The following is a 224,716-nucleotide window of genomic DNA, read 5'->3' on the forward strand; positions in this document are numbered from 1 at the left end:
CCGATACCAAAGCCGCCGGGCTTGGAGGAGTGGAACGGCTTGAACAGCCGCGTACGGATGAATTCGGGCGACATGCCGCTGCCGGAATCGATGATTTCAAGCTGCGCATTGCCCGCTTCGGCGCGCAGATCGAGGATGACGGGTGCGCCGTTCTCGCTCGCCTCGACAGCGTTCTGCACCAGATGGACCAGCGCCTGTTCCAGCGCTTCCCGATCGCCTTTTACCGTGCATTTGTCATGCAGCAGCAGCGACACGTCATATTGACCGCGATATTGCTGCGATATCCGCTCCAGCACATGTTCCAGTGCGAATTCGTCATGCTCCTTACCGCCGAGACTGCCGTATCGGCCAAGGCGCGCGAGCAGCGCTTGCAGCTTGTCGGTCGAATTGCGCAGCGTCAGGATCATGTCGGCGCGAAATTCTGGCTTCTCCGCGTGCTTTTCGGCATTGCGTGCGAGCAGCGAAAGCTGGCTCGCCAAATTCTTGATGTCATGCATCACAAAGGCAATCCGACGGTTGAATTCGTCGAACCGCTGCGCTTCGCCAAGCGCATCCTGACTGCCCTGCTCTGCCAGATAGCTCGCAAGCTGGCGGCCCACCACGCGCAGGAGGTCAAAATCCTCCCAGTCAAGGCGGCGCGTGTGCGGCGGCCGTGCGAGCACGACGATCCCCACGAGGCGCTCGTAATGCAGCAGCGGGACCATCGCCCAGCTATTGGGATCGGCAAGCAACCACGGCGGACAAGCGGCGGAGGGAATGTTATCCTGCTGTCCGCGGCGCAAATCGTCGAGGTCGAGGATGAACTGGCTTTCCTCGAAAAAGCGCGCCCCCGCCTGGCTCAGCGCATCGCCCGGCACTTCCATCTGAGGCCATTGCCAGCGTGCGGCGAGAGCGAGGCCGCCCTCCTCTCTCGGCGTCAGCAGCAGGCCCGATGGGCTATCGGTAATATCGGCAACGGCCTGCACCGCGCGTTCCGGCAGAGGCGGAGCCTGCGGTCCGGCGCGGCCAATCGTATTGGTAAAGCGCAGCCATTCGGAACGGTAATCGTAGCGATGCTGGAACAGGTTCTTTGACAGCGTGACGCGCAGCCAGGAGCGCAGCCGCTTCGACGACATGACCGTCAGCGCAATGGCGCATGCGAGCAGTACGAAGCCTGTTTGCAGCAGTCGCCCGTAATCGCTGCCGACGTAGGAGAGCCCCTGCGCCACCACGATCATCGCGACCAGATAGGCGCCGATCAGAAGTAGCGAGAATGACTGGAAGGCAAAGCTACGCGAGGGGCGGAAGCGCAATTCTTCCTTGTTCCGAAATAGCCCGAAAGCGAGCAGCAATACGGCAAGAAAAAACGCCACGGACCTGAGGCTCTGCAACAGCTCAGGAGTGCCTCCCCCAAGATAGGCGATGGCATACAAGTTGAGGTCGAAGAGAAACAGGCCGCCCAGCGCCGCTGCCGGCCAGCGCAGCGCAAGCCGCGCCTGCTGCGATGCGCCAGCATAGAGATTGTGCAGCAGCACCAGTGTTCCGATGCAGAGCAGTAGTCGGAAAGTGAAAGAGAACTGGCTGATCAGCGATTGTGCGGCGGGCTGATCGGGATATTGCAGTGCAGCCGGAATGAGCGCGAATTGCATCAATTCGACAAAGGCGAGCGCAGCCACAACCGGGCGAATGGGGCCGAGGCTTTTGTCCCGGTCGTCATGGCTGAAGAGGCGATAGAGCATCCAGAGCCATGCGAGATAGCTCATCGCCATCGTCACCTGCGTGATGACGGCGCCCACGCCAAACCCTGCCACGCAAAATGCCCACGCAGCATTCACCCCCAGGGCAGCAGACGTCGCTGCGACCGCCGGGCCCTGCGCACGGCTATTGGTCGCCAGCCACAGGCTGAGTGCGACGGCCGCAATCGCTGCCGCCAGATAGGCCATGTAGACCACCAGATCCCACGCAACGCCCATTAGCGCGCACCCTCCGGCCAGAGGATGACCCGCAGCGTTTGCAGCATGATCAGCAGATCGAGGAAGGGGGTGTAGTTCTTGGCGTAGTAGAGATCATATTCCAGCTTGTGCCGGGCATCCTCTATGCTCGCGCCATAGGGATAGTTGATCTGCGCCCATCCCGTGATGCCGGGTTTTACCACATGACGTTCGGCGTAATAGGGCAGCTTGTCGTCCAGATCCTCCACAAAAGTCGGCACTTCGGGCCGCGGACCGACGAAGCTCATATGGCCGCACAGGACCGTCCAGACCTGCGGCAGTTCGTCAATCCGCACCTTGCGGATGAAGGAGCCAACACGCGTCACGCGCGGATCGTTTTTCTCCGCCCATTTGGAGCCGTCCTTTTCAGCATCGGTGCGCATACTGCGCAGTTTGACCAGCTCGAAGGTCTGGCCATAGCGACCCACGCGCTTCTGCCGGAAAAAAGCCGGCCCCTTGCTGTCGATTTTCACGATGGCTGCGAAGAGCAGGATGATGGGGAATGTCAGCAGCAACAGAATACCGCTGGCCAGAATGTCGAACACACGCTTGGCAGCGCTGGAAAAGGCCCTGCCTGAAGAAAATCCGTCCGAGAATATGAGCCAGCTGGGGTTGAGCGTGTCGAGATCGACCCGGCCCGTTTCCCTTTCGAGAAAGCTGGAAAATTCGTTGACGTGCACGCCGGCCGTTTTCACTCGCACGAGGTCTTTGAGCGGAAGCGAATTGCGACGTTCTTCGAGCGCAAGGACGACTTCGGTCGCACCGAGTTTGGCGACATGTTCGGAGAGATCGCTGATCGCGGGTCTGTCTATGGCTTCGGCCACTGCGGTCGCCCCGCTACCCATGTTGATATAGCCGACGATGGTAAAGCCGCTGTCGGGTTTTTGGCTTAGCTTGCGTAGACGGTCTGCCCGCAGGCCAGCGCCTAGGACGAGCACGCGGCGGCGGAAGGCGGAGGTTCCCAGAATGCCGCCGACAATCAGTCGATTAATCATCAGCATCGCAACCGCCAGCGCCATCGCGAACAGCAATATGCTGCGCCAATAGGTTTGACCGGGCAGGAGGAAATCGATCACCGCCAGCGCAAGAATGGCGAGGCTCACCGCGACCAGCAGTCGCGCAGCAGCAAACCGCATCGAACGCAGCGCCTCCGGACCGTAGACGCCGACGGCGATCATCGCGGTCAAAGTCGTAATGGCAAAGCCCAGCAGTGGCAGGATGCGCGATACGAGCTCGCCCGCATCCATCCCGATCTGCGAGGCGCGCAGCTTCCATGCCAGATCGCCCGCTACAAGCAACAGGATGAAATCCAGCAATCCCAGCAGGATAACCGCATGAGGGATATAGTGTTTGAAGAGACGAACCATCGCTTCTGCCGTTTCGGGTCGCGGAGGGATTTCCGGACCTTGGACGGCGTTAACTGCAACAGATGAAATGTCGGTAAATTTTACACAGCCTTGCCAAAACATAGGAGAACTGCGGCTTTGCGTCTTGAGATGGAATGGCGACAGTTTCGCATTTTGCCGCTTTGAAAGGCGATATTAACCCTGCCGCCGCGTCATTGGTTAACGGGTGATCGCGTATAGAGAGCATATGGCGAAGCTCACCAAGCCTCCTATTCCGCTGAAGATGTACAAGCATTTCGCGGTCGTCACGCTGTCGATGACGGCGGCGATTGCCATGTTTGCGGATAGCGATCAGCGCGAAGCGATAGAGGCAGAGACGGCAATTACCTATGTCGAACAGACCGAAGTCGCTCCCAGCGACAGGCGAGTGGGCGGCATGGTGGATGCGCGGCAGGAGCGCACGCAAGGCAGCTTCGGCAGCGAGAACGGTGGCTTCGGCGGGGGAAGCTCGTCACCGGGCGGTGGCGGCAGTTGGAGCGTCGCCGATAGCCGCTCTCAGGGCCGCATATCGGTGCCAGGCTATACGCGCGGGTGGATCGACAGCCTGACCGATGAGCAATATGAGAGCTTCCTCGCCTCCCTGCCCCCCGAACTGCGCGATCCCGAAGCCGCGCGCGAGCAGGCCATTCGCGCATCCGCTCGCCGCAGCGGTCGGCGCGGTTCCAGCGCGGATGCGCCGACCTGATCGCTACATGTTGTAGGTGGTCACCAGCAGGAAGCTGAGCGTCACCACCATGATCAGCACTAGCGGCACACCCGTCTTCACATAGTCGCCGAACTGGTAATTGCCCTCCGCCATGATCAGCATGTTGGTCTGGTAGGCGATAGGCGTTGCGTAGCAGAGGTTGCAGCCGAACAGCACGGCTAGGATCAGCGGTTCCTGCGGCAATCCAAGCTCGGTCGCGATGGCAAAGGCAATCGGCGTCCCCACCGTCGCCGCCGTGGCGTTGGAGGCGAAGTTGGTGAGCACGGTCACGAAGATCATGATCGCCGCCAGCACACCCGCGGGTGGCAGATACTGGAGGCCCAGCGCCAAAGACTCGCCCAGCCAGCCCGCCGCCCCGCTATCGAGCACGAAGCGACCGATTGCGATACTCGCGGCCACCAGCACGATGACCTGCGCCGAGAGCGCCCTCCCCACACGGTCGAACTTCACGCAGCCGGTCAGGAACATGATGATCGCGCCGCCGAGCGAGGCGATGGCGATGGGAAGGATGCCGATCGAGGCAAGGCCGACCGATACGCCCATGATCGTGGCAGCGAGCCAGGCCTTCGAACGGCGCGGCACTTCGCGCGCGCCTTCGAGCTGCAGGACGCTGTCGGCTTCGGCAAACTCGTTGATCGCGTGCGTGAGGCCCATCACCAGCAGCACATCGCCTTCGCCGAGGCGCGATTCCCCGCCGACCTGCTTCGCTTCATCGAACCTCAGCGGACGATCGGGCTTATGCGTACCGAGCACTGCCACGCCGTAGCGGTCCGCAATGCCCGAAGTGGCCAATGTCCGGCCGATCAGGCGCGAATCGGCGGTGACCACCATCTCGACGACTTTGATGTCCTCGCGGTTCTCCTGCGCTTCGCGTTGGACATTGTCGACCACCCAGCCCGGAGCGATCTGGCCCTGCAGCACACGGATGGCATCTTCCAGCGCATCATGCGTTCCGCTGACTTTCAGCTTCTGCCCAGCCGCAAAAGCACCGCCGGGGCGCTCTTCAAAACGGAAGTCGTCAGGCAGCATGCCCACGACTTCATCGAAATGCTTGCCGATCAGATTGCTGCCCGGTGGAACACGCAGGCGCGTGGTGAACCAGCGTTGCCCCTCGTCCTTCTCCGGACTGTTGTCGCGCATCATGCGCGGCATGATCAGCCAGATGTATGGCAGCGCCACGAGGGAAGCGAGTAGCACGATCGGGGTGAAGTGGAACACGCCCATCGGCTCCATGCCCAGATCGATCGCGATCGCGACGACAAGGATGTTGGTCGAGGTGCCGATCGTGGTCGCCAAGCCCCCGAGCAGCGAAGAGGCGTTGAGCGGCATCAGGGTCTTCGATGCTGGCATGGCGCCTTTGGCCGCCAGCGTCACGAAGATGGGGATCAGCAGCACCAGCACTGGCGTGTTGTTCACGCCCATCGATAGCGCAAAGGCGATCAGCAGCGAGAACAGCAAGCCCAATTGCAGGTTGATCTTGAAAATCCGCCCGAGGAAACGCGCCGCCGGTTCCAGCGCGCCGGTGACCACCAGCCCCCTGCCCATCACCATCAGCGCGCAGATGGTGATCAGCGCGTAATGGCCAAAGCCGGAGAAAGCGAGCGAGAGCCCGTCCGTCGGCTGCGTATGCGGCATGGGGTAGAAGTAGAGCCCCACCGCGATGATCGCGATGGCGAGCAGCGACACGATCTCGATCGAGATGCGGTTGCGCACGAACAGGTAGAAGACGATGACGGTAAGCGCCATCGCTGCAAATGCGTGTGGTGATGGAGCCTCGAGCATGTCTGTCAGCACGATTCCCAAAGCTTGGCCGCTTTTGCAAGCATCTTTCTCAGCGGAGTATCGAGGTGTGACACAAAACGCATTTGTAACACGGCCTCAAACAGGCTCATGGCAGGCGTAAATCTGCGAAGCATCGGCGCCAGGGCCATGGACTTTGGCAGATCGGGCAGGCGGTGGGCGGATAGCGTCATGCCATCCGCAGAGCACATCGGCGATCATGTAGGAAAGTGGCTGGTACCCCAGGCCGGACTCGAACCGGCACTTCGTTAGAAACTCGATTTTGAGTCGAGCGCGTCTACCAATTCCGCCACTGGGGCCCCGGAATGCGGGCTGCCTCTACTCTCTATTTCAGGGAGTTGGCAACCAGCTTGTGCAAACGGGAATGCAAAGGATCGTTGCCTGCGATGACCTGTTCGTCGCAGATCGGCTGCGAACGGCCACGGTAATCGGTCACAAAGCCGCCCGCTTCACGCACCAGCAGGCAGCCGGCGGCGGTATCCCACGGGCTGAGGCCGCTTTCCCAGAAACCGTCATACCGGCCAGCAGCCAGCCATGCGAGATCGAGCGAAGCGGCGCCAAAGCGGCGGATTCCGGCAACTTCTGGACCGATGGCACCGAAAATGCGGCTCCATTCGGCAAAGTCGCCATGGCCCTGATAGGGCGTCCCGGTGGCAATCAGCGCTTCGTGCAACTGGCGGCGGCCCGAGACACGCAGGCGGCCATCATGCAGCCACGCACCGCGCGTTTTCTCCGCCCAGAATGTCTCATCGGTGATCGGCTGGTAGACGACAGCGGCGGTCACATCGCCCCAGTCATCGCTGCCCAGCTTGCGTTCCTGGACAGCGATCGAAATCGCGAAATGCGGGATGCCATGGAGGAAATTGCTGGTGCCATCGAGCGGATCGATGATGAAACGCGGCTTGTCGTCATCGCCTTCGAGCTCGCCGGCTTCCTCCATCAGGAAGCCCCAGCCCGGACGTGCGACTTTCAGCTCATCCCACAGGATGCGTTCTGCTGCGCGGTCTGCCTTGGAAACGAAATCGGCAGGGCCCTTGCGGCTGACCTGAAGATGTTCGACTTCACCGAAATCACGACGCAAACGGCCACCCGCCTTGCGGGCAGCCTTTTCCATCACGCGGACAATTGCTGGAACTGCGGCCATGGTGAATTAGCCAGCCTTCCCGACGTAGGACTGCTCGTACACATCCACCACAATGCGCGTTCCGCTTTCGATATGCGGCGGCACCATGATGCGCACGCCATTGTCGAGCACGGCGGGCTTGTAGCTGGACGAAGCGGTCTGGCCTTTCACCACGGCATCGGCCTCGACGATTTCGGCCTCGATCTGTGCGGGCAGCTGCACGCTGATGGGCTTTTCTTCCCACAGTTCCAGCTGCACGGACATGCCATCCTGCAGGAACGGGCGGGCATCCCCCAGCAGGTCGCTCGGCAGGTTGATCTGCTCGTAGGTGTTGGTGTCCATGAACACGAGCATGTCACCGTCTTCATACAGGAACTGGTATTCCTGCGTGTCGAGGCGGACCTTCTCCACCGTATCGGCGCTGCGGAAGCGGACGTTCGTCTTGCGGCCATCCTGCAGGTTCTTCATTTCGACCTGCATATACGCCCCGCCCTTGCCGGGCTGGGTGTGCTGGATCTTGGCGACTTTCCAGATGCCGCCTTCATATTCGATGATGTTGCCGGGACGGATGTCCACACCGCTGATTTTCATGGGAGTGCTCGTTCGTTCAGATTGTCAAAGATTGCCGCGCGCCCTAGCCGCTGTGGCGCGCCGCGGCAAGCATATGGTTCATGACGCGCTCAGCATCTGCTGCTAAAGGCGCGGGCATGAAACACTTCGCCACTCCATTTTTCCTGCTTTGCGCTGCTTCGCTCGCCGCGCCTGCGATCGCCCAGGGCCAGATCGGCACGGTGGAGCGCGGCCTATATGCTTGCGAATTGCCTGGCACCGCTGCGGGCGCGGTGGGTATCGCGCAGCCGGATGAGAATTTCACGATCCTCAGCGCGTCGCGCTATTCCTCGCCGCAGGGTGAAGGCACCTATCTGCGTCGCGGCAACCGGCTGACGATGACGAGCGGACCGCGCAATGGCAATTCCTATGCGATCCAGTCCAATGGATTCCTGCGCAAGATCGAAAATGGCGAGCCCGGTCGCCTTCGCTGCATTCGTCAAACGGGCTGACGCTGATCGCGCCTACCGCTGACGCGTGAGCAGCGGAAACGGATTGACCGAGGTGGTCGGCTCATACCACTCGGCTTGCGGGTTGGTGCGCATGATCTCGAAATGGAGATGCGGCGCCGATGGGTCGGCATTGCCGCTCGACCCGACAGTGCCGAGCCTCTGCCCGCGCCGCACCTGCATGCCTTCGCTCAAACGCTCGTCATATTCGGCAAGATGCGCATAATAATGGATCGTGCGCCGGTCGATAGAGCGCACATAGACCGTGTTGCCGCCAGCGTCCGACTGAAAAATCCGCTCGACCGTGCCCGGTGCTGCAGCGATGACGGCAGTGCCTTCCTCGGCCATGATGTCGATGCCTTCATGCAGGCGCGTGCCGCCGCCGCGTTCGTCCGAGAAACTGTCCGTCAGCTCGTCCGCGCTCACCCCGCGCACGGGAATGATGAGATTTGTGACATCCTGCTCGGGCGGGACCTCGACCGCCGTATCGGCCCTGTCGAAGAAAGGCGGGTCGCTGCTTTGCACTTCTTCAGGCGGCAGGGGATCGGCCTCGGGCTGTGCGGCGATCTGGGCCTGCGCTTCGGCTTCTTCCTCGCGGTCGAGCAGGACGGCGCCCGCCATGATCCAGCCGGCCGAAACGACCGTGGCTGTGACGAGCGCCACCTGCACCTTTTCCAGGAAGACCGAAGCCATGCTTATTCCTCGAAAATCACCTGCGTATTCTGGTCGACCATCCCAGCAAGACGAGCCGCATCCCAATTGGTGAGGCGGACACAGCCGCTCGATTGCGCGCGGCCGATGGTTTCGGGATCAGGGGTGCCGTGGATGCCGTAATGCTCCTTGCTGAGGTCGATCCAGATCACGCCTACCGGTCCGTTCGGGCCCGGCGGGAGAGTGTAGGTTTCGCCTTCACCCTCACCAAGCACTTCGGGGTCGTAGGAATAGGGCGGGTTGTATGCTTCACCCACAATGTCCCATTCGCCTATCGGAAGCGGGAACTGGCTGGAGCCGGAGCTGACCGTGAACATCGCGACGAGCGTATCGCCCTGGTAGGCCTTCAGCGTGTCGTCTGACTTGCTTACCACAATCCGGTCGACCTGCGGCTGCTCGGAGCCCACGCCAAGGGCCGCCAGCGTCTGCTGCCAGCCACGATCGGTGATGGAGCCGGGCGCGATCCGGTCTGCGCCAATATTTGGCACGCGGATTTGCTGGCCGGCGCGGAAATAGCTGTCGCTCTCCTCCGCATCGCCGCTCGCGGTGGGAGTGGGTGATGGATTCCCGGAGCTATTGGAAGCACTTGCGCCCGCCGGGCGGCCATTGGGATTGAGCTCGCGCAACACCTCGACAGTCGTATGGAAACGCTCGGCCAGCTTTTCGTCGAGTGATTTGTACCCGAGACGCTCCATTTCGGCCTTGGCGGCGGTGTCTTCCGGGATGTCGGTGAATTCGATGTCGCCCCAGCCAGCCGGGATCGTCACAACGCGGGTGGCCGGAATGCGGCTCCACTCCGAAAGCGCCTCTTCGGTCGCATTATCGAGTTGGCCGGTGATTTCGAGGTCATTCGCCTCCTGGAAGCCGCGCAGCGCGTTCTCTGTCGACATGCCCATGCGCCCGTCGATCACGCCGGGGCCAAAGCCGCGGCGGTCGAGCACGACCTGCGCCTGCATGATCGGGCGCTCTTCGCTATCGGGCATATCGGAGGTGTTGTTGGTATCCTGAGAACTTGAGCCGCTCAGTTGCTCGCTGCCGTCCTCATCAGTGGGCGCGCTGTTGCGCTGGATCGAGGTGTAGGCCGCGTCGTTCGAGGCCATGGTGTCGGCGTAATTGTCATCGCCATAGGTTTCGTAGCCGAAATCCTCGGCAGGCTCGGCCTGCGCCGTTTCGCTCTCGGCGTCGCTATCGGCACTCTCGGTGCCATTGAGGCCGCAAGCCGCGAGCGGGAGTGCGAGAATGAGGGAGAAGTAGGAGCGTTTCATGTCGGTTGGCCTTGTGCAGCGCAGGGCAAAGCGCCCTCTGCACAACCAACTCACATATCAATGATTTGCTCCTGCCCGATGTGAGCTTTAGCCGGGATCAGCCAGAAATGGCCTTGCGGAAAGCTTCGATCGCGGCGACTTCATCACCGCCCCACACAGCGTTGGAAACAGCGAGAAAGTCGGCGCCAGCCTCCACCAGCGGCTTGCAGTTTTCGGGCGTGATTCCGCCGATGGCCACGCAGGGTATCTCGAACAGGCCAGACCACCATTCGATGATCTCCGGCTCCGACCGGTGCTCGCTCGCTTTTGTCTCGCTGGGGTAGAAGGCACCGAAGGCGACATAATCCGCCCCAGCCTCGCCCGCTTCCATCGCCAGATGACGGCTCGCATGGCACGTCACCCCGATCTGCATCTCGCGGCCCAGTTCTTCGCGCGCTCCCCTGGGATCGCCATCGCCCTGCCCCAGATGCACGCCATCGGCTTTCAACCGGCGAGCGAGCGCTACATCATCGTTGACGATGAAGCCCACGTCATGCGCAGCGCAAATCTCCTGCAAGGGCGCGGCGAGCCTTGCCGCCTCATGCTGATCGACGCCTTTGACGCGGAATTGGAAGGCGGTTGCCAAACCTTTTCCAGCGGCCAGCGCACGATCGAGCCGGTCAGGGAAATCCCCGCCCACATCGAGCGGGGAAATGAGATAGAGCTGGCAATCGGACATGGTGTTTCGGCGACCGATTATTCGCCCACGCTGGCGCAGGCGATCTCGTCGATCGCATTGCCCAGCGCTTGGTCGAACTGTTGGTCATCCATCTTGGCGTTCAGCACTTCGAGCAGAGCGCGGCTGAAACTGGCGATCATTCCATCGTTCTTGGCGAGCTCGCTACATGCCTCGTCACGGCTGTAACCGCCCGATAGCGCCACCACGCGCAGGACTTGCGGGTGATCGATTAGCGGCTTGTAGAGATTGGGCTCGCTGGGGATGGTGAGCTTCCACATCACCTGCTTGCCCTCTGGCACGCGCTCCATCTGGTCGAGTGCATTGGACAGAAGCAGCGCTTCTGCCTGCGCGCGGCTTTCGCTCTGCAGGCTGACTTCGGGCTCAAGGATCGGGACCAGCCCATTGTCGAGGATCTGCAGGCCGAAATCCATCTGCTGGTGCACGTTGGCGGCGATACCTTCCTGGTTCGCTTCATGAATGACGGAGCGCATCTTGGTGCCGAACACGCCCAGTTCCTTCGCCCGCGCGCACATATCGTTGAGCGTCGGAATTTCCTTCATCAGCTGCACGCCGTTTTCGGTGTCGTGCATGCCCTTGTCGACTTTCAGGAACGGCACGACGCCGCGGCGCGCGAGCAATTCCGGAATGGGCGAGCCTTCCGAATTGCAGCCTTCCATGGTCTTTTCGAACAGGATCGCGCCGATCACCTTGCCATTGGAGAAGCTGGGCGAGTCGACAATGCGGCAGCGCATTTCGTGGATCTTGCCGAACATTTCCTCATCGCCCGACCACTCGCTGTCTTCCACGCCATAGCCTTGCAGCGCCTTGGGGGTGGAGCCTCCCGACTGGTCCAGGGCGGCGATAAAGCCTTTCCCATTGGCAATACGGTCGGTCATTTCGGCAGTGTTCATCGGGCTTTCCTCCACGTGCATAGGTATTCGGCAAGGCTCCTATTGCGAGGGCGGGATGAGCGCAAGGCATGTCTGGGGGGAACTCACCGCTTGGCCGCTCGCTGTGCAAAAGGATGAAGGAGAACGGCATGGCACTCAGCAAGAAGCAGAGCGAAATAAGCGAAGGTTGCGCGATCGATTTTTCCGACCTGAAGGCGGTGATATTCAACGCCACGCTGAAAGCACCGGGCGAAGAATCGCACACCGACACTCTCCTCGATGTCGTGGAAGAGATCTTCGCGATGCAGGATGTCTCCGTGAAGCGGCATCGATTGACGGATTATCGGCTCGCCCCCGGCGTCTACCCCGACATGACCGAACACGGCTGGGACCACGACGATTGGCCGAAGCTGAGCCCCGATGTTTTCGAAGCTGACATTGTCATTCTCGGCACGCCGATCTGGCTCGGCGAGAAAAGCTCCATCGCGCAGAGCTTTATCGAGAAGCTTTATGCGCATTCAGGCGAGACGAACGACGAGGGCCAATACGCTTTTTACGGCAAGGTCGGCGGATGCGTGGTCACCGGCAATGAGGACGGCATCAAACACGTCGGCATGGGCGTGCTTTATTCCATGCAGCATGTCGGCTTCACCATTCCGCCACAGGCCGATTGCGGCTGGATCGGTCCGGCCGGCCCCGGCCCGTCTTATGGCGATGAACAGGACGATGGCAGCCGCGCAGGATTCGACAACGAATTCACCCAGCGAAACACCACTTTCATGGCTTTCAACCTGCTTCACGCAGCGCGCATTCTGAAAGATGCAGGCGGCTATCCTGCTGTAGGAAATGTTCGCACAGAGTGGGACCGCGGCGTCAAACCCGGCTGGCCCAATCCCGAACACCGCTGAAGGCTTAATGCGGCTTCTTAAGACCCGCTGACAAATTGATCGCGATCGAGATACGCGTGCCCTGCCCTTTGAAAGGGCGCACGGCGTGTTGCAGCCAGCTGGGGAACATCACGATCATGCCGGTTTGCGGGCGGATCGAGATTTCGTGGCTTTGCGGCCCGCCATCGGCGCCTTTCATCCGCAGGTCGGGTGCGGCCATCTGGACCATCGGGCTGCGCGGATCGAGCAATTGCAATTCGCCGCCCAGCTGCGGGTCTTCCTCGCCTTCATAACCATCGTCGATATAGGCAACGGCCGACCAATAGCTGCCCGGATGGGTGTGATACTGGTTGGCGTCACCTTTGTGGCTGACATTGGCCCACAGCTCCGGATGCCAGCCAAACCGGCTTGCATCGGGGCTTTTGATGTCGACGCTCGCCTCGTCCGCCATGGTCATTGCCTTGAAGACCAGCGCTTTCGCTGCTTCACCGCCCCAATCGAGCATATTGGTGTTGGAATGCCAGCCGCCGATATTGCTGATCGAGACACCCTGCCGGTCGCGCATCATCTCCGCATCCACTGCGTCGCGCAGCATGGCAATTCCCGCCTCGCTCTGCAGGCGATCGATGATGAAAGGAGTCGCGAAGAGCTGCCTGGTGTCGGTCATGCCGATCAGGCGGACAGCGCCGCGACGCCGGGAAGTTCCTTACCTTCCATCCATTCTAGGAAAGCGCCGCCTGCGGTCGAAATATAGGTCACATCATCCGCCACACCCGCATGGGCAAGCGCGGCTACGGTGTCACCGCCACCGGCCACCGAGACCAGCGCGCCGGCCTGGGTCAGCGCGGCAGCGGTCTTGGCGAGCGATACCGTTGCTTCATCGAATGGCGGCGTTTCGAAGGCACCCAAGGGGCCGTTCCAGACCAACGTGGCGCAGGTCTTGAGCACGTCGCCCAGCGCTTCGACCGCCTGCGGCCCGACATCGAGAATCATCTCGTCTTCGGCGACTTCGTGGACATTGCAGGTGCGCAGGCTCTGCGGATTGGCGGCAAATTCCTTGGCCACCACGACGTCATACGGCAGGTGGATCGTGCACCCCGCTTCGTCCGCAGCATCCATGATTGTGCGCGCCGTATCGGTCAGATCGTGCTCACACAGGCTCTTGCCGACATTCACGCCGTTGGCGGCGAGGAAAGTGTTTGCCATCCCGCCGCCTATGATCAGGTGCTGCACCTTGCGGCTGAGGTTTTCCAGCACGGCGAGCTTGGTGGAAACTTTCGCCCCGCCCACGACAGCAGCAACCGGCGGATTGGGCGTGCCGAGCGCGGCATCGAGAGCTTTCAGTTCCTTCTCCATCGCGCGGCCAGCATAGGCGGGCAGCAGCTTCGCGAGACCCTCCGTGCTCGCATGGGCGCGGTGGGCGGCGGAGAATGCGTCATTTACGTAGAAGTCGCCATTCGCAGCGATACCTTTTGCGAACTCAGCGTCATTCGCTTCCTCGCCTGGCCAGAACCGGGTGTTTTCCAGCAGGCCGATATCGCCATCGCTGAGGATGCCGACCGATTGCTCGACCACCGGTCCCATGACCTCGGGGATAAACATCACCTCGCGGTCGATCACGCGTTCGATATCGCCCTGCACCATGGACAGGCTCATCGTCGAATGGCGTTCACCCTTGGGCCGACCGTAATGTGCGAGAAGCAACACTTTCGCCCCGCGATCCGCGAGTTCGAGGATGGTGGGCGCGACAGCCGTGACACGGGTCAGGTCCGTCGCCCGCCCGTCTTTCATCGGCAGGTTCAGATCGACCCGCACCAGCGCGCGCTGGCCGGACAGATCCTGCGGCAGATCGTCGAGGGTTTTGAAAGTCATAAATCATCCCCTCCTCCCCCTTGACGGGGGAGGGATACGAAGGCTTGGCGGCTTGTCCGCCTAGCCGGAGTTGGGTGGGGGTGAAAAGCGCTGAGCCAACACCCCCTTCCAAGGTCCGCTAGCTTCTTTCAGAAGTAAGCTTCCCTATCCTTCCCCCGTCCAGGGGGAAGGCATTCGACCATCTTACAAGAACTTCGCCATTGCGCCCGCAGTGTCGATCATGCGGTTGGAGAAGCCCCATTCATTGTCATACCAGCTGACCACGCGGGCAAGCTTGCCTTCGAGAACGGCCGTTTCGAGGCTGTCCACGGTGGAGCTGGCCGGGTGGTGGTTGAAGTCGCTGCTGACGAGCGGCTTGTCGGTGTAATCGAGCACGCCCTTCATCGGGCCAGTCGCGGCTGCCATCAGCGCTTCGTTGATCGCTTCCTTCGTCACATCGCCCTTCGGCGTGAAGACGAGGTCGACCAGCGACACATTCGGCGTCGGCACGCGGACCGAAGAGCCGTCCAGCTTGCCGGCGAGTTCGGGCAGGACCAGGCCGACCGCGCGGGCAGCGCCGGTGGTGGTCGGGATCATGTTCTGCGCACCGCCGCGGGCACGGCGCATATCGCTGTGCATCTGGTCCAGCATGCGCTGGTCGTTGGTGTAGCTGTGGATCGTGGTCATGAAGCCGCGCTCGATACCGAATGCATCGTTCAGCACCTTGGCCACCGGGGCAAGGCAGTTGGTGGTGCAGCTGGCGTTTGAAACGATCACATCGTCTGCGGTCAGGGTGTCATGGTTCACGCCGTAGACGATGGTGGCGGATACTTCCTTGGCAGGGGCGGAGATCAGGACCCGCTTGGCGCCTGCATCGAGATGCGGCTTGGCGGCATCGTGGCTCTGAAAAAAGCCGGTGCATTCGAGCACGATATCGACGCCCATGTCGCCGTGCGGCAGCTTGCCGGGCTCACGCTCGCTGGTGACGGCGATTTTTTTGCCATTGATGACGAGGTTGTCGCCGTCGACTTCCACGGTGCCGGGGAAGCGGCCATGCGTGCTGTCGAAACCGAACAGCAGGGCATTGGCATTTGTGTCCGCCAGATCGTTGATCGCGACGAGCTCGAGATCGTGGTCGTCACGCTCCAGGATTGCGCGCGCAACAAGGCGGCCAATACGTCCGAAACCGTTGATCGAAACTTTGGTCGTCATGTAAAGTGCTCCTGTTTATCCGTTGATTTTGTTCATGATCTGCGGAACGATCGCATCTGCGGTCAGTCCGAATTTTTCGAAGAGATCGCTCGCCGGGGCGGATGCCCCGAAACGATCGATGCCGATGTTGAGGCCGTTCGCCATGGTGTAGCGTTCCCAGCCGAAAGTGGTACCCGCTTCGATGCTGACGCGCAGGATTTCATCGGGCTGCACATTGGGCAGGATGTCTTCCTTGTAGGCCGCATCCTGCTCGTCAAACAGCTCCGTGCAGACCATGGAGACGACATCGGCGCCGACGCCCTCTTTCTCCAAGCGGTCGGCGCATTCGAGTGCCAGATGCACTTCGGAGCCGGTCGCGATGAGGATGACGCGGCGCTTGTTGCCTGCACGCTTGAGGCGATAGGCACCCTTCGAGCACTGATCGAGGTAATCGGGCGAATTGCGCACCTGCGGCAGGCCCTGACGGCTCAGCGCGAGGACGGTCGGGCGATCGGTCTGACGGAGTGCGATTTCCCAGCATTCTGCAGTCTCGACGGCGTCGGCCGGGCGCATCACGAGGATGTTGGGCATGGCGCGCAGGCTCTGCAAATGCTCGATCGGCTGGTGCGTCGGTCCGTCTTCACCAAGGCCGATGCTGTCATGCGTCATCACGTAGACCACAGGGCACTGCTGCAGGGCCGACAGGCGGATCGCGCCGCGCGCATAGTCGGTAAATATCAGGAACGTGCCGCCATAGGCTGTCACGCCGCCATGCAGCGCCATGCCGTTCATCGCCGCCGACATGCCGAATTCGCGAATCCCGTAATAGACGTAGCGGCCGGAGTAATCCTGCGCGGTCATTGGGCCGATGCCGCCAGCCTTGGTGTTGTTCGAGCCGGTCAGATCGGCGCTGCCACCGATGGTTTCGGGCAGTTTGCCATTGATCTGGTCGAGCGCCATTTCGCTCGCCTTGCGGGTGGCGACTTTCTGCGGCTCATCGATCAGGCGCTTGGTGTAGTTTTCGAGGCTGAAGTTCTTGGGCAATTCGCCCGCCATGCGGCGTTCAAATTCTGCCTTGTGGTCGCTCGCATCGAGGCGCCCCTGCCATTCGCAATGCGCCTCTTTCGATCGCTCACCCGTGGCGCGCCAGTCTGCCAGCACATCGTCCGGAATGACGAAGGGATCGTGGTCCCAGCCGAGCACCTTGCGCGCCGCAGCGATCTCGTCTTCACCCAGCGGAGCGCCGTGAACTGCACTGGTGCCGCCCTTGTTCGGAGCGCCCTTGCCGATCACCGTGGTGCAGCGGACGAGCGAGGGCTTGCCGGTTTCCGCCACAGCTTCGTCAATCGCGCGGCGAATATCGGCAGGATCGTGGCCGTCACAGCTCGCGACATGCCAGCCGGTTGCTTCGTAGCGCGCGGGGATATCTTCGGAGGATGACAGGTCGACCTTGCCATCGATGGTGATGTTGTTGTCGTCCCACAGCACGATCAGGCGGCCGAGGCCGAGGTGGCCCGCAAGGCCGATCGCCTCATGGTTGACGCCTTCCATCAGGCAGCCGTCGCCCGCGATCACCCAGGTCTTGTGATCGACCAGATCGTCTCCGAACACGGCATTGAGATGCCGCTCCGCCATGGCCATACCGACCGACATGGCGAGGCCCTGCCCCAGCGGGCCGGTGGTGGCTTCGACACCGGGGATCAGAAAGTTTTCCGGGTGGCCGGCACACGGGCTGCCCAGCTGGCGGAAATTCTTGATGTCATCCAGCGTGGGGCTCTCATAGCCGGAAAGGTGCAGCAGCGCGTAAATCAGCATGGAGCCATGCCCGGCGCTCAGCACGAAGCGATCGCGGTCTGCCCAATCGGGCGCGGCGGGATCGAATTTCAGGTAATCGGACCAGAGAACAGTCGCGACATCGGCCATGCCCATCGGCATCCCCGGATGCCCCGAATTGGCTGCCTGCACAGCGTCCATCGAAAGGGCGCGAATGGCATTGGCCATATTGGTGAAACGGGTCTGCTCGTCGCTCATCAAATGCTCCTGCACGCTCGCCCCATTTTGCGGAGGCGATTCGGTTAGAGGCTGTGTGGTGGGGGCCGCTCGCAAGGTCAAGCAAGAGGCCCGCCGCAGCGCCGAAACGCGCCACTTTTCCGTGAGGATTATTCACAGCTTTCCCCCCTTAAGCTTTGCCGGAGCGCGATAAAGGGCTAATCCGGTCTCATGGAGGCAATTTCTCTCTCCGAGCGCGTGCGCAACGCGATGGCCCGTATCGATGCGGCTGCGCAGCGCATTGAAGCGGCGGCGAATGCGCCCCGGCCCGAATCCGGCCCCCCGTCGGGCCCCGGATCGGACCCCGAACTGGAAGCCCGCTATGCCGAGTTGCAGCGCGAAGCTGGCGAGGCCCTGCAGCAGATCGACAGGCTGATCGGGACGCTGGAACGATGAGCAACGTCACTCTTGAAATTGCCGGTCGCAAATACACCATCGCCTGTGCCGAAGGTGAAGAGCCGCATATCGAAATGCTCGGCGCCTCGATCGATAAGAAACTGTCGGAGCTCGACAATCTGGTCGGCCAGTCGCCCGAACGGATCCTGCTTTACGCCTCGCTGCTGCTGGCGGATGAATTGCACGAGGCGAAGGCTGCAACGCCCTCCCCCGCGCCGCCTGCCGCGGATGCCGAGACCGCTGAAAAGCTCGAGGCCATGGCCGACAGGCTCGAAACAATCGCAATGCAGCTTGAGACTGGCGCGAGCGCACCCTAGATAGGGCTTGGCGGGACTGCCCGGTACGATCTGGAGTGAAAATCCCTGAGGCTATAAGCAAATACAAGGGAGCTGTCCCTGCCCGGTGTACCAGTTCGGCTGTGGCATCGGTGCATATGGCGCCCACCTGACGTTGAGGCGTCAGAGGATTTCCAGGAAAACGGCCCATGGTGGTTCCGCCACTTAATTATTCGCCCTACCGCTCCGCTACTTGAGGGCGGGATGAATTGAGCGCCTCTGTGAACGACATCACCGCTTTCAAATCCGCACGACGCAAAGAGCTCCGCGAGGCGCGCCGCGAGCACGCAGCCGGTCTCTCGCCTGCGGTAAGCGCGCTGGTTATGCGCCGCCCGCCAGCGCCAGTGCTGGCAATGGTGCCCGAAGGCGCGAGCATCGGCCTCTATCGCGCGACTGACGGCGAAGCACCTGCAGCAGGATACGCGCGCTTCTTCATGGAAGAAGGTCATACCATCGCCCTGCCCCGCATTACTGCGATGGACGGGCAAATGACGTTTCACACCCACACTGATCCCTATGGCGAGAGCGATCTGGAGGAGGGCCCGGGCGGTGTGATGCAGCCAGAGGCGAGCGCGACCGAAATCACGCCTGACGTTCTGTTCGTGCCGCTGGTCGGCTTTACCGAAAGCGGTACGCGGCTCGGCATGGGCGGCGGGTTCTACGATCGCTGGCTTGCGACGCATCCTGATACGATCGCTATCGGCCTTGCGTGGGACATCCAGAAAGTGGACAGCCTGCCGCGGGAGGCGCATGACATGCCGCTTGCTGCGATTGTCACTCCCACCCGCATTTACGGACCTTTTGAGCGATGAGAACAGAACCCACCTGGCGCATTCCTGTCGGCATCCTCGGCCTGTTTGCAGCGCTGATGATCTACGGCATCGTCATCGCCCGCTATGCGCCCGATATTATCGGTAGCTGGCCGGGCCTGGTGCAGGCGTTGATCTACATCATTCTGGGCCTGATCTGGCTCTTACCCCTGCGCAATTTCCTCATCTGGATGGAAACCGGCAATTGGGGCGAAAAGCGCTAGCTCCAGCGCTCCAGTTCGGCGCGCCAATCCTCCGGCAAAGCCACGGGCCGACGCGTCTCGCGATCGACATAAACATGGATGAAGTGCCCCTCGGCTGCCGGTTTGTCGCTGCCTTCAGCGAAAATTCCCACTTCGTACCGCACGCTGGATGACCCGAGCCGCGCGACCCGCACACCCGCCTCGACAGTCTGCGGAAAGGCTAGCGGCGCGAAGTAGCGGCACTGCGTTTCCACCACGAGGCCGATCATGTCGGAGTTTTCGATATCGAGCAGGCCGCGCTCCACCAGCGCCGCATTCACCGCCGTGTCGAACCACGCGTAATAGGTGACATTGTTGACGTGGCCATATACATCATTGTCCGCCCATCGCGTGGGGATCTTGCGCCAGACGGAATAGGCATCGCGTCCGCGCGGATCGGGGCGTGTCTCGCTCATAGTGCAGCCTCATACATCCGCCGCGCATCATCGCGGGTGATGTCGATCATATTGTTCTGCAGCAGGCGGGTTTGCAGCATGGCTTCATCGGCCAGCAGATCGAGATCCCCTTGGCTTATGCCAACATCGGCAAGGCGCGGCGAAAGGCCCGCCGCAATCGCCAGATCGCGCATGGCCTCCACAAAGCCCTGCGCTTTCGCCTGCGTACCGAGGCTCGCCAGTGTCGGGTCTACCACTTCGGCCAGTTCTGCATAAAGCTCGCGCGCGGCAGGCATGGTATGGGCGAGCACCTGCGGCAGCATCAGCGCGTTGGAGAGGCCGTGTGGCACATGGAAATGCCCGCCAAGCGGATAGGCGAGCGCATGGACGCCAGCACAGGGCGCATTGGAAAAGGCCACACCCGCCAGATAGCTACCACGGAGCATGGCGTCGCGCACTTCCAGATTATCCGGCTCCTCGCACGCGGTGATGAGACTGGCGGACAGCAGCCGCAGCGCCTCTTTCGCCAATGCATCCGAGATCGGGTTCTTGAGCCGCCTGGTCGTATAGGCCTCGATCGCATGCACCATCGCATCCACACCGGTCGCCCCTGTCACATGGCGCGGCAGGCCGGTGGTAAGGCTCGCATCGAGCACGGCATGAGTCGCATAGAGCGCATTGCTGACGATGCCCTTCTTCTGCGTCTCACCCACCGTGAGGATGGCAATATTCGTGGCTTCGGAGCCGGTGCCCGCAGTCGTCGGCACGAGCACCAGTGGAGCGCCCTGCCCCTCAGCCATTCCGACGCCGTAGATATCCGCGATGTCATCCCCGCTGCCGAGCAGATAGGCCGCCGCCTTGGCGACATCCATTGGCGAACCACCGCCAAACCCGACGACAGACTGCGTCCCCGCTTCGCGCGCCAGTTCGAGCGCACCGAGAACGCTCGCTTCATGCGGGTCCTCCTGCACGTCATCAAATATCACAACATCGCGTTCGGCCAGCCCAGCCAGAGCCGCATCCGTCAGGCCAATCGCGCGCAAATTCGCGTCGGTCACAAACAGTACCGGTCCATCGGGCAAAAGCGGTGCGAGATCGCCGCTTGCGCCGATGCCAGACGTGACCTGTGGGCCGTAGTGGAATGTGAAATCACTCATACGCAAAGCTGTGCGCAAAGCATCGCGCAGGCGCAAGGCCCGAGCTGAATTTCCATCGCTTTGAAGAAATGTCCCAAGTGGCGCGAGTGACGGGACTCGAACCCGCGACCCTCGGCGTGACAGGCCGATACTCTAACCAACTGAGCTACACCCGCGCATTTAAGCGGCTAGCGCCTCTTGGGAGACGCGCATCTAGTTGAGGGCCGATTGGCTGTCAACACACCTTGCGCGCCTTTTTGAACTCTTTTTATCCGATGGCCTCAGCCCGCCAGAATGCGTGCCGGGGCCTCGATCATTTTCTTCACTTCCTGCACGAATGCAGCGGCGTCATAGCCATCGACAACCCGGTGATCGCAGCTGATCGAAATGTTCATAAGCTTGCGCTTTTCCACCCGCTCGCTGCCGTCAGGCTGGGTCACGAACATCGGGCGTTCGACGATGCGATTCGGGCCGATGATAGCGACTTCCGGCCGATTGATGACCGGCGTTGTCGCAACACCGCCCAAAGGGCCGAGCGACGTAATTGTCAGCGTCGAGCCGGAAAGCTCTTCCGACTTCGCGCTGCCATCGCGCGCGGCGTTGGCGAGGCGCTGGATGTCATTGGCGAGCTGGTACAGGTTCTTGCCCTGCGCATCGCGAATGACAGGGACCATCAAGCCGTTATCGGTCATCGTCGCCATGCCCAGATGCACACTGCCGTGGCGCGTCACCACCTTCGCCTCGTCATCGAAGCGGGCGTTGATCATTGGGAAATCGGGCAGCACCTTGCAGATCGCGGTGATCAGCAGCGGGAGCATGGTGAGCTTGGGCTTGTCCCCGCGATTGTCATTGAGCTGCGCGCGGGTGCGCTCCAGCTCGGTCACATCGCATTCCTCAACATAGGTGAAGTGCGGAATGTTGCGCTTGGCTGCTGCCATGTTCTCGGCGATGCGCTTGCGCAGGCCGATGACTTTGATTTCCTCGTCCGCACGCGCCTTTCCGGCTCCGGCATAGCCGCCCGAATAGGAAATGAAGGCGTCGAGATCGGCATGGCGCACACGGCCGTCCTCAGCCGCTTTCACCTGCGCGAGATCGATACCCATGTCGCGTGCGCGCTTCCGCACGGCGGGAGTGGCGAGGACCTTGGAACTATCGCCGGAGTCCGTTCGTGCTGAGCTTGTCGAAGCGCGATATTCCGACGTTTCGTCTTTTCGCCCTTCGACAGGCTCAGGACGAGCGGGTGTGGGTTCTTCGGGAGCCGCCTTCGCCGCATCTTCTTGGTCAGACGGATCGGGATTTTCGACTTCGATGCGCTTTTCGACTTCTTCGTCCTTCGGCGCAGGCGCAGCTTCGGCAGCTTCTGCCTCTTCAGCCACATCGTCAGGCACTTCGCCTTCGACTTCGATCACGAAGATCGGGCTGCCGATGGCGACCATGTCGCCAGCTTCGCCAGCGATCTCGACGAGCTTGCCGGTCACCGGGCTTTCCAGCGGCACGGTGGCCTTGTCGGTCATCATGTCGACGACTTCTTCGTCTTCCTCGACACGGTCGCCGACCTGCTTTTGCCAGGTGACGATTTCCGCTTCGGTGATGCCTTCACCGATGTCGGGCATGGGGTGCGAGTAACGTGCCATGGTGATCAGTCCTGCAAAATCTTGTCGATGGCCTCGCCAATGCGGACGGGACCGGGGAAATACGCCCATTCGAGGCTGTGCGGATAGGGTGTGTCGAAGCCGGTGACGCGTTCGACCGGAGCCTCGAGGTGGTAAAAGCAACGCTCTGTCACCAGCGCGGAAAGCTCTGCGCCGAAGCCGGATGTGCGCGTCGCCTCATGCACGATCAGGCAGCGGCCGGTGCGTTCGATGGATGCTTCGATCGCTTCGATATCGAGCGGAACGAGAGTGCGCAGATCGAGGATTTCAGCCTCAACGCCCTTTTCCCGGCACACGCTCTCCACCACATGCACCATCGTGCCATAGGCGAGAATGGTAAGCTGGTCGCCGTCGGTCACCTGCCGCGCCTTGCCGAGCGGGATCTTGTAATACCCCTCCGGCACCTGCGCCTCAGGATGTTCTTTCCAGCTCTTGGCGGGCTTGTCGTAATAGCCGTTGAACGGGCCGTTATAGATACGCTTCGGCTCGAAGAAGATCACCGGATCATTGTCTTCGATACAGCTGATCAGCAGGCCCTTCGCGTCGTAGGGCGTCGCGGGAATTACTGTTTTCAGGCCGGAGACATGGGTGAAGATCGCTTCGGGACTTTGCGAGTGCGTCTGTCCGCCGAAAATACCGCCGCCAAACGGGCTGCGCACCGTCATCGGGGCGATGAACTCACCCGCCGAGCGGTAGCGCAAGCGCGCCGCTTCGGAAATCAGCTGGTCAAGCCCGGGATAGATGTAATCGGCGAACTGGATTTCGGGCACCGGGCGCAGGCCATAGGCCCCCATTCCCACCGCGACACCGATAATGCCGCATTCGGAAATCGGCGTATCGAACACGCGGGTCTTGCCGTATTTTTCCTGCAGGCCGGCAGTGCAGCGGAACACGCCGCCGAAATAACCGATGTCCTCGCCCAGCAGGGTGACGTTGTCATCGCGGTCCAGCATGACGTCGAGCGCGGAATTGATCGCCTCGATCATGTTCATGTGTTTGGTTTCGCCGGCTTCGCTGGCTTCGGTATGCGAAGCAGCGCCGTCCTGTTCTTGGGTTATCGCGTCGCTCATCGCTCCGCTCCTTCACTCAGTATCATTCGATCACCGGCAGCCAGAGAAATTCCGACCAAACCTGCGCTCGGGTCTGGCTGACCTTGCGAACCAAGGAAAGCGCTCACAACGGGCCATGCGCGCCCGAGCATTGCATCGTCTGCGGCAAAATCATGAGATGCGCCCTCGAGAACGAGGCCCCATGCCGCCGTTCCGCTTTGTTGAACAGGAACAAGGTGTTGCTCTGCGTCATCGACCAGTCCGGGTACCGTGTCCTGGGTACCAGAAATAAGGAGCATCGGCACGTCAATCCCGACAAAGCTGCTCGCGTCAATCAGCCCCGGCACCAGCCCCGGGCTAGAAAAACCGAGCACGGCAGTGACACGCGTATCGCGCAATCGGGCGCCTCCGGCAGATGCACCGCCAAGCAGCATCGCGTCGAGGCTTCCGAAACTATGACCTGCCGCGATAACCGGTAAGTCCGGGAATTGCGTCGCTGCAAAGGCCGAAGTGGCCGCCATGTTCTCTAGCCGCGCGCGGAAACTGTCCTGCGGAGAAATCTGGCCGGCTTGCTCCGAACGCAAGGAATCCGGATGCAAGGGTGCAAGAACGACGTAGCCCAAAGAACTCAGTCGCTGTGCAAGGGCGTCGTACGCGGTCGGCCAGCTATTATACCCATGCGAAAAGAGCGCGACACCTTGCGCAGCTTCGGGTTCCCAGATGGTAAGAGGCACCGCACGGTCATCACCGAGTGGCAGCTCGATAACCTGCGACCCTTGGCCGCCCGTGCTCGCCTCCACTGGAAGATGCAAAGCGAGGGGCGCAGCCAATGCCGCCGCCATAAACATCCGGCGCGATAGCGCGAGCCTCATTCTGCCGGATCCTCCGGGAATTTGATCTGCCTCTCGCGGATCGCCTGATCGGCCTGCTCTTCCAGATGCCAGGGCAGTTCCTCGAAGACATCTTCGAACATGGTGTGGAACGGGTGGTGCAGGCCGTGGCCGAGGATACCGTTCTTTTCGGCATCCTTCTGCGCCTGCTTCACCATGTTATCGAGTTCTGCGTCCTGCTCTTCCTGCTGCTCCTCAGACCATTCGCCAAGAGCAATGAGGTGGTTCTTGAGCCGCATGACCGGGTCGCCCATCGGCCATTCGTCACGCTCTTCGGCGGAGCGATATTGGCTTGGGTCGTCCGACGTCGAATGTCCCTCGGCGCGGTAGGTAAAGTGCTCGATCAGCGTCGGCCCGCCATTGGCGCGAGCGCGGTCCGCTGCCCAGCGTTCGGCAGCATAAACGGCGAGCGGATCGTTGCCGTCCACCCGCAGGCCCGCCATGCCATAGCCGATGGCGCGCGCGGCGAACGTTGCCCGCTCGGCACCCGCAAAGCCGGAGAAGGACGAAATCGCCCACTGGTTGTTGATGACGTTGAAAATGACCGGCGCGTTGTAGACGGTCGCGAAAGTCAGCGCGGAGTGGAAGTCGCCTTCCGCCGTGCTGCCCTCACCCACCCAAGTGGCAGCGATACGCGAATCGCCCTTGCTAGCGCTCGCCATCGCAAAGCCGGTCGCCTGCGGAAGCTGGGTCGCAAGGTTGCCGCTGATCGTGAAGAAGCTGAGCCGCTTCGAGCAGTACATGATCGGCAGCTGGCGGCCCTTCAGCTTGTCGGCCTTGTTGGAATAGATCTGGTTGATCATCTCCTCAGGCTCATAACCGCGCGCGATCAGGCAGCCCTGCTGGCGGTAGCTGGGGAAAATCATGTCATCCCCGGCAAGAGCATGGGTGGCGCAGACGCTGGTCGCCTCTTCACCCGTACACTTCATGTAGAAGCTGGTTTTGCCCTGCCGCTGGGCGCGATACATGCGCGTGTCGAAAGCGCGGGTCAGCGCCATTTCGCGCAGCATGCGGCGAAGCGTATCGGCATCAAGCCGCGGATCCCAAGGCCCGTGCGCCTTGTCATCATCACCCAGAACACGGATGAGATCATCGCACAGCGGATAGGTTTCTTTCGCCTCGCACGCCTCATCAGGACGCGGTGCCGCGCCTGCTTCCGGCACCTGGATATGGCTGAAATCGACTTTGTCGCCGGGCCGGTATTTCGGCTCCGGCACATGGAGCGCTAGCGCAGGGCGGTTGCTGCCCTCTTTGTCGCCGGCTTTGGCCATGCTGCTCTCCCAAAAAGCACCGCGTGCCCTGAAGCCCGCGCGTTAGAATGTTTTACTGCGGCGCATTTATATTAGTTTCGCCTGAAACCGTCAATCCGCCGCAATCACGTTAGACCGCCACCGGTGCGCGCAGGATGCCCTGTGGCTCGTAATCGCTCACTTCGAAGTCTTCGAAACGATAATCGAAAATCGTCGGCGGCTTCCTCAACAAAGTAAGGCGCGGCGTCCCCGCCGGTTCCCGCGTCAGCTGTTCTTCGACCAGCTCCGTATGGTTGAGATAGAGGTGGGTATCCCCTCCGCTCCACACCAGTTCGCCGGGTTGCAGGCCCGTTTGCGCCGCCATCATGCGGGTGAGCACCGCCGCGCCAACCAGGTTGAACGGCAGGCCAAGAGCGACATCGCAGCTGCGCTGGTACAGCAGGCAATTCAGCCGCGCCTGATCGCCCTCACCCGCGACGTGGAACTGATAGGTCTTGTGACAGGGCGGCAGCGCCATCCGGGCGAGCTCCGCGACGTTCCACCCTTCGATGATGTGACGGCGACTGCCCGGATTGCTCTTGAGGCTTTCGACCACTTCGGCGACCTGATTGATGCCGGGGCCCTTGGTGTATTTGCCATCCGCTCCGTATTCGTAAGTCGGCCAGTCGACCCACTGCTTGCCATAGACCGGCCCCAGATCGCCCCAATTGGCGGCAAAGGCCTCGTCCTCGACAATGCGCTTTTCGAAGTCTTCCTGCGAAATATCCTCGCCGCTTTTCTGGCGGTATTTGGCGAGTGGCCAGTCAGACCAGATGCGCACGCCTTGCTGCAGCAGCGGCCGGATGTTCGTGTCGCCTGTCAGGAACCACAGCATCTCGCGCACGGCGGCCTTCCAGAACACGCGTTTGGTGGTGAGCAGCGGGATGCGATCATCGCCCAGATCGAAGCGCAGCATTGTTCCGAAAACGGAGCGCGTGCCCACGCCCGTGCGGTCAATCCGCTTGTCCCCATGCTCCCAGATATGGCGCATGAGATCGAGATATTGCCATTCCGGGTGGCGCGAGGAATCACTCATGCCGGTGGGCTAGCAAAGCGCGATGCGCCGCGCCACTGTCGCCGTCACTGTCATGGGCGCTTCATTCGCCCGTATAGTGACGATACCAGTCGACAAAACGCGGCACGCCTTCGTCGATTGTGGTGCTGGGCGCATAGCCCAGATCGCGCTCGATCGCTTCGATATCGGCATAGGTCCGCTGCACATCGCCCTTTTGCATCGGTTGCCAGTCGATCTGCACTTCGCGGCCACATGCCTCGCCCAAAAGCTCGATCACGCGGGTCAGCTTTTCGGAGCGATTGTTGCCGATGTTGTAGAGCGCGTGTGGCTTCGAAGATCCACCCGCTTTCACATTGCCATCATCGGCAGGCGGATTGTCGAGCGCTGCAACAACGCCTGCGACGATATCCTCGATGTAAGTGAAATCGCGCCACATCTCGCCTTTGTTGAAAACCGGGATGGGTTCGCCGGCGAGGATCTTCTTCGTGAAAATCCACATCGCCATGTCAGGGCGGCCCCACGGGCCATAGACGGTGAAGAAGCGCAGGCCGGTTAGAGGGATGCGGTAGAGATGGGCGTAGCTTTCGCTCATCATCTCATCCGCCCGCTTGGTCGCGGCGTAGAGGCTGACGGGATGATCCGCGCGGTCATCGACGCTGAAAGGCAATTTGTCGTTTCCGCCATAAACGCTGGAGGAGCTGGCATAGACCATATGCTCTACCTCGCGGTGGCGCGCGATCTCCAGCATGTTGGCATGGCCCACGACATTGGACTGGACGTAAGCCGCCGGATTCTCGATCGAATAGCGGACGCCCGCCTGCGCACCCAAGTGAACGATCGCGTCGAAACTCTCGCCATCAAGCGCCGCAGAGAGCGCTGCCATGTCGGCAAAATTGACCTTGTGGAACGTGAAGTCCCCTCCCCGTCCTTCGAGACGGGAGATCCGGTCTGCCTTCAGCTGCGGATCGTAATAGGCATTGCAGTCATCTAGCCCGATCACGCTGTCACCGCGCGCCAGCAGGGCATCGACCAAAGCCGCCCCGATAAAGCCTGCCGCTCCGGTGATGAGAACCCGCATTACTGCCCCTTGAACATTCGATGCTGTGCGCGATGGTTAGTGGCATCGCATGCGTGGCGGCGCAATGGCAGCATAGGCCTTACCGTCAAGTGAAAAGACCAATCACCGGGCCATTGGCTGGCGCGGCGAAAGCGGGCTTGCCAGCACTCGCCACTCCTCCTATAGGGCCGCCTCTGCCTCGCGGGGGTTCGCCTCCGCAACGCATCCGGTCGGGGAGTAGCTCAGCCTGGTAGAGCACTGTCTTCGGGAGGCAGGGGCCGGAGGTTCGAATCCTCTCTCCCCGACCAGCAATTTCAATTACTTAACCCCCAAGAAAGACAGGGGTCGGAGCCACAATTTGAACCCCGATCTTCCGAGGAGGCCTAATCTGTGCGTGCCCCCCATCCTTTCCCGGAGAACGATGCCGGTTAGATCTGTTGACAAATCTGGCTTCTGCTTGACATTTTATACGAAATGCACTTTCTAGGCAGTCTAGACCGGAGATGCCTTATGACGCCTTGGGAACACCACCCTGCACTAACTGAAGACCGCCTGAGTACTGTCGCGAAGCTGATTCAGATGGGGCGCGACAACGCCCTTGATCGCTTTGCTCCTCGGTTCGGCTGTACTGGATGGACAGTAGGATGCGAGGCCTTCGCTTTTCAGTGCCATGAAATAGCGACGGCCGCTGAAGATCACGAGTGGCTCAATATTCTCAATTCCTCAATGGAATTTGTATTCAGCATCGGCGGTGTTCCTGCGCGCTTTTATCGCGGCAAACCTGACGATCCCAACCAGCGGACACTTCGGCAGTCGTTTGATGAAATTAAGCAGGGTGCACTCTTTTCGGATGAAGAGCTTTCAAGATTGTCCGGCCGTCCCCTTTATCGCTTCGCCGTCGAGACCGATTTTGACGGATCGATCGAAGCAATATCGTTTGTCGTTCTTGTAGGCGATACCCCGATGCTGACCTGGCAAATCCCTTTGGATCAGTCCGTGAGCAAGGTGAGCCCGCTGGACGTCGAAGTCGACGATGGTGTCGATCTGGCTGCACCGACAGTGGAAGTTGCCCGAAAAGAGAGGAAGGACGGCACGAACGATTAGAGATGGCAATAGCCACCGAGTGTGAGAGTACTGTAGGTAACAATGAAAACACAAATGGAGTTCGCCGGCGAGCAGCTTAGACTCGCCCGGCTTGCGCACGGGTTGTCTCTAGAAGAAGTGGCTGAGAGGATTGCGACCTCTCGTCAGTTTATTCATCAGCTGGAGAATGGCTCGAGATCCGCGTCCACAGAGCATGTCGAGATTCTCGCTGAGGCGCTCGGCGTAACTGAGGATTTCTTTGCTGATTTGGTCCCATCGACCGTGCGCCCGGAACAGTGCCATTTCCGTGGCCTCAGTTCTCGCCCCGCATATGTCACGAGCCAGGTGCTGGCGCGCGGCACTCTCTTGGATAAGTTGGTAGCGTCGATCGAGGGAGTTCTAAGCCTCCCGACAGTCGACTTCCCTGACATTCCCGTTTCGAATTTCGAAGAAATCGAGCAAGCCGCCGAGGCCGCAAGAATCCATTGGAAGTTGGGCTCGACCGGCCCGATCAAGAATATGATGCGCGTCGTCGAGAATGCCGGCGCGGTCGTTACATATTTCGAAGATTTGTCCGAGAAGGTTGATGCCTTCTCGATGGACCGGCGCCGACCGATCATTGTTAGGAGTTCTCTAAAGCAGAGCCTTTTTCGGCAGCGCTTCGATCTCGCCCATGAATGTGGGCATTTGATCATGCATCGTGGAATTCAGACTGGTGACCAAGCGACTGAGAAGGAAGCGCACAGATTTGCAGGAGCGTTCTTATTCCCACGCGGAGCAGTCCTCCGTGAATTCCCGAGAGGAAAGAGGATCGACTGGCAGGCTTTGTACAAGTTGAAATTGAGATGGCGAATGTCGGTGAGCGCGATTGTGCGACGCGCATTTGATTTGAGGATCCTGACCCCCGCTCAATATCGAACCGCAAATATCTACTTGCGTAAAACGGGCCAATCGAAGGTCGAGAAGTTTGATAATGACGGGTCGCTACCCCTCGAATATCCAGAACTGCTTCCCAAGGTCATCGACGCGCTTGATGAAGCGATCCCTGGCGGTGTTCTGTCAGTTGGAATGAAAGCGGGATTGAAGCGTGAAATGCTGGTACAGCTCACGGGTATTGAGTTAAATCCATCAGCCCCAATTTCCAGCGCGGACAACGTTATCCAGTTGCATCCCAACAGGTAGAATTGCGCCTACGGATTTCTCATCGAAACGCCGTGCGCGACATCAGAAGCGGCTTCTGTGTTTTGATGCCGCAGCACGAAAGAATGTCGCCACGTCACCCACCAGAAAGACAGGGGTCGGAGGTTCAACTTGAACCTTTTTTGGTAAATTGAACCTAATTAGATGCCATTCAATGCGATTTTCCCCAAATCCACTCCAATTTTTTCAATGGCTTAGCATTTAGAGACGTGTTTTCGGGAGGCAGGGGCCGGAGGTTCGAATCCTCTCTCCCCGACCAGTTTTTCGTGACGCAAAGCCATCCGGTGGATGGCTTTGGCCGAAAAACTCCCAAGCGATAGCCCGGGAGCTCCTCTCAGCCCAAAACCTCAGCTCTGCAATTCCGGCAGTCGTTCGCGGAAATAGGCGATGGTCTTTTCCAGACCTTCGTCGAGCGAGACTTTCGGCTCCCAGTCGAGCTTTTCCTTGGCCTTTTCGATCACCGGCTTGCGCTGCTTGGGATCGTCCGACGGCAGGTCGAGGAATTCGAGTTTGGAGCCCGAGTCGGTCATGGCGATAACCTTTTCCGCCAGTTCCTTGATCGTGAATTCGCCCGGATTGCCGAGATTGATCGGACCGGTCACATCGTCTTGCGTTTCCATGAGGCGGATGAAACCTTCGACGAGGTCGTCGACATAGCAGAAGGAGCGCGTCTGCGATCCATCGCCATAGATGGTGATATTTTCGCCCAGCAACGCCTGCACGATGAAGTTCGACACCACGCGGCCGTCTGCATGGTGCATGCGCGGGCCGTAGGTGTTGAAGATGCGCGCAACCTTGATCTTCAGATCATGCTGACGGTGATAATCGAAGAACAGCGTTTCGGCGCAGCGCTTGCCTTCGTCATAGCAGGAGCGCGTGCCGATGGGATTGACGTTGCCCCAGTACTCTTCGGGCTGCGGGTGGACATGCGGATCGCCGTATACCTCGCTGGTGGAAGCCTGGAAAATCTTTGCGCCCAAACGCTTTGCAAGGCCGAGCATGTTGATCGCGCCGTGCACACTCGTCTTCGTCGTCGCGACGGGGTCATGCTGGTAGTGGATCGGGCTTGCCGGGCAGGCGAGATTGTAGATCTCGTCCACTTCCACATAGAGCGGGAACGTCACATCATGGCGCATGAACTCAAAGCGCGGGTGATTGTGCAGATGCTCGATATTGCGCTTGGTGCCGGTGAACAGATTGTCGGCACAGATGATTTCGTGCCCCTGATCGAGCAGCCGATCAGTGAGGTGCGAGCCCAGGAAGCCGGCGCCGCCGGTAATCAGAATACGTTTGCGGCTGTCGTAAAGTCGGGCCACCAGAAACTCCTATCAAAATCGCATGTCGATCATGCCGATTGCTGTTGCCTGATCAACAGCCGAATCGTGTGAAAATACCAAGTCTTGTACGCCGCGTAGTGGAAGCCTGTGCCACCGTCGAGGAAACCGCCTTTGGCGACGTAGGTGAAAAGGAAATAGAAAGCCGGATACCACCATTTGGCCAGGTGCCGGTATTTGAACTGCTGGCGCGGTGTGAACCGTTCCCACAGCTCGGAGTCCTGCTCCACAAGCGCGTAGCGCCGCGCTTCCCATTTTGCGTATTCCAGATGCTTGGCGATGAATGTATCGAGCGGCTTGAAATCGCGGTGATCGATGCGCGCGGTGATTTCGCCCACCTCGCCTTCGACGATGGGATGCTCGTGGATTTCCATATCCAGCGTGCTCCAGCCGTCTTCATCGATCCGCTCGAACAGCGCCTTGCCGGTGCGCAGCAGCGCCAGTTTGCGCTGAGCGAGACCGTGCTTCATCTGCTTGCCGAGGAAGTAATTGTCGTACTGGATCCAGAAGCCGCTCTTGCCGGTATTTGGCAGGGTGCGCGCCAGCTCATCGCAGAACGCGTCATCGATGAACTCGTCCGCATCAAGGAACAGGACCCAGTCCTGCTGCGGCGGATCGTTCATCAGGAACCAGTTGCGCTTTTTCGGGAATTTGCCGTCCCACTGGAAATCGACCACCCGCGCGCCAAATTCGTGCGCGATCTCGGTCGTCCGGTCGCTCGAGCCGCTATCAATGACTACGATTTCGGCAAACCGGCCCAGCCGCTCGAGGCATTTGGCCAGGTTCGCTTCCTCGTTCTTGACGGGAACAGCTACGGTGACGGGCAGAATATCAGAGTTCGCAGTCATTTCCGCCAAGTAGCCAATTGGAATTCAGGAAGGTGCTCGTCTCGGAGCGCGCCGACGCATTGGCGGATTTCGCAGGAGCTTTCAACCCCGATGGAACCGGCCCTCAGCCCTTCGCGCTATACTCGAGCAACTATGCCGGACGCCCCGTCGCAGGCGGTCGATCTGCAGTCTCGTGCGCCCTCCGACGAGCTTGCCGCGTATGGTAGACCTTCTGCCCAAATCGCCAGATGAAAGGCAGAGTTACGGCCAGTATGAAAGGCAGCCCTGAAAGGAAGCGGGCAGAAGACTGGGTGAATGCAACAAGCGCATCGTTCAGCAGGATAAGATAATAGAACTGCGCCCAGAATGCGCCCGCGAGTGCATGTTTCCAAAGCCATCCAAACAGCATCCCGATCAGGCCGAATACCAGAACGCCAAAGTAGCTGAATGAGCGGAATGTGTCGGAAAAGCCGGTGTGCGTGATGCCCGGCGTGGCATACATTTCGTAATCCATGCCCTCCTGCGCCAACTCATGCTCCATCATGAGCGAATCCTTGAAATCGCGGCCAAGTGCGAAGGCAGGGACATAGCGCAGGACCAGATCGTTCCAGAGCTCGACGGGGCCCTCAGCCACATCCTGCTCGCGGGCATAATGAATATCGAGCGCAGCGATGGACAGCTCGGGTGCGTCATCGGCTTGGAAATAGGAGAAACGTTCAAAAGGAACGCCTTCCACGAAAGCGCTGACGACGGTCCCCTCTCCGCGCTGGATATAGGCGCGCACGTCACCCACCTGATGCAACAGCACCATGCCAAGGAAGCAAATTGCAAAGACCGCCACGCGTGGGGGGCGCCAGTTGAACACGAAGAATATGCTGCCACCGAGGATAATGAGTGTTTCGGCAATCATATGGCGTTTCACATTGCCGCCAAAGCCGATGAGAACAGCACTCAGCGTAAGCAAGCCGATGATGAGATAAACTTTCCTCCCCGTCCTCGCGTAAAGCAGAGCAGCGATTGCCAGCGAGAAAAAGGTCGACTGGCCGAGCAGAAACCAGAGCGTCGCAACCCCCGTCCACATATTGCCGAGTTCGGATGTGTCTGTGGCGCTCAGCTGATAGTTCGCCACCGCCCCGATCAGCCAAAGCACAATGGCTCCGGCTAGCAGTTTCTGCTCGTATTTGTTCATCGGCGCACTCACGTTGCCGGGCAAGCGCCAGCGCTCGAATGCGGTGGTCTTGCGGCGCTGCTCGGCTGGCCCTCCAAGCAAACCGGAGGATGTCACATAAAACCCGAGCGCGAGCGCGATCAGAGCAGCCGTCATATAGAGGAAGAGAAAATCGGCGTTGAGCCAGGGCCCGTAGACATCGCGCTCCAAGTGCAGGGCCTGGGGAACAAAAAATGCCAGATATAGATACGCCACCACAACCGGCAGCGTCAGGATTTTCCTGATGCGCAGGACGCCGAAAGAGAACATCACGAGCGCCGTCGCGAGGAGCAGGAACAGGGCAAAACTCATTGTTTTCGGTCTATCCTGTCAATTCGATCCGTGGATGTCACGCACCCGAAACAGCCCTACGCTCATCCCATGACCGGATGGCCGCTCCGCCCAGCTTCAGCATTGGTCGTTCGAGAAGCCTGTGAACCACATAGGACACGAGCAGGCTCGCTACTATGCAAATCGCGATGAATGCAAATCTATTCAGGGGCACCGCGACGCTTTCCGCCGCGATTGCCAAAGCTGAAATGACGGGCCCATGAACAAGGTAAAGCACGTAGGAAACTGCTCCCAATGTGACCCAGGGCCGGCCCAGTTCCAAGGTCCCCCGCAATTCCAGCGCCGCAGAGCCAGCGATTATCATCGTCGATGCCGTGCCCACCAAGATAATCCCGAGAGTTCCCATGTGGAAAGCATCGGTGAAAAGCACAGTGGCCACAAACAAAGCGATCCCGCTCCAGAGCCAGGTCCGGCTCGCGATGGAACGATTGCGAACAATCCACGCCGCTGCTGCACCGAATGCAAACAGGATGTTGACCGGCGAGAGCGGATAGAATTCGATCCCCATCCAGATGTTTGCGAGGCAAGCCACCATCCAGATGATGAAGAGCGCCCCGCCCCATCGCCTGGAAAGGATGACGACCCCGAAGATCACGTAGAAAAGCATTTCGTGAAACAGGGTCCACGCCACGGTGAGCGGAGTTGGATTGATGTCCCCTGCAAGCAGGAAAGCGCTCACGATCGTTCCCGCCTCGCGGAACTCTGGCAATCCCAGCTGCGGCAGGATTTGATACGCCAGCAGCATCGGTATCAATATCGCCCAATAGATCGGATAAATGCGATTGATCCGTTTCAGGATATATTTCGGTGCCTGCTCGGGTCTGCCAAAATCCTTCTCATGCACCCAAAACATGACAAAGCCGGACAGCACGAAGAAGAAATAGATACCGGTCTGACCGGCGAGGAAAAAACGCTCCAGCAGCGGCGCGAGATCGTCCGCAGGCATGGCGTAGGCGGCGTGAAAAACGACAACACCAAGCGCCGCCACACCGCGCCCCAATTCCAGCGTCTGGATCTTGTTGCGTCCGCTATCTTTCACACGAAGTGATCCCTCTGGCCACACGGCCGCTCACCATTGTCAGGCAATTTAACGCCTTGCAGGTCCGCGGCGTTGGCAACGAATAGGGTAAAGGTCAATCCAGCCTGACGCATTCGGGCTTGGCGGCCTTGCCCAGCATCCATCGATAAACTGCGATATGCTGTGAGGCGATGCTCGCCCAGCCGAACCGCTGCTCGGCAAGAATGCGCGCATTGCGTCCGGTCTCGGCCAGATGGCCCGACGCCAGATGTTCGGCAAGCTTGGATGCAAGTTCTTCTGCCGTCTGCGGGATTTCCAATGCCGCCTTCTGATCGAATCCTTCTGGGAGATTGCACTCCTGCGTCATCAAGGTCGGCAATCCCCACGACCATGCTTCGAGGATGGACATGGGCAGGCCTTCCGACTTCGAAGGCAGCACAAAGGCATCGGCATGCGCCAAGGCATTGTCCTTGCCATCGCCATGCAAAGGTCCCGGCAATACGACTTCATCGGAGACGAGGCCTGTTCGAGTAATCGCGCGCTCCACTTCCGCGAGGTGGCCGCCATCGTCCCAACCAGCGATGGCAATCCGCCAATTCGCAGCGAGTTCGGGATGCGTCTCGCGCAGCATTCCCCAAGCCTCGATCAGTTCGACGATGCCCTTTTTCTGGTGGATGCGGCCGATGAACAGCAGTGTCTTGCGACCGTCTTCGGGCAACCAGTCCGGCCGGGCACGGCGCACATCCAGATCGGGAATATGCGTGCCGTTCGGAATGATGGCGATGGGATTGGTAAGGCCGAAAGCGCGCATCGATGCCGCCTCCGACTCGTTGAGCGCATGCATGCAGTGCGCGTGGCGCAGATTATCGTTTTCGAACAGCCAGCCGACGATCCTCTTCTTCCAACCCGCGTGTTGCAGCGCCCACGGATCGAGCATCCCTCGCGGAGAAATCATCACCGGCCCGCCCGTCTTGCGCCGCCAGTCTGATGCGATCACCGAGGGATACTGCCAGATTCCGTGAAGGTGGAGAACGTCATGTCCTCCCGCCAGAACGGCTTCTTTCATCCCGCGCGAATAAGCGAGAGAAGCGGGCGCCCCCCTTTCAAAGACGTGCGGCTTGATCGGTGTCCAGGCACCTTCATCCTGTGCACTTTCACTGTCCGATGGAGCATAGACGCTGACGTCTATGCCAGCCCGATTAAGCTGCAGCGCCGATTGCCGGACCGAATGGAACAGACCGCCCGCGAGCCGCGAGATACTACCGGTGACGATCCCCAGCGAAAACTCCGCTGGATCGCGATCCCGTGCCGTCGATTCAGGAGACGGCATCGATTTTGCGTTCGGATAGCTTGTCGAGAATGATCCGGTCGAGCAGGCCCAGTTTCCGGCGCCTCGAATGCTTAAGCGCAGCCTGCGCGGCATTCGCCATGTTCTTGCCGAAGCGTTCGGGCCCCCAATCCGCGATTGCAGCGGCAGCGCGCTCTCCCATCGCAGCCCGTTCGGCATCCGACATGCGGAACAGCTTTTCGATAGCCTCGGCAATGCCTTCAACTGTGGGCTCCACGATGAAGCCGCTTTCGCCATCGGTGACGACCGTGCGCCCTACGCCGCAGGGCTCCGACACGGTAACGGGAAGACCCGCTGCCATGCCTTCATTCACCACCAGACCCCATTGCTCCACGGTGGAGACATGGGCGAAGCCTTCTGACAGGCCGTAGAAGATGGGCAGAACATCATAGCCGCGATAGCCGGGCAGGTGAACATGATCGGCCACGCCGGCATCGCGCGCTGCCGTTTCGATATTCGCGCGCTCTTCGCCATCCCCGAGGATGACAAGATCTGGGCTATCGCCTCCCACCGCACTGCGGGCCCGTGCGAATGCGCGGACGAGGTTCGGGAGGTTCTTCTTCGCAATGAAACGCGCAGATGCGAGGATGTAGCGCTCGGGGAGATTGTGCTCGGCTCGCAGGGCGCCCGCATTGCTGCGCGCTTCGGTAGCCAGCTTTGCAAAATGGCTGTTGCCGACCGCATTATAGCCCAGGAAAATGCGATCTTCAGCCATGCCGAGTATCTTGATGTAATCAGCATGCGGCGGACCACCGACAAGCGCAGCATCACAAAGCGACACGATGCGCTTCTTGGTCCATTCGCGGACCTTCGAGCGATCCGCATCATCGATCTGGCTTTCCGACATGACGATGAGCGGCACGGACTGGCCATGCGCCCATTTGATCGCCGCAGCGCTCAGCGGGCTGCTCCATCCCGGGATGGCGATCACGTCAGGACGCACACGATTGAGGCATTCGTCCATCCGCTCTTGCAGCACGCCCTCGGCAAGCCCCTGCATGAAGGCAGCGCTGCTTTCGAACAGGCGTTCAACGCTGTACCCATCGCTCGCCTCGACAGTGAATTCGGCGAAGCCGCCTTCATTCTCGCCGACGATGACGACCAGATCGTCGATCTGCTCACTCGCACCGCGATAGCGGGCGTCGTGGTAATGGCCGATTTGGCTGGTCAGTATCGCAAGCCGGGTCATGCCGCTGTCTTTCTGTTTTCGATCTGCACTAAGTTATTCACTTGCCGGTCTTTACGGACGCGTCAGCGTTCCATCCGGCTGGATGAGGCGGCGCTGGGTTGCGGGCGCTCCGGCGATCAGGCTGTTGGCGGGGTAATCGCCTTTCACCACCGAATTGGCCGCGACAATCGATCCTGAGCGAATATGCGCACCGGGGCCGATGTGGACACCCCTGCCGATCCACACATTGTCTTCAATCACAATCGGGCTCACCGCGAACCCCTGCCCCCGCACGCCCTCGGCGGGAATAAAGCGGTGATCCTGGTCGCGGATCGACACGTATTCGCCAACAGCGACGTTGTTTCCGATCGTAATCGCGTCCCCGGCGACGAGATGCGTGCCCGTGTTAAGCGACACGTCGTCACCGATTGTAATGCGTGACGTCTTGCCGGTCTGGAAGAACACATCATGCCCGATCATTGCATTGCGACCGATCGTGACATTGCGGAAAGGCAAAGGCAGGCGAATGCGCCCTGTAAACTGCGCCCCTGCCCCGATACGCTTGAAAAAAAGCGGGCAGCTGAGACGCATCAGGGCGCCTTTGAATTTCCAGATCGCAGGGATCATGTGCGGCCCCTCAGCGCTTCAGCGCTGCGATAGCAGCGTCGCCTTCCGGATAGTGATCTACCAGCAAATTGCCTGCCAATCCGCGTGCACGCCGCATGCGGAAGCGAGTAACGAGCGCATCATCGATGATGGCGCGCCGCACGCAAATCCAGTTGGACTGGCCGAAATTGTCGAGGCTGAAATGATAACCGGTCGCCTCAAGTCCTTCGGGAAGCAGGCGGCAGAGGACGTAATCGGGGACCAGAAGATCGAAGAAATGTCGCAGCGAAATCCCGGCTGCAAGGGTCGCATGGTTATATTCGAACTGGATGAAATCCACGCCGCCGTGTGACAGGCTCTGGGTCAGGCCCTGCAATACGGCGAGATCGTGCCCTTCGGCATCGACTTTCAGCACATCGACGTGATCAATTCTAAGGCGCTCTAGCTCTGCGTCACCCTTTCGCGCTTCGAGCACAAGGGTCTCGACATCGCCGTCTGCAGAATAGTCAGTGTGAGCGGATGCGAGCTCGGGCCGACCAGAGACGGTCTGGATTTCGAGTGTTCCACTCTCATCTGACAGCGCAGCGTTGACGAGCGTCACGTGCTTGCCGCCAACCGCTTTCTCCAACATGGCAAAAGTCGCTGCCACAGGTTCGTAGCAGACAAGCTGACAGTTGGGGGCGAAGCGCAAAATGCCTTCCGCCCATTCGCCTTTATTGGCCCCGACATCCACGGCGCACGATATCCCGCGCGATGCCAGCGTCTGCTGGAACCAGCGCTCACCATTCGCGGTGATCTGGACGCTGCGGTTTTCATAGGCAGCCACCAACCGGCTGGCGAATACATAGGCGGCATAGGATCCCGGCACACGGCGCGCGAGGCTGCGCCAGGCAAGCTTGTCGACCAGGCCGATCATTTCGCTGCGCTTTCCAAAGACATCGTGCAATTTTTCCCTATGGCCGCCAGCAGTTCCACGGCGCGGTCGGACCAATAGATGCCGTTGCCCGTTTGTAAAACCCGCGGATGGCAAATTTCTTCGGCAATCGTCATCAAAAGCGCATCCGCGCTACCGACCGAAATATGGTCCGCCGGATAGTTCGTCACCTGATCGCACGTTGGCAGAGCGAAGATCGGAACGCCGGTCGCCAAATGATCGTAGAGCCGCATCGGCGAACAAAAATGGTTGAGCTGTGTTGCGGCGTAGGGGATCAATGCCGCGTCCATCGCCTGAGCGTAGAGATGCATCTGCTCATGCGGCAAGCGGCCTGTGATGACGACTTTTTCCGAGCGCAAAGCCGGATGAGCCGCCGTCAAATCGTCAACCACCGGCCCCGCTACGAGGAATGTGCCCACTTCTTCCAGAGCGATCACACGCTCGATCAGGGCAAGGTCCAGCCGATCCGACAATCCCCCGAGCACACCGAGTACCGGCGCTTTCCGGCCCTTCAACATGTCCAGCTCGCTATCTTCGCGCTCAGCGAACCGCTTTTCGGTAGCGTTGGCTGAGGTGACGGTCCGCGCGGCGGGGATATTATCCTCTGCAATCGCGCGCTGGCGAAGGGCATCGGACACATAAGCGCTCAGACACGCGCGGCGCTGCATGGCGGCTTCGCGTTGGCGCGCGTTGCCCCAGCCCGAATAGCTCGCATAATCATCCGCAGTATAGGTCACGATCGGCAGTTTGCCGTCCAGCATCGCCGCAAGCGGTGCGTAGGCAGGAGACGTCAGCAGGACGACCGGGTTTTCCAGGTCCCTCGCGAGGCGCAGAATGCGGCGACACAGCAGTCGCTGGCCGATGAAAGCGGTGCGCGAAGCCCAGCCCGGCGGCACAAACGGCTGCTCGACGCGCAATTGCCCCTCGCCCGTCTTTTCCTCGCTCGCTTTGGCGGTGGGGCTCGTGAAAGGAGCGATCCCAATGACCTGCGTTTCGGCAGCGAGGGCCTCAGCCAGGCGGCGGTGCCAAATGGTGTTCACGTCAGCAAAAATGATGTCTGGCTTTGCCATGCCGCTAAGCCGCCTCTCTGCGGGAAAGCAATTGCGTGTAGATGTCTTCGACGCGGCGACTCATCGTCTGGATCGAGAAATGGGTCTGGCAATCGGCGATACCGTCTGTCGCCATTCGTGCCCGCAATTCCGCTTCGTCACGCAGGCGAAGGATTGCATCCGCAGCCTCCTCCGCTTCCTCATAAGGCACTGCCGTCACCCCGCGGCACAGATCGATAACTTCATCGCTGCCCGTCCCGGTGCGATAGGCCACCACCGGGCGGCCATAGGAAACCGGCTCCACCATGCTCAGCCCGAAAGTGTCGACCGATGAAGTGAACGCACCCAGATCGACTTTTCGCCAGAAATCGCCGATTTCGGAAACGAAGCCTTCGAAACTGACGGCTTTGGCCAGCCCCATCTGCTCTGCTTTGGCGTGGTAATGGCTGGCAAGCGGCCCATCGCCTGCGACAGCAAACCGAATATCAGGATCGCGCCTGTGAACCGCGCCCGCAATTTCCAGAAATTCATCGAGCCCTTTGCGCTCCGAAAGGCGAAGAGCGATGCCCACTGTGAAAGGCCGCCCGGAGCTCCTCTCCAATGCATCTGCCTCCAAAACCGGCATCCGGACGCCATTGTGCACGGTTACAGGATCGAAACCCGAATGCTCGCGGCGCCAAGCCTGCGCTGCCCAATCGCTCACTGCGAGCAAGGCATCGCAACGCGATAGCAGCATACGGTCCAGTGCCGAATGCAATCGCCGCTTCCAATTGGGCGGGTAGATCTGCAGCGATGGCCGCGTGTGAAGATGCGCCACCAATGCAAAATCGCGTTTCGAGCCGAACACAGCAGCCAACCACGATGGTGCGAGATGAAGATGGACGACCTCGGGAGCAAAATCGGCGAGGACCTGACGGGCAGAGCGCAGCTGCGCCAAGGGATGACCCGGCGCGAAATCGACCATGAACCCTTCACATGCTTCGAGCAGCCTCTCGGCACCTGCACGTTCGCGCCCGGTCACCAGAATGCGGATTTCGTGTCCGCTCGACACCTGCTCTCGCGCAAGCTCCAGCGCCATTTTCTGCGCCCCGCCAAAAGGGACGCTGCGCAATATGTGCAGGATGCGCATCGGCGTCGCCGTCAGCCGCGTTGCTGCGCGCCGAAAACCACGTCCGCAACTCCAAGCTCTGTCAGCTTCCCTCGTGTGTTTTCGACGAGGTAGCTTGCCTCAGCTTCGCTCAAGGTCTTCTTCCAGCTGCCGATACTTTTCGGACTGATCGGCTCGCCGATGCGCTTGTGATGCTCGCGCTGGCCGTACACCGGCGCATTGGCTGCATGAACTTCAGGATCGAGCATGTGCTCCGAATAGGGCACGCCGAGGAAGTCGCAGGTGGCAGGCACAATCGCGGAAGGCTCGCTGACAAGCTCTTCATAAGCTACGAGATGCGTGCGGGAGCTATCGACGCTCAAATACTGGTTGCACAGCTCGTTATAAAAGCTCGTGTAATTTTCCAGCGAAGGCTTCGGGAGGTTCTTGGCCCGCTTCATGCTGGCAAAGGCGTCACGCGGATCGCGAACACAGAAAACAAACTGCGCCTTGGGAAACGCCTGCGCCAGTTTGGTCATATGCAGAGCGTGGCCGGGCGTCTTCTCGAAGAAACGCGAAGCGCTGTCCTTCTGCGCGATGTAATGCGCGGCAAGCTTGTCGAACAGTTCGGCACGGCTGCGAGAGGCTTCGATCATCGCGCGCCAGTCACTCTCAGGCAATCCCGGATAGGACAGCTTCTGGTAGTTGCGCAGCAGGAAGAACTGCGTTTCATCACCGACGGTGACGAGTTCATCGTTGCAGGCAAGAACCGTCGCCAGAAGGCTGGTTCCTGCACGCGGCACGCCCAGCAGGAAAACGTGGTTCTCGTCGGATTCCCCCCAGGAGCGCCAGACACGCGCTGCGGCCAGTGCGCCTGCCGGATCACTCAAAACGCGTTTTGCACGAGCGACGAGAGAGCCGGGGGTGTTGTGGGGTTTCTGCTGGTTCATTCGGGCTCTGCCATTCCGGTTTAACAATTTCGGGGAGGGAAACTGATCGCTCAAAGACCGCCGTGCAAGCCGGAGATCAGCCCGCTGTCACCCCATCAGCGGCGCACATAGCGGCGAAGTGCATCAAACAAAACCCGAAAGTCGGCGGTAGAAGGGAGAAGTGCGCTGCGCAAAGCAATCATCCCGTATGAACGGAGGGAAAAGATGCCAATCGCCACGGCGATCGCATTCCCCGTCGCCAGCGCGACAAAAACCCATTTGGGATCATCGTAGCCGGTCACGGCATATCCGATGGCGAAGACACCGATAATACTCGCTGCCATGGCGATGCTCGGCCAGACACGTTCGACCGATCGGTTCGCTATGTTGATGATGCTTTGCAGCGGAAACAGGGCTGTCGGGATGGCGAGCCCCTGGAGGTACCAGGCTGCCTCTCGGAAAGCCTCTCCGTAAACTAGCGGCACGATATATGGCGCGACAAGGATTATCGGCACCGCAGTGGCAAATACGCTCAGGATTGCCAGACGCAGCAATTGCTCGAGCCGTTTCTTGCGCAGCTCCGGGTCAAGCCCGGACAAGGTGGGCAGCAAAGTCACGCTGAGCGACTGCATGACCAGCGAGACGCTTGCGCTCGCTGCGGTAAAGGCAACGAAGTAGAAGCCCAGCAATTGCGCCGGCCAGATCGCCACGAGCAGGATTCTGTCGAATTGCCGTGCCAGCGAAAATGACCCGGTCGCCAGATGGAGCTTGCCCCCCGTCCGTACATCGCTGCGAAGGCTTTGCCGATCGACTCGTCCGATCAGGTACCCGCGGAAACGAATGATCCGCCAGACAAGGATAGGCACGGCGGCAGCGACGAATGCAAGGACCATCACCAGCGGATCGGCGATATCGAGAAGGAACAGCAAACCGATCGCGAGCACGAAGAGAACGGGCGAAACTATCCGCTCGATGTTGAGCCGGCGAAAATCCAGCTTGGCTGATTCGACGACGGTGAACGCGCGGGTGGAAAGGCCCAATGCGACCAGCAGCGCGGACGCCCAGATAAAGGTGGTCCCGCCGAAGTCGCCGATTTCTATCAGGTCAAGCGCGACCGCAGCGGTGGCGACAAGAACGTAGATCGCCAGCGCCGCCAGTGCGAGCACCATGACGCTCGGCAGGGCAGATTCGGGATGGTCTTTGCTTTTGCGCAGCCGAATGACGGCGGCATCGAAGACAGAGAAGCTGAGCAGGCCAAAGCCGAGCTGCGCCCAGAATTGCACCGTGCCGTAGATCCCGCGCCCCTCCGGCCCCAGCAGGCGGGACAGCATGACACCGGCTATGAAGGTCAGCGCCATAAAGGCGACAGACGCGACAGCTGTGTCGAGCATCTGGCTGGTAAGCGATCGCTTTTGCGGCGTGTCGCCAGTCATCGTGCTGTTCCCTGTTGGAGTACCTAGGTGCCCAGTCTGGCACGCGCGCTGACTAGAGCCAGCCCGTTGGCAATGCAATCACCGCCGCAGGGCGACGCCAATTACGCCAGCAAACGCCGGATCAAATGGCTTCGAAAGAAAAGTTCGTAATCGTGGCGCGCAGGGCTGAACGCTGCTCCCAGGCGTTGGCATCGAGAACGAGCCAATAAGCGTCGCAATCGCCGGACACTTCCCAAACCGCGGAACTATCGAGTGCGCGTGGCTCAGCATCGTCACCATTGCCAGTGGCGCAGAACAACCGTGCCTCCACCCGCTCTGCCGCATTTGCCGGCGAAATGTCGGCCGACAAGCGATAGCGGCCAGGCTCAAGCTGGAGCAGCTGTCGCGCAACCTCACCATCGGAATATTGCTGCGCATAAAGCTCGTACCGACCCTCGCCCCGCGCCGATAGCGCACGCTGACCGGTCGAGACCAATTGCCAGCTGATGGGCGGAAATTCAGCGTCTTGCCTGAAGGCAAAAGGAGCGGCATTTTCGCCGGCAATACTTTCCCGCCAAAGGTCCAGCGCGTCTCCATAGAAGCCGGCGTTCACCAGGCCGCCAATCAAGATCGCATCGCTCTGATCCGAAGTCCCGACGTCGGTTTGCTGGCGCAATTGATACAGCCTGCGAAGCGCTTCGGGCTGCGGCGGTACGCCGTTCCAGAATTGACCGACCCATACCGGTTCGGTTTCGAGCACGCGGCGAAGCGGCTCGACAGTGCCTTCGCGCACGAGGACCTGCTTTATCGAAGAGATCATGTCCGGAACGAGGCTTGGGTGCGCCATCGCGATACGATCGAGGATCGGGAAAGCTGCGTCCAGATCGTCATCCAGCACGGCTTTTTCCAGCTGCAGCGTGGCAAGCAGGCGATTGCGCTTGTCCAGATCGCTGCCGACAGAAATCAGCCTTTCAAACTGGTCGAGCTCACCGTCTTCGCGCATCTGCACGGCGACCAGAAACAGGCCATCGGTTGCCAGGGGCTCCTGCCGCCACGCATTGACGGCAAGATCCTCGCCGCCCTCACGCACGGACACGGAAAATGTGCCGTCCTCTGCCTGCTCCCCCTGTAGGAAAGCGCGCGAGATATCTGCCTGCCAAAAGCCGTTCCAGCTCAACGGGCCGAGGCCCATTTCGGCATTGGCGTGTCCCTGCAAAAGCAAGAGCGGTGCAGCCAATACGCATAGCCCCGCGATTACGGCACGACCGATTGGCATCAGGTCAGAACCTCACGATCCGCAGGAACATCCTTATTGCCATAGCCATAGCCATAGCTGTCACCGTAGCCGTAAAGCGTATTCCGGCTGTCCAGCTTGGTTACGGTTGCACCGATGATGTCCGCATTGGATTCGCGCAGGCGAGAGATCGCGCTCTCGATATAACGCCATTTGCCCTCATTTGCTTCGATCACGAAGACAACGCCGCCCACGCCTGCACCCATCAGCGGGCTGTCGACCAGGCCAAGGACCGGCGGCCCATCGACGATAACATGATCGTACGCGCTCTCGGCTTCATCCAGCAGGCCACGCAGGCGGCCGGTCGACAGCAGCTCGGCAACGGAATGCGGTTTGCGACCGGCGGAAATAACGTGGAATCCATCAAGCGGATGGCTTTCGCTGACCATGGCGCGCCAATCGTCATCACCTTGCAGATACTGCGCAACGCCTGTCGCGGAACTGCCCTCCAGATATTTGTGGATGCCGGATTTACGCATATCTGCGTCTACCAGGAGGACCCGCTTGCCCTGCCGTGCAAGGAGATATGCGAGGGCGATCGCGCTGAGGCTCTTGCCTTCGCCCGGCCGTGAAGATGTGACCATGACCGATTGCGGTACCGAGCCACCCGAGTGGTAGGCGATGCTGGAGGTCAGGCTGAAGTAGCTCTCGTAAAGCTCCGAGAAGGATTCGGAGAGATCGTCCACGATATCGTCTTCCGGGGTTCGCGGGATCGATGCGAGCAGCGGGATGCCGAGGCGCTGCGGAACCTGGCGCGGATCGCGCAGGCTCTGATCGAACAGGTCGCGGAGATAGAGTCCAACGGCCACGAAAAGCACACCCAGTGCCAAAGCAACCAGCAGGTTGCCGAACAGGTTTGGCGAGAACGGAGCGCGAGGCGCGGTGGCGGGATCGACGACGACAATATTGCTCTCGCCAACGCCGACGACGCCGATTTCGCGGAAACGCTGCAGCAATCCGGCGTAAATTTCGCGGTTCGTATCAACTTCGCGCTGCAGGATATTGTACTGGACGCTGTCCTGACGCTGGGACAGGAATTGCGAGCGTAGCTGCTCTACTTCCTGGCGCAGATTGCGCTCGCGGGCCAGGGCTTCGTTATAATTGGCACGCAGACCGCTGATTGAATTGGATTCTTCCCGACGGATCGAGGATTCCAGCTCGGCTAGCTGTGCCTCGAGCGAGCGAAGCGGCGGATAATCGTTCTGAAAACGCGAACGCAGTTCGGCGATCTCAACTTCGATCTCGCTGCGCCGCTGGCGCATCTGATTGACCGCAGGCGAATCTGCGCTGACCGCTGGCGATCCCTGCCGGGAGCTGAATGCAGCCTCCGCCGAGATGCGCTCCGCAGTCGCATTGAGCAAAGCCTGGTTAAGCTGTTCCAGTTCGGTTGCCACCAGGGTTTGCGAAGCTGTGTTTGCGCTGTCCCCCTCGTCGTTGCCACCGCCGAGAGAAACCAGGCCGCGGTCTGATGCATACTCGATGAGTTCGCGCTCGGCTTGCTCCAGTTGCTGCCGCGTTTGCTGCAAACGGTCTTCCAGAAAATCACGCGCCTCGATTGTGGCGCCGAAGCGTCGATCGAGGTTTTCCGCGATGTAAGCATCGGCCCAGGCATTGGCGATCTTGGCGGACACCGGGCCCGAAGGGCTTACAAAGCTGATGTCGACGAGCGTGCTGTTCGGAATCGGACCGATTTCGATGTTCCGCAGCAGGATGTTGGACAGACGCCTGTCGATATTGACCGCTTGGCCCGCCTGAATGTCGAAGGCTTCGAGGAATTCGTCATCATTCGCGAGATCGAGTTCACGAACCACCCGGTCCGCCAGCGATTGGGATTCCAGCAATTGGTACTGGGTGGGCAGATAAGTGCGGTCACGCAGGATGTTGTCGCTTTGCGCGCCTTCCACATCGGTGACGTTTTGCTCGATCAAACCGATTTCGACCCGTGTCGTCGCACGGAACTGCTCGGTCGCGAGCAAGGTCAGGATCAATCCGACTGCAAGGAACAATGCGAGGACACCGGCAATCGCCAGCTTGTTGTTGCGGACAAGATCGAGATACCGCTCAAAATCGATTACGCGGAAAAGACCGTTACCCGAATAGTCGGATGGACCCTGCGGGCCAAACTCCGACAGCTCGCGGTATTCATTCGTCACGCTATTCATTCGTACAACCCTCAAAAAGGCCAGTGGCCATTCGTGCCGTCGAACAAGTCAGCACGCTGAAATCCTTCAATTCGTTTCCACCGATGAAATCGGCTCACTGATCGACATCCGCCCTTGCGGATCATGCGATAGCGGTGACGTGCCAAGACTGCAAAAGCCAATTTACAGACTTTTGCTTAAAACTGGTGAGATGTGGAAGGCGTGCGCCTGTAGTGTCCATGAGCACCGTTTTCTACCGCATTTCCGCGCAACCAAGCATCAGCTTGGCTGGCTGCCGACTGAACCCACGCCGGTTTTCTGAGCCGCCTTGGCGATGAAGATGATCGAAAGCGCTGCGACAAGCATCAGCGAAGGCGTGCGCAGCGGGTAATCGACGATGCTGTGCAGCCCGATCATCACCAAGGTGAGAAAACCGATAATCGCGCCTCGACCTCCCTGTTTCTGAAATTGACCTGCCCGCAGCAGAAGCACGAGTTTCCGCACAAGCCAGCCGATCGCGAGAACAAGCAATATAACGCTGGCCGCTCCGCCCTCGACCAGAAACTGTAGCCAATCGTTATGCGCATGATTGAGGTAACGCGGGCGGATCATCGCTTCCGGCTCAACGATCCGAAATGCCTGCTCGAAAGCTCCGAACCCTGTGCCGAAGGGGAAGTGATCTTTCAGTAAGCCGAAAATCACCGGCAGTGTTTCAAGGCGCTGATCGTCTGTCAGGCTCGAGCTGAATAGTCGCTCCAAGGCAGGCAAGCGTGAAATGGTGGCAAACAGTCCGATCAGTGTAAGCGAGCCTGCGACAAGCCCAAATCCGAGCCACTTTACCAGTTTCGAAGATGCCCCCGCTTTCTCCCGGGTGCGAAAATCGGAAATGAGCAGCCATGCGAAGACAAGTCCATTCACCGCGAGGAGCAGAAGACCAAAGCGCGATGCATTGATGAGAATGCCGAGCACGAGGACGAGGCTCACGGCCAGGCGGATTGCCGTGGCCTGTGTGAACTTGCCTGCAGTGCGCGGCATGCCAACCTGCGACGCGCCGCGTTCAAACAGGCTGAACAATAGAGCGATGTTCAGGAACAGGGCGTTGTGGTTGCGGTTTGAAAACAGGCCCACGGCGCTGTCAGCATTGGTGATTTCGTACAGATACAGACCCGGATTTGCGCGCAGCACAAGCTGGGCGATGCCCAGAAGCGCACTCACCAGGCCGACAACGATGATGAAAGTGCGAAGCTTACGGCGCTGTGACCCGTCCAGCAAGGCCATCAGCATCAGTGCCGCGACAGGAACGGTCAATGATGCGAGCGAATTCCACGTGCGCAGCGGGGAAAGCGTAATCGGTCGCCAAAGATCGCTCAGCCCAAGCAAGCTATCGATTTCCGCAACCGCCTCACGCCCGGCAAGCGACTGCCAGACTTCGGGCGGCAGCGGGATGAGCTGGATGATCATCCACACGGCAAGGAGGGCGATAAGCGCAATAGGCCAGCGGATCAGCGCGAAGCTTTCGCGGCTCTGCCACCAGACAGCCACGGCAAGAACCAGAGCCGAAAATGCCCGCAGCGGCCCGACACTTTCGATGTCGTAGCGCGAGCCGCCTCCCATCAGGAACACGGCAGCAGCGAATATGACGAACAGCCAGAAAGCCTTATCCGACGTATATTCGAACCAGCGTGGTTTGACGTTGCGAATGACCCGGTCCCTTCCCATCGATACCGGCAGAGCCAGTTATCACTTGGCTGCGCCGATAGCCACGCGCGCGAAAATCATCAAGAATAGTGTTGTAACGCCTGCGGATATCACAAAGCAGCTGTTCCGCCCCCTTGTAATAACCGCGTAACATCGCCATTGCGGCAACGCTGCTGGCCACAAACGGAAATCGATGACCCTCGCCCATCCCCATCACGACGGAGACGGTGACGACAAGCTGCATGAAGAATGCGGCGTGTTCGGCATTATCGGCGTCGACCAAGCCTCTGCCGTCACCGCGCTCGGCCTCCATGCGCTGCAACATCGCGGGCAGGAAGCTGTCGGCATTTCCGCCTATAATGGTGCGGAATTCGTCACCCGGCGCGCCATCGGCCATGTCGCCGAGAATTTCGGCACCGAAGAATCCCTGGCAGAACTACCGGGCCACATGTCCGCCGGCCACGTGCGTTACTCGACCACCGGCGGGGCGGGACTGCGCAATGTGCAGCCGCTTTATGCCGATCTTGCGAGCGGCGGTTTCGCCGTGGCGCACAATGGCAATATCTCCAACGCCGCAACACTGCGTCAGGAACTGGTGGAAAAGGGCGCGATCTTCCAGTCGACGTCCGACACCGAAGTTATCATCCACCTGGTCGCGACCAGCCGGTATCCGACGATGCTGGACAAGCTGGTTGATGCGCTGCGCCTTGTCGAAGGTGCATACGCGCTGATCGTCATGACCCCGCGCGGCATGGCCGCCTGCCGCGATCCGATGGGGATCCGCCCGCTGGTGATGGGTAAACTCGGCGACGCCACCGTTTTCGCCAGCGAGACGGTTGCGCTGGACGTGGTTGGCGCAACTTTCGAGCGGCAGGTTGAGCCCGGCGAATTTATCGAAGTCGATTTCGATGGCACCATGCGCTCCCACCGCCCCTTCGGCGATGTGCCTGCGCGCCCGTGCATTTTCGAGCACGTCTATTTCAGCCGTCCCGATTCGATCTTCAACAAGCGCTCCGTCTATGACAGCCGCAAGAGTATCGGGATCGAGCTCGCCAAGGAAAGCCCGTGCGAGGCGGACCTCGTGGTCCCCGTCCCCGACAGCGGCGTGCCAGCCGCCATCGGTTACGCGCAGGAAAGCGGCATTCCGTTCGAGCTTGGCATCATCCGCTCGCACTATGTCGGTCGCACCTTCATCCAGCCCTCGGACGGCGCGCGCCACGCAGGGGTGAAGCGCAAACACAACGCCAACCGCGCCATTGTGGAAGGCAAGCGCATCGTGCTGATCGACGATTCGATCGTGCGCGGCACCACGTCGATGAAGATCGTCCAGATCATGCGTGATGCAGGCGCTGCCGAAGTGCATTTCCGCGTCGCCAGTCCGCCGACGGGCAATGGCTGCTACTATGGTGTCGACACGCCGGAGCGCTCCAAACTGCTGGCGGGCCGGATGGACCTCGCCGCCATGCGCGAATTCATTCAGGCGGACAGCCTCGCCTTCGTTTCGATCGACGGGCTTTACCGCGCCGTGGGCCTCGAAGGGCGCGACAATGCCCGTCCGCAATATTGCGATGCCTGTTTCACGGGCGAATATCCCACTCCCCTCACAGATCTTGCGCGGCGCGAGACCGTGGACGCGCAGCTCTCGCTCGATGTGGGCAAAGATACTGATACAAAGGACAGCTGATGGCTGACGAAACTCCCCAAGGGCCGCTTTCCGGCCAGGTCGCGCTTGTCACCGGTTCCAGCCGCGGGATCGGCGCTGCGACGGCAAAGGCGCTCGCCGCAAAGGGCGCGCATGTCGTGATCACCGGTCGCCGGGTGAAGGATTTGGAAGCGGTAGAGGATGCGATCCACGATGCGGGCGGCACCGCCACGATCGCACCGATGGATCTGACCGAAACCGATTCGATCGGTCGCCTGGCCCAGGCGATTGCCGAACGCTTCGAAAAGCTGGACCTGCTGGTCATCAGCGCGGCGCAACTGCCCACGCTTACGCCCGTCACACAGATCGAACAGAAGCCGTTCAACGAAGCGCTGACGCTGAACGTGCTCGCCACACAGGCCCTGATCGCTGCCTTCGATCCGCTGCTGAAGCGCGCCGAGGCGGGCAAGATCATCGGCCTTACTAGCTCTGTCGGCGCGGAGCCCCGCCCCTTCTGGGGAGCCTATGGCGCGACCAAGGCCGCGTTCGACAATCTGCTGGAAAGCCACGCCAAGGAAGTCGAACGAATCTCCGAAATCCGCGTCGCGATCATTGATCCGGGCGCGACTCGCACCTCCATGCGCGCACGTGCTTATCCCGGTGAAGACCCGCAAACGGTCAAGCCGCCAGAGGCCGTGGCAGAACGGATTGCCGAGCTGGCGGAAAAAGGATTCGCCAATTTGCACCGCGAACGAGTGGAAATATCCTCTTAACCATCTGTCGTAAGCTGCTGGTAAGCAAATCCGGACATTTTGCGCAAAGCAACACGGTGGGGACCGTCAACGCTTTGAATGGATTGTCTGACCATGAGTATGCAAAACACGATTGGCCGATACGAGGTCGCCGCACAGGAAGATCGCAGTGCACCCCGCACGCGCATCATGATCCCTGCCCAGCTGCGCGCATCGGGTAGCCGCGCTTTCCAGACCGTGGTGAACGATCTGTCTCTCAGCGGCTTCTCCGCAACCGCTCTCAACCGGATGCATCCTGGTTCGATCTGCTGGCTGACCCTGCCCGGTCTCGAAAGCCTGCAGGCCGAAGTCGTCTGGTGGGAGAATGGTGTGGCAGGCTGCGCCTTCACCAATTTGCTCAGCCCGATCGTCCACGACAACATCCTCGCCCGCTATCGCGGCGACGGATCGTTCAAGGGCTGAACCTCCCAGCGAGGCTGACTTGGAAAGGGCTCCGCATTGCGGGGCCCTTTTCTTTTGCCATGCTTGAGGAGCCACACTACGCAGTCGAGCATGCCACGAAAACGCAAGCACATGCGTAAACGACGCAAGGCTTATTCCGAGCCCTCTCGCAGGCCAATCCGCTTCAGTTTCGCCCGAGAGACAGCCTTTCACGCCACTGGCTGGCTAGTTCTTTCTTTCGCCATTGTGTTTTGGCGGAGGCCGGAGCGAATGGAGAAGCTTTCATCTGGCGAGTACGAACCCTCGCAGCTTCTCTTGTTTGCAGCAGGGGCGCTCGCGCTCTCGTCACTTGGGGGAATCGCCAGCACCTGGTTGCGTCGGCGTTCGAAGGCGAACGGCGAGTAATCGCGGTCCACTGCCTCGGCATTGCGGCGCCCTTTTCTTTTGCGTGCGTACCAACGCCTTGGTAGCCTCGGCTGATGATCGACATACCGCCGCAGGAACCACCTTCCGTTGAGGAAACTATCGTCGAGCGCCTAGTTGATTGCGGTCTTAACGCTGATGGTATTACGGTGGTCGATGTTTCCGAACACTATTACGTCGACGTAGAGATACGGTCCGAAGCAAACCCACGCGAACAGCAATTCACGTGCATTCACGAAGCTGTCTCAGGTGCATTTGTCCGCTTTGATCGAACGGACATGAGCGCCGCTTACGACGCGCATGTCGCAGAAATGATGCGGCCTCAAATGTTGGAGAGTGCAGAAAGCAGGCCTTCCGAACTTGGTTTGCTTGAAGGCTTTCCTGTCCGGCAGGATTTTACCGATCTGCAAAGCTACGTCGATGCGCTCGAAAAGCATTCTGGAGTCGAAACCGAATGGCGTTTGCTCGTTTCCGGAGAAGCTGTGACACTCTGGCCCCCAGAAGAAGCTTCGTCCTCAAATTCTGACTACGAAAGCATCTCCCGTCTTCTCGCAGTGCTCATGTATGCTGGGCTCACTCAAAGCCTGCAATTCGGCTTCGTCGGGAATGAAAGCGTCAGGACCGGAGACTAATCCCGCTCCACCGCTTTCGCCTTGCGGGTCGAGAACATGCCGGTCGTGTCGACGACGGCTTTCTGCAGATAGCTGTCGCCTTCCAGTCGTTTGAACTGACGGTGGCCGACGAGGAAGGTCACGATATCTGCCGCCTCGCGGGCTTCGTCCGAGGTGACGAGCTTCACATTGTCGCGGCCTGCCAGCGACGCGGGTAGCTCCGACAAATTCGGTTCCACCACCAGCACCTGCGCGCCTTCGATGCCGGCGACTTGCTCGACGATTTCGAGCGCGGGGCTTTCGCGCACGTCGTCCACGTCTGGTTTGTAGGTGATGCCGTAGCAGGCGATCGTCGGTACCTTGAACTTGTCCGCGAGCTTGCGGATCTGGCCGACCACGCGGTGCGGCTTGTCGTCATTCACCACGCGTGCGGTGCGAATGAGGCGCGCCTCGTCAGGTGCGGAGGACACGATGAACCACGGGTCCACCGCGATACAGTGGCCGCCCACCCCTGCCCCCGGCATCAGAATGTTCACGCGCGGATGCTGGTTGGCCAGCTCGCGCACTTGCCAGATATCGGTACCCAGCTTGTCGCAGATGATCGAGAGTTCGTTGGCGAAGGCAATGTTCACATCGCGATAGGCGTTCTCGGACAGCTTGCAGAGCTCCGCCACGCGGCTGTCGGTGATGTAGCAGGTGCCCATCACGAAGCTTTGATAAAGCCGCGCAGCCTTGTTCGCGCAGTCCTGCGTCAGGCCGCCGATGATGCGGTCGTTCGAGACGAGTTCACGCAGCATCTGGCCGGGAAGGATGCGCTCTGGACAATGGCACAAAGCCACGTCCGCTTCGCTATCCTCGTCGCGGTAGCGCGGGAAAGTCAGGTCGGGGCGTTCCTCGGCGAGAATCTCGCCCAGCCGCTCGGTCGAGCCGACGGGCGAGGTCGATTCGAGGATCACCACATTGCCCTTTTCGAGCACTGGCGCGATCGTGCGCGCGGCGGCCTCGACGAAGGTCATGTCCGGGCCTTCATCCACCATCGGTGTCGGAACGGCGATCAGGAAGAATTCGGCGGGTTCGGGCGTGGTGGTGGCGCGCAGGCGCTTGGTGTCGACGGCGGCGGACAGCAGCATCTGCAGGTCCGGCTCCTGGAAATGCGCACGGCCAGCGTTGACTGCCTCCACGACGCTTTCATTCACATCGAGACCGATGACCTCATGCCCCCGGCTCGCCAACATGGCGGCGGTCGGCAGGCCGATATAGCCGAGCCCTACGGTGCAGACTTTCATTGCGCTTTTGCCTTGATGAACTGGGCGACGCTGGCGGCGATTTTTTGGGCCGCCGAGCCGTCTCCATAGGGGAAAACCTTGCGCGCGCGGCGCGCGTAATGTTCGGGGTCGTCAAGCAGGCGCGTGGCTGCGGCCATGATGCCCTCGACGCTGGTGCCGACGATTTGGGCGACGCCTGTGGCAACCGCTTCGGGCCGCTCGGTGACTTCGCGCATCACGAGGACGGGCTTGCCGAGCGCAGGCGCCTCTTCCTGGATGCCGCCGCTATCGGTCAGCACAAAATGCGCGGCTTGCATCAGCGCGACCATCTGCACGTAGTCGACCGGAGGGATGAGGTGGATGGCATCCGTATCACCCAGCCGCGCCTCGACCACGTCTTTCACCTGCGGATTGAGATGGACCGGATAAACCACTTCGACATCACCGCGATCGGCCAGCGTCTTCAACGCGTCGCAAATCCGCCCGAAGCCATCGCCAAAGCTCTCACGCCGGTGTCCGGTGACGAGGACAAGCTTCTTACCCGGATCGAGTGCCAGGCCCAGCCCCGCAAGCTCGTCGCCCTGCAGAGTGCCTGCGACATGCAGCAATGCGTCAATCCCCGAATTGCCGGTCACTTCGACATGCCGGGCATTGCCCTGCTGGGCGGGGCGTTCGCGTTTCAAATTCTGCGCGGCCGTGCTGGTCGGTGCCCAGAGCAGGTCTGCCACGGCATCGATGGAGACGCGGTTGTATTCTTCCGGCCAGGGATGACGGATATCATGGCTGCGCAGCCCCGCCTCGACATGGCCGACCGGCACGCGGTTGTAGAAGGCCGACAGTCCCGCTGCCATCGCGCTGGTCGTATCGCCATGCACCATCACGAGGCCCGGCTTGTGCTCGGCGATCAGAGCATCCAGTTCTCGCATCACGCGCGCGGTAATGTCCGATAGCGTCTGGCCCGGCGTCATGAGGTTGAGATCGATATCGGGCTGTTCGTCGAACACGGCGAAAACCTGATCGAGCATCTCGCGATGCTGGCCCGTTGTGACAACTTTCAAGTCGACTTCGGGCACCTGCCGCAGCGCGCGCACCACGGGCAACATCTTGATCGCTTCCGGGCGTGTCCCGAAGACGAGCAGGACCGGCGTCACGCTATGCGCGCCGGAAATCGAGTCTGGTGCAAGGTCAACCACGCGAGAGCCTTAGCGATTCCGCGTAAAAATAATCCTACCGCGGCGTTCACCATTGGCTTACCGAACCATCGGCTCGGCAGGTTCGCCCACGCGCACGCCTTCCTCGCCGCGCTCCGCGTCAACGGCGGCCTGCACGGCGGCATAGAAGCGATTACGCTCCGTGCCCGCACCGTCATTCCCCGTACCTTGCCGCCAGTTGGAATGCGTAGCGATCACGAGATTGCGCGCAGGATCGATGAAAATGCCCTGTCCGTAGAGACCGCTCGCAGCATAAGCGCCGCCCGGATAGGTCCACCACTGATAGGCGTAGCCACGGTCAAACCGCCCGGTTTCGAAGGCCGCAGTGGTTGCCTCATCAAACCAGCCTTCGGGCACGACCCGCTCCCCGCCAGCCATGCCGCCGCCCATCGCGAAGAGGCCGAACCGCGCCATATCGCGCGTGCTCGCCTGAATGCAGCAACCGGAAATCTCGCTACCCGAATTGGATAGGAGCCAGGTCGCATCCTGCTCCATGCCGAAGGGCGCCCAGACTTTCTCGGAGAGGTAATCGGCGAGATCCTTGCCCGTCGCCTCGCGCACCAGCACGCCGATCAGATTGGTCTCGCCGGTGTTGTAAAGCCAGCGCGTCCCGGGCTCCGCCTCGCGTGGCAGCTGGCCCATGTAATCGACAAGCGAATCAACGCCTTCCTCTTCGGAAACATGATTGTTGAAGCGCGCCACATCGCTTTCCGGATCGGTGTAATCCTCGCTCCAGCGCACCCCGCTCGACATGGTGAGGAGCTGGCGGATCGTCACATCGGCATAGGCCGAGCCCGCCATATCGGGGATATACTGCACCAGCGGATCATCGAGGCTGTCGATATAGCCATCGGCAATCGCCGCGCCGACTAGCGTGGAGGTGAAGCTCTTGGCAGCGGAGAAACTCGTCCATTTGCCATCGGCGGAGAAATCCAGGCCATAGCGTTCCAGCACGACTTCGCCGTCATGGACGACCACGATCCCGGCGGAATTCTGACTGTCCATGAAAGCGTCCATGTCGAAGGTACCGAGGTCGATCGGTTCGCCAGCGGGTAGCGGGTAGGTCGCATCACCCGCCTCGATCACCCGTGCCTCTGCCAAAGCCGGAAATGCATCCATTGCGCGAAATGCCGCCTCGCGCGTCTCCTCCGGCCAAAATAACACGTCCGTATCGGTTGGCATATTGGCGAGGACCGCGCGCTGGTCGTCCGTCAGCGTCGCGACATAGATGCCGGCCGCTGCGAGCAGCAGCACGACAATTCCGAGCAACCATTTGAGAGCGCTAGGCATTGCTCGATTAATCTCCCATCCGCGCGTCCACCGCGGCCTGCACGGCGGAATAGAAGGCAAACCGCTCTGCTCCCTTGCCGCCATTGCCTGTCGCATCGGGCCAGTTTGCGTTTGTCGCGATCACAAGGTCGCGCGAGGGATCGATGAAAATGCCCTGCCCGAAAATGCCCTGCGCGGCGTAGGTATCACCGGGGTGCGTCCACCACTGATAGCCGTATCCATCACCGCGAGCGGATAGTTGGAACGCGGGATCGGTAGCCTCGGAAAACCATCCTTCGGGCACTATCCGGTCCCCGTCGATCATGCCGTCGGTCAGGGTGAACATGCCGAAGCGCGCCATGTCGCGCGTGGTCGCCTGGATGCAGCATCCGGCGATTTCATGCCCGGTGTCACCCAGCAGCCAGCTCGCCTCATAGGCCATGCCAAAGGGCTGCCACACTTTCATGGAAAGATAATCGGCGAGCGGCATGCCGACGGCTTCGCTGACAAGCACGCCGACGAGATTGGTTTCGCCCGTGCTGTAGCGCCAGTTGGTGCCCGGCTCATTCGCGCGCGGAAGGTTGCGCATATAGCTGACGGTGACATCGAGGCCATCTTCGGCCTGATGATTGGCAAACTGGGCCACGTCCGAATTCGGATCGCCGTAATTCTCGTTCCACCGCACGCCCGAACTCATGGTGAGCAATTGGCGGATCGATACATCGTCATAGGCGGAGCCCTGCAAATCCTCGATGTAGCGGGTAACCGGATCATCGAGGCTTTCGATATGCCCATCCTGAATAGCGGCGCCGACCAGCGTGGAGGTCAGGCTCTTGGCGACCGAAAAGCTCGTCCAGCGATCGGTCGCTGTCATGCCGAGCCCATAGCGCTCCAGCACGATTTCCCCGTCATGCACAACCACGATTCCCGCCGAGCTTTGGGACTGCATGAAAGCATCCAGTTCGAAATCACCCAGATCGAGCGGCTCGCCGTCCGGCAAGGGGAGCACCGAGGTTCCGGTATCGATCGCGCGGGACTGCGCCACCTGCGGCATCTGGTCCATCATCCGGAACGCAACAGCGCGCACATCCTGCGGCCAGAACAGCACGTTGCGGTCTGCCGGGATCGCCATCTGTTGCGAGGGAGCGGCGACCGGAGCCTGAGCGACCGCCGTCGTTGGCTGGGGAGCGGGAGCGACAGAGGTTTCAGCGCTTGCATCCGGCATGGCGGAGTGCGCGCATCCCGAAAGTAAGACTGCCGCGATGCACCCGGTAAAAATCTGCGATTTCATGTCTCTCTCCCCAGTGAGTGTACTATTTGACCAGCGTCACCTGGCTGACGGTGATGCCTCCGCCGCGAAATCCGCCTTCGCAATACATCAGGTAAAAACGCCACAAGTCACGGAAACGCTTGTCGAAATCAGGCGGCAGCTTATCGGCCTTGGCGGCCGCGTCAAACTGCTCGCGCCAGATGCGCAGCGTCTCGGCATAATCGAGGCCGAAGTCTTCCTGGTCTTCCCAGCTGAGGCCCCGCGCTTCCGCAAGCGCGCGAAACTCGCTGGCGCGGATCAGCATTCCGCCGGGAAACACATAGGCCTGGATGAAATCGGCGCTCTTGGCATAGGCATCGAACAGCTCGTCGCGCATGGCGATATACTGGATCGCGGCTCGCCCGCCGGGCTTCAGGTTGCGGGCGATGCAGTCCATGAAAGTCGGCCAGTATTCACGGCCCAGCGCCTCGACCATTTCCACGCTGACGATGGCATCGAACTGGCCCGAGGTATCGCGATAATCCTGCTTCAGGAATTGCACGCCGGGGTGATGCTCTCGCGCCCAAGCCAATTGCTCTTCGGACAGGCTGATCGCATCGACGCGCGCACCTTTCTCAGCCAAATATGCAGAGAGCGCGCCCCAGCCGCAGCCGATTTCGAGCACGCTATCAGGGGTGCCCACCCGCTCTGCAAGGCGATGCCATTTGCGGTGCTGGCCAGCCTCGAGATTTTCCTCCAGCCGGTAGGCCGAAGAATAGCTCATCGTCGGATCGAGCCATGCGGCGTAGAAATCATTGCCGAGATCGTAATGCGCGTGGATGTTCTTTTCGGCCTGACGCTTGGTGTTGCGATTGAGCGCATGGAGCATCCGGCTCGCCCACCGCCACGGCCCCTTGGCCCGCGCGACATCGCCCAGCGTATCGGCATTGGCGACGAACAGGGCGAAGAAACTGACCGGATCATCGCTCGACCATTCGCCCGCTTCCCACGCCTGATAAAGGCCAACCGACCCGCCAGTCGCAATGCGCAAAAGCCCTCGCCAATCGTGCAGAGTGACCTGACACTCGAACCCCGGCGCATGTCCGCCAAGCGTTCGGCGCGATCCATCGGGCAAGACGCCGTAAAGCGTGCCAGCAGCCAGTCCCGCGTCGATTCGGTCGAGGATCTTGGAAACGGCGGGTGCCACCAGTCGCGCGAGGATGCCGGGCTTCGCGCCATACCGCCGCCCGCTTTCGAGCAGCACTCCTCCCCTTGCATTGCGGCTTGCCATGCGAACCCTATGCCGAGCGCCCGCGCAGCATTCAAGCGCAGCCTAGTCTTTGTTCGCCCTGTAAGTTTCCAGCGCCCGTTCGCGCGCTTCCTTATGGCCGATGATCTTGGATGGATAATCATACGGCTTGCAGCCGTGCTCCTCCGGATCGTGGACGGCATCGCCCTCGATATGGCTGAGTTCGGGCACCCACTGGCGAATGTAATCGCCCGCGTTGAATTTTTCCGACTGGCTGAGCGGCGCCATGATGCGCACAAACATGTTGGAATCGACGCCGGTGCCGCTGACCCACTGCCAATTGGTGGCGTTCGAGGCGTAATCGGCATCGCAAAGCGTATCCCAGAACCATTCCTCGCCATGGGTCCAATTGATCAGCAGATGCTTGATGAGGAAGCTGGCGGTGATCATACGCACGCGGTTGTGCATCCAGCCCGTCGCCCAGAGCTCGCGCATGCCGGCGTCGACGATGGGATAGCCGGTCTGGCCGCGCTGCCATTTCTCCAGCTCTTCCTGGATCACATGGCCGCGATTGGGGTTGCGCCAGAAATTCTCGTCATAGCCATCGCGGTAAGGCTCCTTGCCGTAGGCCGGAAACTGGCAAATCACGTTCTGCGCATAGTCGCGCCAGATCAGCTCTTCGCGATAGGTCGTCGCGCCATCGGAGGTGTAGCGGCTCATCGCTTCCCACAGCATCCGCGGGGAAACTTCGCCGTGATGCAGATGCGGGGACATGCGGCTGGTGCCGTGCTCGCTCGGCAGGTTACGCTTGTCGTCATAGTCCGAGACGATGTCGAGGTACTCCTCGAAAGCCTCCATCGCCGCAGAGGTGCCGTGCTGCGCGCCCCAGAAGTCGCGCATACCGCCCGCCCAATCGGGCTTGGTCGGCAGCAGGTCGAGATCGGAAAGACTGTCGCTATCCGGCCAGCTATCGGGATTGTCGAAACTCGGCTCCGGCAGGATGTCGAACCCGTCGATGGCCTGAAACATCGATTTCTTGAAAGGCGTGTAGATCTTGTAGGGATCGCCCGAGCCGGTCGTCACTGAACCGGGCGGCAGCAGGTAATTGCCATCGTGCAATTCAAGCGGGATCTCGTCTTTCAGATCGCCCTGCGCCTTGCGCCACCACGGCTCGTAATGGCGGATGGCGTGGACGCAAGCAGCCCCTGTCTCCTCGACCAGCCTGGGCAGCACATCGGTTACCTTGCCGCGCTTCAGGATCAGCCTGGAACGGTGGCGCCCCAAATCCTTTTCCAGCGCCTCGAGCGCATGATGAAGCCACCAGCGGCTCGCCCCGCCAAGCTTGTGATCGCCGGGCGTTTCATCGTCGAGGATATATACCGGGATGACCGGACCAGCCTGCGCGGCGGCGGTGAAAGCAGGATGGTCGCAAAGGCGCAGGTCGCGCCGCAGCCAGACGATTTGAGGTTCGGACACAAAGATTCCCCGTTGTTATGGGCAATCAGCGCATCAGCCGGGCGCGGGTTCCGTGCAAAACTCAGTTGGGATCGCGATGCTGAAACGGTCGCGGCTGCGTGGATCGTAGAAACGCGCATCTCCAAGGATATATGTGCCCTCTCCCGTCAGGTCGAGCACAGGCGCACGGCTCCAGAACAGAAACGCCTCGATCTGGCTGCTCGATGCCCGCGCAGCGTCGAGATCGCAGGCGGATAGCGGCGCATTGCCTACACGCTCGCCATCGATGAAATAATTGTCCGCTCCGCCGATGCCGATCGTCTCACGCTGCCAGAAGAACACCGGTGGCGGTGAGCTGATGGAGGCTACGTAAGACGCATTCTGCGCCTTGTCGTATTGGCTGATGGCGAAGTTCAGGACGATGTATATCCCAGCAATGCTCAAGACATTACGCGCCAGCTCCTGCCAGTCCCCGCCGCGCTTCTCCTTACGCAGGGAGAACCATAGACCGAACCCCATGAGCACCCACAGGAACAGGTCGATGATGAACAGCGTGTCGCCATAGAACCATTGGCTGGAAAACGGCTCCAGAAAGCGGATGCCGTAGACATTGAGCCAATCGAGCGCCGGATGCGTAAGCGCGCCGAGGAAAGCGAGACCGTAAAGCCAGCCGAAATGCACCGGCACCCTGCCCTCTGGCCGTTTTCCGCGCGATGCTTGCCAGCGATCCCAGCCCCATAGCAGGCCCGCCAGTATCAATGGCAGCAGGATGAGCGCTGGCGGCCCATGCGTGATTCCGCGCCGGAAGCCGAGGTGCTCCGTCCCTTCGAGCCAGAAAAAACACGCCGCATCCACATCGGGCAAATTCGCTCCGATGATCAGCGCGGGCATGGCGAGGCCGGTCTTTTTCTTGAGGCCCGTTTGGCCGATCAGCGCGCCAACGAGCGAATGGGTGAGATTGTCCATACCCCAGCCTTGCAGGATTGAGCCACGCAGGCACAAGCCAAAAAGCGTTGTAAATCCTTAGCACAGGCCAATTGATTTCCCCCGGCGTGCAGCATAGAGCCGCGCGAACGGCGGAGGACCGCCTGCAGCTTTGAAGCCATTCGGACACCATGCAAGCGAGCCCAATTCCTGCCCCAAGCCTGAGCCACAAGATCAAGCGCATGATCTGGTCGGCCTGTTGGCTGCTGCTCTATCGGCCGAGCCCGGTGATGCTGCACAGCTGGCGGCGGTTTCTGCTGCGCTGTTTCGGTGCAGACATTCGCGCAGGCGCCCATCCCTATCCCAGCGCACGCATATGGGCGCCATGGAACCTGACCATGCTGGAAGAGGCCTGCCTTGGTCCGCACAGCGATTGCTACAATGCGGCCCATGTGACCATCGGCAAGAAAGCCATCGTCAGCCAGAAAAGCTATCTCTGTACGCCCAGCCATGAGGCCAATGATGCGTTCCAGCTGGTCGCCGCACCGATTGTGCTCGAAGATCGCGCCTGGGTCGCAGCCTGCGCCCTGATTACCCCGGGTGTGACGATCGGCCGCGGGGCGGTCGTCGGCGCTGGGTCTGTCGTCACCAAAGATGTCGCGGCAGGAGTGATTGTCGCCGGAAACCCGGCTCGCCAGGTGGGCACCAGCGACCTTGGAAAAAGCAATGCCGGATGACACGCGCGGGACGATCATTTTTGTCAATCGCTATTTCTGGCCGGACCGCAGCGCCACTTCGCAGATTCTGAGCGATGTCGCCTTCCACCTCGCCGAAGCCGGCTACAAGGTGGAAGTTATCGCCAGCAGGCTATCGTACGAAAGCGACGAAGGCCCTTACTCGGCGAGCGAAACCCATCGCGGCGTACACATCCACCGCGTTGCGACGCCAAGCTTCGGGCGCGGCAATATCGTCGGTCGACTGATCGACTATCTCGGCTTTTATGTCAGTGCCTTTGCGAAAACGCTTGGCGTTGCCAGTTCAGGCGATGTGGTGGTCGCAAAGACCGACCCTCCCGTCCTGTCCTGGCCCATTGGCATTGCGGCACGCCTGAAAGGTGCGCGCCGGGCCAATTGGTTGCAGGACCTCTATCCCGAAGTGGCGGAGGCATTCGGCGTCATCGGCACGAACAGTATCCCCGCTCGCCTCACCCGAACCTTGCGCGATCGCTCGCTGCGCAAGGCGGATATGAATATCGCGATCGGCGAGAAAATGGCCGAACTGCTGCGTAGCCGAAACGTCGAGGCCGATCGTGTCATCGTCATCCCCAATATGACCGATGATGAAAGCATCCGTCCGATCGCTGCAGCGGATAATCCGCTGCGCAAGGAATGGGGGTTTGCCGCATCCGATTTGGTCGTCGGCTATTCAGGCAATCTTGGCCGCGCGCATGAAGTCGAAACCTTGCTTTCCGCAGCGCAGCTCCTGCATCGGGAAGGTCGCCGAGACATCCGCTTCCTGGTGATCGGCGGCGGTTTCTTGCGCGAGCATCTCGAACGCGAAGTTGAAGCCCGCGCGCTATCGAACTTCACTTTCAAATCCTACCAGCCGCGCGAGCAGCTGGGGTATTCGCTCACCGTTCCAGACGTGCACTGGGTTTCGCTCCTGCCTGCGCTTGAGGGGCTGATCGTGCCGAGCAAGTTTTACGGTGCTGCAGCGAGCGGTCGCCCGGTTGTGTTTATCGGCAGCACGGAAGGTGAGCTGGGGTCCATCGTTCCCGAGAGCAATTCGGGTGCCGTCGTCGCGGTGAACGATGCTGAGACGCTAGCAGGCTTGCTCACGAAATATGCTGACGATCCGCAGCACCGTGCCAAGCAGGGCGAGAACGCACGAACGCTTGTCGAACAGGGCTTCAACCGCCGTGCTGTGTTGTTGCAGTGGGAAGCGCTGGCGGACAAATTGATGCCGCGCGGCTGATCCTATTTCGCACCGTGGCCGGTGAAAACGACCAGAGCGGTGCGTACGAGGATCAGGAAATCCAGCCAGTATGAAAAGTTCTTGATGTAGTAAAAGTCGTATTGCAGCTTGTTATCGATATCGTGGAGGCCGGTGACATGGCCCTGGTTCACCTGCGCCCAACCCGTGATGCCGGGCCGCACGATGTGGCGATAATCGTAGAACGGGATTTCCTCACGATACCAGCGTGACAGTTCGATTGCTTCCGGACGCGGGCCGATCCAGCTCATGTGCCCAAGCATGATGTTGTACATCTGCGGCAGCTCGTCGATGCGCGTCTTGCGCAGGAACCGGCCTAGCTTGGTAATGCGCGGATCGTTGTCGCCGGTCATTGCCTTGGCCCGGCGTGCCGTCTCGTCCTCTTCCAGTTTCTCGGTCCGCATCGTGCGGAATTTCAACACGCGAAACGGAACTCCGCGATAGCCAACGCGGCTCTGGCGGAAAAATACGGGCCCCGGTGAATCGAGCTTGATCAGCAGAGCCACGCCCAGCAGCGGCAGAAAAGCCAGCGGCAAGAACACAAGACAAAGGAAAATGTCGGCGAGCCGCTTCACCCGCATGAAGCTCATATTGGGCAGCAGCGAACCAAAGCTGTTCTCGGACAGATGCTCGACCTGCACCTTGCCGGTCGCTGCCTCGATCACCTGCTTGAAGTGGAAAACGGGAATGCCTTCCAAGGCGGCATTCGCCAGAAGTCGCTCCCAGTCATCTCCGTGGTCGGCATGAAGATCGGCGACCAGTATCGCACCGCGGTGATTGGGCAGGATGGGCGACGGCATGTTGCGCACATGCAGCCCGACATTCGCCAAGCGTTTCACCCGTCCGCCCGGCACGGTGTAAAAGACGTTCTGATCATAGCGCGTCGCGATGACCATGATGCCGAGGTAAATCGTCAGCGACACGAAGAAATTCACGCCCAGGAAGGGGATGGAATAGTCGAGCCGGGTGACAAGGATGACGAGAGCGGCAAGGCCATAGCTGGCAACGAATGTCGGGATCACCGCGCCGAATTGCTTCACGCCGGGATAGATGTTCAGACGGCGCGCGAAGAAAATGCCGCAAACTGTCGCCGCGATCGACGCGATCACGCTATGCTGCACGCTTCCCATGCGCGAAAACAGGAATTCCGGCCCGAAATAGAGCAGAGAGGGCAGCAGGCAACCGAACCCCACCGCTGCAAGGACCTGCAGCGAAAAAGAGCGGTAAATACTGCGCCCATCCTGAATCAGCTCATTTGGCGCTGCCATCAGCATGAAACGCTGCCCTTCCCGGTCATTAGCAAATTGTGCGAGTGAGAAGTCGGCGGTTTACGCGCCAATTACGAAGGGAGCAAGACTCCTCCCTTCGCATTTGCGGCATTTTGTTCAAAAGACGTGTCTTTTATACCAATTGCTTGAGGTGATCGGTGTTGTACCCTTCGAGCCGATCCCATTCGCCCTTGCGAATATGCTGCGCCCAATGCGGATTGGAAATCAGCGCGCGGCCTACAGCAACCATATCGAATTCGCCGCGATCCAGCCGTTCCTCAAGATCGCGAAGATCGGTGGATTGCGTTTCCTGACCGGTAAACGCGCCGAAGAAATCGGCATCGAGGCCTACCGAACCCACAGTGATGGTCGGCACGCCGCCAAGCTTCTTTACCCAACCGGCAAAATTGAGACCGCTCTCGCCGTCCAGTTCCGGAAATTCCGGCTCCCAGAAACGGCGCTGTGAGCAGTGAAGGACGTCCGCCCCCGCATCGACGAGCGGCGTCACCCAAGCCTCCAGCGCATCGGGCGTCGTCGCAAGTCGCCGTGTGTAGTCCTGCTGGTTCCACTGGCTGATCCGGATGATGAGCGGGATATCGCCGACAGCCTCACGCGTCTGGCGGATGATTTCGGCGGCAAAGCGGGTGCGCTCTGCCAGCGTGTCGCCGCCCCAATTGTCTTCGCGGACATTCGTCACGCCCCAGAAGAACTGGTCGATCAAATAACCATGGGCGCCGTGAAATTCGATGCTGTCGAAGCCCAGTTCCACTGCATCCTTCGAAGCACGGACGAAAGCGGCGACTGCATCGGCGACGTCTTCCTCGCTCATCGCACGGCCATAGGGCTTGTCTTCCTTGTAGAGCCCTGAGGGGCCCTCTGCCGTGCCCGGACGCGGCCGATCGGGGAATTGCTCTTTCACAAGGCCGGTGTGCCAAAGCTGCGGAGCGATCGCGCCGCCCTCGCCATGCACAGCTTCCACGACATTGCGCCAGCCGGACAGTGCATCGTCGCCGTGAAAGCGCGGGATATTGGGTTCGTTGCGCGATTCCGGGCGGTCAACGCCGGTGCCTTCCGTAATGATCAGGCCGACCTCGCCTTCTGCACGCTTGCGATAATACTCGGCGACATCCGCGCCCGGCACGCCATCGGCGGAGAAATTGCGCGTCATCGGCGCCATCGCAATGCGGTTCTTCAAAGTGAGGTTGCGAATGGTGATCGGCTGGAAAAGTGCTGACATGGATGGCTATCCTTTGTGATTATCTGATGCAGGCACAATTGATGACCCCAGTTGCAAATTGCAACCCGGATTGACCGGCATCAAGATTTTCTATGCGCGAGGCGCTCAGCCATCGACCGTCCAGGTCTGGCCCTTGGCGAGCAAGGCCGCGAGGTTCGGCTCTTTGCCTTCCGACAAACGCCGGTTTTCCTCGACCACCTGCTCTTCAAATGCCGGGCGTGGATCGTCATAAAGTACGCCCAGCGCTTTCGGGAACGGGCCGAACGGCAGTTCTACCAGCATGTGGGCGATGGCGCGATTGGTGACATCGTGGCGGATCACCTTGGCAGCTTCCCAATCACCATCGACGACATCGACAACTTCCAGCCGCAGCGTATCGTGATTGAGGCTCAGGCCCTTCTCGCCCTTGGCGAACAGCATGGGCTCGCCATTCTCCAGCCAGAGCTGATTGTCTTCTGCGCCTTTGGGTGCAGCGAATTCGTTGAACACATCCTTGTTGTAGACGATGCAGTTCTGGAAAATCTCGATAAAGGCCGCGCCCTTGTGTGCATGGGCTGCCATCAACACTTCGGGAAGCTTTTTGGAAACATCGAAACCGCGCGCAACAAATCGCGCACCGGCGCCGAGCGCAAAAGCGCAAGGCTCTGCAGGCTGGTCGATCGAACCACCGGGAGTCGAAGGACTCGTCGTGCCGGGGCGGCTGGTGGGCGAGTATTGCCCCTTGGTAAGGCCGTAAATCTCGTTGTTGAACAGCATGATCTGCATGTTCACGTTGCGGCGGAGCACATGCATCATGTGGTTGCCGCCGATGGAAAGCCCGTCACCATCACCGGTGATCAGCCACACGTCGAGATCGGGATTGGCCAGTTTCACACCCGTCGCCACCGCCGGCGCGCGGCCGTGGATCGTGTGGAAGCCGTAGCTCTCGATATAATAGGGGAAACGGCTGGAGCAGCCGATGCCGCTGATGAAACAGGTGTTGGACGGATCCGCGCCAAGCTGCGGCAGCGTGCGCTGCACAGCCTTCAGGATCGCATAATCCCCGCAACCCGGGCACCAGCGCACTTCCTGGTCGGTTTCCCAGTCCTTGAGCGTCGTTTCGATTTTTGCAGGAGCGTTCATAGCAGGGCTCCGATCAGATACATGGGCAAGGCGAAAGCTGCTCCCATGGCGAGCACTAGCAGCCAAAATTTTCCTTCGGATGAAAGCTCGATCTTCATGCTTCGTCTCCAACGGGGCTGGGAAGCTGCTCGTCATTGACTTCAACCTGCCCGCCGCATTTCTCGTCGATACAGCGCGTGATCGCGCTTTCCAGTTCGGCAATCGCGAAAGGCTGGCCGCTCGTCTTGCTGAGCGATTCCGCATCGACAAGGAACTGGTCGCGGAGGATTGTCTTGAACTGGCCGGTGTTCATTTCGGGCACCAAGACATGGTCGTAGCTGTGCAGCAGTTCGCCCAGATTGGCGGGCAGCGGCCAGATATTGCGGACGTGGATGTGGCTCACATCGACGCCCTTCGCGATCGCGCGCCGCACCGCCTGATGGATCGGGCCATAGGTCGAGCCCCAGCCGACGACCGCAAGCTTGCCACCCTTTGCGCCCAGCTCGATCTCCTGATCGGCGACGGCGATATTGGCGATCTTGTTCATGCGCGCATCGGTCATGGCCTGGTGGTTGTCGGGCGCGTAATCGATGTGGCCGGTGTCGACCGCCTTCTCGATCCCGCCGATGCGGTGCATCAGGCCCGGCGTGCCCGGCTTGATCCACGGTCGCGCCCCCTTGCTGTCCCGCTTGTAGGGAAGCAGCGTGTCGTCCGGGCCGTTCTTCTCGGTGAGGAATTCGGCTGGTGTGCGCTCATAGCTTTCGGGATCGGGCACCAGCCATGGCTCGCTGGCATTGGCGATGTAGCCATCGGTCAGCAGCATCACAGGCGTCATGTATTCGACCGCGATCTTGCACGCCTCTATCGCGCATTCGAACGCGTCCGAAGGCGAGCGCGCAGCAATCACCGGCATCGGTGCATCGCCGTTGCGGCCATAGACGGCCTGGTAGAGATCGCTCTGCTCGGTCTTGGTGGGAAGGCCCGTCGAAGGGCCACCGCGCTGCGAATTGACGATCACCAGCGGCAGCTCGGTCATGATGCCGAGGCCCATCGCTTCGCCTTTCAGCGCAATACCGGGTCCGGAAGAGGAGGTGACGCCGAGCGAACCTGCATAGCTCGCACCGATGGCGGCGCAGATCGCGGCAATCTCGTCTTCCGCCTGGAAGGTGGTGACGTTGAATTCCTTGAGCTTGGCAAGGTGATGAAGGATCGCCGATGCAGGCGTGATCGGATAGCCGCCGAAGAACATCGGCAGGCGCAGCAGCCGCGCGCCGGCAACAAGGCCAAGCGAAACCGCTTCCGCACCAGTGACGGTCCGGTAAAGGCCGGGCGCGGTCGGGACGGGGTCGAGATGGACCTGACGCAGCGGCCCTGCCAGCTCAGCCGTCTCGCCATAGGCATGGCCCGCATCGAGCGCGGCGATATTGGCATCGGCGATGTCGGGCTTGTTCTTGAACTTGTTCCGGAGCCATTCCTGCAGCGGCTCGCGCGGACGATCGAACATCCACAGCGCAAGGCCCAGCGTCCACATGTTCTTGCAGCGCAGCGCGTCCTTGTTGCCGAGGCCGAAAGGCTTCACCGCCTCCACTGTCATCGCCGAGATCTCGAGCTTCAGCGTATCGAACTTGGCGAGCGTGTCATCCTCGAGCGGATTCACATCGTATTTCGCCTTGTCGAGATTGCGTTTGGTGAATTCGCCCGTGTCGATGATCACCAGCCCGCCGGGCTTCAGCGAAGGCAGGTTTACCTTCAGCGCCGCCGGGTTCATCGCGACCAGCACGTCCGGTGCATCGCCCGCGGTGTTGACTTCGCGCGCGCCGAAATTGATCTGGAAAGCCGAAACGCCGAACAGCGTGCCCTGCGGCGCGCGGATTTCGGCGGGGAAATCGGGGAATGTCGCAAGATCATTGCCAGCCAGCGCGGTGGAGAGCGTGAATTGTCCGCCGGTCAGCTGCATCCCGTCTCCACTGTCTCCAGCGAAGCGCACGACGACGGCATCCTGTTGGGAAAGATCGGATCCTGATTGTTGACCTAGGGCTTCGGTCGCTTGGCTTGCCATATTCATTCTTCCTGCCGCGCCTTTTGCTGGCGCCTTAACTCTTGGGGCTGGCACCTAGGTTCTGCGCGCGCCGGAAACAATCAAGTTTTTCTGTCCGCTTCGCAATAGGCACCTTTTACCCGTCCCCCGCTGTCGCTACATCGCCCGCATGAGCAAACCAGACCGCAGCCAATACCGCCCGTGCGTCGGCACGATGATGATCAACGGACAAGGCGAGGCTTTCGTCGGCAAGAGGATCGACAACAAGGAAGGCGACTGGTGGCAAATGCCGCAAGGCGGCGTCGATGATGGCGAAGACTTGCGCGAGGCAATGCTGCGCGAACTGGGCGAGGAAACGGGCGTCGAACCGCGCCATCTCGAAGTGGTCCACCAGATGGAAGGCGAGCTATTCTACGATCTGCCACCCGAACTGCATGGCAAGCTGTGGGGCGGAAAATACGTCGGCCAGCGGCAGGCGTGGTTCCTCGTGCGCTTCACGGGCGATGATTCAGATATCGACCTGGAGGCGCACAAGCATCCCGAATTCTGCGAGTGGAAATGGGTCGATCCGGATCTGCTACCGGAGCTGATCGTGCCGTTCAAACGCGATGTTTATCAAGCGGTTGTGGCGGATTTCAAACCGCACCTTTGACGCGTTAATTCTGCGCCACACCATCATCGGGCGCGACAACCTCTGCCGTCATGACCGGAGGTCCGCGATCGATCGCCGCGGCGAGCTGTAGCGTTTCCGTGCAGCCATCGCCGCACAGGCTCTGCAATTCGGCGAGATTTTCGGCAGCAGCGGACATTGCACCCTTCTCGACAAGCGCTTCACCCTCGCCTGCAATCGCAGCGAGGTTTTCCGGATCACGCTCCTGCGCCTCGCGGTAATAGCCGATAGCCTTGCCCTGCAGGCCTTCTGCCCGAGCGGCTTCGGCCAGTTCCAGATAGACTTCGGTGTAGCCCGGATCGACGGCGAGCGCGGCTTCATAGGCGTCAATCGCGCCTTGCGTATCGCCCGCGGCAAGCAGCGCCTCACCTTCCGCAACAAGCGCTTCTGCGCGCGGATCGGGATCATAAACGCTTGCACTGCCAACACTGGCGCTAACGGCAACAAATAGCGAAAGAGCGGCGGCGGCGGGTGCGAAACGCATGATGGTCTCCTTGAGTGTGGCGGGTTGTGTGTCTGCCATTTGTCAGAGAGCTAACACGCTTTACCTATACGTGCGATGAAAAATCCGTCCGTCCCGTCGTGGTGCGGCACGAGGCGGATGCCCTGCCCGTGCGGCCTGCCGAAGGGAAGCTCCGGCGTGGCGGCATTCCACCCTGTTTCACTTTCCAGGAACTGCGCGATCTGCGCCTTGCCTTCCTCATCGAGCAGCGAGCAGGTGACATAGGTAAGGTGCCCGCCCGGCTTGACCAGAGATGCGCCCAGCCGCAGCAGGCGCGCCTGCAATTGGGTGAGGCGATCCAGACTATCGGGCGTCAGCCGCCAGCGCGCTTCGGGATTGCGGCGCCAAGTGCCCGTGCCCGAGCAGGGCGCATCGATCAGCACATGGTCTGCCTTGCCTTCCCAAGCGCTGAGAGCTTCGGCTTCCTTGCCCGGATCGAGCAGGATGGTTTCGGCGATCTCAGCCCCCGCCCGCTCTGCACGCGGAGCGAGCTGGCTGAGGCGGCGCTTGTCGGTATCGGCGGCTATCAGCGTACCGGAATTCTGCATCGCAGCGGCGAGAGCGAGCGTTTTCCCCCCTCCCCCGGCGCAAAGGTCCACTACGGTGTCGCCCGGAGCCGCGCCGACGGCAAGACACGCAGTCTGACTGCCCGCGTCCTGCACTTCGATGAGGCCCTTTGCGTAGGCGTCCCAGTCTTCGACCCGCGTGCCCATGGGAAAGCGCAGCGCATCGAGGCCCCGGATCGGCTCTCCGGCCTCCGGCAATTCGCCTATTTCTCCATCGACCTTGAGCCTGTTGATACGCGTATCGAGCGGTGCGCGGGTGAGCAGGCTTGCAGCCTCTTCCTGCGATATGCCGGATGCGATCAGCCGGTCCTCAAGCCAATCGGGCGCAATGCCATCGTCTGCCACGGTTTCGTCCGGCTGGATCGCGGCAGGGCCATAGCTCGAGCCATCGAAAAGCGGCTTCAGCTCCGCATTGTCTTCAGCCAGGCCCAGCATGGCAGCCCGCCCGCTCTGCGGCACGGGGCCACACGCGCGAATGGCATCGTAGACGTGCTCGCGAATGGCGCGCTTGTCCTTCGATCCGGCGAAGCGATGATCCTTGAACCATTGCGCGATCAGACGATCTGCTGGCGGTCCCTGATGGCGCGCAGCTTCGATTATGCCATCGAGAATTTCGATAGCGGCCTGCAGGCGTGCAGCGTCCCTCACCGCGTTGGGTAATTCGGAGCTTCGCGGGTGATCGCGACATCATGCACGTGGCTCTCGCTGAGGCCGGCATTGGTGATGCGGATGAACTGGCCGCGCTCCTGCAGATCCTTGATCGTTGCGCTGCCGGTGTAGCCCATGGCTGCCTTCACGCCGCCGACCAGCTGGTGGACGATATCGCGCGCAGAGCCTTTGAACGGCACCTGGCCCTCGATGCCCTCTGGCACCAGCTTCATCGAATCCTTGATGTCCTGCTGGAAATAGCGGTCTGCCGAGCCGCGCGCCATAGCGCCGACACTGCCCATGCCGCGATAGGCCTTGTAGGCGCGTCCCTGATAGAGGAACGTCTCGCCCGGAGCCTCCTCGGTACCAGCCAGCAGCGATCCCGCCATGACGGAGGACGCACCTGCCGCCAGCGCCTTTGCCGCATCGCCAGAGGTGCGCAGGCCGCCATCGGCAATAATCGGAACATCGCCCGCCGCACTGGCTGCATCCATGATCGCGGTCAGCTGCGGGACACCGACACCTGCGACGATACGCGTGGTGCAGATGGACCCCGGACCGATCCCGACTTTCACCGCATCCGCGCCCGCATCGACCAGAGCTTTGGTCGCATCTGCCGTGGCGACATTGCCGGCCACGATCTGCACCGTGTCGGACAGAGCCTTGGCGCGCTTCACCGCCTCGCCAACAGCCTTGTTGTGACCATGCGCGGTATCGATGATGATGACATCGCACTCGGCCGCAACCAGTGCTTCGGTGCGCTCGAAGCCCGTGTCGCCCACAGTCGAAGCCGCAGCGACACGCAGGCGGCCGCCCGCATCCTTGGTCGCATCGGGGTTAAGGACGGCTTTTTCGATATCCTTCACCGTGATCAGGCCGACACAGCGGTTATCGCTGTCGACGACCAGCAGCTTCTCGATCCGGCGCTGGTGGAGGATCTTGCGCGCTTCGGCTTGCGTCACCCCTTCGGATACGGTGGCGAGGTTTTCGCTCGTCATCAGTTCCTTCACCGGCTGGCGCGGATTGTCGGCAAAGCGCACATCGCGATTGGTGAGAATGCCGACCAGCTTGCCATCGGGCGCGGTCACCGGAATGCCTGAGATATTGTGCTGATCCATCAGCGCCTGTGCATCGCCCAGCGTTGCATCCGGCGTGATTGTGATCGGGTTCACCACCATGCCGCTTTCGAAGCGCTTCACCCGGCGCACAGCCGCACATTGCTCTTCAATGGTGAGATTGCGGTGCAGCACACCCATGCCGCCCATCTGCGCCATGACGATGGCCATCTCGGCCTCCGTCACTGTATCCATCGCCGCGCTGAGCACGGGGATGTTGAGCGCGATGCCTTTGGTCAGCTGGGTTTTGGTGGAAGCCTGCGACGGCAGGATGTCGCTTTCGGCGGGCTGGAGGAGCACATCGTCGAAAGTGAGACCGGTACGAATGTCAGTTGTGTGAGCCATCCGGCCCTCTGTCACAAAAGGGGGTGATTCGCCAAGGGTGTTTGGGGGGAATCACACAAAGAAGAACAGCCAGATTGCAGCGATGACATTCCACCCGACATGCGCAGCAATTGGGGCAGCCAGCCTTCCCCCTCTCCACCAATAAAGCAGTGAAAGCGTCAGCCCGCCGTAAAGTCCCGTATCGATGATGCCTGCCCAGCCCTGATATCCATGGCTTAGCGCGAACAGGACCACGACAAAAATGGTGGCAAACATCCGCGCGAAAAAAGCGCTCCCGAAAGTTGAGGCCAATCCACCGAGCAGCAGGCCGCGGAAGAGCAACTCTTCCGCTGTAGAACCGAACAATCCAAGCGTAAGAACACCGGCAAGCGTCGACAGCTCTGTACCGAGTTGTGCTGAATTAGCGACGACATCGCTACGCGTTGCACCGCCTGTCGCCGGGATCAGGACCAGGATTTGCAACGCAGCGAACAATATCGCGATCAAGAGGCCAACTGCGAGGTCCGCAGCAAGCTTGTGAGTGGTGAAGCCAACCTCTTTGGGCCCAAGGCCTGCCATGCGCAGTGCCAGCAGGATAATCGCACCGCCAAGGAAGAATTCGACCAAGCCCAGCGTCGCGTAGCGCCAGCCCCCGTCGATCTCCAGAACATTGGTCAACGCAAAGTCGGTCGCGATAACGACGGCGTACCAAGCGACGAGTCCGAACAGGATCACGGCTATGGCGAGCGATTTCTTCAGCATGCCCCGCCGGTTAATTGCCGATTTTTCAATTGGCTATACCGCCATGCCGAACCGTCAATCAGCTTCGACGAACCGCAATTGCTATTCGCAGTCGATGCGACATTCCTCGGACGCGGAGGGATGCGGCTTAGCGATACCCAATACCTTCATTCAGCCGTCCAGCCGCCATCGATGCTGTAATTTGTGCCGGTGATATTACCCGCTTCCTCGCGGCACAGGAACGCAGCGAGCGCGCCGACTTCTTCCACCTGGACGAATTTCTTCGTCGGCTGCTTGGCGAGGAGGATATCGTTCTTCACCTCCTCCTCGGTCATGTTGCGGGCTTTCATCGTGTCGGGGATCTGGTTTTCGACCAGCGGTGTCCAGACATAGCCGGGGCTGATGCAATTGGCGGTCACGCCGCTTTGCGCCAGTTCCAGCGCGATGGTCTTGGTAAAGCCGTCGATCCCGTGCTTGCTGGCGACATAGGCGCTTTTGAACGGGCTTGCCTGCTTGGAATGGGCGCTCGCGGTGTTGATGATGCGGCCCCAGCCCTTCTCCTTCATGCCCGGCACGGCGAGCCGTGTGGTGTGGAACGCGGCCACGAGGTTCAGCGCGATAATCATCTCGAACTTGTCGACCGGGAATTCCTCAACCGGCGCGACATGCTGCATACCGGCATTGTTGACGAGGATATCGACGGGCCCGTTCTCGGCCATCATCGTTTCGATCTCATCGGTTTTCAGCAGGTTCGCGCCGGAATGCGTCGCTCCCATTTCGTCGCACAGCTTCGCAATCTCGTCCGCATCGCCGAAGCCATTGAGAACGATGTCCGCGCCTTCAGCCGACAGCGCCCGTGCAATCGCGAGGCCGATGCCGGAAGTGGAGCCAGTGATAAGCGCGCGCTTGCCTTTGAGGAACATTTGCGTCTCCAGAAGTTTGAATTCATGAATGGTCCTAAAGGTGTGATGTCGCGCGTCCAGTGAAAACTGGACGAACAAGGGGAAGAGGGAAAATGAGGCTTAATCCGTTCGATACGAACAAGATCAACGTCGGAACGACCGGCGGACGCGGCGGAGGCCTCGGCGGAAAATCGCTCGGCTGCGGCGGCATCGTCATCGTGCTGATCGGCGCGCTGGTGTTCGGCGTCGATCCCGCGCAAATGATTGGCGGGCTCGAAGGGACGCAAGGCGGCGGACAGCAAGTCAACGCCAGCGAAGACGAGCAGGCCATCTGCTCTTCCAACGAATACGCCAGTGAAAGCTGCGCCGCCCTCACCTCCCTCAACGAGACATGGGAGAACGTTTTCGACGAGCAGGGATATGGCGACCAGTTCCGCCAGCCGCGCCTCGAATTCGCGACCGCACAGCAATTCAGCACCGGCTGCGGCACGGGTAATGTCGGCATGGGGCCGTTCTACTGCCCCGCTGACGAGACCATGTATATCGACGTGGGCTTTTACGACCAGCTCGCGCGCATGTCCGGCAATCGCGGCGACTTTGCGCGGCTTTACGTTGTCGCCCACGAATATGCGCACCATCTGCAGACGGTAATGGGCCTTTCCGGCCAGATCCGAAGCGCGCAGCAGGCCAATCCCGGGCGAGCCAACCAGCTGAGCGTGCTGCTTGAGCTGCATGCGGATTGCTACGCTGGCGTTTGGGCCGGTCGCAATCGCAACCTCATCGAGCCTGGCGATTTCGAAGAAGGCATGCAGGCCGCAGCCGCAATCGGCGATGATCGCCTGACCGGCGGCCGGGTGAGCCAGGAAAGCTTCACCCACGGCACCAGCCAACAGCGTATGGAAGCCCTGGAACTGGGCATCCGTACCGGTGACGATATCGCCTGCGACAATCGCTATTTCGCGCAGAACTAGGCGCATTCGCCGCACAGAACGCATGAAAAAGGGGCGCGTGGTGGACTAAAGCACGCGCCCCTTTCTGTGGGCAGAATTGGGGAAACTGCCCTTAAGCGGTGGCGGGATGCTCGCAATCCTCGTCATGCGGCGCGACAAATGCTTCGCCCGTGATCGGGCTCACCATCGATACCGGACGGACTGTGGCGGCAGCAGCGCTTACGCCGCCGCGCGCACGTGCAACCGGCAGCGCCCGAGCGCGCGCAGGCTTCACCATTGATCGGGGAGCGACGGAAACGGACGCCTGCTGCTCACGCATACGGACGATAGTTGCTTCGAGCTGACGCATGATCCGGGTGCGCATTTCCTCCGGAATGTCGGGATCGTTGGCAATTTCGGCGATGGCTTCTTCGATTCCGCCAATCGCGCTGGAGCGGATTTGGGACCGGCAGACCATGATGGCAGTACGGCCATCGGCGAGTTCGCGCTCGACTACCGGTTCGCGGCCGTCACAGCTCAGGTTGAAGCTTTGGCCATTGCCTTCGCGAACGACGACCACGCCGCCAGCCATCTCGCGCGCTTCGGCGGCATAGGCCATGGCCATTTCGACATGCTCGGCGATTTCGAGATCGAGTTCGGCAAGCTCCATATCGACTTCTGCGAGCTCCGCTTCGACCTCTGCCATGATCTGAGCCATTTCCTCTTCGCTGAGATCATGGCCCTCGCCATCGCCCATGCGGATGACGCGGCGCACGACGCGCTCCTCGCCGTCTGGTTCAGTGATGCGATGTACGATGACGTGGCGCTCACCATCCTGGACGACTTCGACAAGCGGATCCTCATCCTGATCGACCCATACGTCGGTATCCTCGTCGACATAGACCTGCTGGTCTTCATCGGGATCGACCGTTTCGATGGGATCGCGATCCTGCTCGGCTTCGTCCGGCGCGGCGTAGCTGATCGAAGCTGTCAGCGGCAGCGCCAGTGCGGTGGTGGTGATCGCAGCAATGCCGAGCTTGCGGCGGGTGCTGGAAATATCGGACATGGTGAGGCTCCTTAAACGGTGGATGATGCTCTTCTCACCCAGCACCGGACAGGCCATCGGAGCAGCCAAAGCGAGGTGTTCACCGGCGGCAAAGCCCGCAATCACTTTGGCATAGGCAGCTCTTTCCGACTGCGCGCGGCCGGCGACAACACGCGCGTCGCACGCTGCCTCCTGATCCCTGCGCATCGCTCGCCAGCCCCACCAGGCGAGCGGATTGAACCAATGCAGGGCCAACAGCGGCTGGGCCGCAATATTGGCGAGAAGATCGTGACCGCGATGGTGCTCTAGCTCATGGGCAATCGCCATGTCGCGAGCATTCACATCCAGCAGCGTCATAAAATCGACCGGCAGCGCAACCACCTTGTCGCGCACACCGAAGGCAACGGGGGCGGAGACTGCAGGCGTTTCCACCAGGCGGATATTGCCCGATTCTCCCATCGGACGCGCGTCTGCCAGCAGGTCCCGGCGCATGCGGCGATATTCGCGAATACGCCAGCCGAGGAAGACGACGGCACCGACAATCCAGATAGGGAGCAAAAGGTCCGTGCCGAAAAAGCCGCTGGTGTCAGCCGTCGCTACCGAGGCGTCGGTAGCGAGGGTCGCAGCAGCATCCCCTGCCGCGCCGTCCGGCAGAATGAACATGATGTTTTCCGAACCCGCGGCTACTGGATCAGCGGTAGCCACAGGCTCCGGCGCAGGCGCCATCCACGCAGGCAGAATTATCGGCGGCATGATAAAGCGCAGCAGCGGCAGCGCCCACAAGGCGTAGGCAACTTGCGGGCCAAATTGCCGCATCACCGGACGGCGGACCAGCAAGACAAGACCGATCAGCAAAGCGGTGTAGATAAAGGTATCGACCATCCAGTCCGACATGGCAGCTCCCCCAAGCAAGCTCATTTTTTCATTTCCTGAAGCAGGCGTTCGATTTCGGCGATGTCATCCGCGCTCAAGGCTTCGCTCTCCGCCAGATGCGCGAACAGCGGCGCAGCGCGGCCGCCGAAAAGTCGCTCGACCAGACGCTTGCTCTCCGTTCCGACATAGGCAGAGCGCTCGATCTTCGGTGTGTAGAGATAGCGGCGGCCATCGGGCGTGGTATCCAATGCGCCTTTGGTGACGAGGCGAGACAGCAGCGTCTTCACCGTCGGGATGGACCAGCCGCGTTCCTTGCAAACCACATCGCAGACGTCGGCAGCGGACAAGGGGCTCTCGCTCCAAAGGACTTCCATCACCGCGTGTTCGGCATCGCTGATGCGCTCCACACCGCTATTGGGATCACTGCTGGACGTCACGGCACTCTCCTTTGGCGGCATCTGTTATCGCTATCGATTACATTTGTAATCTGAATGCCAAGTGAATGCAACTGGTATGCCTCATTCTCGCAAGGCGCTGTGCACGGCAAGGCGGCTTTCTATCGAAATTGTCGCATTTTGGTGTAACCCTTCGCCGCGATGCAACGAAATGCTGGCCAGATGACGAATACTGCCGATGCGCTCGACAGCCTGATGCAGGCGGCGCGTGGAGGCGATCAGAGCGCTTACCGGCAGTTTCTTGCCGAAGCATCTGGCCGCGTACGCGCCATGCTCGCGCGCAAGATCGGCAGCGACAGTGAATTGGAAGATGTTTTGCAGGAGTGCCTGATCGCCTTGCACCAAAAGCGCCACACGCTCGATCCCGGCCGCCCTGTCGGCCCGTGGATGTATGCGATCGCCAATTACAAGCTGGTGGATCACTGGCGTAAGCGCGGTCGCAGCAGGACTGTGCTGGATGATGAAGCGGATATGGCCGTTGACGCGGACAGTTTTGCCGATGTCGACGTGGCGGCGCTCCTCGATGAATTGCCCGAAGCGCAGGCCGAGGCCATTCGCATGACCCATATAGAGGGCATGACGAACAAGGAGGCGGCAGAGCGCATCGGGATCGGCACATCGGCCATGAAACTGCGCGTCCATCGCGGAATGAACCGCCTGAAAGATATTGTAGAAGAACGCGAAAATGACTGACACCCAATCCCTGATCGATCAGCTGGCGCAGAACTCCGCGCAGCCAGAGCGCAATCCCGTTGTGCCATTCGCCCTTCCGGTGATCGCCATCATGGCGCTGTGCGGGATGGGCGTCGCGCTGGTCTTCAGCGAGCCGTTTCTAAGCGTCGATCTCTACGGCTGGGGGCCGATGGTCGTGAAATGGGGCTTCTCCATCGCGCTCCTTCTGCTGTGCGTGCCGGCGCTTTGGATCCTCGGCAAACCGGGGCGGCGTTCGCGCTGGGCGATGGCTTTGCTCGCGCTGCCGTTCATTCCGGTCGCAGGCTTGCTTGTCTTCGAGCTGGCGATCGCTGGGGTGGTTGTCGCCGGGGAGACATGGGCGCGCTGCCTTGCTGCCATGGCGGTGATGAGCCCCATCGCTTTCGCCGGAGCCATCATGGCGATGCGCACTCTCGCGCCAACCAATACGCGCCGCGCCGGTCTTGTCGCAGGCCTGTTCGGCGGAGCGGTTGCGATGACCGCCTACGCCCCGTTCTGCCCGGAAATCGGCATGGGCTATATGGCGGTGTTCTACTGCCTTCCCATATTTGCGATGGCGGCCATCGGTTGGCTGGCCGGCCCCCGATTGCTGCGCTGGTAGAGATCGCTTTCCCCGGCTAGACCGGCGGCATGAAGATCGGGAAAGTCCGGCGGCTCGCCGACTGTCACAATATCGCAGACTTCCGGGAACTGGCGCGGCGGCGCCTACCCTTCCCCGTGTTTCACTACATCGACGGCGCTGCCGATGACGAGGTGACGCTTGCCCGCAATACCGCCGCTTTCGACGATGTGGACTTGGTGCCGGACGTCCTTGTCGGAGCCGACGATCTCGACACATCGGTCACGATCATGGGGCGGGAAAGCGCGCTCCCGCTCATTCTCAGCCCCACGGCATTGCAGCGTATCTTTCACTGGCAGGGCGAGCGGGCGACTGCTGCGGTGGCGGAGAAATACGGATTGTGGTTCGGCATCTCCAGCCTCTCTACCGTGAGCATGGAAGAGGTTGGATCGCGCTGGAGCGGCCCCAAGATGCTGCAATTCTACTACCACCGCGATCGCGGGCTGAACGCGTCACTGGTCGAGAGAGCGCGCGATGCGAAATTCGATGCGATTACGCTGACCGTCGATACGATCGTTTCGGGCAATCGGGAGCGATGCAAGCGCAGTGGCTTCACCACCCCGCCACGGCTGACGCCTGCGAATATCCTGTCGTACGCACGCCACCCGTCCTGGGCGCTCAATTTCCTCTTTCGCGAGAAATTCGACCTTCCCAACCTTTCGACCCATGTCGATGCGGGCAGCGGCAAGGCGATTTCGATCCAGGACTATTTCAATTCGATGCTCGATCCCGGCCTCAATTGGAAAGCCGCCGAGCAATTGCGAGACGATTGGGGCGGCACATTCTGCCTGAAGGGCATCATGTCCGTGGCCGACGCACGCCGCGCGGCGGACATGGGCGTCGATGCGATCATGGTTTCCAACCACGGGGGCCGCCAATTGGACGGCAGCCGCGCACCTTTCGATCAGCTTGGAGAGATCGTCGAAGCGGTCGGAGACCGGGTGGAAGTGATCTGCGATGGCGGCGTGCGTCGCGGAACTCACGTCCTGAAAGCGCTGGCGACAGGCGCGAAAGCGGCAAGCGGCGGGCGCATGTATCTCTATGCTCTGGCCGCTGCAGGCGAAGCGGGCGTCGACCGGGCGATACAGATCATGCGCGAAGAAATCCGCCGCGGGATGCAGTTGATGGGCGTCAATCGGATCGACCAGCTGACGCGCGAACGGCTGAAACGCCGTTAGGGGCTGGACTTCAACACCATCTACGGCACAATTGCTGCCATGAACAAATATCTCACTATCGCCGCCCTGCTTTGCGCCACTCCCCTTGCCGCGCCAGCCGCTGCGCAGGATGCAGAGGCCGAGGCCGAGTTCGCCACGACCAATGTGGTGCTGGAAACGACCCTTGGCGAGATCACGATTGCGCTGGAGACCGAACGCGCTCCGATCACCGCGGCCAATTTCCTGCGTTATGTCGACGAGGATCGTTTCGACGGGACGGTGTTCTACCGCGCCATGCCACTCGACTGGGGCGAGCAGCCCAACGGCCTGATCCAAGGCGGCACGCAATGGGACCCGGAGCGAGTCCTGCCCGGAATTGAACACGAACCCACAAGCGAAACCGGCCTGTCCCACACGCGCGGTGCGCTCAGCATGGCGATGGGTGATCCCGGCACAGCCAATGGCGATTTTTCGATCATGCTCGGCGATCAGACCGGACTTGATGCCAATCCGAGCGCGGACAATCCTGTCTGGCGCAATGGCTACGCCGTCTTCGGCTATGTCGTGGACGGAATGGATGTGGTCGAGGCGATCCACGCCAGCCCCGTGGATCCGGAAGCCGGCGAGGGCTGGATGCAGGGCCAGATGCTGGCCGAGCCGGTGGTCATCGTGGAAGCAAGGCGCGCGGAAGAACAGCAGGAAGACTGATCTTCCGGCGGCCCGTTCGGCGATTTAGCCAAATATTAGCGAAGCACGCGCTCGATAAGGATTAGCGGCGAAGTCAGCGAGGATACGACGCTCAGGATATCCTGGATGCGGCGGCGCCCGGGCGAATCGCCGACCATCACGATGTCGCTCGGATAAATCTGCGGATCGGCGTAATTGCCGCGCTGGATCGCCTGCATGTTGTAGACGCCGATATAGCGTTCATCACCCACGGTCCGGAAGACGAGCACTTCCTGCTCATTTGCGAACTCATCCATGCCGCCACCAATCGCGACCGCTTCCATCAAAGTGATCGGGCCTTCGATCGGGAAGCGCCCCGGGCGGGCGACTTCGCCGCCTACGGTGAACAGCGTCGTGCTGCGTTCCGTGATGCGCGAGGTCACATCGGGCTCACGAACATAAGTGTCACGCAGCCGCTGCTCCAGCGCGAAGGACAATTCTTCGGTAGTCCGTCCGGTCGCTTCGACAGAGCCGATCAGCGGGTAATCGATCATGCCATTGCCGCTGACCTGGACTTCGCGGCTGAGCTCGGGAATGCCGAAAACCTCGACCTGAACGACGTCCAGCGGGCGAATCAACTGCGTTTGCGGATCGGGCATCACATCAGTGATTTCCGGCATCGGCATGACAGCCGACTGTGCCACGGTCACGCCAGGTGCCTCGCCAATCGGGCCTGAAGAGCCGCACGCGGCCAGCAACCCGGCAGCAGCAATGATGGCGGAATTCCGAATGATACGCACAGGACAACCCTCTTCAACAGGCGCGGCGCGCCTTCTTCAAGCGGGCCTATGGAACTCGCCCGCAATCCGCAAGACCTTGCTTATCGCACGGCCATATTCTTGCGACAGGTGGAGACGGATTTTACGCTGACCGGTCGAATTCGCTGGCCACCTCCGGCTCCTCAGGGCGACGCTCATGCCACAGGGCCTGCAGCAGTATTGCAGCCATGATCCCGGAGCTCGCCGCGATCACGTCCATGTAAAAATCGATCCATTCACCCACCCTGCCCATGCCGGTGTAGGTCTGGACCACTTCGATACCGCCACCGAGCACGACAAGCCCGATCAAAATAAGCCACAGGCTGAGCCGCGGGAAGGCAAAGGGCGTGAGGAGACCCAACACAGCAAATGCCAGGCCGTGAAAGCCCGCTCCGCCCAGACCGCCCTGCTCCGCAGGCGCAAAGGCGAACCACAGCATGCCGATCACGCAGGCCAGCCAGATGGCCTGCACCAAAAGCTGGACGTGCCTCATCAGAAACGCGGATTGTCCGATAGCCTCGACATGAGGATGGCCGCGCGCTGTGCCTGGCGGATGATGCTCGTCAGATCGATGGACTCGCCTGCCGCGTGGCTGCCAGAACCGTTCGGCCCCATTCCGGCAAGCGCCTGATCCACGAGCAGCGCGACGAAGCTGATGTCAGCTGCACCGCGGCGAGAGGGCGGGAATTCCTCCATCGGCTCGAGCCCCAGATCGGCGTTGATCTCATTCAGCTGCGCCAGAAGCGCGCGATTGCCATCGGTGGGCGCCATGGCGGGATAGCCCGTATCGAATGTGATCGTAGCGTCCGTCCCCGGCAGGTTATCATCGACGATGGCCTGCATGGCGGCGACCGTGCGGTCGAACTGCTCGACGGATAGTGTGCGAATGTCCCCGCGCGCCACCGCGGTAGAAGGGATGATATTGGTCTTGCCGCTGGTGTTGGCAGACAGCAGATCATCCCCCATCATCGCAGGCGTTCCTCCTGCCATGAAGCCGACATTGTAGGTCAAATTCTCTTCCGGCAATTGCACACGGAAGGCATCGAGAATGCGCGTCATCTCGTAAATCGCGCCGTAGCCGACGCTTTCGCGAAAGATGCCGCTGGAATGGCCGGACTGGCCAGTGGTTTCGAGCTGCCAGCTGTTGGAACTGCGCCGCGCCACCACGCCATAATCACGGCCATCGATGACGGAGAGCCCCTCAAAGCCGAGCGCGATGTCGGCCCATTCTCCAAGCGCATAAAGGTGCTCGCGCGAAATGGAGAGCGGCTCGCCTGCGTCCTCCTCGTCGCCGGACAGGATGACGGTGATGTTGGCACCGAGAATCGTCCCCGATTCCACCATCGCGCGCAGCGCAGACAGGATGACAATGATCCCGCCCTTATTGTCGGTAATGCCGGGGCCAATCGCGTTATCGCCGTCGCGGCTGAAGGTCTGGAACGGGCTCTCGGGCTCGAACACGGTGTCGAGATGGCCGATCAGCAGGATGTTCGGATTGTCGGAATCGCCTTCCCACCGCGCGATCAGATGCCCCGCGCGGCCCGCTTCGGATTGATCGATCCATTCGACTGCGAACCCCAGCGCCTCGAACTCCGGCGCAAGCACATCGGCAACCGCGCGCACGCCTTCGAGATTGTAGGTGCCCGAATTGATATTCACGATCCGCTCGAGCAGGGCGATGTCGGCCTCGTGATGCTCGACCACACTTTCGGTAATCGCCTCCTCAGCGGGCGAGAACTGCGCCATCGCGGGCGTGGCGTAGGCGAGCGAGAGGGCAGCGAGGCTAGCTAAGACAAATCTGGTCATTTTCTTAAGCTCGCATGAGGGACGAACTCCTGCAAGTAGCAGTGTATGCGGTCTGACTACGAAAGCCAGGTTCTCGAGCCTTGATAGCTTTCACCTCTCAATTACTCGTCAGGCGAAATTTTCGGAGAAAGCAGCGCTGCGCGCGTCGCGACCAAGAGGTAAATCGCAACGACGGCAGCTGGCGTACCGATGAATGCGGAAAAGCGTGCCGAATCTATGCCCAGAACGGCAATGCCAATCGCTGCCGCGCCGAATACAATCGTCAGCGTGATTGAGAGCAAAGGTTTATCATCTCTCCAGATCATCAGCCGGGCTGGAAGGCGACCGAATTTAAATGCGAGAATTGCTCCGATGACCAGAAAGACGAGCCACATGATCGGATAGAGGAATAGCAATCCAAAAAATGGAATGCCCATACTGTCCGCACACCAAGGAAAATCACCGCGTCTGAAATCCAAGGACAAGCTGTAAAGCTGCGAGATCAGCGAAAGAGCGACCGCACCCGTGCCGAGCGCAAAAAACTGCCATCGCTCGCTCGGCGTCCGCCACTCTCCGGGGTCTGCGTCGTAGAAGAAACGAGACAGTCCGAGCACTGTAAGCGTGGCGAGGATCACGCTGATACCGGTCTGCATCAATGGGTGACGCAAGGTTTCGAGCGCACGTAGACGTTCGTGCCAGCCATCTACGACACGAGAACCGTTGGCGCGCGGTTCGTCCAAGCACGCGTTTAGCTTCAGCTTTCGCGCTGCTTCGTAGTCGGTATAAACGGGATAGGTGAGCCCGATTGCTATGAGAGTCAGGCTGATTGCGACTGGGACGACCCACAGCACCGTGCGGCGGGTGATCATCGCGCTTTTGCCATCTAGCCCCTCAATAAACCCGCTTCTTCGGCTCGATATATTCCGCGTCGTCGGTCAGTGTGTATTCGTGGACCGGGCGGTAGTCGATTTTGACATCGCCGCCCTTGCCGCCCCAGCCTTCGAACCAGGCGGCGGTGTGCTTCATCCACTCGGCATCGTTCCGGTCCGGGAAGTCTTCGTGCGCGTGGGCGCCGCGGCTTTCCTTGCGGTTTTCTGCCGACGACATGGTGACGCAGGCCTGCGCCATCAGATTGTCGAGCTCGAGCGTTTCGATGAGGTCGCTGTTCCAGATGAGCGAGCGATCGTGGACTTTCACGTCCTCGAGGCGCTTGTTCGTCGCAGTCAGCTTCTTCACGCCTTCGGCCATCAGTTCGCTGTCGCGGAACACGGCGGCGTGCGCCTGCATCGTCTGCTGCATTTCCTTTCGTATCTCGGAGGTATTCGAGCCACCATCTGCATGGCGGAAGTGATCGAGGCGGGTCAGGGCCATGTCAGCGCTGTCGGCAGGAAGCTCGTCATGGCTCTGATCAGGTGTGATCAGTTCCTTCAAGCGGAAGCCGGTCGCGCGGCCGAACACCACGAGATCGATCAGCGAGTTGGAACCAAGGCGGTTCGCGCCATGGACCGAGACGCAGGCGGCTTCACCCACAGCGAACAGGCCCGGCACCACGTGATCCGGATTGCCATCGGGGCCGATGGTCACGACTTCGCCGTGATAGTTACAGGGGATGCCGCCCATGTTGTAATGCACTGTTGGGGTGACCGGCAGCGGCTGGCGGGTCAGGTCGACCCCGGCGAAAATCTTGCCGCTTTCGGTGATGCCCGGAAGGCGCTCTGCCAGAACCGCGGGATCGATGTGGTCGAGGTGCAGGTGAATGTGATCGCCATTGTCACCCACGCCGCGCCCTTCGCGCATTTCCAGCGCCATCGAGCGGGAAACCACGTCGCGGCTGGCGAGATCCTTGGCCGACGGGGCGTAGCGTTCCATGAACCGCTCGCCTTCGGAGTTGGTCAGGTAGCCGCCCTCGCCGCGTGCGCCTTCGGTAATCAGCACGCCCGCGCCGTAAATGCCGGTCGGGTGGAACTGGACGAATTCCATGTCCTGCAGCGGCAGGCCGGCGCGCAGCACCATGCCACCGCCGTCGCCCGTGCAGGTGTGTGCGGATGTCGCGGTGAAGTAGCAGCGGCCGTAGCCGCCCGTCGCCAGCACGACACCGTGCGAGCGGAAACGGTGGATCGTGCCATCGTCCATGCACATGGCGATCACGCCGACACAGCGGCGGTCTGCGCCCTCACCCTTCATGATGAGGTCGATGGCGAAGTATTCGATGTAGAAATCGGCGCTATACTTCAGGCTCTGCTGGTAAAGCGCGTGGAGCATCGCATGCCCGGTACGGTCTGCCGCGGCGCAGGTGCGCTGCACCGGCGGGCCTTCACCCATGTTCTGCATGTGGCCACCGAACGGACGCTGGTAGATCGTGCCGTCTTCGTTGCGCGAGAACGGAACGCCGGCATGCTCCAGCTCATACACGGCCTGCGGAGCTTCGCGTGCGAGATATTCGATCGCGTCTTGGTCACCCAGCCAGTCTGCACCTTTCACGGTGTCATACATGTGCCAGGACCAGTGATCGGGCGTGTTATTGCCCAGCGATGCAGCGATGCCGCCCTGTGCTGCGACGGTGTGGCTGCGGGTCGGGAACACCTTGGAGATATTCGCCGTCCGCAGGCCCGCCTCTGCCGCGCCCATGGTCGCGCGAAGGCCGGAACCGCCCGCGCCCACCACGACCACATCATAGGTGTGGTCGATAATCGGATAAGCGCGTCCGTTGATTTCGAAAGTTTCGGTGCGGGCCATCAGGCTACTCCTGCGCCAAAGGCAAGGCGCGCCACGCAGAACAGGCCGAAGCCGGCGCCTGCGAATGTCAGAAGGTTGAGAATGAGAAGGGCGGCGAACTTGCTGCCCGCTTCGTGCACATAGTCCTCGATCAGGACCTGCAGGCCGAGCCGTGCGTGCCAGAATGTCGTGATGATCAGCAGCGCCACCATGAAGGCAGGTACCGGCTCCGCGATCCAGCCGCTCACCGTCTCATACGAGAGGTTCGGCAGCATGAAGAGCGAAATGCCGAGGAAAAGCACGGTGACGAGGTTGCCGACCGCAGTGAAGCGCTGCACCAGCCAGTGATGCGGCCCTTCGTGGGCCGAGCCGAGACCGCGCACGCGGCCGATGGAAGTTCCGTTACCCATAATCCAGTCCTAGCGCAGCAGGATGAAGGCCCAGATGGCGGCGGTCAGCACGACCGGCAGCAGCATCGAAACCCAAGAGAAATTGCGATTGGTGTCCAGCTCATAACCCGCACCGGTATCCAGCACGAAGTGGCGGATGCCCGACGATGCGTGGTTGAGGAAGGCCCAAGTGAGACCGATCAGGATGATGTAGCCGACGGGCGATCCCATCCAGTCGGAAAACTGGGCGTAATAGTCAGGGCCGCTCGCCAGCGCGCCCAGCCACCACAGCAGCACGAAGAGGCCGACAATGGCCATGCCATCACCCGTCACGCGGTGGAGGATAGAGACCGCCATGTGCGGGCCCCATTTCCAGATGGAAAGGTGCGGTGAAAGCGGACGCTCAGCCATGGTATTCCCCGGACAACACAATCGTCATTACGAACATTGGCACCCACTTAGCGGATCATGCGCGTGAGACAAGCGCACCTTCAGCCGTATTCTGCGCTTTTTCTGAGGCTTTCCCCGGTAACCGCACCCCGCTATGACCTAAGCCTATGACCAATATACTAGTAACAGGCACCAGCCGGGGTATCGGACAGGCGATTGCGGACCAGCTGACGGAGCGCGGATGCAACGTCATCGGCCATGCCACCCGCGCAATCGACGATCGCACGATAGCCGCCGATTTTGCCGATCCGCCGGCCGCGCAAATGCTGTGGCAGGAAGCGCTCGATCGGCTCGACGGGCGGATAGATGTTCTCGTCAACAATGCCGGGCTGTTCGAACAAAACCCGATGCATGCGAGCGACATCGAATGGCTGGACCGGTGGGAGGATACCTTGCGGATCAACCTGACCGCCGCAGCGCAATTGAGCCGCTTTGCCGTGCGCCACTGGCAAGACCGTGCGAGCAAGGGACGCGTGGTGCACATCGCCAGCCGCGCAGCCTATCGCGGCGATTCGCCGGCGCATTGGCACTATGCTGCGGCAAAAGGCGGCATGGTCGCCATGCACAAGACCATCGCCCGCGCCTATGCGAGCGAGAACATCCTCAGCTACTGCATCTGTCCCGGCTTTACCGACACCAGCATGGCGGGCGACTATCTCGAAAGCCGGGGCGGCGAAGGTCTGCTCGCCGACATCCCGCTGGGCCGCGTGGCCGAGCCGGAAGAAATTGCCGACATAGCGGTGTTCTGCGCGATGGACGCGCCCCCCAGCATGACCGGCGCAGTGATCGATGCGAATGGAGCGAGCTTTGTCCGCTAAGCTGCTTTTTGCCGCTCCGCTGTGTCTCGCGGCCTGCGCTGCCACACCGATGCCCGCGCAGGAGGAAGAGTGGGTCTGGAACGAGCAGATCACCTTTACCGAGGATTGCGAGGAATGGGACGAGTGGGACAAGCCCGCCGATCCCTTCCGCATGTTCGGCAACACCTACTACGTCGGAACCTGCGGCATAGCGGCAATCCTGATCGTGGATGACGAAGGCCATATGCTGCTCGATAGCGGCACCGAGGCGGGTGCCCGCATTGTCGAGCGCAATATCCGGCGTGTTGGCGTAAATCCGGAGGACATCCTGCTGCTGGGCTACAGCCATGAGCATTTCGACCATGTTGGCGGCATGGCCTATCTGCAGGAATTGAGCGGTGCATCGCTCGTCTCGCTCGCCGCGGGGGCTGAGGCCATGCGCACGGGCAATTCCGATCCCGCCGATCCGCAGCACGGCATGCATGATCCTTTTGTCCCGGTGCGCGTGGATTTCGTGCATGATGATGGCGACGCCATGGCTGTCGGGACCACGCAGCTTCGGTCCTTTGCCACACCCGGCCACACGCCCGGCGCGACCACCTGGCAGTGGGAAAGCTGCGAGGGCGATCTGTGCCGGACCATCGTCTATGCAGACAGTCTCTCGGCTGTCAGTGCCGACGATTACCGTTTTTCCGATCACCCCGAATATGTGCAGGCCTACCGCGACGGCATCGCGCGCCTCGCCGCGCTCGATTGCGATATCCTGATCACTCCGCACCCTTCGGCGAGCGGTATGCGGCAGAAACTGATGGCAGACGACCTCACCAGCGGCATGGACTGCGCTGCCTACGCCGCTGATCGGCTCGAACGGCTCGAGGCGCGGCTTGCTAGCGAGGTGGAGCAATGAGCTGGAAACTCTCCGCCATCGCTCCGAAAGAACGTGTCGAAGCCGCGCTCGAGGCGCGCGATGAGGATCCGTTCTGGGATGCCAATATCGTGCTCACCGGTTTCGAGGTCGATCCCGATGAGCCCGAAACATGGCGGCTCGATGCCTATCTGGAGGATGCACCGGGCACCGGCCAGCGCCGCGCGGTGCTTGCGCTGTTCGGCGAAAATCCGCCCGAGCTCGAAGAAGAAGAGCTGCCCGAGACCGACTGGGTCACCGAAAGCCAGCGCGGGGTGAAGCCGATCACAGCCGGACGGTTCTACGTCCACACGCCCGATCACCCGCCGAGCGATGAGGCAGGCATTCGCAATTTCTGCATCCCCGCAGCACAGGCTTTCGGCACCGGCCATCATGAGACCACATGGGGCTGCCTCGTGATGCTCGACAGGATGGAGCAGCAGGGCCTCTCACCGAAAAGCACTGCCGACATCGGCACAGGGACAGGCTTGCTTGCCTTTGGAGCGCTGCACCTGTGGCCCCAGACCATAGCCACTGCATCCGACATCGATCCGGTCTGCGAGCCGGCCGTCATCGACAATGCCGAGCGCAACGGCATCGCGGTGGGCAGCGGCAAAGGCACACTCACCATGTTGGTGGCGGACGGTATGGACGATCCCGCATTGCATGCCGCAGCGCCGTTCGACCTGCTGATCGCCAATATCCTCGCGGCACCGCTGATCGACATGGCGCAGGACTTTGCCGGGGCTGTCGTACCGGGCGGGGACATCCTGCTATCCGGCCTGTTGACCACGCAGGAGGCCGATGTAACCAAAGCCTATCGCGAGGCCGGATGCGAGCTGCATGACCAGCTGACGGCAGGGGACTGGTCGATCCTATGGCTAAAGCAGAACAGTTCCACCTAGGCCGCTACGCGCTTCGCGTCGCGCTGGGCCTGTTCGCCATGCTGGCCATGGTGGTGGTCGGCTATCCGGTCGCTGCGTGGGTGGGCAGCTCGATCCCGCAAAATGCAGATTGGGCACCGCCAGCAGACGGCGTCGACATCATGGTCGAGACGAATGGCACCCACACATCCATCGTCGTGCCTGTGGTCACCGATCAGAAGGACTGGCGCGAGACTTTTCCCAGCGCTTCGCTCCCCACCCCCTATGGACCGCCGACCCACCTCGCCATCGGCTACGGAGAGCGCGAGGTCTTCCTCAACGTGCCGACATGGGGCGATCTTGAAGCGGCAACGGCCCTGCGCATTGCTACGGTTGGCGGGGACTCGCTCGTCCGGGTGAGCCATTACGTGCGCCCTGCCCCCAGCGAATATCACCGCCCGCTCACCATCAGCCGCGAGCAATACGCCCGCCTCATCGGCGCGATCGAATCGCACCTGCCGGAAATGTCCGCAGGCGAACGCGAAATCCTCACCGGCACCTATGCCGATGATGCCTATTATGAGGCGCTGGGCGAGTACACGATGGGCATGACATGCAACACATGGGTCGGCGCGCAACTGGCTGAGGCAGGCATTCCTATGGGCCTGTGGACCCCGATGGCGGGCGGCGTGATGAAATGGATTCCTGCGCCTGCGGCAAAGCAAGGTTCCTGAGCCAGGTTAGGAACTACAGCAGGCCCTCACTCATTCTCGATGCGAACACTCACTCGCAATCAAAGAGAATATCCATGGCCAAGACCCTCCTCATCACGGGCGCATCCACCGGCATCGGCGCCGCAACTGCGCGTGCCGCTGCAAAAGCTGGCTGGAACGTCGCATTGCTCGCCCGCTCGGAAGACAAGCTGAATGCCCTCGCTGCCGAGATCGGCGATTCTGCGATCGCCCTCCCCACCGATGTCACCAAGCGCGACCAGTTGACTGACGCGGTGAACGCCACGGTCGAGAAATTCGGCACGCTGGACGGCGTTTTCGCCAATGCCGGAACCGGTGTGGAGCACCCCGGCGTCGAGAACGGCGATCCGGATGAATGGCATGACATGATCCACATCAACATCCTCGCCGTCCTCTACGCCGCGCATGCAACGCTGCCGCATCTGAAGAAGACCAAGGGGCACTTCATCGTCACCGGCTCCAAGGCAGGGCGCGAGCATTTCAAGGGCTCAATCTATTCAGCCACCAAGTGGTTCGTGCATGGCTTTGCCGGCAATCTGGCAGAGGAAATGCGCGAATGGCAGGGCCGCTGCACCGTCATTTCACCCGGCATGGTCGATACGCCTTTCTTCGACGAGCCGAAGCCGAGCAAGATCCAGCCCGAGGATGTCGCCAATGCCGTGGTTTTCGCGCTGAGCCAGCCGGAAACGGCGGCAGTCCGCGAAGTGCACATCATGCCGAACGACTAAACCGCAGAAATACGATCCCGCCACCGTTCGAGGAACAATTTCTCGGGCGGCGGCGGATCGGCGGCCAAGGCTTTCTCCACCATGGCCTTGGCGGCAGCTGCCTTCCCTGATTTTTCGAGCAAGCGTGCCCGCGCAACGCAAAGCGGGCGGTGTTCTGTAAGGCGGGAAACGTCGATCGCATCGAGCGTCTCCAGGCCTGCTGCCGCGCCTTCCACTTCAGCCACTGCCAGTGACCGGTTGATTGCGACAATCGGCCCGGGTCGCATGACCAGCAATGCATCGTAAAGCTCGGCAATCGCTTCCCAATTGACTTCGCCACCCGCCAGCCGCGCGCTGTGGGTGAGCTGGATGGCCGCGAGCACCTGGTAAGGGCCCGGTCGATTCACCAGCGCCGCCTCATCGAGCAAGATACGTCCTTGCTCGATCATCGCATGGTCCCAGCGGCTGGTGTCCTGCCGTGACAGGGGGACCATCGCGCCGTCATCATCCAATCGGGCCGGAAGCCGCGCGCCGGTAATCAGGAGGAGTGCGCAAAAGCCTTTCGCTTCGGAATCGTCCGGCAACAGCTCGCAGAGCATCTGCGCGAGCGAAAGCACGTCTGCCGCAACGCCGCTGCGATCAGCACCCTCTTCAGGGCCATAGGTTTGCAAATAGCTGACTTCCAGCGCGCCCAGAACCGAAGCGATGCGCGATGGCCATTCGCGGCGATGCGGCAATTCGAACGGGATATTCGCCGCGGCGATCTTCGCCTTGGCGCGGGTAATGCGCTGGTACATCGTGGGCACCGATACGGCGAAAGCGCGCGCGATATCCTCCACTTCCGTCCCGCAGACCACCTTCAGCGCCATCGCCACCCGTGCTTCGGGCGCAAGCGCAGGGTGGCAGCAGACGAACAGCAGTTTCAGCCGCTCATCCGGGATCGGATCGGGCAATGTGATGATAGTGTGCTGTTCGCTCATGATCGCTGCCGCTTCGCTTGCTGCGCGCTCCCGCCCCGCCTTGCGCTTCGTATCCACCGCTTTGCGCAGAGCCACACGGTAGAGCCACCCGGCCACATTGTCCGGCGCCTGCTGCCCTTGTGCCAGCAGCGCCTCGCAGGCTGCGGCAAAGGCATCTTCGGCGGTGTCGAGATCGCGAAAGCGCGTGGCGAGCGCCGCGATGACGCGCGGTCGGGCCTCAGCGATCTCGACTGCGAGCGTCAACCTTCGACGAAGACGGGCCGGACTTCGACCGCACCCTTGCCGGGGATGGGGATCTGCTTCGCCCATTCGAGCGCCGCATCGAGATCGGCCACGTCGATCACGTAATAGCCGCCCAATTCCTCATGCGTTTCCGCGAACGGGCCATCATGCAGGGCATGCTCGCCGTCGTCCCAACGGATCGTTGTCGCCGTGCTGCCCGGCTGCAAGCGATTGCCGCTGAATTCGACTCCCTCAGCCACCAGCCTGCCAATCATCGCCTGATGCTTGGCAACTGTCTCCTCCATCTGCTGCGCGCCCTCTGCGCCTTCGTAGAAGCTCTCTTCCTCATGGATCAAAAGAACATACTGCATCGACTTCCTCCATTATCGACCGCACCGGAATTGGCGAGGTTCTGCAAGGAAGACGCCGCTGCCAAGCGGGATTCGACAAAGGCCCGAAAAAATTACTGCGCGGCGGCCACGATTTCCGCCCAGCCCGCCTCGTCGATAACCTCGATACCCAGCTCTTCGGCCTTCTTCAGCTTACTGCCTGCGCCGGGCCCGGCGACGAGAAGGTCGGTCTTCGCGCTGACTGATCCGCTGGCCTTTGCGCCCAGCCGTTCGGCCTGCGCCTTGGCTTCATCGCGGCTCATGGTTTCGAACTTGCCGGTGAACACCACCGTCTTGCCAGCGACGGGACTGTCGAGCGTTTCGACCTCGTAGCGCGGCGGCGAGACCTCGGAGAGGATATTCTCCCACACGGTGACATTGTGATCCTCGTGGAAGAAGTCGCCCAGCGCTTCCACCACGGCTGAGCCGATCCCATCGATGCTGGTGAGTGCAGTGGCCGCTTCCTCGTCGCCCGAGCGCGCCTTTTCGGCTGTCTCGCGCAGGACGGGCAACTCGTGGAAATATTTGAGTAAATCGCGCGCCGTCACCGCGCCGATATGGCGGATGCCGAGGCCGAAGAGCAGGCGAGCTGCGTCCGGCTGGCGTTTGCTTTCCACAGAAGCCAACAGATTATCGACAGACTTATCCTTCCAGCCCTCCAGCGCCAGTATCTCCTCGCGGCGGTTCTTCAGGCGGAAAATATCGGCGGGGCTTTCCAGCCAACCAAGCGCGAAGAACTGGTCGATGGTCTTCTCGCCCAGACCTTCGATATCGAGCGCACCGCGGCTGACGAAATGCTTGAGGCGCTCGGTGCGCTGCGCGGGGCAGATCAGGCCACCGGTGCAGCGGACATCGACTTCGCCTTCCTCGCTCACCGCCTCGCTGCCGCATTCGGGACAGTGATCGGGGAAATCGAACGCAGGGCGATCCTCGTCGCGCGTCAAATTCTCGACCACCTGCGGGATCACGTCGCCCGCGCGCTGCACCACGATCCGGTCCCCCGGCCGCACGCCAAGCCGCGCGATCTCGTCGCGATTGTGGAGCGTGACATTGGTGACGGTCACACCGCCCACCGTCACCGGCTTGAGCCTGCCGACAGGTGTCAGCTTGCCCGTTCGCCCGATCTGGATATCGATCGCCTCGAGCGTCGTTTGCGCCTGCTCAGCGGGGAATTTATGCGCCAGCGCCCAGCGCGGAGCCTTCGCCACGAAGCCGAGCCGCTGCTGGTAATCGAGCCGGTCCACCTTGTAGACGACACCGTCGATATCATAGGGCAAATCCGCCCGCGCTTTTTCGATCTCACGATAATGGGCGAGCATCGCCTCGACGCTCTCCACGCGGGTGAACAGCGGACTGACCGGCACGCCCCAGCTTTCGATAGCGCGCACCACTTCGGCCTGCGTTTCGCCCGGAACTTCGGAATGCGCGCCCCAGCCGTGCGCCCAGAATTTGAGCGGCCGCTGCGCAGTGACGCTCGCATCCTTCTGGCGCAGCGATCCGGCGGCGGCATTGCGCGGATTGGCGAAGATCTTGGCCCCAGCTTCTTCCTGCGCAGCATTCAGCGCGGCGAAATCGGCCTTGGCCATGTAAACCTCGCCGCGAATTTCGAAGAGCTCGGGTACATTGTCGCCCTCCAGCCGCTCCGGAATATCGGAGATGTGACGGACATTGGCGGTGACATTCTCGCCCACCGATCCGTCGCCACGCGTCGCCGCGAGCACCAGTTCGCCATTCTCATAGCGCAGCGAGCAGGAAAGCCCGTCGATCTTGTCCTCTGCGGTGAAAGCCACCGGCTCATCCTCGCCAAGCGAGAGAAACCGCCGCACCCGCGCCGCAAAATCGGCCACTTCTGCATCATCGAAAGCATTGTCGAGGCTGAGCATCCGCACATCATGCGTCACCTTGGACAGCGGCGATGCCGCGACCGCGGCGCCGACCTGCTTGGACGGCGAATCCTCACGCACCAGATGCGGGAATTGCTCTTCCAACTCCGCATTGCGCCGCACGAGCGCATCATACTCCGCATCCGAAATCTCGGGCGCATCCTCGGCATGGTAGAGTGCGTTGTGCTTCGCGATAGCCTTGGCGAGCCGCATCAGCTCATTGGCGGCTTCGGCTTCGGTGATGTCAGGCACGGGTAATGGGCCGCGTTTCCGCGCGCGTTCCGAATCCCGCGATATGCGGCCGGGCAGCGGCGATTGCCGCCTGCACCTGCGGAAGCTGCAAGCTGTTCTCGTGATCGGTCCTGGTGCGCCAAACCTCGGTGATCCAGATCGCATTGGGGTCGGCGAGATCTTCCGCGATCAGATAGGCGATGTTGCCCGGCATGTCCCGTGTCCCTGCAAGCAGCGCGGCAATCACCTCGGCGCGCTTGCCACTGGCCGTCATCATCTGTCCGATCACGCCGTAGGCTTCTTCCATCTCGCTCATTCCCGTTTCAAATGTCGTACAAGCGCCCAGCAGCCCGATTGCGGCAGCGCCGATGAATTCGCGTCGCTCGATCACACGCCCTCCAGCAGGCGATCCGCCTGTGCCCTTGCCTCTGGCGTAACCTCGGCACCGGACAGCATCCGCGCGATTTCTTCCTGCCGACCTTCAGCATCGAGCCTTGCAACGGACGTCTTCGTCACAGTCCCGCTGGACGATTTCGCGATCAAATAGTGGGTCGAACCACGTGCCGCGACTTGGGGTGAGTGGGTCACGGCAAGCAACTGCCCATCGCTTGCCAGCCGCGCCAGCCTCTCGCCAATCGCGCTTGCCACCGCGCCGCCGACGCCGCGGTCGATTTCGTCGAAGATCACCGTCGCCGCGCCGCCCTGCTCTGCCAGCGCCACTTTCAGCGCCAGGATGAACCGCGACAGTTCGCCGCCCGATGCAATCTTGTTGAGCGGCGCAAAGTCCGCGCCCGGATTGGTGGCGATCAGGAATTCGACCGCGTCCATGCCGCTCGCCCCCCAGCGTTCTTCGGGCAGCACGGCGACCGAAGTCTGGAAACGCGCGGCATCGAGTTTGAGCGGCGCGAGTTCTGCTGCGACTGCCTTGTCCAGCTTTCCGCCTGCTTTGACGCGTGCTTCGTGCAGGGCCTCCGCCGCCTTGCGATAGGTTTCGCCCGCTGCTTTCTCCGCCTTCTCCAGATCGGCGAGATCGGCATCGCCCTGTTCGATCGCATCGAGCTTTGCGCGCAGGGTCCGCATCACTTCGGGCAGGTCGTCCACCTGGCAATCGTGCTTGCGGGCGAGCGCGCGCAGTTCGAACAGACGTGTTTCGATCCGGTCGAGCTCCAGCGGGTCGTGCGTCAGCGCTTCGGCGGCGGCTTCCAACTTCTCCTCCGCTTCGCCCGCTTCGATCACCGCGCGGTCGAGGCTCGCCAGAGCATCGGCCAGCAGAGGATGTTCGGGCGCTATCCGGTCGAGCTTGCGCGCCGCGCTGCGCAGCCGGGCGAGCGGTGCCTCGGACCCGTCCCAGACGAGCCGGAGCTCCTCAAGGTCGCCCGCCAGCTTCTCGCCCTTCTGCATGTCCGAGCGCGCCCCGGCGAGTTGTTCTTCTTCGCCTTCGACCGGCTCGATATTTGTGAGTTCGGATAGATGCGCGAGCAGCAGGTCCTGATCCGCCCTCGCCTGCTCGATGTCCGCCTGCGCAGCTTCCAGCGCCTTGCGCGCCGCATGCCACGCGCTCCACGCAGCAGAGACTTTTGAAACGTCGGCACCGGCATAGCGATCGAGCAGGTCGCGGTGCCCCTTCGGATTGACCAGACCGCGATCATCGTGCTGGCCGTGCAGTTCCACCAGCGCGCCAGCCAATTGCCTCAGCAGCGCGACGCCCACCGGTTGGTCATTCACCCAGGCCTTGCTGCCACCATCGGCCTTCAACCGGCGACGGATGATCAGCGGTTCGCCCGGCTCCAACTCCACCTCTGCATCTTGCAGCGCATCGGTGATTGTAACCGGCATCACGCCAAATTCGAAGCTGGCGGAGACACTCGCCTGCTCTTCTCCGGCGCGGACCAATGCGCTGTCCGCCCGCGCACCCAGCACAAGCCCCAAAGCATCGAGCAGGATGGATTTACCCGCGCCCGTCTCCCCCGTCAGCACGCCGAGACCGCGCCCGAACTCTAGGTCGAGCGCGTCGATCAGCACGATATTGCGGATGGAAAGCGTGGTCAGCATGATGTGTTCATCGGTCATTACGACGCTGCCTGCCAGCGTGCAACGCACGTCGCAGGCTATCACCGATTCGACTCGAATCGTTTCATCCGGTAATCTGTGGATAACTAAAATACAGGGGTCGAGAATACGGGACGGGTCGAATGGCGCAATTCTTTGCGCGAGCGCATCGCCGCTACGCACACAATCTTCCGATAGAGCTTCAACCTGCCGATATGCTGGCAGACGCAGCCAAGGCCGCTGGCCTGCTGATCGAGATTTCGCAGGAATATGCCCGCGTCAGCCAATTGGAATGCGATGCCTATGAACCCGGCGATATTGTCACCGTAACGACGCCCTGCGGGAAAAGCCGCAAGGCCCGGGTCCGCTGGACGCGCGAGGCGATTGCAGGCCTGCGGTTTGAGGAAGCGCTGAGGTTGCAGGAGCTGACCGATTGGTTGGCCTGCCGGAAGTTGGCGGCTGAAGAGCCAGAGCTCCAATACGCCTCCTAAAGCGCGCCGCTTAGCGTTTCTTAACCAATTTATGACGGAATGGCCCCTCGTTTCAGGGGGATTGCACCATGGCGGTGCTCACAATCAGGGCTCATCAACGCTTCGCTTTGCGCAGCCCGTCCAAATTGAAAAGCACGGGCGCGCGCGCGAAACCGTGCTTGCTTATCGAGCTCTCACAGGACGGCGCGCGGATCAGTAATCTGGCCGATGCGCAGCTTGAAGTCGGTGACGAGGTCACGCTGACCACGACCGAAGGCCATTGCTTCGCAGCGAGAATTCGCTGGACGCGGGACGAATGCGCCGGACTGCGATTGACGCAGCCGCTTCATCAAGGCGAGTTGACGGAAATTATTACTGCCGCGCGGAGCGAAGAGCCCGCGCAGGCGAAAGTCGCTTAGCCGCCCGAAGCGACACGTTCCGGCTGGTGCTCCTGCATCAGCTCATAGGCGCGCTCATACCACTCATTGCCCGGATAATTGGCGCCGAGGACCGCAGCGTAGCGCTGCGCCTCTTCAGGCACGCCAATCGCAAGGCTGGTTTCGACCAGGCGATAAAGCGCTTCGGGAGCGTGGCTGGTGGTCTGGTAATCGTCGATCACATTCTGGAAGCGCAGCTGCGCGGCAAGCCACTGGCCAGTGCGCTCGTAAAAGCGACCGATTTCCATTTCTTTGCCTGCAAGGTGATCATTGACCAGATCGATCTTCACCCGCGCATCGGCAGCGTAAGGACTATCCGGATAGCGGCGAACGATTTCATTGAGCGCAGCGAGCGCCTGCCGGGTGATCGCCTGATCACGCTCCACATCGCTGATCTGCTCGTAATAGCTGAGCGCGATCAGGTAATAGGCATAGGGCGCATCGCGGTTACCCGGGTGAATCGAAAGGAATCGCGCGGCAGAGCGGATCGCCTGATTATACTCGCGGGCGGCGTAATAGCTGAATGCGCTCATCAGCTGCGCACGGCGTGCCCAGGGCGAATAAGGGTGCTGGCGCTCCACCTCGTCGAACAGGGCGGCGGCTATTGTCAGATCACCGCGATCGAGGCGTTGCTTGGCCGCATTGTAGAGCGATTCCACGTCCCGCGCGACATAGGCGAGGTCATTCGGCTCATTCGCACTGCCGCCTGCGCAGCCGGTCAGAACGAGGGAAGATACAGCTGCAACCAGCGCAGCGCGGACGGGTTTGGTAACGCTCATGCCTCGCCTATAGCTAGAGCCGGCCTGAACGCCAAGTGAAGTAGCGGGCCGTTCGCGCAATTTCCCCATCGGCGGCATTTTCCGGTTCTTAGTGCCTGTTTGGTTGCCGATGAAAGCATCTCGACATTTGTCGGCAGCGGTTGCCCGATTGTCGGCTCGAAATCCACTTGGTCGAGACTTTGCGAGTCCCTGTCGAGCTTCGCAATCCTTTCCGCAGCTCGCTCGCTATCCATCATACATCGCCCCGGCCACCCCCCAAACCAACCGGGCCGGCGCGACGATGGAGGTGACGATGAATATGTCTTGGAAGGGCGGCTTCGCAGCCGCAATGATCGCCGCAGCAGCATTGGCAACGCCAGCCACTGCGCAGGATCCGGGTGAGACCGTGACGGTCTATGTCGAATATAGCGATTTGGACCTCTCGACAGAGCAAGGCCGCGATACGCTGCATGTCCGCCTGCGTGATGCTGCGAAAGAGGTGTGCGGCATGGATATCCGCGTGACCGGCAGCACTTTGCCGACAGCCGAGGCGCGCGCCTGCTACTATGAAAAGCTGCAGAGCTTCGAACGCGAATTCGCATCCGCACCGATGACATCCACGCGGATCTGATGCGCGAATGTTGGCCTTGATGTGCTTTCCCGTTGGGTAAGGCGGGGCGTCCAAAAGCAAATTCCAGATCAAGGCCTGTTCTCGGGGTTCCTCCACACCGCGACGAAGTTCGCGTGTCGGCGGGGCCCCGATTTTCTTTGCACATCGGCGATTGGTGGGGCTGGCACTCTTAGCCCACGCTTTCTATAGAACTTGCCACGATGAAGAAGCTTTTTGAGCTCAATCCCGATCTCGATCGCGCAGCACTCGCAAAGGAATTTGCGGTCCACAAGCGCATGCAGGTGCGCGATATCCTGACGCGGGAGACCGCGTTGGAACTGCGCACGATCATGCAGACGCAAACCGAATGGGGAATTGCGTTGCAAGCAGGAGCGACCGGAAAGCCACGCAATTTTCGCCCCGCAGAACTCAAGGACCAGGCGATCCAGCAGCAGGCGATGGAAATGGGCCGGGAGACCGATCAGGCCGCGGCAAAAGGAGATTATGCTTATCGCGCGCTGCGGTATTCCATGGTGGAAGGGCTGCAGAAGGGCTGGGACGAAGACGGGCCTTACGCGGTCTTGCTCGAGCATCTGAACGCGGAAGAATTCCTCGGCTTCATGCGCGAGATCACCGGGATTTCCGAGCTTATGAAAGCCGATGCGCATGCCAGCTGCTTTGCCGCGCAGCATTTTCTCGGTCGGCATAACGACAGTCATGTCGCCGAAGGCTGGCGCATCGCTTACGTCCTCAATCTGACGATCGATAACTGGCATCCCGATTGGGGCGGTTACCTCACTTTCTTCGACGAGGCAGGCAATGTCGAAGTGGGCTTCAAGCCGCAATTCAACACGCTGAACCTCTTCGCCGTGCCGCAGGATCACGCCGTTACCTATGTCCCGCCATTCGCGCCCAAGGGGCGCTATGCGATCAGTGGATGGCTGCGGGATCGGTGAGCCTTTCGGCGACACAATATCGCTCACGCGCGCATGCTTTGGCGCAAGAGGGGCGCGCCGATGCTGCATTGGAAGAGCTCGAGCGCGGCGTTGCCGAACATCCCGAAAGCGGTCCCCTGGCCAACAGTGCCGGCGACTTCGCGATGCGCGCAGGCGATCCGGAGAAAGCGGCCAGGCATTTCGCAAATGCTGTGAAGCTTGATGGTGAAAATTCTGATTTTGCTATCAATCTTTCGATCGCACTGACGGCACTCGGCCGCTTCCAAGAAGCTATCGCGGTCTTGGAACGCCATGAAGAGCACTGCTCACGCGATCCGCGCTATTGCTCTGCCCGCGCCAATGCTGCGCGCAGTTCGGGCGATCTTGCAGAGGCACAGCGCTGGTACGATCTCTGCCTTGCCGCAGCGCCCGGACAGCCTCGCGCCCTTCACGGCCGGGCACGCGTGGCGCTGGAGCGCGGCGACAGTGATGCGGTCGCGCGGTTCGAGGCGACGCTCGATGCCAACAAGGGCGATCCCGATGCATGGCTCGGCTATGTCGAAGCGCTCGATGCAGCGGGGCGGCGCGATGAGGCGCGCGGCCTAGCCGAGCAATTGGTGGCGCAGGCCTCGCACTGGATTGCCGCGCTACGGGCGCTCGCCCAATTGCGTGTCGGCAGTGGTGAGCACGACTTCGACGATCACTTCGCCACCGCAGCCACCCAGCGGCCTGATGATCCCTCGATACCGCAGGCGCATGTCGATATGCTTGAACAGCACGACCGGTTCGCCGATGCGCTGGCGATATCGAAGAAGGCGGAGCGCGCCTTCCCCGATTTACCGCAATTCAGGCTGCGCACAGCGACCCTCGCCGGATATCTGGGCGAAACCGATCGGGCCGATGCGCGATACTCCGCCCTCACCCAGCAAGACCCCGCACGATGGCTGATGGAGGCGCGGTTCCGGCTGCAAACTGGCGAATGCGATCGCGCGGCTAAGCTTCTCGACCAACTGCTGGAAGAAAGGCCCGGAGATATCGCAGGCTGGGCAGCGCGCGACTTGCTCTGGCGCCTTCAGGGAGACGAGCGCGCGGACTGGCTGCATGGGCAGGAAGGGCTCGTACAACTGGTGGAGCTGCCGGATGCCAAGCAAGTCTTGGCAGACGCCGTTCCGCTGCTCCATCGCCTGCATGACAGCTCTGCCTTTCCGCTCGGGCAGAGCCTGCGGGGCGGAACGCAGACGCGCGGCATCCTCTTCCGTCGGCCAGAGCCGGAGCTAAGGCGGCTGCACGATTGCCTGACCGCCGCGCTTGAGACCTATCGCAGCAAACTGCCGAGTGCCGATCCGGCGCATCCCTTGCTTCGCCATCGCGACAAGCCTTGGGCCATCACCAGTTCCTGGTCGGTCAGGCTGGACGGCGGCGGGGATCACCACACGGCCCACCTCCACCCGGAAGGCATTGTTTCCTCCGCCCTGTACTGCGAGCTTCCACCTGAAATGCGCGATGGCTCCGGCACAGAGCGGGCGGGCTGGATCGAACTCGGTCGCCCTCCTGCAAAAATGCATGTCGAGCTGGACGCGATCACAGCGTTGGAGCCGCGTGAGGGTTTTCTCGCCCTGTTCCCGAGCACGCTGTACCATGGCACGCGGCCCTTCGCTGGCGGGCGGCGGATGACGGTTGCATTCGATGTCACCGCGCCTAGTGATGCGGCATGACAGGGTCACAGGACAGCGAAGCTTGGAATACTTTCTGGGAGCGGCAAGACCGCGCCGGCCGCTCGCAGGACGGCATCGGCTGCCTTCCCAGCGGTTGGCAAGGTATCGCCGACACGCAGAAACGCGTCTGGCAGAGCTTCACCCGCTCGCTTCCCAAGGGCGCAAAAGTCCTCGACCTGGCGACGGGCGGTGGGGTCGTTTTGCAGCAGATCATGGAGCAACGCCGCGATCTCAATCTGACAGGTGTAGACCGCGCAACCGCCCTGCCCGCTGCGCCAAAGGGGATTACTCTTCGTGGCGGGATCGACATTGCCGACTTGCCCTTCGCCGATGATCACTTTGCCGCGATCACCAGCCAGTTCGGTTTCGAATATGGCGATATCGAAGCAAGCGCACGCGAAGCTGCGCGTGTGCTGGCACCGGGCGGGAAGATCGGACTTGTCACGCACCGCGTGAGTGGTCCTATCGTTGCCCACAATCGCAAGCGCCGCGAGCAAATCGTGTGGGCGATCGATGATAATGATCTCATTTCAATCGCGAAGAAGAGCCTCGGGCTGCGCGGCGCAGGAATTACCGCTGTGCCGCAGACGCTCACCGATGCGCCGCAGAAAGGGATCGCTGCGCATGGTCAGGGATCCGCTGCATGGGAAATCGCCGAAGCGGTCCGGCAGACGCTTCATCTCGGCAAAAACGACACGCCCGATCAGGTCATGGGGGTGCTGGATGATATCGAGGCGCAGGCGCGCAACGAACTGGGTCGTATCGCCTCTCTCGAACGTGCTGCAGCTGTTGCCAGCGATGGCGATCAATTCGCCAAGGTCCTAGAAGATGCAGGCTTCACCTATAATCAGGAAGCCATGCTGACGGACGGACGATCACCCGATCCCTTCGCAACTTTTCACGTATATTCGCTGAACAGCTGATCCTCGGTCATCCTGTGGGATGACAGCGCGGCAGCGCGCCCGAAAGCGTGCGTGTGCCACCTGTTCAATCATCAGCTGCGCGCAAAGAAAAAGGCGGGAGACCCGAAGGTCCCCCGCCCATTTTCTTGGTGAGCTTTCGCTCGGTCAGGTCAGCTTAGAAGCGAACCACGACCGATGCGAAGAAGTCACGACCCAGCACGTCGTAGGTCGACGGGTAGGTGTTCATCTGCTCAGCGTTGTTGAAGTCACCCAGAAGCAGGGTGTTCGTGTCGTTGATGACAGTGCCAGCAGCGTCGAACTGAGGCGTGCTCGGCAGTGTGTCGAACACGTTGTTCACGCCAGCCGTGAAGGTGATCATCTCGTTGAAGTCGTACGACAGCGTCAGATCGATAAGATCGTATGCGCCGATACGTTCAACGAAGTAATCCGTGCCTGGATCGTCATCATCGACAGCCGACAGGTGACGCCAGCGGGTCGAGAAGGTCAGCGGACCATCGATGTAGTTCGCACGAGCCGTCCACTTGAAGGACGGGGTCGGCTCACCACAGGTCAGGCCGAATTCACCTGCACAGGTGTCGACATTGCTCGGATCGGACTGATCCGGTGCAAAGTTCGATGCTTCGGTCCAGGTGCCGAGGAACGACAGGTCCAGATCGGAAGCGCCATTGCCCAGCAGCGAGAAGCCGAGGTCAATGCCGTAGTTGACCTGAAGGTCGATACCCGAAACATTCAGTGCTGCGATGTTCGCACCACCAAGGTTCGGGGTCGGCTGCGGCGGACGACCAAACGAACCAGTCGAGTCACGACGACCGGTGAAACCAGCACACTGCGGTGCGCCGAGATCCTGAACGTCGTTGAAGCACAGGTCCAGAGCCGTCTGCAGGCTGATCGTGGTGATCGCATCTTCAACAGTGATGTCGAAGTAGTCAGCCGTGATCGTCAGGCCCGGGATCGCACGGGGCTGCAGCACAACACCGAAGGTCCACGAGTCAGACGTTTCTTCTGCCAGGTTCGGGTTACCACCGAACAGAGCAGCGATCTGGCCGTCAGGCTGGATGATGTTCTGCGCATCGGTAACGTCCTGCGGATTGTTGGATCCCAGATCGTCAAGCAGGTCGGTCGGAACGCCGTTCTGCGAGCAGAGCGAACGCAGCGTACCGGAGCTTGCAGCAACAGTCGCACACGGATCGTTGGCACCCGGGAAGCCGATGGCCGAACCCTGGAACAGCTCACCCACGTTCGGGGCACGAACTGCACGCTGGTACTGCGCACGGAAACGGATGTCTTCGATCGGCTGGAACTGCAGGCCGCCAGCATAGGTCCACACGCCACCGACAGTGTCGAGCGAGTAGTCCGAGTAGCGCACTGCACCGTTGGCTTCGAAGCGCATGCCACTTTCGGTTTCGAAAGGCACGTTAAGCTCGGCAAACAGTTCCCGAACGTTGTAACCACCTTCGGTCGGCTCACCGGCGTTGAAGCCCGCAACGTCGCCCGAAGCGAGGAATTCGTCAGGAATGAAGCGCGAGTTCACTTCGCGGTATTCAGCACCGAGAGCGAAAGCAACCGGCTCTGCAACACCAAGCGAGAAATCGCCGAACGAACCCGAGAGTGCAGCACTTGCGACCTGCAGGTCGGAAATGTCTCCGTTCTGGGCCTGGATGCGGAACACATCGACCATGTCCGGCGTCAGGGTACCTGCACCGAAGATGTTGATCTGCTCATCACCCGTGCCGTTGATCGCAGCGGTGAAACGCGAAACGGAAGCGTTACCCTGCTGGATGTTGGCGTTACGCGTACGCGAGTACATGTAGTACGTGTCGTAGCTCAGGAAGTCGGTGATATCACCGCGAGCACCAGCGAGAACGCGGAAGGAGTTACGCTCGTCGAGGTTACGACGACCGCCAGCTTCTTCCAGACGACGACGAACCTGAACGTCGATCAGGCCATTGCTCTGGTCTGCACCAGTTTCGCTGTCGTCCAGCGCACGGAATTCAGCTTCCGTAGCCGCATCGATGAAGCCATTGGCTACCAGCGAGTCGATGTCGAGGAAGGTGTTCACGAGGATCGGCGTCGGAGCCAGCTCGGAGTCCACACGGTTGTTGACGTAGGTCACTTCCGTGTAAAGTTCGAGAGCCGAAGCCACTTCGTAGCTTGCATAACCACCCAGGAGGTAACGTTCCTGCGGAAGCTGCAGGTAGTTTACCGGAGCGTAGTTATAGAAGTCACCCGGGGTACGATAGTCACGCAGCGAGCCCGGCGAACCGAAGATGGCGAGACCATTGTTTTCGAACGAAGTGCCGGTGTCATCACCGTCACCACGATAGGCAAGACGCGTTTCCGGCGGAAGCGACGAACCCAGCTGCTGCAGCGGCGAACCACCCAGAGCGAAGTTCGAGAATTCGCGGTCGCCCTGGAAGACGTCTTCACGATTGTAGTATTCACCGAAGACGGTCACGTTACCGCGGCCACCGGCGAAATCGGTGCCGATAGCACCGTGAACCTGCCAGCGATCGGCATCGCCACGCTCGGTGATCGAGTACTGGCCACCGATTTCGGCGCCATCGAGATCACGAAGACGGAAGTTCACAACACCAGCAAGAGCGTCCGAACCGTAAACGGCCGAAGCACCACCGGTCACAACGTCAACCGATTCCAGCAGGAACTGCGGGATCGTGTTGAGGTCGACGATCTGGTTTGTATCGTAGAACATCCAGCGGCGGCCGTTGACCAGCAGCATGGTACGGGTTGCGCCGAGACCACGAAGGTTCAGCGATGCGGTGCCGTTACCCGGGTTGTTCGAGAAGGACGTGATGCCCGGAACAACCTGCGGCAGCGTGTTGACGACGTTTTCAACGTTGACGGCACCAGCCAGCGAGAATTCTTCACTGTCGACAACGGCAACCGGAGCTGCGGTTTCGACGTTGCGGCGCTGAATACGCGTGCCGGTGACGACGATACGCTCGTCAGTCTGGACCTGCTCGTCTTCAGAACCATCTTGGGCCATCGCAGGCGCTGCGACGAGCGATCCGAAGATCACCGACGACGCAAGCAGCGAAGCCTTGGTTTTACGATTAAACATTCAAGTACTCCTGGTAAGTGGGAGAAACTGCTGGAAAGAGGCACCGGACCGCGGGTTTTCCCATCGTAATGGCCTGGCTACCTAAATCCTCCTTCCTGACAAAGCCCCAAAGCATTTCGGATCGCAACGCACAATCTCAGAGCGCACAAGTTTCATACGCGACGAAATCGTGTGACATTTTTGAAACAATTATGACAAGCGCAGGACCACGATAAAACTCGTGCTAAGGGTCTGAACTCAAACGCAATCTCGACAGCCATGCCAATACGGAAGCTCGGCGGCGAAATATTATTACGCGAGACCGCAGTCAGAGGTGTGATAATTTTACCCATCACGCTCCACGGCCCCGAAAAGTCGCAGCAACGCAAGGGCACCGCGCACGCCGGAACATCCTAACTGATTAGCGTAAACGCGATTTTTACCAAAACAGTGCAGAGCATGCACCATCGATCACGCAGCCGAAGGGTTCTGCTTTATGCTTTGCAAGTTCATCCAGCGCCTTTCAAAGGCTGACGACGGCGCGACTGCCGTGGAATACGGCCTCGTCGCCATGCTCATCGCGGTTGCCGCCGCCGGTGTCATGCTCTCGCTCGGCAATGAGGTAGAGACGCAGTACAACACAATCGAAACCGAATACGAAGCGGCGAACCAGCCCGCAAAGCGCGGCTAAGCCCGCAGGCACTTTCCTACACATTGGCCACCAGGGCACCGGAGGGTTTTTCGCCATCCGGAGCCCTTCGCCATGCCCTCGTCCCACAAGCCCAACACCACCCTTCCCGCCTTCACCCCCGTTCCGCCTCTTCTGTTGGCTTCAAGCGCCAGCGCGGACATCCGTCCGCTCGGCTAGCGGGCTGACCGCCCGACGCGCGTTCGCGCTTGCGGTCGCTACGCGCCCGTAGGAGCTCCCGTTTCGGAGCGCAGCTCCGCAAGGGCGAATGCCCGCCCGCAGCGTGTGCAGCTTGCCTGCACGAAAGCGAGGAAAGCCAAGAGAGCGGATGCGAACGCCGGCGCTTGAGGCTAAAAAATAATCCGCGCGCTGAACGGCGTGGACGTACCCGTCTATTCCTATGGCAAGCTGGTCGGCAAACGCACGATCTACAACGATCGCCTGCTCATGTTCATGCTGAGAAACCGCGCCCCCAATCGCTTCGCCGCGGATGGAGCGAAAGGCCTGAACGCGCTCGACAAGCACCGCCTCGCGCAAGAGAAAAAGCAGTGGCGCAAGGAGTGGGAGCGCGAACGCGTGGCCGCCCACCGCAAGAACCGCGGCGACACACTCGCCCGCATCAACGCCAAGATCGACAAGATGAAAGAGCGCCGCGAAGCCATGATGAGCCCCGAAACCCGACGCCTGAAAGAGGCCTACGAACAAAGCTTCGAACGCGACCAGGCCGAACCCTACGCGTGGATGGACGACGCGAACGCCTCACCCGGCGCGGATGCTGCGGACGACGACATGGGCGTGCTCGGCCCCAGCGAGGAGATGAAAAAGCTCCTGCCGGGCTGGCGGGAGGAGGAGCCGGAGGTCGAGGAGGATGAGCCGAGGGTGCGCAAGCTGAAGGAGGATGACTGGGGGTAGATACTAGGCTGGCCTAACCCTTCTTTGGCTACTGATCCTGAAACCCTCCGGGACCGGCTTGTATTTGTCGCTACTCCTAGGCCAATTAGTCGCCCGGCTTTGATGACGCCTCAAAGATAAGGGATCAATCTCCACAACTGCCAAGTGGTCGTTGAGGCCGCCTCTCAGCCTGCAAATATCTCGCTCCCATGAGTTTTTCATCGGGGCACGTACCCGGCTATCCCCGTATTTACGGTTGTTGCAAAGAGCCACGAAGCAATGGACGTCCAAGGCAGTTGACTCCGTCAACGCCGAAAACGTTTCTAAGTCCTTATTCCACGACAAAACAAACATCGCATCAACTTTGCCCTGCGCCGATTGTCGATACGCAACATTGGAAAGTTCGCTACAAACCAGCACATTAAAGTTGAAGCCAAAGTGCTCATAAATGGGCTTCGAGGTGTTTGAGAAACTGGCCCATCGCTGTCCAAAAGTGTTTCTTAGTTCTTGATCTTCGCCAGGAGCAGGGATGCACTTTGGTTGTCTGATCTGAATGGTAGAAGGGTAACCCAACCGGTCGTCCCTTAGCGCCAGGACCGCAGAACTGTAAATGACGTCTCGGGACGGGTAACTATAGTCCAACCCCGCAATGAGACTGATACCCGACTGCCTTAGAAGCGCGGAAACAGTACTGATCCAACGTTCAGGTAGCGCAAGCTCGGGTAATATCAAATAATCTGGGCGCGGCTTCGCCGTGATCGCCTGATTTACTATACCTCTGATCGCGTCATACCGGCCCGGCGAATGATCGTTCCTTCCGGACGCACCTTGGTTCCATGTGTTCATAGTCGTCGCGAAACTAGAAATGCCAAGCCTTATTGGGCGATCATAAGGATTGCCCCCGAGACTAACCCTTGTCTCACGAGGAGGCTCCGCATGATCAGAACCATCGCCTTCGGGGCGGCCACCCTCGTCTGCGGGATATATTGGTAGATCATCCAATTCGTTAGGTTTAGTCCAGACGCCTCTCAATGCTCTTACGTATCGCGACCAATTTCTTGATGCGACGATCGGAGAGTCGAATACACATTGCTCAGGAGTTAATAGAGCGACCTCATCTGCTGAGTACGGCCTTGTTGGAAAGAGATAGGGCAACAAGGATTCTTCGTGAACCGCTTCTCCATTGGGCGAAACTTCGGTAAGATGCCGAATATTTGTAGGCTTTTTCCTGTTTTCGAGAAACTCTTTTAAGTCAGTAAACCTGGGATACAGCGAATGCAAAATATCTTCGTCGGGTGTACTTGCTCGGCGAACGAGATCTTCCTGCGCACACCTGTAAGGAACCCGCCCCCAGTCAGTATTTAACGCATTGATGGAAGCTTCTTCAAGTTCATCAGCATTGAGATTTAAATCCTGCAGAATAGAAGATAGCGATTTTTTTTCTAAGTCTCGAAAACTGAAGTCATATGACCGGATCAAAGCCTCGCGAAAGAATCTCGTAATCGCGTTTTCGGTCTCGATCCAAATCAGCTCTGAACCTGAATTGCCGATACAACCATTAACTCTAATTCGCGATCCGCTTGCGGAGCGGATTTTTCGCAACGCTTCGCGGGTCCGATACAGAATATCCCTTGCAGCAGGATAATCTCGAACGGAAACCGCTATAGTAAAGAGCCAGGGTATCTTGTCTAAGTATTCTAATATTTTGTCGGCGCGAATCACATGATCATTGGCAAAACGATAGACATTCCTGCGGGCTTCGCTCCAATCGTCCGGGTCTAGGTCCCTCGCCAAAACACTCAAAGAACGAAGCAAAATCGCCCATCCAAGGCGACGAAGTGTCAAGCCATCGGCTTTTCGGAGAGCATCGACATCATCGGCTGCGCTATTCGCACTTGCCAACACTTTGGCAGATGAAAGTTTATCTAAGTCGTGAACGGATGGCATCAATCTCCTCTCGCTTGAAACAGATTTGATCTGCTCCGATATGTTGGACAAGAGGTCCAACCCAGCGGCTCCGCTCAAAAGAAAGATTTTTTGCTTCTCTGATCCGAAGAGTATCTTGGATTTTCCGCCCCAAGTCGGGGTCGCGTATTGTAGCGAACGATTGTCTGGAATGATCTCAACAGATGGAACTTTATCAGCGAAAAAGTTAATCAAATCATTCTGATCTTTGAATCCCGATTTGTCATTTATGACTAGAAATATATCATCAACGTACCGGGAGTAATAAACGGGAGAGAGGTTTCTCTCCAAATCTCTGTCCAACGAAAATAGAAAAACGTTCGCAAGGAGTCGGGATGCACTTAGACCTATGGGCAAACCTATCACTTCGTCATCTGTCGCACAGCCAATTTGGGACATCAAACCAACGCACTTCGTATTCCATTGCGCAATAAGCAAAATAATAGCCTTGGTGAAATCAATTTCCCATTCGTTCAGGCTAATTCTTGCGTCACTAAGGAAGTCCGGATGCAGCACGTAGCTTGGATCTATGCTATGGTAAAAATTGGATACGTCTAAGGTAATTGCAGCTACATCATTGCCACCGCGAAGAGCCGTCTCGAGAGCTGCTAAACCTCCGTCGCGCCAATCCCTGTATGGCCCGTAATATGGCTCAAAACTTCCAATCGCATCTAAATGGTATTCGCCGAAGTCATCTCCGCCCTTTGGTCGGTAACGACGCAAGCGAGAAGCTATCGCACCGCTATTGAGGGCGGCATCAAACTTGTGGCCAACCCTGTTGATCCATAGGGCCGACAAAATATGATGCTGTACCGAGAAGTCTCCAACTAGTCGAAACTCTGGTGTTGAAGCGCCTTTTTGCCAATTTTGGCTCTCTCGTTCGAAATCTGACCAATGGACATGAAGCCCATCTTCTCGAGGCGCAAAATTTGCACGCTTGGGGAGGACCACCACCTTAGGCTCTGTTGAGCTGATAACCTCATTTATCTCGCCTCGTTGCAGTCTAAAGAGCAAGTCTTGTAGATTATCAGCCAGCTCACTTTCGTATGAAATGAACTCTTCCGCTACCCGGATTGAAGTTTCATAAAACCGATCAGCTTTCGCTTTTCGAAAAGCATAAAACAGGTCGCGTAGGTGCAGGTCTTCCCAAGATTGCTCCACTTACACCCCCTGAAAATTGCCCGAACTGTCAATAGGTTCGCACAATAGAGCGCAATTGTGAACCCTCGGCTTTCTCACAGCCCGCTTGTGCCCACTCTTTTCCTCGCTGCAGCGGCGCCATAAGCGAAACCTGCGGAGTTGACAGTTATTCCCCGCCTTCGCGGGGACAGGTGCCCTGCGGGTGCTCCCGCATCCAGAATGAGGTTATTCTTCCCCCATCCGCAGCGCAGCGATGAACGCCTCCTGCGGAATGCTCACATTCCCCCCGGCCTCCGCCGGGGCAGGCCGCCCTGCGGGTGTTCCCTCATCTTCAGACTGAGAGACTCACTCTTCTCCCATCCGCAGCGCAGCGATGAAGGCTTCTTGAGGGATCGAGACGTTCCCATACTCCCGCATCCGCGCCTTCCCCTTTTTCTGCTTTTCCAGCAGCTTCTTCTTGCGCGAGATATCGCCGCCGTAGCATTTTGCGGTCACGTCCTTGCGCAGGGCGGCGATCGTTTCGCGGGCGATGATCTTGCCGCCGATCGCGGCCTGGATCGGGATCTTGAAGAGGTGGCGGGGGATGAGGTCTTTCAGGCGTTCGCACATGCCGCGGCCGCGTTCTTCGGCGACGGAGCGGTGGACGATCAGCGATAGCGCGTCGACCGGTTCTGCATTGACGAGGATGTTCATCTTTACAAGGTCGCCTTCGCGAAGGCCGATCTGCTCGTAATCGAAGGAGGCGTAGCCCCGGCTGATCGATTTCAGGCGGTCGTAGAAGTCGAACACCACTTCGTTGAGCGGCAATTCATAGGTGACCTGCGCGCGGCCGCCGACATAGGTGAGGTTCGTCTGCACGCCGCGCCTGTCCTGGCACAGTTTCAGGATCGCGCCGAGATATTCATCGGGGGTGTAGATCGTCGCCTTGATCCACGGCTCTTCGATCATCTCGATGCGGTTGACGTCCGGCCAGTCGGCAGGGTTGTGGATGTCCCGCGTTTCCGCATCCTCGTTCTTGGTGTGGGCGAGGTGTACGCGGTAAACCACTGATGGTGCAGTGGTAATCAGGTCGAGATCATACTCGCGGCTGAGCCGTTCCTGGATGATTTCGAGGTGCAGCAGGCCGAGGAATCCGGCGCGGAAACCGAAGCCCAGCGCGGCGCTGCTTTCCATCTCGTAGCTGAAGCTCGCATCGTTCAAACGCAGCTTGCCGATGCTCTCGCGCAGCTTTTCGAAGTCCGCCGCGTCCACCGGGAAGAGCCCGCAGAACACCACCGGCTGCACTTCCTTATAGCCTTTGAGCGCGGTCTCGGCCCCGCCTTTCACCGTGGTGATCGTGTCACCCACGCGGGCCTGTTCGACTTCCTTGATCTGCGCGGTGATGAAGCCGATTTCGCCCGGACCGATTTCGGGAAGATCCACGCGCTTGGGATTGAAGCAGCCCACACGGTCGATCAGGTGCTGCGTTCCGCCCTGCATGAATTTGATGTCGAGCCCTTTCTTGAGGACTCCATCGATGACGCGCACCAGGATGACGACGCCGAGGTAGGGATCGTACCAGCTATCGACGAGCATCGCTTTCAGCGGGGCATCGCGGTCTCCGCCCGGGGCGGGAATTTTCGCCACGATCGCTTCGAGCACGTCTTCAATGCCGATGCCGGATTTGGCGCTGGTGAGCACCGCTTCGGACGCATCGAGGCCGATGACCTCTTCGATCTCTTCCTTCACCCGTTCGGGTTCGGCAGCAGGCAGGTCGATCTTGTTGATAACGGGCACAATTTCGTGGTCATGCTCGATCGACTGATAGACGTTCGCGAGCGTCTGCGCCTCGACGCCCTGCGCCGCATCGACCACCAGCAGAGCGCCTTCGCATGCCGCGAGCGAGCGCGAGACTTCATAGGCGAAATCGACGTGGCCCGGCGTATCCATGAGGTTCAGCTCATAGGTCTCGCCATCCCTGGCCGTGTAGTTGAGGCGCACGGTCTGAGCCTTGATGGTGATGCCGCGCTCCTTCTCAATGTCCATGTTATCAAGGACTTGCTCGGACATCTCGCGCTCGGTCAGGCCGCCGCACACCTGGATAAGACGGTCGGCGAGAGTCGATTTGCCATGATCGATATGGGCAATGATCGAAAAATTGCGGATTTTGGAAAGGTCAGTCATTTGGGTGTGCCATTAGCCGTGGCCGGAACAAATGTCAGCATGTCTTGTGGGCTATGGTGCGCGATTTCCAATGCGGCTGAATACGCGGTCCGCAATCTCGCATCAAGATAGCAGGTGGTTATCCCGCGCGGGCAGATCCTGCGCTGACATCCACTTGCATAAAACGCGGCGCAGTGTGTGGCCCTCCATGGCCTTTCGGCATGGAGTAATTGCCTGCCGGCAGCGCCTGCAGCGGCATGCCTGCGGACGCCAGCATGTAGGGCGACACGCGGTGCCTGGTGCATAGCCCGCCTGCCCCGTCGCTGACGAGAGGCTCTTCAAAGGACAGGCCCTGCGTGGCATCCTGCGAACGAACAACCGTGCACACGACGAGCTGCCCCTCGCCAAGATCTAGTACAAGCTGCGTCCCGACCGGTACGTCTACGAGTCCCTCGATTCGGGCGCCGGAGCGCGAGAGATCGCGGAGCATCACCGTGTAGTGATGGTTCTCATGGATGACGCTGACCCGGCGGAACAGCGTCCGACGATCCGCGCGGTGTCTGGCAGGACCGACCGGCTCGTACCGCATTTCCCCAGTGCCAAGCTTTTCCAGCACATCGGCCTGCGGCACGGCACGCGAGAAAATGAAGCCCTGCACCATGTCGGCGTCGAGCTGCGCAATTTTTTCCAGCTCGTCCATTGCCTCAACGCCTTCAGCCGTCGTCACCATGTTCATGGCGCGAGCAAGGCTGATGATCGCGGTGATGATGGCCGCGCTGGAGTTTCCATCCTGTGTACAGCCGCGCACAAAGCTTTGATCGATCTTGATTTTGTCAAAGGGAGCACGGCGCAAATAGGCCAGCGAGGAATAGCCTGTGCCAAAGTCATCGAGCGCCAGTTTAACGCCCAGTCTGCTCAGTTTGCGGAACATCGCGTCGGTCGCGTTCACATCCCCCATGAACACGCTTTCCGTGATTTCCAATTCCAGCTGACGGGCGGGAAGCCCTGCGTTCGACAGGGCATTCTCAACAACCGTCGGCAGCGTATCGCTAACAAATTGCTGCGCCGATACGTTGACCGAGACAGTGAGCTCGCCCGGCCATTGGGCTGCATCCTCGCATGCCTGCCGCAGAGCCCACTCGCCAAGAGCATCGATCAGATTGCTGTCTTCTGCAATGGGAATGAAGACGCCGGGGCTAATCGGTCCATGCTTCGGATGGTCCCAACGCATCAATGCTTCGAAACCCTTTACCTGGTGGGTCTTGCTGTCGACGGCCGGCTGGTAGTGCATCTCCAACTCGCCGCGGGTCAGCGCATCGCGCAGGTCCTCTTCGATCTCGCGCCGGTCCTCGGCACTTTCCTTCAGATCGTTGGAATAAAACCGGAACTGGCCACGCCCGCCGCCCTTGGCTGCATACAGCGCCAAGTCGGACGCCTTGATCAACTCATTGGGTTCAATCCCGTCATAAGGTGCGATGGCGATTCCGATGGAGGTGCCGATGATCGCACGGCTGCCTTCGATGGAGTAAGGCTGCGAGATCATCGAAATGAGCCGGTTAGCGAGGTCTCCCAATTCGCCACGATCATCCATATCCGGGATCATCACCTGAAACTCGTCACCGCCCAACCGGCCAATTTCAGAGCCTTCTGGGACGATCCGCTCCAGACGCTGCGAAACCTGACGGAGCAATTCGTCGCCCGCCGGATGGCCTAACGTATCATTGACCTGCTTGAAGCGGTCGAGGTCGAGCATCATCAGTGCGCAGCTTCGCTTCTCGACCCGGTAGGCAGTCAGCGTAGCCGTAAGGCGGCGATTCATCCGGTGGCGGTTAGCGAGACCCGTGAGCGAATCGTATTCTGCCATGCGCGAGGAATCGCGCCGCTCCCGATGCTCATCGGTGATATCCTTTGCGCTGCCACGATAGCCGACAAACGCATCGTTTTTGTCGAATTGCGGCTTGGCGGTAATGGACCACCAAACCACATTTTCGTCACCGCCGCTCCCTTTCGCCAGCACGCGAACCGGCTGATCGACGATCTTCGATCTCTTGCTGAGAAGGAATGACAGGGGCCGGTCGCGGCCTTCGCCGGTGCCGTCCGTGGCGGTTTCAAACAGAGCGTTGAGCTTCTCGCCAATGACCTTCCGACTTGGGTCGAACACGCTCATAGCGCCGTGCGAGAGATAGGTTAGCTGTCCCTCGGCATCGGTCGCCCAGAACCAGGCAAGGCCCTCATCTTCGATCGCATCGAGCATCGCCAGACGCTCTTTCGCATCGATCGGCTTCATTTCGCGCACAGCCGCTTCCGCATCGGGCACACGGACTTGTTCGGCACCCGAGCCGCCAAGATTCCTGAACATGCCGCGCACACCCATGCTCGTGCGGTTCCTTCCAAATTGTGCCGGATTCACTTCGTTTCGGCGAATGGGGGATGATACCCTGAGCGCCTTACCAAACGCCTAAGTTGGCGAACGCCTTGTCGCTATCCTGCTTTGCGCATCTCTTCAGGCTTCAAATGGGCTGGTGGTGCGCCTTGCAGGGCCGTTATCTGCCCGTCTTTGTCCTTTTGTAGAGGATTGGCGAATTCCACGCCCATGCGATCGTCTACAGACCAGCGCACGGTGCAGGTAATCGTGAAATCATGCGCGAGTTGCAGCTGGAACATCGTGCCGACCGGAACATTCCACAGCCCCTCGATCATCGCGCCGGTAACGGAAAGATTGCGGATGGTGCCATTGTAGATGTGTCCGCCGTGATCCAGGACAGTCTTGCGCAGCATCTTCTGGCGCGGGGCGCGATTGGATTTTGGGCCTTTCGCTACCGCAACCAGATTACCAGCCAAGCGACTTGTCGCGACATCGAAGGTCAGGGGACGATCGTAGATATAGCCCTGAACGTGGCTACAACCATGATCTCTGATCAGGTCGAGCTCGTCGTGCGTCTCCACCCCTTCCGCGGTCGTATCCATGCCCAAAGCGTTCGCAAGGCTTGTTATGGAGGAAATGATCGCCGCATTGCGGCTACCCTCCTCCGTCATGCCTCGCACGAAGCTCTGATCGATCTTGATCTTGTCGAACGGCGCTTTCTTCAGATAGCCGAGCGATGAGTAGCCTGTACCAAAGTCATCCAGCGCCAGCCGCACGCCGATATTCTTGAGCGCGGTAAACATGGCATCGGTGCCTTCGTCATCGCCCAGGAACACGCTTTCGGTGATTTCCAGCTCCAACCGGGATGCGCGTACCCCCGCCTGGGCAATAGCGCTGGCGACGATGCGCGGCAATTCTGCATTGGAGAATTGCACCGGCGACACATTTACCGCAACGCCCACTTCATCAGGCCACTGCGAGAGGTCCCGACACGCGCGGCGCAAAGCCCATTCGCCGATCTCCTGAATCATGCCGCTGTCTTCAGCAATCGCGACAAAGCGCTCGGGTGAAATCCAGCCCTTTTCGGCATGCTGCCAACGCAGTAGGGCTTCAAATCCGGCAATCTTGTTTGTCGCAGTCGCCACAACCGGCTGATAATGCAGTTGCAGCTCTTCATTGGCGACTGCATCGCGCAAATCCTCTTCAAGCTTGGCTTTCGCCTCTGCTTCGGCGTGGAGGTCTTCGGAATAGAAGTGGAAGCGCCCTCGCCCGCCATCCTTGGCCGCATAGAGCGCCAGGTCGGCGTTGCGGATCAGTTCTTCCGAATTCTTGCCATGCTGCGGGGCGATGGCGATGCCGACCGATGCACCGATAACAACGCGCTGTCCGTCGATCGAATAGGGTTGCGAAAGCGAGTGAATGATCTCGCGCGCTATATCCTGCAGCACGCCGGCGCTCGTCTTGCTGGGGACGATAACCTTGAATTCGTCGCCGCCAAGCCGGCCTACCTGGCCAATCTTGCCCACCGAACGCTCGAGCCGCTGCGAAACCTGTTTCAACAGCGCGTCACCTGCGGGGTGACCCATTGTATCGTTAACCTGTTTGAAGCGGTCGAGATCGAGCAACATGATCGCGCAATGGCGATTGGCTTCAGCCTGGGCGGAGAGGATCTTTTCGAGTGCCTGCGACATTTGGAGGCGGTTCGCGAGGCCGGTCAGCGCGTCATAGCGCGCGAGCCGGGTCGCCTGCTCCTGACTGCGCTTGCGCTCGGTCAGATCGGTGCCCGATCCGCGAAAACCCACGAAATTGTCGAACTGATCATAAATCGGACGGCCCGATACCGACCACCAGCGCTCTTCCTTTTCAATCGCGGCGCGCACCGGCAATTCGCTGAAGCCCGAACGCGCGGAGAGGTGGAACATCAGCGTGCGCTCACCCTCATCACCGGTATCTTCGAGATCGAACAGGCGCGTGAGCGGCTGGCCGATGAGGCGGTCCGGATTGCGCCTCAGCGCCTTGGCGACGGGCGGCGAGACATAGGTGAGAAGCGAACGCCGATCGGTTTCCCAGAACCAGCCCTGCCCTGTTTCTTCATAATCGGCGAGAATATCGCGCGCACGGGTCTGCACGCGATCCTGCGCTTCGCGGCGCTCGCGTTCCTCCTGTTGCTCCGCCAGCTGCTCGCGGGTCACCAACACTGCCACCACGGTGGCCACAGCCAGAGCGATGGCACCGATAATGGAGAAATGCGTGACGACGATCGCTATCCAGATGGCGAATTGCGACGCGAAGATCGCCAGCGGCTGTCGGCGCAGATAGGCGGTGGCGACCCCAGTCAGCGTGAGCAGGCTGGCAAGCATGACTTCCCATGCGATGCCGCCTTCTGCCGCCCAGCGTCCGAGGCCTGCGCCAAGCAGGAACAATGGCATAACCACTGCCACAACCAGGCCGATCCCTTTTGCAGTAGTGCCGCGGTGCAGAACCATATCGTAGACACGGCCGATCTGTACCGCGCTCAAGAAACTGCATCCCAGCAGGCCAATCACCGGCAAGGAAGGCATGGCCTCGGCGAAAATACCGCAGATACCTACGGCGACAAGAATTCCGAGAACCAGGTAATTCCAGCTCCGGGGGAACGGGTTGCTGCTCTCGCGATCTAGGGTCGGCGCTTGCGCAGCCCTGTCGACCTGCTGGGAGCGGCGCGGTCCCTTGCGCCGATCGTTAGCCGCTGTGGGAGGCGACTTTTGCGGAACGGGTTGCGCATTGCCTTTCCCGCTGACACGTGCAGCCTGTCCGCTCCGCTGCTTTGCGGATGCAGAATCAGGCGCACTTTTCCGGACAGCGGGATTGGTGGCACGTTGCATTCAGCCGCCATGCCATTTGCGCTTTGAAGAACGGTTAATTGGCAGCGAAATATTATTGCGGGAAATTGTCAGGGTATAGCTGCGTCCCGTGCATTGCCGCACATCCGCGTAGGGTTAATAATACGCCGCAATTGATGCCGAGCATCTTTCGGGAGGAGCCATGCGGCATATCGCGATAATCGGGTCCGGGCCTGCGGGCTATTACACCGCCGAAGCGGTGCAGAAGAAACTTGGCGACGAAGTGCGCGTGGATGTCTTCGACATGCTGCCGGTTCCCTACGGATTGATACGCACGGGCGTTGCACCCGACCATCAGTCGATCAAGGCCGTTTCCCGCCGCTATGAGAAGACCGCGCTGACGGAGAATGTCCGCTTCGTCGGTAATGTCGCGGTAGGCCGCGATATCTCGGTCGATGAATTGCGTGAGCTTTACGATGCGGTGGTTCTGGCCACTGGCGCACCGAAAGATCGCGAACTGCGTCTTCCGGGAGAAGAGCTTGGCAATGTCTTTGGCAGCGCTGCCTTCGTCGGCTGGTACAATGGTCACCCGCAATTCGCCGGTCTCGATCCGGATCTCTCGGGCGATACCGCCGTCGTAATCGGTATGGGCAATGTGGCGCTGGATGTTGCACGGATGCTGGCGAAAACGACGGACGAGCTGGCCGGCAGCGATCTTGTCGCCCATGCGCGCGAGGCGCTTCAACGCAGCAAAATCGAGCGGATCGTTATCCTCGGCAGGCGCGGACCGCACCAGATCATGATGACTCCGAAGGAATTGGGAGAGCTCGGAGAACTCGAGCGCGCCGCCCCGCACGTCGATCCCGACGATCTGCCCGATATCGGCGAAGATGCGATACTTGAGCCGGGCCTGCGCAAGTCGGTAACACTACTGCGCGACTATGCCGCAATCCCGGAACACATACGGGCCGAACAGCCCATCGCCATTGAATTTGCCTTCTATTCCCAACCCGTGTCGCTGATGGGACAGGGCAAAGTGTCCGAAGTCGAGATCGAGCAAACAAAACTCGAAAAGGGCCGCGCGGTGGGCACCGGCAAGACCCGCAAGATTTCGGCGAGCATGGTCATAAGCTGCATTGGCTATCGAACCATTCCCATTCCGGGTGTCCCCTTCGATGAGCGCGCGGGCCGTTTTCACAATGACGACGGGCGCATCCTGCCTGGGCTCTATTGCGTGGGCTGGGCACGTCGTGGACCGTCAGGCACCATCGGCACGAACAAGCCTGACGGATTTGGGATCGCCGATCACATCGTGGAAGATATCGAGAACGGCGTTCTGGGCCGGGGCGGAAAGACCGGCCGGGAGGGCTTCGATGCGCTCGCTGCCGAGAGGAAGCTCGACCTCGTCACCTTCCAGGACTGGAAGAAAATCGAAGAGGCGGAACTTGCCGCCGCCCAGGCAGATGCGCCGCGAGAGAAGTTCGTCGATATCGAGGCGATGATCCGCGCTGCGCAATAGAAGCGGCGCGCTTCGGCTGGCATTTCAGTAGGATATTCTTAACTACGTTTGTGCGATGGCAATCGCCATGGAGGGGCAAACTAAACAATACTTCCAGACACTTGACGCACTGCGCGGTGTGGCAGCACTTGCTGTGATGGTGTTCCATGCCCCTACTCTTGGCGGGCGGTTTGTGCCGTCCGGCTATCTCGCGGTGGATCTGTTTTTCATGCTCAGCGGCGTGGTGATCGCGCAGGCCTATCATCGCCGCATGGCCGACGGCCTTGCCATCCGCAGCTTTCTGTACCGCCGGTTTACGCGGCTCTGGCCGATGCTGGCCCTGGGCGCCGCGCTGGGCATTCTGCTGCATCAGGGTCATGCCGGATCGCTGCTTTTGCTGCCCAACTGGAAAAGCGAGCTCAATCTCTACCCGTCCAATCCGCCGATGTGGAGCCTACTGATGGAGGCCCTCGCCTATCTGGCATTCGCTTGCGGCCTATGGCGCGCCGGGCCTCGCGTGCTGGCAGCAATCGCCCTTGCCAGCGGCGCTATTCTAGCGGTGCAGATCCTGACATCGCCAAGTCTCTTCTTCGAATTCGGGGCGCACTGGATGACGCTGGGCGGCGGATTGGCGCGAGTGGCTTTCGGCTTCTCGACAGGCATGCTGCTGTGGCACATCTGGCGAAGGACCGGGGCGACAAGAACGCCATCGCAGGGCGGTTGGCTCGCGATCGCCGCTGCTCTGATCGTGATGGCGCTTGTCCCGCTTGACGAAGGGCTTACCGCCCTCGCCGTGTTATTCCTGGTCTTCCCCGCCATAATCTGGTGGGCACTGACGCGCGAGATACCGCAAACGCGCGCAGCTCGGGCACTCGGCGATCTCTCCTATCCGCTTTACTGCATCCACATGCCGATCCTGGTCGCGTTCGCTCCAGAGCAGGAGAAAGCATTGCTTTTCTGCCTTGTGCTGCCGAGCATCGCACTTGCCTGCGCGCGAATGGTAGACGCACCGGTCCGGCGCTTCCTTTCGACAAAGCTTCCAGAAATCGGACGCAGCAATAGCGCCCCAGTCTATTTGACGGCACGCACGCGAAAGCGCGGATAGCTTACTTGCCGCGGCCACCCTCGGCATAATTGGCCATGGAATCACCCAGCGTCTGTAAACGCCCACCAAGGGCCTCCATGCGCGCTGCGCAAGCTTCACCGAAACTGTCCAGATTGAGCGCGACCTGCTCTGCCGCCTCACGATCCCAATTCTGGTTGATATTGCGGCCTGTCAGAGCTTCGTAATGACCGACAAAATAGCCGATCGCTACATTGAGGCCCGTCCGCGCGGTTTCATCTCCGCCGCTTATCGAGCCTGACAACACCGAAAGCCAAACCACGCATTGGAAATCCTCGCGCGCGATCTCCTCGACATCGCGATCCTGAGCGAATGCCGGTGCCGCGATCAGGCTGCTCGCCGCAGCGGCGATGGCGAAAACCGATTTACGCAGCATCGTCAGACGCGCATCGGCATGAGCACGTAAAGCGCCGGACTTTTCTCGTCTTCGCGGATCAGCGTCGGGGCACCGGCATCGGCGAAGTGCAGCTCCACCGTGTCATTGCTTAGCTGCGCCAGAATGTCTTTCAGATAACCGGCATTGAAGCCGATTTCGAGAGCGTCCGAGCCATATTGCGAGGACACTTCTTCAACAGCATTGCCATTGTCGGGCGAGGTCACGGTGAGCGTTACCTTGTCCGTATCGAGGCCCATTTTCACTGCGCGGGTCTTCTCGGTGGCGATCGTCGCCACGCGGTCCACGCCGGCGAACAAGCTCTTGGGATCGACTTTCAGCAGCTTGTCATTGCCAGTAGGGATGACACGGCTGTAGTCGGGGAAAGTCCCGTCGATCAGCTTGCTGGTGAGGACGACGCCGCCCTCTCCGCCCAGCGCGAAGCGAATCTTGCTCGGGCTGAGGTCGACCTGGACGTTGCCTTCATTGGCCTCTTCGAGAAGCTTGCGCAGCTCGGCAATGGCTTTGCGAGGCACGATCACGTCCGGCATGCCTTCGGCGCCTTCGGGGCGCGCGAGCGTGAAGCGGGCGAGACGGTGGCCATCGGTGGCCGCAGCCTTCAGTACGCCGCCATCTTCATCCGCCACGTGGAAGAAGATACCGTTCAGGTAGTAACGCGTTTCTTCGGTAGAAATGGCGAACCGTGTGCGGTCGATCATTTCGGCCAGCGTTGCTGCGGGCAGCGAGAAGCTCGTCTGCAGATCGCCTTCGACAATGACGGGGAAATCGTCGCGCGGCAGGGTCGGCAGCGAGAAGCGGCTGCGCCCGGCCTTGATCGTCATGCGATTGTCGCCCGTTTCCAGGCTGACTTCGCTGCCATCAGGAAGCTTGCGGGCAATATCGAACAGCAGATGCGCCGACACGGTGATGGAGCCTTCGCTGTCCACCGCATTGGCCTGCAGATTATCGACAACCTGCAGATCGAGGTCGGTCGCCATGATCCGCACATGCCCGCCAGCCTCGGCCTCGATCAGCACATTAGAGAGGATGGGGATCGTGTTGCGGCGTTCCACCACGCTCTGGACGTGGGAGAGGCTGCGAAGCAGCTCTGCGCGTTCGATGGTGACCTTCATGGACAATCATTCCCTTCTCGGGCGCTGCGGTGTGCCGGACAGGCCGGAATCGCCCACCAGCGCCGGTAAATTGCCCAACCATCCTTAGCGGAGGCGGTGATACGGGCAAGCCAAGGCCGCGCCAGAGGGGGATTCCTTGGGGAAAAGTGTGATTTTATCATCATGAACCTGCATCCGCAGGTTAGTCCTCGCTAGACGCGCTTCGCTACGCTACGCGCCCGCTGCGGGCGGGCGTTCGCCCTTGCCCCCGGCTGGTCGCCGAGCATGCTCCGCGATTCTGATCGAATGGAGCGCTAGTCTCGCTGGCCGCAGGTCAGCGACAGCGAGCGAACGCGAAGCCCGCAGGTGCCGCGCAGGCGGAACGAAGTCCCGCCGGAGCGAATAGCACCCAGGACGAAGCCGCGGATGCGGCTTCGAAAAACTAACTCAACATCGCCATGCCGCCATTCACGTGAATGGTCTGGCCGGTGACGTAGCCTGCTTCCTTGCTCGACAGATAGGCGACCGCAGCGCCGATATCGTCGCCCTCGCCCATGCGGCCCATCGGGATGCGGGCGTTGATCGCGTCTTTCTGCTTGTCGTCCAGCGCATCGGTCATCGCGGTGCGGATGAAGCCGGGTGCGACACAGTTCACGGTGATGCGTCGGCTGGCGACTTCCTGCGCGAGGCTTTTGGACATGCCGACGAGACCCGCCTTGGCCGCAGTGTAGTTCATCTGGCCCGGGTTGCCCGTGGTGCCGACAACGCTGGTGATGTTGATAATGCGGCCGAAGCGCGCCTTCATCATCGGGCGGACACTCGCGCGCATTAGGCGGAAAGCGGCCTCGAGATTGATGCGGATCACCTCGTCCCATTCCTCATCCTTCATCCGCATCGCGAGATTATCGCGCGTGATTCCGGCATTATTGATGAGGATATCGATGCCGCCAAGCGTATCGACCGCAGCAGGCACCAGCTCTTCCACCTGCGTGCTATTCGACAGATTGCAGGTCACCTCTACGTGGCCGTCATGATCGTGATGGGCGAATTCGTGGTTCAGCTCTTCACGGAAAGCGCGCAGCTTGTCACCATTCGAGCCCGACAGCGCCAGCCGCGCACCCTGCGAAGCGAGGGCGCGGGCGATCGAAGAGCCGATGCCTCCGCTGGCACCGGTGACAAGGGCATTCATTCCTTCGAGTGAGAACATGGCGAGTGCTTTCATTGTTGTTTCGCGATTGACGACCGCTGTTGCGCCAGAACGCTGCGGGGTCAACCGTCTCGCCTATCGTTCTCCGCGACCGCGCGGGGTGAAGTTGGCGCGGCGCACTTCGCGGATTGTGCCGTTTTCTATGCGGCCTTCCACCAGTTCATATCCCATCAGGGCGAAGATCCGGTCGCGCAGGAAAATGGGCCGGGCGTTGCCGTACCAATCGACGCAGGATGCGACGCAATTGTCATCCACTCCCGCTTTCGCGCGCGAGACGAGATCGCCTGCGGGGCTGAACTCGCGGTCCTCGCGCCGGAGGAAGAAGATGGCGGACGCATTGCCGAGGAACTCGCCGCCGCTGCCTGTGCTCGTACGGGTCACAGGCAGGCCCAGTGTACCGGACAGGCCGCCACGTGAATCGCTATCGGGGCGGTAAAAGAACGCCTGGCTGCGCTGTTCGCCTTCGCTGGCGGAGGGCAGCAGGTAGACATCTTCGATTGTCACATCCTCGCCCAGCGATACGGCTGAGAAGCCCAATGCACCGCCACTCGCTGGGCCAATCGCCACAGCATCGCTGCCCATGATATCGAAACGGGTCACACCGTGCTGCAAGTCGATCCGCTGCGCTTCGCGCCCATCGAGCGGGACGGCGTAGAAAAAGCGTCCGTCGCTTTCACTGCCATAGTTCGCTGCGGTGTAGAGCAGATAGCCGGGCACGAAGCGGTTGTGGAAGCGATAGCCGACGACGCTCGGCAATTCGCGCATCGCTTCCTGCGGGATGCGCTCCGAACCATCGGTGAAGCTGCCGAGCGGGATGGTCAGCAGCCCGACATCGCCGGATGAGAATTCCGCGCCCCACATGCCCTCACCGCCTCGGTTAGCGTCCCCTCGCACGATTACGCGCAGGACGTCATCCGTGCGGTCTTCGCTGAAGGAGAATTGATCCACAGGCGCACCTTCGACCGGCACAGCGCCGGGGCGCGAGCCATCGAGCGGGAGGCGATAGAGCTGCGCAGGATCGCGTTCTTCGGCGTCCGGCATGTATGGCTCCTCGGTCCACAGATAGACCGCGCGCGGGCTGACGTAGAAGACGCGCCCCCAGCCGCCCAGGACGGCTTCAGCCTCGCACTCGAGCTCTGCTGCCGAGAGGTCACAGCGCGTTACGGTGTGAGCAACACCCACGGGATATTTGCCGCGCAAGGTGTCGGGGGTGGCGTAGATGCTTTCCGGTTCGACGAGGTCCAGAACTTCACCACTCGCGCCGCCGCGCCGTAGAGCAGGCATAGTCGAGCGCCAGTCCGCCCAGTTCATGTAAACCGGTGCGTAGAAGATCAGCTCGTCGCCGATCATCCGGCTCGCATAATTGCTCGACGAATAGTAATCGCCAGAGCGCAGGTAATGCGTGTCGCGATATGAAATCGAGCCATCATCGCCGAGGGTGAAACGGTTAATCTCGGTTCCGAAATCGCCATAGCTGTAGCCGACGACGATGATCTGGTTTCCGCGCACCAGCATTTCATCATACCACGTGCCGGGGACGAATTCGCCGGGCGGGAAGGCATCGCTGCTATCGACCGGGTCCAGCATATTGCCGCCGTGGCGCACGGTAAAAATCCGCCCGCGCCGCAGGATGACGAGATAATCGCCCGCATCCTTGACGATCGCACCCTCGTCTACGCCCTGTTCCTGCGTGTTGGTGATTTGCTCGCCGTCTACACGCGCAACTGCGTCGGCTGATACGGACGCCATCGGCGGTGGCGGAGGAGCTGCTTCGGCGGCAGCCTCCTCCTGGATGTCTACGGTCGTCACATACTCGGTCTGCTGGCTACCCTGGAGATCCTCCATCCGCTCGGCAAAGCGCTCGAAAGCGTCTTCGCTCTCAAACGCCTCAAGGCCTGCGCCATCGCCGTCCGGCACCGAAAGTTCATCGGCCGCGCGGCATCCGCCCAGCGCGAGTGTCCCAATTAGCAGCGCAGCCCCGAATCGAAAGTTGTTCAGCATACCCAACCCTTCCTATGTAACATTGTTACATTGAAGGGCTTTGCGGCAAATTGCAAGGGGTTACAATTCCTTGGCGAGTGCCTCGATATCTTCCATCGTCACAACGCTGGTGATCGTGGCATCGGGCGCGATCTTCTTGATCATCGGGCCGAGCACTTTTCCGCCCAGCTCGACAAAGTGGGTGATCCCCGCATCGCTCATCGCCATCACGCTTTCACGCCAGCGCACGCGGCCGGTGATCTGTTCGACCAGCAAATCGCGCTCCGTGGCGGGATCGGTAACGGCAGCGGCGGTGACATTCGAATAGACCGGCAGGCGGAAAGCGTTCGGCTTGGTGTCATTGAGCGCCAGGTTCATACGCTGCGCCGCAGGCTGCATCAGCGAGCAATGGAACGGTGCCGAGACGGGCAGCTTGATCGCGCGCTTGATACCGTGATCCTTCGCCAGCTCCACTGCGCGATTGATCGCGGAGAGATGACCCGACAATACGACCTGACCCGGATCATTGTCATTGGCGACTTCGCACACTTCGCCCTCGGCAGCCGCTTCGGCCAGTGCCTGCGCTTTCTCGAGGTCTGCGCCGAGCAGCGCGCACATGCCGCCCACGCCAATGGGAACGGCATCCTGCATCGCAATGCCGCGCGTGCGCAGCAGCTTGGCTGTGTCGGAAAGGCTGAATGCCCCGACCGAAGCCAGCGCCGAATACTCACCCAGCGAGTGACCGGCGACTGCTTCGCCCTTTTCGGACAGGTTTACTCCGCCCGCCTCCAGAACGCGTGCCACCGCCATACCGTTGGCCATGATCGCCGGCTGGGCATTGGCCGTCATCGTCAATTCGCTTTCCGGCCCCTCACCCATCAGGTTGAACAGCTTCTGGCTGAGCGCGTCATCGACTTCTTGGAACACTTCGCGCGCTGCGCTGCTGGCTTCGGCGAGCTCTGCGCCCATGCCGACCTTCTGGCTGCCCTGACCCGGGAAAACGAATGCAATCATGAAAATCTCCTTTGGCGGGTGCACCTATGCGTCTGCGGCGCATCCCGCAATGTTAGCGTCTGCCAAAGGGAACGATTGCATTGGCACTATCGTGCCCGATATCCGCACGGCCGAGATAGGGAATGCCCGCTTTGGCGCACCAGTATCGCGCGATTTCCTCTGCGGTAGAACCGAAAGGCCGGTCATTTTCAGGCACATCGGATAGGCGTCCAAGGCGGATGCCTGCGACACCTTTCAGGTTCTGCGAGACGTGGAAAAACAGCCGGTCGACGGCGTAGAGATGCTCGGCCACTTCCTCCACCAGCACGACGTGATCGGTGAGGTCCGGCATGAGATCGGTGCCGACAAGCATGGCCAGCGTCATCAGATTGAAAGCGACTGTGGGGCGATCGTCGAGGCTGCCTTCCAGCGGGACATCCTGTCCGGATAGATATCTCAGGACGCGGCGCACCGCATCATCGCCGCCTTCGCGCCTGATGTCGCCAGCGAGCGGTCCGTGCACCGGCTTGCCGATGCCGTGCTTGTAAAGAGCGCCGAGCAAATAGCCATTGTCCGAATAGCCGAGGTAAGTCTTCCCACGCGCGGCCTCGCCCAACAGCGGGATTGCATCGCCGGCAATGCGGTTGGAGCCATATCCGCCCATGCCAAACCAGATCGCGTCTATCTCGGGACCGTTCGCGGTCGAGACCAAAGCGTCGAGCCTTGTGGCATCGTCGCCCGCGAAATGGCCGTGCTGCAGGAAGCATTGCGGGTGGAAGTGCAGCTCCACATCGGGGAATTCCGCCTGTGCCAAAGCAAGCACGGCGTCCGCCCGATCACGCAGGATCGGCTTTCCGGGGCACAGGCAGGCAATGCGTGTTGTCATCCACTTACCTCTAACATCCGCTTCACAAAGCGCCACCATCCGCATAGGCACAACCCCCATGAATGATAGCTCCAGCGTGATTGCCCATCCCTATTTCTTCTGCGGCATCGGCGGGTCCGGCATGCTGCCGCTCGCGCAGATCGTGAAAGGTCTTGGCGGCGAAGTGGCCGGGTCGGACCGTAGTTTCGACCAGGGCCGCACGCCCGAGAAATTCGCGGTGCTTGAGCGGCAGGGTTTCCAGCTCTTCCCGCAGGATGGCAGCGGCATCACGTCGGGCGACCAGATCCTGATCGCCTCTGCGGCGATCGAGGATACGGTTCCGGAAATCGCCAAGGCAAAGGAACTTGGTTGCGAGCGCCTCACCCGTGCCGAATTGCTCGCGCGGCTGTTCAACGATGCGCCCTGCTCGCTCGCCGTTGGCGGGACGAGCGGCAAATCGACCACTACCGCCATGCTCGGCTGGATCATGGAAGCGGCGGGCAAGAAGCCCACCATCATGAACGGTGCGGTGATGAAGAATTTCGTCTCCAAGGACCGGCCGTTCGCCAGCGCCATCGTGGGTGACGGCAGCACTTTCGTGTCCGAGGTCGATGAAAGCGATGGTTCCATCGCGCTCTATCGCCCTTCGGTCGCTCTGCTCCTTAACGTGAGTCTCGATCACAAGAGCATGGAAGAACTGCGCGAATTGTTTGGCAATTTCCTCAGCACGGCGGATCGCGGTGTGGTGAATGCGGATGATGTCGAGGCCTTCCGCCTGGTCGCACAGGCGAATGAGCCGCTGACTTTCGGAATTGAGAATAATTGTGCAGCGCTCGGCATTGCAGAAGGCAGTATTGCCGATGGACCGACCAAGCAGGCCGCGCTCGTGGTGGATCGCCGCGATGACAGCGAGCATGCGCTGCGCCTCGCCATGCCCGGGCGGCACAACCTCTCCAATGCCCTCGCCGCGATCGCCGCTGCCAATGCCGCGGGCGTGCCTCTGGCCGCTGCCGTCGCCGCGCTGGCTGACTTCAAGGGCCTTGCCCGGCGCTTCGATATAGTCGGCACAAGCGCGAACGGCGTGACCGTGATCGACGATTTCGGGCACAATCCGGAAAAGGCACGCGCGACGCTGAAGACTCTGAAAAGCCACGAAGGCCGCGTGATCGCTTTCTTCCAGCCGCATGGCTACGGGCCATTGCGCCAGATGGGCCACGAACTCGCCGAAACCTTCGCCGAGGAATTGGACGACACCGATCTCACCGTGCTGTGCGACCCGGTCTATTTCGGCGGCACGGTCGATCGCAGCATCGGCAGCGAGCGGATCATCGACATGATCCATGCCGCGGGCGGAAAGGCCCTGCACATCAACACGCGCGAAGGCTGCGGCGATTTCATCGTCGAGAATGCGAAACCGGGCGACCGCGTGGTCGTCATGGGCGCACGCGACGATACGCTGACCGAATTCGCCGAAGACCTGCTGGCGCGGCTCTAACCGGCGCAGAATAAGCCTTTCGCAAGGTTTTGCAGGGTAAACGGGCGCTTCACCGCAATTTACCGGAGGCCCCAAGGTGCAGAAGAGTTATCGTGAGAGCGGCATCGGCATGTTCGATGCGCATCCCGGCACCTATCTGGTCTCCGCCTATTTCGACGATAACCAGGTCGATCTGATCTACACCAACGTGCTCGGCTGGCAGGTTGGCAAGGATCGCCGCCTCACCCCGATCACCCTCGATCCGCGCGCGGCGGACGAGGATGTGTGGTTTGTCCTCCACCCCGATGGCCGCGTCGAAAGCTCGGACGCGCGCAGCTGGCCAGACAAGGATGCGTGGATTGCGGACGAACGCCGCACCCACCGCGCGGCGGCCTGATCAGGCTTAATGCGTTGCGGTCTCGCCGTGCTCTTCGGTGTGACCGAGGCCCAGCACATTGTGCAACACGAATACGATTATCGCACCCAGCACCAGTCCCAACAGCGCTGAGAGAGTAGCGAAGGTCAGCCAGCCAAGGATGCCGCCGAGCCCGCCAGCGATGGTTTCGACCCAATGCTGCGCGGAATGGATCGCTTCCTCAGGCATCAAAAAGCCCAGCTCGTGCGTGCCGTGGATGATGATCCCGCCACCGACCCAAAGCATGGCCACGGTCCCGATCAGCGAGAGCGCAGTCAGCAGGTGCGGCATGGCGTTGACCAGGCCTCGCCCAAAGCTGCGGCCCGCGTCTGTCCGGCCTTCCTTGGCGAGGTGCAGTCCGACATCGTCCATCTTCACGATCAGCGCCACTGCGCCGTAAACGACGACAGTCACCGCGATCCCGACGATGGCGAGCACGCCTGCCCGCGTCAGCAGCGTTTCAGTCGCAACTTCGCTCAGCGTGATGGCCATGATTTCGGCAGAAAGGATCAGATCGGTGCGGATCGCGCCCTGCACGCGCTCTTTCTCGAACTGCTTGGGATCCTCGATCGGACTTTCCAGGTTCTTGCCGTGCTTCTTACCGCCGAGTTTCTCGAGCACCTTCTCCGCACCTTCGTAACACAGGAAAGCGCCGCCCAGCATCAGGATGGGAATGATTAGCCAAGGCAGGAATTCGCTGAGCAGCAGAGCCGCAGGCAGCAGGATCACAAGTTTGTTGAACAGACTGCCTTTGGTAATCGACCAGATAATCGGCAGCTCTCGCGCGGGCGACAGCCCGGTGACATAGCTGGGCGTCACCGCCGCATCGTCGATCACGACACCAGCGGTCTTGGACCCGGCCCGCCCCGCAGCCGCCGCAATATCATCGACCGAGGCCGACGCGGTCCGCGCAATGATGGAAACATCGTCAAGAAGGGCGGCAAGGCCTGAAGGCATGAAGGAAACTCCCCGTTTCGTAGCTCAACCGTTCCCTGCCCTGCCCGTTCCCCGCTCTCAAGCCCTTTTGACGAGCTTTTCCGCGCTTGCATTTCCCCCGATTCCCGCTATGTGCGCCCCTTCCGCTGGCACCGGGCCGTTCGCCCTGCCGCCGGAAATTCGAAGAAAGCCGGAGGGGCCCCAGCGGAATTCGCCGCAGGAATGCCAGCGATCGGCACAGTATAAGGAAGCGCGACATGGCTCTCTATGAGCATGTATTCCTCGCGCGTCAGGATCTGAGCCAGGCTCAGGTAGACGCGCTCGCCAGCGGCGCCACGGAAATCGTGGAAGCCAACGGCGGTAAGGTCGTGAAGACCGAAACCTGGGGCCTCAAGTCCCTCGCCTACAAGATTGACCGTAACCGCAAGGCGCATTTCGTCATGCTCAACATCGACGGGCCCGGCTCGCTGGTGTCCGAGCTCGAGCGCCAGAACCGGATTAACGAAGACATCATCCGTTGGCTGACCATTGCTGTCGAACAGCATGAAGATGGCCCGTCCGTGATGATGAAGAAGAACGACCGCGACAAGAAGAAGCGGTCTGATCGGGGAGACAATTAATGGCTCGTCCGTTTTACCGTCGTCGCAAGTCCTGCCCGTTCGCGGCCAAGGACGCTCCGCAGATCGATTACAAGGACACGCGCCTGCTGCAGGGCTTCATGTCCGAACGCGGCAAGATCGTGCCGAGCCGTATCACTGCCGTTTCTGCCAAGAAGCAGCGTGAACTGGCCAAGGCCATCAAGCGTGCCCGCCACCTGGGCCTGCTGCCCTACATCGTGAAGTAAGGGAGAAGACTCATGGATATCATTCTCCTCGAACGCGTTGGCGGCCTTGGCTCCATCGGCGATGTGGTCACCGTGAAGGACGGCTACGCCCGTAACTTCCTGCTGCCGCAGAAGAAGGCTCTTCGCGCCAACGAAGCCAACAAGAAGGTCTTCGAAGCCAATCGCGACAAGCTTGAAGCTGAAAACGCCGAAAAGCGTCAGGGCGCCGAAAAGCAGGGCGAAAAGGTCGAAGGAACCGAGATCGTCCTGATCCGTGCCGCATCGAACGCTGGCCAGCTGTATGGCTCGGTCAACGTGCGTGACGTGGCTGCCGGTCTGGTCGACAAGGGCCATGAGATCGACAAGAAGCAGGTCATCATGGGCGCACCGATCAAGACGATCGGCATGTTTGACGTGACCATCCGCCTCCACCCTGAGGTGGAAGTGCTGATCAAGGCCAATGTCGCTCGCTCGGAAGACGAAGCCGAACTGCAGAGCCAGGGCGTGGACATCCTCGCACAGGCTGCTGAAGAAGAAGCCGCTGCAATCGCAGAAGCCGGCTTCCAGCACGAACTCGACCCGGACCGCGAACTGGGCGACCTGCCCACCGCCGAAGGTGAAGAGGTCGAAGCTCCTGCCGATGGCCAGGAAGCCAGCGACATGCAGGCTGAAGCCAACGAAGAAGGCGGCGAAGACAAGGACGCATAAGCGACCTTTCGCTGCACGAAAAACGGGGCGCTGCCAGCGATGGCGGCGCCCCTTTTTGTTGCGCGAATGTCATTGCCTATTAAGCCTTTGCGGTGCAGCCTGCCGCAATGCGGACGGAAATCGACCTCGACGCGGCCTCCAGAGCGGGCATCATCGGTGAAGACACCGCGATTGCGCTGCGCAATTTCCAGGCCCAGCAAGACGGCGTCTCCGCGGCCTCTGCAGAGAAATTCCAGCTGTTTGGCGGCTATGCCGATCTCGTAAGCGCACTGGGCACGGGGCTGGTCCTCGTGGCTATGTGGATGGCGGCTGTCGCGTGGCATAATGATTTGTCAGTCACGATCCTGATCGTACCGATGATCGCCGCTATCGCGTTTATCCTCGCAACACGCGCGGACCTTCGTGCAAGTCCGGCTCTCGGCTTTGTGCTGATGATCGCGTTCCTCGTCAGCTTTGCCACGACCCCACTCGCATTTGCAGAGGTCTTCGATCTGCTTTCGCCTCGGATGACGATAGTGAAGGCCGCTTTGATGGGCGCTGCCACGTTTATTGGAACCGCCATATTCTGGCGAAGCTTCCGCTTTCCGCCGACCTTGGCATTCGCCATATCCGGTTTCTCGCTGATCCTGATCGAAGAGCTGACCAAACAATATCATCGCCGGATGTTTTTCGAGACTGGCGAGACCGCAACTCTCTTTACCACAGACGCCATTCCCGCACTGATTGCGCTCGCGATTGCGCTGGTCACGCTTGTGTGGGCCATTTGGTACGATATCAGCGACGTTCGGCGTGAAACCGAACGCTCCCAGACCGCATTCTGGCTTCACTGCTGCGCCGGCTTCCTACTGACGAGAGCGCTCTTCAGCCTCCTCACGGGGGCAGAGGTCATCAATGACACGCTCGTTCTCACAGGTCTGGAGGCGCATCATGTGCCGTTGCTATTTCTGATGATGTTTGGCGCTGCGTTCATCTCGCTGCTGCTCGACCGGCGATCACTACTCACGGGAGTATTGCTTCCAATTTGCGGCATTTTCGGCAGCCAAGACGGTGCAGTTGCGGCAGGCATGATGATGGCAGGGATCAGCCTGCTCTTCTTCAACTGGGGCTGGGTCCGCATGCGTATCGCCCTGCTGTCTGCGATCCCTGCGAAGCTGGAAGCGCAATTGCCTCGAACGAATCTCGCTTTGCTCGGCCAAAGGCCAACGCGCCGCCATGCTGAGCTTTCTCCTGCAAAACCGGGCGCGCGGCTTCGCTGATCGGGAAACAAAGCTGGCGTTTCTTTTCGGCCAATAGCCAATTCGCAAAGACCAGCAGCATTCCCCATCAACCATAGCTTCGATATGACCACATGAGATTGCTTAGCCAATTTCAGGAATGCCAATCCCCATGATGACGCCACGCATATGTCTCGCCGCCGCATCGGCGCTGGCGCTTGTCGCCTGCACCACTACCCCATCAACGCCTTTGCTCGCAGCACCCGTGCCCGATCAGCAGCTGACGGGTGAGGCTGAGGCGGGCCTTTCCCGCTTGCGCGCATCAGATGGCATTCCGGCTGCGGGCGTTGCCGTGATCCGCTGTTCCTCGCAGGCCAGCGCCGTTGGTGGTGAGCGACGCAGTGATATGCCCGGTGCGATCGCTTCAAACGGATATTTCGCCATCGGTTCCAATGCAAAGTCCGTGCTTGCCACTGCTTTTGCGCGCCTCGCCGATCGCGGCGAGCTGTCGCTTGAACAGACGATTGGCGAGATTTGGCCGGAAGCAGCCACTGCGCATCCTGATAAGGCCGATATCACTTTCGCCCAATTGCTCGGTCATGCGAGCGGCCTCCCCGCATTCGATACCGGAGCAGAGCTGGGCCAACTGCCGGAAATGCCTGCCGACATCCCCGAAGCTTCCCGCGCGGCGGCTCAATGGTTTCTCTCCCAACCGCTGGTCTCGCAGCCGGGCAGCGAAACGCGCTATTCCAATGCCGGTTATGTCATTGCAGGAGAATTGCTCGCTCGCCATCAGGGGATGCCCTTTGCCGAGGTAGTGGCGCGCGAGGTGCTGGCACCACTCGGGATCGAGGGAAGCTACGGCAGGGACCAGCGTCTCGATGCAGGTGACCCCGTCGGTCACACCGCAGGAGAAGACGGCGCCGAACCCTATCTCGATCCGGAGCCGCCCATCCCAGCATGGCTCCAAGCTGCGGGCGGGCTTTCCATGCCGATCGATGATTACGCCACCTATGTCCGCGCGCATTTGTGCGCATTGCAGGGCGAAGGTGCGTTCCTGTCGCAGGAGATGGCTGAGCGGCTTCATACACCCTTGATCGCAGACGGTGCCGCGCTGGGCTGGGGGCGTTTCGAGCTTGGCGGGCACATCACGAGCTTCCACATTGGCGGAACGGGCGACTTCACTGCCTATATGGCGCTGCAACCCGATCGCGACCGCGCTGCTTTGGCAGTCGTAAGTGTTGGCGGTGCTCCGGCAGGCGAGGCGCAAAGCTGGCTGGTCGAGCAGATGAGCGCACCCTGAAACAGGCAGTCAGGCTTGCCGGGACCGATGACTACGTCTTTTGGTCCATTATGTGATGTTATCACTTGTCATTTGTTTCAAATGGAACCATATGCCCTGTTAGCAGGACCGGGCCCCTCTGGCGCAGGCGTAAGCCTTCGTGATGTCGGACTGCATGAGACAGCAGGGGCCGGGGTCATCGCATTCCGCATATTCCGAAACCTGCTCGTGAAACGAGTTCACGCGCGTGCGCCCGCCGCACCGCAGAGTTTTGGAGTTTGAGATGAAGAAGTTCCTGATGGTCCCGATGGTCGGCGCAGCTGCCCTCACCCTTGCCGCTTGTGGCGAAACCGCGACTGGCGATGCAGCCACCGGCGACACCGCCGCCGCCACCGAAACCGCCAACGCGATCACCGCAGCCGACGTAGAAGCTGCGCAGACCGCGTGGGGCGAAGGCATTGTCGCCATCGGCCAGGTCAGCACCGATGGTGGCGACGTGAACGCAGCCGCGACGACCCACATCAACGATTTCTACGGCTATGAAGATGGCATGGACATCCTGTTCAAGCCGACGCTCGCTGCTGAAGACCAGTTCCGCGGCAGCTTCGACGAAGCGCTGAGCTACTTCATCGGTACCGAAGGCACCGAAGATGGCGGCTTCGCGCTCGCCCCTTACACCGCCGTACGCTGGGAAAATGAAGGCACCATCATCGACGAGACTGGCGACACCGCCATGGCGATGGGCAATTACTACTTCACCGGCACCGATGGCAACGAAACCAAGGTCGAATACACTTTCGGCTATGAGCGCAATGACGCCGGCGATCTGGTGATCGTGCTGCACCACAGCTCGCTGCCGTTCTCGGCCCAGTAAACGATTACACGAAAACTGGGCTCCTCCCTCTTCCCTTCCTAGTCTCTCTGACTCGGGGGCCCAGCACACCGAACCCCCGTCGGCCCGATCTTCCCCGATCCGGCTGGCGGGGGTTTACTATTGGGCGCGGAGCAGTTTGGCGTAGTGATCGCGCAGCGTGTCTTCGCCGAATTCGGGCGTGGCGTCGGCGTCGTAAACCTCTCGCTCCTTGTCCCACACCAACATGCTTTCGGTAGCGTAATAGCGCCCGATCCGGGCATATTCCGCCTTAGCTGCGGCGTGCTTGGAGAGCTTGCCGAGCAGGTCAAGCGCGGCGATGGCGCGGTCCATCCATTTGACAGGCACATGCCTGAAACGCGGCTCCTTGCCGAGTAGCTCGAACAGCAATTCACCCTGCGCTTTTGGGGAAATGGCAGGCCCGGGTCCGCCAATGGGAAGCACGCAATTGTGCTTGGCCGGATCACTCAGAGCTGAGACGATAAAGCGCGCCAGATCACCATCGCTGATCGGCTTGCAGCGCGTGAGCTCGCCATCGCCGAACAGCAGGAAGGGCTTGCCACGCTTTACGCGCTGCGCCTGGCCGGAAAGCGACTTGAAGAAGGCGGTCGGGCGGATGATCGTCCAAGTGAGGCCTGACTCCCTGAACGTTGCTTCGGCAGCCAGTTTGGCCGTTTGGAACGCCAGCTTGGGCTTCTGGACGCAAATGGCAGACAGCAGCACCGCATGCCGTACGCCCGCAGTTTGCGCAGCAGCAATGATGTTCTGGTTGAAAATCGCATCGACTTTCCACGCGTCCTCGTGAACACCGGTGCGCGAGGCAATGCATGAGATCACCGCGTCGTAATTCTTGCCGAGGAAGAGGCCGCGCACCGAATTGCTGTCGAGATCGCGCATTCGCTCGACCCGCGCTCCGGGGAATACATCCCTGCCTCCTGCGCGAATGACGCAGGTGGTCTCATAACCCCGCTCGACCAATTCGCGCGCGACTGACTGACCGATCGTGCCGCTTGCGCCGAAAAGGATGACGCTCTTGGCGCTCATTCCCCGTCTTGATCGCTGATGAAAATCTGTCCGGTCAGCGGAAAGCCACCATCGAAGCTGATCGCGACCGGCGTGTTATCCGATTCATCGTATTTCAGCGGACCACGTTCTGCATGAATATGGAGGTGTGGCCCCCTCGTGCGGCCGGACATGCCAATCCGGCCAAGCGGCTGACCGGCTTCGACCTGATCCCCTTCTTCGATCAGAACACTTCCCTGGCGCATGTGGGCGAGGTTGACGGTGATCCCATCGCAATCGAGGCCCACGACATTGCCGGCTGGTCGCTCCTCATCATTTTCTGCGGAGTCTACCAATCCATCGCGCACCCAAATCGCGGTACCACTGCATGGAGCGACAACAGTGCGATCCCAGATTTCGCTGCGGGTAAAGTCTTCGCTGCGTAGATAATCCTGCCACTGGAACATGCCCGAATTGAGAGCCACTATATCGACGGCATAATGTTGCGACGGGTTGCGGGCATGACCTGCCTGCAGTGGCGCAGCGCTTCCACCGCGCGTTACCGCATAGGTGCCAGCTTCTAGCGGAAATTGCATGTCGACGACCTGCTCAGGAGGCTGAGCTGCTGACCACGCTCGCACATTTGTGAAGGCGAAATATGCACCTCCAAGCAGCAATACGATAGACAGGATTACACCAATTGCACCCGGCCTTACCCAAGTCGATCCGCGATGGCGCAGTATTGCGATCAGCGATGCGGTGAGCGCCAAAAGCAAAAGTACAGGAAGCACATAGTAGCTGTAATGATACCAGGGCACGAGATAGAGCGCCGCGATGCTGGCCATCAATGTGTAGAAGACCACCGCAAGCGCGACCCACTTGCTCCGCGCGGGCCTCAACGCCAGCCAGATGGCGGGCAAGGCAACGATTGCGACAATCAGGGCGAGCCAGGCGAAGCCGATCAGCATCAATCGATCACCGCCAAGCCATCGCCGCCCGGTCCGGTGCGAATGCGGCGCAGGACTTCGCCGCTGGCAAAGTCGATCTCGGCGATAGTGTCTGTCGCAGTTTCGGCGGCGTAGAGGCGGCTGCCATCCTCGCTGAAGACCAGCGTTACCTGCACCGCATCACTGCTTCCCGATACGGGGATTGTTCGCACGACTTCATCCGTGGCGGTGTCGATCACCGTCAGGTCTCCGCTGCCGTAATTGCTACTCACCACGAAATCGCCCGAGGGGTGCATGGCGAGGCGGATGGGCACTTGGCCGGTCGGTACTTCGGCCTGCACTTCCAGTGTTTCAGCGTCGAGACGGTAAGCAATGCTGTCCACATTCGAGGATACCCACAGCGTCAGGCCATCGGGCGACAGGGCCAGAGCTTCGATCTGATCGCCGATACGACGACGCAGCACCTCTTGGCGCATATTCAGATCGTAGCGAACAACTTCGCCGGTCGGGATAATGGTGCCGAATCCCAAACCGCGCTCTTGATCTACGGCAATCATGTGCGGTCCGGGTCCCCCACCTCCGATTTCAATCGGCCTCGGCTCGTCGGTTTCCATCGTCTCAACAATATAGAGCGAGCCACGACCTTCTGCCCCGGCGACAACATTGAAGTTCTCGAGCCAGAGCGCACTATGTACCCGCGCTTGTTCGCCTAGCGGAATGTCGGCGATTTGGCGTAGGTCTTCGGTCGCGTAAATCTCGACGGAGCGCCCGGAGTAACACGCTACCATTACCAGCGCGTCATCCGGCGAAACCGTCAGCTCGTGCGGATTCTCGCAGGTATCCGCCCGGTGCGTTTCTTCGCCTGTGGCAAGGTCGATGCGCGAAAGGCTCGCCCCGCGCTTGTTCGCGACGAACAATGTGCCATCACTGCCGTGCGCCGGAGTGACCGGTCCGGGAATGTCCGCAGTCGGTGCGCAGCCAACCAGAAGTACAGCTAGCGAAATTCCGGATAGTTTTGCGAACATGCCGTCCCCCCAGAAGCGTCTAGAAGGTGGGATTGTGCCCTATCACTCTTCCAAAAGGAAGCGGGCGATTTCTTCGCCGAGTTCTGGCTTCAGGACGCAGCTCATATGGGTGCCCGGAATCGTCTCGACACGCGCGTCGGGAAGCGCTTCGGCCAATCGCTCGGGCGAGCCATTGTCTCGATCATCCTCGCCGATCAGCACCAGCGTCGGCATGGTGATTTTCGCGAGTTCAGCCTCATTGATGTTGTCCACGCCGTTCACCAGCAAATGTCGCGCGGCGACAGGATCGATGCCCTGCGTTTTCATGAAACTTTTCGCAATGAAGCGCGGGTCGCCATGTTTGATCTCGTCGAAATGGTCGATCATGTCGATGAAGAATGCGGTGCGCTTCTGCCAATTGGTCAGGCCTTCCAGCCCCATGCCCGTGACGATCAGCCGCCGCGGAGTAAGCCCCGCGATAACCGCGCTGATTGCCGTGCGAGAGCCAAGCGAGAACCCGACAAGATCGTAATCCACCAGTCCCAGCTGCTCGACGACGCTGAATGCATCCTTCACCAGCACGCCTGACGGATAGGCGGAAGCATCCGTCGGCGCATCGCTGTGCCCGTGCACACGCCAGTCCGGCATGATCGCCTCAAAGCCCTGCTCCGCCAGATGCGCAGCGTGACCGTATTTGATCCAGTTGACGTTCGCATCCGAGAACAGGCCGTGCAGCAGCAGGACAGGCCGTCCTTCTCCCATACGGTGCACCGCCATGCGCGTGCCGTCGAAGCTCTCGATGAATTGCGTGTTCAGTTCGGTCATCAGCGGGCGATGCAGTTTTCACCTGCGTAGAGCGCGCGCACTTCATCATCCACGAAGACACCGCCGATGGAATTTTCTGGATCGGTGCCAATCATGAATTCGCCATCGATGGTGCTGTCTTCCATCATGCTCACCTGCGGGTCGGCAAGCATTTCCTCGCGGCTCAATTCGGGCACATAGGGCGCGTTGGCGGTGTAGCCGACAAACTGGTCATCGCGGAAGTTGAGCGTCAGCCCTTCAAACGAAGTCGAGGTCAGGCCGCAATCATTCTCACTGTTTTCGCCCACTACGTCGCCAACGATATTGGCAAGCGTCGTTTCGGTCGCTTCGCGCATCGAGCCGAACGGCACTTCAAGCTGCTCAAACCCGGCCTGCGGGGGAATGATGATGCCGGTAGCCTGAAGATCGAGCGTCGCATTTTCCAGCGGCTCCGGTCCCTCCGGCGCGAGTGCTTCGCCATCACCACCGGGCGCATCTCCGTTGCACGCGGCAAGCATCAGCGGAAGGGCGAGAAGAGCGAAGTGGCGCATGGCAATTATCCCTTTTGCAAATGGCGACGGCCGAGCAGTTCTGCGATCTGCACGGCGTTCAATGCCGCACCTTTACGCAAATTGTCGGAAACGCACCACAGGACAAGACCGTTATCGACGGTCGGGTCTTCACGCACGCGGCTGACATAGGTTGCGCCATCGCCAGCGGCTTCGACCGGGGTCACGTATCCGCCGTCTTCGCGCTTATCGACGAGCATGATGCCCGGCGCTTCCCGCAGGATGTCCTGCGCCGCCTCTGCCGAAAGCTCTTCCTCGAATTCGATATTCACCGCTTCGGAATGGCCGACGAAGACGGGCACGCGCACGCAAGTTGCGTTCAGCTTGATCTTCGGGTCGAGGATCTTCTTGGTCTCGACCACCATTTTCCATTCTTCCTTGGTGGCGCCATCATCCATGAACACATCGATGTGCGGGATGACGTTGAAGGCGATCTGCTTGGTGAACTTGGCAGGCTCCACCTGGTCGCCCACGAAGATTGCGCGGCTCTGCTCAAACAGCTCGTCCATGCCCTGCTTGCCCGCGCCCGAAACCGACTGGTAGGTCGACACGACCACGCGCTTGATCTTGGCCGCCTTATGCAGCGGGGCGAGCGCCACAACCAGCTGCGCGGTCGAGCAGTTGGGATTGGCGATGATGTTCTTCGCTGTGTAGCCATCGATCGCATCGGGGTTCACCTCCGGCACGATCAGCGGCACATCGGGATCCATGCGATAGAGCGAGGAATTGTCGATCACCACGCAGCCCGCAGCCGCTGCCTTGGGCGCATAGGTCTTGGTCGCTTCGCTACCGCAGGCGAACAGAGCCATATCCCAGCCGGAAAAGTCGAAATGCTCGAGGTTCTTGCATTTGACCATTTTGCCGCTGTCGCCGACTTCCACTTCCATGCCGGTCGAGCGGCCCGATGCCACTGCCGCCACTTCATCCATCGGGAATTCGCGCTCTGCCAGGATGGCGAGCATTTCGCGCCCGACATTTCCCGTCGCGCCGACAACTGCAACCCGGTAACCCATGATAATCTTGCTCCGTCAAATACTGTGCCTGCTGCCTAGCGACTGTGTTCGCAGGTGCAACAGCAAAGGTGTTTTCGTGCCGTGAAGCTAATCTACTTCGGGACAGGCAATTTGTCGGCAATTGCCAATCCGATTTCAGATGCTAGGCTTCGTCTTCAATTCAGGGGCATCAAGGGGGCTTCATGCGTAAATCACTGACAACAATCGTTTTGGCGGCAGGCCTTGCCGCTATTTCCGCACCGGCAGCGGCGCAAGCCGTGCCGACATCGCTACGCCTGCTGGTGGAGGATACGACCGCCACATCCAACGCATGCGGCGTCACCAGCCAGCGCCTGATGCAGGAGCTGCGCACGAACCTTCGCACGCACGGCATTCGCGAGGCCGCGAGCGACGATTTCAACGCGCCTATCCTCTATGCGCGCACCAATGTGGATGAGAACCAGGACCTGTGCTTCGGCAGCATCGAAGTGCGCATCCAGACCTATGACTACATGCCGATCCTGACGACGCCCAACCGGCTGTTCGGATCGCTGGTCTATTGCAATTCGGCCGAGGTATTCTCGGAGCCGGACCGTATTTCGGCATTCACCGAGATCGTGCGCGATCACGTGCGGCTCTGCCTCGACGATGTGCGCGGCCGGGCGGAAACCAATACGGGCGGACCAGTTCGCAGCGACAAATAATCCGCAGCGATACATAAAACGAAAGGGGCGGCTTCCCGATCAGGAAACCGCCCCTTGTTTGACTCGCTTTGAGAGAGTGGCTTACTTGGCCACGTTCTCCCGGCGCTCGGCGATACGGGCGCTCTTACCGGTACGGCCACGCAGATAGTACAGCTTGGCGCGACGCACGATACCGCGGCGAACCACGGTGATGTTGTCGACGATCGGCGAGTACAGCGGGAACACACGTTCCACGCCTTCGCCGAAGCTGATCTTGCGCACGGTGAAGTTGCTGCCCATGCCGCGGTTGGAGCGGGCGATGCACACGCCTTCGAAATTCTGAACGCGTTCGCGGTTGCCTTCCTTCACCTTCACGCCGACACGCAGGGTATCGCCGGGGCGGAAGTCCGGAACGTCCTTGCCGAGAGCTTCAATGGCTTCGGCTTCTAGAGTCTGGATCAGGTTCACTGGTCCGTTTCCTTCTTTTTCCGCTGCACGCCAGAGGCAGGCTGGACCGGAGCGCCACCATGGCGTTCCCATAAATCCGGCCTGCGTAACCGAGTATCGTCTTCCGCGCGGTCTTTCCTCCACGCGGCGATTTTCGCATGATCCCCCGATCGCAGCACTTCAGGGATCGTGCGCCCCTCCCATTCCTGAGGTCGGGTATATTGCGGGTATTCGAGCAAACCGTCCTCGAACGATTCCTCAGTCCCACTAGAAGCCGCGCCCATTACCCCCGGAAGCAGCCGAATGCAAGCATCGAGTATGGCGAGCGCAGCAGGTTCTCCGCCGGAGAGCACGATGTCCGCAAGGCTGACCTGCTCGATCTCTGGGCGCGCTTCGAACACGCGCTCGTCGAACCCTTCGAACCGGCCGCACAGCATGATGACACCAGGGCCGCTGGCGATCTCGCGAATGCGTTGTTGCGTGATCGGCTTCCCGCGCGGCGTCATGGCGAGGATCGGCGTTTTCGGCTGGCGCGCAATGGCATGATCGACCGCCGCGCCAAGGACGTCGGCCTTCAGCACCATTCCCGCGCCGCCACCAGCTGGCGTGTCGTCGACTGTGCGGTGCTTGTCAGTCGCGAAATCGCGGATCTGGATCGTGTCGCACGACCACTTCTGCTCCTCCAGCGCCCGCCCCGCGAGCGAAATGCGCAACGGCCCGGGAAACATCTCCGGATAGAGCGTAAGAATGGTGGCGGCGAAGGTCATTGCCCTTGCCCTAGCGCGTCAGGCGCATTTCACAAACACAACTCCATCACCGGTGATCGTCGCGCTGCCTATGGTGACCGGATCGTATGCGGCGTCGGTCGCGGGGCGTAGGATGGCAAGGCCGTCGGGCCCGCGCGCTTCAAGCGGTAGGTCGTCCATCGGCTCGTCGAGGTCCAGGCGCGGATACTGGTCGAGGATTACCAAAGCGCTGTTGTCATGATTGCCGATCTCGCCGTTCAGCACCGTCCCGCCGGAGGTCGTCCTGATGCGGAAATCCGGATCGTCGCAATCGGCATTCACACCCCTGGCGACCCAGCTGCCCACGACATATTCACGTGTCAGCGCGACGCCTCCCGCACGGGCCGGATCGCGGTCTCGTGCCGGAGGTTCGATCGCGTCGATCCGCTGCGGGATCAGCGTGCCCTCGCCTTCCATGCAGAAACTCGCGTCTGCGATCTCGCCCGTCAGACGGATATAATCGCCCGACCCGAAATCGGCCTCACCGAAATTGACGGACCAGACTTTGCCGTCGGGCGTGCGGACGGTGTCGCATTCGGTGCCAGCCTCGACCCGACCCTCTACGGTAACGAGGCGAGGCTCGCCAACGGGGCGCGTTGCGGTAGCGTCGTCGGTCTCGGGGTCTGCGGGAGGTGCGGCGTTTTCAGGTCCGTCCGCACAGGCAGAAACGGCAAGGACGGCGAGGCATGTCGGAAATAATCTCATGGAGAATCAACGCGCGAAGCGGCGCTGGTTCCGAATTTTTAGAGCAGTTCCTCAGCCAGCGGCCCGGGAAACATCGCCGGACAGAGCGTAGGGATGGTGGCGGCAAAGGTCATTCGAACACCTTTGCATCGAGCTCTTTCTTCAAACGCCGCTTTTCGATGAATTCTGCGGCCCGCCCCTGAAACAGCAGTATGAGGACGAGGCAGCCGCAGAAAATCCAAAATGCTTCGTACAAAGCCGCCAGATAAGGGAGGCCGGCGGCAGGGCTATCTTCGATTTCGATTTCGCCCCAACGAAGCTCGAGGGTCATGAATGCGAAGGTGGGAGCCACACCGAACAGCGACAAGACTGCGTAGGTCCGCGCTGCCTCGACTTTCCGGCAAAGCCATGACCAAAACACGATCAAGACGAGGGAAATCAGAGGAATACTGATGAGAACAAAAGGAATCCCCCTTAGGTCTATTGCCATAAAACTCCATCCTTCGCCCGCGTATCCACGCTCAATTCAAACACATCGGGCCGCGAGTAGTGGCCGTCGGTGTCGAGGCTTGCGAGGCCTTCGTCGCGTAGGGACAGGTCGAGTTCGGCGAATAACGTCTCCTCGCCCTCGCCCGCTTGCGCGACAACGCTCGCATCAGGCGCGGCGATCAGCGAGCCGCCGCGGTTTATGACGTCCACCTCGATCGCTTCGATCAGTTCGCGGCCCTCATCGCTGCCACCGGCCCGCTCCAGCCCGTCGAATACGTCGTCCTTCGTCTGCACCAGCCCAGCCGCGAGCACGAAGCAGCGGCCTTCCATTGCGTAGTGGCGGCTGGCGATGGCGTAGCTTTCGCGCACGGTCGGCCAGGCGGCGACGTGGACGCTTTCTCCGAGGTTGTGCATCGCCGCGCGCGCCAGCGGCATCCAGTGCTCCCAGCAAATCAGCGAGCCGACATTGCCCCATTCGGCCTGGTGCACGCCGAGTGTCGATCCGTCGCCGCGCATCCACACCAGCCGCTCGCCATGGGTGGGCACCAGCTTGCGATGGTCGAGCACCGGCAGGCCGGGGCGGAAGGTCAGCTGGTTGTTGTAGAGGCTCGAGCGCACCCGCTCATGCGCGCCGATGGAAATCACCGCACCGCTTTCATCGGCGAGTTCCTGCAAGGGCAGCAGCCGCTCGTCGTTCGCCACCACGGCGTTTTCAAGCAGGATGCGGTGCAGCGCCTTGCTGCCCGGATGATCCCACAGCGCCGCGCCCGGAGCCTCGTCCAGCCACATCGGGTATCCGCCGAGAAATGTCTCACCAAAGGCAACGAGCTGCGCGCCGTCAGCAATAGCTGCACGGGTCAGCCGCACGGCCTTCTCGATCCCGTCCGAGATCGCGAGCGGCACCGGCGCGGCCTGGCAGATGGCGACCTGGAGAATTCTCGGGGATTTCGTCATGCGCGCCTTCCCGCCCAAAGGGCTGCCACGAAACAGGCGATGACGATCATCATGACAAAAGGAAAACCGTAAATCAGTATGGCCAGGGGGCTCATAAAGCCCTCCTCGCTGCCGGATGCCTCGTAGCGGGCGAGGTCAATTTCATGCCAGACATACAGAGCCAGCACTATCACCGAGATCGGCATCAATGTTCCGATAGCGATACCTATTGCACGGGGCCAACCCCGCTTTTGCAGCCTCCGCACAAGCACTATTGCCAGCCCGGCCGCACCGGCGAGGATAATCGCGAATACCCCAAGGACGATAGCTTGCTCCATGCAGGAGGGCCTAGCGCCCGGCGCAACGCTTTTCCATCCCGCGCGTTGGATCGGAATGGACGATTGCATCATCGTGGGTGGTGGGCCCGCCGGGCTGACCGCCGCGATCTATCTTGCGCGCTATCACCTCTCGGTCCGCCTGTTCGACTGCGGGACCAGCCGCGCGGCGCTGATCCCGTGCACACACAACCATGCCGGCTATCCGGATGGCATCGCGGGCACCGACCTGCTCAACCGCATGCAAGGGCAGGCACGCAAATATGGCGTCGTCCGAGAGGAGAAGCAGGTCGTCTTGCTGTCGCACGAAGAGGACGGGTTCGAGGTGCGCACCGACAAGGGGACCTTCGGAGCGCGCACCGTCCTGCTGGCGACCGGCGTGTTCAATCGCCACCCGCCCGGCATGGGGGACGACTTGCACAATGCGGCGCTGGCGAAAGGCCTGCTGCGCTATTGCCCCGTTTGCGATGGCTACGAAGTCACCGACAAGCGCGTCGGGATTATCGGCACAGGCGATCATGGCACGGCAGAGGCGGTGTTCCTGCGCAGCTATACCAAAGACCTCACGCTAATCTCCCCCACCCACGACCACGAGCTTGACGATGACTGTGTGAGCGAGCTGGACGAAGCGGGCATTGTGCGGGTCGATGGCCCTTGCGGCCAGTACGAAATCCGCGGTGGGCGGCTGGCGGTCGAAACCGCGCAGGGCTGGCAGGAATTCGACAGCGTCTATCCCGCGTTAGGGAGCGACATCCGATCCGACCTGGCTGTGATGGCGGGAGCGAAATGTAGCGAGAGCGGCTGCGTGGTAGTGGACGATCACCAGCGCACCAGCGTTCCCGGCCTATTCGCGGCAGGCGATGTGGTGAAAGGTCTCGACCAGATCAGCCACGCGATGGGCATGGCGGGCGTCGCCAGCACCACGATCCGCAACGAACTCGCCGAAGCGCGCCCGCTGCGGCGTTGACCGCGGTCAGGCGAATGTGTCGACCGGCGTCCCTTGTTTGCGCGCATAGCGGCGCGCAAGCCAGCGGGAAGTGAGACGTGCGGAAAGCACTCCGGCAGCCGCCACAATCAAGAAAATGCCATAGGCGCGCATTGGCAGATCGCCGATTGCGTCGATCAAGCGCCCTAGTTCAAAACCCTGCCGCCGACTCATCGAATAAGTGAGTAGACAGAGCAGAATGGTCAAGGGCGCAAGGCCAGCTAGCACGACACGCAGTCCAATGGCTGCCTGCTTCCCGCAACGGTGGAGCACCGCCGCCAGCAGGAAAGCGATTACGGCTGCGGCAAGCGCGAGGGCACCCGTCCCGAGAAGAATTTCCGCCAGCGGCGGCTCGCTTGGAACAGATGGGCCGACATCAACCGTGATCGGCGGCCTGCTCATTCCTCGATAAAATCCTCAGACACGACCAACCGCTCCGTATTCCATTCTGGCACGGCCTCCTTGCGCATCGGTACCATGAATTTCTTGCCCGCCTTCGGGCCGGTTGTGCGGGCGATTTCCACGACGTCGGCAGCGCCGTAATTCTGCACCGCGATCACTTCTCCGATCTCCTCGCCCGCTTCGGATACGGCGGTGAGGCCGATGAGATCGACGTAATAATACTCGTCCTCTTCCAGTGGCGGAAGAGCATCGCGGGAGACCGTCAGCGTGGTGCCGCGCAATTTTTCGGCAGCAGTGCGATCGGTGATCTCGGCGAAACGCGCGATTGCGCCGCCTTTGTTATCGTCTCGCACTTTCTTGAGCGAAAGCGTGCCCTCGCCTTTTCCAAGACCGAGGGACTTTTGCTGCTTCAGCGCGGATATTCCGTCGCCGAACAGCTTCAACCGGACTTCGCCCGCCACACCATGCGCGCCAGTGATGGCGGCCAGTGTGATGGGTTTGTCTCGCGAGTCCCCCTCCCGCTTGCGGGAGGGGTTAGGGGTGGGCCTGGTGGAGCGCGTCATTTAAATACGCGCCCACCCCCGGCCCCTCCCGCAGGCGGGAGGGGAGAAGACATCAGTCCTCTTTCTTCTCTTCGGTGGCCGAATCGTCGGCCTTTTCGTTCGGCTCACCAGCTTCTGCGGTCTGCTCGGCAATGGCCGTTTCGTCTGCAGCGGTGTCGCCTTCGTTCTCGACAGCGTCAGCCACGGCTTCAGCGGTCTCTTCGGTCTTCACAGAGCCGGTTGCATCGTTTTCGGCTGCATCGTCAGCAGCAGGCGCTTCGGCAGCAGCCTTGGCTTCTTCGTCGGCAGCCTTCTTGGCTTCCTCGGCTTCGGCAGCCTTGGCAGCCTTTTCTTCAGCGCGTTCCTTGGCAGCTTCGCCCGGCTCACCCTTCTTCGGGTTGTTGCGTGCAGGACGCTCCATGATGCCGGCAGCATCGAGGAAGCGGAGAACACGGTCGGACGGCTGTGCGCCGACGCCCAGCCAGTACTTGATGCGCTCTTCGTTCAGGTTGACGCGGTTTTCGTCATCCTTGGCGAGCATCGGGTTGTAGGTGCCGAGTTGCTCGAGATACTTGCCGTCACGGGCACGGCGGCTGTCAGCAGCCACGATGCGGTAGTAAGGACGCTTCTTTGCGCCGCCACGGGAGAGGCGAATTGCGATTGCCATGATAGATTACCTTTCGAAATTAAACTTTTGATTTGATGTAATTACTTCTTGTTCAACAAATTCTGGAGATCGGGCGGAAGACCGCCTGCACCGCCTCCGGGAAGGCCGGGCATACCACCTGGCGCGCCGCCGCCGCCCATGCCGGGCATGCCGCCACCACCGAACATTGCGGCAAGGCCTTTCAGCCCGCCCATTTTCTTGATCTGCTTCATCGCGCGGCCCATTTCCTGATGCATCTTGAGGATCTTGTTCACCTCCTGCACCGAAGTGCCGCTGCCTGCCGCAACGCGCTTCTTGCGCTTGGCATTGAGCAGCTGCGGATGGGCGCGCTCTTTCTTGGTCATGGAGCCGATGATGGCGTCCATGTGCAGCAGCACCTTGTCATCCATATCGGCATTGGCCATCGCGGCCTTGGCCTTCTTCATGCCCGGCATCATGCCTGCGAGCATGCCGAGCCCACCCATATTCTGCATCTGCTGAAGCTGTTTGCGCAGGTCGTTCATGTCGAACTTGCCTGCCATCATCTTCTTGGCGAGCTCTTCGGCGTCTTCCGCCTTGATCGTTTCGGCGGCCTTTTCGACCAAAGAGACGACATCGCCCATACCAAGGATACGGTCGGCCACGCGCGCCGGGTGGAAGCGTTCGATCGCGTCGAGCTTTTCGCCGGTACCCGCAAACTTGATCGGCTTGCCGGTGACGGCGCGCATCGACAGCGCAGCACCGCCGCGGGCATCGCCATCCATGCGGGTGAGGACGACGCCGGTCAGCGGGACTTCATCGGTGAAGCTCTGCGCGACATTGACCGCGTCCTGACCCGTCAGCGCGTCGACTACCAAAAGCACTTCGGCCGGATCGGCAGCGCCCGCGACGGCTTTCATTTCGGCCATCAACGCTTCGTCAACATGCAGTCGGCCCGCGGTGTCGAGCAGCAGCACGTCGATATTCTGCAGCTTGGCCGCATTGAGGGCGCGCTTGGCGATATCGACCGGCTGCTGCCCCGGAACGATGGGCAGCGTTGCCACGTCGGCCTGCTCACCCAGAACGGCGAGCTGTTCCTGCGCTGCCGGACGGTTGACGTCGAGCGAGGCCATCATGGCCTTCTTGCCCTCTTTTTCCTTCAGCAGCTTGGCGATCTTGGCAGTGCTGGTGGTTTTACCCGAACCCTGCAGACCGACCATCATGATAACCGCAGGCGGCGTAACCGCGAGATTGAGCGGCGTTGCTTCACCGTCCGAATCCTCGCCGCCGAGCATGTCGATCAGCTCGTCATTGACGATCTTGATGACCTGCTGGCCGGGCGTGACCGACCTTACGACTTCCTGGCCGATGGCGCGTTCGGTGACGCGCTCGATGAACTGGCGGGCGACGGGCAGAGCAACGTCTGCCTCCAGCAATGCGACGCGCACTTCGCGCATGGCATCGCGCACGTCCTGTTCGCTCAATGCCCCGCGCCCGCGCAGGCGGTCGAAAACATTGGTCAAACGATCAGACAGCGTATCAAACATGCGCGTCGTAACTCCTCAATTTGTCGTCCCGCCACCCGATATGGGAAGCAATACGCCAAATGCCAAAAACGCCGGCGGACGAAAACTCGTCGGCCAGCGTGAGCACCTCAATGCGAGGGCCCGCCAAATCACACGCCTCATTACAAGGCTATAGCAACTAAAAACCCATTTCGTCGATTTGTGGCATTGGGCGCCAGCGAAAATGGTGGGATCGGAGAACCGGAGCGGAGCGGCCATTAAGGCCGTGAGCACCGGAAGCGCACGAAACCACCATTTGCAGCAAGCCCACGGCCACAAGGCGATGAAATGGTGGAGCCTAGCGGGATCGAACCGCTGACCTCAACACTGCCAGTGTTGCGCTCTCCCAGCTGAGCTAAGGCCCCGAACCAATTCTGTATGCGCCCCGAAGGACGCGGAGTGGCCCTTTATGAAATGACCGCTCCTGACGCAAGAACAAACTTAATTCTCGTCGTCTTCCTTACCGGTATCACCGGTGTCGACGCCCAGATCATCATCGCCGCCGAGGTCGACATCGTTGTCGGGCGAATCATCGTCCTCGTCGATATCTTCCAGATCGTCATCGGCGAGATCGGAATCCGCTTCTTTCTCGTCGTCCTTCTTCTTCTTGTCCTGCTCATCGAACGGGATCGGCTGCTTGGACTTGAGCACCGGCTCCGGCGTCCATTCATTGCCGCATTCGATGCAGGTTACCGGGTCTTCATTGCCCAGGTCGTAAAAGCGTTCACCGCATTTGGGGCAGGTGCGCTTGGTGCCCCATTCTGGCTTGACCATTGTCTATGTCCTTAATCCATCCGGAGTGACTTCCGGGAAAATTCGTATGCGATCCGCGTTTGCCGAGGAATCGCGAGCGGGCGCGCCTTGCCATAGGCCCATGCCACTGTCAAAGCCGCGCGTGCAGTCAGCCAAATAGGATCACCGGTGAGCCATTCCAACCCGCCCTCCCCGAAACGCTTCAAAAGCAGCGGCGCACTGACCGGGCGGATAGCCGTTCCGGGCGACAAATCGATCAGCCACCGCTCGCTTATGTTGGGCGCGCTGGCGGTCGGTGAAACGCGGGTGAGCGGCTTGCTGGAAGGCGAGGATGTCCTCTCCACCGCTGCCGCCATGCGGGCAATGGGCGCGACGATCCATCGCGGCGATGACGGCACTTGGAGCATTCACGGTGTCGGCGTTGGCTCGCTGCTGCAGCCGGAGCAGGCGCTCGACATGGGCAATAGCGGCACCAGCACGCGGCTGCTGATGGGCCTTGTCGCGAGCCATCCGATCCGCGCGGTGTTCACTGGCGATGCGAGCCTTTCCAAGCGCCCGATGGGCCGTGTGATCACACCGCTCAGCCAGATGGGCGCGAGTTTCGAGGCATCGCCTGGAGGCACGCTTCCGCTGATGCTGCGCGGTATCTCGCCCGCCGTGCCGATCACTTATCGCCTGCCCGTCGCTTCAGCCCAGGTGAAGAGCGCAGTCCTGCTCGCTGGCCTCAATACCGCCGGCATCACCCGTGTGATCGAGCCGGTCCCCACCCGCGACCATTCCGAACGCATGCTGCGCGGGTTCGGCGCGAAGCTGCACGTGGGCGAAGAGAACGGGGAGCGCATTATCGAGATCCACGGCGAAGCGGACCTTCAGCCACAAACCATCACCGTACCCGGCGATCCCTCCTCCGCCGCTTTCTTCACCGCCGCCGCGCTGCTGGTGCCGGGAAGCGACCTCGTGATCGAAAATGTCGGCCTCAACCCCACCCGCGCCGCGCTTTTCGATGTGCTGCGCGATATGGGCGGACATATCGAGGAGCTGGACCGGCGCGAAGTTGGCGGCGAACCGGTGGCCGACCTGCGCGTCAGGCACTCGGCGCTCACCGGGATCGAGGTCGATCCGGCAGTCGTTCCCGCCATGGTCGATGAATTCCCGATCCTCTTCGTCGCTGCATCGCTCGCACAAGGCACCACCACCACGCGCGGGCTCGAGGAATTGCGAGTCAAGGAAAGCGACCGCCTCGCTGCGATGGCCGCCGCGCTCAAGCTGGCAGGGGCGAAGGTGGAGGAATATGGCGATGGCCTCGTGATTGAGGGCACCGGCGGCGATCCCCTGCCCGGCACGGCAGACGGCGTTGCCATCACCACTCATCTCGACCACCGCATCTCCATGAGCATGGCCGTGGCAGGCCTCGCCAGCGACAATGGTGTAAAAGTGGACGACACGGCACCGATTGCGACAAGCTTTCCCACCTTTGAATCGCTGCTCGCAGTCGCTACCTCTGGCTGAACGCAACTCTATCGGAGCGCCCCAATGATCCGCAGCTTTATCGCCCCCGCCCTTCTTGCGCTCGCTGGCTGTTCCAGCGCGGTGCAGGCCGCGACTTACGAGATGTTCCGCGATCCCAATTGCGGATGCTGCGAGCATTGGGCCGATCACGTGCGCACCGAGAACGAAGTGACGATCAGCGAAGTCGAAACCGCGCAGATGCAAGAGGTGAAAACATCCTACGGCGTGCCGCAGGACCTCTGGAGCTGCCACACCATGCTCGTCGATGGCTATGTGATCGAAGGTCACGTCCCCGCCGAACAGATCGCCCGCCTGCTGGAAGAGCGCCCCGCCGGTGTGCGCGGGCTCGCAGTGCCGGGAATGCCGATCGGCTCCCCCGGCATGGAAATGGGCGACCGGGTGGACGCCTATGATGTCATCGCCTTCACCGACACTGGCGAGCGTTATGTCTTCGCGAGCTACGGCGCGTAGTGACCACTCCGCTCGACATCTTTTCGATCATCGGTTTCTTCGGCACCGCCTGCATCATCGGGGCGTATTTCTACCTGACCGCGGTGGAGAAGCCGAACCCGTGGGTTCTGCACGGCACGAATTTGACCGGTGCGGTGCTGCTGACAATCAGCCTGATCGTGCATACCAATTGGCCGAGCCTGGTGCTCGAAGGATTTTGGGCGGCGATCGCGCTTTGGGGGCTTTGGAAGGCGTGGCGGATCAAGTCCAGAGCGGGAGCAAAGAATATATGATACGCCAAGCGATGGGAATTTTCGTCGCGATTGTCGCGGTGAGCTTTGGCTATTTCCTGCTCGATGCCGGTCAGCTGCCGGAACCGCGCAATGCACTGCTCGCCATCGGGTTCGCTGCCATGGCGGCTCCTGCGATAGCGTTCTACTGGAAGAAGCAGCGCGAATGGCGCGAACAGGTCATCGCCCGCGCGTATGCCCGCCAACTGGACGAAAACCCATGATCATCGCCGTCGACGGACCCACAGCCAGCGGCAAAGGCACGATCGCCAAGGCCCTCGCCGCGCATTTCGGCCTACCGCATCTCGACACCGGGCTGCTGTACCGCGCCGTCGGACGACAGGTCGCGCTCAATGGCGGTGATCCGGATTCGCCCGAGGATGCACTCGCGGCGACCGACTTTCCCGATGCACTGCTCGATGATCCGGAATTGCGCAATGAAGCGACCGGCGCGCTCGCCAGTCGGGTTTCGATCCATCCGGGCGTTCGCGCGGCCTTGTTCGAGCGGCAGCGGGCTTTCGCGACACAGCCGGGCGGCGCAGTGCTCGACGGGCGCGATATCGGCACGGTGATCGCGCCGGAGGCCGAGGTGAAGCTTTATGTCACCGCCACCACCGAAGTGCGCGCGCGCCGCCGCTACGATGAAATGGTGGCGAGTGGCCGCGAGGCGTCTCTGCCTGCGATGATCGCCGATCTCGAAGCGCGCGATGCGCGTGACAGCGGTCGCAAGGACGCGCCGCTCACCGTGGCCGAAGGCGCGCTGGTGATCGACACGACTGCGCTAGGCAGGGATGAGGCGATTGCGGCTGCTATTGAGGCTGTTGAGTCGGCTGGGCAATAAGGCCTACCGTTCGTCCTGAGCTTGTCGAAGGGCGAAATTGCAGCCGTGGAGAAATCGCCCTTCGACAGGCTCAGGACGAACGGACGTTGGGCTCTTGAATCACTCAGCAGGCTGCGGCGCCATCAGTTCTTCAACGTCCCGCTTCAAAACCTTGGCAAGGCCCAAGGCCCAAAGCGCTTCCACGGTCATGAACAGCGGCCCGTGCAGCAATCCGCGCAAATCGTCGACGAAAGCGGGTTTGCGACCCTCCCAGTGATGGCCGAGGAACTGGAACGCCCAGCCCACCGCGAACAGGCCGATACCCCCGCCGATCCAGGCGAGTGTTGAAATGGCGGCAATCTTCGCGCCTACCGTGTAAAAGATGGCCAGAAGGACCGTCATCAGCAGACCGTATTTCGTGTCGAGCTGGAGATACCAGACCGCCGCGAACAGATTAAGCAGCAGCGCCGGCGTCGCATCCACACCCAGCCCCGGGATTGCAAAACCCGGCCGCGCCAGCAGCACGTCGAGCGCCAGCACGATCATCGGCACGCCCACGGCATGGGTCAGCACATTGCGATGGTCGCGGTGATATTCGCCGTAATTGGCGAGCGTTTCGGCCAGGGTCATGGGTCTCTCCTTGCAACGGACTTTCCTACAGATTTGGTGTGGGTGCAAGGGCTCGTGCGATGAGGCAAATCACTCCTTTTTGGCTCCCTGAAAACAGCCGAATTGTGCGCGGTCTGAATTTCCTCTCCAGAACACTGTCACACCTGTCACACCCCTGTTGGAAAAGCCCGCCTCTGGCCCCGCGCAAACCACCCCATTTCGCTTGCCTTTCCTCCCCGTTTCGCCTAGGCGCGCGTCCGTTCTCGCAATCGATCTGGTTGAAGGAACCCGGGCGGCGGCATTCGGCCTCGCACGGACGTCGGCCTCTTGCCCCGTACGGTTCGCGAATGGTTGCGAACAGACGGACCAAGACCCGGGTAAAACCCGTGGCCGGTAGCAAATGTGAACAGGAACTCTAACCTATGGCAACTTCTGCCAATCCGAGCCGCGACGATTTCGCGGCAATGCTCGACGAACAACTCGGCGGCGCCGAGGGCGGCTTCGAAGGCCGCGTCGTCAAGGGCACCGTCACTGCCATCGAAAATGGCATGGCGCTTATCGATGTCGGCCTCAAGAGCGAAGGCCGCGTCAACCTCAAGGAATTCGAACGTGGCGATGACGCCCACGGCCTCGAAGTCGGCAGCGAAGTCGAAGTCTTCGTCGACCGCGTCGAGAACGCCGATGGCGAAGCCATGCTCAGCCGCGATCGCGCCCGCCGCGAAGCCGCGTGGGACAAGCTGGAAAGCGAGTTCGGCGAAGGCAAGCGCGTTGAAGGCCGCATCTTCGGCCGCGTGAAGGGTGGCTTCACCGTCGATCTCGACGGCGCCGTGGCCTTCCTGCCCGGCAGCCAGGTCGACATCCGCCCCGTGCGCGATGTCACCCCGCTGATGGACATGCCGCAGCCCTTCCAGATCCTGAAGATGGACCGTCGCCGCGGCAACATCGTTGTCTCGCGTCGTGCCGTTCTCGAAGAGACCCGCGCAGAACAGCGCAGCGAACTGATCGACAAGCTGGCTGAAGGCCAGATCACCGATGGCGTCGTGAAGAACATCACCGATTACGGTGCCTTCGTCGACCTCGGCGGTATCGACGGCCTGCTGCATGTCACCGACATGAGCTACAAGCGCGTCAACCACCCCAGCGAAGTGATCGAAATCGGCCAGACCGTGACCGTGCAGATCATCCGCATCAATGCCGATACGCAGCGCATCTCGCTGGGCATGAAGCAGCTGGAAAGCGATCCGTGGGAAGGCGTTGGCGCCAAGTATCCGGTGGGTGCAAAGGTCACCGGCCAGGTCACCAACATCACCGAATACGGCGCCTTCGTGGAGCTGGAGCCGGGCATCGAAGGCCTGGTCCACGTTTCCGAAATGAGCTGGACCAAGAAGAACGTCCACCCGGGCAAGATCGTCTCGACCTCGCAGGAAGTCGAAGTCATGGTGCTGGAAGTGGACGCCGAAAAGCGCCGCATCAGCCTCGGCCTCAAGCAGGCCCAGCGCAACCCGTGGGAAGAGTTCGCCGAAGCCAATCCGGTCGGCTCGACCGTCACCGGCGAAGTCAAGAACGCGACCGAATTCGGTCTGTTCATCGGCCTTCCGGGCGACGTCGACGGCATGGTCCACATGTCCGACATTGCATGGGGCATCTCGGGTGAGGACGCCCTCGCCCTCCACCGCAAGGGTGAAGAAGTGCAGGCCGTCGTTCTCGATGTCGACATCGACAAGGAACGCATCAGCCTCGGCATGAAGCAGCTGGAAAAGGGTGCGCCTGCAGAAGGCGGTGCCGGAGACAGCCTGCGCCGTGGCCAGGTCGTCACCGTCACTGTTCTCGAAGTTCGCGATGGCGGCCTCGAAGTCCAGGTTGGCGACGATGGCGCGACCGGCTTCATCAAGCGCTCCGATCTCGGCCGTGACCGTGACGAGCAGCGTCCGGACCGTTTCCAGACCGGCCAGAAGGTCGATGCCATGGTCACCGGTTTCGATCGCTCGAAGAAGCCCAACTTCTCCATCAAGGCACACCAGATCGCCGAAGAGAAGGAAGCAGTTGCACAGTTCGGTTCGGCCGACAGCGGCGCTTCGCTGGGCGACATTCTCGGCGCAGCCCTGAAGGGCGACGAGAAGAAGTAAGAGCCCAGCTCTTCTCCCGTTTCGGGATCAGGAAAGGCCCGTCTGCGCGAACCGCAGGCGGGCCTTTCCTACATCTGCGGCAATGCCTACATGAATGGGCATGACCCTATTGATCCACCAGTTCCCCTGCCTGTCCGACAATTACGGCTTCCTGCTTCACGATCCGGTGAGCGGAGAGACCGCGTGCATCGATACGCCTGATGCTGATGAGTATCTGAGGCAGGCGGAGGCCAAGGGTTGGCAGATCACGCAGATCTGGAACACGCACTGGCATCCCGATCATGCTGGCGGGAATGAGGCGATCAAGGCGGCAACCGGCTGCACGATCACTGCACCCGAAGGCGATGCGGCGAAGATCGCCGGGATCGACCGGACGATCACGCATGGCGACACCGTCAAACTGGGCGACCACGAGGCTGCAGTGATCGATGTCGGCGGACACACGCTCGGCCATATTGCCTATCACCTGCCCGGCAGCGATATCGCCTTTGTCGGCGACAGCGTTTTCGCGCTCGGCTGCGGGCGGATGTTTGAAGGCACGCCAGAACAGTTCTGGGCGAGCCTCGAGCGGATCAAAGCCCTTCCGCCGGAGACGACGCTCTACTGCGCGCATGAATACACCCAGGCCAACGCGCAATTCGCGCTCCACGCAGATCCCGGCAATGATGCGCTTATGTCCTACGCCAAGCAGATAGATAGCAAGCGCGAGGCAGGCGAAGCCACCGTGCCCACGAAGCTCGAACGTGAGCTGGAGACGAACCCCTTCCTGCGCGCCGACGATCCCGAAATGATGGCGCGCTGGGGCGGCGAGGAACCGCACGAGACCTTCGCCGCGCTCAGGGCAGCGAAGGACGCATTCTGATGGCGCTCAAAGGCTTTCACGCGCACATCTATTACGACGCGGATGAAGTGGACCTCGCGCGCGATTTCGCAGCGCAGGCGAAGGCACAGTTCAAATTTGCAGTCGGCCACTTCCACATCGATCCGATAGGCCCGCATCCGCGCGGATCGTGCCAGCTTTCACTGGGGGTCGAGGAATTCGGCCGCTTCGCCCCATGGGCTGCGCAAGAGCGCGGCGATCTGACCATTTTCGCACATGGCCTTAGCGGAGACGATTGGGCCGATCACACACAGCACGTGATCTGGTTCGGCCCGTCTGAGGAGCTCGATCTCTCGATCTTCAGGCAGCCATAACGAAAAAGCGCGCCGAACCCGCAGGCTTGGCGCGCTTTTCAAATGACCGGAAAACCGGATCAGAGGTTGGAAATCACCTCGTCCGCCAGCGCCCTGTCGGCGGCGGCATCGTGGTTGGCGGCGATCAGCTTGGCAGCAGCAGCGGTCGATGCGTTTGCGGCGCGAGCCTTCAGCTCATCGACAGCCTGGCGCTCTGCAGCGGCGATCTTGTCCTGGGCCATGCGTTCACGACGCGCGACCATTGCCGAGGTGTCTTCCTTCGCCTTTTTCACAATGCTGTCCGCCTCTTTCTGGGCGTTCTCCAGCATCGCCTCGGCGTCCTTCTCGGCCCCGGCAATCTTGTCGGCATATTCCTGACGAAGCGCTTCAGCTTCAGCACGGAGCTGCTTGGCTTCGTCCAGATTGTCGCGGATCGCCTTGATCTTGTTGTCGAGGCCGCCCGCAATCGTCTTGTGCACCTTCGCGACTACGAAAGCGAAGAGCAGCAGCACGGCCATGGCGATCGAAACCCACTGGTAAGGCTCAAGGCCCAGCAGCTCCGGCTCGTCCAACTTTACAGCCTGGCCGGGATCGACTTCCGTCACCGCATCCGGAGCATCGGTGGACAGGACTTCGGGCATGTCGGAGGTCTGCGGATTAGCCACGGTTCATAACATCCTTCACGGCAGACTTGGCAGCCGTTTTGGTCGCTTTCACACCGGCGAGGCGCTGGGCGATATCCTGCGCCGCTTCAGTGGCGACGGCTTCGATTTCGGCAGCGGCTTCGGCGCGGCTCGCTTCTATGCGGGCTTCGGCTTCTTCCAGCTGGGTGTCGATCAATGCCTGCACCTTGGCGAGCTTCGTCTCGGTAGACTTCTGCGCCTTAGCCTTGGCCTTGTTGACAAGGTCCTGCGCCGCTTCGCGATTGGCGTTTTCACGCTGGCGCCAGGCTTCCTCAACCTCGTCCGCCGCATCGCGAGCCGCCTGCGCAGCGGCAAGATCATCTGCGATCTGCTTGTCACGCATGCCGACAGTATCCATCACCTTGGGGACCATGCCCCGTCCAATGACGAAAAACACGAAGCCGAAAGTGATCAGCAGCCAGAACAGCTGGCTCGACCAGATTTCGAACATTTGATCTATCTGAGGCATGGACGGATTCCGCCTATTGGCAACAAGTCAGGTCAGAAAACCGGCCGGGCGCGAACCGCCCGGCCAGTATCAGTCGATTAGACGAAGAGGATGATCATCGCCACGACGAAGGCCAGCAGGCCGAGAAGTTCGGCTGCGGCGAAGCCGATGAACAGGCGACCCTGCTGGCCGTCTGCGGCACCCGGGTTGCGCAGTGCGCTTTCGAGGAACGAGCCAAACACGTTACCAACGCCGAGGGCAGCCATGCCCGCACCGATTGCAGCGAGGCCGGCACCAACCATCTTGGCAGCTTCGAGATCCATGAGATATTCCTTTCAGAGGTAAACTTGTAAGCGAATTGAAGGGTTTGAAAACTTAATGCAGGTGCTCTGCGTCATTGATGTAAAGCGACGAAAGCAGTGCAAAAACGTAGGCCTGAATGCCGGCGACGAGGATTTCCAGAGCGGAAATGCCGATCATCAGCACGAAGCTGGGCACGCCCACCAGCACGCCGTAACCTGCGCCAGCGCTCCAGCCATCGATCACGAAGCCGGACAGCACTTTCAGCAGGATATGGCCGGCCATCATGGCGACGAACAGTCGCAGGGCCAGGCTGAACGGGCGGAAGAGGAAGGAGACGAACTCGATCGGCGCGATCACGAACACCATCGGCAGCGGCGTGCCGGACGGAACGAACAGGCTGAAGAAGTGCAGGCCGTGCTTCCAGAAACCGACGATCAGCACGATCGCAAAGCTCATGATCGCGAAAATGCCGGTCACGGTGAAGTGGCTGGTGAAAGTGAACGGGTGAACGCCGACGATGCCGAACGGAACAAGTCCGAGCAGGTTGGCAAACAGGATGAACATGAACAGGCTGAAGATGTAGGGCACATATTTGCGCCCTTCCTTGCCGACATTGGCATCCAGCATATCGTCGATGAAGCCGGTAAAGCTCTCTACCGTCATCTGCCAGCGACCAGGCACCAGCTCACGCTTCATTCCGCCGAGCATGAAGACGAACAGCAGCACAGCCGTAATCGTCATCCACAGCGCGGAATTGGTGAAGGCAATATTGTAGCCCGCAATGTTCCAGTCCTGGCCGAGCAGAGGCTCTACCAGGAACTGCTTCATCGGGTCGACTTTGGCTTCTGTAGCTGCCACGTCCGTAAAGTCCCTTGCGCTTCTTAGCTGCCGCCGCCCGAGGTCGGGCCGCTGCCTGAATTCCGAATTATATTCCTGAAAGCGACCACAATTCCGAGGAACAGGCCAACCAACAGAGCCCAGGGATTGAGATCGAAGAACCAGCCAATGGTCCAGCCGACAACCAATCCCCCGAAAACACCACCGACCAGGTCTGCCAGCGCCCTGTTGCCCGCTTTCTCGCTGGCAGAGGCTCCTTTGACCTTAGGCTGGTTGCGCTGATCTTCTCGCTCGCGTGCAGCTTTCAGCCGCTCTTCGAGCGCGTCGATCCGCGCATCCTCACCGATGGGTTCCCGTGCGGGTTTCTCATCACTCATGCCTGCTCCTGCATGTCAGGGTTGTGGCACGGGCATAGAGGTGCCCGCCAAGGGCGCCGCCCCCTTAGAAGGGGGGTGTTGGCGAGTCAACACGTCCAAAGGTGGAAAAGAGGTTCGCCGGGAATAAATTTCGCGGCTGTCGGGCGTGCGATCACTCGCTTTCGGCGTCGGTGTCTGCGGCAGGCACTTCCGGTGCCTCAGGCTCTTCCTCATTGGGCTCCCAATTGTCCCGCTCGCACAGGCTGGCAACATCGCCCTGCCCGTTTGCGCGCGCCTGCAGACAGGCCCCCGCAGCTCGCGAATAAATCCGCCCGTCAACAGGTTCGGTCGGCATATCGCAGCCGTTGGCTTCAAGCAGCGTCAGCATGTTACCGAGGCGCGCTTCGTAATGGACGAGCGAAAACTGGGCGAGCGCCGTGGGATCGATATTGGGGTTCTCGAGAGCGCCCTGCGCGCGCATCTGGTTGAGCATCACTGCTTCACCCAGCTCGCCCGAAGCGCGCTTTTGCAGATCGACCAGGTTTTCCTGAAGACCGTCACACACGGCGATCTGTTCTTCGGTCAACTCGGCTTCAGCATTCTGGTTACAGGCGGAAAGACCGAGTGCAACGAGGCCCAGTGCGGGGATGGTGAAAAGCGACTTGCGCATAATTAATACCTTAGCGTGGAATGAGATTTCCCCGCCCGGCTACGCGTCTCGGCCTATCTCTTCAACCCCGCAAGGCGCCTCACGGACAGCGCGGATCGCGTTGCGGAGCGCCCTGCCCGCGGCGCTGCCACGTACCGTCGGGGGCCTGATACATCTCACCCGGCGATGTGCGGGCGATCGCGAGGCAACCGGCGGTGAAGGCATATTGCTGCAGCGTTGCATTCTCGGCCTGCGCGCGCTCAGCGTAAACGGCGCGGCGGCGGATATTGATATCGTCCACCATCGCTTGCAGTTCGGGCGTCGCGGTACCGACTATACCGAGATATCCGTCCATCTTCTCGCCCACGCGACCATCGGCGCGCGCTGCGGCGTAGGCGGGATCGCGTTGCGCCAAGGCAGGCGCGGCAAGCACACCCAGGCCGACAATCGCGGCGGTGGCGGCCAGAACACTCTTGCGCATGGTCATAAGTCCAACTCCAAAGCGCCGATCAGAAGATATCGGCATTTTCCTCAATCGCATCCTCGGCATCATCTGCGAGGCGGTAGATGACTTCCTGCGTGATGTTGATGTTGAGTTCGATCACAATCGGCTCGTCAGGCGCTTCCAGATTGATGCACCCCGCGAGCGGGACCAGCCCCACCATCGCCACCGCTGCCATGATACGCTTTGCCCCGTTCATCGGGGCACTATGCGCAGCACAGACGCAGCTCGTCAATTTCATGTGATTCATCGCATGGCCTCGCTTTCGGGGGGCTGAATATCGGGTTTGGGTTCGTTCAGGAGCTCGTCAATGATGATCCGCCCGTCGGGCTCTTCCGGCGACGGCGCGCCATCGCCCTCGATCAGGCCCAAGTCGCGCGGATCGCGAACGGCCGCAGGATCGTAAAGCGAGCGGACCGATGTCATCAGTTGATAGAACGGCGCGCGGATATTGATGCGCAGCTCGATCGGCAGATCGGCGATGGCGCGGCTGACGAAGTTGCGTTCGGCAGTGGGGCCCTGTCGGATTCCCTCAAACCGCACCTGCGTCACCAATTCGCCGGTGAGCGGGCCGTTCATGTCGATTTCCATACTGTCATATTGCAGATCGCGCAGCGTCTGGAAGGCGTAATTGGCGAAGAAGCCCATGTCCTCATAGGTAAGCTCGCCAATGTAGGAGAGGTTGCCGCCGGGCGGGCGGGCAACGAGTTCTCCGCTCACCAGTTGGCCGTTGCCGTCGGGGTCGAAGACGATAGGGATCGTGCCGTCGAATGTGCCGGTGGCGGCGAGATTACTCAGTTCCATCCGCTCGATAAAGCGCGCGGCCTGCAGGCCCTCTATATCCATCGTGTAGGTCCGGAATTCCTCAACACCGATGTTCATCTCGGTGGGCCGCATGGACAGCGTCCCGCCCATGAAAGGCCATTGCCCACCCGTGATCAGCAGGCGCTCGCCATCGATAAGCTGGAAGCCCATTTCACCGTCGTAAATCTCGATCCCCGGATTGATGGAGGCGAGCTGGATGCGCTGGTCGGGCGCGGTCGTCATGCCCAGCAGATCGGTGAAGACCACTCGCCCGCTTGCACCTTCCACCGGACCGAATGGCGCTGCGAAATCGAGATCGCGCGAGGAAAATTCGCCGGTGCTGGTGACGCCGCTCTCGTTCCAATTGATCCGGGCAGATGGAAAGATCGTCCCGCGAACATTGGCGACGACGCCCAATGCCAATTGCGAAAGATCGGTCGGCTGGAAGTTCTCGGAGAAGGTCAGCCCGGCGAGCGAGAGATCAGCGCTGCCCGACGAATCGGTAAGGTCATGCGCAAGACGCACGCGCGACACCATGACCATGCTTTCGGGATGGCGGAGATTGCTCGTGGCGGTGATGCGGTTGTCGAACAGCGTCAGCTCGGCGCCATCGGCAAGCAGCGGCTCGAACCGGTCCGTCTCCTCGCGATCCTCGACCATAAAGCGGGCATCGGTGAGTTGCAGGCCGTCATCGGTATAGGACCAAGAGCCGTTCGCGCCGAGGATATCGAGCGGGACCGGGGCAAGGAAAACATCCGCCCCGGCAAACTCCCCGCCGATACTGTCGCCTGATAGATCGGCGCGCAGATCGCTGATCGTGAAGCGCTGACCATTATCCGGCGGGCCAAGCAGGATGTCGAGGTCGCTCGCCGCAAGCGCGCCCGGGTATGCCATGCCTACGGCTCCGCTGCGCAGGCGAATAGGAGTTTCGGCCAATTCCCCGCGCAGATCGAGCGAGGAGACGCCAGCAGCAACCCGCAATTCCTCATCGCCGTAGCGCAGGATAGACCTGCCACGCGGCGGGCAGAGCGTGAGCGACTGGTTGCTCAGCGTAAGGTTTGAAATGGCAAGCCCATCAAAGGCAATGTCGCGGCACCCATTCCACAGCGCAATTGCGCCTGACTGATCGACCGTGCCATCCACGGGCAGACGCAGCCCTCGCGCAGTCCCGCCAGGAAGCGCCCCACTGGCCACCACTTCGCCCTGAAACGCGATGCGCCCAGCGCGATCCTGCAGCACAGCAAGGCGCGGTATCGCTACGCGCGAATCGCCCGCCGCATATTCGCGCATCGCCAGCCGCAGCTCCAGCGCGCCGCCCTGCCCCTGCTCCATCCGCCCCGATATCAATGGCAAGCCCAGTCCGCTTGTCTGCAAATTGCCGGAGAAAGACGGGATCGCGCTATCACCCATCCCCAGTTGCACGCGCGACAGAGCGAGCAAAGTCGCGCCGCTCCCACCGCGCAGCCTCGCTTCCGGCACGATCACGCTGGTGCGCTGACCCAGTTTGCGGACTTCGAAAGCGGCAACCAATTCGCTGCCCGGAAGCTCTCGAAGCAACGCCGAGCGGATTTGCGCGATCAGGGGCGCGGCCAATGTGCCTTCGCTCGCTGCACGAGCATTGGCGAGTGCGCCATCAAGATCGCGGCCGAGGACAAGCCCTTCTCCCGAAACGTCGCCTTCGACATCGACGCGGGCGAACTGATCAACCGCTCGCACACGGCCTTCGACGGTCAGCTGTCGCGCCCCGCCCGCGCCGCTGGCGACATCGGCGAGCGACACATCGTAGAGCGCATTAAGCCTGCCATCGCGCCACGAAAAGCGCCCTTCCCCGCCAATCGCTCCTGCCGCCACATCGGTATAATCGACACCTGCAAAGCGCGCATCGAAATCGCCTTCGAAATCGACGAAATTGCGATGCGCAAAGACATCCAGCTGCACCGCCCCATCCTGCAATGCGAGATCGTTCTCCCGGCATTCGAGAGCATCGAAGCGCAGCGGTCCGACAAAATGCGGGCGCTCGGCATCTACAGAGGCTGTGCCGTAAAGCGTCGGTGCATCGACGGAGCACCCGCCCAGCGCGATCTCCTCGCCCACAGCCGCCAGTTCCGCATTGAAGCCGCCACGCAAATGGCCGCCGCCGTCCAGGCTGAGCCCGATCCTGCCGAAATCGCTGTCGAGCAGCGCGCGGCCGTCTTCGATGAAGAGCTCCAGATCTGGAAAAACCGCGCCGCCATCCTCTTCTTCGGAAAAAACGTAGGGATCGAGCGCGCCGAAACTCAGCTCGCCCTCCCGGTAGGAGCCGTATGCGCGCGGCCTCACTACTGTCACACGCGTAACTTCAGGGAACCCCCACCGCGGAGTGATGTCGAGCACCAGCCGCTCAATCGTCAGATCGGGACGGTCCGGATCGCCGATCACAATATCGGTGAGGACTTGCTGTTGCGGCGAAATGCGCTCGATTTGATAGGTGGCTGGCGTGTCGTTTTCGGCCAGCGCATCTGCGATGAAATTGTCCGCGATCGTCTCGCGCTGAAACCATGCGATGGCGATCATCACCACGATGGAAATAGCGAAAATGCGGATGGCAATGCTCAGCACATGGCGCTTTCGGCCAGTGGTCCGAGACCCGTCCTCCACTGCGGTTTCCTGCGCCATCGCGTGACAAGTCTTGCGCGAGCGCGCGGGTAAAGGCAATGCACTGCGCAAGGGGGAGATGCGAATTACGTGGCGCAAGGTTCCGAAAATCAGGCAAAAATGGGCGCTGCCGGGCATCGTGCACGGCTGCGCGAACGGCTGCTGACAGGCGGATCGGAGGCGCTGGCGGATTACGAAGTTCTCGAATACCTCCTGTTCGGCGCGTTGGCGCGGGGCGACACGAAACCAATGGCGAAGGCGCTGCTCGATCGGTTCGGCTCGCTTGCAGCGGTCCTCAATGCCGATCCCGGCGCGCTGAAGCAGGTGAAAGGCATTTCCGATGCGAGCGTCGGCCAGATCAAGATCGCCGCACTGGTCGCCCGCCGCATGGCGCGCAGCGAAGTGACGGACAAGCCGGTGCTCGGCAGCTGGCAGGCGCTGCTCGATTACCTCGCTATCGATATGGGGCATTTGACCGTCGAGCGCGTACGCGTGCTCTATCTCAATGCGAAGAATCGCCTGCTGCTTGATCACCACGTGGGCGACGGCACGGTGGACGAAGCCGCAATCCACCCGCGCGAAGTGATCCGCCGCGGGCTCGATTGCGGCGCCTCAGCGCTTATTCTCGTCCACAATCACCCCAGCGGCAATCCGGAGCCGAGCCGCGCCGACATCCAGATCACCCGCGCGATTGCGGAAGCCGGACGGCACGTCGGCATCACCGTGCACGACCACGTGATCGTCGGGCGCGAAGGCCACGCAAGCCTTCGCGCCAAGGGTGTCATTTAAGAACGGTTCACTCCGGCGGGGTGATCCCGTGGAAGCTGTAGGTTGCCTCCACCTCAGGCGCCATAAGCAGTCCGATTTCCATATCTTCGCGGCCACCTGCATCGCCGGCGTGCAGGCGAACGATGCCGCGAAGATAGTGCGAGGCTGCCTGCGACGGGCTCATCGCCAATGCCTGATCGAGATCGGCCAGCGCTTCTTCAAATTGCCCGAGGCGGAAGCGGACCAATGCTCGGCTGTCGATGGCGTTGGATGGGTTTGCCGCCCGCTCCACCGCCTGCGTGCAGCGCTCCAGCGCCGTGTCCAATTGCGTGGCAAAGAGGCCGCGGAACCAGCAATCGCCGTTGAGCGCAGTCGAATTCTGCGGGAAATCGGCAACCATTTCCTCGATCAGAGCAAAGCCTGCATCCACATTGCCGGAGATAGCCATCGCAGTGCCCAGATCGTCGACATGATAGACGCGGTCATCATCGGAAACAGGCGTGTATTCGAGCAATTCCAAAGCTTCTTGCGGGTTGCCGCTATAGGTCAACAGGCCGGCCAGTGCTCGGGCATTGGCAGCGCTGGGATTGAGATCATAAGCTTCGCGCAGATCGGCGATGGCGGCCTCGATATTGCCAAGGCGGCGATGCAGCAAAGCGCGCTGCGCATATACCCAGGCAGAGGGTTCTTCTTCAACGAAGACATCGTAGTCCGCGAGAGCCGCTTCGTAATCATAGATGGTCCTCAGGAATGCAGCACGCGCGTATCGTGGTCCCTGATCATCCTCATCGGCGAAAGCGATAGCAGCATCGTATGCTTCGAGAATCGGGGCCGCGAGCGTCTCCCGCTCTTCACGCGACAATTGCCAGCGCCACGTTACGTCTTGTGGAGGCGTGACTTCAGGCAGATCGGCTGCGAGACGGCGCGCCGCGCGGCGGGCTTCAGGCAGATCGGCCGGAGCAATCTCGCCAAGCGTCATGAAAAGGTCACTTGTGCCAATCAATCGTCCGTTTTCGATTCCGACATAGTCGACTGACCGCACATTGGCATTGTTCACTTCGCGAGCCCCGCCGTTTTCCAGCTCGAACCCTTCGCCTCCTTCTGGAAGCGCAATGCTATATTCAATCTGGACGCGACCCGGCCCTTCGGTCGCGACCGGAATATCGCGCCATTCGGCTCGCGCGCGATCCGGATTGAAGCTGATATCTTCCTCCATCAGCCCGTCGGAGAAGCGCAACCTGCCATCGGTCCATTCGAAACTCGTTGAAGCGATGCCCTCGATCAGCACCGTACCAACCGCGTTTTCACTGTCATACGCCACCGAAAGATCGCTGACCTGCAGGCCCTCCGATCCACCGAATGAGCTCGCCATGCCGCGCAGGACCTCGGGATCATTGGCATCGACCACGCTTTCCATTCCAGCGCTCGCAGGGCCGGACATGGTCATTTCCATCGTAAAGAGAGCCGGAAAATCCACGCCGCGCGAGTGATCGAATTGCATCGTCATGTGCATCTGCGGAACGGCGAGATCGCGTTGCACCATCGGCACCAACTGCGCCCCGCCTTCGCGCAGCGGAAGCGCGTGATGGAACGGCGGCACATCCGCAAGATTGGCGAGGCGCGTGGAAGAGCTCGTCCCGTCCAGCCAGTAATCGACGCCATCTATCACCGCATGCACGATCATATGGTTGAACGCGGCAGGCAGCGGCAGCAGTTCGGGCACGGCATCGCCCTGCTCGGTACTGACCAGCACGACTTCGGCCTCAATGCCCATTTCGCGCAGCAGCGACAGGAGCAAGACGGATTTCGCCTTGCAATCGCCATAACGAATTTCCCAGGTCTCTTCGGCGCTTTGCGGCAGGTAATTCCCGCCATCGAGGCCATTTAGCAGGTAGCTGATATCATCCTGCACCAGCTGGGTAGCGAGCGCGGCACGGGCACGCGGGTCGCTGGTCCGCGCCATGATCGCCTGAGCGCGCTCCCTGATCGGCGAGCCTTCCGGTACGGCAGCCGCGCTTTCGAAATGCGGATACATGACTTCGCTCAGTTCCGCCCAGTTTTCAAAGCTGCCAACCCGCAGCACCGGCGGGCGGCGAAAGCGATACGGCGCATCGTAAGGCATGGGATCGGCCTCTTCGAGAGGAAGATCGACCGTCAGGTAACTGTAGCCCTCGCGCTCCACCGGCTGGGTAAGCTCCACCCTGTCTTCGGCTCGCCAAAACATGGTCTCGTCGCTCGGCCAGCTGATCACTGTACGCGCAAAGCCCACTTGCCACGGCTCGCTGCGCAGGAATTGCGTGGCCTGCACTTCGTCGCCCAACGCCTGATCGTCTGTCGAAACGGTGTGAGAAATGCGCAGCACGTCTCCCTCGCGCAATCCCGGTACGGAAACGCTAGCGGTCAACTGGCCATCCAAAAGCCGGCGCTCAAGCCCGCGTTCGCGGCGCAGGACATCGAAAGTCACGCCTTGCTCGACAAGATCGATCACCTCGCCTTCACGGTGGATTTCAAAGCGGTGGACTGTCAGGTCGCCCTTGTCCGGCAGCCAGGTGAGTGTTTGCGTATTCTGCGACATCAGCGCCTGCGGGTTGTCCACGCGGATGGCGAAATCGTGATAGGCAAAGACAACGCCATCTTCGATGCGATACTGCCAATCGCGCAGCAATTCTGCCGGCACGCTCTCGTCAGCGACAAGGCCTGCAAAGTCCGCTTCTTCGACCCACTCGGGTGTCGCAGAATAAAGCGGTTCTTCGCCCGCTTGGGCAGTGCTGCTCAAAAGTATGGCCGTCAGCGAAACCGCCGCCGTTGGTAAACGCATGTAATATTCCCCTGTTGCCAGATGCTTGTTTGTCTGGAGCAGCTATATGACAGGCTCATGTCCACAAACGCAAATGCACAATTGCGGAGCGCCCGCTTGCCATTCGCTGCCCGAGCGAATAGCCGCGCCGCAACACCACTCACACGAATTCGGAGTTACCGATGGTCCCCCGCTATGCCCGCCCGCAAATGACCGCGATCTGGGAGCCGGAATCGAAATACGAGATCTGGTTCCTGATCGAAGCGCATGCGACGCAGAAACTCGCCGATCTCGGCGTGGTGCCCGAAAGCGGGGCGAAAGCACTGTGGGATTGGTGGAAGACCGATCCGGGCATTGATGTCGCCGCGATTGATGCGAAAGAAGCCGTGCTCAAGCATGATGTGATCGCTTTCCTCGACTGGGTGGCCGAGCAGGTCGGGCCCGAAGCGCGCTTCATGCACCAGGGCATGACCAGTTCGGACGTGCTCGACACAACGCTCGCAGTTCAGCTTGCCCGCGCGACGGACCTGTTGCTTGAAGATATGGACGCGCTGCTCGCCGCTATCAAACGCCGTGCGGAAGAGCATAAATACACCGCCACCATCGGCCGCAGCCACGGCATTCATGCGGAACCGACGACCTTCGGCCTCAAGCTCGCGCAGGCCTATGCCGAATTCGACCGCTGCCGGGATCGCCTTGTCGCCGCACGCGCCGAAATTGCCACTTGCGCGATCAGCGGAGCGGTCGGCACTTTCGCCAATATCGATCCCTCCGTGGAAGAATATGTCGCAGAGCAGCTTGGGCTGACAGTGGAGCCGGTCAGCACTCAGGTCATCCCGCGCGATCGCCATGCCGCCTATTTCGCCACGCTCGCCGTAATCGCATCGAGCATCGAACGCCTTGCGGTCGAGATTCGCCACTTGCAGCGCACCGAAGTTCTGGAAGCCGAGGAGTATTTCTCGCCCGGCCAGAAGGGATCATCGGCCATGCCGCACAAGCGCAACCCGATCCTGACGGAAAACCTCACCGGCCAAGCGCGCATGATCCGCAGCTACGCATTGCCCGCGATGGAAAATGTGGCGCTGTGGCACGAGCGGGACATCTCGCATTCTTCAGTCGAACGCTTCATCGGCCCCGATGCCACCATCACGCTCGATTTCGCGCTCGCGCGTCTCACCGGCGTGGTCGACAAGCTGCTGGTCTATCCCGACCGCATGCAGAAGAACCTCGACCGGATGGGCGGCCTTGTCCATTCGCAGCGCGTGCTTCTTGCGCTGACTCAGGCCGGTATCACCCGCGACAACGCCTATCGGCTCGTCCAGCGCAATGCGATGAAGGTGTGGGAATCGGACGGCCAGATGTCACTGCTCGAACTCCTCAAGGCGGACGATGAAGTCTCCGCTGCGATGAGCGAGGAGGAGCTGGAGGACAAGTTCAACCTCGATTACCACTTCAAGCATGTCGACACGATTTTCGCGCGGGTTTTTGGGGAATAAGCACCCCCTTCCATTCGCAGCAACGCTCGCCTAGCATCGCGGGCAAATTCGGGATTTGAGGAAACGATCATGCAAATCGTACGCACAGTGATCTGGGTGCTGCTGCTGGTGGGCCTGCTGCTGTTCTCCATCGCCAATTGGGACCCAACCGTCACCGTACGCATCTGGGAAGACATCGTGGTCGACACCAAAATCCCCGCGATCGTGATTGTGTCCTTCCTGATCGGTTTCGTGCCGATGTGGCTCTACTATCGCGGCAGCAAGTGGAACCTCAATCGCAAGATCGCCAGCCTTGAAAGCGCCGCGCGCACCGCAGCGGCAACGCCGGTGGCAGCGCATCAGGACGAGGACGCGGTAGAGCCAGCGCCTGCCCCCTCGCCAGCGCCAGCTCCGATGCCCAGCCCCGCACCGGCTCCCGCGCCTACGCCCACACCCGCAGCAGATGAACCGGTGAGCGATCTTTCCCCGGCTGACGATAGCTCAGACACGACCAAGCCATGAGCAACCCAGTCTATCTCGCGGTCGATCTGCCGCAGCTCAATGCAGCCAAGGCGCTCTGCGAGAGGGTGAAAGATCATATCGGCGGGGTGAAGCTGGGGCTCGAATTCTTTTGCGCCCATGGCCATCACGGCGTGCACGAGATCGCGCATCTCGGCCTGCCCGTTTTTCTCGACCTGAAGCTGCATGACATTCCCAACACTGTGGCAGGGGCCATGCAGTCGATCCACGTGCTCGAACCATCAATCGTGACCGTCCACGCGAGCGGTGGGCGGGCCATGATGGAGGATGCCAAGGCTGCTGCCGGAGAGGACTGCAAAGTCGTCGCTGTCACCATGCTTACCAGCCTAGACGAGCGCGATCTGGAGCGCACTGGCGTTGGCGGAACGCCGCACGATCACGTGATGCGGCTGGCCGATCTGGCAAATGACGCAGGTCTGGATGGCATTGTGTGTTCCGGGCAGGAAATCAAATCGGTCCACGACCAGTGGAAAGACGGCTTCTTCGTCGTCCCCGGCCTGCGCCCCGGCGGTAAGGCCGCAGGAGACCAGAAACGGGTCGTCACCCCCCGCCAGGCGCGCGATGATGGTGCAAGCTGCCTTGTGATTGGCCGCCCCATCAGCCGCGCGGACGATCCGCTAGCCGCAGCGCGCGAAATCGAGGGCACGCTCTAAAAGCGATAGCTAGGGCGTCGGAGCGATCCGGCGTTCTTCGCGTACGGGCTCCACCGGATTGATCTCGACCACTTCGGGATCACCTTGCTCAGCCATTCCGGCAATGTCCTCCGGCGTCACCATGAGGCGCTGCGAATTCACGTTCCAGCCGACCAGCCTCATGTCATCGCCATTGCCCTGAAACATATAGACCTCCACGCCGTCACCCTGCTCAAACTGCGTGGCCATCTGCACCGTGGTGAAAGTGCCGCCTGTGTTGGTATTGACGTTGAAGCCCTCGCGCTCGCTGCTTTCGATTGGGCCAAGCCGCGCCGAGACGACGGTGATCAAATCATCGAATTCCTCGCGCGATGTGACCTCGCGGAATTCCGGCCCCACCATGGCCCACAGCGCATCGCTATTCCCGTCGGAATAGGCCGCCTGGAAATCGGCAATACGATCTTCGCCCTCATTCATATTGGCCACCGGATTGCACGCTGCCAGAAGCAGAGCTGCAAGTGCCGGAAAAAGCAGACGCATTTCGAATCCCCCAATGAATTTCTCGGCAACAGGCTTGCCGCACTTTCGCAACGCTGTCGAATCTCCTAACACGCGCATCTATGCCGAAAACGCTTATCAAGATTTGCGGGCTTTCCACGCCCGAGACTATCGATGCCGCTGTGGATGCGGGGGCGAGCCATATCGGGCTTGTCCACTATGAACCGAGCCCGCGCCATGTCTCCATTGCCGATGCCGCGAAGCTGCGCGCGCGGACGCCAAAGCACGTTAAAGTCGTGCTGCTGACGGTCAACATGCAGCCCGAACCGATGGCAGAAGCGCTGCAGGAAGTTCAGCCCGATGTGCTGCAGATGCATGGCGGGGAGCCGCCGGAATGGCTGGGCCTGATCAAGAGCAAGTCCAATCTCGAAGTCTGGAAAGCCGTCGGCGTGAAGAGCCGCACCTCGCTCGAACAGGCCGAGCGTTTTCAGGATGTTGCGCACCGGCTAATTTACGATGCAGCACCGGGCGCGCTGCCGGGTGGCAACGGCCTGCTGCTCGATTGGCGGCTGCTCATGAATTACCAGCACAAGCTGCCATGGGGCCTTGCTGGCGGACTGAATGCAGACAATGTCGGCGATGCGATCCGCTATACCGGTGCCGAGCTGGTCGATGCGTCCTCCGGCCTCGAAAGCGAGCCGGGTGTGAAGGATACGGCCAAAATCCGTGCTTTCTGCGAAGCCGCTCTTGCCGCTAAGGCATCGGCATGACCGAGAACGCACCCAACTCCTTCCGCAACCAGCCCGATGATCGCGGACATTTCGGCCAGTTTGGCGGACGCTATGTTGCCGAAACGCTGATGCCGCTGATTCTCGATCTGGAGAAAGAGTACCGCAAGGCGCAGGCGGACGAGAGCTTCAAGGCCGAGTTCGACGACCTGCTGGAGCACTATGTCGGTCGCCCAAGCCCGCTCTATTTCGCCCCGCGCCTGACGGAAGAACTTGGCGGCGCGCAGATCTGGTTCAAGCGCGACGAACTCAATCACACCGGCGCGCACAAGATCAACAATTGCATCGGCCAGATCCTGCTCGCCATGCGCATGGGCAAGACGCGCATCATCGCGGAGACCGGCGCGGGCCAGCACGGCGTGGCGACCGCCACCGTTTGCGCACGCTTCGGCCTGCCCTGTGTCGTCTACATGGGCGCAGAGGATGTGCGGCGGCAATCGCCCAATGTTTTCCGGATGAAGTTGCTCGGCGCGGAAATCGTGCCCGTGACTGCCGGTCGCGGTACGCTGAAGGATGCGATGAACGAGGCGCTGCGCGATTGGGTCGCCAATGTGCATGACACCTTTTACATCATCGGCACCGCCGCAGGTCCGCATCCCTATCCGGAGCTGGTGCGCGATTTCCAGAGCGTGATCGGCAAGGAAGCGCGCGCGCAGATGCTCGACCGCACGGGCAAGCTGCCCGATCTCGCGGTCGCCTGTATCGGCGGCGGATCGAACGCCATCGGCCTCTTCCACCCCTTCCTCGACGACCCAGAAGTGAAGCTGCTGGGCGTCGAAGCGGCGGGCAAGGGTCTTGATGGGGACGAGCACGCGGCGAGCCTCGCGGGAGGCTTCCCCGGCGTGCTCCACGGCAACAAAACCTATCTGCTGCAGGACGAGGACGGCCAGATTACCGAAGGCCATTCGATCAGCGCAGGGCTCGATTACCCGGGCATCGGGCCGGAACACGCATGGCTCAAAGAAACCGGCCGCGTCGAATACACCTCTTCGACCGATGAGGAAGCGCTCGAAGCCTTCCAGCTTCTCTGCCGCACCGAAGGCATAATCCCCGCGCTGGAGCCGAGCCACGCCATCGCCGCCGTCGCCAAACGCGCCCCGCAGATGGACAAGCATCAGGCGATCCTGATGAATCTCTGCGGGCGCGGGGACAAGGACATCTTCACCGTGGCCGAAGCGCTGGGAGTGGAGATTTGACATTCGGCCCAAGCACTACCGTCACCCCGGACTTGATCCGGGGTCCAGCTTCCTTTTGCGCAGCGCAGAAGGCAGCCTTGCCCCGGCTCGGGGGGCGGGGCGACGAGGTTTGTCGCAAAGGCTCGGGGTTTGCACTTTGACTAAGGTTTTGAGATTTATCGAAGGGATGGGCTTCTTCGTGGGTGCCTTGTTCGGAATCTCGCTAATGAGAGCAATCTCACATATTTTCGAAGTCCCATTCGAGGATCATGGCTGGAATGTCCAAGCTTGGGAGATGTCCACGCTCAGACTGCCATCCTTCTTTTGGACAGTTTTGATAGCGTTTTGCCTTGCATACGGGTGGCGCCGATATCGGGCAGACACTCATCCAACCGGTTCAGAAACTCATCAAGCATGACCCGCCTCACAAACGCCTTCTCCGCCCCCCGCCCCGCCCTCGTCGCTTTCATCACTGCTGGCGATGGCGACACTGCGGCCAATCTCGATGCTCTCGTCGCGGGCGGAGCGGATGTGATCGAGCTGGGCATGCCTTTCACCGATCCGATGGCCGATGGCCCCGCGATCCAGGCGGCGAATATCCGTTCGCTCGGCAATGGCACGACCACTGCCGACGTCCTCGCAATCGCCACTGCATTTCGCGAGCGCCATTCGGACGTGCCGCTGGTGCTGATGGGCTACGCCAACCCGATGATCCGGCGCGGACCTGAGTGGTTTGCCGATGCTTGCGAGAAGGCGGGCGTCGATGGCGTGATCTGCGTCGACTTAGCGCCCGAAGAGGACGAGGATCTCGGCCCTGCCCTGCGCGCCAAGGGCATCGCGCCCATCCGCCTTTCGACGCCCACTACGGATGAAAAGCGCCTCCCCACCGTATTGGATGGCTCGGCGGGTTTTCTCTATTACGTCAGCGTTGCGGGGATCACCGGCAAGCAGGCCGCCGCCATCGAGAGCATCGAGGCGAATGTCAGCCGCATCAAGAGCCACACGGATTTGCCGGTCGCAGTGGGCTTCGGCGTGCGCGAGCCTGAACAGGCCGAGGCGATTGCCCGCGTCGCGGATGGCGTCGTGGTCGGCTCTGCGCTCGTGGAACTGGTGGGCGAACACGGCCAAGACGCACCGCACCACCTGCAAGACCTTACCGCAAGGCTTGCCAAGGCCGTGCATTCTGCCCGATAGGCTCAACCCATGTCCTGGCTAACACGAGTCCGCGAACGCCTGCCGTTCATCAGCAAGCGCGAAACCCCCGATAACCTCTGGGTGAAATGCCCGCGCTGCACCGAAATGATCTTCGCCAAGGAATATGAGTCGAACCTCTCGGTCTGCCCGAAATGCGAACACCACGGCCGCATCGGCGCCGATGCGCGGCTGGAGCAATTGCTCGACGAAGGCTTCGAACTGCTGCCCGCGCCCGAAGTGGCGGAAGACCCACTCAAGTTCCGCGATTCCAAGCGTTACACCGATCGGCTGAGGACGGCCCGCGCAAGCAATCCGCATCACGATGCTTTCACCGCAGCCTATGGCACGATGGACGGCCGCGCGGCCGTTGTCGGCGTGCAGGATTTCACTTTCATGGGCGGCAGCATGGGCATGGCGGTGGGCGATGCCTTTATCGCCGCAGCCCAGCGCGCGCTCGATGAAAAATGCGGCTTCGTCTGCGTCACCGCTGCGGGCGGCGCGCGTATGCAGGAAGGCATTCTCAGCCTGATGCAGATGCCGCGCGCGACCGTAATGACGCGCCGCCTTCGCGATGCGGGCCTGCCCTATATCGTGGTCCTCGCAGACCCGACCACTGGCGGTGTCACCGCCAGCTACGCAATGCTGGGCGATGTGCATGTCGCAGAACCCGGTGCCCTGATCGGCTTTGCCGGACAGCGCGTGATCCAGGAAACCATTCGCGAGCAATTGCCCGAAGGCTTCCAGCGCGCCGAATATCTGCACAAGCACGGCATGGTGGATATGGTGGTGGACCGCCACGATCTGAAAGCCACTTTGGCGCGGCTGCTCGACTACCTGACCCCTGCAAAGGCTGCCTAAGCAGGCCCTGCGGCGATGAAAGACTTCGCCATTTCAGATGATCCGGCGGTGCAGCGCCAGCTTGATCGGCTGGCCGATCTGCCTCTGCCGCAAGGTGGGCTTGGGCTGGAGAAAATCCAGGCAATTCTGGAAGCGCTCGGCAATCCGCACGAGGCGCTGCCGCCGGTTTTCCATGTCGCAGGCACCAATGGCAAAGGCTCCACCTGCGCCTTCCTGCGCGCCATTCTGGAAGCCGATGGCAAACGAGTGCACGTCACCACGTCGCCGCATCTGGTGCGCTTCAATGAGCGGATACGGATCGCTGGCGAGCTGATTTCCGATGCTGAATTGGCCTCCACATTGGAGGAAGTGCTCGATGCCGCCGAGCATCTGGTACCCAGCTTTTTCGAAGTCACGATTGCCGCCGCTTTCCTTGCCTTCAGCCGCACGCCTGCCGATGCCTGCGTGATCGAAGTGGGGCTTGGAGGCAGACTGGATGCGACCAATGTGATTGCCAATCCCGCTGCGACAGGGATTGCCGCGCTGGGCCTCGATCATGCGGAATTCCTGCTTCAGCCCGAAGAGGGCGCGCCGGAGGATGTGGACGAGCGGCTCTCCTTCGAGAAAAGCGGTATCCGGCGCACTGGCGTTCCGCTGGTCGCGCTTTCGAATGCGCCCCGCGCCAACCGCTTTCTGGAAGAGATTGCGCGAGAAGAGGACATTCCGCTCTGGCTTCAGGGTAAAGCATGGAATGCACACGCAGACCGGAAAACCGTCCATTACCGCGACCCTCGGGGCTCGCTAACCCTCCCCCTGCCCTCGCTGCCAGGCGAGCATCAGGCGGCCAATGCTGGCCTCGCCATAGCAATGCTGCGCGCCCAGGATCGGATCGATGTCAGCGACAAGGCTTTGTCCGAGGGCCTGCGCAGCGCCAACTGGCCCGCACGATTGCAAAAGCTTTCCCCCGGGCCGCTGCAAGACCTCCTGCCCGGAGTTCCCATCTGGCTCGATGGCGGCCACAACCGCAGCGCGGGCGAAGCCATTGCCGCTTTCGTGGAAGCGCAGGATCTTGCGCCGCATTGCGTAATCGGCATGCTGATACGCAAGGACCCCGCCAGCCTGATGGATCCGCTGCATGGGCTTGTCGAAAGCGTGACCATAGTCCCCGTGCCCGGTCAGGACACGCACGAAACAGCAGCCTTCAAACAATGGCCCGTTGATGTGCACGAAGCGCCAGATGTGGTCGCGGCACTGCGCCAGATCGCTGCCGACAAGTCCGAAGCCGTCCTGATTACAGGCTCGCTTTACCTCGCTGGCGAAGTGCTGAAGCTCAACCGCGAATGGCCGGAGTAACTACTCGGCTGGGACTGCCGCCGCGTCCGGCGTGACCACACCGCTTTTCGCTCCTGCGCGCTTCTGCCTGATCCATTCGAAAATGCAGAGCACTACGGCCACACCGCCGATTGCGGTTGTGAGGATGAACACGTCGAAATAGCCGCGATCTTCGATCATCTCGCCCAGCGCGCCGCGGCCCAGCGTGCCCACCAGCAGCGTGAGCGAGGACAGCAGCGCGTATTGCACGGCAGAATATTTCTTCGACACGATCGAGCTGAGCCAGGCCACATAGGCTGCACCAGCGATACCGATAGCGAGGTTCTCCCACATGATGGTGAAAGTCAGCCGCGGAAGGCCTTCCGAACCGAAGGGTGCCATGAACTCAATAAGATTGGTGAAGTAGATCGCATCGCTCGCCGCCTGCATATTCGCGCCGCCAATGGCCATGTCGGCGTAAAGCAGGTTGGTGAGCGCAGCGATCAGCGCGCCAAAGGTAAGCGTCGCCATCCGGCCCACCACGGTGAGCATGTACCCGCCGAGCGCGAGGCCTGCGATAATTGCGCCGACACCGAAGAACTTGGACGCGAAAGCGACCTCGTCATTCGTGTAATTGAGCTCGCCGAGATAGAACGGATAGGCAAACGTGCCCCAGATCGCGTCACAAATTCGGTACGTCAGCACCAGCGACAGGATCAGCACCAGCGACCAGCCCATGCGGCCGACGAACTCCACCAGCGGCATCACCAGCGCACGATACAGATGGTCGATGGCGTAGGAATTGCCTGCATCGCGCGGGATATCCTCGGTGAGGACATTCTCCCCCTTGTTCTTCTGGGAAGCGAGCCAGCCAGCAATAAACGCCGGGATCACAACTGTCGCAACGATGATCCACGGTCCGAAATTGACGGTAAAGTCGGTCGGATTCGGGCGATCTTCGGGCGCGTAGGCAAGCGACATATACATGAAGGTCAGCACCGTGCCGATGGCAACCGCCCACAGCAGGCCAACCGCGCCAAGCGCCTTTGCGCGCAGCGAAGGATTTATTTCGCCCTTCTTTTGGAGGCTTAGAAGGAGCTCATCCGGTTCGCCTTCGCCCGCTTCGGTCACCTTGGTATCGGGAGCCCAAAGCCCGATGATGCCGATAGCGAGCAGAATGCCGCCCATGATGAGGTAGGTCTGCGGCCAGCCGATGCGCGCAGCGATGATAAGACCAAGCGCCCCGCCGACCAGCGCCGCCAGCCGGTAACCCATCTGGTAGACTGTCGAGAGGATATCGAGGGTCGCCTCTTCATCGGCCACGTCGATACGCCAGGCATTGATTGCGATGTCCTGCGTCGCGCTGGCGAGTGCTCCGATCCCGGCGAGCAGGCTGAACCAGCCGATCGCCTCGTTGGTCGGGTTTGAGAGGCTGAGCGCAATCAGGATAACGCCAAGCAGGATTTGCGCCGGCACGATCCACTGCTTGCGGCGCCCCAGATTGGAAAAACCGGGGATCGAAACCTTGTCGATCAGCGGCGACCAGAGGAATTGGAAGGCATAGGCCAGCCCGATGAGCGAGAAGACGCCCATCGTCTCCAGCTCCACCTCTGCTTCGGACAACCATGCATAGAGCGTGCCGAGAAACAGCGAGAACGGAAGGCCGCTCGCAAAGCCGAACAGCGCGGTGTAACCACTCTTCGGATTCCTCAGCGAGCGAAACAGCGTCCCCCAGCCGGGCTTGGTCTTTTTAGTCGTTTCAGCGGCGGCTTCAGCCATGCAGGCACTCTCCGGTTGTCGTTCTCAGCACGCTTAGCTGTAATTGATCGCAATGGAAGGCTGGATGAACAGCCTCTCAACGCCTAAAGGCTTGGCGCATGTCAAAAGAACCACGCCCCGAAGGCGATCGTATCGCCAAACTGCTCGCCCGCGCAGGTGTCGCCAGCCGCCGGGAGATCGAGCGGATGATCGAAGCGCGCCGGATCAAGATCGGGGATGAGTTCGTAACGACCCCCGCGACCTTCCTCACAACGCTGAAAGGTGTGACGGTGGATGGAAAGCCCGTCGCCAAGCCCGAGCGCACTCGGCTTTTCGCTTTTCACAAGCCCACCGGCCTGTTGACGGCGGAGCGCGATTTTTCCGGGCGGCCGACGATTTACGATGCGCTGCGCAACGCGCTGCCCAAGAACACGCCCCGCCTGATGCCGGTTGGCCGGCTGGACATGAATACCGAGGGCCTGCTGCTGTTGACCAATGATGGCGAATTCAAGCGGCTGCTGGAGCTACCCTCTTCGGAAATTCCGCGCACCTACCGCGCCCGCACATTCGGCGAGATCACGCAGGAACAGCTCGAAACGCTGATGGAGGGCACCGAGATCGAAGGCATGCGGTATGACCGGATCGACGCCAATCTGGAACGCCGCACCGGTCGCAACCAGTGGATCGAGCTGACGCTGACCGAAGGCAAGAACCGCGAAGTTCGCCGCGTTCTCGAACACTTCGGCCTGGAAGTCAGCCGCCTCATCCGCACCGCCTACGGCCCGTTTGGCCTTGCAGACCTGCCGCGCGGCGGCGCAGTCGAAATCCGCAAGGAAGATGTCGAGCGCTTCCGCACGTCGATCAAGCGGGGTGATGCGTGAGGATCATTGCCGGGGAATGGAAGCGGCGTCCGCTCAAGGCTCCGCAAGGCGATGCCACACGTCCAACGGCGGACCGCACGCGCGAAACGCTTTTCTCCATGCTGACGAGCCGCCTCGGCAGCTTTGCCGATCTACGGATCGCAGACCTCTTCGCAGGCTCCGGCGCGCTGGGGCTGGAGGCGCTCAGCCGCGGCGCACAGCATTGCCTGTTCGTCGAGCAGGATGCCGCCGCGATCCGTGCGCTGAGGGCCAATATCGCCGCCCTGAAGGCGCAGCAGCAATCGGATGTGGTCGCCGGATCGGTTCTTTCGCTCGGCCCGCCGAAGACGCCACTCGACCTCATCATGCTCGATCCGCCGTACAAGAGCGGCGCTGGCGCGGTGGCGATCGACAGGCTCGTGCGGCTCGGCTGGATCGGCCCTGCGACATGGGTCACGCTGGAAGTCGGCGCAAAGGAAGATGCCAATATCCGCCGGATGGAAGTAGAGTCCGAGCGCAAGGTGGGCGCGGCGAAACTCATATTCCTGAAACTTCCCGAATAGACCGCGCATAGAAAAGGGCCGCTCCCGAAAGAACGGCCCCTATCCTGTTGCCTCGCGGGACTTAGCCCCTCAGCGCGTTTTGATTAGGATTCACCCGGCCAGTACTGGAGCGGGCGGTCGACACCCGGACCACGCTGACCTGCGGCCCATGCGTTCACACAATGATCGTCCGCATCGCTTTCACAGACGGGGTAATCCCCATCATGCGCGGAACGCGGCATCGGCGCATCCTGCACCATTGCACTGCGGACGTATTCTACGTCGCCGCTGCGCATGCGCAGGTACTGGTTGTCATACTGCGCCTTGTAAGTACTCCACTGGCTCATCTGCGCATCGTCATCCATGCGCACGATCATCATGCGCTGCATATCGTCGAGATACCACCAGGTCTCGCGCTCTTCGGCTTCGAGACCATCGTAGTAGTCGCGCAGTTCGATGGTCCACGTCTCACGCTCGGCGCGCTGTTCTTCGTTCAGATCATTGAGATGGGCATAGGACTGCATCGTCGTTCCATCGTCGGCGTAATCCTGTGCCATCGCCGGTGCGGCAGTCATGGTAAGCGCGGTTGCGGCTGCAAGAGCTAGCTTTTTCATTATGAATTCCTTCAACTTTTTCGGTTTCCCGTACGCCAGACCAATGGACTGCAAACCCTGTCGGTTCCGAAAAAAATTGGTTCCTCCATTGGCCGCTGCGCTTGCACGTTTGGCCTCCGTTCCCTAACTGTTCACCGGTGAATAGCCCCCCCGCCACTACCGATCCTGTCGACCTGCAAAGCGTGCCCGAATGGCTCGGCCATCTGAACGCGCCGCAGCGTGAAGCCGTGATGACCACCGAAGGGCCGGTTTTGATGCTGGCAGGTGCGGGCACGGGCAAGACTGCGGCGCTGACGCACCGTCTCGCCCATATCGTGCGGGAGCGGCTGGCGTGGCCCTCCGAAATCCTGTGCGTTACTTTCACCAACAAGGCGGCGCGCGAAATGCGGGAGCGCGTAGGCAAGCTGACGGGCGGCGCGCTGGAAGGCATGCCGTGGCTCGGCACTTTTCACTCCATCGGCGCGAAGATGCTGCGGCGCCACGCCGAACTGGTCGACCTGAAAAGCAATTACACGATCATCGATACGGACGATCAGCTGCGCCTGCTTAAGGCAATGATCCGAGAGAATGACATTGACGAAAAGCGCTGGCCCCCTCGCCAGCTGGCCGGGCTCATCGACAGCTGGAAGAACCGCGGGCTCAACCCCGGTGATCTGACGCCGGTCGACAATGAGAGCTATGCCAATGGCAAGGGGCAGGAGATGTACCGCCTCTACCAGGCGCGCTTGCAGAGCCTTAACGCCTGCGATTTCGGCGATCTGCTGCTGCATATGCTCAATATCTTCCGCAAGCATCGCGATGTGCTGGAGCAGTATCAGAAGCGCTTCAAATATGTGCTGGTGGATGAGTATCAGGACACCAACGCCGTCCAGTACCTCTGGCTGCGGCTAATAGCGCAGACACGCAAGAATATCTGCGTGGTGGGGGATGACGACCAGTCGATCTACTCATGGCGCGGGGCGGAAGTCGCCAATATCCTGCGCTTCGACAAGGATTTTCCCGGCGCGAAAGTGGTCAAGCTGGAGCAGAACTATCGCTCCACCCCGCAGATTCTCGCCGCCGCGAGCGGGCTGATCGAAGCGAACAGCCAGCGGCTCGGCAAGACGCTGTGGACCGAGCTACCCGAGGGCCCGAAAGTGCGCGTCATCGGCGTGTGGGATGCGCCCGAAGAAGCGCGCCGGGTGGGCGAAGAGATTGAACGGTTGGAGCGTGAAGGCCTCAGCCTCGATCAGGTCGCTATCCTCGTCCGCGCGCAATACCAGACCCGCGAGTTTGAAGACCGCTTTATCCAGATTGGCCTGAATTACCGCATCGTCGGCGGCTTCCGCTTTTACGAGCGCGCGGAAATCCGCGATGCGATGGCCTATCTGCGCGTCATCGCCCAGCCGGCGGACGATCTGGCGTTCGAGCGGATTTACAACACGCCCAAGCGCGGGCTCGGCGCGAAGACGCTGGAGAAGATGTTCCTGCACGCGCGGGGCACCGGTCAGCCGCTGGCCGCAGCCGCGCTTGAGCTTGCCGATAGCGATGAATTGCCGCCCCGCGCACGCAACACGATTGCCGAATTGATGCGCAGCTTCCTGCGCTGGCGCGAAATGGCGGAGGCGGTCACTCCTTCAGAGCTAATGCGCGCGGTGCTGGAAGAAAGTGGCTACGACGCAATGCTGAAAGCCGATCGCAGCACCGAAGCAGCCGGCCGCGCGGAAAACCTTACCGAACTTGTCCGCGCGATGGAGGAATACGACACGCTCGAACAATTCCTCGAGCACGTCGCACTGGTGATGGACAATGACGCTCGCGACGATGGGGAGAAAGTCACCATCATGACGATGCATGCGGCAAAGGGCCTGGAATTCGACCATGTCTTCCTGCCCGGCTGGGAAGAAGGCGTGTTTCCAAGCCAGCGCTCGCTCGACGAAGGCGGGCTCGCCAGCCTCGAGGAAGAGCGCCGTCTCGCCTATGTCGCCATCACCCGCGCGCGGCGCAAATGCACCATCGTGCACGCGGCCAACCGGCGCATTTTCGGCCAGTGGAACAGCTCGATACCCAGCCGCTTTGTTGAGGAATTGCCCGAAGAGCATGTCGAAACCGAGACAACGCTGACGGGCGGGCGCAGCCTGTGGCAGGCAAATTGGAGCGAGAGCGAAGATCCCTTCGCGCATGTTTCGCAAAGCCGCCCGGAGCGCTCCTCAGCCCGCGGCCCCGGCTGGCAGCGCGCCCTCGCCACCGGATACGATCCGAAGGCCAAGCGCGTGAAGGAAAGCACCCGCAGCGCCGCCAGTTTTGCCGCAAAGGCCCGCACCGATATCGGCATCGGAGACCGCGTGTTTCACGACAAGTTCGGCTATGGCGAAGTCATGGATCAGGAAGGCAATAAGCTTGTGATCGAATTCGACAAGGCGGGCGAAAAGCGTGTGATCGATAGCTTTGTCAGCCTCGCCGATCAGGGCTAATCGGCCACCGAATAAAAATAAATGCATGCCTTTTTGCCGAATTAACATATGATGGCGCGCAGCTAGGGAACCTCGCTTAGGGACGGACCGTTCGGGTCGGATGGAGGGGACGAATTGGTTTACTCAGAACAGCATTCCGATGGAGCCTTGCTCAAGGGTCGCACCTTCGACCCGGACATTGCGAAATTTGTCGCCACAATCCGCAAGCGCTTCAGTTTTTCCGAAGCGGAAGCAGAGAGACTATCTGAACGGATCACGCTGACCACAGTTTACGATCGCGAGGAATTTCTCGTTCGTGAGGACGAACGGATTCACTTCTCCTCGCTCATCATCGAAGGCTATGCGGCGCGCGCCAAATATAATGAAGACGGTTCGCGCCAGATCACGCAATTGCAGATCCCGGGCGATTTCGTGGATTTACATTCATACCCGCTGGAAGTGCTCGACCATTCCATCGTTGCCCTCACCTCTTGCACCATTGCCAAGCTGCATCACACCGATATCAGCGAGCTGATCGACCACGATCCGCGGATGGCGCGCATCCTGTGGTTTTCGACCATGGTCGATGCCGCCATGCACCGCGAATGGATCCAGAATATCGGATCGCGCGAAGGGAAGGCCCGGATCGCACATCTGATCTGCGAGATACACGCGCGCTCGGAAGTTGTGGGCCTTGCCGATAATGGCACTTTCGATTTCCCGCTGACGCAAACGCAGCTGGGCGAATGCCTCGGCTTTTCACAGATTCATGTGAACCGCCTGCTGCGGCAGCTCCGCGAAGATGGCTATCTGACGTTCAAGGAAAAGATCATCACTATCCACAAGCGTGACGAGCTGTGCGATCTTGCGGGATTCGATCCCAATTACCTCTATCTGACCAAGCGCAGCAGCTAAGCCGCTAGCGCAGACAGGCATTCAGCCGGCATTCTCGCTGAGTTCAACCCACCAGCGTGTCGCGCTTTGCAGGTGGAGGTAGCAGACTTGGCGGCCATCGCGCCGGATACGAACTTCTCCGACACCGATCAGCTGCCTGGCTTTGCGGATTGCATCGTAAAGATCGCGAGCGTCCACGACATGGGTCTGGTGCGCATCGTGCTTGTCGGCGAGCCGCTCTATCTCATAACGGATCGGTGGCGTGGGGCCTTCCCCAGATAACTGATCCGAAGCCTGCCTATCGCCGCTTTCAAAACCCTTGTGCATGCCCCGCCGCCTTTCGAACGGAGGGCTGTCATGAAATCAATGGCAACACCAACAACCTATGTTAATGCCGCCGAATTCTCTGAAACTGCAATTCAGTCAAAACCGACGCTGAGGAATTCAGGCTTGGGGCCATTCCACTCGCCAGCCGGCACCGGTTTATCGTCCTGCTGACGACCGCGCGATGCCCTCTTGGGCTTGTCCTCGTGCTTGGGCGTTTCATCTTGCTGCTCGGACTTGCGCTTGCTCTGGCGCTTGGGCTTTTCGTCACTTTCCGATGACTTGCTGCGCGAACGCTTGGGCTTTTCGTCCTGATCACCATCGTCGGACTTGTCGTTTTTAGGCGAGCTTTTCTTCGCGGCAGGTTCCGGCAGATCGACCCGCACGTCCTTTTTGCCGAACACCGGCACTTTCGCTCCGGTCAGCTTTTCGACATTGTCGATCGCCTCTGCATCTTCCGGCGCAACGAAAGTAAACGCGCGGCCCTTGTTACCGGCGCGGCCCGTGCGGCCGATGCGGTGGACGTAGTCATCCGGGTGCCACGGCGTGTCGAAGTTGAAGACGTGGCTAACACCCTTGATGTCGAGCCCGCGCGCGGCAACGTCTGATGCGACCAGGATGTTGATGTCGCCATCCTTGAAGCGCTGCAATTCCTTGTTGCGCTGGTTCTGGTCGATATCGCCGTGAATTTCGCCGGACTTGAAGCCGTGACGCTGCAGGCTCTTGTTGAGTTCGCGCACAGTCGTCTTGCGGTTGCAGAAGATGATCGCGGTTTCGACCAGATCGTTGTTCAGCAGCCAGCGCAGGGTCGAACGCTTCTCACGCGTCTGGACAGGGATCTTGAATGCGGTGATATTTTCGTTGGTCGATGCTGCGCGGCTGACTTCGATCCGCTTGGGATTGTCGAGGAACTTCTTGCCCAGCTTCTCGATCGGCGGCGGCATCGTCGCGCTGAACAGCAGCGTCTGGCGTGGTTCGGGCAGCTTGTCGCAGATGAACTCGATGTCCGGAATAAAGCCCATGTCGAGCATCCGGTCGGCCTCGTCGATCACCAGCAGCTCGCAGCCGTTGAGCATGATCTTGCCGCGCTCGATCAGGTCCATCAGGCGGCCCGGCGTCGCGATCAACACGTCGACACCTTCGTTGAGCGCCTTCAATTGATCGCCCATCTGCACACCGCCAATCAGCAGAGTCATCCGCAGATCGTGGTTCGCGCCGTATTTCTCGAAATTCTCCGCGACCTGGGCGGCCAGTTCACGCGTCGGCTCGAGAATGAGCGAGCGCGGCATCAGTGCGCGGCGGCGGCCGCTGGCCAGCACATCGATCATCGGCAGCACGAAGCTGGCCGTCTTGCCTGTTCCCGTCTGCGCGATGCCGATAATGTCCTTCATCATGAGGACGGCAGGGATCGCCTCTGCCTGGATCGGGGTTGGCTCTGTATAGCCAGCCTCATCGACAGCTTTAAGCAATTCAGGAGATAGGCCGAGATCGGCAAAAGTGGTCAAATCAAAAAATTCCGGAAAATAAATGTGGTGCCACAGCTTCATGGCGAAGTCTTGCAAGCTGCGCGCCCCTAGGCCTCGCATGGCGGCAGAGTCAAGATTTACGGATAGATGCGCTGCGAAAGAAAGGGGCGCTGTGCCTAGTTGGCAACGGCGACAAGCCGGGTGAAATCGGCGATCTGGCAGCTACCCCCTGCGCGCGATTGCAGGCGGTCACGCGCGACGCAAAGCCTGCCATCATCACTACGCTCGATGTAAAAGCCTGCGTAGAACGCGCGGGCCGAACAGCCATTCTGCAGCTGAGCGGCCAGCACATTGCTGTTGTCGAGAAAGAAGAGCAGGCGGTTGTCATTCGTCGGCTGGATGCCGATGATATCCTCAGCATCGATGCAGTTTCCGTGATCGACCTCTTCAAACCGCGCGGTCATCGGGCGGCGCGGCAATTCATTGAGCATAGTCCTGCGATCGCGCGGCGCAGCCGGTCCAATCCTGATGACGACCCGCTGCTGCACCCGGACCTGGTGCTGGATGCGATCATCTGAGGAGTGCTCGAGCTGGTCGAAGGGGTGCTCGCCTGCCGGATCGAAACCGAGCACCGGAATAGATCGCTGGCCAGGGCGCGACGGCGCCGCATCCTGTGCTTCCACCACGGCTGAGCCATATGCCGTCAATGTCGGCACGAGCAGCGCGGCTGAGACCATCAAGGCGAGGAAGCGTTTCATATCACCGTCAGCGAATGCATACGGAAAGTGTTCCGTTGCTTGTCGGATGGTCTCCTACCTCTGCGGGATTGAATGATGGCTTAACCCTCACGATGGCTGGCAGACATGCACTATCGGCATTGGCCTTTGCAAGCCGCCCGTGCTGCTGGCATCACGCCGCCATGACCGACTCGCATGCATTTCTGTCCGCCGCGCGTGATCTGCTGGGTGAACGCGGGCTCGCCACCGATCCGGAATTGGTGGAGCCGTGGCTGACCGATTGGCGCGGGCGGTATACCGGGCGCGCGCTCGCCCTCGCCTCGCCTGCGAGCACTCAAGAGGTCGCGGCGCTGGTGAAGCTATGTGCAGAGCACCGCGTCCCCATCGTCCCGCAGGGCGGCAACAGCGGCATGTCCGGCGGCGCGACGCCGGACGCAAGCGGCGATGCGATTGTGCTGTCGCTCAGGCGGATGAATGATGTGCGCAGCTTCGATCCGGATGCGCGCGAGATTACATGCGATGCGGGTGTGATCTTGCAGACTTTGCATGAGACCGTTGAGGCAGAGGGACTTCGCTTTCCGCTCACGCTCGGCGGGAAAGGATCGGCCACAGTCGGCGGGCTTATCTCGACCAATGCAGGCGGCACGCAGGTGCTTCGCCATGGCAGCATGCGCGCTCAGGTTCTGGGTCTTGAGGCCGTGCTGGCGGATGGCAGCATTTTCGATGCGCTTACACCGCTCAAGAAAGACAATCGCGGCTTCGATCTGAAGCAATTGCTGATCGGGTCGGAAGGCACACTCGGCATTGTGACGGGAGCGACACTGCGGCTGTTGCCCGCGCTGGCGGAGCGCTCGGTGCTGTGGGCGGGACTTGGCGATATTCGCGATGCGCGCAAGCTGCTGCTGCACGCCCAATCGACCGCGGGCGATGCGCTGGAAGGCTTCGAAGTGATGCCCCGCCATTCATTGAGCGCGGTGCTCAATCACACCCCCGGTGCGCGTGCTCCCTTGCAGGGCGAGCACGAATGGAACGCGCTTATCGAGCTGGCGGCGGATGCTGGCGGAGCAGACACCCTCCCCGACCTCGCCCAGACGCTGTTGGAGAGCGCATTCGAAGCCGGCCTGGTGGAAGATGCGACCATCGCCGCGAATGAACGACAGGCGGAAGAATTCTGGACCCTGCGGGACGAAATCGCCCCAGCCGAGCGCGCGCTCGGGCCGGCCATGCAGCACGATATTTCCGTGCCCGTCGCCAAAATGGCAGATTTCGTTGCCGAAGCCGTTCCCAAGGTCGAAAGCGAATTCCCCGGTACCGTGGCCATCGGGTTCGGCCACCTCGGCGATGGAAATGTCCATTTTCACGTCCTCGCTCCCAAAGGCGCGACGCCGGGGGAATGGGAAGATACCGAAGGCAAGGTCATCAGCCGGTTCGTGCATGATGAGGTAACGCGCTGGGGCGGCTCGATCAGCGCCGAACACGGGATCGGCCAGCTGAAACGCGATGAACTGGCGCGCCTCGGCGATCCGGTGCAACTCACCATGCTGCGACAGGTGAAGCAGGCTCTCGATCCTGATGGCCTGCTCAATCCGGGCAAGCTCGTATAATCTGTATCAAACGATCTGTTTATGGCCGATACGGATGCGCTTGCATGGCGCGCCTGCACCCATTAAGGCCCGCCCCCTGAGATTCATGGTGTGATGTCGGCGATGGCAATCCCGGTTCATGGCACCTTTTGACCATCGATACCGGAGACACAATTATGGCCAGCGCGCCGAAGCCAAGTTTGCCCGTTCTTTACAAGGAACTCGTTCCCCTCAACAGCAATGAGCACGCGACCTGGAAAGGCCGCACCACGGACAAGGCTCCGTGGGTTGCCAACCAGCACGCGATCCCGCTGACCGTCGAAGAATTCCCGCTGGCCCAGCGCGATTTCCCGATCGTGTTCTCCTCTGGCGATCGCCCCGTTCCGCTGGCTCTGATGGGCCTTAACGAAGGCGTGAACGTGTTCTTCAACGAAGAAGGCGTTCCGCACGGCACACCGTACGTTCCGGCCTATATCCGCCGCTATCCTTTCCTGCTCGCCAAGCTGCAGCAGGACACGGACAATCTGTCGCTCTGCTTCGATCCGACCGCTGACCTCGTCGGCGACTTTGACGAAGGCAACGCACTGTTCAACGAGAACAAGGAGCCTAGCGAACACACCAACGCTCTGCTGCAGTTCTGCGAAAAGTTCGAAGAAGCTGGCAACAAGACGCAGATGTTCATGAAGGAACTGGAAGACGCCGACCTGCTGATGGACGGCGAAATCTCGATCCAGCGTCGCGACAATCCGGACCAGCCCTTCACCTATCGCGGTTTCCGCATGGTCAATCAGGACAAGCTGCGCGAACTGCGTGGTGACCAACTGCGCAAGTGGAATGAAAACGGACTGCTGCCGCTGATTTTCGCGCACCTGTTCTCGCTGGAGCTGATGCGCACCGTTTTCGCAAAGCAGGTCGAAATGGGCAAAGGCCCGATCGCTGGCGAAATGGCACCGCCCGCCACGAACTAAGGCGAACCCGCCGCGCGAGTGGCGAACCACTGAAATCAAGAAAAGGCGCGGTTCGGAAACGGACCGCGCCTTTTCGTTTTGGGCTTGAAGCTGGAAAGCGCGATATTATTTAGGAATTGTCCGGTCGGCGCTCCCCTCATGGCCTGGCCGGATGGGTGCAACCCCCTTGCACCCCTCCCTGAACCTTGGCCGCCCCGTGCGACATGCGCGGGGCGGTTTTTTGGTTTTCGGCCAGAGGCTTATTCGGCTGCCTGGGAGAAGCTCCGGCTGCTCCCGGTGAGATGTTCGGCAAGCGCACGGACTAGCGTCGCCACCATATCGACGACCTCTTCCAGACCATCACCCGGTTCCTGCAATTGCGCATCGAGATAGGTCGCGCGGCAGACTTCCAATTGCAGCGCATTGATGCGGCGATTGGGTGCACCATGGCGATCGAGCACATAGCCACCCGCATAGGGCCGATTATGCGCGGCACGGGCACGGCTGCGGGCAAAGCTCTCGAACGCGGCGGCGACTACCCCGCTGTCGCACGAGGCACCGAAGCGATCGCCGATAACGAAATCTGCCGCCGCTCGCGGACCGGTCTTGGGGCCGAGCGGCGGCATGGAGTGCAGATCGATCAGCAGCGCCGCGCCCCAGCGATCGCGGATGGCCTCCAGCGATTTGGCGAGCGCCTGATGGTAAGGCTGGTGGATCGCCTCGATCCGCTCATCGACCTCTTGCCCGCGCATCACTCCGGTCCACAGCTCACCCATCCCCGGCAGACGCCGCGGCACCAGGCCAAGTCCGCTGCGCGCTCTGCGACCGGCTGCCAGCCGCTTGCCGATGGGCCGGTCTGCCGTCGCCACCATCTGCCAGTCGATATCGTCGGGAGAGCGATTGAGATCGATCATCGCGCGCGGTGCATTGGCTGTCAGCAGCGCAGCCCCGGTTTGCTTGGCCACCGCTTTGCCCACCAGATCGATCAGCCGGTCTTCCAGCCGCAGCGCGGTCTCTTCAGGGGCGCGCATCCGTTCGCACAGGGCGTCCGGATAGTCGCGTCCGGCATGCGGAACGGCGATCAGAATCGGGATTGCAGCGGGCCGTGGCTGGCGCAGCGAAAACGCCGGAACGCCTTGTTTTCCGGGAATATATCCACCTCTGCGATTCATCGAATCGCGCCGTGATGTCTCAATTCGGCTCATTAACGATAGTGCTGGCCGCGATTATCCCCTGTGTCAAAGCTGGGCACCCAGCAAAGCGCACAAGACTTTGTTACGAGTTGGTGCGTAAGGAGGCGCCAGATTCGAAACACCATCCATAACGAGGACGAAAGCATGATCCGCATCCTGCTAGCCGAAGACGACGAGGCCATGCGCACCTATTTGACCCGCGCGCTCGAACAGGCTGGCTATTGCGTGGTTGCTGTTGCGTCAGGCGCGGAAGCGCTGCCGATGATCAAGACAGAGATTTACGATCTGCTGCTCTCGGACATCGTCATGCCGGAAATGGACGGGATCGAACTCGCCCAGCGCTGCAATGAACTGAGCCCCAGCACGAAGGTGATGTTCATCACCGGTTTTGCCGCCGTGGCCCTGCGCGCCAATCGCGAAGCACCGCATGCCAAGATGCTGTCCAAGCCGTTCCACCTGAAGGATCTGGTGATGGAAGTAGAGCGCATGTTCGAAGATGTGGCGGCTGCCTCGCTCTAATCGCGAAATTCGCGGATCAAGACACTTGCAAGACCAGTAAGGCGGCGCTAGATGGCCCGCCTGCCCCCAAGCCGGGGCACCCGAATGGTGCGGGCGTATAGCTCAGTGGTAGAGCACTATGTTGACATCGTAGGGGTCCCAAGTTCGAACCTTGGTACGCCCACCATTCGTTTCTTTTTCTGAAAATCAGTTGCTGATGCGGTCGATGCGCTCCTGCGCCTCGGCGTCCATCTGTTTCAGCTCGCGAATGGTCTGGTCGATCGCGTCGCGCTGTTCGACCAGTTCCTCGACGCGCTGGTTGATGCGGCCCTGCAGATGGCGCATCTGTTCCACCTTGCCGCCTTCTTCGTTGTCATAGAGCGAGAGAAATTCGCCGATCTCGCGAATCGAAAAGCCCAGTCGCTTGCCGCGCATGATCAACTGCATCCGGCCCATCTCACGCTTGGAATAGGCGCGCATCGTGCCGACCCGCTGCGGAGAGATCAGGCCCTTGTCCTCATAGAAGCGCAAGGTACGCTGAGTAACACCGAGAGCCTCCGCCGCCTCGGCGATACTCTTTAGCGGCTCATTGCCCTGCGCTTCATTCATGGTTGCGACGGTATCAGGCATTAGCGCCTCCCTCGGTGGCGGCGGCCTCCCGCTTTGCCTTTTCTTCAGCGACCAGCTGTTTCTTCTCCAGCTTGCCGACTAGCGTCTTGGGCAGCTCGTCGCGGAATTCGTAAGCGTCGGGCATTTCGATCGGATTGAGGCGCATCTTCAGGAATTCCTGCAGCTGGCCAGCATCCAATTCCTCGCCTTCATGCAACGCAATAAACAGCTTGGGCGCTTCGCCGCGATATTCGTCGGGAATGCCGATCGCGATGGCCTCTTTGACCGCCGGATGCTCGTAGGCGGCGTCCTCGATCATGCGCGGATAGACGTTGTATCCGCTGCACAGGATCAGGTCCTTGATGCGGTCGACGATGAAGAGATAGCCGTCCTTGTCGAGATAGCCGATGTCGCCGGTTCGCAGCGAATCGCCGAAGAACGTGTCCTTGGTCGCGCCGGGGCGGTTCCAGTATCCTTTCATCACCTGCGGGCCGCGCGCGCAGATTTCGCCGCGATGATCGGGGCCGATACCCTCGACGAGATTGCCCTCTTCATCGCGCAATTCGATGATCGTGTGCGGGAATGCAGGACCGGCGGAATTCTCCTTCACCGGCTGGCGCCCCAGCAGCGGATTGCTGGTGATGATCGGGGAGGCTTCGGTGAGGCCATAGCCCTCGGACACCAGCGAACCGGTTCGCCTTTCGAACTTTTCACGCACTTCGAGCGGCAGCGGCGCTCCGCCGGAGCAGCTCGTGAGAACACCTGAAAGGTCCGGCACCTTGTCATCCGGCAGCGAGCCGAGCGCGTTGTAAATGGTCGGCACGCCGAACATCTGCGTCGGCGGCTTGCGCTTCACGCTTTTGAGCACCTCTTCCATTTCGAAGCGCGGCAGCAGCACGAGCTCGCTGGCGGTATCGACGCCGAAATTGAGAACGCAGGTGAGAGCGAAGACGTGGAACAGCGGCAGCACGCCGAGCGTGCGTTCCTGCTGGTCCCGCTCGACACCGACATGCAGCATCATCTGCGCCGAATTGGCCGTCAGATTGGCATGAGTGAGCATCGCGCCCTTGGGCCGCCCGGTCGTGCCGCCGGTATATTGCAGCACCGCAACGTCATCCGGATCGATCTCGACAGGCGTCGGATTGGCATCATGCGCCGCCAGATCGCGATAATCGACATAGGCGACACCGGCCTGCTTCCTCGCGAGCGCCGAGCGCTTGAGGGTACGCAGACCCAGCCCTTTCCAGAACGGCAAGACGTCGGCCATCGGGCACAGCACGATCTTCTCGATCGGCGGATAGCCATCTTCACCGGTCTTGCCCCAGGCAGCGGCAACTTTGGAATGCAGCAGCTCCAGATCGGGCACCGCGACCATCTTGACCCCGGCATTGGTGATCAGGAATTCGACTTCGCTTTCCGAATACAGCGGGTTGATGTTCACCACCGTCGCGCCGGTGCGCAGCACGGCGTAATATACGATCACGGAATACGGCGTGTTGGGCAGGCACAGGCCGAAGCGGTCCCCCTTGCCCAACCCCTCAGCCTGCAGGCCAGCGGCCACGCGGTCCACCAGATCGCCCACTTCGCCATAGGTCCATTCGCGACCCATGAAATCCACGCAGACGCGATTCGGATAGGTGGAGACGGCATGATCGAGTGCCTGGGTCAGCAAGCGCGGGCGAATATTGCCCTCCGCATCCAGAATGCGACTTGTTTCCATCAGGCGGAACCCTTCGGGAACCTCGACCATGAAATATCCTTTCTCCATCATGTGCCCTCAAATCGCCGAACAAAAAGTCTAACCGGCCTTCGAGAGCATCTTGATTCCCACACGCTTAACGTATACGTCAAGCAACAGACTTTATCGTAATCAATCGGCGCGAAAGGTCAATCGACCATTCGAATCGGACAAGAAAGGCAGATGGAACATGAGTGATGTCGTTATTGCGGGTTACGCCCGCTCCCCCTTCCACCTCGCGTACAAAGGTGCCCTGGCCAAGGTGCGCCCCGATGATCTGGCAGCGAACACGATTCGCGGACTGATCGAAAAGACCGGCGTGAAAGCGGAAGATATCGAAGACATCGTCATGGGCTGCGCCTTCCCCGAAGGCGAACAGGGCTTCAACATCGCTCGCCTCGTCGGCCTGTTGGCTGACCTGCCGCTGAGCGTTGGCGGCATGACCGTGAACCGCTTCTGCGGCTCCTCGATGAGCTCGATCCATTACGCCGCTGGCCAGATCGCCATGGGCGCGGGCGAAGTCTTCATCGCTGCAGGCGTCGAAGGCATGAGCCGCGTTCCGATGACCGGCTTCAACCCGATGCCGAACCCGGAACTCGCCAAGAAGAGCGCCGCTTACCTCGGCATGGGCGACACGGCAGAAAACGTCGCGAAGAAATATGACATCAGCCGCGAAGAGCAGGAAGCTTTCGCTGTTAAGAGCCAGCAGAAAGCGGGCAAGGCGCTTGAGAACAACGCGTTCGACGATGAAATCATCCCCTTCACGCTGCCCGACGGCACTGTAGTCGACAAGGACGGCACGCCGCGCCCCTCCACCACCGAAGAAGACCTTGCCGGCCTGAAGCTGGCGTTCGACGAGAATGGCACTGTCACCGCCGGCACATCCAGCCCGCTGACCGATGGCGCAAGCGCCGTGCTGGTCTGCAGCGAAGAGTACGCCAAGGCGAACGGCCTCACCATCATGGCCAAGATCAAGAGCATGGCCATTTCCGGCTGCGCGCCTGAAATCATGGGCATCGGCCCTGTCGGCGCGAGCCAGAAGGCGCTTGAGCGCGCTGGCCTCTCTATCGATGACATGGACGTGATCGAACTGAACGAAGCGTTCTCCAGCCAGTCTATCGCCACGATCCGCGATCTGGGTGCAGACATCGACAAGGTGAACCTTGATGGCGGCGCGATCGCTATCGGTCACCCGCTGGGTGCCACCGGTGCACGTATCGTGGGCAAGGCAGCCAGCCTGTTGCAGCGCGAGGGCGGCAAATATTCGCTCAGCACGCAGTGCATCGGCGGCGGCCAGGGCATCGCTACGATCCTGGAGGCCGTATAATGTCTGACAAATCCATCAAGAAAGTCTGCGTGATCGGCGCCGGCACGATGGGTGCAGGCATTGCGGCGCAGGTCGCCAATGCCGGTATCCCGGTGCTGCTGCTCGATATCGTCCCCAAGGATGGTGACAATCGAAACGCTGTGGCCGAAGGCGCCGTGGCGAAGATGCTCAAGACCAACCCCGCGCCCTTCATGAACAAGCGCGCGGCCAAGCTGGTCGAAACGGGCAATATCGAAGATCACCTCGACAAGGTCGCCGAGTGCGACTGGATCGTCGAGGCGATCATCGAACGGCTCGACATCAAGCAGGATCTCTATTCCAAGCTGGAAGAGGTTCGCACGGCTGGCACGGCGGTTTCGTCGAACACTTCGACCATCCCCCTCGCCCAGCTGACCGATGGCCGCAGCGATGCGTTCAAGAACGACTTCCTGATCACCCACTTCTTCAATCCGCCGCGCTACATGCGCCTGATTGAAATCGTCGCAGGGCCGCACAGCGATGCTGGCACGGTCGAAATGGTCAAGGAATTCGTCGACCGCAAGCTCGGCAAGACCGTGGTCGATGCCGAGGATTCGCCCGGCTTTATCGCCAACCGCGTCGGCACGTTCTGGATTCAGCAGGCGGTCAATTCCGCCTTCGATCTGGGTATCACCGTTGAAGAGGCCGACGAAATCGGTGGCCGCCCGATGGGCGTGCCCAAGACCGGCCTCTTCGGCCTGATCGACCTCATCGGTATCGACCTGATGCCGCATCTGATGAAGTCGCTCACCAGCACGCTTCCTGCCGAAGACTGGTATCAGAAGATCGCTCGCAGCGAAGAGCTGATCGAGACGATGATCGAAGAAGGCTACACCGGCCGCAAGGGCAAGGGTGGCTTCTACACCATGGTGAAGGGCGATGACGGCTCGCGCACCAAAATGGCGAAGGACCTGAAGTCTGGCGAGTATCGCCCGGCTGCACGCCCCGGTCTGGTCAAGGGACCGGCTGCCAAGGGTGACCTGAAGGCGCTCATCTCGATGAAGGGCAAGGTCGGCGATTATGCCTGGGCCATTCTCGGCCCGACGCTGTCCTATGCTGCCAGCATCGTCCCCGAAGCGACCGCGACTGTGGTCGGCGTGGATGACGCGATGAAGCTGGGCTACAATTGGAAGCAGGGCCCGTTCGAGATGATCGACAAGATCGGTGCCGCGCACCTTGTCGAGCGTCTTAAGGAAAGCGATTACCCTGTCCCACCGATCCTCGAACAGGTTGGCGATGGCACATTCTATCGCATCGAAAACGGCAAGCGACAGTATTTCGGCACCGATGGCGAATATCACGATGTGGTGCGCCCCGATGGCGTGCTGCTGCTCGAAGACATCAAGCTTTCGTCCGAACCGCTCCTCAAGAACGGCTCTGCCGCGCTGTGGGATGTGGGTGACGGCGTCGTCGCGCTGGAATTCACCGGCAAGATGAACGCGCTGGACGATCAGGTGATGAAGCTGATCCAGCAGGCGATCCCGCTGGTGAAGTCGGACTACAAGGCGCTCGTCGTTTACAACGAAAGCTCCAACTTCTCCGCAGGTGCGAACCTTGGCCTCGCCATTTTCGCGCTGAACATTGCGGCATGGAGCGAAGTCGACAAGACCATCAAGTCCGGCCAGGGAGCTTACAAAGCGCTCAAATACGCGCCCTTCCCCGTCGTTTCGGCTCCGGCTGGCATGGCGCTGGGTGGCGGCTGCGAGATCTGCCTCAATTCCGATGCAGTGCAGGCGCATGCCGAAACCTACATCGGTCTGGTCGAACCCGGCGTGGGCCTGATCCCCGGTTGGGGCGGCTGCAGCGAGATGATCGACCGCTGGCGCAGCAATCCGCGTCACCCGAAGGGTCCGATGCCCGCTGTTTCCAAGGTCTTCGAAATCGTGTCGGTCGCAACCGTCGCGAAATCGGCTGCCGAGGCAAAGGATTACGGCTTCCTGCGTCACACAGACGAAGTGACCATGAATCGCGATCGCCTGCTGTACGATGCCAAGCAGCGCGCGCTGTCGATGGTCGATGGCTACGAAGCCCCGGAAAAGCCGGAATTCCGCCTGCCCGGCCCGGCCGGCAAGGCTGCACTCATGCTGGCCGTGGACAGTTTCCGCAATCGCGGAATGGCCACGCCGCACGATGCGACCGTGGCAGAGCATCTCGCATACGTCCTTACGGGCGGGGACACGGACCCGGTAGAAACTGTTACAGAGGCCCAGATGCTGAAGCTGGAACAGGAAGCCTTCATGGCGCTGGCCCGCAATCCCAAGACCCAGGCCCGGATCGAGCATATGCTCGAGACGAACAAGCCGCTTCGCAACTAACCCAGAAAGGATTTGTCCAATGCAAGTCTATGAAGCCCCCATTCGCGACATGCGCTTCAACCTTGAAGAGCTGCATGAAGATGACGGTTTCGGAAATCTCGAAGGTTTCGAGGATTTCGACGAGGATATGCGCGCCGCCATTCTGGAGGAAGCGAACAAGCTTTGCCGCGACGTACTGCTGCCATTGAACTGGCCGGGTGACCAGCAGGGTTGCCGCATTGAAAACGGTGTCGTGCGTACGCCCGACGGTTTCCCCGAAGCTTACAAGCAGTTCTGCGAAGGCGGCTGGGCCGGCCTCGTGGTCGACCAGAAATGGGGCGGCCAGGGTGCACCCCACAGCCTCGCCAAATGCGTCGAGGAAATGAGCTGTTCCACAAACCTGTCTTTCGGCCTTTATCCGGGCCTGACGGGCGGTGCGATGGTTTCGCTCGAAGCCTATGGCTCGGAAGATCAGAAGAATTTCTACCTGCCGAAGATGGCCAATGGCGAATGGTCGGGCACGATGTGCCTCACCGAACCGCATTGCGGCACCGATCTCGGCATGCTGCGCACCAAGGCAGAGCCGCAGGAAGACGGCAGCTATCTGATCACCGGCAACAAGATTTTCATCTCCGCCGGTGACCACGACCTCGCCGAAAACATCATTCACCTCGTGCTCGCGCGTCTTCCCGATGCGCCCGCAGGCGTGAAGGGTATTTCGATGTTCCTCGTGCCGAAGTTCATGCCGAAGGATGACGGTTCGCTGGGCGATCGCAACCCGGTCAACGCCACGGCAATCGAGCACAAGATGGGTCTCAAGGCATCGGCAACCTGCCAGATGAGCTTTGATGGCGCCAAGGGCTGGCTCGTCGGCCCGGAAAACCGCGGTCTAGAAGCCATGTTCGCCATGATGAACACTGAACGCGTCGCTGTGGGTATCCAGGGCCTCGGCATGGGCGAAATCGCCTATCAGTCCTCCGTTTACTACGCGAAGGACCGCCTGCAGGGTCGCTCGCTTTCGGGCGTAAAGAACCCCGATGGCCCCGCCGATCCGATCATCGTGCACCCGGATGTGCGTCGCATGCTGATGACCATGCGCGCCTACAATGAGGGCTGCCGTTCGGTCTCCGCATGGGTCAGCCGCGCACTCGATGCCGAACACGCATCGACCGAGCCGGAAGCCCGCGCCCGCGCGAAGGATTTCGTCGCCCTGATGACGCCGGTGGTGAAGGCCCTCTTCACCGACCTCGGCCATGAAGCTGCGCATCTGGCGATCCAGCTGCACGGTGGCCACGGCTATATACAGGAAACCGGGATCGAGCAGTTTGCGCGCGACGCGCGCATCGCGCAGATCTATGAAGGCGCGAACGGCATTCAGGCGCTCGACCTGGTCGGCCGCAAGCTGCCCGATCGCATGGGCCGCAACTTGCGTTCGTTCTTCCACCCGGTGAGCCAGTTCATCGAAGATCACGCGCAGGACGAGCACATCGGCAAGATGGTCGGCTCGCTCCAGCAGAGCTTCGGCGCGCTGCAGCTTTCCACCGGCCACATTGCGCAAAAGGGAATGAAGGATCCGGAAGAGGCAGGCGCTGCCGCTTACGATTACCTCCACCTGCTTGGCTTCGTCGCGATGGGTTATTGCTTCGCCAAGGCGGCCAAGATCGCCAAGCAGAAGCTGGAAGAAGGCACCGGTGACGAGACCTTCTACAAGGCCAAGCTGACGACCGCGCAGTTCTTCTTCGACCGGCTGCTGCCGCCTGCGACCGCCAAATTCATGGCGATCAAGAGCGGCAAGGCCAGCATGATGGACATGCCGGAGGACGCATTTTGAGCGGCCCCAACCAAGGCGTACTGGACTTCAAGGCGCGGTGTCGCATTCCTGCGATCGCCGCGCCGATGTTCCTGTGCTCGGGCCCCGATCTTGTTGTCGAAACCTGCAAGGCCGGTATTTCCGGCACCTTCCCCGCCCTCAACCAGCGGACCAGCGAAGGGTTCGAGGACTGGCTGAAGGAAATACAGGACCGGCTCGGCCCGGACGATGCGCCCTATGGCGTCAACCTGATCGTCCACCAGTCGAACCCGCGCGTGCAGGCCGATCTTGAGCTTTGCGTGAAATACAAGGTTCCGCTGATCATCACCTCGCTTGGCGCTGTGCCCGATTTGGTGAATGCGGTACATTCCTACGGCGGGCTGGTGTTCCACGATGTGATCAAGCGTCGCCATGCCGAAAAGGCTGTCGAGGCCGGTGTCGATGGCATCATTGCCGTGGCAGCAGGTGCCGGCGGCCATGCCGGCACGTTCAGCCCCTTCGCCCTCGTCAGTGAAATTCGCGAGTTTTACGACGGCGCGATTATCCTGTCGGGCTGCATGACCGATGGCGGACACGTCCTCGCCGCAGAAGCGATGGGCGCGGATTTCGGCTACATCGGCAGCCACTTCATCGCAGCTAAGGAAAGCATGGCGGTCGATGGCCAGAAACAGATGATGATGTCCTCCACCGCGCAGGACATCACCTACACCGACAAGGTGACGGGCGTTGGCGCGAACTTCCTGACGCCGAGCCTCAATGCAGCTAGCATCGAACATGCGCCGGGCGAAATGTCGCTCAATGAAGAAGCCAAAGCCTGGAAGACCATCTGGTCAGCCGGACACGGCGTCGGCGCGACCAAGGAGAGCTTGCCAGCCAAGGTCATCTGTGAGCAATTGATCGCCGAATATGACGCGGCAAAAGCGAAAATCTGCGGCTAAGCAGTTGGACAATAAAACGCGGTGGCTGACCCGATGACGGACAGCCACCGCATCCCCCCTACCCCGCGTATTAACGCCATCGCGACGGCTGTCCCGCCGAGTGACGTTCATACGCGCTATACCGAATGGGCCGCCCGGCAATTGCCGGATCGCAGCGCGGCGGTGTTCGCGCGCATGGAGCAGCGCAGCGGCATCGCGCATCGCTATTCCGTGCTGACGGGTGCAGACGCGGCGCTGGAAAGCGGCAGCTTCTACATGGCGGATGATCCGCCCGGCACGGCTGAACGCATGCACCGGTATACTGAAGAGGCACCCGGCCTCGCGCTGGAGGCCATCGGCAAGCTCCCCTCGCTGGACGGTGTGACGCATCTGGTGGTCGCCAGTTGCACCGGCTTCATGGCCCCTGGCCTCGATCAGGTATTGGCCCGCAAGCTTAACCTCGCGCCGACGGTCGAGCGCGTCAGCATCGGCTTTATGGGGTGTTATGCCGGTGTCACCATGCTGCGCACCGCCGCCCATATCATCCGGTCCCAGCCCGAGGCGAAGGTTCTTGCCGTTTCACTGGAACTTTGTTCGCTGCATTTGCAGGAGACAGACGACCTCGAAGCCATGCTGGCCATGGGCCAATTCGCCGATGGAGCGGCGGCTGTGCTGCTCAGCGGTGAAGGCGAAGGGCTCGGCCTGGGCGAAGGGCTTTCCGCCGCGCTGGAAGAGAGCGAAGATTTGATCACATGGACCGTGGGCGACACCGGCTTTGCCATGCACCTGTCAGGCGCGGTGCCCGGGCGCCTTGCCGACGCGCTGGATGATGCAGACCTGCAATCCACCATTTGCGGCGAGACGCGGCCCAAGGCATGGGCCATCCATCCCGGTGGTCGCTCGATCCTCGATGCCGTCGAACGCGCGCTCGAGCTTCCCAAGGAAGCCCTCTCCGCCTCGCGCGGCGTGCTGCACGATTTCGGCAATATGTCCTCGGCAACCGTCCTCTTTGTCCTCCAACGTCTAATGGCCGAAAAGCCGGAAAGCGGCGTCGCGCTCGCCTTCGGCCCCGGCCTCGCCATGGAAGGCGTGCGTTTCGGCTGGGAGAGCGGCGATGCTTGAAGAACGGCTGCAAACCGAAGAGCTGATGGACGATCCAGCATTGCCTGAGGAAACCTATCGTGAGGTGCTGGCAGACCTTGCCAGGGTCAACCGCATCACCCTTGCCTATCGCCCGACGCTCGCGTTTCTCGACCGTGTCATAGGTGATCGCAAGCGGCTGAAATTGCTCGATGTCGGCTATGGTCAGGGCGACATGCTCCGCGCCATTGCCGATTGGGCCGACAAACGCGGTGTGAAAGCGGAGCTGGTCGGCGTCGATCTCAACGCCCGAAGCGAATCGGCGGCGCGCAAGGCCACACCTTCCCATATGCCAATCACCTATCGCACCGGCGATTACGGCGATCTAATCGGCGCCGGATGGGATTGCGTCGTTTCCAGCCTTGTCGCCCATCACATGACGCATGATGAGCTGGTGCTCTTCCTCCGCTTCATGGAGGCTGAGTCGCGGCTGGGCTGGTTCGTCAACGACCTCCATCGCCATGCGCTCAGCTATGCCGGATATCCTGTGCTGGCGACACTCGCGCGCTGGCACCGCATCGTGCGGTCAGACGGTCGAACATCGATTGCGCGTTCCTACCGACCCGAAGAATGGGATGCGATACTCGATGAAGCGGGCGTCGAGAATGCCCGCGTCGAGCGTTTCTTCCCCTTCCGGCTATGCGTATCGAAAATCCGCTGATCCTGGGTGCTGGTCCAGCGGGCTGCGCGGCTGCGATCTGCCTTGCGCGGACTGGCGAGACGCCGCTTCTTCTGGACCGGGACGAGCATGTCGGCGATCCGCTTTGCGGGGGCTTTCTCAGCTGGCGCACAGCGCAGCAGCTTGGCGATCTGGGGATCGATCTGGAGCAGACGGGCGCACACCGCGTCTCCCAGCTCCGGCTGTTCCACGAGGACCGCCATGTCGAGTTGCCCTTGCCCCATCCCGCATACGGCCTGTCCCGCCATGCGCTCGACACGGTAATGCGCGCGAAAGCGATTGAAGCTGGTGCGCAGTTGGAATTCGACACGATCCGCGGGTTGGACCCCGGCGTCGCGCATGGGCAGTCGCAGGATTGGCGATCCGACGCGATCTTCCTCGCCACCGGCAAGCACGATGTGCGCGGCCAATCACGACCGCGCGATGACAAGGACACCGCACTCGGCCTGCGGTTGCGCCTGCCTGCCAGTGCGCAGCGCACTGGCTTGTTGGAAGATGCGATCGAGCTCCATCTGTTCGACGGCGGCTATGTCGGCATCGTCTTGCAGGAAGGCGGCTCCGCCAATATCTGCCTCGCGGTGCGCAAATCCGCTCTCGCCAGCCACGGCGGTTCGCCCGAAACGCTCTTTGCCGAGCTTGCCGAGCAGATCCCGGCGCTGGCGGGGCGGCTGGGTGACGACTGGCACGACGCAAACACCGACACCATCGGCGCAGTACCCTATGGCTGGATATGCCGGGAAACGCAGCCCGGTCTCTATCGGCTGGGCGATCAGGCGGCCGTTATCCCTTCTCTCGCAGGTGAAGGCATTTCAATTGCCATTGCGAGCGGCGTTGCGGCTGCCAATGCTCATGCGGCGGGGAAAGGGGCCGAGCGCTACCAGCAGGACTTTGCCCGCCGCGCAGCGAGGCCGGTCGGTCTCGCCCGCATGGGCTGGCATCTCGCCGAAACCCGTCTTGGCGCGCGCGGAGCCCTCGCTCTTGCCCGCATTGCGCCCAGATTGATCGCGCAATTTGCCGATTGGGCAAGGATTCAGGCGCCCCCTCCCCTTGCGCGGTAAATAGGGTCTGCTAACAGGCGGCCAACTTCACACAAACTGGTTGAGAAACGGGGAAGCCCCATGGCAAAAATTCAGGTCAAGAATCCGGTCGTCGAGCTTGATGGCGACGAAATGACGAAAATCATCTGGCAGTGGATCCGCGAGCGGCTGATCCTGCCCTATCTCGACATCGACCTGAAGTATTACGACCTGTCGATCGAGAAGCGTGACGAGACCGATGACCAGATCACGGTCGATGCCGCCAATGCGATCAAGGAGCATGGTGTTGGCGTAAAGTGCGCCACCATCACGCCGGACGAAGCACGCGTCGAAGAATTCGACCTCAAGAAAATGTGGCGTTCGCCCAACGGCACGATCCGCAACATCCTTGGCGGCGTGGTTTTCCGTGAGCCGATCGTGATCGACAACGTGCCGCGCCTCGTCCCGGGCTGGACCGATCCCATCGTGGTCGGCCGACACGCCTTTGGTGACCAGTACCGCGCCACCGACACGCTGATCCCGGGTGCGGGCAAACTGCGCCTCGTCTTCGAAGGCGAAGACGGCGAAAAGATCGACCTCGACGTGTTCGAATTCGAAAAGTCCGGCGTCGCCATGGCGATGTACAACCTCGACGAGAGCATTCGCGACTTCGCGCGCGCCAGCTTCAACTACGGCCTCGACCGTGGCTGGCCGGTGTATCTCTCGACCAAGAACACAATCCTCAAAAAATATGATGGCCGCTTCAAGGACTTGTTCCAGGAGATTTTCGACGCCGAATTCGCCGACAAGTTCGAAGAAGCCGGCATTCACTACGAACACCGCCTGATCGACGACATGGTCGCCGCCGCGCTGAAGTGGAACGGCAAGTTCGTGTGGGCCTGCAAGAACTACGACGGCGACGTGCAGTCGGACATCGTCGCGCAGGGCTTCGGCTCGCTCGGCCTGATGACCTCCGTGCTGATGACGCCGGATGGCAAGACCGTGGAAGCGGAAGCTGCGCACGGCACCGTCACCCGTCACTATCGCCAGCACCAGGAAGGCAAAGCGACCTCGACCAACCCGATCGCCAGCATCTTCGCATGGACGCGCGGCCTTATGTATCGCGGCCGTTTCGATAACACGCCTGACGTCGTGGCTTTCGCCGAGACGCTCGAGCGGGTGTGCATCGAATGCGTCGAAAACGGCAAGATGACGAAGGACCTCGCGCTCCTCATCGGCCCGAGCCAAAACTGGATGACGACCGAGCAGTTCTTCGAAGCCATCGTCGAAGGCCTCGAAGCCAAGATGAAAGAGCAGGGCCTCGGCTAAGCGAAACAATTCCGTATAACTGGAAACGAAACCCCCGTTGCGCCATTAATCCGGCGTAACGGGGGTTTTTGCATTTTATGACCAAAGCACGTCTCGAAGTCCGCCAGGCCGAAACCGGCGATATCCGCCGCATCGCTGCTCTGGCGAAGCGCGTTTATGAGGATTTCGTCCCCTACACGCAGGGTGAAATCCGCGGCCAGCTGAACAATTATCCCGAGGGCTGCTTCGTTGCGATCCTCGATGACAAACTCGTCGGCTATTGCGCCACCATGCGGATCGGCGGCGACAAGGCGCTGCGCCCGCACACGTGGGACGAGATTACCGGCAATGGCTATGGCAGCCGCCATGATGCCAAGGGCGACTGGCTCTACGGCTATGAAATGGTCGTGGACCCGAAAGTCCGCGGCACCCGCATCGGGCGGCGCCTGTATGAGGAACGCCGTTTCCTCGCCGAGCAGCTGGAACTGAAAGGCATCGCTTTCGGCGGGCGTATGCCCAATTTCAAACGGTCCCAGCGCCGGGTGAAGGATCCGCAGGAATATCTCGATCAGGTGATCGCCGGGAAGATTCACGATCCCGTGCTGCGCTTCCAGCTCGCCAATGGGTTTGAGCCGCTGGGCATCCTCAAGAAGTATCTGCCGGAAGATGTGAAGAGCCGCGGCAATGCAGTGCACATGGTATGGCGCAATCCGTGGGTGGACCAGGAAGCAAGCCCGCAAGCGCGGGTCCCTCGCGGGGTCGAGAATGTCCGCGTGGCCACCTGCCAATTGCAGGCGCGCGCGGTCAAAGACTTCGACGAATTCATGCGGCAGGTGAAATATTTCGTCGATGTTGCAAGCGATTACGAGTCAGACTTCATCCTGTTTCCCGAACTCTTCACGCTGATGCTGCTCAGCGCGGAGGACGAAGAGCTCTCACCACTCGAAAGCATCGAGCGCCTCTCCGAATACACGCCGCGCATCCGCGAAGCGCTCAGCGAAATGGCGCTCAAATACAACATCAACATCATCGGCGGGTCGCACCCCACACGGATGGAGGATGGCGATATCCATAATGTCGCTATGGTCTGCCTGCGCGATGGCTCGATCCACGAGCAGGAGAAGATCCACCCGACGCCAAACGAGGCCTATTGGTGGAATATCCGCGGCGGCGATGCGGTGGACGTGATCCAGACCGATTGCGGCCCGATCGGCGTGCTCATCTGTTACGATTCCGAATTTCCCGAACTCGCCCGCCGTCTGGCGGACGAAGGCGCGCGGATCATCTTCGTGCCCTTCTGCACCGATAGCCGCCAGGGCTATATGCGCGTGCGCTACTGCTCAGCCGCACGGGCGATCGAGAACCAGGTCTATATGGTGATGAGCGGCAATGTGGGGAACTTGCCCAATGTCGCGAACATGGACATCCAGTATGCGCAAAGCTGCATCCTGACGCCCTGCGATTTCCCTTTCGCGCGCGATGGTATTGCTGCCGAAGCAACCGAGAATGTGGAGACGCTGACGATCAGCGATGTAAATCTCGCAGACCTCGCCTGGGCACGCGCCGAAGGTACCGTCCGCAATCTCGCAGACCGGCGGTTCGATCTCTATCGTATCGAATGGGAGCACCGTGAGGGAGCCACGGCAGCCGAGCCAAGCGGCCCGCCACCGATGCACCAGCACGGGCCGGGTGGAGGTTAGGCCTCCAGGCCCTGCTCTTGCGCGGCAGCTTCGGCTGCAGCTTCGGCTTCAGCTTCGCGCTGTTCACGCTTTTCGCGCTCAACCTTCTCGCGTTGCTCGGCAACGGAACGCGCCTTTTCGGCAAGTCCGCGCCAGGTTTTCTCGGCGCGCAATTCGCGGTCGCGAACATTGTCCAGCGTGGCGGCAGCAGCAGCAGCGGCAGCCTTGTCGGCACGCTCGCAGCATGCTTCATAAGTGTCGGCCATCATCGTCTCCAGCCGGTGAAAGGAAACGGGCGCGGAAGCCGAAGCAGCCGCGCCCGCATGAAAATCAATCGGCAGCCGAAAGGTTTACAGCGCTTTCCTTGCCGTTGCGGCCCTGCTCTACGTCGTAGTTCAGGCGCTGTTCCTTATCGAGCGTATCCATGCCCGCTGCCTGTACGGCAGTAATGTGCACGAAGCTGTCAGCAGAGCCATCGTCGGGCTGGATGAAGCCATAGCCCTTGTCTGCGTTGAAGAATTTTACGGTGCCAGTCTTGGCCATGATGCGTTCCTTTCAAGAACGTAAGGTTGCCCGCCCGCGAAATTGCAGGACAGGTCGTCGCGTCAAATCGTTCGAAGAAAGGAAAACGTCGTCTGGTTTGCGCCGGGGCCAGATTGGCAAGCGGCGGTCGGCAAATTTCGAAGTCCGTCGCAAATTCCGACGTCAGCGAGAGCCATATAGGGGTGGCGCGCCGAAATAGCGAGGATTCATTCTGGTGCCGCCCGAATGAGCAGCGCTGCAAACCGAATTTGGGCGTCAGGCGGCCCGAACACCGGGGCTCTCTTCGCCGTCCTTGGCCGTCGCGAGGCTTACCAGCCAGATCGCCAGCCATGCTGCGATAAAGCCGGGAATGATCTCGTAGACGCCCTCACCGCCGAGGAAGCTGCTGTTCCATTCAAGCCAAATCCACGCCATCACGACGCCTGCGCCCATTACCAGACCCGCAACAGCGCCAGCGCCGGTCATGCGTTTCCATGTCAGCGAGAGGATGATCAGCGGGCCGAAGGCCGCGCCGAAACCTGCCCAGGCATTGGCCACCAGCGCCAGCACGCCGCTATCCGGATTGCTCGCGATCACGATTGCGGCCACGGCGACCAGCGCGGTGCTGATGCGCCCCACGGTCACGGCCTCGCGCTCGCTCGCATCCTTTTTCAGGAACAGGCGGTAGAAATCTTCGGTCAGCGAGCTGGAGGAGACCAGCAGCTGGCTCGAAATCGTCGACATGATGGCCGCCAGCAATGCCGCCAGCAGGAAGCCGGTCACAAACGGATGGAACAGTGTGTTGGCGAGCAGGATGAAGATCGTTTCCGAATTCTCCAACTCCAGCCCGTTCAGCTCGACATGCGCGCGGCCGAGCACGCCGACGCCCACCGCGCCGACCAGCGCGACCAGCATCCAGCCAAGGCCGATATTGCGCGCGGTTTTCACGCCGCCCTCGCGAATGGCCATGAAGCGCACGATAATGTGTGGCTGCCCAAAGTAGCCGAGCCCCCACGCGATCAGGCTGAGGAAAGCGATCACGCTCATGTCGCTGGCGAGGCTTAGGAACCCGGGATCGATCTCGCGCAGTACCGCGGCGCTTTCCGCCGCACCATCGCCGAACAAAACCACCAGCGGCATGACGACGAGCGCCACCACCATGATGCAACCCTGCACGAAATCGGTGAGGCTGACGGCCAGAAACCCGCCGACCATCGTATAGGCGAGAACCACCAGCGCGGTGAGCAGGACGCCTGCCATATAGGGGCTCATTCCCAGCACCTCGCCTTGGAAGAAAGTGCTTTCGAACAGCAGGCCGCCGCCCACAAGGCCGGCAGCGGAATAGACGGCAAAGAACACCACGATGATGATCGCCGACACGACGCGCAGCGCGGTCGCCTGATCGGGGAAGCGATTGGCGAGGAATTGCGGAATCGTCAGCGCATTGCCGTATCGCACGGTCTGCTCACGCAGGCGCGGCGCGACCACGACCCAGTTCACTACTGCACCCACGAATAGACCGATGCCGATCCACGCTTCGACCAGACCGCTGAGATATAGCGCGCCGGGAAGGCCCAGCAGCAACCAGCCTGACATATCCGATGCACCGGCAGACAGGGCGGCAACGGCAGGCGGAAGATTGCGCCCGCCGAGCAGATAGCCCTCACTATCCTCGGTCGAGCGCTTCCACGCGTACAGACCGATGCCGATCATCAGGATGAAATAGAGGGCGAGTGCGACGATTGTTGCGATGTTCATGGGCGCATGCATACCAATCGGCGCGCGTCTGTCACGGGGGCTGTAGAATTACGCACGGGAATTACGATTGCGCACGGCTCGCGAAATTTTGCTTTGCCGGAGATCGTCATCGCGAAGTTTCGTTACGACGCTGCGCGAAAACCGACTTTCCTACAGGTGCGAAATGGTGCTGTGCGGGCGCGATGACACGCCTGATTTCACTCCCCAGAGAATTCGCTCTTGAACACTGTCACACCTGTCACACCCCCTCCGTCAAAAGCTCAGGTCCTCACCATTCCGCAGTTGCGAAAAGCGCTGCCACTCTGTCATAAGCCGCGCATGCATCACGCCGAAATCACACCCCTCATGAAGGATGCCCTCGTCATCCTTGGCGCGGCCGGGATTGTCATCCCGCTGTTCGCGCGTTTTCGCGTGACACCGATCATCGGGTTCATCCTCGTCGGTCTGCTGGTTGGCCCCTTCGGCCTCGGTAAGCTGGTGAGCGAGTTCGACTTCCTGCGCCACATCACCATTTCGGAGCCCGAAGCGCTCGACCCGTTTGCGGAATTCGGCATCATCCTGCTGCTGTTCACCATCGGGCTGGAATTGAGCTTCAACCGCCTGTGGCAATTGCGGAAGCTGGTGTTCGGCCTCGGCGCACTGGAGATCCTCGTCATTGGCGCGCTGCTGGCTGTCGCGCTCTCCTTCACCGGTCTCGACTGGTATGGCTCGCTCGCGCTCGGCCTTGCCCTCGCCTTCTCATCCACCGCGCTGGTCCTTCCGATTTCGGGCACGAACACCCCGGTGGGCCGCGCATCGCTGTCGATGCTGCTGTTCGAAGATATCATGATCGTGCCGATCATCTTCCTGCTTGGCGCGCTTGCTCCCAACGCGACCGGAGACGGTTGGAGCGGTCTGGTAGATACGCTTTGGAAAGGCGGATTGGTGATCGCGGTCATGATGATCGCAGGGCGCTTCCTGTTGCCGCATCTCTTCGCCCAGGCTGCACGCACCAAGAGCCCGGAGCTGTTCCTGGCCGCCAGCATGCTGGTAGTGATCGGTGCGAGCCTTGCAACCGCGCTTGTCGGCCTGTCGCCCATCGTGGGTGCGCTGATTGCCGGATTGCTGATTGCGGAGACCGAATACCACACCGAAGTCGAAGGCATCATAGAACCGTTCAAGGGCCTTGCACTCGGCGTCTTCCTCATCACCGTGGGCATGGGCATCGACATCATGGTGATCTGGGACAACCTTTGGAAGATCGCCTTTGCCGTAGTCGGCGTGCTGACACTGAAGGCCATCGTCACCGGCGCATTGCTGCGCCTGATGGGCGCGCGCAAGGCTACGGCGACCGAAACCGGCATCCTGATGGCGAGCCCTTCGGAAACCACGCTCATCGTGATGGCGGCTGCTTCAAGCGCGTTGCTGATCTCGCGCGAGACCGCGCAGTTCTGGCAGATCGTGACGGCTATCGGCCTGACCGTCACGCCACTCCTCGCCATGCTCGGCAAGCGCCTGGCACGCCAGGTGGAACCTGCGCCCACGCTCGATGAGCTTGATGAGGAAGGCCGTGATGCGCCGCGTGTGGTCATCGTCGGCCTTGGCCGGGTCGGGCGGCTGGTCGCGCAAATGCTCAAGCGGCATGACGTTGCCTATGTCGCAATCGATTCCGATCCGGACCTAATCGAAAGCGCGCGGCACGATGGGTACTATGCCGTTTATGGCAACGCGCTGCGTGAAGACGCGCTGGACAAGCTCAATATCGCCGAGGCACCTGCCGTCATCCTGACGATGGACGAGCACATCCTCGCCCAGCGCATGGTCAGAAAACTGCGTACAGCCTTCCCCGAATTGCCTATCATCGCCCGCGCGCGCGACAGCTTCCATGCGGCAGAGCTCTACCGCAGCGGGGCGAGCACGGCGGTTCCCGAAACGCTCGAAAGCTCACTCCAGCTTTCAGAGGCCGCGCTCGTCGACATTGGCGTCCCGATGGGGCCGGTGATCGCCAGCATCCACGAAAAGCGTGACGAGTTTCGCGAGCGGATTCAGGAGGATGGCGCGCTCGAACACAAGCCGAAATTGCGCACCAGCACGAGCGAAAGCTGACTTTCCGGGATAGTCGAGCCTCTTCGCGCGTTGGGTATGTGAAGGAGACAACACACATGTCCGAACAGAAAGATCCGACGAAGCCCATCCCCAATGATGAGAAGTTCAAGCCGAAGAACGTCGCCGGCGGTGACGATCACGGTCGCAACACGCAGAACATGAAAGACGTGCCGCGCGGAAGCGAGCCCGACCGCCGTCGGAACGCTTCCAATCGCAGCAGCGATCAGGGTTAGGCGTTAGCTTTGGCGAGCACATCCCGGATGGCGGCCACGGCATCATCTGCCTTGTCCCCATCCGGACCGCCGCCCTGCGCCATATCGGGCCGGCCACCGCCCCCCTTGCCACCGACAGCCTCGACGCCAGCGCGTACAAGATCGACAGCGCTAACCTGACCGGTCAGATCGTCGGTCACCCCGACAGCCACTGCAGCCTTGCCGTCGTTCACCGCGATAATGGCAGCAACGCCGCTGCCCATGCGGCCCTTTGCTTCATCGAGCAGCCCGCGCAGCTCCTTCGGGTCCATACCCTGCAAAACCTGTCCGCTAAACGCGATACCGCCGACATCCTCGTCAGCCGAAGCCGCACCTGAGCCGCCGCCGCCCAGAGCGAGCTGCTTCTTCGCCTCGGCCAATTCACGCTCCAGACGCTTGCGCTCATCGACGAGCGCGGCAACGCGCTCTTCGACTTCGTCGGGCGAAGTCTTGAGAGTGGCAGCCACTGACTTGAGCGAATCTTCACGGCCAACCACCCATTCGCGAGCGGCTTCACCGGTCAGCGCTTCGATACGGCGAACGCCGGAGGATACTGCGCTTTCGCTGACGATACGAAACAGGCCGATGTCGCCGGTCGCGCGCACATGGGTGCCGCCACAAAGCTCAACCGAGTAGGTCTTGTCGCCATCCTTGGGCGAGCCGATGGAAAGGACGCGAACCTCCTCGCCGTACTTCTCACCGAACAGCGCCATGGCACCCGCTTCGATGGCTTCATCGGGGCTCATCAACCGCGTGACGACTTCATCGTTGGCGCGGATTTCGGCATTCACTTCCGCCTCGATCGCGGCCAGTTCCGACGGCGTCAGCGGTTTAGGATGCGAAAAGTCGAAACGCAGCCGTTCCTGCGCGACGAGCGAGCCCTTCTGCGTAACGTGATCCCCAAGGTGATTGCGCAAGGCCGCATGCACCAAGTGCGTCGCCGAGTGATTGGCGCGGATCTCATCCCGCCGCTTGGCATCGATCGCGAGATGCACCGTATCACCCACAGCAACCTTCCCGGACGTGATCGTGCCATGGTGGGCATGCAATCGGCCGAGCGGCTTGGATGTATTCTCGACGGTAATCGCGAGGCGGTGGTCGCCGGTAATTGTGCCGGTGTCGCCCATCTGCCCGCCGCTTTCGCCGTAGAACGGCGTCTGGTTGGTGAGCACGGTGACATCCTTTCCGCTATCGGCCGACTGGACTTCCTTGCCATCGACCACCAGCGCCACCACGCGTCCCTCGCCTTCGGTCGAGCTGTAACCGGTGAACTCGCTAGCTCCTTCGCGTTCGGCGATATCGAACCACACTTCGCTGTCGGCAGAAGCGCCGGAGCCCTTCCACGCTGCACGGGCAGCAGCTTTCTGCTGCTCCATTGCCGCATCGAAGCCGTCCTTATCGACAGAGATGCCGCGATTGCGCAGGGCATCTTCGGTCAGATCGTAAGGGAAGCCATAAGTGTCGTAGAGCTTGAAGGCCGTTTCGCCGGACAGGCTGTCGCCTTCGGTCAAGTCTCCGGTCTCCTCATCGAGAAGGCGAAGACCTTTCTCCAGCGTCTGCCGGAAGCGCGCTTCCTCGCGCTCCAGCACTTCGGTGATCAGAGCCTGCGCGCGGCCAAGGTCTGGATAGGCCTGCCCCATTTCACTGACCAGCGTCGGCACGAGGCGGTGCATCAGCGGCTTATTGGCACCCAGCAGATGGGCGTGACGCATCGCACGGCGCATGATCCGGCGAAGCACATAACCGCGTCCCTCATTGGACGGCAGCACACCATCGGCGATCAGGAAACTGGTCGAACGCAGATGATCTGCGATCACGCGGTGACTGGCGATCGTGTCTTCGTCCGCCTTCGCTTTGACCAGATCTTCGCTCACATCGATGATGTTGCGGAAAGTGTCGGTCTCGAAGACGTTGTGCACACCCTGAAGGACGGTCGAGATACGCTCGAGACCCATTCCAGTGTCGATGCTGGGGCGCGGAAGATCTCCGGTTATCTCATCCGCTTCCTGCATGTGCTGCATGAAGACGAGATTCCAGATTTCGACGAAGCGATCGCCGTCCTCATCGGGAGAGCCGGGAGGTCCGCCCGCAATCTTGTCGCCATGGTCCCAGAATATCTCCGAGCACGGACCACAGGGACCGTCTGCACCCATGGCCCAGAAATTGTCCTTCGTCGCAATGCGAATGATGCGATCTTCCGGTAGACCGGCGATCTTCTTCCAGAGCTCGAATGCCTCGTCATCGGTGTGGAAGACGGTGACCGACAGGCGATCCTTGGCGAGGCTAAGATCGCTGGTGACCAGGTTCCAGGCATGTTCGATCGCCTGTTCCTTGAAATAGTCGCCAAAGCTGAAGTTGCCGAGCATTTCGAAGAAGGTCAGGTGGCGCGCGGTGTATCCGACATTGTCGAGATCGTTGTGCTTGCCCCCTGCCCGCACGCATTTCTGGCTGCTGGTCGCGCGCGGTGCTGGCGGCGTTTCAACGCCTGTGAAGACGTTCTTGAACGGCACCATGCCCGCATTGACGAACATGAGGCTGGGATCGTTGTAAGGCACGAGCGGTGCGGATGGCACCACCTGGTGATCGTTCTGCGCGAAATAGTCGAGAAACGCGCGCCGGATATCGTTGGTCGAATGCATGGGATGCGAATTAGGCGCTGCAACGCGATGCGACAAGCGCAATGCTCCACTTAGTGTAAGCGTCTGTTCCGATGGTGGCGCGATTGCGGCATGTTGGCACTACTTACGCCTTTCGCGCGGTGACGATCCAGGCGGCGGCGGGTAGCGAGACGATGCCATCGTGCAGATTGCGCTCCGCAAGCTCCCGCACCCGGTCGAAAAAGCGTTCGCGGGCGCCGATCTCCATTTCGCGGGCCGCTCGTGCTGCGGGGCCAATGCGGGCGAAGTAGCTGACCGCATCTTCTACGGGGCTTTCGCCAACGCCGGCAATCATCGGGAAATCGAAGCGTTCGACAGAGATGTCTTCCCAATTCGACCGAGCCAGAATGGATTCGACATAGGAGCGATCGGCGAAAGCAAAGGGACCTGGAGCGCGTGGATCCGGTTTCTGATCCGACGGGGGTAGCAATCGCTGGATTTCGTGGAAGAAGGGGTTTTCGGAGACGTCGCGGAAGCAGGAGAACAGCAGCCTCCCGCCACTTTCCGCCTGATCGCCAATATTGGCGAATGCGGCCACGGGGTCATCGAAGAACATGACGCCGTGGCGCGACACGATGAGATTGGCCCGCTTGTCTCCGATCCAATCGCTGGCATCGGCACAGGAGAATGAGCAATTGGGCAAGTCCTTGCCGCGCTCTTGGGCGATTTCGATGAGATCAGGTGAGATGTCCACCCCCATGACCGTCGCGTCACTACGGCCGCGTGCGATGGCTAGCGAAAGCTCGCCTGCACCGCAGCCTATGTCGAGCATATGGCGCGCATCGATTCCGCGAGTTTGCGCAAGCAAGTGCTCGGTGAGCATCGTAAAGCTGCGATCGGTACGGCGGTATTCGGCGGCCCAGCTTTCGCCCACGCGCCCCTGCCATTCGCTCTTGTCTGTCATGGGCCTCCGCTAGCAGGCTTTGCTATCGTAGAACAGCAGACGCGAAGAAGCCGGCTCTGGCGGATGGGGGTCCGCCTTTGCCGGCTCCGGTTTCGCAAGGTGTGACAGGTGTTACACTGTCCAGGCGACTAAACTCGCGCTGCCCACCTTCTTGAGGATCAGTCGTCGGATTCCGCGTCCGGACCCGTCATCATCTCCTCGGCGACCTCGTCGGTTTTACCGCGAATGGCGGCTTCCAACTTGGCGCACATCTCTGTGTTTTCCTTCAGGAAGGTCTTGGCATTCTCACGGCCCTGCCCGATGCGGACGCTGTCGTAGCTAAACCAGGAGCCGGACTTCTCCACGATGCCGGCTTTCACGCCGAGATCGAGGATTTCGCCAATCTTCGAAATACCTTCGCCGTACATGATGTCGAATTCGACCTGCTTGAATGGCGGAGCAACCTTGTTCTTCACCACCTTCACGCGGGTCGAGTTGCCGATCACTTCATCGCGATCCTTGATCTGGCCGGTGCGGCGAATGTCGAGGCGAACCGAAGCGTAGAACTTGAGCGCATTACCGCCGGTGGTCGTTTCCGGGTTACCGTACATCACGCCGATCTTCATGCGCAGCTGGTTGATGAAAATCACCATGCACTTCGACTTGTTGATCGAGCCGGTCAGCTTGCGCAGCGATTGCGACATGAGGCGAGCCTGAAGACCCACGTGGCTGTCACCCATCTCACCTTCGATTTCAGCGCGCGGCACGAGAGCGGCAACCGAGTCCACCACCAGAATGTCCACCGCATTGGAGCGGACCAGCGTGTCGGTGATTTCGAGCGCCTGTTCTCCGGTGTCGGGCTGCGAGACAATCAGCTCGTCAATGTCGACGCCCAGCTTCTTGGCATAGACCGGATCGAGAGCGTGCTCTGCATCGACAAAAGCGGCGGTACCGCCTGCTTTCTGGGCCTCTGCAATCGCATGCAGCGCAAGAGTGGTCTTGCCCGAGCTTTCCGGACCGTAAACTTCGATGACGCGGCCTTTGGGCAGGCCGCCGATGCCAAGCGCAATATCAAGTCCCAGCGAGCCGGTGGAGATCGCCTCCACCTCCATCGCTTCCTTGCTGCCCAGCTTCATTGCCGAGCCTTTGCCAAATGCGCGATCGATCTGCGCGAGTGCGGCGTCTAGCGCCTTCTGACGGTCCACGTTGGATTCCTTTTCAACCAGCTTCAGGTTTGCATTCGCCATGACACGGCCTCCGTCAGTTCGCTAGGGCCGGTTACAGTCTTTTCAACCGCCCTTTGTGCTGTGATGGAAACAGCTTGTACCCATTTTGTTCCATGAGAACAAGAGTGGAACGCAATTTTTCTGAAAAAGCAGCCACGATGGCGGAAAACCGCGCGATTCAGCTCTCTTCTTCGTCGGGTTGGGGAACGCGCGTTTCCCACTCAACAGTACGCGCACCATTAGCCGGAACACGTATTTCGACGAATCGCTGACCATCGCGCACTCCGGCCCGCTGCCCGCGGATTTCCCATTGGAGCGGCGAACCCATTTGCACCCGCACCGTCACTGCCTCCGGATTGGCATTCGTAAGTTCGAGTGTCATGTCAGCCCAGCGCGTATTCCAGCCCTGCTGCGATCGATCACCCAGATAGGTGCAGGTGCCAAACACCTGATTGCTATTGCCCATCGGTAGCTCGACATCCTGGCCCGACGCGAAATCGCGCAGGTTCACATCGCGGATCCAAAGCTCGCCCTGCGAGGATTCCTCAAACACGGATGCTTCGCCCGATGGCAGCGCCACGCCAAGGCCGTGATCTTCATCATTCACCGTTTCCAGCAGCAGCTCGGCAGGGCGCGGCGCATCCTGCGATGCCCAGGGGTAACAGGTCACTTCATAAGCGAGCTCGCCTTCGACACCCTCCTCCTGCAGGAACAGCACCTGTTTCAGCCCCTGCGCATTCACGTCCATCCGGACCGGTATGCGATAGAGCTTCAGATCGCCGAGATTTTCCTCGCCAGCCATAACCGGTGGCGGTGGTGGGGGTGGTGGCGGAGGAGGAGGCGGCGGCGCCAGAGCCATCATGCTGTCTTCCGACACGCGCGCGCCAGTTACGACGATGCGCTGATCATAGTCGGATTCGTCAAACTCGTAATTCGGCACCGGAATGCCTGTCGCGGTGCTGCCGCGCGGCCAGCAGGTCAACTGCAGAGGCCTTGCGCGCGGCGGCCTCGCAAGCTGGGAGAAATTACTGACGATATTGAGCGAGCCAGCAACCGCCATCAGCTCTGCGTTCTCGAAGCTCTGGCCGTTATCGTTGAGAATGGTCAGCCAGCTGGAAATATCGAAGCGTACGTCGTCCGTATCGCCGCCATCCTCAAGAGTGGTGACGTAATTCGCCTGCCAGTCGAAGCCCCATGAAAGATAGGACAGCGTAACCGTATAGGTGCCGCCCGCATCGCTCGCCGTATCGATAGTGAACACCGGATTGGCCGAAAGCCCGCCCGGTATGTCGTCAAAGCTCAGGCCTTCGTTGAGGCCGGAACAGCGCACCGCCTCATATCCCTGCTCCGTTTGCAGCACGAGGCCGCCATCGGCGCGGGTGCGCACGATAGCATCCTCGCTCTCCGCTTCTCCCGTCGCGGGATTGGTGCGCGTAATCGTCACACGGTTGCCCAGCGTCCCATCGACAAGCGCGGCCGGGCTGAGCAGGTCGGCGTTGCGGTTCTTCTCGATCGTGCCACCGGGCAGGCCCGTGACAATCGCACTGACCGCCACCATGCCTTCGGAGACGCCATCGAAACGGATGGTCGTTTCACCCGGCGGGAGCGTAACCGTTCGGGTTTCGCTGATCATGGCGAAACCGCGCGGATTGTTGCGGTTCATCTGCCGCCACGGGCTGCGATTGGGATCGCGATAGACGGTGACGGCGAGATCCTGCGGGGCAGACGCCTCCACGACCCGCCGCTCCTGCGCGTGAGCAGGCAGGGCAAGGCCAAGCGCGCTAACGCACAGCAGAAGGGGAAAGTGCCGCACGGCCCTGCCCCTCAGAAGCGCGATTCGTAAGTTACGCGAACCACCCGCTCGCCATTGGCGGGCACTCTCACCTGATAGCGGCGTGTGCCGTAATTGAGCTGCTCGCCTTCGACATCTTCGGAAACGATGCGGAAATCACGCGCCCACCAGCCGCGATCGAGACCGCCTTGTGTGAGCTGCACCGTGACTGCTTCGGGCTTCGCGTTGGTGAACGTATAACGCATGGTGGTGCGGTAATAATCGACCGTGCGATCGACCTCGACTTCGCGCACCAATTCGCCGTCTTCATAGACACGGTATCGCGCACTGCGTTCATATTCAGCGGGCGTGATGACTTCGCGGTCTTCGACTTCGGCCTGCATGAACACGTCAAAGGCATCGCCTGTCACCAGCGAGAGCATGCTGCCCATCGGCGTATGGCCGATTTGGTTTTCACCAATGAACTGGGGGTTCCCCTGCGCATCGCGCTGGTAAAAGCGCACCGTACCTGCGGGCAACGCATCGCCCAGCCCGCCATCGCTGCTGGAACTGAAGCTGATCGCGCTGCTGACCGGGCGGAAATCATTGTCGCTCTGCAACCAGCCCGAGCCGATCGCATAAGTGCGGCGAGCAGGCACGCCTTGCACATCGAGGAAGCTCACTTGCTTTGTCTGCGCATTGGCAATCGTGGTGCGGCCTTCGATCGGATAGAGATAGAAATCACCCAGCCGCTCGCGGTCAGCAGTTTCAGTGCCAGGACGCACCATGTCGCGTCGCGGGCCGTTGCCACTGCCATTGGGATTGCCGGCCACCAGCAGCGTGTCGGCATTGTAGAACGTGGTGCCGGTGTTGTTGGTGAGCGTCACCCAGCCCTGCATATCGACGATATCGGCCTGCTCGTCATAGAGCGCGACATAGTCCGAACTCCAATCAAGGCCGGGAGATAGGTAGCGGATCGATGCCGGACGATTGCCTCCGCGATTGCTGTTCAGCGTGACCGAAAGCGTCGGCCGCGCGCGCAGATTTGAAGGGACTTCATCGAACACCACGCGCACCGGCAGCCCGTCATCGCGAAGGACTTCGATCCGGTCTCCGATCCGCACGACAACGCCGCCGACCACGGAGAGCACTTCGGCGCGCTCACGCACTTCAGCGCCAGTCGCCGGATTCGTTCGCACCAGCGTGACCGTGCTGCCGACCGCTTTCTCCATCAGCTTCGCAGGAGTGAGCAGATCGAAGTCGAAATTCTGTTCGACGATCGCCGTACCTTCCGCATTAAAGCTGAGCGTTTCCGGGCGGATCATCGCCGAGACATCGGGAAATTCGATACGCGTCGTGCCGCGTGGAATGTTGAGGGTGCGGATATCCTGCACCAGTGCCTGGCCATTCTGGTAGATCGTGACGGAGACATCGCCCTGCGCGGTCTCCTCTGCCGTTGGATCCTGAGCCTGAGCCGGCAAGATAGCGGCAGTTGCAAGCAGGCTCGTCGCCAGAAAACGTTTCAGCATGATGGATATCCCTCCCATTCGATCAGGCCCAGGATATAAAGTATCCTGACCTGTATATCGTGTGAATGGAGCATGGCGCGAAGCCGCGCGGGGTGCAACAGCCGCGCCTCCGGTGACCGCAATTTTTTGAAATTACAGTAGGCTGAGCCCGCTATTTCCGTGCGGTGCGACGCAGGACATTGCCCACCATCTCGCCGATCTGCTTCACGCTGAATGGCTTGGGGATGAAGAACATATTCTCGATATCGATCTCGCTGCGCAGCTGTTCTTCGGCATAGCCGGACATGAAGAGGATCGGCAGACGCGGGCGGCGCTTGCGGATTTCCTTGGCCATGGCCGGGCCATCCATGCTCGGCATCACGACGTCGGTGAGGACTAGATCGAATTTGCCTTCGTCCTGCATGAACTTTTCAAGGCCTTCGTCGCCATCGCTGGCGGTGACGATGGTGTAGCCCTGCCGCGCCAATGCCCGCTCGGCGACGGCGCGTACCATATCCTCGTCTTCGACCAGCAGGATGGTGCCGCCGCCCGACCATTCGCGCGCTTGCTCCGCTTCCTCGGTCTTGCGCAGCTCCTCCTCGGTGGCCTGATGGACAGGGAGGTAGACGGTAAAGCGCGCGCCTTTGACGCTGCCATCGGGGGCCTTGGCATTGCTGGCGAAGATAAAGCCGCCCGATTGCTTCACGATGCCGTAGACGGTGGAGAGGCCGAGGCCGGTCCCTTTGCCCTGCTCCTTCGTCGTGAAGAAAGGCTCGAACAGCTTGCCGATAATCTCCTGCGGGATGCCACCGCCGGTGTCCTCGGCAATGAGCACGGTGTAATCGCCCGCAGGAATGATCTCGCTGCCCATGCGGCGAATGTCCTTCGCCTGCACGCGGCGAGTTGCGAAGGCGAGCGTTCCGGCTGCGCCCTCGCCCCCGCCGTGTGTCTGGATCGCATCGCGCGCATTCACCGCGAGATTGATGATGACCTGTTCGAGCTGACGCGGGTCGGCACGCACGGGGCCGAGGTCGCGGTCGTGCCGGACTTTCAGAGTAATCTTCGCGCCCAGCAGGCGTTTCAACAGCTGGCTGACCTCGGACAGAATATCGGGCAGCTGGATAATTTCCGGCTGCAAGGTCTGCTGGCGGCTGAAGGCGAGCAATTGCCGCGTCAGGCTGGCTGCGCGATTGGAATTGGCCTTGATCTGCTGAATATCGTCATAATCGCTGTCCCCCGGCGTGTGGCGCAGCAGCATGAGATCGCAATAGCCGATGATCGCGGTCAGCACATTGTTGAAGTCATGCGCGACGCCGCCTGCGAGCTGGCCGACCGCCTGCATTTTGGTCGCCTGAGCAACCTGCCGCTTGAGGCGCGCCTCCTCGGTCGTATCGGCAAGGCTCAGCAGAACTGCCGCTTCCCCGAGGCCGCGCACACCGGCGAGGCCAAGGCTGACGGGCTCGTCGGGCTCATGCCGCAGACGCACCGCAATATCGCCGCTCGAGGCGGGACCCTGCCCGTGGCGACGGACGGCGTCGGACATTGCTGTCTTGTCGCGCGGAACGACGATGTCGCTCGGATAGGGCGGCAAGTCTCCCTGACCGATACCCGCAGCGCGGCGGAACGCGGGGTTCGCGAAGAGGAAATGCCCGTCGCGATCCGTGGTGGCGAGGCCAAGCGGAAGCTGCTCGAGCAGGCCCTGCAATTGCGCGGCCTGTCCGCCCTTGGCTTCCCCGCCCCAGCCGCCGAGGCCGATTCCGGCGTCGATCAGTAGCATCAGCGATGGCGCCTCAGCTGCGGCTTGACCCGGCACTTTCTCGCTCGCCACAAGATCGGGATCGGCGAGCGGCACCTGAACCAGCGTCTGCGGAGAGCCTTTCTTGCCTTCGCGCGCGAAATAGATCCGCTCCCGCTCATCAGAACGAAGCAATTGCACGAACTCCTGCCCGGCCATGCGCGCCTTTTCGTCTCCGAACGCGCGCCGCGCCAGCGCCGGGTTGCCTGCGCGCACCGTCCCATCGGGCGAAACAAGCGCGACCGAGATACCTGCTGCTCCCAGAACCTTGCCGAACAGGCCGGTGATGTGCTTGCCGATCGCCGCGATCGGCTCGGTTCGCACCACCGGAGCGAAACGCCAGATCAGATAGTCATCGCTGCGCCCGGCCCGATTGGCGGTCGCCGTCCAGCTTTTCTGTTCATCGGCGACGGTGACGGAATCGCCCTTGCCATCGCGCCATGCCGCGCGCGCAAGGCGCATCAATTGATCGGCGCTCGCCCCATCAACGGGAAGATTGGGCGGGCCGTTGCTCGAACCGAACCATAGCTCAAAGGCCGAATTGGCGCAGACCAGCCGGTTTGCGCGGTCGGTAATCGCAATTGCCAGATCGGGCTGTTCGATTGCAGCGACCGTGACCGACCAGTCGAGCGCTTCGCCTTCGTGCGCCGTTGGCCGATAGGACTGAATGCGCCCGGAAATGAAGGCAATAAGTCCGAGTACTACCAGCCCGCCGGCATAGGCGAGCGTCGCCGTCAGGCTGTCGGTGGCGAATTGCACGAGGGTGACGCTGGCCAACACGGCCGCCGCTACCGCCAGCCCGTCCACCAAGCGACGTGATTCCTGCATATTCGCCAATTTCATGACAGCGGGTTTAGGGGCGCTGTCGCCCACCCGCAACGCTGCAACACGCCGTTTCAGACCTTTAGTGAGATTCAGGCGACTGGTTGCGCAGGAAACTGCGGCGGCCGGGGCGCTTTTCCCACTTGCGCGCCACGACAAGTCGCCACAGGAAGCTGGTCAGAAGGTAACCGACAGCTGCCGTAACCACGGAGAGGACAACAAATCCAAACGCCGTGACACCGGCGGTTTGCAACCACCAGCCGAATTGCACCCACCAGCCATCTTCAAGCGCCGCCTTGGCGCTTTGCATGGTCGCCGGATCGACTTTCAAAGTGAATTTCCCGACCTTGTTGGCAATCACCAACCAGAAAGGCACGGTGAAGGGATTGGTCACGAAAGTGATGACAGCCGCAACCGGCACATTCGCCCTTGCGGGCAGCGCCAGAAAAGCTGCGAGAAAGATCTGCCCAACGGGAATGATAAAGGCTGCAAAGAGCCCCAGCGCAGCACCGCGCGGCACGGACCGGCGAGTGAAGCGCCACAGTTCAGAGCGAAGGAAACGGTGCGCAATCGGGCGCAGCCAGCGGTTGCGGGCCATCTCGTCCCGCTCGGGCATTTTCGGCATGCGAGCCGAAAGCCAGCTGATTGCTTTTTTCACCATAGCACCTGTGCGCGCGCCTAGCTTCACGACGCTTTACCATAAATGGGGTTACACGCGTAGTTCACAACCGCCGCTTAACGGCTGCGCGAAAATTTTCAGGATTGGGTTGTCATTGCGAGGAGTGCGTAGCCAGCGTCTCACGCCTCAAGAATTCTCTTTGATGATCCGCGCCTTGTCGCGCTTCCAGTCGCGATCCTTGATCGTCTGGCGCTTGTCGTGCGCCTGCTTGCCTTTGGCCAGCGCCAATTCGACCTTGGCCCGCCCGCGCCCGTTGAAATAGACCGACAGCGGGACCAGCGTCATTCCCTTGCGCTCGGTCGCACCGAACATCTTGTCCACTTCGCGCCGGTGCAGCAGCAGCTTTCGCGGCCGTTTGGGTTCATGATTGTTGCGATTGCCGTGGCTGAATTCGGGAATATTGGCGTTAACGAGGTAGACCTCGCCATCCTTCACCTCGGCATAGCTTTCGGCGATCGAGCCCTCGCCCGCGCGCAGAGCTTTCACTTCGGTGCCCTGCAGCGCGATGCCCGCCTCGAACGTCTCTTCAATATGGTAATTGAACCGCGCCTTGCGGTTTTCAGCGACGATCTTCTGCTTGTCGAAAGTAGCGGGTTTGGGGCGTGCCATGGCAGGGGCATGTAGTGGCTAAGCGCCGTGCTGCAAACCCTGCGCTGCGATTATCGCACCACGATCGAGCCCGTCATCCCTGCCAGCGAGTGGCCGAAGTGGGTGCAGTCGACATCATAGCCGCCCATTGCCGGGATCAGCCGCAGTTCCACGCTGTCTCCGGGTGCGACTTCCACTTCGCCATCGGTGATGACCGACGCATCATATTGCGCGATGCGTGACGCAGCGAAGAAGCCCGGCGCGGAGAAATTGTGCCTTCCGTCTGACACATTGGTGAGCACCAGCACCACAGGCTCTCCCGCCGCCAAGCGCAGCGTGCGCGGTTCGAAACTGAAGGAGTCGATCTCTACATCGACGCGCGGTGCATTGGCAAAATCGGTAGACGGCGCGGCGATTTGCGGCGTGATGTTCTGCGGAATACCGCAGGCTGTCAGGCCGCAGCAAGCTGCAGCGAGTGCGAGTACATTCAGCCGCTTCATCACATCAAATCCTCCGGCAGGGTCGGCGTGTTGAGAATGCCGATAAAGCGTTCCCAGCGGCTTTCCATGTCATCGCCAGCAGCCTCCACCGCATTGCCGACGATTTCCTCGCCAAGCCCGTAATTGATCACATAGCTGCGATAGGTGTCCATGAAGCGCAGGCTCTGTTCGGCGCGCTCGCGGCTTTGCAACCGGTATCGCATGGAAAGCTCGATCACCTGCTCACGGTCCATAGTACCATCGAGATAGGCTGCGGCGAGCGTGTAATAGGCGCCCGAAAGCTCGCTCGTGGCTTCGCGCAGGGCGTAGTAATCTTCCAACTCGCTCGCATCGATGCCTGCCAGCGGGGCGAGCACATCGCGCTCATATTCCAGCTGTGAATTGCCGGGGAATGCCAGTTCCACCCCGTAGGTGGCGCTGCCTTCGGAAATGATCGCGCGGGGTGAGTAAAGCGGCAGGAGGGTGTATTCGATTTGCCCCAGCGCGTTCACCCGGTCGCGCTCGATCAGCGTCGAATAGACATGGTGGCCGGGATAGGCCTCATGGCACCCGACATCGACTGCACGGCTGAGGCGTGTGGGCAGATCGGTATTGATCTCGATCACCGACTGATAATCGCCCTGATAGTAATTGAAGCCGCCCCATGGCTTGTCCGTCACCAGGCTGAGCGTGAAGCCCTCGCTTTCGGGCATTGGGATATGCGGCAGCGTGCGCGCGCGGCATTCGGCAACGGCTGCATCGATCACTGCATCCAGACGCTCTGTCGGGATGATAAACTGGTCTTGGAATTCGTTGACGCGCTGCCACAACGGGCCATCGCTTTCATCGCCGGGCACCAGTTCCTCGATCCGCTCAAGCACGGGATCTAGCGTCGAGAGGTCGATCAGCTCAGGGCGGACACCGAACAGTCCCTCTGCCTCATCCCGAAACGCGATCTGCTCACCGCTCAGCATGCGCAGGCGCACATCGGCGGAATCGAGCATGGCGCGCAAATAGCACACACGTTCCGCTTCCAGCGAACCGGGCTCAACATCCAAAAGCGCCAGCGTGTAATTCAGTGCCGCGACCCGCGCGCGAAGCATCGGCAGCGTGGTCGTATCGTCACTCGCCTCGGCCCGCTCCGCCAGCTCCTCCGGCCCGTAATAGGCATCGACATAGCCCGGGTCCTTCTCCCCAATCGCCAGCTGCACCGCGAGATACTGCCGCGCGAGCTCATCGATCGTAGGCTGCCCGACGTTGGGCATAGTCGAGCAGGATGTGAGCGCTAAAGCGGCGGCGGTGAGGAGGATTTGGCGTTTCATGGCATTCCCAGTTTTGTCATTGCGAGGAGCCCGGAGGCGACGCGGCAATCCATCTTCAAATTGCAAGTTTATTGCGAGTCCTGGAGCTGGATTGCTTCGCTCCGCTCGCAATGACGCAGCTAGGTAATCCCAGCCAACTCCATCGCTTCGTCTATCTGGGCTTTCGCCGCATCGCTGCATGGCACGATCGGCATCCGCACCTCCGGGTCGAACCAGTCGAACAGTTTGCTCAGCGCGTATTTCGCCGGTGCGGGGGATGGTTCTGCGAACATGGCGGCGTGAAGCGGGTAGAGCTTTTCGTTGATCGCGCGGGCGGTCTCGAAATCGCCGCTCGCTGCTGCTGCGTGGAAATCGGCGCAGAGTTTGGGCGCGACATTGGCAGTTACCGAGATGCAGCCGACCTGTCCGAGCGCATATCCGGCGAGGACCAGCGGATCGTCTCCAGAAAGCTGGCAGAAGTCCGGCCCTGCACCCATGCGGTGGGTGACAACGCGCGAGAGGTCTCCGCTCGCATCCTTGATCGCCACGATTTTCTCCGGAAAGCGGCGGTGCAGTTCGATCACCGTTTCGGGCTTGATGTCGGTCACCGTACGGCCGGGCACATTGTAGAGCACGATCGGCAGATCGGTGCGTTCGGCCAGATAGCTGAAGTGCGCGAGCAGCCCATCCTGCGACGGGCGATTGTAATAGGGTGCGACCAGCAGCAGCGCGTCTGCCCCGGCAATCTGCGCCTCCTTGCAATGCCATAGCGCTGTCTGCGTATCGTTGGAGCCCGCGCCCGCAATCACCGGCACCCTGCCCGCCGATTGCTCTGCGCAGACGGCGATCACCTTGTGATGCTCGTCATTATCCAATGTCGCGCTTTCGCCGGTCGTTCCGCAGGGAACCAACCCGCTGGTTCCATTGTCTATTTGATAGTCGATAAATCGGCGATACGCATCTTCATCAAAGCTACCGTCCTTAAACGGGGTTGCCAGCGCAGGTATCGATCCGGAAAACATAAATGCCGCTCCCAAGCGGTTAGATTGAATTCATTCAGGGCCTGATAAGGAGAGGCCACACATAATGTCCAGCATGGTTCGCAATTCACTTGTTTCGCTCATCGCCATGGCCGCCATGGCAACCCCCGCAACGCTGCTCGCGCAGGACTCTGCCGAATGGGATCGCAATCGCGCCAATCTGGTCGCCGAAGGACCGGGGCCGATGGCTCCGCAAATCGCGCGGTGGGAACGCTTGTGGGAAGACAATGCGCGCGAGGATGGTGAACCGGCACCGCGTATTTCCTTTGTCGAATATGCCAATTTCCTGATCCAGAACCCGGGCTTCCCCGATGAAACGACCCTGCGCGCCCGCGCCGAGCATCGGCTGCGGCAAGAATTCACCGATCCCCATCTGCTGCGCGCCTTTTTCGCCGAGCAGGAGCCTGTCACCAATTTCGCCAAGGCGCATCTTTCGCTCGCCCTGATGGGCACCGACCGCGAAGGCTCGCAGCGCTGGGCGCTGGAAGCATGGCGCGGCGGCGAGATGAGCCCCACTGCCGAGGCGACGATTTTCGCGACCTATGGCAACAACTTCAGCCAGGATGACCACGACCAACGCATGAATGCACTGCTGTGGCAGCGTGAGCCTGAGGCCGCCGCTCGCCAATTGCCGCGCACTTCTGCTGCGGAGCGACCGGTTTTCACCGCACGCCTCGCCATTCTCGAGGGCGGCGATGGAGCGACTTCTGCCGCTGGCGCGATGAGCGATCCGGGATATCTCTATAACCGCAGCCGCGAATTGCGTCTGGAAGGCTCGCCAGCGAGCGCCGTTCGGCTGATCGCGGATAGCCCCGAGCTTTCCTCCCTGCCCTTCGATCGCACCCGCTGGATTACAGAGCTGCTCGCCGTCGCCCGCAATGCAGGGCGCAGCGATTCCGTCCGCATCGCCCAGCGCGCAACCGAAGCCTTTGCCGACGGCGAAGACATCTCGTCGATGGAATATCGCCTGCGCGACGATTATACCTCGCTCATGTGGCTGGGGGGCACGAATGCACTCTGGCAGCAGGGCGATGGCGCGACGGCCGCACCCCTGTTCTACCAATATGGCGCTGCCGCTCGCACCAGCCAGACCCGCTCCAAGGGCTTTTTCTGGGCCGGCGAGGCCTATGCCCGCGCCGGTATGACCGAGCAGGCGAACCGTTATTACGATATGGCGGCGCAATATCATGACCGCTTCTACGGCCTACTGGCACTCCAGCGCCTCGGCCGCGACATTCCGGCCTATGCCGCCGCGCCCGATGGCTCGCCCACCGATGAAGAGCGCCGCGAATTCCTTTCCGCCCCCATCACCCGCGCCACGGCTGAAGTCGCGCGCGACGCGCCATGGTCCACCGGCATCCGCTTCTATCGCGGCATCGCCGATCAGGCGGAGACCATGGGTGAGCATTTGCTTGTGGCAGAGCTGGCGCGCGAAATAGGTCGCCGCGACCTGGCGGTGAACCTCGCCGATGCTGCGGCAGCGGATGGCCATGAAGGCTTCACCCGCATCGGCTTCCCGACATTGCAAACTCCTCCCGGGACCAACTGGACATTGATCCACTCGATCGCGCGGCAGGAAAGCCAGTTTGCCGAAAATGCCATCAGCCACGCTGGTGCACGCGGCATCATGCAGTTCATGCCCGCCACCGCGCGTGAGGAATCGCGCCGTGCGAACATGAGCTATTCGCCCAGCCGCCTGCTCGATGATCCGCAATATTCGATGCAGCTCGGTTCCAACCATATCGAACGGCTGGTCGACTATTACGACGGCAGCTACCCGCTCGCCATCGCCGCTTACAACGCAGGCCCCGGCAATGTGAACCGCTGGCTGCGCGAAAACGGCGATCCGCGCCAGACCGGC

The 224,716-nt window shown here is 60.8% G+C and carries 212 protein-coding genes, 5 tRNA genes, 1 other RNA gene and 1 pseudogene (2 of these 219 cut by a window edge); 85 read left to right on the forward strand and 134 right to left on the reverse strand.

Translation table 11 applies throughout. The annotated features are described in order from the left end of the window. Both prsK and O2N64_RS12890 read right to left on the reverse strand, forming a co-directional pair. Positions 1–1,952, reverse strand: the 5' portion of a protein-coding gene (gene prsK, locus O2N64_RS12885; RefSeq protein ID WP_271077990.1) for an XrtA/PEP-CTERM system histidine kinase PrsK. It extends 157 nt beyond the left edge of the window; the window shows 1,952 of its 2,109 coding nt (coding positions 1–1,952); it begins with the start codon at positions 1,950–1,952; its stop codon lies off the left edge, out of view. Next, positions 1,952–3,337: a TIGR03013 family XrtA/PEP-CTERM system glycosyltransferase gene (locus tag O2N64_RS12890; protein ID WP_271077991.1), complete on the reverse strand. Its 1,386-nt coding sequence runs from the start codon at positions 3,335–3,337 to the stop codon at positions 1,952–1,954. The genes prsK and O2N64_RS12890 overlap by 1 nt, the downstream gene beginning before the upstream one ends. Positions 3,338–3,563: 226 nt before the next feature. Between O2N64_RS12890 and O2N64_RS12895 the strand changes: the two genes are divergently transcribed. Next, positions 3,564–4,061, forward strand: a complete 498-nt coding sequence (locus O2N64_RS12895; RefSeq protein WP_271077992.1) for a hypothetical protein — start codon at positions 3,564–3,566, stop codon at positions 4,059–4,061. A gap of 3 nt (positions 4,062–4,064) precedes the next feature. Here the strand turns inward: O2N64_RS12895 and O2N64_RS12900 are convergent, their stop codons facing one another. From O2N64_RS12900 to efp, 5 genes are all read right to left on the reverse strand, one after another. Beyond that, positions 4,065–5,828 carry an SLC13 family permease gene (locus O2N64_RS12900; RefSeq protein WP_333781560.1) on the reverse strand — a complete coding sequence of 588 codons (1,764 nt, stop codon included), beginning with the start codon at positions 5,826–5,828 and terminating at the stop codon, positions 4,065–4,067. Between the two features lie 41 nt (positions 5,829–5,869). Next, complete coding sequence (locus tag O2N64_RS12905) at positions 5,870–6,055, reverse strand: hypothetical protein (protein ID WP_271077993.1); 186 nt, start codon at positions 6,053–6,055, stop codon at positions 5,870–5,872. A gap of 41 nt (positions 6,056–6,096) precedes the next feature. Further along, a tRNA-Leu gene (locus O2N64_RS12910) sits at positions 6,097–6,181 on the reverse strand. Positions 6,182–6,207: 26 nt separating this feature from the next. Beyond that, the gene (locus O2N64_RS12915) at positions 6,208–7,026 is read right to left on the reverse strand and encodes an inositol monophosphatase family protein (protein ID WP_271077994.1); all 819 of its coding nucleotides are present in this window, start codon (positions 7,024–7,026) and stop codon (positions 6,208–6,210) included. Positions 7,027–7,032: 6 nt separating this feature from the next. Beyond that, the gene (gene efp, locus O2N64_RS12920; protein ID WP_271077995.1) at positions 7,033–7,596 is read right to left on the reverse strand and encodes an elongation factor P; all 564 of its coding nucleotides are present in this window, start codon (positions 7,594–7,596) and stop codon (positions 7,033–7,035) included. 116 nt (positions 7,597–7,712) lie between these two features. On the opposite strand from efp, the gene O2N64_RS12925 reads away from it, so the two are divergent. Beyond that, positions 7,713–8,066, forward strand: a complete 354-nt coding sequence (locus O2N64_RS12925) for an elongation factor P (protein WP_271077996.1) — start codon at positions 7,713–7,715, stop codon at positions 8,064–8,066. Between the two features lie 12 nt (positions 8,067–8,078). Here O2N64_RS12925 and O2N64_RS12930 read toward each other — a convergent pair whose 3' ends face one another. The 4 genes from O2N64_RS12930 to O2N64_RS12945 all read right to left on the reverse strand — a co-directional run bounded on the left by O2N64_RS12930 (position 8,079) and on the right by O2N64_RS12945 (position 11,668). Further along, complete coding sequence (locus tag O2N64_RS12930) at positions 8,079–8,756, reverse strand: M23 family metallopeptidase (RefSeq protein ID WP_271077997.1); 678 nt, start codon at positions 8,754–8,756, stop codon at positions 8,079–8,081. A 2-nt stretch (positions 8,757–8,758) separates the two neighbouring features. Then, the gene (locus tag O2N64_RS12935) at positions 8,759–10,039 is read right to left on the reverse strand and encodes a L,D-transpeptidase family protein (protein ID WP_271077998.1); all 1,281 of its coding nucleotides are present in this window, start codon (positions 10,037–10,039) and stop codon (positions 8,759–8,761) included. 97 nt (positions 10,040–10,136) lie between these two features. Continuing rightward, the gene (gene thiE, locus O2N64_RS12940; protein WP_271077999.1) at positions 10,137–10,757 is read right to left on the reverse strand and encodes a thiamine phosphate synthase; all 621 of its coding nucleotides are present in this window, start codon (positions 10,755–10,757) and stop codon (positions 10,137–10,139) included. A gap of 17 nt (positions 10,758–10,774) precedes the next feature. Continuing rightward, positions 10,775–11,668, reverse strand: a complete 894-nt coding sequence (locus tag O2N64_RS12945; protein WP_271078000.1) for a fructose bisphosphate aldolase — start codon at positions 11,666–11,668, stop codon at positions 10,775–10,777. 128 nt (positions 11,669–11,796) lie between these two features. Between O2N64_RS12945 and O2N64_RS12950 the strand changes: the two genes are divergently transcribed. After that, positions 11,797–12,555 carry a flavodoxin family protein gene (locus tag O2N64_RS12950; RefSeq protein WP_271078001.1) on the forward strand — a complete coding sequence of 253 codons (759 nt, stop codon included), beginning with the start codon at positions 11,797–11,799 and terminating at the stop codon, positions 12,553–12,555. Between the two features lie 4 nt (positions 12,556–12,559). On the opposite strand, the gene O2N64_RS12955 is transcribed toward O2N64_RS12950, so the two are convergent. The 4 genes from O2N64_RS12955 to tkt all read right to left on the reverse strand — a co-directional run bounded on the left by O2N64_RS12955 (position 12,560) and on the right by tkt (position 17,607). Beyond that, positions 12,560–13,201 carry a 2OG-Fe(II) oxygenase family protein gene (locus O2N64_RS12955; protein ID WP_271078002.1) on the reverse strand — a complete coding sequence of 214 codons (642 nt, stop codon included), beginning with the start codon at positions 13,199–13,201 and terminating at the stop codon, positions 12,560–12,562. 5 nt (positions 13,202–13,206) lie between these two features. Continuing rightward, on the reverse strand, positions 13,207–14,406 hold the full coding sequence (locus O2N64_RS12960) for a phosphoglycerate kinase (protein WP_271078003.1): 1,200 nt from the start codon (positions 14,404–14,406) through the stop codon (positions 13,207–13,209). Positions 14,407–14,589: 183 nt separating this feature from the next. Then, positions 14,590–15,597 (reverse strand): type I glyceraldehyde-3-phosphate dehydrogenase, encoded by a 1,008-nt coding sequence (gene gap, locus O2N64_RS12965; protein WP_271078004.1) that lies wholly within the window; start codon positions 15,595–15,597, stop codon positions 14,590–14,592. A gap of 15 nt (positions 15,598–15,612) precedes the next feature. Next, complete coding sequence (tkt, locus tag O2N64_RS12970) at positions 15,613–17,607, reverse strand: transketolase (RefSeq protein ID WP_271078005.1); 1,995 nt, start codon at positions 17,605–17,607, stop codon at positions 15,613–15,615. Between the two features lie 189 nt (positions 17,608–17,796). On the opposite strand from tkt, the gene O2N64_RS12975 reads away from it, so the two are divergent. The 5 genes from O2N64_RS12975 to O2N64_RS12995 all read left to right on the forward strand — a co-directional run bounded on the left by O2N64_RS12975 (position 17,797) and on the right by O2N64_RS12995 (position 19,389). Then, positions 17,797–18,021, forward strand: a complete 225-nt coding sequence (locus tag O2N64_RS12975) for a hypothetical protein (protein WP_271078006.1) — start codon at positions 17,797–17,799, stop codon at positions 18,019–18,021. Beyond that, a complete protein-coding gene (locus O2N64_RS12980) occupies positions 18,018–18,338 on the forward strand; it encodes a cell division protein ZapA (protein ID WP_271078007.1) in 321 nt (106 codons plus the stop codon). Before O2N64_RS12975 ends, O2N64_RS12980 begins: the two co-directional genes overlap by 4 nt. A 10-nt stretch (positions 18,339–18,348) precedes the next feature. After that, positions 18,349–18,519, forward strand: a non-coding RNA gene (gene ssrS, locus O2N64_RS12985) — 6S RNA. A gap of 46 nt (positions 18,520–18,565) precedes the next feature. Then, entirely contained in the window at positions 18,566–19,168 is a 603-nt protein-coding gene (locus tag O2N64_RS12990) for a 5-formyltetrahydrofolate cyclo-ligase (protein WP_271078008.1), read from the forward strand. Further along, positions 19,165–19,389, forward strand: coding sequence for a DUF2842 domain-containing protein (locus O2N64_RS12995; protein ID WP_271078009.1), 225 nt, complete (start codon positions 19,165–19,167; stop codon positions 19,387–19,389). Before O2N64_RS12990 ends, O2N64_RS12995 begins: the two co-directional genes overlap by 4 nt. Here the strand turns inward: O2N64_RS12995 and O2N64_RS13000 are convergent. The 9 genes from O2N64_RS13000 to O2N64_RS13040 all read right to left on the reverse strand — a co-directional run bounded on the left by O2N64_RS13000 (position 19,386) and on the right by O2N64_RS13040 (position 27,911). Further along, positions 19,386–19,823: an acyl-CoA thioesterase gene (locus O2N64_RS13000; protein ID WP_271078010.1), complete on the reverse strand. Its 438-nt coding sequence runs from the start codon at positions 19,821–19,823 to the stop codon at positions 19,386–19,388. The two genes, O2N64_RS12995 and O2N64_RS13000, sit on opposite strands and share 4 nt — an antisense overlap. Further along, positions 19,820–20,959, reverse strand: coding sequence for an iron-containing alcohol dehydrogenase (locus tag O2N64_RS13005; RefSeq protein WP_271078011.1), 1,140 nt, complete (start codon positions 20,957–20,959; stop codon positions 19,820–19,822). Before O2N64_RS13005 ends, O2N64_RS13000 begins: the two co-directional genes overlap by 4 nt. Positions 20,960–21,037: 78 nt before the next feature. Then, positions 21,038–21,114 (reverse strand) — tRNA-Asp (locus O2N64_RS13010). A gap of 105 nt (positions 21,115–21,219) precedes the next feature. After that, a complete protein-coding gene (locus tag O2N64_RS13015; RefSeq protein WP_271078012.1) occupies positions 21,220–22,572 on the reverse strand; it encodes a dihydrolipoamide acetyltransferase family protein in 1,353 nt (450 codons plus the stop codon). Between the two features lie 5 nt (positions 22,573–22,577). Beyond that, positions 22,578–23,582, reverse strand: a complete 1,005-nt coding sequence (locus O2N64_RS13020) for an alpha-ketoacid dehydrogenase subunit beta (RefSeq protein WP_271079663.1) — start codon at positions 23,580–23,582, stop codon at positions 22,578–22,580. 74 nt (positions 23,583–23,656) lie between these two features. Then, complete coding sequence (locus tag O2N64_RS13025; RefSeq protein WP_271078013.1) at positions 23,657–24,511, reverse strand: alpha/beta hydrolase family protein; 855 nt, start codon at positions 24,509–24,511, stop codon at positions 23,657–23,659. After that, entirely contained in the window at positions 24,508–25,800 is a 1,293-nt protein-coding gene (locus tag O2N64_RS13030) for a 3-methyl-2-oxobutanoate dehydrogenase (2-methylpropanoyl-transferring) subunit alpha (RefSeq protein ID WP_271078014.1), read from the reverse strand. The genes O2N64_RS13025 and O2N64_RS13030 overlap by 4 nt, the downstream gene beginning before the upstream one ends. 109 nt (positions 25,801–25,909) lie before the next feature. After that, positions 25,910–26,854 (reverse strand): thymidylate synthase, encoded by a 945-nt coding sequence (locus O2N64_RS13035; protein WP_271078015.1) that lies wholly within the window; start codon positions 26,852–26,854, stop codon positions 25,910–25,912. Positions 26,855–26,915: 61 nt separating this feature from the next. Further along, a complete protein-coding gene (locus O2N64_RS13040; RefSeq protein ID WP_271078016.1) occupies positions 26,916–27,911 on the reverse strand; it encodes an NAD-dependent epimerase/dehydratase family protein in 996 nt (331 codons plus the stop codon). Positions 27,912–28,121: 210 nt separating this feature from the next. Here O2N64_RS13040 and O2N64_RS13045 point away from each other — a divergent pair. From O2N64_RS13045 to O2N64_RS13055, 3 genes are all read left to right on the forward strand, one after another. Continuing rightward, positions 28,122–28,198: transfer RNA gene (locus O2N64_RS13045), tRNA-Pro, on the forward strand. A gap of 202 nt (positions 28,199–28,400) precedes the next feature. After that, the gene (locus O2N64_RS13050) at positions 28,401–28,994 is read left to right on the forward strand and encodes a hypothetical protein (RefSeq protein ID WP_271078017.1); all 594 of its coding nucleotides are present in this window, start codon (positions 28,401–28,403) and stop codon (positions 28,992–28,994) included. A 54-nt stretch (positions 28,995–29,048) separates the two neighbouring features. Beyond that, positions 29,049–30,155, forward strand: a complete 1,107-nt coding sequence (locus O2N64_RS13055) for a helix-turn-helix domain-containing protein (RefSeq protein ID WP_271078018.1) — start codon at positions 29,049–29,051, stop codon at positions 30,153–30,155. Positions 30,156–30,520: 365 nt separating this feature from the next. On the opposite strand, the gene O2N64_RS13060 is transcribed toward O2N64_RS13055, so the two are convergent. From O2N64_RS13060 to O2N64_RS13130, 15 genes are all read right to left on the reverse strand, one after another. Next, positions 30,521–31,489, reverse strand: coding sequence for a UDP-glucuronic acid decarboxylase family protein (locus O2N64_RS13060; RefSeq protein ID WP_271078019.1), 969 nt, complete (start codon positions 31,487–31,489; stop codon positions 30,521–30,523). Positions 31,490–31,518: 29 nt separating this feature from the next. Beyond that, positions 31,519–32,355, reverse strand: a complete 837-nt coding sequence (locus tag O2N64_RS13065; protein WP_271078020.1) for a glycosyltransferase family 2 protein — start codon at positions 32,353–32,355, stop codon at positions 31,519–31,521. Positions 32,356–32,485: 130 nt separating this feature from the next. Further along, complete coding sequence (locus O2N64_RS13070) at positions 32,486–33,853, reverse strand: O-antigen polymerase (RefSeq protein ID WP_271078021.1); 1,368 nt, start codon at positions 33,851–33,853, stop codon at positions 32,486–32,488. A gap of 37 nt (positions 33,854–33,890) precedes the next feature. Continuing rightward, entirely contained in the window at positions 33,891–34,931 is a 1,041-nt protein-coding gene (locus tag O2N64_RS13075; RefSeq protein WP_271078022.1) for an acyltransferase family protein, read from the reverse strand. 94 nt (positions 34,932–35,025) lie between these two features. Next, entirely contained in the window at positions 35,026–36,333 is a 1,308-nt protein-coding gene (locus O2N64_RS13080) for a glycosyltransferase (protein ID WP_333781561.1), read from the reverse strand. Beyond that, a complete protein-coding gene (locus O2N64_RS13085) occupies positions 36,227–37,447 on the reverse strand; it encodes a glycosyltransferase (RefSeq protein ID WP_271078024.1) in 1,221 nt (406 codons plus the stop codon). The genes O2N64_RS13080 and O2N64_RS13085 overlap by 107 nt, the downstream gene beginning before the upstream one ends. Positions 37,448–37,498: 51 nt before the next feature. Further along, positions 37,499–38,053, reverse strand: coding sequence for an acyltransferase (locus tag O2N64_RS13090; RefSeq protein WP_271078025.1), 555 nt, complete (start codon positions 38,051–38,053; stop codon positions 37,499–37,501). Between the two features lie 10 nt (positions 38,054–38,063). After that, the gene (locus tag O2N64_RS13095; RefSeq protein ID WP_271078026.1) at positions 38,064–38,948 is read right to left on the reverse strand and encodes an FkbM family methyltransferase; all 885 of its coding nucleotides are present in this window, start codon (positions 38,946–38,948) and stop codon (positions 38,064–38,066) included. After that, a complete protein-coding gene (locus O2N64_RS13100) occupies positions 38,945–40,036 on the reverse strand; it encodes a hypothetical protein (RefSeq protein WP_271078027.1) in 1,092 nt (363 codons plus the stop codon). The genes O2N64_RS13095 and O2N64_RS13100 overlap by 4 nt, the downstream gene beginning before the upstream one ends. A gap of 4 nt (positions 40,037–40,040) precedes the next feature. Beyond that, the gene (locus O2N64_RS13105; RefSeq protein ID WP_271078028.1) at positions 40,041–41,144 is read right to left on the reverse strand and encodes a glycosyltransferase family 4 protein; all 1,104 of its coding nucleotides are present in this window, start codon (positions 41,142–41,144) and stop codon (positions 40,041–40,043) included. Between the two features lie 11 nt (positions 41,145–41,155). Beyond that, positions 41,156–42,052 (reverse strand): sulfotransferase family protein, encoded by an 897-nt coding sequence (locus tag O2N64_RS13110; protein WP_271078029.1) that lies wholly within the window; start codon positions 42,050–42,052, stop codon positions 41,156–41,158. A gap of 95 nt (positions 42,053–42,147) precedes the next feature. Next, positions 42,148–43,464, reverse strand: coding sequence for an oligosaccharide flippase family protein (locus O2N64_RS13115; protein WP_271078030.1), 1,317 nt, complete (start codon positions 43,462–43,464; stop codon positions 42,148–42,150). A 121-nt stretch (positions 43,465–43,585) separates the two neighbouring features. Further along, complete coding sequence (locus O2N64_RS13120; RefSeq protein ID WP_271078031.1) at positions 43,586–44,680, reverse strand: hypothetical protein; 1,095 nt, start codon at positions 44,678–44,680, stop codon at positions 43,586–43,588. 38 nt (positions 44,681–44,718) lie between these two features. Then, positions 44,719–46,899 (reverse strand): GumC family protein, encoded by a 2,181-nt coding sequence (locus O2N64_RS13125; RefSeq protein ID WP_271078032.1) that lies wholly within the window; start codon positions 46,897–46,899, stop codon positions 44,719–44,721. A gap of 258 nt (positions 46,900–47,157) precedes the next feature. After that, positions 47,158–48,597, reverse strand: coding sequence for an O-antigen ligase family protein (locus O2N64_RS13130; RefSeq protein WP_271078033.1), 1,440 nt, complete (start codon positions 48,595–48,597; stop codon positions 47,158–47,160). A gap of 172 nt (positions 48,598–48,769) precedes the next feature. On the opposite strand from O2N64_RS13130, the gene purF reads away from it, so the two are divergent. The 4 genes from purF to O2N64_RS13150 all read left to right on the forward strand — a co-directional run bounded on the left by purF (position 48,770) and on the right by O2N64_RS13150 (position 52,466). Continuing rightward, complete coding sequence (gene purF / locus O2N64_RS13135; RefSeq protein ID WP_271078034.1) at positions 48,770–50,260, forward strand: amidophosphoribosyltransferase; 1,491 nt, start codon at positions 48,770–48,772, stop codon at positions 50,258–50,260. Then, positions 50,260–50,991 (forward strand): SDR family NAD(P)-dependent oxidoreductase, encoded by a 732-nt coding sequence (locus O2N64_RS13140; RefSeq protein WP_271078035.1) that lies wholly within the window; start codon positions 50,260–50,262, stop codon positions 50,989–50,991. Before purF ends, O2N64_RS13140 begins: the two co-directional genes overlap by 1 nt. A 93-nt stretch (positions 50,992–51,084) precedes the next feature. Then, positions 51,085–51,432, forward strand: a complete 348-nt coding sequence (locus O2N64_RS13145) for a PilZ domain-containing protein (protein ID WP_197921128.1) — start codon at positions 51,085–51,087, stop codon at positions 51,430–51,432. A gap of 458 nt (positions 51,433–51,890) precedes the next feature. Then, positions 51,891–52,466, forward strand: a complete 576-nt coding sequence (locus tag O2N64_RS13150; protein ID WP_271078036.1) for a hypothetical protein — start codon at positions 51,891–51,893, stop codon at positions 52,464–52,466. Here O2N64_RS13150 and wecC read toward each other — a convergent pair. The 7 genes from wecC to O2N64_RS13185 are packed head-to-tail and all read right to left on the reverse strand — an operon-like array spanning position 52,463 to position 61,109. Further along, positions 52,463–53,731: a UDP-N-acetyl-D-mannosamine dehydrogenase gene (gene wecC, locus O2N64_RS13155; protein ID WP_271078037.1), complete on the reverse strand. Its 1,269-nt coding sequence runs from the start codon at positions 53,729–53,731 to the stop codon at positions 52,463–52,465. The two genes, O2N64_RS13150 and wecC, sit on opposite strands and share 4 nt — an antisense overlap. Then, complete coding sequence (gene wecB, locus O2N64_RS13160) at positions 53,728–54,903, reverse strand: non-hydrolyzing UDP-N-acetylglucosamine 2-epimerase (RefSeq protein ID WP_333781562.1); 1,176 nt, start codon at positions 54,901–54,903, stop codon at positions 53,728–53,730. Before wecB ends, wecC begins: the two co-directional genes overlap by 4 nt. A 57-nt stretch (positions 54,904–54,960) precedes the next feature. Next, complete coding sequence (locus O2N64_RS13165; RefSeq protein ID WP_271078038.1) at positions 54,961–56,211, reverse strand: serine hydrolase domain-containing protein; 1,251 nt, start codon at positions 56,209–56,211, stop codon at positions 54,961–54,963. A 7-nt stretch (positions 56,212–56,218) separates the two neighbouring features. After that, positions 56,219–57,481 (reverse strand): serine hydrolase domain-containing protein, encoded by a 1,263-nt coding sequence (locus tag O2N64_RS13170; protein ID WP_271078039.1) that lies wholly within the window; start codon positions 57,479–57,481, stop codon positions 56,219–56,221. 22 nt (positions 57,482–57,503) lie between these two features. Next, positions 57,504–58,730 (reverse strand): SAM-dependent methyltransferase, encoded by a 1,227-nt coding sequence (locus O2N64_RS13175; protein WP_271078040.1) that lies wholly within the window; start codon positions 58,728–58,730, stop codon positions 57,504–57,506. Between the two features lie 42 nt (positions 58,731–58,772). Next, positions 58,773–60,164, reverse strand: a complete 1,392-nt coding sequence (locus O2N64_RS13180; protein WP_271078041.1) for a cryptochrome/photolyase family protein — start codon at positions 60,162–60,164, stop codon at positions 58,773–58,775. A 33-nt stretch (positions 60,165–60,197) separates the two neighbouring features. Further along, the gene (locus O2N64_RS13185) at positions 60,198–61,109 is read right to left on the reverse strand and encodes a metal-dependent hydrolase (RefSeq protein WP_271078042.1); all 912 of its coding nucleotides are present in this window, start codon (positions 61,107–61,109) and stop codon (positions 60,198–60,200) included. Positions 61,110–61,654: 545 nt separating this feature from the next. On the opposite strand from O2N64_RS13185, the pseudogene O2N64_RS14435 reads away from it, so the two are divergent. Together O2N64_RS14435 and O2N64_RS13195 are read left to right on the forward strand one after the other, a co-directional pair. After that, a pseudogene (locus tag O2N64_RS14435) lies at positions 61,655–61,804 on the forward strand (hypothetical protein); the annotation flags it as partial. Continuing rightward, positions 61,794–63,041, forward strand: a complete 1,248-nt coding sequence (locus O2N64_RS13195) for a glycosyltransferase family 4 protein (RefSeq protein WP_271078044.1) — start codon at positions 61,794–61,796, stop codon at positions 63,039–63,041. The pseudogene O2N64_RS14435 and the gene O2N64_RS13195, both read left to right, overlap by 11 nt. 2 nt (positions 63,042–63,043) lie before the next feature. Here O2N64_RS13195 and O2N64_RS13200 read toward each other — a convergent pair whose 3' ends face one another. From O2N64_RS13200 to O2N64_RS13215, 4 genes are all read right to left on the reverse strand, one after another. Next, the gene (locus tag O2N64_RS13200; protein WP_271078045.1) at positions 63,044–64,327 is read right to left on the reverse strand and encodes a sugar transferase; all 1,284 of its coding nucleotides are present in this window, start codon (positions 64,325–64,327) and stop codon (positions 63,044–63,046) included. A gap of 133 nt (positions 64,328–64,460) precedes the next feature. Continuing rightward, complete coding sequence (locus O2N64_RS13205) at positions 64,461–65,564, reverse strand: NADH:flavin oxidoreductase (protein ID WP_271078046.1); 1,104 nt, start codon at positions 65,562–65,564, stop codon at positions 64,461–64,463. Positions 65,565–65,669: 105 nt separating this feature from the next. Further along, complete coding sequence (locus O2N64_RS13210; protein ID WP_271078047.1) at positions 65,670–66,686, reverse strand: 2-oxoacid:ferredoxin oxidoreductase subunit beta; 1,017 nt, start codon at positions 66,684–66,686, stop codon at positions 65,670–65,672. Between the two features lie 94 nt (positions 66,687–66,780). After that, positions 66,781–68,724, reverse strand: coding sequence for a 2-oxoacid:acceptor oxidoreductase subunit alpha (locus O2N64_RS13215; protein WP_271078048.1), 1,944 nt, complete (start codon positions 68,722–68,724; stop codon positions 66,781–66,783). A gap of 148 nt (positions 68,725–68,872) precedes the next feature. Between O2N64_RS13215 and O2N64_RS13220 the strand changes: the two genes are divergently transcribed. Beyond that, positions 68,873–69,355, forward strand: coding sequence for an RNA pyrophosphohydrolase (locus tag O2N64_RS13220; protein ID WP_271078049.1), 483 nt, complete (start codon positions 68,873–68,875; stop codon positions 69,353–69,355). Positions 69,356–69,359: 4 nt separating this feature from the next. On the opposite strand, the gene O2N64_RS13225 is transcribed toward O2N64_RS13220, so the two are convergent. From O2N64_RS13225 to O2N64_RS13245, 5 genes are all read right to left on the reverse strand, one after another. Then, positions 69,360–69,857 (reverse strand): tetratricopeptide repeat protein, encoded by a 498-nt coding sequence (locus O2N64_RS13225; protein WP_271078050.1) that lies wholly within the window; start codon positions 69,855–69,857, stop codon positions 69,360–69,362. Positions 69,858–69,907: 50 nt separating this feature from the next. After that, positions 69,908–71,089 carry an RsmB/NOP family class I SAM-dependent RNA methyltransferase gene (locus tag O2N64_RS13230; protein ID WP_271078051.1) on the reverse strand — a complete coding sequence of 394 codons (1,182 nt, stop codon included), beginning with the start codon at positions 71,087–71,089 and terminating at the stop codon, positions 69,908–69,910. Next, positions 71,086–72,549, reverse strand: a complete 1,464-nt coding sequence (gene guaB, locus O2N64_RS13235) for an IMP dehydrogenase (RefSeq protein ID WP_271078052.1) — start codon at positions 72,547–72,549, stop codon at positions 71,086–71,088. Before guaB ends, O2N64_RS13230 begins: the two co-directional genes overlap by 4 nt. A gap of 51 nt (positions 72,550–72,600) precedes the next feature. Next, positions 72,601–73,290, reverse strand: a complete 690-nt coding sequence (locus O2N64_RS13240; protein WP_271078053.1) for a CPBP family glutamic-type intramembrane protease — start codon at positions 73,288–73,290, stop codon at positions 72,601–72,603. Between the two features lie 146 nt (positions 73,291–73,436). Continuing rightward, positions 73,437–74,192, reverse strand: a complete 756-nt coding sequence (locus O2N64_RS13245) for a 3-hydroxybutyrate dehydrogenase (protein ID WP_271078054.1) — start codon at positions 74,190–74,192, stop codon at positions 73,437–73,439. 92 nt (positions 74,193–74,284) lie between these two features. Here O2N64_RS13245 and ypfJ point away from each other — a divergent pair, with 92 nt between their 5' ends. Beyond that, positions 74,285–75,142, forward strand: coding sequence for a KPN_02809 family neutral zinc metallopeptidase (gene ypfJ, locus O2N64_RS13250; protein WP_271078055.1), 858 nt, complete (start codon positions 74,285–74,287; stop codon positions 75,140–75,142). A 91-nt stretch (positions 75,143–75,233) separates the two neighbouring features. Here the strand turns inward: ypfJ and O2N64_RS13255 are convergent, their stop codons facing one another. Together O2N64_RS13255 and O2N64_RS13260 are read right to left on the reverse strand one after the other, a co-directional pair. Beyond that, entirely contained in the window at positions 75,234–77,063 is a 1,830-nt protein-coding gene (locus O2N64_RS13255) for a M56 family metallopeptidase (RefSeq protein ID WP_271078056.1), read from the reverse strand. Next, entirely contained in the window at positions 77,060–77,392 is a 333-nt protein-coding gene (locus O2N64_RS13260; RefSeq protein ID WP_271079665.1) for a BlaI/MecI/CopY family transcriptional regulator, read from the reverse strand. The genes O2N64_RS13255 and O2N64_RS13260 overlap by 4 nt, the downstream gene beginning before the upstream one ends. Before the next feature lie 222 nt (positions 77,393–77,614). Between O2N64_RS13260 and O2N64_RS13265 the strand changes: the two genes are divergently transcribed. The 4 genes from O2N64_RS13265 to O2N64_RS13280 are packed head-to-tail and all read left to right on the forward strand — an operon-like array spanning position 77,615 to position 80,668. Then, positions 77,615–78,166, forward strand: a complete 552-nt coding sequence (locus O2N64_RS13265) for a sigma-70 family RNA polymerase sigma factor (protein WP_271078057.1) — start codon at positions 77,615–77,617, stop codon at positions 78,164–78,166. After that, the gene (locus O2N64_RS13270) at positions 78,159–78,785 is read left to right on the forward strand and encodes a DUF1109 domain-containing protein (RefSeq protein WP_271078058.1); all 627 of its coding nucleotides are present in this window, start codon (positions 78,159–78,161) and stop codon (positions 78,783–78,785) included. The genes O2N64_RS13265 and O2N64_RS13270 overlap by 8 nt, the downstream gene beginning before the upstream one ends. A gap of 29 nt (positions 78,786–78,814) precedes the next feature. Further along, complete coding sequence (locus tag O2N64_RS13275; RefSeq protein ID WP_271078059.1) at positions 78,815–79,981, forward strand: alpha-hydroxy acid oxidase; 1,167 nt, start codon at positions 78,815–78,817, stop codon at positions 79,979–79,981. A 39-nt stretch (positions 79,982–80,020) separates the two neighbouring features. After that, positions 80,021–80,668, forward strand: a complete 648-nt coding sequence (locus tag O2N64_RS13280; RefSeq protein ID WP_271078060.1) for a peptidylprolyl isomerase — start codon at positions 80,021–80,023, stop codon at positions 80,666–80,668. 35 nt (positions 80,669–80,703) lie between these two features. On the opposite strand, the gene O2N64_RS13285 is transcribed toward O2N64_RS13280, so the two are convergent. From O2N64_RS13285 to sdhC, 7 genes are all read right to left on the reverse strand, one after another. Next, a complete protein-coding gene (locus O2N64_RS13285) occupies positions 80,704–81,426 on the reverse strand; it encodes a polysaccharide biosynthesis/export family protein (protein WP_271078061.1) in 723 nt (240 codons plus the stop codon). Between the two features lie 121 nt (positions 81,427–81,547). After that, entirely contained in the window at positions 81,548–81,937 is a 390-nt protein-coding gene (locus O2N64_RS13290; RefSeq protein ID WP_271078062.1) for a hypothetical protein, read from the reverse strand. Continuing rightward, on the reverse strand, positions 81,937–83,250 hold the full coding sequence (locus O2N64_RS13295) for a M20/M25/M40 family metallo-hydrolase (RefSeq protein WP_271078063.1): 1,314 nt from the start codon (positions 83,248–83,250) through the stop codon (positions 81,937–81,939). The genes O2N64_RS13290 and O2N64_RS13295 overlap by 1 nt, the downstream gene beginning before the upstream one ends. A gap of 101 nt (positions 83,251–83,351) precedes the next feature. Further along, positions 83,352–84,098: a hypothetical protein gene (locus O2N64_RS13300; protein ID WP_271078064.1), complete on the reverse strand. Its 747-nt coding sequence runs from the start codon at positions 84,096–84,098 to the stop codon at positions 83,352–83,354. A 22-nt stretch (positions 84,099–84,120) separates the two neighbouring features. After that, on the reverse strand, positions 84,121–85,965 hold the full coding sequence (gene sdhA / locus O2N64_RS13305; RefSeq protein ID WP_271078065.1) for a succinate dehydrogenase flavoprotein subunit: 1,845 nt from the start codon (positions 85,963–85,965) through the stop codon (positions 84,121–84,123). Then, the gene (sdhD, locus tag O2N64_RS13310) at positions 85,965–86,354 is read right to left on the reverse strand and encodes a succinate dehydrogenase, hydrophobic membrane anchor protein (protein ID WP_271078066.1); all 390 of its coding nucleotides are present in this window, start codon (positions 86,352–86,354) and stop codon (positions 85,965–85,967) included. The genes sdhA and sdhD overlap by 1 nt, the downstream gene beginning before the upstream one ends. 9 nt (positions 86,355–86,363) lie before the next feature. Then, positions 86,364–86,744: a succinate dehydrogenase, cytochrome b556 subunit gene (sdhC, locus tag O2N64_RS13315; protein WP_271078067.1), complete on the reverse strand. Its 381-nt coding sequence runs from the start codon at positions 86,742–86,744 to the stop codon at positions 86,364–86,366. A gap of 146 nt (positions 86,745–86,890) precedes the next feature. On the opposite strand from sdhC, the gene O2N64_RS13320 reads away from it, so the two are divergent. The 5 genes from O2N64_RS13320 (at position 86,891) to O2N64_RS13340 (ending at position 90,827) form a co-directional block, all read left to right on the forward strand. Beyond that, positions 86,891–87,601 carry an SDR family NAD(P)-dependent oxidoreductase gene (locus O2N64_RS13320; protein WP_271078068.1) on the forward strand — a complete coding sequence of 237 codons (711 nt, stop codon included), beginning with the start codon at positions 86,891–86,893 and terminating at the stop codon, positions 87,599–87,601. Beyond that, positions 87,591–88,487, forward strand: a complete 897-nt coding sequence (gene bla / locus O2N64_RS13325) for a subclass B3 metallo-beta-lactamase (protein ID WP_271078069.1) — start codon at positions 87,591–87,593, stop codon at positions 88,485–88,487. The genes O2N64_RS13320 and bla overlap by 11 nt, the downstream gene beginning before the upstream one ends. Then, positions 88,484–89,389 (forward strand): 50S ribosomal protein L11 methyltransferase, encoded by a 906-nt coding sequence (locus O2N64_RS13330; RefSeq protein WP_271078070.1) that lies wholly within the window; start codon positions 88,484–88,486, stop codon positions 89,387–89,389. Before bla ends, O2N64_RS13330 begins: the two co-directional genes overlap by 4 nt. Then, positions 89,362–90,081, forward strand: a complete 720-nt coding sequence (locus O2N64_RS13335) for a DUF2459 domain-containing protein (protein WP_271078071.1) — start codon at positions 89,362–89,364, stop codon at positions 90,079–90,081. The genes O2N64_RS13330 and O2N64_RS13335 overlap by 28 nt, the downstream gene beginning before the upstream one ends. A gap of 74 nt (positions 90,082–90,155) precedes the next feature. Next, positions 90,156–90,827, forward strand: a complete 672-nt coding sequence (locus O2N64_RS13340) for an SDR family oxidoreductase (RefSeq protein ID WP_271078072.1) — start codon at positions 90,156–90,158, stop codon at positions 90,825–90,827. Here O2N64_RS13340 and O2N64_RS13345 read toward each other — a convergent pair. The 5 genes from O2N64_RS13345 to recN form a co-directional block, all read right to left on the reverse strand. Next, the gene (locus O2N64_RS13345; protein WP_271078073.1) at positions 90,824–92,029 is read right to left on the reverse strand and encodes an RNA polymerase sigma factor; all 1,206 of its coding nucleotides are present in this window, start codon (positions 92,027–92,029) and stop codon (positions 90,824–90,826) included. The two genes, O2N64_RS13340 and O2N64_RS13345, sit on opposite strands and share 4 nt — an antisense overlap. Further along, entirely contained in the window at positions 92,026–92,379 is a 354-nt protein-coding gene (locus O2N64_RS13350) for a YciI family protein (RefSeq protein ID WP_271078074.1), read from the reverse strand. Before O2N64_RS13350 ends, O2N64_RS13345 begins: the two co-directional genes overlap by 4 nt. A gap of 92 nt (positions 92,380–92,471) precedes the next feature. Beyond that, positions 92,472–94,493 (reverse strand): NAD-dependent DNA ligase LigA, encoded by a 2,022-nt coding sequence (gene ligA, locus O2N64_RS13355; protein ID WP_442866757.1) that lies wholly within the window; start codon positions 94,491–94,493, stop codon positions 92,472–92,474. Positions 94,494–94,524: 31 nt separating this feature from the next. Next, complete coding sequence (locus O2N64_RS13360; RefSeq protein WP_271078076.1) at positions 94,525–94,902, reverse strand: putative quinol monooxygenase; 378 nt, start codon at positions 94,900–94,902, stop codon at positions 94,525–94,527. Then, entirely contained in the window at positions 94,899–96,563 is a 1,665-nt protein-coding gene (gene recN, locus O2N64_RS13365) for a DNA repair protein RecN (RefSeq protein WP_271079666.1), read from the reverse strand. Before recN ends, O2N64_RS13360 begins: the two co-directional genes overlap by 4 nt. A 140-nt stretch (positions 96,564–96,703) precedes the next feature. Between recN and O2N64_RS13370 the strand changes: the two genes are divergently transcribed. Together O2N64_RS13370 and O2N64_RS13375 are read left to right on the forward strand one after the other, a co-directional pair. Beyond that, on the forward strand, positions 96,704–97,051 hold the full coding sequence (locus O2N64_RS13370) for a PilZ domain-containing protein (protein ID WP_271078077.1): 348 nt from the start codon (positions 96,704–96,706) through the stop codon (positions 97,049–97,051). A gap of 68 nt (positions 97,052–97,119) precedes the next feature. Next, positions 97,120–97,449, forward strand: coding sequence for a PilZ domain-containing protein (locus O2N64_RS13375; protein WP_271078078.1), 330 nt, complete (start codon positions 97,120–97,122; stop codon positions 97,447–97,449). Here the strand turns inward: O2N64_RS13375 and O2N64_RS13380 are convergent. Further along, the gene (locus tag O2N64_RS13380; RefSeq protein WP_271078079.1) at positions 97,446–98,246 is read right to left on the reverse strand and encodes an outer membrane protein assembly factor BamD; all 801 of its coding nucleotides are present in this window, start codon (positions 98,244–98,246) and stop codon (positions 97,446–97,448) included. The genes O2N64_RS13375 and O2N64_RS13380 overlap by 4 nt on opposite strands. Before the next feature lie 292 nt (positions 98,247–98,538). On the opposite strand from O2N64_RS13380, the gene O2N64_RS13385 reads away from it, so the two are divergent. The 4 genes from O2N64_RS13385 to O2N64_RS13400 all read left to right on the forward strand — a co-directional run bounded on the left by O2N64_RS13385 (position 98,539) and on the right by O2N64_RS13400 (position 102,408). After that, positions 98,539–98,856 (forward strand): UrcA family protein, encoded by a 318-nt coding sequence (locus tag O2N64_RS13385; RefSeq protein ID WP_271078080.1) that lies wholly within the window; start codon positions 98,539–98,541, stop codon positions 98,854–98,856. A gap of 200 nt (positions 98,857–99,056) precedes the next feature. Next, complete coding sequence (locus O2N64_RS13390) at positions 99,057–99,791, forward strand: 2OG-Fe(II) oxygenase (RefSeq protein WP_271078081.1); 735 nt, start codon at positions 99,057–99,059, stop codon at positions 99,789–99,791. Continuing rightward, the gene (locus O2N64_RS13395) at positions 99,773–101,485 is read left to right on the forward strand and encodes a 2OG-Fe(II) oxygenase family protein (RefSeq protein ID WP_271078082.1); all 1,713 of its coding nucleotides are present in this window, start codon (positions 99,773–99,775) and stop codon (positions 101,483–101,485) included. Before O2N64_RS13390 ends, O2N64_RS13395 begins: the two co-directional genes overlap by 19 nt. Further along, positions 101,482–102,408 carry a class I SAM-dependent methyltransferase gene (locus O2N64_RS13400; RefSeq protein ID WP_271078083.1) on the forward strand — a complete coding sequence of 309 codons (927 nt, stop codon included), beginning with the start codon at positions 101,482–101,484 and terminating at the stop codon, positions 102,406–102,408. Before O2N64_RS13395 ends, O2N64_RS13400 begins: the two co-directional genes overlap by 4 nt. Before the next feature lie 154 nt (positions 102,409–102,562). Here O2N64_RS13400 and O2N64_RS13405 read toward each other — a convergent pair whose 3' ends face one another. Then, positions 102,563–105,487: a TonB-dependent receptor domain-containing protein gene (locus tag O2N64_RS13405; protein WP_271078084.1), complete on the reverse strand. Its 2,925-nt coding sequence runs from the start codon at positions 105,485–105,487 to the stop codon at positions 102,563–102,565. 475 nt (positions 105,488–105,962) lie between these two features. On the opposite strand from O2N64_RS13405, the gene O2N64_RS13410 reads away from it, so the two are divergent. Next, positions 105,963–106,157, forward strand: a complete 195-nt coding sequence (locus O2N64_RS13410; protein WP_271078085.1) for a Flp family type IVb pilin — start codon at positions 105,963–105,965, stop codon at positions 106,155–106,157. A 375-nt stretch (positions 106,158–106,532) separates the two neighbouring features. After that, on the forward strand, positions 106,533–107,066 hold the full coding sequence (locus tag O2N64_RS13415) for a hypothetical protein (RefSeq protein WP_271078086.1): 534 nt from the start codon (positions 106,533–106,535) through the stop codon (positions 107,064–107,066). A 3-nt stretch (positions 107,067–107,069) separates the two neighbouring features. On the opposite strand, the gene O2N64_RS13420 is transcribed toward O2N64_RS13415, so the two are convergent. The 4 genes from O2N64_RS13420 to O2N64_RS13435 form a co-directional block, all read right to left on the reverse strand. After that, positions 107,070–110,171 carry a hypothetical protein gene (locus O2N64_RS13420; protein ID WP_271078087.1) on the reverse strand — a complete coding sequence of 1,034 codons (3,102 nt, stop codon included), beginning with the start codon at positions 110,169–110,171 and terminating at the stop codon, positions 107,070–107,072. A gap of 324 nt (positions 110,172–110,495) precedes the next feature. Continuing rightward, positions 110,496–112,313, reverse strand: a complete 1,818-nt coding sequence (gene lepA / locus O2N64_RS13425) for a translation elongation factor 4 (protein WP_271078088.1) — start codon at positions 112,311–112,313, stop codon at positions 110,496–110,498. 118 nt (positions 112,314–112,431) lie between these two features. Continuing rightward, on the reverse strand, positions 112,432–114,651 hold the full coding sequence (locus O2N64_RS13430; RefSeq protein ID WP_271078089.1) for an EAL domain-containing protein: 2,220 nt from the start codon (positions 114,649–114,651) through the stop codon (positions 112,432–112,434). A gap of 122 nt (positions 114,652–114,773) precedes the next feature. Further along, positions 114,774–117,218 (reverse strand): EAL domain-containing protein, encoded by a 2,445-nt coding sequence (locus O2N64_RS13435; RefSeq protein WP_271078090.1) that lies wholly within the window; start codon positions 117,216–117,218, stop codon positions 114,774–114,776. 463 nt (positions 117,219–117,681) lie between these two features. Between O2N64_RS13435 and O2N64_RS13440 the strand changes: the two genes are divergently transcribed. Both O2N64_RS13440 and O2N64_RS13445 read left to right on the forward strand, forming a co-directional pair. Then, entirely contained in the window at positions 117,682–118,998 is a 1,317-nt protein-coding gene (locus O2N64_RS13440) for an FAD-dependent oxidoreductase (RefSeq protein ID WP_271078091.1), read from the forward strand. 67 nt (positions 118,999–119,065) lie between these two features. After that, positions 119,066–120,082 carry an acyltransferase family protein gene (locus tag O2N64_RS13445; RefSeq protein ID WP_271078092.1) on the forward strand — a complete coding sequence of 339 codons (1,017 nt, stop codon included), beginning with the start codon at positions 119,066–119,068 and terminating at the stop codon, positions 120,080–120,082. Between the two features lies 1 nt (position 120,083). Here O2N64_RS13445 and O2N64_RS13450 read toward each other — a convergent pair whose 3' ends face one another. The 6 genes from O2N64_RS13450 to O2N64_RS13475 all read right to left on the reverse strand — a co-directional run bounded on the left by O2N64_RS13450 (position 120,084) and on the right by O2N64_RS13475 (position 126,651). After that, positions 120,084–120,476, reverse strand: a complete 393-nt coding sequence (locus tag O2N64_RS13450) for a hypothetical protein (protein ID WP_271078093.1) — start codon at positions 120,474–120,476, stop codon at positions 120,084–120,086. Positions 120,477–120,478: 2 nt separating this feature from the next. Continuing rightward, complete coding sequence (dnaN, locus tag O2N64_RS13455; RefSeq protein ID WP_271078094.1) at positions 120,479–121,606, reverse strand: DNA polymerase III subunit beta; 1,128 nt, start codon at positions 121,604–121,606, stop codon at positions 120,479–120,481. A 421-nt stretch (positions 121,607–122,027) separates the two neighbouring features. Next, on the reverse strand, positions 122,028–122,792 hold the full coding sequence (gene fabG, locus O2N64_RS13460) for a 3-oxoacyl-[acyl-carrier-protein] reductase (protein ID WP_271079667.1): 765 nt from the start codon (positions 122,790–122,792) through the stop codon (positions 122,028–122,030). A 75-nt stretch (positions 122,793–122,867) separates the two neighbouring features. Next, entirely contained in the window at positions 122,868–124,793 is a 1,926-nt protein-coding gene (locus O2N64_RS13465) for a beta-propeller domain-containing protein (protein ID WP_271078095.1), read from the reverse strand. Positions 124,794–124,853: 60 nt separating this feature from the next. Then, the gene (fabD, locus tag O2N64_RS13470; RefSeq protein WP_271078096.1) at positions 124,854–125,786 is read right to left on the reverse strand and encodes an ACP S-malonyltransferase; all 933 of its coding nucleotides are present in this window, start codon (positions 125,784–125,786) and stop codon (positions 124,854–124,856) included. Positions 125,787–125,838: 52 nt separating this feature from the next. Then, a complete protein-coding gene (locus tag O2N64_RS13475; protein ID WP_271078097.1) occupies positions 125,839–126,651 on the reverse strand; it encodes an LD-carboxypeptidase in 813 nt (270 codons plus the stop codon). Between the two features lie 58 nt (positions 126,652–126,709). Here O2N64_RS13475 and O2N64_RS13480 point away from each other — a divergent pair, with 58 nt between their 5' ends. Then, positions 126,710–128,125: a glutamate ligase domain-containing protein gene (locus O2N64_RS13480; protein WP_271078098.1), complete on the forward strand. Its 1,416-nt coding sequence runs from the start codon at positions 126,710–126,712 to the stop codon at positions 128,123–128,125. A 76-nt stretch (positions 128,126–128,201) separates the two neighbouring features. Beyond that, the gene (locus O2N64_RS13485) at positions 128,202–128,501 is read left to right on the forward strand and encodes a hypothetical protein (protein ID WP_271078099.1); all 300 of its coding nucleotides are present in this window, start codon (positions 128,202–128,204) and stop codon (positions 128,499–128,501) included. A 6-nt stretch (positions 128,502–128,507) separates the two neighbouring features. On the opposite strand, the gene O2N64_RS13490 is transcribed toward O2N64_RS13485, so the two are convergent. Beyond that, positions 128,508–129,476 carry a DUF808 domain-containing protein gene (locus O2N64_RS13490; protein ID WP_271078100.1) on the reverse strand — a complete coding sequence of 323 codons (969 nt, stop codon included), beginning with the start codon at positions 129,474–129,476 and terminating at the stop codon, positions 128,508–128,510. Between the two features lie 236 nt (positions 129,477–129,712). Between O2N64_RS13490 and rpsF the strand changes: the two genes are divergently transcribed. The 6 genes from rpsF (at position 129,713) to O2N64_RS13520 (ending at position 134,356) form a co-directional block, all read left to right on the forward strand. After that, on the forward strand, positions 129,713–130,075 hold the full coding sequence (gene rpsF, locus O2N64_RS13495) for a 30S ribosomal protein S6 (RefSeq protein ID WP_271078101.1): 363 nt from the start codon (positions 129,713–129,715) through the stop codon (positions 130,073–130,075). Further along, positions 130,075–130,299: a 30S ribosomal protein S18 gene (gene rpsR, locus O2N64_RS13500; RefSeq protein WP_271078102.1), complete on the forward strand. Its 225-nt coding sequence runs from the start codon at positions 130,075–130,077 to the stop codon at positions 130,297–130,299. Before rpsF ends, rpsR begins: the two co-directional genes overlap by 1 nt. Positions 130,300–130,311: 12 nt before the next feature. Beyond that, complete coding sequence (rplI, locus tag O2N64_RS13505) at positions 130,312–130,986, forward strand: 50S ribosomal protein L9 (RefSeq protein WP_271078103.1); 675 nt, start codon at positions 130,312–130,314, stop codon at positions 130,984–130,986. A gap of 107 nt (positions 130,987–131,093) precedes the next feature. Further along, positions 131,094–132,242: a hypothetical protein gene (locus tag O2N64_RS13510; RefSeq protein ID WP_271078104.1), complete on the forward strand. Its 1,149-nt coding sequence runs from the start codon at positions 131,094–131,096 to the stop codon at positions 132,240–132,242. Between the two features lie 130 nt (positions 132,243–132,372). Further along, positions 132,373–133,503: a serine hydrolase domain-containing protein gene (locus tag O2N64_RS13515; protein ID WP_271078105.1), complete on the forward strand. Its 1,131-nt coding sequence runs from the start codon at positions 132,373–132,375 to the stop codon at positions 133,501–133,503. Between the two features lie 262 nt (positions 133,504–133,765). Beyond that, positions 133,766–134,356, forward strand: coding sequence for a phosphoribosyl-AMP cyclohydrolase (locus O2N64_RS13520; protein ID WP_271078106.1), 591 nt, complete (start codon positions 133,766–133,768; stop codon positions 134,354–134,356). Between the two features lie 117 nt (positions 134,357–134,473). On the opposite strand, the gene O2N64_RS13525 is transcribed toward O2N64_RS13520, so the two are convergent. From O2N64_RS13525 to O2N64_RS13550, 6 genes are read right to left on the reverse strand one after another with little or no spacing between them, the layout of a single operon-like run. Continuing rightward, positions 134,474–135,397 (reverse strand): NAD(P)H-binding protein, encoded by a 924-nt coding sequence (locus O2N64_RS13525; RefSeq protein WP_271078107.1) that lies wholly within the window; start codon positions 135,395–135,397, stop codon positions 134,474–134,476. Then, positions 135,394–136,323, reverse strand: coding sequence for a M23 family metallopeptidase (locus O2N64_RS13530; protein ID WP_271078108.1), 930 nt, complete (start codon positions 136,321–136,323; stop codon positions 135,394–135,396). The genes O2N64_RS13525 and O2N64_RS13530 overlap by 4 nt, the downstream gene beginning before the upstream one ends. Continuing rightward, complete coding sequence (locus O2N64_RS13535) at positions 136,323–137,327, reverse strand: beta-propeller fold lactonase family protein (RefSeq protein WP_271078109.1); 1,005 nt, start codon at positions 137,325–137,327, stop codon at positions 136,323–136,325. Before O2N64_RS13535 ends, O2N64_RS13530 begins: the two co-directional genes overlap by 1 nt. Before the next feature lie 42 nt (positions 137,328–137,369). After that, a complete protein-coding gene (locus O2N64_RS13540) occupies positions 137,370–138,131 on the reverse strand; it encodes an alpha/beta fold hydrolase (protein WP_271078110.1) in 762 nt (253 codons plus the stop codon). After that, positions 138,131–138,661 (reverse strand): hypothetical protein, encoded by a 531-nt coding sequence (locus tag O2N64_RS13545; RefSeq protein ID WP_271078111.1) that lies wholly within the window; start codon positions 138,659–138,661, stop codon positions 138,131–138,133. The genes O2N64_RS13540 and O2N64_RS13545 overlap by 1 nt, the downstream gene beginning before the upstream one ends. A gap of 5 nt (positions 138,662–138,666) precedes the next feature. After that, entirely contained in the window at positions 138,667–139,692 is a 1,026-nt protein-coding gene (locus tag O2N64_RS13550) for an aspartate-semialdehyde dehydrogenase (protein ID WP_271078112.1), read from the reverse strand. A gap of 182 nt (positions 139,693–139,874) precedes the next feature. Here O2N64_RS13550 and O2N64_RS13555 point away from each other — a divergent pair, with 182 nt between their 5' ends. Continuing rightward, entirely contained in the window at positions 139,875–140,375 is a 501-nt protein-coding gene (locus O2N64_RS13555; protein ID WP_271078113.1) for a hypothetical protein, read from the forward strand. Positions 140,376–140,456: 81 nt separating this feature from the next. Here O2N64_RS13555 and rplS read toward each other — a convergent pair whose 3' ends face one another. The 6 genes from rplS to O2N64_RS13585 all read right to left on the reverse strand — a co-directional run bounded on the left by rplS (position 140,457) and on the right by O2N64_RS13585 (position 144,030). Then, positions 140,457–140,822, reverse strand: coding sequence for a 50S ribosomal protein L19 (gene rplS / locus O2N64_RS13560; protein WP_271078114.1), 366 nt, complete (start codon positions 140,820–140,822; stop codon positions 140,457–140,459). Continuing rightward, a complete protein-coding gene (gene trmD / locus O2N64_RS13565) occupies positions 140,819–141,568 on the reverse strand; it encodes a tRNA (guanosine(37)-N1)-methyltransferase TrmD (RefSeq protein ID WP_271078115.1) in 750 nt (249 codons plus the stop codon). The genes rplS and trmD overlap by 4 nt, the downstream gene beginning before the upstream one ends. 18 nt (positions 141,569–141,586) lie before the next feature. Continuing rightward, a complete protein-coding gene (locus tag O2N64_RS13570; RefSeq protein ID WP_271078116.1) occupies positions 141,587–142,291 on the reverse strand; it encodes a DUF5818 domain-containing protein in 705 nt (234 codons plus the stop codon). Between the two features lie 109 nt (positions 142,292–142,400). Next, positions 142,401–142,760 (reverse strand): hypothetical protein, encoded by a 360-nt coding sequence (locus tag O2N64_RS13575; RefSeq protein ID WP_271078117.1) that lies wholly within the window; start codon positions 142,758–142,760, stop codon positions 142,401–142,403. Next, positions 142,751–143,713, reverse strand: a complete 963-nt coding sequence (locus O2N64_RS13580) for a carbon-nitrogen hydrolase family protein (protein WP_271078118.1) — start codon at positions 143,711–143,713, stop codon at positions 142,751–142,753. Before O2N64_RS13580 ends, O2N64_RS13575 begins: the two co-directional genes overlap by 10 nt. Next, complete coding sequence (locus O2N64_RS13585; protein WP_271078119.1) at positions 143,710–144,030, reverse strand: hypothetical protein; 321 nt, start codon at positions 144,028–144,030, stop codon at positions 143,710–143,712. Before O2N64_RS13585 ends, O2N64_RS13580 begins: the two co-directional genes overlap by 4 nt. 55 nt (positions 144,031–144,085) lie before the next feature. Between O2N64_RS13585 and O2N64_RS13590 the strand changes: the two genes are divergently transcribed. After that, positions 144,086–144,994, forward strand: coding sequence for an NAD(P)/FAD-dependent oxidoreductase (locus O2N64_RS13590; RefSeq protein WP_271079668.1), 909 nt, complete (start codon positions 144,086–144,088; stop codon positions 144,992–144,994). Between the two features lie 6 nt (positions 144,995–145,000). On the opposite strand, the gene O2N64_RS13595 is transcribed toward O2N64_RS13590, so the two are convergent. The 6 genes from O2N64_RS13595 to O2N64_RS13620 form a co-directional block, all read right to left on the reverse strand. Then, complete coding sequence (locus O2N64_RS13595; RefSeq protein WP_271078120.1) at positions 145,001–145,414, reverse strand: hypothetical protein; 414 nt, start codon at positions 145,412–145,414, stop codon at positions 145,001–145,003. Further along, positions 145,411–145,977, reverse strand: a complete 567-nt coding sequence (gene rimM, locus O2N64_RS13600; protein WP_271078121.1) for a ribosome maturation factor RimM — start codon at positions 145,975–145,977, stop codon at positions 145,411–145,413. The genes O2N64_RS13595 and rimM overlap by 4 nt, the downstream gene beginning before the upstream one ends. 52 nt (positions 145,978–146,029) lie before the next feature. Beyond that, the gene (gene rpsP / locus O2N64_RS13605) at positions 146,030–146,623 is read right to left on the reverse strand and encodes a 30S ribosomal protein S16 (RefSeq protein WP_271078122.1); all 594 of its coding nucleotides are present in this window, start codon (positions 146,621–146,623) and stop codon (positions 146,030–146,032) included. Between the two features lie 41 nt (positions 146,624–146,664). Further along, positions 146,665–148,128, reverse strand: a complete 1,464-nt coding sequence (ffh, locus tag O2N64_RS13610; RefSeq protein WP_271078123.1) for a signal recognition particle protein — start codon at positions 148,126–148,128, stop codon at positions 146,665–146,667. A 307-nt stretch (positions 148,129–148,435) separates the two neighbouring features. Continuing rightward, positions 148,436–148,511, reverse strand: a tRNA-Ala gene (locus O2N64_RS13615). 76 nt (positions 148,512–148,587) lie between these two features. Further along, positions 148,588–148,920, reverse strand: a complete 333-nt coding sequence (locus O2N64_RS13620) for a TIGR02300 family protein (protein ID WP_271078124.1) — start codon at positions 148,918–148,920, stop codon at positions 148,588–148,590. Positions 148,921–149,067: 147 nt separating this feature from the next. On the opposite strand from O2N64_RS13620, the gene aroA reads away from it, so the two are divergent. From aroA to O2N64_RS13645, 5 genes are read left to right on the forward strand one after another with little or no spacing between them, the layout of a single operon-like run. After that, positions 149,068–150,408: a 3-phosphoshikimate 1-carboxyvinyltransferase gene (aroA, locus tag O2N64_RS13625; RefSeq protein ID WP_271078125.1), complete on the forward strand. Its 1,341-nt coding sequence runs from the start codon at positions 149,068–149,070 to the stop codon at positions 150,406–150,408. Positions 150,409–150,432: 24 nt separating this feature from the next. Continuing rightward, the gene (locus O2N64_RS13630; protein WP_271078126.1) at positions 150,433–150,879 is read left to right on the forward strand and encodes a DUF411 domain-containing protein; all 447 of its coding nucleotides are present in this window, start codon (positions 150,433–150,435) and stop codon (positions 150,877–150,879) included. Further along, positions 150,879–151,151: a CBU_0592 family membrane protein gene (locus O2N64_RS13635; protein ID WP_271078127.1), complete on the forward strand. Its 273-nt coding sequence runs from the start codon at positions 150,879–150,881 to the stop codon at positions 151,149–151,151. The genes O2N64_RS13630 and O2N64_RS13635 overlap by 1 nt, the downstream gene beginning before the upstream one ends. Next, positions 151,148–151,372: a hypothetical protein gene (locus O2N64_RS13640; RefSeq protein WP_271078128.1), complete on the forward strand. Its 225-nt coding sequence runs from the start codon at positions 151,148–151,150 to the stop codon at positions 151,370–151,372. Before O2N64_RS13635 ends, O2N64_RS13640 begins: the two co-directional genes overlap by 4 nt. Continuing rightward, a complete protein-coding gene (locus tag O2N64_RS13645; protein ID WP_271078129.1) occupies positions 151,369–151,989 on the forward strand; it encodes a (d)CMP kinase in 621 nt (206 codons plus the stop codon). The genes O2N64_RS13640 and O2N64_RS13645 overlap by 4 nt, the downstream gene beginning before the upstream one ends. Before the next feature lie 99 nt (positions 151,990–152,088). On the opposite strand, the gene O2N64_RS13650 is transcribed toward O2N64_RS13645, so the two are convergent. After that, positions 152,089–152,598: an Mpo1 family 2-hydroxy fatty acid dioxygenase gene (locus O2N64_RS13650; protein ID WP_271078130.1), complete on the reverse strand. Its 510-nt coding sequence runs from the start codon at positions 152,596–152,598 to the stop codon at positions 152,089–152,091. Between the two features lie 401 nt (positions 152,599–152,999). Here O2N64_RS13650 and rpsA point away from each other — a divergent pair, with 401 nt between their 5' ends. From rpsA to O2N64_RS13665, 3 genes are all read left to right on the forward strand, one after another. Beyond that, a complete protein-coding gene (rpsA, locus tag O2N64_RS13655; RefSeq protein ID WP_271078131.1) occupies positions 153,000–154,703 on the forward strand; it encodes a 30S ribosomal protein S1 in 1,704 nt (567 codons plus the stop codon). Between the two features lie 100 nt (positions 154,704–154,803). Continuing rightward, positions 154,804–155,565: a hydroxyacylglutathione hydrolase gene (gene gloB, locus O2N64_RS13660; RefSeq protein WP_271078132.1), complete on the forward strand. Its 762-nt coding sequence runs from the start codon at positions 154,804–154,806 to the stop codon at positions 155,563–155,565. Continuing rightward, positions 155,565–155,897, forward strand: coding sequence for a DOPA 4,5-dioxygenase family protein (locus tag O2N64_RS13665; RefSeq protein ID WP_271078133.1), 333 nt, complete (start codon positions 155,565–155,567; stop codon positions 155,895–155,897). The genes gloB and O2N64_RS13665 overlap by 1 nt, the downstream gene beginning before the upstream one ends. Positions 155,898–155,956: 59 nt before the next feature. On the opposite strand, the gene O2N64_RS13670 is transcribed toward O2N64_RS13665, so the two are convergent. From O2N64_RS13670 to O2N64_RS13710, 9 genes are all read right to left on the reverse strand, one after another. Next, positions 155,957–156,541: a F0F1 ATP synthase subunit B family protein gene (locus tag O2N64_RS13670; protein ID WP_271078134.1), complete on the reverse strand. Its 585-nt coding sequence runs from the start codon at positions 156,539–156,541 to the stop codon at positions 155,957–155,959. Next, positions 156,534–157,028 carry a F0F1 ATP synthase subunit B family protein gene (locus O2N64_RS13675; protein ID WP_271078135.1) on the reverse strand — a complete coding sequence of 165 codons (495 nt, stop codon included), beginning with the start codon at positions 157,026–157,028 and terminating at the stop codon, positions 156,534–156,536. Before O2N64_RS13675 ends, O2N64_RS13670 begins: the two co-directional genes overlap by 8 nt. A gap of 77 nt (positions 157,029–157,105) precedes the next feature. Further along, positions 157,106–157,330 carry a F0F1 ATP synthase subunit C gene (locus tag O2N64_RS13680; RefSeq protein ID WP_048885460.1) on the reverse strand — a complete coding sequence of 75 codons (225 nt, stop codon included), beginning with the start codon at positions 157,328–157,330 and terminating at the stop codon, positions 157,106–157,108. A gap of 52 nt (positions 157,331–157,382) precedes the next feature. Next, positions 157,383–158,168, reverse strand: a complete 786-nt coding sequence (locus O2N64_RS13685; protein ID WP_271078136.1) for a F0F1 ATP synthase subunit A — start codon at positions 158,166–158,168, stop codon at positions 157,383–157,385. Positions 158,169–158,191: 23 nt separating this feature from the next. After that, positions 158,192–158,524, reverse strand: a complete 333-nt coding sequence (locus tag O2N64_RS13690) for an AtpZ/AtpI family protein (RefSeq protein ID WP_271078137.1) — start codon at positions 158,522–158,524, stop codon at positions 158,192–158,194. 151 nt (positions 158,525–158,675) lie between these two features. Continuing rightward, positions 158,676–159,173 carry a hypothetical protein gene (locus tag O2N64_RS13695; RefSeq protein WP_271078138.1) on the reverse strand — a complete coding sequence of 166 codons (498 nt, stop codon included), beginning with the start codon at positions 159,171–159,173 and terminating at the stop codon, positions 158,676–158,678. A gap of 79 nt (positions 159,174–159,252) precedes the next feature. Beyond that, positions 159,253–159,639 (reverse strand): YdbL family protein, encoded by a 387-nt coding sequence (locus O2N64_RS13700; RefSeq protein ID WP_271078139.1) that lies wholly within the window; start codon positions 159,637–159,639, stop codon positions 159,253–159,255. Positions 159,640–159,661: 22 nt separating this feature from the next. Continuing rightward, positions 159,662–159,853, reverse strand: a complete 192-nt coding sequence (locus O2N64_RS13705; RefSeq protein ID WP_234035131.1) for a YnbE family lipoprotein — start codon at positions 159,851–159,853, stop codon at positions 159,662–159,664. 47 nt (positions 159,854–159,900) lie between these two features. Then, complete coding sequence (locus tag O2N64_RS13710; protein ID WP_271078140.1) at positions 159,901–163,113, reverse strand: intermembrane phospholipid transport protein YdbH family protein; 3,213 nt, start codon at positions 163,111–163,113, stop codon at positions 159,901–159,903. 99 nt (positions 163,114–163,212) lie between these two features. Here O2N64_RS13710 and radC point away from each other — a divergent pair, with 99 nt between their 5' ends. Next, complete coding sequence (radC, locus tag O2N64_RS13715; protein ID WP_271079669.1) at positions 163,213–163,881, forward strand: RadC family protein; 669 nt, start codon at positions 163,213–163,215, stop codon at positions 163,879–163,881. Positions 163,882–163,888: 7 nt separating this feature from the next. On the opposite strand, the gene O2N64_RS13720 is transcribed toward radC, so the two are convergent. Next, entirely contained in the window at positions 163,889–166,678 is a 2,790-nt protein-coding gene (locus O2N64_RS13720) for a DUF3857 domain-containing protein (RefSeq protein ID WP_271078141.1), read from the reverse strand. Between the two features lie 161 nt (positions 166,679–166,839). Here O2N64_RS13720 and purB point away from each other — a divergent pair, with 161 nt between their 5' ends. The 3 genes from purB to pyrF all read left to right on the forward strand — a co-directional run bounded on the left by purB (position 166,840) and on the right by pyrF (position 169,325). Further along, on the forward strand, positions 166,840–168,153 hold the full coding sequence (gene purB, locus O2N64_RS13725) for an adenylosuccinate lyase (protein WP_271078142.1): 1,314 nt from the start codon (positions 166,840–166,842) through the stop codon (positions 168,151–168,153). Between the two features lie 69 nt (positions 168,154–168,222). Next, the gene (locus tag O2N64_RS13730) at positions 168,223–168,654 is read left to right on the forward strand and encodes a LapA family protein (RefSeq protein ID WP_271078143.1); all 432 of its coding nucleotides are present in this window, start codon (positions 168,223–168,225) and stop codon (positions 168,652–168,654) included. After that, positions 168,651–169,325, forward strand: coding sequence for an orotidine-5'-phosphate decarboxylase (gene pyrF / locus O2N64_RS13735; protein WP_271078144.1), 675 nt, complete (start codon positions 168,651–168,653; stop codon positions 169,323–169,325). The genes O2N64_RS13730 and pyrF overlap by 4 nt, the downstream gene beginning before the upstream one ends. Positions 169,326–169,334: 9 nt before the next feature. Here pyrF and O2N64_RS13740 read toward each other — a convergent pair whose 3' ends face one another. After that, positions 169,335–169,844, reverse strand: coding sequence for a hypothetical protein (locus O2N64_RS13740; RefSeq protein WP_271078145.1), 510 nt, complete (start codon positions 169,842–169,844; stop codon positions 169,335–169,337). A gap of 80 nt (positions 169,845–169,924) precedes the next feature. Between O2N64_RS13740 and O2N64_RS13745 the strand changes: the two genes are divergently transcribed. The 5 genes from O2N64_RS13745 to O2N64_RS13765 all read left to right on the forward strand — a co-directional run bounded on the left by O2N64_RS13745 (position 169,925) and on the right by O2N64_RS13765 (position 175,149). Continuing rightward, the gene (locus O2N64_RS13745) at positions 169,925–170,572 is read left to right on the forward strand and encodes a phosphoribosylanthranilate isomerase (RefSeq protein WP_271078146.1); all 648 of its coding nucleotides are present in this window, start codon (positions 169,925–169,927) and stop codon (positions 170,570–170,572) included. Further along, on the forward strand, positions 170,569–171,786 hold the full coding sequence (gene trpB, locus O2N64_RS13750) for a tryptophan synthase subunit beta (protein ID WP_271078147.1): 1,218 nt from the start codon (positions 170,569–170,571) through the stop codon (positions 171,784–171,786). Before O2N64_RS13745 ends, trpB begins: the two co-directional genes overlap by 4 nt. A gap of 393 nt (positions 171,787–172,179) precedes the next feature. Beyond that, the gene (gene trpA / locus O2N64_RS13755; protein ID WP_271078148.1) at positions 172,180–172,959 is read left to right on the forward strand and encodes a tryptophan synthase subunit alpha; all 780 of its coding nucleotides are present in this window, start codon (positions 172,180–172,182) and stop codon (positions 172,957–172,959) included. A 9-nt stretch (positions 172,960–172,968) separates the two neighbouring features. Continuing rightward, positions 172,969–173,817, forward strand: a complete 849-nt coding sequence (gene accD / locus O2N64_RS13760; protein WP_271078149.1) for an acetyl-CoA carboxylase, carboxyltransferase subunit beta — start codon at positions 172,969–172,971, stop codon at positions 173,815–173,817. A 15-nt stretch (positions 173,818–173,832) separates the two neighbouring features. Then, positions 173,833–175,149, forward strand: a complete 1,317-nt coding sequence (locus tag O2N64_RS13765; RefSeq protein WP_271078150.1) for a bifunctional folylpolyglutamate synthase/dihydrofolate synthase — start codon at positions 173,833–173,835, stop codon at positions 175,147–175,149. Here O2N64_RS13765 and O2N64_RS13770 read toward each other — a convergent pair whose 3' ends face one another. Beyond that, positions 175,150–176,886, reverse strand: a complete 1,737-nt coding sequence (locus tag O2N64_RS13770) for an AmpG family muropeptide MFS transporter (RefSeq protein ID WP_271078151.1) — start codon at positions 176,884–176,886, stop codon at positions 175,150–175,152. A 98-nt stretch (positions 176,887–176,984) separates the two neighbouring features. Here O2N64_RS13770 and O2N64_RS13775 point away from each other — a divergent pair, with 98 nt between their 5' ends. Together O2N64_RS13775 and rsmD are read left to right on the forward strand one after the other, a co-directional pair. Continuing rightward, on the forward strand, positions 176,985–177,746 hold the full coding sequence (locus O2N64_RS13775) for a pseudouridine synthase (RefSeq protein WP_271078152.1): 762 nt from the start codon (positions 176,985–176,987) through the stop codon (positions 177,744–177,746). Beyond that, positions 177,743–178,288, forward strand: a complete 546-nt coding sequence (gene rsmD / locus O2N64_RS13780) for a 16S rRNA (guanine(966)-N(2))-methyltransferase RsmD (RefSeq protein ID WP_271078153.1) — start codon at positions 177,743–177,745, stop codon at positions 178,286–178,288. Before O2N64_RS13775 ends, rsmD begins: the two co-directional genes overlap by 4 nt. Before the next feature lie 83 nt (positions 178,289–178,371). On the opposite strand, the gene O2N64_RS13785 is transcribed toward rsmD, so the two are convergent. After that, on the reverse strand, positions 178,372–178,881 hold the full coding sequence (locus tag O2N64_RS13785) for a hypothetical protein (RefSeq protein ID WP_271078154.1): 510 nt from the start codon (positions 178,879–178,881) through the stop codon (positions 178,372–178,374). A 173-nt stretch (positions 178,882–179,054) separates the two neighbouring features. Here O2N64_RS13785 and O2N64_RS13790 point away from each other — a divergent pair, with 173 nt between their 5' ends. Together O2N64_RS13790 and O2N64_RS13795 are read left to right on the forward strand one after the other, a co-directional pair. Further along, on the forward strand, positions 179,055–181,334 hold the full coding sequence (locus O2N64_RS13790) for an ATP-dependent helicase (RefSeq protein WP_442866758.1): 2,280 nt from the start codon (positions 179,055–179,057) through the stop codon (positions 181,332–181,334). A 114-nt stretch (positions 181,335–181,448) separates the two neighbouring features. Continuing rightward, positions 181,449–182,228, forward strand: coding sequence for a Crp/Fnr family transcriptional regulator (locus tag O2N64_RS13795; protein ID WP_271078155.1), 780 nt, complete (start codon positions 181,449–181,451; stop codon positions 182,226–182,228). 21 nt (positions 182,229–182,249) lie between these two features. Here O2N64_RS13795 and O2N64_RS13800 read toward each other — a convergent pair whose 3' ends face one another. From O2N64_RS13800 to O2N64_RS13810, 3 genes are all read right to left on the reverse strand, one after another. After that, positions 182,250–182,534, reverse strand: coding sequence for a hypothetical protein (locus tag O2N64_RS13800; protein ID WP_271078156.1), 285 nt, complete (start codon positions 182,532–182,534; stop codon positions 182,250–182,252). A gap of 92 nt (positions 182,535–182,626) precedes the next feature. Beyond that, the gene (locus tag O2N64_RS13805) at positions 182,627–184,036 is read right to left on the reverse strand and encodes a DEAD/DEAH box helicase (protein ID WP_442866734.1); all 1,410 of its coding nucleotides are present in this window, start codon (positions 184,034–184,036) and stop codon (positions 182,627–182,629) included. A 137-nt stretch (positions 184,037–184,173) separates the two neighbouring features. Next, a complete protein-coding gene (locus O2N64_RS13810; RefSeq protein WP_271078157.1) occupies positions 184,174–184,755 on the reverse strand; it encodes a hypothetical protein in 582 nt (193 codons plus the stop codon). A gap of 161 nt (positions 184,756–184,916) precedes the next feature. Between O2N64_RS13810 and O2N64_RS13815 the strand changes: the two genes are divergently transcribed. After that, entirely contained in the window at positions 184,917–186,338 is a 1,422-nt protein-coding gene (locus tag O2N64_RS13815) for an FAD-binding oxidoreductase (protein WP_271078158.1), read from the forward strand. A gap of 155 nt (positions 186,339–186,493) precedes the next feature. Then, a complete protein-coding gene (locus O2N64_RS13820) occupies positions 186,494–187,285 on the forward strand; it encodes a SapC family protein (RefSeq protein WP_271078159.1) in 792 nt (263 codons plus the stop codon). A gap of 239 nt (positions 187,286–187,524) precedes the next feature. Here the strand turns inward: O2N64_RS13820 and O2N64_RS13825 are convergent, their stop codons facing one another. Then, the gene (locus O2N64_RS13825) at positions 187,525–188,436 is read right to left on the reverse strand and encodes an N-formylglutamate amidohydrolase (RefSeq protein WP_271078160.1); all 912 of its coding nucleotides are present in this window, start codon (positions 188,434–188,436) and stop codon (positions 187,525–187,527) included. Between the two features lie 165 nt (positions 188,437–188,601). On the opposite strand from O2N64_RS13825, the gene cpdR reads away from it, so the two are divergent. Together cpdR and O2N64_RS13835 are read left to right on the forward strand one after the other, a co-directional pair. Next, positions 188,602–188,976 (forward strand): cell cycle two-component system response regulator CpdR, encoded by a 375-nt coding sequence (gene cpdR, locus O2N64_RS13830; protein ID WP_271078161.1) that lies wholly within the window; start codon positions 188,602–188,604, stop codon positions 188,974–188,976. A gap of 91 nt (positions 188,977–189,067) precedes the next feature. Beyond that, a tRNA-Val gene (locus tag O2N64_RS13835) sits at positions 189,068–189,142 on the forward strand. 20 nt (positions 189,143–189,162) lie between these two features. Here the strand turns inward: O2N64_RS13835 and O2N64_RS13840 are convergent. Next, on the reverse strand, positions 189,163–189,585 hold the full coding sequence (locus O2N64_RS13840; RefSeq protein ID WP_271078162.1) for a MerR family transcriptional regulator: 423 nt from the start codon (positions 189,583–189,585) through the stop codon (positions 189,163–189,165). Continuing rightward, positions 189,578–191,335, reverse strand: a complete 1,758-nt coding sequence (locus O2N64_RS13845; protein WP_271078163.1) for a long-chain-fatty-acid--CoA ligase — start codon at positions 191,333–191,335, stop codon at positions 189,578–189,580. The genes O2N64_RS13840 and O2N64_RS13845 overlap by 8 nt, the downstream gene beginning before the upstream one ends. A gap of 157 nt (positions 191,336–191,492) precedes the next feature. On the opposite strand from O2N64_RS13845, the gene O2N64_RS13850 reads away from it, so the two are divergent. The 9 genes from O2N64_RS13850 (at position 191,493) to O2N64_RS13890 (ending at position 203,511) form a co-directional block, all read left to right on the forward strand. Beyond that, positions 191,493–192,629, forward strand: a complete 1,137-nt coding sequence (locus O2N64_RS13850) for a thiolase family protein (RefSeq protein WP_271078164.1) — start codon at positions 191,493–191,495, stop codon at positions 192,627–192,629. After that, on the forward strand, positions 192,629–194,962 hold the full coding sequence (locus O2N64_RS13855) for a 3-hydroxyacyl-CoA dehydrogenase/enoyl-CoA hydratase family protein (RefSeq protein ID WP_271078165.1): 2,334 nt from the start codon (positions 192,629–192,631) through the stop codon (positions 194,960–194,962). The genes O2N64_RS13850 and O2N64_RS13855 overlap by 1 nt, the downstream gene beginning before the upstream one ends. Before the next feature lie 19 nt (positions 194,963–194,981). Beyond that, positions 194,982–196,772 (forward strand): acyl-CoA dehydrogenase C-terminal domain-containing protein, encoded by a 1,791-nt coding sequence (locus tag O2N64_RS13860; protein ID WP_271078166.1) that lies wholly within the window; start codon positions 194,982–194,984, stop codon positions 196,770–196,772. Then, positions 196,769–197,689: an NAD(P)H-dependent flavin oxidoreductase gene (locus tag O2N64_RS13865; RefSeq protein ID WP_333781563.1), complete on the forward strand. Its 921-nt coding sequence runs from the start codon at positions 196,769–196,771 to the stop codon at positions 197,687–197,689. Before O2N64_RS13860 ends, O2N64_RS13865 begins: the two co-directional genes overlap by 4 nt. A gap of 21 nt (positions 197,690–197,710) precedes the next feature. After that, entirely contained in the window at positions 197,711–198,790 is a 1,080-nt protein-coding gene (locus O2N64_RS13870; RefSeq protein WP_333781564.1) for a type III polyketide synthase, read from the forward strand. Then, positions 198,783–199,469 carry a methyltransferase domain-containing protein gene (locus O2N64_RS13875; RefSeq protein ID WP_271078167.1) on the forward strand — a complete coding sequence of 229 codons (687 nt, stop codon included), beginning with the start codon at positions 198,783–198,785 and terminating at the stop codon, positions 199,467–199,469. Before O2N64_RS13870 ends, O2N64_RS13875 begins: the two co-directional genes overlap by 8 nt. Continuing rightward, a complete protein-coding gene (locus O2N64_RS13880) occupies positions 199,448–200,545 on the forward strand; it encodes an NAD(P)/FAD-dependent oxidoreductase (RefSeq protein ID WP_271078168.1) in 1,098 nt (365 codons plus the stop codon). Before O2N64_RS13875 ends, O2N64_RS13880 begins: the two co-directional genes overlap by 22 nt. Positions 200,546–200,605: 60 nt before the next feature. After that, positions 200,606–201,832: an NADP-dependent isocitrate dehydrogenase gene (locus O2N64_RS13885; RefSeq protein ID WP_271078169.1), complete on the forward strand. Its 1,227-nt coding sequence runs from the start codon at positions 200,606–200,608 to the stop codon at positions 201,830–201,832. A gap of 77 nt (positions 201,833–201,909) precedes the next feature. Continuing rightward, complete coding sequence (locus O2N64_RS13890; RefSeq protein ID WP_271078170.1) at positions 201,910–203,511, forward strand: bifunctional GNAT family N-acetyltransferase/carbon-nitrogen hydrolase family protein; 1,602 nt, start codon at positions 201,910–201,912, stop codon at positions 203,509–203,511. On the opposite strand, the gene O2N64_RS13895 is transcribed toward O2N64_RS13890, so the two are convergent. The 3 genes from O2N64_RS13895 to putP form a co-directional block, all read right to left on the reverse strand. After that, entirely contained in the window at positions 203,508–203,756 is a 249-nt protein-coding gene (locus O2N64_RS13895) for a hypothetical protein (protein ID WP_271078171.1), read from the reverse strand. The genes O2N64_RS13890 and O2N64_RS13895 overlap by 4 nt on opposite strands. A gap of 64 nt (positions 203,757–203,820) precedes the next feature. Next, positions 203,821–204,033, reverse strand: a complete 213-nt coding sequence (locus O2N64_RS13900; protein WP_197920989.1) for a cold-shock protein — start codon at positions 204,031–204,033, stop codon at positions 203,821–203,823. A gap of 255 nt (positions 204,034–204,288) precedes the next feature. Beyond that, positions 204,289–205,770, reverse strand: coding sequence for a sodium/proline symporter PutP (putP, locus tag O2N64_RS13905; protein WP_271078172.1), 1,482 nt, complete (start codon positions 205,768–205,770; stop codon positions 204,289–204,291). A 318-nt stretch (positions 205,771–206,088) separates the two neighbouring features. Here putP and O2N64_RS13910 point away from each other — a divergent pair, with 318 nt between their 5' ends. After that, on the forward strand, positions 206,089–207,855 hold the full coding sequence (locus O2N64_RS13910; protein WP_271078173.1) for a cation:proton antiporter domain-containing protein: 1,767 nt from the start codon (positions 206,089–206,091) through the stop codon (positions 207,853–207,855). 56 nt (positions 207,856–207,911) lie between these two features. Further along, positions 207,912–208,088 (forward strand): hypothetical protein, encoded by a 177-nt coding sequence (locus O2N64_RS13915; RefSeq protein WP_271078174.1) that lies wholly within the window; start codon positions 207,912–207,914, stop codon positions 208,086–208,088. Here the strand turns inward: O2N64_RS13915 and alaS are convergent. The 11 genes from alaS to dapA form a co-directional block, all read right to left on the reverse strand. Further along, entirely contained in the window at positions 208,085–210,745 is a 2,661-nt protein-coding gene (gene alaS / locus O2N64_RS13920; RefSeq protein ID WP_271078175.1) for an alanine--tRNA ligase, read from the reverse strand. The genes O2N64_RS13915 and alaS overlap by 4 nt on opposite strands. A gap of 103 nt (positions 210,746–210,848) precedes the next feature. Next, complete coding sequence (locus O2N64_RS13925) at positions 210,849–211,667, reverse strand: class I SAM-dependent methyltransferase (protein ID WP_271078176.1); 819 nt, start codon at positions 211,665–211,667, stop codon at positions 210,849–210,851. A gap of 158 nt (positions 211,668–211,825) precedes the next feature. Then, positions 211,826–212,893 carry a recombinase RecA gene (gene recA / locus O2N64_RS13930; RefSeq protein WP_271078177.1) on the reverse strand — a complete coding sequence of 356 codons (1,068 nt, stop codon included), beginning with the start codon at positions 212,891–212,893 and terminating at the stop codon, positions 211,826–211,828. A 157-nt stretch (positions 212,894–213,050) separates the two neighbouring features. Continuing rightward, positions 213,051–214,685, reverse strand: a complete 1,635-nt coding sequence (locus O2N64_RS13935; protein ID WP_271078178.1) for a DUF4139 domain-containing protein — start codon at positions 214,683–214,685, stop codon at positions 213,051–213,053. 11 nt (positions 214,686–214,696) lie between these two features. Next, entirely contained in the window at positions 214,697–216,172 is a 1,476-nt protein-coding gene (locus tag O2N64_RS13940; RefSeq protein WP_271078179.1) for a DUF4139 domain-containing protein, read from the reverse strand. 151 nt (positions 216,173–216,323) lie between these two features. Then, positions 216,324–218,789: a hybrid sensor histidine kinase/response regulator gene (locus O2N64_RS13945; RefSeq protein ID WP_271078180.1), complete on the reverse strand. Its 2,466-nt coding sequence runs from the start codon at positions 218,787–218,789 to the stop codon at positions 216,324–216,326. A 61-nt stretch (positions 218,790–218,850) separates the two neighbouring features. Continuing rightward, entirely contained in the window at positions 218,851–219,384 is a 534-nt protein-coding gene (locus O2N64_RS13950; RefSeq protein ID WP_271079674.1) for a DUF2062 domain-containing protein, read from the reverse strand. A 189-nt stretch (positions 219,385–219,573) separates the two neighbouring features. Then, positions 219,574–220,056, reverse strand: a complete 483-nt coding sequence (gene smpB / locus O2N64_RS13955) for an SsrA-binding protein SmpB (protein WP_271078181.1) — start codon at positions 220,054–220,056, stop codon at positions 219,574–219,576. Positions 220,057–220,106: 50 nt separating this feature from the next. Next, positions 220,107–220,535: a plastocyanin/azurin family copper-binding protein gene (locus tag O2N64_RS13960; protein ID WP_271078182.1), complete on the reverse strand. Its 429-nt coding sequence runs from the start codon at positions 220,533–220,535 to the stop codon at positions 220,107–220,109. Beyond that, a complete protein-coding gene (locus O2N64_RS13965; RefSeq protein WP_271078183.1) occupies positions 220,535–221,836 on the reverse strand; it encodes a hypothetical protein in 1,302 nt (433 codons plus the stop codon). The genes O2N64_RS13960 and O2N64_RS13965 overlap by 1 nt, the downstream gene beginning before the upstream one ends. A 119-nt stretch (positions 221,837–221,955) precedes the next feature. Next, positions 221,956–222,837: a 4-hydroxy-tetrahydrodipicolinate synthase gene (dapA, locus tag O2N64_RS13970; RefSeq protein ID WP_271078184.1), complete on the reverse strand. Its 882-nt coding sequence runs from the start codon at positions 222,835–222,837 to the stop codon at positions 221,956–221,958. 64 nt (positions 222,838–222,901) lie between these two features. Here dapA and O2N64_RS13975 point away from each other — a divergent pair, with 64 nt between their 5' ends. Further along, positions 222,902–224,716 carry the 5' portion of a lytic transglycosylase domain-containing protein gene (locus O2N64_RS13975; RefSeq protein WP_271078185.1) on the forward strand. Its footprint extends 150 nt past the window's final position, so 1,815 of the gene's 1,965 nt are visible here — the first part of the coding sequence; it begins with the start codon at positions 222,902–222,904; its stop codon lies off the right edge, out of view.

The sequence above is a fragment of the Aurantiacibacter sp. MUD61 genome (genome assembly GCF_027912455.1).
Classification (GTDB): domain Bacteria; phylum Pseudomonadota; class Alphaproteobacteria; order Sphingomonadales; family Sphingomonadaceae; genus Alteraurantiacibacter.

What these genes read in the sequence shown, in the direction of transcription:
- O2N64_RS12960 (WP_271078003.1), bottom strand. Translation starts at nt 14,406, where the DNA reads ATGACTTTCAAAACCCTCGACGATCTGCCGCAGGATCTGTCCGGCCAG.
- O2N64_RS13280 (WP_271078060.1), top strand. Translation starts at nt 80,021, where the DNA reads ATGAACAAATATCTCACTATCGCCGCCCTGCTTTGCGCCACTCCCCTT.
- O2N64_RS13765 (WP_271078150.1), top strand. Translation starts at nt 173,833, where the DNA reads ATGAAAGACTTCGCCATTTCAGATGATCCGGCGGTGCAGCGCCAGCTT.
- O2N64_RS13630 (WP_271078126.1), top strand. Translation starts at nt 150,433, where the DNA reads ATGATCCGCAGCTTTATCGCCCCCGCCCTTCTTGCGCTCGCTGGCTGT.
- rplI (WP_271078103.1), top strand. Translation starts at nt 130,312, where the DNA reads ATGGATATCATTCTCCTCGAACGCGTTGGCGGCCTTGGCTCCATCGGC.
- O2N64_RS13380 (WP_271078079.1), bottom strand. Translation starts at nt 98,246, where the DNA reads ATGAGCGTTACCAAACCCGTCCGCGCTGCGCTGGTTGCAGCTGTATCT.
- O2N64_RS13410 (WP_271078085.1), top strand. Translation starts at nt 105,963, where the DNA reads ATGCTTTGCAAGTTCATCCAGCGCCTTTCAAAGGCTGACGACGGCGCG.
- O2N64_RS13840 (WP_271078162.1), bottom strand. Translation starts at nt 189,585, where the DNA reads ATGCCTGATACCGTCGCAACCATGAATGAAGCGCAGGGCAATGAGCCG.
- O2N64_RS13070 (WP_271078021.1), bottom strand. Translation starts at nt 33,853, where the DNA reads ATGAGTTTTGCCCTGTTCCTGCTCCTCGCGACGGCGCTCGTGATGTTC.
- trpA (WP_271078148.1), top strand. Translation starts at nt 172,180, where the DNA reads ATGACCCGCCTCACAAACGCCTTCTCCGCCCCCCGCCCCGCCCTCGTC.
- O2N64_RS13405 (WP_271078084.1), bottom strand. Translation starts at nt 105,487, where the DNA reads ATGTTTAATCGTAAAACCAAGGCTTCGCTGCTTGCGTCGTCGGTGATC.
- O2N64_RS13300 (WP_271078064.1), bottom strand. Translation starts at nt 84,098, where the DNA reads ATGATCACCCGCCGCACGGTGCTGTGGGTCGTCCCAGTCGCAATCAGC.
- O2N64_RS13545 (WP_271078111.1), bottom strand. Translation starts at nt 138,661, where the DNA reads ATGCGCCACTTCGCTCTTCTCGCCCTTCCGCTGATGCTTGCCGCGTGC.
- O2N64_RS13295 (WP_271078063.1), bottom strand. Translation starts at nt 83,250, where the DNA reads ATGACCAGATTTGTCTTAGCTAGCCTCGCTGCCCTCTCGCTCGCCTAC.
- O2N64_RS13370 (WP_271078077.1), top strand. Translation starts at nt 96,704, where the DNA reads ATGGCGCAATTCTTTGCGCGAGCGCATCGCCGCTACGCACACAATCTT.
- O2N64_RS13480 (WP_271078098.1), top strand. Translation starts at nt 126,710, where the DNA reads ATGAATGATAGCTCCAGCGTGATTGCCCATCCCTATTTCTTCTGCGGC.
- O2N64_RS13015 (WP_271078012.1), bottom strand. Translation starts at nt 22,572, where the DNA reads ATGGCACGTTACTCGCACCCCATGCCCGACATCGGTGAAGGCATCACC.
- O2N64_RS13105 (WP_271078028.1), bottom strand. Translation starts at nt 41,144, where the DNA reads ATGCGCATCCTGCACATATTGCGCAGCGTCCCTTTTGGCGGGGCGCAG.
- rpsP (WP_271078122.1), bottom strand. Translation starts at nt 146,623, where the DNA reads ATGGCAATCGCAATTCGCCTCTCCCGTGGCGGCGCAAAGAAGCGTCCT.
- O2N64_RS13880 (WP_271078168.1), top strand. Translation starts at nt 199,448, where the DNA reads ATGCGTATCGAAAATCCGCTGATCCTGGGTGCTGGTCCAGCGGGCTGC.
- O2N64_RS13200 (WP_271078045.1), bottom strand. Translation starts at nt 64,327, where the DNA reads ATGGCAGCGCCAAATGAGCTGATTCAGGATGGGCGCAGTATTTACCGC.
- O2N64_RS13205 (WP_271078046.1), bottom strand. Translation starts at nt 65,564, where the DNA reads ATGTCAGCACTTTTCCAGCCGATCACCATTCGCAACCTCACTTTGAAG.
- radC (WP_271079669.1), top strand. Translation starts at nt 163,213, where the DNA reads ATGGGCGCTGCCGGGCATCGTGCACGGCTGCGCGAACGGCTGCTGACA.
- O2N64_RS12915 (WP_271077994.1), bottom strand. Translation starts at nt 7,026, where the DNA reads ATGGCCGCAGTTCCAGCAATTGTCCGCGTGATGGAAAAGGCTGCCCGC.
- O2N64_RS13125 (WP_271078032.1), bottom strand. Translation starts at nt 46,899, where the DNA reads ATGAATAGCGTGACGAATGAATACCGCGAGCTGTCGGAGTTTGGCCCG.
- O2N64_RS13265 (WP_271078057.1), top strand. Translation starts at nt 77,615, where the DNA reads ATGCAACGAAATGCTGGCCAGATGACGAATACTGCCGATGCGCTCGAC.
- O2N64_RS13590 (WP_271079668.1), top strand. Translation starts at nt 144,086, where the DNA reads ATGGACGATTGCATCATCGTGGGTGGTGGGCCCGCCGGGCTGACCGCC.
- O2N64_RS13430 (WP_271078089.1), bottom strand. Translation starts at nt 114,651, where the DNA reads ATGTTCAGGAATCTTGGCGGCTCGGGTGCCGAACAAGTCCGTGTGCCC.
- purF (WP_271078034.1), top strand. Translation starts at nt 48,770, where the DNA reads ATGACCCTCGCCCATCCCCATCACGACGGAGACGGTGACGACAAGCTG.
- accD (WP_271078149.1), top strand. Translation starts at nt 172,969, where the DNA reads ATGTCCTGGCTAACACGAGTCCGCGAACGCCTGCCGTTCATCAGCAAG.
- O2N64_RS13245 (WP_271078054.1), bottom strand. Translation starts at nt 74,192, where the DNA reads ATGTTCCTCAAAGGCAAGCGCGCGCTTATCACTGGCTCCACTTCCGGC.
- O2N64_RS13110 (WP_271078029.1), bottom strand. Translation starts at nt 42,052, where the DNA reads ATGAACCAGCAGAAACCCCACAACACCCCCGGCTCTCTCGTCGCTCGT.
- gap (WP_271078004.1), bottom strand. Translation starts at nt 15,597, where the DNA reads ATGACGACCAAAGTTTCGATCAACGGTTTCGGACGTATTGGCCGCCTT.
- rpsF (WP_271078101.1), top strand. Translation starts at nt 129,713, where the DNA reads ATGGCTCTCTATGAGCATGTATTCCTCGCGCGTCAGGATCTGAGCCAG.
- dnaN (WP_271078094.1), bottom strand. Translation starts at nt 121,606, where the DNA reads ATGAAGGTCACCATCGAACGCGCAGAGCTGCTTCGCAGCCTCTCCCAC.
- O2N64_RS13350 (WP_271078074.1), bottom strand. Translation starts at nt 92,379, where the DNA reads ATGCAGTATGTTCTTTTGATCCATGAGGAAGAGAGCTTCTACGAAGGC.
- O2N64_RS13620 (WP_271078124.1), bottom strand. Translation starts at nt 148,920, where the DNA reads ATGGTCAAGCCAGAATGGGGCACCAAGCGCACCTGCCCCAAATGCGGT.
- O2N64_RS13085 (WP_271078024.1), bottom strand. Translation starts at nt 37,447, where the DNA reads ATGACCCGGCTTGCGATACTGACCAGCCAAATCGGCCATTACCACGAC.
- O2N64_RS13815 (WP_271078158.1), top strand. Translation starts at nt 184,917, where the DNA reads ATGACCGACTCGCATGCATTTCTGTCCGCCGCGCGTGATCTGCTGGGT.
- O2N64_RS13650 (WP_271078130.1), bottom strand. Translation starts at nt 152,598, where the DNA reads ATGACCCTGGCCGAAACGCTCGCCAATTACGGCGAATATCACCGCGAC.
- O2N64_RS13140 (WP_271078035.1), top strand. Translation starts at nt 50,260, where the DNA reads ATGGCTGACGAAACTCCCCAAGGGCCGCTTTCCGGCCAGGTCGCGCTT.
- O2N64_RS13800 (WP_271078156.1), bottom strand. Translation starts at nt 182,534, where the DNA reads ATGCACAAGGGTTTTGAAAGCGGCGATAGGCAGGCTTCGGATCAGTTA.
- O2N64_RS13695 (WP_271078138.1), bottom strand. Translation starts at nt 159,173, where the DNA reads ATGCGCAAGTCGCTTTTCACCATCCCCGCACTGGGCCTCGTTGCACTC.
- O2N64_RS13050 (WP_271078017.1), top strand. Translation starts at nt 28,401, where the DNA reads ATGACGCCTTGGGAACACCACCCTGCACTAACTGAAGACCGCCTGAGT.
- O2N64_RS12895 (WP_271077992.1), top strand. Translation starts at nt 3,564, where the DNA reads ATGGCGAAGCTCACCAAGCCTCCTATTCCGCTGAAGATGTACAAGCAT.
- O2N64_RS13550 (WP_271078112.1), bottom strand. Translation starts at nt 139,692, where the DNA reads ATGGGTTACCGGGTTGCAGTTGTCGGCGCGACGGGAAATGTCGGGCGC.
- guaB (WP_271078052.1), bottom strand. Translation starts at nt 72,549, where the DNA reads ATGGCTCACACAACTGACATTCGTACCGGTCTCACTTTCGACGATGTG.
- O2N64_RS13290 (WP_271078062.1), bottom strand. Translation starts at nt 81,937, where the DNA reads ATGAGGCACGTCCAGCTTTTGGTGCAGGCCATCTGGCTGGCCTGCGTG.
- O2N64_RS13575 (WP_271078117.1), bottom strand. Translation starts at nt 142,760, where the DNA reads ATGGCAATAGACCTAAGGGGGATTCCTTTTGTTCTCATCAGTATTCCT.
- O2N64_RS13195 (WP_271078044.1), top strand. Translation starts at nt 61,794, where the DNA reads ATGCCGGATGACACGCGCGGGACGATCATTTTTGTCAATCGCTATTTC.
- O2N64_RS13520 (WP_271078106.1), top strand. Translation starts at nt 133,766, where the DNA reads ATGAAGAAGTTCCTGATGGTCCCGATGGTCGGCGCAGCTGCCCTCACC.
- O2N64_RS13555 (WP_271078113.1), top strand. Translation starts at nt 139,875, where the DNA reads ATGCGTAAATCACTGACAACAATCGTTTTGGCGGCAGGCCTTGCCGCT.
- O2N64_RS13220 (WP_271078049.1), top strand. Translation starts at nt 68,873, where the DNA reads ATGAGCAAACCAGACCGCAGCCAATACCGCCCGTGCGTCGGCACGATG.
- O2N64_RS13910 (WP_271078173.1), top strand. Translation starts at nt 206,089, where the DNA reads ATGCATCACGCCGAAATCACACCCCTCATGAAGGATGCCCTCGTCATC.
- O2N64_RS13915 (WP_271078174.1), top strand. Translation starts at nt 207,912, where the DNA reads ATGTCCGAACAGAAAGATCCGACGAAGCCCATCCCCAATGATGAGAAG.
- O2N64_RS13385 (WP_271078080.1), top strand. Translation starts at nt 98,539, where the DNA reads ATGAATATGTCTTGGAAGGGCGGCTTCGCAGCCGCAATGATCGCCGCA.
- O2N64_RS13475 (WP_271078097.1), bottom strand. Translation starts at nt 126,651, where the DNA reads ATGACAACACGCATTGCCTGCCTGTGCCCCGGAAAGCCGATCCTGCGT.
- O2N64_RS13775 (WP_271078152.1), top strand. Translation starts at nt 176,985, where the DNA reads ATGTCAAAAGAACCACGCCCCGAAGGCGATCGTATCGCCAAACTGCTC.
- O2N64_RS13690 (WP_271078137.1), bottom strand. Translation starts at nt 158,524, where the DNA reads ATGAGTGATGAGAAACCCGCACGGGAACCCATCGGTGAGGATGCGCGG.
- O2N64_RS13100 (WP_271078027.1), bottom strand. Translation starts at nt 40,036, where the DNA reads ATGGCAAAGCCAGACATCATTTTTGCTGACGTGAACACCATTTGGCAC.
- O2N64_RS13020 (WP_271079663.1), bottom strand. Translation starts at nt 23,582, where the DNA reads ATGAACATGATCGAGGCGATCAATTCCGCGCTCGACGTCATGCTGGAC.
- O2N64_RS13705 (WP_234035131.1), bottom strand. Translation starts at nt 159,853, where the DNA reads ATGAACGGGGCAAAGCGTATCATGGCAGCGGTGGCGATGGTGGGGCTG.
- O2N64_RS13950 (WP_271079674.1), bottom strand. Translation starts at nt 219,384, where the DNA reads ATGCCCGAGCGGGACGAGATGGCCCGCAACCGCTGGCTGCGCCCGATT.
- O2N64_RS13925 (WP_271078176.1), bottom strand. Translation starts at nt 211,667, where the DNA reads ATGACAGACAAGAGCGAATGGCAGGGGCGCGTGGGCGAAAGCTGGGCC.
- O2N64_RS13450 (WP_271078093.1), bottom strand. Translation starts at nt 120,476, where the DNA reads ATGCTGCGTAAATCGGTTTTCGCCATCGCCGCTGCGGCGAGCAGCCTG.
- O2N64_RS13940 (WP_271078179.1), bottom strand. Translation starts at nt 216,172, where the DNA reads ATGCTGAAACGTTTTCTGGCGACGAGCCTGCTTGCAACTGCCGCTATC.
- dapA (WP_271078184.1), bottom strand. Translation starts at nt 222,837, where the DNA reads ATGTTTTCCGGATCGATACCTGCGCTGGCAACCCCGTTTAAGGACGGT.
- O2N64_RS13225 (WP_271078050.1), bottom strand. Translation starts at nt 69,857, where the DNA reads ATGCGTTTCGCACCCGCCGCCGCCGCTCTTTCGCTATTTGTTGCCGTT.
- O2N64_RS13680 (WP_048885460.1), bottom strand. Translation starts at nt 157,330, where the DNA reads ATGGATCTCGAAGCTGCCAAGATGGTTGGTGCCGGCCTCGCTGCAATC.
- O2N64_RS13810 (WP_271078157.1), bottom strand. Translation starts at nt 184,755, where the DNA reads ATGAAACGCTTCCTCGCCTTGATGGTCTCAGCCGCGCTGCTCGTGCCG.
- smpB (WP_271078181.1), bottom strand. Translation starts at nt 220,056, where the DNA reads ATGGCACGCCCCAAACCCGCTACTTTCGACAAGCAGAAGATCGTCGCT.
- O2N64_RS13885 (WP_271078169.1), top strand. Translation starts at nt 200,606, where the DNA reads ATGGCAAAAATTCAGGTCAAGAATCCGGTCGTCGAGCTTGATGGCGAC.
- recA (WP_271078177.1), bottom strand. Translation starts at nt 212,893, where the DNA reads ATGGCGAATGCAAACCTGAAGCTGGTTGAAAAGGAATCCAACGTGGAC.
- O2N64_RS13770 (WP_271078151.1), bottom strand. Translation starts at nt 176,886, where the DNA reads ATGGCTGAAGCCGCCGCTGAAACGACTAAAAAGACCAAGCCCGGCTGG.
- O2N64_RS13960 (WP_271078182.1), bottom strand. Translation starts at nt 220,535, where the DNA reads ATGAAGCGGCTGAATGTACTCGCACTCGCTGCAGCTTGCTGCGGCCTG.
- O2N64_RS13030 (WP_271078014.1), bottom strand. Translation starts at nt 25,800, where the DNA reads ATGGCCAAAGCCGGCGACAAAGAGGGCAGCAACCGCCCTGCGCTAGCG.
- fabG (WP_271079667.1), bottom strand. Translation starts at nt 122,792, where the DNA reads ATGTTCTCACTCGAAGGAATGAATGCCCTTGTCACCGGTGCCAGCGGA.
- O2N64_RS13055 (WP_271078018.1), top strand. Translation starts at nt 29,049, where the DNA reads ATGGAGTTCGCCGGCGAGCAGCTTAGACTCGCCCGGCTTGCGCACGGG.
- O2N64_RS13435 (WP_271078090.1), bottom strand. Translation starts at nt 117,218, where the DNA reads ATGCCTTCCTTGCCGGTGATTGGCCTGCTGGGATGCAGTTTCTTGAGC.
- O2N64_RS13890 (WP_271078170.1), top strand. Translation starts at nt 201,910, where the DNA reads ATGACCAAAGCACGTCTCGAAGTCCGCCAGGCCGAAACCGGCGATATC.
- O2N64_RS13860 (WP_271078166.1), top strand. Translation starts at nt 194,982, where the DNA reads ATGCAAGTCTATGAAGCCCCCATTCGCGACATGCGCTTCAACCTTGAA.
- O2N64_RS13740 (WP_271078145.1), bottom strand. Translation starts at nt 169,844, where the DNA reads ATGCGTCTGCTTTTTCCGGCACTTGCAGCTCTGCTTCTGGCAGCGTGC.
- O2N64_RS13820 (WP_271078159.1), top strand. Translation starts at nt 186,494, where the DNA reads ATGGCCAGCGCGCCGAAGCCAAGTTTGCCCGTTCTTTACAAGGAACTC.
- O2N64_RS13185 (WP_271078042.1), bottom strand. Translation starts at nt 61,109, where the DNA reads ATGGACAATCTCACCCATTCGCTCGTTGGCGCGCTGATCGGCCAAACG.
- O2N64_RS13175 (WP_271078040.1), bottom strand. Translation starts at nt 58,730, where the DNA reads ATGGCAAGCCGCAATGCAAGGGGAGGAGTGCTGCTCGAAAGCGGGCGG.
- O2N64_RS13170 (WP_271078039.1), bottom strand. Translation starts at nt 57,481, where the DNA reads ATGAAATCGCAGATTTTTACCGGGTGCATCGCGGCAGTCTTACTTTCG.
- O2N64_RS12950 (WP_271078001.1), top strand. Translation starts at nt 11,797, where the DNA reads ATGGCACTCAGCAAGAAGCAGAGCGAAATAAGCGAAGGTTGCGCGATC.
- O2N64_RS12930 (WP_271077997.1), bottom strand. Translation starts at nt 8,756, where the DNA reads ATGGCTTCGGTCTTCCTGGAAAAGGTGCAGGTGGCGCTCGTCACAGCC.
- O2N64_RS13675 (WP_271078135.1), bottom strand. Translation starts at nt 157,028, where the DNA reads ATGCCTCAGATAGATCAAATGTTCGAAATCTGGTCGAGCCAGCTGTTC.
- O2N64_RS12905 (WP_271077993.1), bottom strand. Translation starts at nt 6,055, where the DNA reads ATGACGCTATCCGCCCACCGCCTGCCCGATCTGCCAAAGTCCATGGCC.
- O2N64_RS12945 (WP_271078000.1), bottom strand. Translation starts at nt 11,668, where the DNA reads ATGAACACTGCCGAAATGACCGACCGTATTGCCAATGGGAAAGGCTTT.
- O2N64_RS13875 (WP_271078167.1), top strand. Translation starts at nt 198,783, where the DNA reads ATGCTTGAAGAACGGCTGCAAACCGAAGAGCTGATGGACGATCCAGCA.
- rpsA (WP_271078131.1), top strand. Translation starts at nt 153,000, where the DNA reads ATGGCAACTTCTGCCAATCCGAGCCGCGACGATTTCGCGGCAATGCTC.
- lepA (WP_271078088.1), bottom strand. Translation starts at nt 112,313, where the DNA reads ATGACTGACCTTTCCAAAATCCGCAATTTTTCGATCATTGCCCATATC.
- O2N64_RS13395 (WP_271078082.1), top strand. Translation starts at nt 99,773, where the DNA reads ATGGCTGCGGGATCGGTGAGCCTTTCGGCGACACAATATCGCTCACGC.
- O2N64_RS13530 (WP_271078108.1), bottom strand. Translation starts at nt 136,323, where the DNA reads ATGCTGATCGGCTTCGCCTGGCTCGCCCTGATTGTCGCAATCGTTGCC.
- rimM (WP_271078121.1), bottom strand. Translation starts at nt 145,977, where the DNA reads ATGACGCGCTCCACCAGGCCCACCCCTAACCCCTCCCGCAAGCGGGAG.
- sdhA (WP_271078065.1), bottom strand. Translation starts at nt 85,965, where the DNA reads ATGGCCCGCACCGAAACTTTCGAAATCAACGGACGCGCTTATCCGATT.
- O2N64_RS13390 (WP_271078081.1), top strand. Translation starts at nt 99,057, where the DNA reads ATGAAGAAGCTTTTTGAGCTCAATCCCGATCTCGATCGCGCAGCACTC.
- O2N64_RS13005 (WP_271078011.1), bottom strand. Translation starts at nt 20,959, where the DNA reads ATGAGTGATTTCACATTCCACTACGGCCCACAGGTCACGTCTGGCATC.
- trpB (WP_271078147.1), top strand. Translation starts at nt 170,569, where the DNA reads ATGACCGAGAACGCACCCAACTCCTTCCGCAACCAGCCCGATGATCGC.
- O2N64_RS13080 (WP_333781561.1), bottom strand. Translation starts at nt 36,333, where the DNA reads ATGCCGCGCAGGCTGCGCTTAAGCATTCGAGGCGCCGGAAACTGGGCC.
- O2N64_RS13540 (WP_271078110.1), bottom strand. Translation starts at nt 138,131, where the DNA reads ATGACCGAACTGAACACGCAATTCATCGAGAGCTTCGACGGCACGCGC.
- O2N64_RS13215 (WP_271078048.1), bottom strand. Translation starts at nt 68,724, where the DNA reads ATGGCAAGCCAAGCGACCGAAGCCCTAGGTCAACAATCAGGATCCGAT.
- ligA (WP_442866757.1), bottom strand. Translation starts at nt 94,493, where the DNA reads ATGCGGCTCGCCAAGGCTATCGCGAAGCACAACGCACTCTACCATGCC.
- O2N64_RS13065 (WP_271078020.1), bottom strand. Translation starts at nt 32,355, where the DNA reads ATGACTGCGAACTCTGATATTCTGCCCGTCACCGTAGCTGTTCCCGTC.
- O2N64_RS13525 (WP_271078107.1), bottom strand. Translation starts at nt 135,397, where the DNA reads ATGAGCGCCAAGAGCGTCATCCTTTTCGGCGCAAGCGGCACGATCGGT.
- O2N64_RS12995 (WP_271078009.1), top strand. Translation starts at nt 19,165, where the DNA reads ATGAGAACAGAACCCACCTGGCGCATTCCTGTCGGCATCCTCGGCCTG.
- O2N64_RS13240 (WP_271078053.1), bottom strand. Translation starts at nt 73,290, where the DNA reads ATGCTGAAGAAATCGCTCGCCATAGCCGTGATCCTGTTCGGACTCGTC.
- purB (WP_271078142.1), top strand. Translation starts at nt 166,840, where the DNA reads ATGGTCCCCCGCTATGCCCGCCCGCAAATGACCGCGATCTGGGAGCCG.
- O2N64_RS12975 (WP_271078006.1), top strand. Translation starts at nt 17,797, where the DNA reads ATGGAGGCAATTTCTCTCTCCGAGCGCGTGCGCAACGCGATGGCCCGT.
- O2N64_RS13260 (WP_271079665.1), bottom strand. Translation starts at nt 77,392, where the DNA reads ATGGAAGTCCTTTGGAGCGAGAGCCCCTTGTCCGCTGCCGACGTCTGC.
- thiE (WP_271077999.1), bottom strand. Translation starts at nt 10,757, where the DNA reads ATGTCCGATTGCCAGCTCTATCTCATTTCCCCGCTCGATGTGGGCGGG.
- O2N64_RS13785 (WP_271078154.1), bottom strand. Translation starts at nt 178,881, where the DNA reads ATGAAAAAGCTAGCTCTTGCAGCCGCAACCGCGCTTACCATGACTGCC.
- O2N64_RS13210 (WP_271078047.1), bottom strand. Translation starts at nt 66,686, where the DNA reads ATGAACGCTCCTGCAAAAATCGAAACGACGCTCAAGGACTGGGAAACC.
- O2N64_RS12955 (WP_271078002.1), bottom strand. Translation starts at nt 13,201, where the DNA reads ATGACCGACACCAGGCAGCTCTTCGCGACTCCTTTCATCATCGATCGC.
- wecC (WP_271078037.1), bottom strand. Translation starts at nt 53,731, where the DNA reads ATGAAAGTCTGCACCGTAGGGCTCGGCTATATCGGCCTGCCGACCGCC.
- alaS (WP_271078175.1), bottom strand. Translation starts at nt 210,745, where the DNA reads ATGCATTCGACCAACGATATCCGGCGCGCGTTTCTCGACTATTTCGCG.
- O2N64_RS13745 (WP_271078146.1), top strand. Translation starts at nt 169,925, where the DNA reads ATGCCGAAAACGCTTATCAAGATTTGCGGGCTTTCCACGCCCGAGACT.
- cpdR (WP_271078161.1), top strand. Translation starts at nt 188,602, where the DNA reads ATGATCCGCATCCTGCTAGCCGAAGACGACGAGGCCATGCGCACCTAT.
- O2N64_RS13850 (WP_271078164.1), top strand. Translation starts at nt 191,493, where the DNA reads ATGAGTGATGTCGTTATTGCGGGTTACGCCCGCTCCCCCTTCCACCTC.
- O2N64_RS13275 (WP_271078059.1), top strand. Translation starts at nt 78,815, where the DNA reads ATGAAGATCGGGAAAGTCCGGCGGCTCGCCGACTGTCACAATATCGCA.
- O2N64_RS13665 (WP_271078133.1), top strand. Translation starts at nt 155,565, where the DNA reads ATGGCGCTCAAAGGCTTTCACGCGCACATCTATTACGACGCGGATGAA.
- O2N64_RS13270 (WP_271078058.1), top strand. Translation starts at nt 78,159, where the DNA reads ATGACTGACACCCAATCCCTGATCGATCAGCTGGCGCAGAACTCCGCG.
- O2N64_RS13445 (WP_271078092.1), top strand. Translation starts at nt 119,066, where the DNA reads ATGGAGGGGCAAACTAAACAATACTTCCAGACACTTGACGCACTGCGC.
- gloB (WP_271078132.1), top strand. Translation starts at nt 154,804, where the DNA reads ATGACCCTATTGATCCACCAGTTCCCCTGCCTGTCCGACAATTACGGC.
- pyrF (WP_271078144.1), top strand. Translation starts at nt 168,651, where the DNA reads ATGAGCAACCCAGTCTATCTCGCGGTCGATCTGCCGCAGCTCAATGCA.
- O2N64_RS13730 (WP_271078143.1), top strand. Translation starts at nt 168,223, where the DNA reads ATGCAAATCGTACGCACAGTGATCTGGGTGCTGCTGCTGGTGGGCCTG.
- fabD (WP_271078096.1), bottom strand. Translation starts at nt 125,786, where the DNA reads ATGATTGCATTCGTTTTCCCGGGTCAGGGCAGCCAGAAGGTCGGCATG.
- O2N64_RS12935 (WP_271077998.1), bottom strand. Translation starts at nt 10,039, where the DNA reads ATGAAACGCTCCTACTTCTCCCTCATTCTCGCACTCCCGCTCGCGGCT.
- O2N64_RS13255 (WP_271078056.1), bottom strand. Translation starts at nt 77,063, where the DNA reads ATGAGCTTGCTTGGGGGAGCTGCCATGTCGGACTGGATGGTCGATACC.
- O2N64_RS12890 (WP_271077991.1), bottom strand. Translation starts at nt 3,337, where the DNA reads ATGGTTCGTCTCTTCAAACACTATATCCCTCATGCGGTTATCCTGCTG.
- O2N64_RS13645 (WP_271078129.1), top strand. Translation starts at nt 151,369, where the DNA reads ATGATCATCGCCGTCGACGGACCCACAGCCAGCGGCAAAGGCACGATC.
- O2N64_RS13900 (WP_197920989.1), bottom strand. Translation starts at nt 204,033, where the DNA reads ATGGCCAAGACTGGCACCGTAAAATTCTTCAACGCAGACAAGGGCTAT.
- O2N64_RS13855 (WP_271078165.1), top strand. Translation starts at nt 192,629, where the DNA reads ATGTCTGACAAATCCATCAAGAAAGTCTGCGTGATCGGCGCCGGCACG.
- ypfJ (WP_271078055.1), top strand. Translation starts at nt 74,285, where the DNA reads ATGAGGCTTAATCCGTTCGATACGAACAAGATCAACGTCGGAACGACC.
- O2N64_RS13400 (WP_271078083.1), top strand. Translation starts at nt 101,482, where the DNA reads ATGACAGGGTCACAGGACAGCGAAGCTTGGAATACTTTCTGGGAGCGG.
- O2N64_RS12925 (WP_271077996.1), top strand. Translation starts at nt 7,713, where the DNA reads ATGAAACACTTCGCCACTCCATTTTTCCTGCTTTGCGCTGCTTCGCTC.
- O2N64_RS13095 (WP_271078026.1), bottom strand. Translation starts at nt 38,948, where the DNA reads ATGATCGGCCTGGTCGACAAGCTTGCCTGGCGCAGCCTCGCGCGCCGT.
- O2N64_RS13515 (WP_271078105.1), top strand. Translation starts at nt 132,373, where the DNA reads ATGATGACGCCACGCATATGTCTCGCCGCCGCATCGGCGCTGGCGCTT.
- efp (WP_271077995.1), bottom strand. Translation starts at nt 7,596, where the DNA reads ATGAAAATCAGCGGTGTGGACATCCGTCCCGGCAACATCATCGAATAT.
- O2N64_RS13595 (WP_271078120.1), bottom strand. Translation starts at nt 145,414, where the DNA reads ATGAGCAGGCCGCCGATCACGGTTGATGTCGGCCCATCTGTTCCAAGC.
- O2N64_RS13510 (WP_271078104.1), top strand. Translation starts at nt 131,094, where the DNA reads ATGCGGACGGAAATCGACCTCGACGCGGCCTCCAGAGCGGGCATCATC.
- O2N64_RS13145 (WP_197921128.1), top strand. Translation starts at nt 51,085, where the DNA reads ATGAGTATGCAAAACACGATTGGCCGATACGAGGTCGCCGCACAGGAA.
- O2N64_RS13150 (WP_271078036.1), top strand. Translation starts at nt 51,891, where the DNA reads ATGATCGACATACCGCCGCAGGAACCACCTTCCGTTGAGGAAACTATC.
- O2N64_RS13165 (WP_271078038.1), bottom strand. Translation starts at nt 56,211, where the DNA reads ATGCCTAGCGCTCTCAAATGGTTGCTCGGAATTGTCGTGCTGCTGCTC.
- O2N64_RS13320 (WP_271078068.1), top strand. Translation starts at nt 86,891, where the DNA reads ATGACCAATATACTAGTAACAGGCACCAGCCGGGGTATCGGACAGGCG.
- O2N64_RS13895 (WP_271078171.1), bottom strand. Translation starts at nt 203,756, where the DNA reads ATGGCCGACACTTATGAAGCATGCTGCGAGCGTGCCGACAAGGCTGCC.
- O2N64_RS13585 (WP_271078119.1), bottom strand. Translation starts at nt 144,030, where the DNA reads ATGGAGCAAGCTATCGTCCTTGGGGTATTCGCGATTATCCTCGCCGGT.
- O2N64_RS13375 (WP_271078078.1), top strand. Translation starts at nt 97,120, where the DNA reads ATGGCGGTGCTCACAATCAGGGCTCATCAACGCTTCGCTTTGCGCAGC.
- trmD (WP_271078115.1), bottom strand. Translation starts at nt 141,568, where the DNA reads ATGACCTTCGCCGCCACCATTCTTACGCTCTATCCGGAGATGTTTCCC.
- O2N64_RS13700 (WP_271078139.1), bottom strand. Translation starts at nt 159,639, where the DNA reads ATGACCATGCGCAAGAGTGTTCTGGCCGCCACCGCCGCGATTGTCGGC.
- O2N64_RS13710 (WP_271078140.1), bottom strand. Translation starts at nt 163,113, where the DNA reads ATGGCGCAGGAAACCGCAGTGGAGGACGGGTCTCGGACCACTGGCCGA.
- O2N64_RS13570 (WP_271078116.1), bottom strand. Translation starts at nt 142,291, where the DNA reads ATGAGATTATTTCCGACATGCCTCGCCGTCCTTGCCGTTTCTGCCTGT.
- O2N64_RS12900 (WP_333781560.1), bottom strand. Translation starts at nt 5,828, where the DNA reads ATGGCGCTTACCGTCATCGTCTTCTACCTGTTCGTGCGCAACCGCATC.
- O2N64_RS13640 (WP_271078128.1), top strand. Translation starts at nt 151,148, where the DNA reads ATGATACGCCAAGCGATGGGAATTTTCGTCGCGATTGTCGCGGTGAGC.
- O2N64_RS13040 (WP_271078016.1), bottom strand. Translation starts at nt 27,911, where the DNA reads ATGCGGGTTCTCATCACCGGAGCGGCAGGCTTTATCGGGGCGGCTTTG.
- O2N64_RS12980 (WP_271078007.1), top strand. Translation starts at nt 18,018, where the DNA reads ATGAGCAACGTCACTCTTGAAATTGCCGGTCGCAAATACACCATCGCC.
- tkt (WP_271078005.1), bottom strand. Translation starts at nt 17,607, where the DNA reads ATGAGCGACGAGCAGACCCGTTTCACCAATATGGCCAATGCCATTCGC.
- O2N64_RS13440 (WP_271078091.1), top strand. Translation starts at nt 117,682, where the DNA reads ATGCGGCATATCGCGATAATCGGGTCCGGGCCTGCGGGCTATTACACC.
- O2N64_RS13845 (WP_271078163.1), bottom strand. Translation starts at nt 191,335, where the DNA reads ATGATGGAGAAAGGATATTTCATGGTCGAGGTTCCCGAAGGGTTCCGC.
- O2N64_RS13115 (WP_271078030.1), bottom strand. Translation starts at nt 43,464, where the DNA reads ATGACTGGCGACACGCCGCAAAAGCGATCGCTTACCAGCCAGATGCTC.
- O2N64_RS13340 (WP_271078072.1), top strand. Translation starts at nt 90,156, where the DNA reads ATGGCCAAGACCCTCCTCATCACGGGCGCATCCACCGGCATCGGCGCC.
- O2N64_RS13035 (WP_271078015.1), bottom strand. Translation starts at nt 26,854, where the DNA reads ATGAGTGATTCCTCGCGCCACCCGGAATGGCAATATCTCGATCTCATG.
- O2N64_RS13720 (WP_271078141.1), bottom strand. Translation starts at nt 166,678, where the DNA reads ATGCGTTTACCAACGGCGGCGGTTTCGCTGACGGCCATACTTTTGAGC.
- O2N64_RS13000 (WP_271078010.1), bottom strand. Translation starts at nt 19,823, where the DNA reads ATGAGCGAGACACGCCCCGATCCGCGCGGACGCGATGCCTATTCCGTC.
- O2N64_RS13945 (WP_271078180.1), bottom strand. Translation starts at nt 218,789, where the DNA reads ATGAAATTGGCGAATATGCAGGAATCACGTCGCTTGGTGGACGGGCTG.
- O2N64_RS13130 (WP_271078033.1), bottom strand. Translation starts at nt 48,597, where the DNA reads ATGGGAAGGGACCGGGTCATTCGCAACGTCAAACCACGCTGGTTCGAA.
- O2N64_RS13465 (WP_271078095.1), bottom strand. Translation starts at nt 124,793, where the DNA reads ATGCTGAACAACTTTCGATTCGGGGCTGCGCTGCTAATTGGGACACTC.
- O2N64_RS13335 (WP_271078071.1), top strand. Translation starts at nt 89,362, where the DNA reads ATGGCTAAAGCAGAACAGTTCCACCTAGGCCGCTACGCGCTTCGCGTC.
- sdhC (WP_271078067.1), bottom strand. Translation starts at nt 86,744, where the DNA reads ATGGCTGAGCGTCCGCTTTCACCGCACCTTTCCATCTGGAAATGGGGC.
- O2N64_RS13025 (WP_271078013.1), bottom strand. Translation starts at nt 24,511, where the DNA reads ATGAGGCTCGCGCTATCGCGCCGGATGTTTATGGCGGCGGCATTGGCT.
- O2N64_RS13580 (WP_271078118.1), bottom strand. Translation starts at nt 143,713, where the DNA reads ATGACGAAATCCCCGAGAATTCTCCAGGTCGCCATCTGCCAGGCCGCG.
- O2N64_RS13965 (WP_271078183.1), bottom strand. Translation starts at nt 221,836, where the DNA reads ATGAAACGCCAAATCCTCCTCACCGCCGCCGCTTTAGCGCTCACATCC.
- rpsR (WP_271078102.1), top strand. Translation starts at nt 130,075, where the DNA reads ATGGCTCGTCCGTTTTACCGTCGTCGCAAGTCCTGCCCGTTCGCGGCC.
- sdhD (WP_271078066.1), bottom strand. Translation starts at nt 86,354, where the DNA reads ATGGGTAACGGAACTTCCATCGGCCGCGTGCGCGGTCTCGGCTCGGCC.
- O2N64_RS13535 (WP_271078109.1), bottom strand. Translation starts at nt 137,327, where the DNA reads ATGTTCGCAAAACTATCCGGAATTTCGCTAGCTGTACTTCTGGTTGGC.
- putP (WP_271078172.1), bottom strand. Translation starts at nt 205,770, where the DNA reads ATGAACATCGCAACAATCGTCGCACTCGCCCTCTATTTCATCCTGATG.
- O2N64_RS13490 (WP_271078100.1), bottom strand. Translation starts at nt 129,476, where the DNA reads ATGCCTTCAGGCCTTGCCGCCCTTCTTGACGATGTTTCCATCATTGCG.
- recN (WP_271079666.1), bottom strand. Translation starts at nt 96,563, where the DNA reads ATGCTGACCACGCTTTCCATCCGCAATATCGTGCTGATCGACGCGCTC.
- O2N64_RS13090 (WP_271078025.1), bottom strand. Translation starts at nt 38,053, where the DNA reads ATGATCCCTGCGATCTGGAAATTCAAAGGCGCCCTGATGCGTCTCAGC.
- ffh (WP_271078123.1), bottom strand. Translation starts at nt 148,128, where the DNA reads ATGTTTGATACGCTGTCTGATCGTTTGACCAATGTTTTCGACCGCCTG.
- O2N64_RS13825 (WP_271078160.1), bottom strand. Translation starts at nt 188,436, where the DNA reads ATGAATCGCAGAGGTGGATATATTCCCGGAAAACAAGGCGTTCCGGCG.
- O2N64_RS13330 (WP_271078070.1), top strand. Translation starts at nt 88,484, where the DNA reads ATGAGCTGGAAACTCTCCGCCATCGCTCCGAAAGAACGTGTCGAAGCC.